Annotated in this window: 220 protein-coding genes, 8 tRNA genes and 2 pseudogenes (2 of these 230 running past the window's edge); 89 read left to right on the top strand and 141 right to left on the bottom strand. The window is 65.4% G+C overall.

What is annotated here, in order from left to right; genetic code table 11:
* From G3545_RS03330 to G3545_RS03295, 8 genes are all read left to right on the top strand, one after another.
* Nucleotides 1-1306: the 3' portion of an FAD-dependent oxidoreductase gene (locus G3545_RS03330; protein ID WP_170009823.1), read on the top strand. It extends 878 nt beyond the left edge of the window; 1306 of the gene's 2184 nt are visible here — the last part of the coding sequence; its start codon lies beyond the left edge, outside the window; its stop codon occupies nt 1304-1306.
* 53 nt (nt 1307-1359) lie between these two features.
* A complete protein-coding gene (locus G3545_RS03325; RefSeq protein WP_170009821.1) occupies nt 1360-2199 on the top strand; it encodes a hypothetical protein in 840 nt (279 codons plus the stop codon).
* 24 nt (nt 2200-2223) lie between these two features.
* Nucleotides 2224-2667: a hypothetical protein gene (locus G3545_RS03320; protein ID WP_170009819.1), complete on the top strand. Its 444-nt coding sequence runs from the start codon at nt 2224-2226 to the stop codon at nt 2665-2667.
* A 128-nt stretch (nt 2668-2795) separates the two neighbouring features.
* Nucleotides 2796-3230, top strand: a complete 435-nt coding sequence (locus G3545_RS03315; RefSeq protein WP_170009817.1) for a pyridoxamine 5'-phosphate oxidase family protein — start codon at nt 2796-2798, stop codon at nt 3228-3230.
* 81 nt (nt 3231-3311) lie between these two features.
* Nucleotides 3312-3959, top strand: coding sequence for a glutathione S-transferase family protein (locus G3545_RS03310; protein ID WP_170009815.1), 648 nt, complete (start codon nt 3312-3314; stop codon nt 3957-3959).
* Nucleotides 3960-4087: 128 nt separating this feature from the next.
* On the top strand, nt 4088-4378 hold the full coding sequence (locus G3545_RS03305; protein ID WP_170009813.1) for a hypothetical protein: 291 nt from the start codon (nt 4088-4090) through the stop codon (nt 4376-4378).
* A 90-nt stretch (nt 4379-4468) separates the two neighbouring features.
* Complete coding sequence (gene pncA, locus G3545_RS03300) at nt 4469-5122, top strand: bifunctional nicotinamidase/pyrazinamidase (protein ID WP_170017881.1); 654 nt, start codon at nt 4469-4471, stop codon at nt 5120-5122.
* Nucleotides 5119-5361: a BrnA antitoxin family protein gene (locus tag G3545_RS03295; RefSeq protein WP_170009811.1), complete on the top strand. Its 243-nt coding sequence runs from the start codon at nt 5119-5121 to the stop codon at nt 5359-5361. Before pncA ends, G3545_RS03295 begins: the two co-directional genes overlap by 4 nt.
* On the opposite strand, the gene G3545_RS03290 is transcribed toward G3545_RS03295, so the two are convergent.
* The 3 genes from G3545_RS03290 to G3545_RS03280 all read right to left on the bottom strand — a co-directional run bounded on the left by G3545_RS03290 (nt 5362) and on the right by G3545_RS03280 (nt 7997).
* A complete protein-coding gene (locus G3545_RS03290) occupies nt 5362-5586 on the bottom strand; it encodes a hypothetical protein (protein WP_170009809.1) in 225 nt (74 codons plus the stop codon).
* A 183-nt stretch (nt 5587-5769) separates the two neighbouring features.
* Nucleotides 5770-7167, bottom strand: a complete 1398-nt coding sequence (chrA, locus tag G3545_RS03285) for a chromate efflux transporter (RefSeq protein ID WP_170009807.1) — start codon at nt 7165-7167, stop codon at nt 5770-5772.
* Complete coding sequence (locus G3545_RS03280) at nt 7158-7997, bottom strand: sulfurtransferase/chromate resistance protein (RefSeq protein WP_170009805.1); 840 nt, start codon at nt 7995-7997, stop codon at nt 7158-7160. Before G3545_RS03280 ends, chrA begins: the two co-directional genes overlap by 10 nt.
* 191 nt (nt 7998-8188) lie before the next feature.
* Between G3545_RS03280 and G3545_RS03275 the strand changes: the two genes are divergently transcribed.
* Both G3545_RS03275 and ligD read left to right on the top strand, forming a co-directional pair.
* Nucleotides 8189-9061, top strand: coding sequence for a Ku protein (locus G3545_RS03275; protein WP_170009803.1), 873 nt, complete (start codon nt 8189-8191; stop codon nt 9059-9061).
* A gap of 3 nt (nt 9062-9064) precedes the next feature.
* Nucleotides 9065-11632 carry a DNA ligase D gene (gene ligD / locus G3545_RS03270; RefSeq protein WP_170009801.1) on the top strand — a complete coding sequence of 856 codons (2568 nt, stop codon included), beginning with the start codon at nt 9065-9067 and terminating at the stop codon, nt 11630-11632.
* Between the two features lie 7 nt (nt 11633-11639).
* On the opposite strand, the gene G3545_RS03265 is transcribed toward ligD, so the two are convergent.
* From G3545_RS03265 to G3545_RS03235, 8 genes are all read right to left on the bottom strand, one after another.
* Nucleotides 11640-12449, bottom strand: a complete 810-nt coding sequence (locus G3545_RS03265) for a Ku protein (protein WP_170009798.1) — start codon at nt 12447-12449, stop codon at nt 11640-11642.
* Between the two features lie 24 nt (nt 12450-12473).
* Nucleotides 12474-14111, bottom strand: coding sequence for a GMC family oxidoreductase N-terminal domain-containing protein (locus G3545_RS03260; protein WP_170009796.1), 1638 nt, complete (start codon nt 14109-14111; stop codon nt 12474-12476).
* A 4-nt stretch (nt 14112-14115) separates the two neighbouring features.
* Nucleotides 14116-14976, bottom strand: coding sequence for an ABC transporter permease (locus G3545_RS03255; protein ID WP_170009794.1), 861 nt, complete (start codon nt 14974-14976; stop codon nt 14116-14118).
* A gap of 3 nt (nt 14977-14979) precedes the next feature.
* Entirely contained in the window at nt 14980-15870 is an 891-nt protein-coding gene (locus tag G3545_RS03250; RefSeq protein ID WP_246702669.1) for an ABC transporter permease, read from the bottom strand.
* A complete protein-coding gene (locus G3545_RS03245) occupies nt 15867-16973 on the bottom strand; it encodes an ABC transporter ATP-binding protein (protein ID WP_170009791.1) in 1107 nt (368 codons plus the stop codon). The genes G3545_RS03250 and G3545_RS03245 overlap by 4 nt, the downstream gene beginning before the upstream one ends.
* A 125-nt stretch (nt 16974-17098) precedes the next feature.
* Nucleotides 17099-17497, bottom strand: a complete 399-nt coding sequence (locus tag G3545_RS29845; RefSeq protein ID WP_281411703.1) for an extracellular solute-binding protein — start codon at nt 17495-17497, stop codon at nt 17099-17101.
* Complete coding sequence (locus G3545_RS03240) at nt 17437-18165, bottom strand: extracellular solute-binding protein (protein WP_281411702.1); 729 nt, start codon at nt 18163-18165, stop codon at nt 17437-17439. The genes G3545_RS29845 and G3545_RS03240 overlap by 61 nt, the downstream gene beginning before the upstream one ends.
* Nucleotides 18166-18287: 122 nt before the next feature.
* Nucleotides 18288-19775, bottom strand: a complete 1488-nt coding sequence (locus G3545_RS03235; protein WP_170009789.1) for a PLP-dependent aminotransferase family protein — start codon at nt 19773-19775, stop codon at nt 18288-18290.
* Between the two features lie 126 nt (nt 19776-19901).
* Between G3545_RS03235 and G3545_RS03230 the strand changes: the two genes are divergently transcribed.
* Together G3545_RS03230 and G3545_RS03225 are read left to right on the top strand one after the other, a co-directional pair.
* Nucleotides 19902-21008, top strand: a complete 1107-nt coding sequence (locus G3545_RS03230; protein ID WP_170009787.1) for a mandelate racemase/muconate lactonizing enzyme family protein — start codon at nt 19902-19904, stop codon at nt 21006-21008.
* Nucleotides 21005-22498, top strand: coding sequence for an aldehyde dehydrogenase family protein (locus tag G3545_RS03225; protein WP_170009784.1), 1494 nt, complete (start codon nt 21005-21007; stop codon nt 22496-22498). Before G3545_RS03230 ends, G3545_RS03225 begins: the two co-directional genes overlap by 4 nt.
* A 21-nt stretch (nt 22499-22519) precedes the next feature.
* On the opposite strand, the gene G3545_RS03220 is transcribed toward G3545_RS03225, so the two are convergent.
* The 6 genes from G3545_RS03220 to G3545_RS03195 form a co-directional block, all read right to left on the bottom strand.
* On the bottom strand, nt 22520-23560 hold the full coding sequence (locus tag G3545_RS03220; RefSeq protein ID WP_170017879.1) for a response regulator: 1041 nt from the start codon (nt 23558-23560) through the stop codon (nt 22520-22522).
* Between the two features lie 5 nt (nt 23561-23565).
* Entirely contained in the window at nt 23566-23979 is a 414-nt protein-coding gene (locus G3545_RS03215; protein ID WP_170017878.1) for a response regulator, read from the bottom strand.
* 29 nt (nt 23980-24008) lie between these two features.
* The gene (locus G3545_RS03210; protein WP_170009782.1) at nt 24009-25505 is read right to left on the bottom strand and encodes a CHASE3 domain-containing protein; all 1497 of its coding nucleotides are present in this window, start codon (nt 25503-25505) and stop codon (nt 24009-24011) included.
* Nucleotides 25506-25598: 93 nt separating this feature from the next.
* Nucleotides 25599-25913 carry a hypothetical protein gene (locus G3545_RS03205; protein WP_170009780.1) on the bottom strand — a complete coding sequence of 105 codons (315 nt, stop codon included), beginning with the start codon at nt 25911-25913 and terminating at the stop codon, nt 25599-25601.
* Nucleotides 25914-25917: 4 nt separating this feature from the next.
* Nucleotides 25918-26829 (bottom strand): hypothetical protein, encoded by a 912-nt coding sequence (locus tag G3545_RS03200; protein ID WP_170009778.1) that lies wholly within the window; start codon nt 26827-26829, stop codon nt 25918-25920.
* A gap of 205 nt (nt 26830-27034) precedes the next feature.
* Nucleotides 27035-27307, bottom strand: a complete 273-nt coding sequence (locus G3545_RS03195) for a hypothetical protein (protein ID WP_170009776.1) — start codon at nt 27305-27307, stop codon at nt 27035-27037.
* 652 nt (nt 27308-27959) lie between these two features.
* On the opposite strand from G3545_RS03195, the gene G3545_RS03190 reads away from it, so the two are divergent.
* From G3545_RS03190 to rimO, 3 genes are all read left to right on the top strand, one after another.
* A complete protein-coding gene (locus tag G3545_RS03190) occupies nt 27960-28529 on the top strand; it encodes a hypothetical protein (RefSeq protein ID WP_170009774.1) in 570 nt (189 codons plus the stop codon).
* Nucleotides 28530-28815: 286 nt separating this feature from the next.
* Entirely contained in the window at nt 28816-29142 is a 327-nt protein-coding gene (locus G3545_RS03185) for an antibiotic biosynthesis monooxygenase (RefSeq protein ID WP_170009772.1), read from the top strand.
* A gap of 92 nt (nt 29143-29234) precedes the next feature.
* Nucleotides 29235-30593 carry a 30S ribosomal protein S12 methylthiotransferase RimO gene (gene rimO / locus G3545_RS03180; RefSeq protein WP_170009770.1) on the top strand — a complete coding sequence of 453 codons (1359 nt, stop codon included), beginning with the start codon at nt 29235-29237 and terminating at the stop codon, nt 30591-30593.
* 147 nt (nt 30594-30740) lie between these two features.
* Here rimO and G3545_RS03175 read toward each other — a convergent pair whose 3' ends face one another.
* From G3545_RS03175 to G3545_RS03130, 10 genes are all read right to left on the bottom strand, one after another.
* Complete coding sequence (locus tag G3545_RS03175) at nt 30741-31688, bottom strand: prolyl oligopeptidase family serine peptidase (RefSeq protein ID WP_170009768.1); 948 nt, start codon at nt 31686-31688, stop codon at nt 30741-30743.
* Between the two features lie 213 nt (nt 31689-31901).
* Nucleotides 31902-32672 (bottom strand): DUF4239 domain-containing protein, encoded by a 771-nt coding sequence (locus G3545_RS03170; RefSeq protein ID WP_170009766.1) that lies wholly within the window; start codon nt 32670-32672, stop codon nt 31902-31904.
* Between the two features lie 24 nt (nt 32673-32696).
* Complete coding sequence (locus G3545_RS03165) at nt 32697-33926, bottom strand: ArgE/DapE family deacylase (RefSeq protein ID WP_170009764.1); 1230 nt, start codon at nt 33924-33926, stop codon at nt 32697-32699.
* Nucleotides 33923-35206, bottom strand: a complete 1284-nt coding sequence (locus G3545_RS03160; RefSeq protein WP_170009762.1) for an allantoate amidohydrolase — start codon at nt 35204-35206, stop codon at nt 33923-33925. Before G3545_RS03160 ends, G3545_RS03165 begins: the two co-directional genes overlap by 4 nt.
* 131 nt (nt 35207-35337) lie before the next feature.
* Nucleotides 35338-36435 (bottom strand): BMP family ABC transporter substrate-binding protein, encoded by a 1098-nt coding sequence (locus G3545_RS03155; protein ID WP_170009760.1) that lies wholly within the window; start codon nt 36433-36435, stop codon nt 35338-35340.
* A gap of 23 nt (nt 36436-36458) precedes the next feature.
* Nucleotides 36459-37382 carry an ABC transporter permease gene (locus G3545_RS03150; RefSeq protein WP_170009758.1) on the bottom strand — a complete coding sequence of 308 codons (924 nt, stop codon included), beginning with the start codon at nt 37380-37382 and terminating at the stop codon, nt 36459-36461.
* Nucleotides 37375-38451, bottom strand: coding sequence for an ABC transporter permease (locus G3545_RS03145; RefSeq protein ID WP_170009756.1), 1077 nt, complete (start codon nt 38449-38451; stop codon nt 37375-37377). Before G3545_RS03145 ends, G3545_RS03150 begins: the two co-directional genes overlap by 8 nt.
* The gene (locus tag G3545_RS03140; RefSeq protein ID WP_170009754.1) at nt 38441-39991 is read right to left on the bottom strand and encodes an ABC transporter ATP-binding protein; all 1551 of its coding nucleotides are present in this window, start codon (nt 39989-39991) and stop codon (nt 38441-38443) included. Before G3545_RS03140 ends, G3545_RS03145 begins: the two co-directional genes overlap by 11 nt.
* A gap of 300 nt (nt 39992-40291) precedes the next feature.
* Nucleotides 40292-41269 carry a quinone oxidoreductase gene (locus tag G3545_RS03135; protein ID WP_170009752.1) on the bottom strand — a complete coding sequence of 326 codons (978 nt, stop codon included), beginning with the start codon at nt 41267-41269 and terminating at the stop codon, nt 40292-40294.
* Nucleotides 41270-41304: 35 nt separating this feature from the next.
* Entirely contained in the window at nt 41305-42030 is a 726-nt protein-coding gene (locus G3545_RS03130; RefSeq protein WP_246702668.1) for a CDP-alcohol phosphatidyltransferase family protein, read from the bottom strand.
* 188 nt (nt 42031-42218) lie between these two features.
* Here G3545_RS03130 and G3545_RS03125 point away from each other — a divergent pair, with 188 nt between their 5' ends.
* Complete coding sequence (locus G3545_RS03125) at nt 42219-43433, top strand: UbiH/UbiF family hydroxylase (protein WP_170009750.1); 1215 nt, start codon at nt 42219-42221, stop codon at nt 43431-43433.
* Between the two features lie 39 nt (nt 43434-43472).
* Here the strand turns inward: G3545_RS03125 and G3545_RS03120 are convergent, their stop codons facing one another.
* Nucleotides 43473-44435, bottom strand: coding sequence for an AEC family transporter (locus G3545_RS03120; RefSeq protein ID WP_170009748.1), 963 nt, complete (start codon nt 44433-44435; stop codon nt 43473-43475).
* Nucleotides 44436-44626: 191 nt separating this feature from the next.
* Here G3545_RS03120 and hspQ point away from each other — a divergent pair, with 191 nt between their 5' ends.
* The gene (gene hspQ / locus G3545_RS03115; RefSeq protein ID WP_170017876.1) at nt 44627-44956 is read left to right on the top strand and encodes a heat shock protein HspQ; all 330 of its coding nucleotides are present in this window, start codon (nt 44627-44629) and stop codon (nt 44954-44956) included.
* Between the two features lie 245 nt (nt 44957-45201).
* On the opposite strand, the gene G3545_RS03110 is transcribed toward hspQ, so the two are convergent.
* Nucleotides 45202-46044 carry an invasion associated locus B family protein gene (locus tag G3545_RS03110; protein WP_170009746.1) on the bottom strand — a complete coding sequence of 281 codons (843 nt, stop codon included), beginning with the start codon at nt 46042-46044 and terminating at the stop codon, nt 45202-45204.
* A gap of 189 nt (nt 46045-46233) precedes the next feature.
* On the opposite strand from G3545_RS03110, the gene G3545_RS03105 reads away from it, so the two are divergent.
* Both G3545_RS03105 and G3545_RS03100 read left to right on the top strand, forming a co-directional pair.
* The gene (locus G3545_RS03105; protein ID WP_348644623.1) at nt 46234-48042 is read left to right on the top strand and encodes an extracellular solute-binding protein; all 1809 of its coding nucleotides are present in this window, start codon (nt 46234-46236) and stop codon (nt 48040-48042) included.
* A 106-nt stretch (nt 48043-48148) separates the two neighbouring features.
* Nucleotides 48149-48454 (top strand): hypothetical protein, encoded by a 306-nt coding sequence (locus tag G3545_RS03100; RefSeq protein ID WP_170009744.1) that lies wholly within the window; start codon nt 48149-48151, stop codon nt 48452-48454.
* A 116-nt stretch (nt 48455-48570) separates the two neighbouring features.
* Here G3545_RS03100 and mfd read toward each other — a convergent pair whose 3' ends face one another.
* Together mfd and G3545_RS03090 are read right to left on the bottom strand one after the other, a co-directional pair.
* Nucleotides 48571-52092, bottom strand: a complete 3522-nt coding sequence (gene mfd / locus G3545_RS03095) for a transcription-repair coupling factor (protein WP_170009742.1) — start codon at nt 52090-52092, stop codon at nt 48571-48573.
* Entirely contained in the window at nt 52089-52385 is a 297-nt protein-coding gene (locus tag G3545_RS03090) for a succinate dehydrogenase assembly factor 2 (RefSeq protein ID WP_170009740.1), read from the bottom strand. Before G3545_RS03090 ends, mfd begins: the two co-directional genes overlap by 4 nt.
* 117 nt (nt 52386-52502) lie before the next feature.
* On the opposite strand from G3545_RS03090, the gene recG reads away from it, so the two are divergent.
* The 3 genes from recG to mobA all read left to right on the top strand — a co-directional run bounded on the left by recG (nt 52503) and on the right by mobA (nt 55809).
* Nucleotides 52503-54599, top strand: a complete 2097-nt coding sequence (recG, locus tag G3545_RS03085; RefSeq protein WP_170009738.1) for an ATP-dependent DNA helicase RecG — start codon at nt 52503-52505, stop codon at nt 54597-54599.
* A 204-nt stretch (nt 54600-54803) separates the two neighbouring features.
* Nucleotides 54804-55199: a YbaN family protein gene (locus G3545_RS03080; protein ID WP_170009736.1), complete on the top strand. Its 396-nt coding sequence runs from the start codon at nt 54804-54806 to the stop codon at nt 55197-55199.
* A gap of 1 nt (nt 55200) precedes the next feature.
* The gene (mobA, locus tag G3545_RS03075) at nt 55201-55809 is read left to right on the top strand and encodes a molybdenum cofactor guanylyltransferase MobA (protein WP_170009734.1); all 609 of its coding nucleotides are present in this window, start codon (nt 55201-55203) and stop codon (nt 55807-55809) included.
* Here mobA and mobB read toward each other — a convergent pair.
* Nucleotides 55794-56333, bottom strand: coding sequence for a molybdopterin-guanine dinucleotide biosynthesis protein B (mobB, locus tag G3545_RS03070; RefSeq protein ID WP_170009732.1), 540 nt, complete (start codon nt 56331-56333; stop codon nt 55794-55796). The genes mobA and mobB overlap by 16 nt on opposite strands.
* A gap of 115 nt (nt 56334-56448) precedes the next feature.
* Here mobB and G3545_RS03065 point away from each other — a divergent pair, with 115 nt between their 5' ends.
* Nucleotides 56449-56685, top strand: coding sequence for a sulfurtransferase TusA family protein (locus tag G3545_RS03065; RefSeq protein WP_170009730.1), 237 nt, complete (start codon nt 56449-56451; stop codon nt 56683-56685).
* Here G3545_RS03065 and G3545_RS03060 read toward each other — a convergent pair.
* Nucleotides 56672-56926 carry a hypothetical protein gene (locus G3545_RS03060; RefSeq protein WP_170009728.1) on the bottom strand — a complete coding sequence of 85 codons (255 nt, stop codon included), beginning with the start codon at nt 56924-56926 and terminating at the stop codon, nt 56672-56674. The two genes, G3545_RS03065 and G3545_RS03060, sit on opposite strands and share 14 nt — an antisense overlap.
* A 164-nt stretch (nt 56927-57090) precedes the next feature.
* Between G3545_RS03060 and G3545_RS03055 the strand changes: the two genes are divergently transcribed.
* On the top strand, nt 57091-57480 hold the full coding sequence (locus G3545_RS03055) for a DUF930 domain-containing protein (protein ID WP_246702667.1): 390 nt from the start codon (nt 57091-57093) through the stop codon (nt 57478-57480).
* Nucleotides 57481-57830: 350 nt separating this feature from the next.
* Nucleotides 57831-58643 carry a cyclase family protein gene (locus G3545_RS03050; protein WP_170009726.1) on the top strand — a complete coding sequence of 271 codons (813 nt, stop codon included), beginning with the start codon at nt 57831-57833 and terminating at the stop codon, nt 58641-58643.
* Between the two features lie 219 nt (nt 58644-58862).
* On the opposite strand, the gene G3545_RS03040 is transcribed toward G3545_RS03050, so the two are convergent.
* Nucleotides 58863-58938 (bottom strand) — tRNA-Lys (locus G3545_RS03040).
* Nucleotides 58939-59164: 226 nt separating this feature from the next.
* Between G3545_RS03040 and wrbA the strand changes: the two genes are divergently transcribed.
* The gene (wrbA, locus tag G3545_RS03035; protein WP_170009724.1) at nt 59165-59764 is read left to right on the top strand and encodes an NAD(P)H:quinone oxidoreductase; all 600 of its coding nucleotides are present in this window, start codon (nt 59165-59167) and stop codon (nt 59762-59764) included.
* A 75-nt stretch (nt 59765-59839) separates the two neighbouring features.
* Here wrbA and tgt read toward each other — a convergent pair whose 3' ends face one another.
* The 6 genes from tgt to G3545_RS03005 all read right to left on the bottom strand — a co-directional run bounded on the left by tgt (nt 59840) and on the right by G3545_RS03005 (nt 64455).
* Complete coding sequence (gene tgt, locus G3545_RS03030; protein WP_170009722.1) at nt 59840-60973, bottom strand: tRNA guanosine(34) transglycosylase Tgt; 1134 nt, start codon at nt 60971-60973, stop codon at nt 59840-59842.
* A 9-nt stretch (nt 60974-60982) separates the two neighbouring features.
* Nucleotides 60983-62059, bottom strand: a complete 1077-nt coding sequence (queA, locus tag G3545_RS03025; RefSeq protein ID WP_170009720.1) for a tRNA preQ1(34) S-adenosylmethionine ribosyltransferase-isomerase QueA — start codon at nt 62057-62059, stop codon at nt 60983-60985.
* A 206-nt stretch (nt 62060-62265) separates the two neighbouring features.
* On the bottom strand, nt 62266-62721 hold the full coding sequence (locus G3545_RS03020; RefSeq protein ID WP_170009718.1) for a peptidylprolyl isomerase: 456 nt from the start codon (nt 62719-62721) through the stop codon (nt 62266-62268).
* Nucleotides 62722-62757: 36 nt separating this feature from the next.
* A complete protein-coding gene (locus G3545_RS03015) occupies nt 62758-63300 on the bottom strand; it encodes a peptidylprolyl isomerase (RefSeq protein WP_170009716.1) in 543 nt (180 codons plus the stop codon).
* An 81-nt stretch (nt 63301-63381) separates the two neighbouring features.
* Nucleotides 63382-63888 carry a pantetheine-phosphate adenylyltransferase gene (gene coaD / locus G3545_RS03010; protein ID WP_170009714.1) on the bottom strand — a complete coding sequence of 169 codons (507 nt, stop codon included), beginning with the start codon at nt 63886-63888 and terminating at the stop codon, nt 63382-63384.
* A gap of 90 nt (nt 63889-63978) precedes the next feature.
* Nucleotides 63979-64455 carry a hypothetical protein gene (locus tag G3545_RS03005; RefSeq protein ID WP_170009712.1) on the bottom strand — a complete coding sequence of 159 codons (477 nt, stop codon included), beginning with the start codon at nt 64453-64455 and terminating at the stop codon, nt 63979-63981.
* 148 nt (nt 64456-64603) lie between these two features.
* Between G3545_RS03005 and G3545_RS03000 the strand changes: the two genes are divergently transcribed.
* Nucleotides 64604-65650 carry a GntG family PLP-dependent aldolase gene (locus G3545_RS03000; protein WP_170009710.1) on the top strand — a complete coding sequence of 349 codons (1047 nt, stop codon included), beginning with the start codon at nt 64604-64606 and terminating at the stop codon, nt 65648-65650.
* Nucleotides 65651-65770: 120 nt separating this feature from the next.
* Here G3545_RS03000 and pstB read toward each other — a convergent pair whose 3' ends face one another.
* Entirely contained in the window at nt 65771-66613 is an 843-nt protein-coding gene (pstB, locus tag G3545_RS02995; protein ID WP_170009708.1) for a phosphate ABC transporter ATP-binding protein PstB, read from the bottom strand.
* 95 nt (nt 66614-66708) lie between these two features.
* Complete coding sequence (gyrA, locus tag G3545_RS02990; RefSeq protein WP_170009706.1) at nt 66709-69480, bottom strand: DNA gyrase subunit A; 2772 nt, start codon at nt 69478-69480, stop codon at nt 66709-66711.
* Between the two features lie 355 nt (nt 69481-69835).
* Between gyrA and G3545_RS02985 the strand changes: the two genes are divergently transcribed.
* Nucleotides 69836-70465: a MarC family protein gene (locus G3545_RS02985; protein WP_170009704.1), complete on the top strand. Its 630-nt coding sequence runs from the start codon at nt 69836-69838 to the stop codon at nt 70463-70465.
* A gap of 128 nt (nt 70466-70593) precedes the next feature.
* On the opposite strand, the gene ssb is transcribed toward G3545_RS02985, so the two are convergent.
* The gene (ssb, locus tag G3545_RS02980; RefSeq protein WP_170009702.1) at nt 70594-71148 is read right to left on the bottom strand and encodes a single-stranded DNA-binding protein; all 555 of its coding nucleotides are present in this window, start codon (nt 71146-71148) and stop codon (nt 70594-70596) included.
* A gap of 445 nt (nt 71149-71593) precedes the next feature.
* Between ssb and uvrA the strand changes: the two genes are divergently transcribed.
* Entirely contained in the window at nt 71594-74500 is a 2907-nt protein-coding gene (gene uvrA, locus G3545_RS02975) for an excinuclease ABC subunit UvrA (protein ID WP_170009699.1), read from the top strand.
* 60 nt (nt 74501-74560) lie between these two features.
* Here the strand turns inward: uvrA and G3545_RS02970 are convergent, their stop codons facing one another.
* Complete coding sequence (locus G3545_RS02970; protein WP_170017873.1) at nt 74561-75646, bottom strand: COX15/CtaA family protein; 1086 nt, start codon at nt 75644-75646, stop codon at nt 74561-74563.
* Nucleotides 75647-75836: 190 nt separating this feature from the next.
* On the opposite strand from G3545_RS02970, the gene G3545_RS02965 reads away from it, so the two are divergent.
* Nucleotides 75837-76085, top strand: coding sequence for a DUF2842 domain-containing protein (locus G3545_RS02965; protein ID WP_170009697.1), 249 nt, complete (start codon nt 75837-75839; stop codon nt 76083-76085).
* On the opposite strand, the gene G3545_RS02960 is transcribed toward G3545_RS02965, so the two are convergent.
* Complete coding sequence (locus G3545_RS02960; protein ID WP_246702666.1) at nt 76039-77106, bottom strand: polysaccharide deacetylase family protein; 1068 nt, start codon at nt 77104-77106, stop codon at nt 76039-76041. The genes G3545_RS02965 and G3545_RS02960 overlap by 47 nt on opposite strands.
* Before the next feature lie 303 nt (nt 77107-77409).
* Here G3545_RS02960 and G3545_RS02955 point away from each other — a divergent pair, with 303 nt between their 5' ends.
* Entirely contained in the window at nt 77410-78579 is a 1170-nt protein-coding gene (locus G3545_RS02955; RefSeq protein ID WP_170009695.1) for a GNAT family N-acetyltransferase, read from the top strand.
* A gap of 6 nt (nt 78580-78585) precedes the next feature.
* Here the strand turns inward: G3545_RS02955 and G3545_RS02950 are convergent, their stop codons facing one another.
* Entirely contained in the window at nt 78586-80763 is a 2178-nt protein-coding gene (locus G3545_RS02950) for an exopolysaccharide transport family protein (RefSeq protein ID WP_170009693.1), read from the bottom strand.
* A 120-nt stretch (nt 80764-80883) separates the two neighbouring features.
* Here G3545_RS02950 and G3545_RS02945 point away from each other — a divergent pair, with 120 nt between their 5' ends.
* The 4 genes from G3545_RS02945 (at nt 80884) to G3545_RS02930 (ending at nt 84736) form a co-directional block, all read left to right on the top strand.
* Complete coding sequence (locus tag G3545_RS02945) at nt 80884-81438, top strand: polysaccharide biosynthesis/export family protein (protein ID WP_170009691.1); 555 nt, start codon at nt 80884-80886, stop codon at nt 81436-81438.
* The gene (locus G3545_RS02940; protein WP_170009689.1) at nt 81438-82565 is read left to right on the top strand and encodes a glycosyltransferase family 4 protein; all 1128 of its coding nucleotides are present in this window, start codon (nt 81438-81440) and stop codon (nt 82563-82565) included. The genes G3545_RS02945 and G3545_RS02940 overlap by 1 nt, the downstream gene beginning before the upstream one ends.
* 141 nt (nt 82566-82706) lie before the next feature.
* Complete coding sequence (locus G3545_RS02935) at nt 82707-84239, top strand: undecaprenyl-phosphate glucose phosphotransferase (protein WP_170009687.1); 1533 nt, start codon at nt 82707-82709, stop codon at nt 84237-84239.
* A 245-nt stretch (nt 84240-84484) separates the two neighbouring features.
* A complete protein-coding gene (locus tag G3545_RS02930) occupies nt 84485-84736 on the top strand; it encodes a hypothetical protein (protein ID WP_170009685.1) in 252 nt (83 codons plus the stop codon).
* A gap of 340 nt (nt 84737-85076) precedes the next feature.
* On the opposite strand, the gene G3545_RS02925 is transcribed toward G3545_RS02930, so the two are convergent.
* Nucleotides 85077-85964, bottom strand: coding sequence for a hypothetical protein (locus G3545_RS02925; protein ID WP_170009683.1), 888 nt, complete (start codon nt 85962-85964; stop codon nt 85077-85079).
* A 253-nt stretch (nt 85965-86217) separates the two neighbouring features.
* Nucleotides 86218-86295 (bottom strand) — tRNA-Pro (locus tag G3545_RS02920).
* 95 nt (nt 86296-86390) lie between these two features.
* Between G3545_RS02920 and G3545_RS02915 the strand changes: the two genes are divergently transcribed.
* Nucleotides 86391-87056, top strand: coding sequence for a nitroreductase (locus G3545_RS02915; RefSeq protein WP_170009681.1), 666 nt, complete (start codon nt 86391-86393; stop codon nt 87054-87056).
* On the opposite strand, the gene G3545_RS02910 is transcribed toward G3545_RS02915, so the two are convergent.
* A complete protein-coding gene (locus G3545_RS02910; protein ID WP_170009679.1) occupies nt 87029-88567 on the bottom strand; it encodes an aldehyde dehydrogenase family protein in 1539 nt (512 codons plus the stop codon). The two genes, G3545_RS02915 and G3545_RS02910, sit on opposite strands and share 28 nt — an antisense overlap.
* 445 nt (nt 88568-89012) lie before the next feature.
* Between G3545_RS02910 and G3545_RS02905 the strand changes: the two genes are divergently transcribed.
* A complete protein-coding gene (locus G3545_RS02905) occupies nt 89013-89360 on the top strand; it encodes a septal ring lytic transglycosylase RlpA family protein (RefSeq protein WP_206151437.1) in 348 nt (115 codons plus the stop codon).
* 777 nt (nt 89361-90137) lie between these two features.
* Here G3545_RS02905 and G3545_RS29560 read toward each other — a convergent pair.
* From G3545_RS29560 to G3545_RS02875, 6 genes and pseudogenes are all read right to left on the bottom strand, one after another.
* A pseudogene (locus G3545_RS29560) lies at nt 90138-90392 on the bottom strand (MerR family transcriptional regulator); the annotation flags it as partial.
* 20 nt (nt 90393-90412) lie between these two features.
* Complete coding sequence (locus tag G3545_RS02895; RefSeq protein WP_170009674.1) at nt 90413-90715, bottom strand: integration host factor subunit alpha; 303 nt, start codon at nt 90713-90715, stop codon at nt 90413-90415.
* Between the two features lie 103 nt (nt 90716-90818).
* On the bottom strand, nt 90819-91793 hold the full coding sequence (locus G3545_RS02890; RefSeq protein ID WP_170009672.1) for a beta-ketoacyl-ACP synthase III: 975 nt from the start codon (nt 91791-91793) through the stop codon (nt 90819-90821).
* Nucleotides 91790-92878 (bottom strand): phosphate acyltransferase PlsX, encoded by a 1089-nt coding sequence (gene plsX, locus G3545_RS02885; protein WP_170009670.1) that lies wholly within the window; start codon nt 92876-92878, stop codon nt 91790-91792. The genes G3545_RS02890 and plsX overlap by 4 nt, the downstream gene beginning before the upstream one ends.
* Before the next feature lie 159 nt (nt 92879-93037).
* Complete coding sequence (locus G3545_RS02880) at nt 93038-93592, bottom strand: DUF177 domain-containing protein (RefSeq protein WP_170009668.1); 555 nt, start codon at nt 93590-93592, stop codon at nt 93038-93040.
* Entirely contained in the window at nt 93592-94149 is a 558-nt protein-coding gene (locus G3545_RS02875; protein ID WP_170009666.1) for a ubiquinol-cytochrome C chaperone family protein, read from the bottom strand. The genes G3545_RS02880 and G3545_RS02875 overlap by 1 nt, the downstream gene beginning before the upstream one ends.
* 243 nt (nt 94150-94392) lie before the next feature.
* Between G3545_RS02875 and G3545_RS02870 the strand changes: the two genes are divergently transcribed.
* Nucleotides 94393-94920, top strand: coding sequence for an outer membrane protein assembly factor BamE (locus tag G3545_RS02870; RefSeq protein ID WP_170009664.1), 528 nt, complete (start codon nt 94393-94395; stop codon nt 94918-94920).
* A gap of 81 nt (nt 94921-95001) precedes the next feature.
* Here the strand turns inward: G3545_RS02870 and G3545_RS02865 are convergent, their stop codons facing one another.
* From G3545_RS02865 to G3545_RS02805, 13 genes are all read right to left on the bottom strand, one after another.
* Nucleotides 95002-97143, bottom strand: a complete 2142-nt coding sequence (locus tag G3545_RS02865) for a sodium-translocating pyrophosphatase (RefSeq protein ID WP_170009662.1) — start codon at nt 97141-97143, stop codon at nt 95002-95004.
* A gap of 230 nt (nt 97144-97373) precedes the next feature.
* Nucleotides 97374-98615, bottom strand: a complete 1242-nt coding sequence (locus tag G3545_RS02860) for an FAD-binding oxidoreductase (RefSeq protein WP_170009660.1) — start codon at nt 98613-98615, stop codon at nt 97374-97376.
* Nucleotides 98616-98692: 77 nt separating this feature from the next.
* Nucleotides 98693-99457: an ABC transporter substrate-binding protein gene (locus G3545_RS02855; protein ID WP_170009658.1), complete on the bottom strand. Its 765-nt coding sequence runs from the start codon at nt 99455-99457 to the stop codon at nt 98693-98695.
* Nucleotides 99458-99551: 94 nt separating this feature from the next.
* Nucleotides 99552-100559: a thiamine-phosphate kinase gene (thiL, locus tag G3545_RS02850; protein WP_170009656.1), complete on the bottom strand. Its 1008-nt coding sequence runs from the start codon at nt 100557-100559 to the stop codon at nt 99552-99554.
* 9 nt (nt 100560-100568) lie between these two features.
* Complete coding sequence (gene nusB / locus G3545_RS02845; RefSeq protein ID WP_170009654.1) at nt 100569-101054, bottom strand: transcription antitermination factor NusB; 486 nt, start codon at nt 101052-101054, stop codon at nt 100569-100571.
* 3 nt (nt 101055-101057) lie between these two features.
* Nucleotides 101058-101540 (bottom strand): 6,7-dimethyl-8-ribityllumazine synthase, encoded by a 483-nt coding sequence (gene ribH, locus G3545_RS02840; RefSeq protein ID WP_170009652.1) that lies wholly within the window; start codon nt 101538-101540, stop codon nt 101058-101060.
* 43 nt (nt 101541-101583) lie between these two features.
* The gene (locus tag G3545_RS02835; RefSeq protein WP_170009650.1) at nt 101584-102174 is read right to left on the bottom strand and encodes a riboflavin synthase; all 591 of its coding nucleotides are present in this window, start codon (nt 102172-102174) and stop codon (nt 101584-101586) included.
* Between the two features lie 5 nt (nt 102175-102179).
* Nucleotides 102180-103301, bottom strand: coding sequence for a bifunctional diaminohydroxyphosphoribosylaminopyrimidine deaminase/5-amino-6-(5-phosphoribosylamino)uracil reductase RibD (gene ribD / locus G3545_RS02830; protein WP_246702665.1), 1122 nt, complete (start codon nt 103299-103301; stop codon nt 102180-102182).
* Nucleotides 103298-103771, bottom strand: coding sequence for a transcriptional regulator NrdR (gene nrdR / locus G3545_RS02825; protein WP_170009648.1), 474 nt, complete (start codon nt 103769-103771; stop codon nt 103298-103300). The genes ribD and nrdR overlap by 4 nt, the downstream gene beginning before the upstream one ends.
* Before the next feature lie 47 nt (nt 103772-103818).
* Entirely contained in the window at nt 103819-105120 is a 1302-nt protein-coding gene (glyA, locus tag G3545_RS02820) for a serine hydroxymethyltransferase (protein WP_170009646.1), read from the bottom strand.
* 174 nt (nt 105121-105294) lie between these two features.
* The gene (locus G3545_RS02815) at nt 105295-105750 is read right to left on the bottom strand and encodes a winged helix DNA-binding protein (protein ID WP_246702848.1); all 456 of its coding nucleotides are present in this window, start codon (nt 105748-105750) and stop codon (nt 105295-105297) included.
* A 330-nt stretch (nt 105751-106080) separates the two neighbouring features.
* Complete coding sequence (locus G3545_RS02810) at nt 106081-106515, bottom strand: DUF6163 family protein (RefSeq protein ID WP_170009642.1); 435 nt, start codon at nt 106513-106515, stop codon at nt 106081-106083.
* Nucleotides 106516-106534: 19 nt separating this feature from the next.
* Nucleotides 106535-107599: an enoyl-CoA hydratase/isomerase family protein gene (locus tag G3545_RS02805; RefSeq protein ID WP_246702664.1), complete on the bottom strand. Its 1065-nt coding sequence runs from the start codon at nt 107597-107599 to the stop codon at nt 106535-106537.
* Nucleotides 107600-107841: 242 nt separating this feature from the next.
* Between G3545_RS02805 and hemB the strand changes: the two genes are divergently transcribed.
* The 5 genes from hemB (at nt 107842) to G3545_RS02780 (ending at nt 113034) form a co-directional block, all read left to right on the top strand.
* The gene (gene hemB / locus G3545_RS02800; protein ID WP_170009638.1) at nt 107842-108903 is read left to right on the top strand and encodes a porphobilinogen synthase; all 1062 of its coding nucleotides are present in this window, start codon (nt 107842-107844) and stop codon (nt 108901-108903) included.
* Nucleotides 108904-109047: 144 nt separating this feature from the next.
* The gene (locus G3545_RS02795; protein WP_170009637.1) at nt 109048-110361 is read left to right on the top strand and encodes a branched-chain amino acid ABC transporter permease; all 1314 of its coding nucleotides are present in this window, start codon (nt 109048-109050) and stop codon (nt 110359-110361) included.
* An 8-nt stretch (nt 110362-110369) separates the two neighbouring features.
* Nucleotides 110370-111599 (top strand): threonine ammonia-lyase, encoded by a 1230-nt coding sequence (locus G3545_RS02790; RefSeq protein ID WP_170009635.1) that lies wholly within the window; start codon nt 110370-110372, stop codon nt 111597-111599.
* A gap of 75 nt (nt 111600-111674) precedes the next feature.
* Nucleotides 111675-112199 (top strand): RDD family protein, encoded by a 525-nt coding sequence (locus tag G3545_RS02785; protein ID WP_170009633.1) that lies wholly within the window; start codon nt 111675-111677, stop codon nt 112197-112199.
* Between the two features lie 85 nt (nt 112200-112284).
* Nucleotides 112285-113034: an arginyltransferase gene (locus tag G3545_RS02780; RefSeq protein WP_170009631.1), complete on the top strand. Its 750-nt coding sequence runs from the start codon at nt 112285-112287 to the stop codon at nt 113032-113034.
* A 21-nt stretch (nt 113035-113055) separates the two neighbouring features.
* Here the strand turns inward: G3545_RS02780 and G3545_RS02775 are convergent, their stop codons facing one another.
* From G3545_RS02775 to G3545_RS02760, 4 genes are all read right to left on the bottom strand, one after another.
* On the bottom strand, nt 113056-113496 hold the full coding sequence (locus tag G3545_RS02775; protein WP_170009629.1) for a CBS domain-containing protein: 441 nt from the start codon (nt 113494-113496) through the stop codon (nt 113056-113058).
* A gap of 251 nt (nt 113497-113747) precedes the next feature.
* Nucleotides 113748-114572, bottom strand: coding sequence for a carbohydrate ABC transporter permease (locus tag G3545_RS02770; RefSeq protein ID WP_170009627.1), 825 nt, complete (start codon nt 114570-114572; stop codon nt 113748-113750).
* On the bottom strand, nt 114569-115447 hold the full coding sequence (locus G3545_RS02765; RefSeq protein ID WP_170009625.1) for a sugar ABC transporter permease: 879 nt from the start codon (nt 115445-115447) through the stop codon (nt 114569-114571). Before G3545_RS02765 ends, G3545_RS02770 begins: the two co-directional genes overlap by 4 nt.
* Before the next feature lie 62 nt (nt 115448-115509).
* Complete coding sequence (locus tag G3545_RS02760) at nt 115510-116793, bottom strand: ABC transporter substrate-binding protein (RefSeq protein WP_246702847.1); 1284 nt, start codon at nt 116791-116793, stop codon at nt 115510-115512.
* A gap of 256 nt (nt 116794-117049) precedes the next feature.
* Between G3545_RS02760 and G3545_RS02755 the strand changes: the two genes are divergently transcribed.
* Nucleotides 117050-119041, top strand: a complete 1992-nt coding sequence (locus G3545_RS02755) for a PhoX family phosphatase (protein WP_170009623.1) — start codon at nt 117050-117052, stop codon at nt 119039-119041.
* A gap of 112 nt (nt 119042-119153) precedes the next feature.
* On the opposite strand, the gene parC is transcribed toward G3545_RS02755, so the two are convergent.
* Nucleotides 119154-121388: a DNA topoisomerase IV subunit A gene (parC, locus tag G3545_RS02750; RefSeq protein ID WP_170009621.1), complete on the bottom strand. Its 2235-nt coding sequence runs from the start codon at nt 121386-121388 to the stop codon at nt 119154-119156.
* Between the two features lie 321 nt (nt 121389-121709).
* Here parC and G3545_RS02745 point away from each other — a divergent pair, with 321 nt between their 5' ends.
* Nucleotides 121710-122006, top strand: a complete 297-nt coding sequence (locus G3545_RS02745; RefSeq protein ID WP_170009619.1) for a hypothetical protein — start codon at nt 121710-121712, stop codon at nt 122004-122006.
* A gap of 8 nt (nt 122007-122014) precedes the next feature.
* On the opposite strand, the gene recO is transcribed toward G3545_RS02745, so the two are convergent.
* The 10 genes from recO to G3545_RS02695 all read right to left on the bottom strand — a co-directional run bounded on the left by recO (nt 122015) and on the right by G3545_RS02695 (nt 130683).
* Nucleotides 122015-122755 (bottom strand): DNA repair protein RecO, encoded by a 741-nt coding sequence (gene recO / locus G3545_RS02740; RefSeq protein WP_170009617.1) that lies wholly within the window; start codon nt 122753-122755, stop codon nt 122015-122017.
* 141 nt (nt 122756-122896) lie between these two features.
* Nucleotides 122897-123811, bottom strand: a complete 915-nt coding sequence (era, locus tag G3545_RS02735; RefSeq protein ID WP_170009615.1) for a GTPase Era — start codon at nt 123809-123811, stop codon at nt 122897-122899.
* Entirely contained in the window at nt 123808-124527 is a 720-nt protein-coding gene (rnc, locus tag G3545_RS02730) for a ribonuclease III (protein ID WP_170009613.1), read from the bottom strand. The genes era and rnc overlap by 4 nt, the downstream gene beginning before the upstream one ends.
* Nucleotides 124524-125276, bottom strand: coding sequence for a signal peptidase I (lepB, locus tag G3545_RS02725; RefSeq protein WP_170009611.1), 753 nt, complete (start codon nt 125274-125276; stop codon nt 124524-124526). The genes rnc and lepB overlap by 4 nt, the downstream gene beginning before the upstream one ends.
* Nucleotides 125277-125411: 135 nt before the next feature.
* Entirely contained in the window at nt 125412-125822 is a 411-nt protein-coding gene (acpS, locus tag G3545_RS02720; RefSeq protein ID WP_170009609.1) for a holo-ACP synthase, read from the bottom strand.
* Nucleotides 125823-125831: 9 nt separating this feature from the next.
* On the bottom strand, nt 125832-126614 hold the full coding sequence (locus tag G3545_RS02715) for a pyridoxine 5'-phosphate synthase (protein WP_170009607.1): 783 nt from the start codon (nt 126612-126614) through the stop codon (nt 125832-125834).
* Nucleotides 126611-127204 (bottom strand): orotate phosphoribosyltransferase, encoded by a 594-nt coding sequence (pyrE, locus tag G3545_RS02710; protein ID WP_170009605.1) that lies wholly within the window; start codon nt 127202-127204, stop codon nt 126611-126613. Before pyrE ends, G3545_RS02715 begins: the two co-directional genes overlap by 4 nt.
* An 89-nt stretch (nt 127205-127293) precedes the next feature.
* Complete coding sequence (locus tag G3545_RS02705) at nt 127294-128133, bottom strand: transglutaminase family protein (protein ID WP_170009603.1); 840 nt, start codon at nt 128131-128133, stop codon at nt 127294-127296.
* Between the two features lie 68 nt (nt 128134-128201).
* A complete protein-coding gene (locus G3545_RS02700) occupies nt 128202-128378 on the bottom strand; it encodes a CsbD family protein (RefSeq protein WP_170009601.1) in 177 nt (58 codons plus the stop codon).
* 94 nt (nt 128379-128472) lie between these two features.
* On the bottom strand, nt 128473-130683 hold the full coding sequence (locus G3545_RS02695; RefSeq protein ID WP_170009599.1) for a bifunctional (p)ppGpp synthetase/guanosine-3',5'-bis(diphosphate) 3'-pyrophosphohydrolase: 2211 nt from the start codon (nt 130681-130683) through the stop codon (nt 128473-128475).
* Nucleotides 130684-130877: 194 nt separating this feature from the next.
* Between G3545_RS02695 and G3545_RS02690 the strand changes: the two genes are divergently transcribed.
* Nucleotides 130878-131096 (top strand): hypothetical protein, encoded by a 219-nt coding sequence (locus G3545_RS02690; RefSeq protein ID WP_170009597.1) that lies wholly within the window; start codon nt 130878-130880, stop codon nt 131094-131096.
* 103 nt (nt 131097-131199) lie between these two features.
* Here the strand turns inward: G3545_RS02690 and rpoZ are convergent, their stop codons facing one another.
* Nucleotides 131200-131589: a DNA-directed RNA polymerase subunit omega gene (gene rpoZ, locus G3545_RS02685; RefSeq protein WP_170009595.1), complete on the bottom strand. Its 390-nt coding sequence runs from the start codon at nt 131587-131589 to the stop codon at nt 131200-131202.
* A gap of 262 nt (nt 131590-131851) precedes the next feature.
* Here rpoZ and G3545_RS02680 point away from each other — a divergent pair, with 262 nt between their 5' ends.
* Nucleotides 131852-132472 (top strand): NYN domain-containing protein, encoded by a 621-nt coding sequence (locus G3545_RS02680; protein WP_170009593.1) that lies wholly within the window; start codon nt 131852-131854, stop codon nt 132470-132472.
* 15 nt (nt 132473-132487) lie between these two features.
* Nucleotides 132488-133150: a uracil-DNA glycosylase gene (locus tag G3545_RS02675; RefSeq protein WP_170009591.1), complete on the top strand. Its 663-nt coding sequence runs from the start codon at nt 132488-132490 to the stop codon at nt 133148-133150.
* On the opposite strand, the gene epmA is transcribed toward G3545_RS02675, so the two are convergent.
* The gene (epmA, locus tag G3545_RS02670) at nt 133147-134193 is read right to left on the bottom strand and encodes an EF-P lysine aminoacylase EpmA (RefSeq protein ID WP_170009589.1); all 1047 of its coding nucleotides are present in this window, start codon (nt 134191-134193) and stop codon (nt 133147-133149) included. The genes G3545_RS02675 and epmA overlap by 4 nt on opposite strands.
* Nucleotides 134194-134311: 118 nt before the next feature.
* Here epmA and efp point away from each other — a divergent pair, with 118 nt between their 5' ends.
* Nucleotides 134312-134881 (top strand): elongation factor P, encoded by a 570-nt coding sequence (gene efp, locus G3545_RS02665; RefSeq protein WP_170009587.1) that lies wholly within the window; start codon nt 134312-134314, stop codon nt 134879-134881.
* 61 nt (nt 134882-134942) lie between these two features.
* Here the strand turns inward: efp and smpB are convergent, their stop codons facing one another.
* The 4 genes from smpB to dapA form a co-directional block, all read right to left on the bottom strand.
* Complete coding sequence (gene smpB, locus G3545_RS02660) at nt 134943-135416, bottom strand: SsrA-binding protein SmpB (RefSeq protein ID WP_170009585.1); 474 nt, start codon at nt 135414-135416, stop codon at nt 134943-134945.
* 9 nt (nt 135417-135425) lie between these two features.
* Nucleotides 135426-135638, bottom strand: a complete 213-nt coding sequence (locus G3545_RS02655) for a type II toxin-antitoxin system RelE/ParE family toxin (protein ID WP_281411701.1) — start codon at nt 135636-135638, stop codon at nt 135426-135428.
* Between the two features lie 76 nt (nt 135639-135714).
* The gene (locus G3545_RS02650) at nt 135715-135942 is read right to left on the bottom strand and encodes a hypothetical protein (RefSeq protein WP_246702663.1); all 228 of its coding nucleotides are present in this window, start codon (nt 135940-135942) and stop codon (nt 135715-135717) included.
* A gap of 24 nt (nt 135943-135966) precedes the next feature.
* A complete protein-coding gene (dapA, locus tag G3545_RS02645; RefSeq protein WP_170009580.1) occupies nt 135967-136857 on the bottom strand; it encodes a 4-hydroxy-tetrahydrodipicolinate synthase in 891 nt (296 codons plus the stop codon).
* Between the two features lie 337 nt (nt 136858-137194).
* Here dapA and G3545_RS02640 point away from each other — a divergent pair, with 337 nt between their 5' ends.
* Nucleotides 137195-139432: a lytic transglycosylase domain-containing protein gene (locus tag G3545_RS02640; RefSeq protein ID WP_170009578.1), complete on the top strand. Its 2238-nt coding sequence runs from the start codon at nt 137195-137197 to the stop codon at nt 139430-139432.
* A 264-nt stretch (nt 139433-139696) separates the two neighbouring features.
* On the opposite strand, the gene G3545_RS02635 is transcribed toward G3545_RS02640, so the two are convergent.
* The 10 genes from G3545_RS02635 to G3545_RS02590 form a co-directional block, all read right to left on the bottom strand.
* A complete protein-coding gene (locus G3545_RS02635; protein ID WP_170009576.1) occupies nt 139697-139846 on the bottom strand; it encodes a hypothetical protein in 150 nt (49 codons plus the stop codon).
* 4 nt (nt 139847-139850) lie between these two features.
* A complete protein-coding gene (locus G3545_RS02630; protein WP_246702662.1) occupies nt 139851-141980 on the bottom strand; it encodes an OmpA family protein in 2130 nt (709 codons plus the stop codon).
* A 118-nt stretch (nt 141981-142098) separates the two neighbouring features.
* A complete protein-coding gene (locus G3545_RS02625) occupies nt 142099-143358 on the bottom strand; it encodes an aminopeptidase (protein ID WP_170009573.1) in 1260 nt (419 codons plus the stop codon).
* Nucleotides 143359-143542: 184 nt separating this feature from the next.
* Nucleotides 143543-143866 (bottom strand): hypothetical protein, encoded by a 324-nt coding sequence (locus G3545_RS02620; protein ID WP_170009572.1) that lies wholly within the window; start codon nt 143864-143866, stop codon nt 143543-143545.
* 206 nt (nt 143867-144072) lie between these two features.
* A tRNA-Arg gene (locus tag G3545_RS02615) sits at nt 144073-144149 on the bottom strand.
* Between the two features lie 37 nt (nt 144150-144186).
* On the bottom strand, nt 144187-144492 hold the full coding sequence (locus G3545_RS02610; RefSeq protein ID WP_170009571.1) for an ETC complex I subunit: 306 nt from the start codon (nt 144490-144492) through the stop codon (nt 144187-144189).
* A gap of 83 nt (nt 144493-144575) precedes the next feature.
* Nucleotides 144576-144652, bottom strand: a tRNA-Pro gene (locus tag G3545_RS02605).
* A gap of 81 nt (nt 144653-144733) precedes the next feature.
* Nucleotides 144734-145168 carry a DUF192 domain-containing protein gene (locus G3545_RS02600; RefSeq protein ID WP_246702846.1) on the bottom strand — a complete coding sequence of 145 codons (435 nt, stop codon included), beginning with the start codon at nt 145166-145168 and terminating at the stop codon, nt 144734-144736.
* Nucleotides 145169-145364: 196 nt separating this feature from the next.
* Entirely contained in the window at nt 145365-145970 is a 606-nt protein-coding gene (locus G3545_RS02595) for a cold-shock protein (protein WP_170009569.1), read from the bottom strand.
* A gap of 141 nt (nt 145971-146111) precedes the next feature.
* Nucleotides 146112-146822, bottom strand: a complete 711-nt coding sequence (locus tag G3545_RS02590) for a Sir2 family NAD-dependent protein deacetylase (protein ID WP_246702845.1) — start codon at nt 146820-146822, stop codon at nt 146112-146114.
* Between the two features lie 137 nt (nt 146823-146959).
* Between G3545_RS02590 and G3545_RS02585 the strand changes: the two genes are divergently transcribed.
* Nucleotides 146960-147379: a VOC family protein gene (locus G3545_RS02585; protein WP_170009567.1), complete on the top strand. Its 420-nt coding sequence runs from the start codon at nt 146960-146962 to the stop codon at nt 147377-147379.
* A 166-nt stretch (nt 147380-147545) separates the two neighbouring features.
* Nucleotides 147546-147620: transfer RNA gene (locus G3545_RS02580), tRNA-Glu, on the top strand.
* A gap of 86 nt (nt 147621-147706) precedes the next feature.
* Here the strand turns inward: G3545_RS02580 and G3545_RS02575 are convergent.
* The 4 genes from G3545_RS02575 to G3545_RS02560 form a co-directional block, all read right to left on the bottom strand.
* Nucleotides 147707-147889 (bottom strand): hypothetical protein, encoded by a 183-nt coding sequence (locus G3545_RS02575; protein WP_170009565.1) that lies wholly within the window; start codon nt 147887-147889, stop codon nt 147707-147709.
* A gap of 103 nt (nt 147890-147992) precedes the next feature.
* Complete coding sequence (locus G3545_RS02570) at nt 147993-148340, bottom strand: DUF1622 domain-containing protein (protein WP_246702661.1); 348 nt, start codon at nt 148338-148340, stop codon at nt 147993-147995.
* Between the two features lie 135 nt (nt 148341-148475).
* Nucleotides 148476-149336: a Na+-dependent transporter gene (locus tag G3545_RS02565; RefSeq protein WP_170009563.1), complete on the bottom strand. Its 861-nt coding sequence runs from the start codon at nt 149334-149336 to the stop codon at nt 148476-148478.
* 49 nt (nt 149337-149385) lie between these two features.
* A complete protein-coding gene (locus G3545_RS02560; protein WP_170009561.1) occupies nt 149386-149829 on the bottom strand; it encodes a DUF202 domain-containing protein in 444 nt (147 codons plus the stop codon).
* 386 nt (nt 149830-150215) lie between these two features.
* On the opposite strand from G3545_RS02560, the gene G3545_RS02555 reads away from it, so the two are divergent.
* The 4 genes from G3545_RS02555 (at nt 150216) to G3545_RS02540 (ending at nt 155706) form a co-directional block, all read left to right on the top strand.
* On the top strand, nt 150216-151718 hold the full coding sequence (locus G3545_RS02555; RefSeq protein WP_170009559.1) for an arylsulfatase: 1503 nt from the start codon (nt 150216-150218) through the stop codon (nt 151716-151718).
* A 377-nt stretch (nt 151719-152095) separates the two neighbouring features.
* Entirely contained in the window at nt 152096-153082 is a 987-nt protein-coding gene (locus tag G3545_RS02550; RefSeq protein ID WP_170009557.1) for a nitronate monooxygenase, read from the top strand.
* Nucleotides 153083-153120: 38 nt separating this feature from the next.
* A complete protein-coding gene (locus G3545_RS02545) occupies nt 153121-153417 on the top strand; it encodes an antibiotic biosynthesis monooxygenase (protein ID WP_170009555.1) in 297 nt (98 codons plus the stop codon).
* Between the two features lie 456 nt (nt 153418-153873).
* On the top strand, nt 153874-155706 hold the full coding sequence (locus tag G3545_RS02540; RefSeq protein WP_170009553.1) for a DUF6600 domain-containing protein: 1833 nt from the start codon (nt 153874-153876) through the stop codon (nt 155704-155706).
* Nucleotides 155707-155733: 27 nt separating this feature from the next.
* Here the strand turns inward: G3545_RS02540 and G3545_RS02535 are convergent, their stop codons facing one another.
* From G3545_RS02535 to phnA, 6 genes are read right to left on the bottom strand one after another with little or no spacing between them, the layout of a single operon-like run.
* Nucleotides 155734-157323: an ABC transporter ATP-binding protein gene (locus G3545_RS02535; RefSeq protein ID WP_170009551.1), complete on the bottom strand. Its 1590-nt coding sequence runs from the start codon at nt 157321-157323 to the stop codon at nt 155734-155736.
* A complete protein-coding gene (locus G3545_RS02530) occupies nt 157320-158231 on the bottom strand; it encodes an ABC transporter permease (RefSeq protein ID WP_170009549.1) in 912 nt (303 codons plus the stop codon). Before G3545_RS02530 ends, G3545_RS02535 begins: the two co-directional genes overlap by 4 nt.
* Entirely contained in the window at nt 158228-159097 is an 870-nt protein-coding gene (locus tag G3545_RS02525; RefSeq protein WP_206151375.1) for an ABC transporter permease, read from the bottom strand. The genes G3545_RS02530 and G3545_RS02525 overlap by 4 nt, the downstream gene beginning before the upstream one ends.
* Nucleotides 159094-160650, bottom strand: coding sequence for an ABC transporter substrate-binding protein (locus G3545_RS02520; RefSeq protein WP_170009547.1), 1557 nt, complete (start codon nt 160648-160650; stop codon nt 159094-159096). The genes G3545_RS02525 and G3545_RS02520 overlap by 4 nt, the downstream gene beginning before the upstream one ends.
* Entirely contained in the window at nt 160647-161945 is a 1299-nt protein-coding gene (locus G3545_RS02515; RefSeq protein WP_170009545.1) for an alkaline phosphatase family protein, read from the bottom strand. The genes G3545_RS02520 and G3545_RS02515 overlap by 4 nt, the downstream gene beginning before the upstream one ends.
* A gap of 3 nt (nt 161946-161948) precedes the next feature.
* Entirely contained in the window at nt 161949-163223 is a 1275-nt protein-coding gene (gene phnA, locus G3545_RS02510; RefSeq protein WP_170017865.1) for a phosphonoacetate hydrolase, read from the bottom strand.
* A gap of 164 nt (nt 163224-163387) precedes the next feature.
* Here phnA and G3545_RS02505 point away from each other — a divergent pair, with 164 nt between their 5' ends.
* The 3 genes from G3545_RS02505 (at nt 163388) to G3545_RS02495 (ending at nt 165144) form a co-directional block, all read left to right on the top strand.
* Nucleotides 163388-164287, top strand: a complete 900-nt coding sequence (locus tag G3545_RS02505) for a LysR substrate-binding domain-containing protein (RefSeq protein ID WP_170009543.1) — start codon at nt 163388-163390, stop codon at nt 164285-164287.
* A 107-nt stretch (nt 164288-164394) separates the two neighbouring features.
* Complete coding sequence (locus tag G3545_RS02500) at nt 164395-164628, top strand: hypothetical protein (RefSeq protein ID WP_170009541.1); 234 nt, start codon at nt 164395-164397, stop codon at nt 164626-164628.
* A gap of 210 nt (nt 164629-164838) precedes the next feature.
* Nucleotides 164839-165144, top strand: a complete 306-nt coding sequence (locus G3545_RS02495; protein ID WP_170009539.1) for a hypothetical protein — start codon at nt 164839-164841, stop codon at nt 165142-165144.
* 79 nt (nt 165145-165223) lie between these two features.
* Here G3545_RS02495 and G3545_RS02490 read toward each other — a convergent pair whose 3' ends face one another.
* Together G3545_RS02490 and G3545_RS02485 are read right to left on the bottom strand one after the other, a co-directional pair.
* A complete protein-coding gene (locus G3545_RS02490; RefSeq protein WP_170009537.1) occupies nt 165224-165514 on the bottom strand; it encodes a hypothetical protein in 291 nt (96 codons plus the stop codon).
* A complete protein-coding gene (locus G3545_RS02485; protein ID WP_170009535.1) occupies nt 165515-166183 on the bottom strand; it encodes a Crp/Fnr family transcriptional regulator in 669 nt (222 codons plus the stop codon).
* A 331-nt stretch (nt 166184-166514) separates the two neighbouring features.
* On the opposite strand from G3545_RS02485, the gene G3545_RS02480 reads away from it, so the two are divergent.
* On the top strand, nt 166515-167546 hold the full coding sequence (locus G3545_RS02480; protein WP_170009533.1) for an NAD-dependent epimerase: 1032 nt from the start codon (nt 166515-166517) through the stop codon (nt 167544-167546).
* Between the two features lie 90 nt (nt 167547-167636).
* Here G3545_RS02480 and G3545_RS02475 read toward each other — a convergent pair whose 3' ends face one another.
* Nucleotides 167637-168269 (bottom strand): TetR/AcrR family transcriptional regulator, encoded by a 633-nt coding sequence (locus tag G3545_RS02475; protein WP_170009531.1) that lies wholly within the window; start codon nt 168267-168269, stop codon nt 167637-167639.
* Between the two features lie 107 nt (nt 168270-168376).
* Between G3545_RS02475 and G3545_RS02470 the strand changes: the two genes are divergently transcribed.
* The gene (locus G3545_RS02470) at nt 168377-168781 is read left to right on the top strand and encodes a VOC family protein (protein ID WP_170009529.1); all 405 of its coding nucleotides are present in this window, start codon (nt 168377-168379) and stop codon (nt 168779-168781) included.
* 239 nt (nt 168782-169020) lie between these two features.
* Here the strand turns inward: G3545_RS02470 and G3545_RS02465 are convergent, their stop codons facing one another.
* Complete coding sequence (locus G3545_RS02465) at nt 169021-169257, bottom strand: hypothetical protein (protein ID WP_170009527.1); 237 nt, start codon at nt 169255-169257, stop codon at nt 169021-169023.
* A 194-nt stretch (nt 169258-169451) separates the two neighbouring features.
* On the opposite strand from G3545_RS02465, the gene speB reads away from it, so the two are divergent.
* A complete protein-coding gene (speB, locus tag G3545_RS02460) occupies nt 169452-170510 on the top strand; it encodes an agmatinase (protein WP_170009525.1) in 1059 nt (352 codons plus the stop codon).
* Between the two features lie 4 nt (nt 170511-170514).
* Nucleotides 170515-171324 carry a carbon-nitrogen hydrolase family protein gene (locus G3545_RS02455; protein WP_170009523.1) on the top strand — a complete coding sequence of 270 codons (810 nt, stop codon included), beginning with the start codon at nt 170515-170517 and terminating at the stop codon, nt 171322-171324.
* Nucleotides 171325-171393: 69 nt separating this feature from the next.
* Here G3545_RS02455 and oxlT read toward each other — a convergent pair whose 3' ends face one another.
* From oxlT to G3545_RS02440, 3 genes are all read right to left on the bottom strand, one after another.
* Nucleotides 171394-172737 carry an oxalate/formate MFS antiporter gene (oxlT, locus tag G3545_RS02450; RefSeq protein WP_170009521.1) on the bottom strand — a complete coding sequence of 448 codons (1344 nt, stop codon included), beginning with the start codon at nt 172735-172737 and terminating at the stop codon, nt 171394-171396.
* Between the two features lie 624 nt (nt 172738-173361).
* Complete coding sequence (locus G3545_RS02445) at nt 173362-174834, bottom strand: NAD-dependent succinate-semialdehyde dehydrogenase (RefSeq protein ID WP_170009519.1); 1473 nt, start codon at nt 174832-174834, stop codon at nt 173362-173364.
* 163 nt (nt 174835-174997) lie between these two features.
* Entirely contained in the window at nt 174998-175492 is a 495-nt protein-coding gene (locus G3545_RS02440) for a GFA family protein (RefSeq protein WP_170009517.1), read from the bottom strand.
* A gap of 72 nt (nt 175493-175564) precedes the next feature.
* On the opposite strand from G3545_RS02440, the gene G3545_RS02435 reads away from it, so the two are divergent.
* The 6 genes from G3545_RS02435 to G3545_RS02410 all read left to right on the top strand — a co-directional run bounded on the left by G3545_RS02435 (nt 175565) and on the right by G3545_RS02410 (nt 177771).
* Entirely contained in the window at nt 175565-176137 is a 573-nt protein-coding gene (locus G3545_RS02435; RefSeq protein ID WP_348644620.1) for a class I SAM-dependent methyltransferase, read from the top strand.
* Between the two features lie 89 nt (nt 176138-176226).
* Nucleotides 176227-176514, top strand: coding sequence for a hypothetical protein (locus tag G3545_RS02430; RefSeq protein ID WP_170009513.1), 288 nt, complete (start codon nt 176227-176229; stop codon nt 176512-176514).
* A 47-nt stretch (nt 176515-176561) separates the two neighbouring features.
* Nucleotides 176562-176753 carry a hypothetical protein gene (locus tag G3545_RS02425; RefSeq protein WP_170009511.1) on the top strand — a complete coding sequence of 64 codons (192 nt, stop codon included), beginning with the start codon at nt 176562-176564 and terminating at the stop codon, nt 176751-176753.
* Nucleotides 176750-177001 carry a hypothetical protein gene (locus tag G3545_RS02420; protein ID WP_170009509.1) on the top strand — a complete coding sequence of 84 codons (252 nt, stop codon included), beginning with the start codon at nt 176750-176752 and terminating at the stop codon, nt 176999-177001. Before G3545_RS02425 ends, G3545_RS02420 begins: the two co-directional genes overlap by 4 nt.
* A gap of 79 nt (nt 177002-177080) precedes the next feature.
* A complete protein-coding gene (locus tag G3545_RS02415; RefSeq protein ID WP_170009507.1) occupies nt 177081-177299 on the top strand; it encodes a hypothetical protein in 219 nt (72 codons plus the stop codon).
* Nucleotides 177300-177480: 181 nt separating this feature from the next.
* Entirely contained in the window at nt 177481-177771 is a 291-nt protein-coding gene (locus G3545_RS02410) for a hypothetical protein (protein WP_170009505.1), read from the top strand.
* Between the two features lie 121 nt (nt 177772-177892).
* Here the strand turns inward: G3545_RS02410 and G3545_RS02405 are convergent, their stop codons facing one another.
* The 3 genes from G3545_RS02405 to G3545_RS02395 form a co-directional block, all read right to left on the bottom strand.
* A complete protein-coding gene (locus G3545_RS02405; RefSeq protein ID WP_170009503.1) occupies nt 177893-178867 on the bottom strand; it encodes a tripartite tricarboxylate transporter substrate binding protein in 975 nt (324 codons plus the stop codon).
* Nucleotides 178868-179029: 162 nt separating this feature from the next.
* Entirely contained in the window at nt 179030-179668 is a 639-nt protein-coding gene (locus G3545_RS02400; RefSeq protein ID WP_246702660.1) for a MarC family protein, read from the bottom strand.
* Nucleotides 179665-180462 carry a pyrroline-5-carboxylate reductase dimerization domain-containing protein gene (locus G3545_RS02395; RefSeq protein ID WP_170009501.1) on the bottom strand — a complete coding sequence of 266 codons (798 nt, stop codon included), beginning with the start codon at nt 180460-180462 and terminating at the stop codon, nt 179665-179667. Before G3545_RS02395 ends, G3545_RS02400 begins: the two co-directional genes overlap by 4 nt.
* A gap of 570 nt (nt 180463-181032) precedes the next feature.
* Here G3545_RS02395 and G3545_RS02390 point away from each other — a divergent pair.
* The 8 genes from G3545_RS02390 to G3545_RS02355 all read left to right on the top strand — a co-directional run bounded on the left by G3545_RS02390 (nt 181033) and on the right by G3545_RS02355 (nt 188245).
* A complete protein-coding gene (locus G3545_RS02390; RefSeq protein WP_170009499.1) occupies nt 181033-182013 on the top strand; it encodes a phospholipase D-like domain-containing protein in 981 nt (326 codons plus the stop codon).
* Nucleotides 182006-182569: a chromate transporter gene (locus tag G3545_RS02385; protein ID WP_206151374.1), complete on the top strand. Its 564-nt coding sequence runs from the start codon at nt 182006-182008 to the stop codon at nt 182567-182569. The genes G3545_RS02390 and G3545_RS02385 overlap by 8 nt, the downstream gene beginning before the upstream one ends.
* Complete coding sequence (locus G3545_RS02380) at nt 182566-183090, top strand: chromate transporter (protein WP_170009497.1); 525 nt, start codon at nt 182566-182568, stop codon at nt 183088-183090. The genes G3545_RS02385 and G3545_RS02380 overlap by 4 nt, the downstream gene beginning before the upstream one ends.
* Nucleotides 183091-183382: 292 nt before the next feature.
* The gene (locus G3545_RS29460; protein ID WP_206151373.1) at nt 183383-183664 is read left to right on the top strand and encodes a hypothetical protein; all 282 of its coding nucleotides are present in this window, start codon (nt 183383-183385) and stop codon (nt 183662-183664) included.
* 634 nt (nt 183665-184298) lie between these two features.
* On the top strand, nt 184299-184595 hold the full coding sequence (locus G3545_RS02370) for a hypothetical protein (protein WP_170009495.1): 297 nt from the start codon (nt 184299-184301) through the stop codon (nt 184593-184595).
* A gap of 183 nt (nt 184596-184778) precedes the next feature.
* Nucleotides 184779-185480: an SDR family NAD(P)-dependent oxidoreductase gene (locus tag G3545_RS02365; protein WP_170009493.1), complete on the top strand. Its 702-nt coding sequence runs from the start codon at nt 184779-184781 to the stop codon at nt 185478-185480.
* A gap of 174 nt (nt 185481-185654) precedes the next feature.
* Nucleotides 185655-187079: a pyridoxal-phosphate dependent enzyme gene (locus G3545_RS02360; protein ID WP_170009491.1), complete on the top strand. Its 1425-nt coding sequence runs from the start codon at nt 185655-185657 to the stop codon at nt 187077-187079.
* Complete coding sequence (locus G3545_RS02355; protein ID WP_170009489.1) at nt 187076-188245, top strand: cystathionine gamma-synthase; 1170 nt, start codon at nt 187076-187078, stop codon at nt 188243-188245. Before G3545_RS02360 ends, G3545_RS02355 begins: the two co-directional genes overlap by 4 nt.
* A gap of 65 nt (nt 188246-188310) precedes the next feature.
* On the opposite strand, the gene G3545_RS02350 is transcribed toward G3545_RS02355, so the two are convergent.
* From G3545_RS02350 to G3545_RS02335, 4 genes are all read right to left on the bottom strand, one after another.
* Nucleotides 188311-188871, bottom strand: coding sequence for a DNA-3-methyladenine glycosylase (locus G3545_RS02350; protein WP_170009487.1), 561 nt, complete (start codon nt 188869-188871; stop codon nt 188311-188313).
* Nucleotides 188868-189662: an exodeoxyribonuclease III gene (gene xth, locus G3545_RS02345; RefSeq protein ID WP_170009485.1), complete on the bottom strand. Its 795-nt coding sequence runs from the start codon at nt 189660-189662 to the stop codon at nt 188868-188870. Before xth ends, G3545_RS02350 begins: the two co-directional genes overlap by 4 nt.
* A 6-nt stretch (nt 189663-189668) precedes the next feature.
* Nucleotides 189669-189920 (bottom strand): GlsB/YeaQ/YmgE family stress response membrane protein, encoded by a 252-nt coding sequence (locus G3545_RS02340; RefSeq protein ID WP_170009483.1) that lies wholly within the window; start codon nt 189918-189920, stop codon nt 189669-189671.
* Nucleotides 189921-190073: 153 nt separating this feature from the next.
* Nucleotides 190074-192482: an AI-2E family transporter gene (locus G3545_RS02335; RefSeq protein WP_170009481.1), complete on the bottom strand. Its 2409-nt coding sequence runs from the start codon at nt 192480-192482 to the stop codon at nt 190074-190076.
* 734 nt (nt 192483-193216) lie between these two features.
* Between G3545_RS02335 and G3545_RS02330 the strand changes: the two genes are divergently transcribed.
* Nucleotides 193217-193678 carry a GFA family protein gene (locus G3545_RS02330; protein WP_170009479.1) on the top strand — a complete coding sequence of 154 codons (462 nt, stop codon included), beginning with the start codon at nt 193217-193219 and terminating at the stop codon, nt 193676-193678.
* Between the two features lie 97 nt (nt 193679-193775).
* Nucleotides 193776-194090, top strand: coding sequence for a hypothetical protein (locus tag G3545_RS02325; RefSeq protein WP_170009477.1), 315 nt, complete (start codon nt 193776-193778; stop codon nt 194088-194090).
* A gap of 119 nt (nt 194091-194209) precedes the next feature.
* On the opposite strand, the gene G3545_RS02320 is transcribed toward G3545_RS02325, so the two are convergent.
* Nucleotides 194210-194692 carry a GNAT family acetyltransferase gene (locus tag G3545_RS02320; RefSeq protein WP_170009475.1) on the bottom strand — a complete coding sequence of 161 codons (483 nt, stop codon included), beginning with the start codon at nt 194690-194692 and terminating at the stop codon, nt 194210-194212.
* 442 nt (nt 194693-195134) lie between these two features.
* Between G3545_RS02320 and G3545_RS02315 the strand changes: the two genes are divergently transcribed.
* Nucleotides 195135-195428 (top strand): DUF1236 domain-containing protein, encoded by a 294-nt coding sequence (locus G3545_RS02315; RefSeq protein ID WP_170009473.1) that lies wholly within the window; start codon nt 195135-195137, stop codon nt 195426-195428.
* Between the two features lie 496 nt (nt 195429-195924).
* Here the strand turns inward: G3545_RS02315 and G3545_RS02310 are convergent, their stop codons facing one another.
* A complete protein-coding gene (locus G3545_RS02310; protein ID WP_246702659.1) occupies nt 195925-196686 on the bottom strand; it encodes a DUF4394 domain-containing protein in 762 nt (253 codons plus the stop codon).
* A 183-nt stretch (nt 196687-196869) separates the two neighbouring features.
* Here G3545_RS02310 and G3545_RS02305 point away from each other — a divergent pair, with 183 nt between their 5' ends.
* Both G3545_RS02305 and G3545_RS02300 read left to right on the top strand, forming a co-directional pair.
* Complete coding sequence (locus tag G3545_RS02305; RefSeq protein WP_281411699.1) at nt 196870-197427, top strand: sigma-70 family RNA polymerase sigma factor; 558 nt, start codon at nt 196870-196872, stop codon at nt 197425-197427.
* The gene (locus tag G3545_RS02300; protein WP_170009469.1) at nt 197424-198146 is read left to right on the top strand and encodes an anti-sigma factor; all 723 of its coding nucleotides are present in this window, start codon (nt 197424-197426) and stop codon (nt 198144-198146) included. The genes G3545_RS02305 and G3545_RS02300 overlap by 4 nt, the downstream gene beginning before the upstream one ends.
* A 99-nt stretch (nt 198147-198245) precedes the next feature.
* Here the strand turns inward: G3545_RS02300 and G3545_RS02295 are convergent, their stop codons facing one another.
* Complete coding sequence (locus G3545_RS02295; protein WP_170009467.1) at nt 198246-198506, bottom strand: hypothetical protein; 261 nt, start codon at nt 198504-198506, stop codon at nt 198246-198248.
* 627 nt (nt 198507-199133) lie between these two features.
* On the opposite strand from G3545_RS02295, the gene G3545_RS02290 reads away from it, so the two are divergent.
* Entirely contained in the window at nt 199134-199355 is a 222-nt protein-coding gene (locus tag G3545_RS02290; protein ID WP_170009465.1) for a hypothetical protein, read from the top strand.
* Nucleotides 199356-200562: 1207 nt separating this feature from the next.
* Nucleotides 200563-201255, top strand: a complete 693-nt coding sequence (locus tag G3545_RS02285) for a Crp/Fnr family transcriptional regulator (protein ID WP_246702656.1) — start codon at nt 200563-200565, stop codon at nt 201253-201255.
* Between the two features lie 494 nt (nt 201256-201749).
* On the opposite strand, the gene G3545_RS02280 is transcribed toward G3545_RS02285, so the two are convergent.
* The gene (locus G3545_RS02280; RefSeq protein WP_170009461.1) at nt 201750-202991 is read right to left on the bottom strand and encodes an FAD-binding oxidoreductase; all 1242 of its coding nucleotides are present in this window, start codon (nt 202989-202991) and stop codon (nt 201750-201752) included.
* Nucleotides 202992-203250: 259 nt separating this feature from the next.
* Here G3545_RS02280 and G3545_RS02275 point away from each other — a divergent pair, with 259 nt between their 5' ends.
* Nucleotides 203251-205365: a catalase gene (locus G3545_RS02275; protein ID WP_170009459.1), complete on the top strand. Its 2115-nt coding sequence runs from the start codon at nt 203251-203253 to the stop codon at nt 205363-205365.
* Nucleotides 205366-205817: 452 nt separating this feature from the next.
* Here G3545_RS02275 and G3545_RS02265 read toward each other — a convergent pair whose 3' ends face one another.
* Together G3545_RS02265 and G3545_RS02260 are read right to left on the bottom strand one after the other, a co-directional pair.
* Nucleotides 205818-206792, bottom strand: a complete 975-nt coding sequence (locus tag G3545_RS02265) for a L,D-transpeptidase family protein (protein WP_348644616.1) — start codon at nt 206790-206792, stop codon at nt 205818-205820.
* Between the two features lie 174 nt (nt 206793-206966).
* Entirely contained in the window at nt 206967-208064 is a 1098-nt protein-coding gene (locus tag G3545_RS02260; RefSeq protein ID WP_170009453.1) for a YihY/virulence factor BrkB family protein, read from the bottom strand.
* 208 nt (nt 208065-208272) lie between these two features.
* Here G3545_RS02260 and G3545_RS02255 point away from each other — a divergent pair.
* A pseudogene (locus G3545_RS02255) lies at nt 208273-208659 on the top strand (hypothetical protein); the annotation flags it as partial.
* Nucleotides 208660-208831: 172 nt separating this feature from the next.
* Here the strand turns inward: G3545_RS02255 and G3545_RS02250 are convergent.
* From G3545_RS02250 to G3545_RS02205, 10 genes are all read right to left on the bottom strand, one after another.
* Nucleotides 208832-208923: transfer RNA gene (locus tag G3545_RS02250), tRNA-Ser, on the bottom strand.
* Nucleotides 208924-209030: 107 nt separating this feature from the next.
* Nucleotides 209031-209795, bottom strand: a complete 765-nt coding sequence (locus G3545_RS02245) for an ATP12 family protein (protein WP_170009449.1) — start codon at nt 209793-209795, stop codon at nt 209031-209033.
* Nucleotides 209795-210466 carry an HAD-IA family hydrolase gene (locus G3545_RS02240; RefSeq protein WP_170009447.1) on the bottom strand — a complete coding sequence of 224 codons (672 nt, stop codon included), beginning with the start codon at nt 210464-210466 and terminating at the stop codon, nt 209795-209797. The genes G3545_RS02245 and G3545_RS02240 overlap by 1 nt, the downstream gene beginning before the upstream one ends.
* 24 nt (nt 210467-210490) lie before the next feature.
* Nucleotides 210491-210566 (bottom strand) — tRNA-Val (locus G3545_RS02235).
* Nucleotides 210567-210806: 240 nt separating this feature from the next.
* Nucleotides 210807-211085, bottom strand: a complete 279-nt coding sequence (locus G3545_RS02230; RefSeq protein WP_170009445.1) for an HU family DNA-binding protein — start codon at nt 211083-211085, stop codon at nt 210807-210809.
* Nucleotides 211086-211504: 419 nt separating this feature from the next.
* Nucleotides 211505-213949 carry an endopeptidase La gene (gene lon, locus G3545_RS02225; protein WP_170009443.1) on the bottom strand — a complete coding sequence of 815 codons (2445 nt, stop codon included), beginning with the start codon at nt 213947-213949 and terminating at the stop codon, nt 211505-211507.
* Nucleotides 213950-214216: 267 nt separating this feature from the next.
* A complete protein-coding gene (gene clpX / locus G3545_RS02220; RefSeq protein ID WP_170009441.1) occupies nt 214217-215488 on the bottom strand; it encodes an ATP-dependent Clp protease ATP-binding subunit ClpX in 1272 nt (423 codons plus the stop codon).
* A gap of 376 nt (nt 215489-215864) precedes the next feature.
* A complete protein-coding gene (locus G3545_RS02215) occupies nt 215865-216500 on the bottom strand; it encodes an ATP-dependent Clp protease proteolytic subunit (protein WP_170009439.1) in 636 nt (211 codons plus the stop codon).
* A 281-nt stretch (nt 216501-216781) separates the two neighbouring features.
* Nucleotides 216782-218134, bottom strand: coding sequence for a trigger factor (gene tig / locus G3545_RS02210; RefSeq protein ID WP_170009437.1), 1353 nt, complete (start codon nt 218132-218134; stop codon nt 216782-216784).
* 121 nt (nt 218135-218255) lie between these two features.
* Nucleotides 218256-218340 (bottom strand) — tRNA-Leu (locus G3545_RS02205).
* 222 nt (nt 218341-218562) lie between these two features.
* Here G3545_RS02205 and G3545_RS02200 point away from each other — a divergent pair.
* A complete protein-coding gene (locus tag G3545_RS02200) occupies nt 218563-219948 on the top strand; it encodes a multicopper oxidase family protein (RefSeq protein ID WP_246702843.1) in 1386 nt (461 codons plus the stop codon).
* Here G3545_RS02200 and G3545_RS02195 read toward each other — a convergent pair.
* On the bottom strand, nt 219909-221396 hold the full coding sequence (locus tag G3545_RS02195; protein WP_170009432.1) for an NAD(P)H-hydrate dehydratase: 1488 nt from the start codon (nt 221394-221396) through the stop codon (nt 219909-219911). The two genes, G3545_RS02200 and G3545_RS02195, sit on opposite strands and share 40 nt — an antisense overlap.
* A 292-nt stretch (nt 221397-221688) precedes the next feature.
* On the opposite strand from G3545_RS02195, the gene G3545_RS02190 reads away from it, so the two are divergent.
* Both G3545_RS02190 and glnA read left to right on the top strand, forming a co-directional pair.
* Nucleotides 221689-222027 (top strand): P-II family nitrogen regulator, encoded by a 339-nt coding sequence (locus G3545_RS02190; protein WP_170009430.1) that lies wholly within the window; start codon nt 221689-221691, stop codon nt 222025-222027.
* Nucleotides 222028-222109: 82 nt separating this feature from the next.
* On the top strand, nt 222110-223519 hold the full coding sequence (glnA, locus tag G3545_RS02185; protein ID WP_170009428.1) for a type I glutamate--ammonia ligase: 1410 nt from the start codon (nt 222110-222112) through the stop codon (nt 223517-223519).
* Nucleotides 223520-223737: 218 nt separating this feature from the next.
* On the opposite strand, the gene G3545_RS02180 is transcribed toward glnA, so the two are convergent.
* Nucleotides 223738-224095 carry the 3' end of a GGDEF domain-containing protein gene (locus G3545_RS02180; protein WP_170009426.1) on the bottom strand. The gene runs 833 nt beyond the window's last position, so 358 of the gene's 1191 nt are visible here — the last part of the coding sequence; its start codon lies beyond the right edge, outside the window; it ends in the stop codon at nt 223738-223740.

The raw sequence follows: 224095 nt of genomic DNA, 5'->3' as shown, positions 1-224095 counted from the left end.
GCCGCACCTCCAGCAGGCCATGGCACGGCACATCAACTATTTCGACCGGCCGGGCCATTATCTGCGCGCAACATTGGTTTTTCAGCGTCCGTTCTGGCGCGAACTGCTGCCGGGCGCGTGGTGGATGCTCGACGCCTTCGACGGTTGCTGCGTCTATGACGAGGGCGCGCGCAACGCGATCGGCAGCTGGGGCGTACTCGGCTTCCTGATTGCCGGAAACGCCGCCTTGGGGCTCGCGAACCTCTCCGATAGCGAGATCGAGAAATTATGCCTCGATGCGCTTCCGCCGGAGCTCGCCATCGGCAAGCGGCTCATCGTCGACAGCCGCGTCCATCGCTGGATGGCATCGGTCAACGCCATTCCCGGCGGCTACCCGGTGCGGAGCCCCTACCAGAATCATCGGCCGACAGCCGAACAGCTTCCGGGCCTGATCACGGTCGGCGACTACCTGTTCGATGCGACGCTCAATGGCGTCCTCGATTCCGCCGATGCCGCGACTGATATCCTGGTGGCGGAGATCCTGGGCAAGCGCCAAGCCTACCGGAAGGAACGCATCGGCGGCACCACGATCAGCCATTGGTTCATCGGTGACGACGAGGAGCAAGGGGCGATCTTCAATGCCTCCTATCTCGCCGAACTGCTCGAACTGGTGTGGGGCGTGCGCCCCGGCGCCCGCATCCTCAATATCGGCTCCGGCCGCGGCCGGCTCGTTGCCGGTCTTCGCGCCCTCGGCTTCGACGCTATCGGTATCGAGCCGAGCCGCTCGGTCTGGGCAAAGACACCGCGTGAGCTGCGCGAGGTCAATCTGTGCTGCGCGCTGGCGGATATGAAGCTCGCCGCGGGCTATTTCGACGTGGTGCTCGACACCGGCCTCTGCCGCTTCGAGCGCGCACAGCTTTCCGATCTGCTGAAGGAGGTCCGCCGCGTCACCCGGTACGGCCTGGTCCTTGGCTCCGCTACCGTTGACCTGCCGATCGAGTTCGTGGAGCGCAAGGAGTTGCTGTCCGGCATCGGTACCTTCACCTCTCGCTGGGACTGGGCGGATCAGCTGATCGCCGTCGGCTTCGGATTTGCGCTGGCCGACCCGCGGCGATTGGACGTGGTCTGGAAGAAAACGGTCGCCGCCGGCCTCGCATCAGGCGTCTGGTACGAGGACCCCGAGAGCGTCCTCTATTGCTTCTACGGCACCGAAGCGAGTGCCGCGCAGGATCTCGACGCCATCGAGGCGGCCGAGCGGATCATTCGCGATCACCTCTATGAGGATGAGCGCATTCCGGCCGCGCTCATCACCGCACCGAATCCCTGACTAGCAGACCAACCAGAGTCACCTGATTTCGATGATCGACAGGGAGCAGTAACATGCTGAAAACCAATGTCGTGCATCTGCCCGATATCGAGGCAAAAGCCTGGCGCGTCCGTTTCCGGACCCGTCCGCTAGAGACCGAAGATCGCGTCGACACGATTACGGAGCCCCGCACCGTCTATGCGAGATGGATGGCAGAGGATCTCCGGATGCCACCGCCGACGATTCACGATGATGGCGGCAAGTCGCTGGCGGTGCTGTGGATGCCGCCCGGCGCGTCGACGGATATCGAAATTCCCTGGCTTGCCGGCGTTCCCATGGTGAGCACGGCAGCCGGCCGCGTCGTTCGGGCCGGTCTGCGCACCGCCCGCGTCGTTTGGACCGATACGCTTGCCATCGTCTACGCCGCGCCGGAACAGCTCGACGAGGCACTGGACGCGGTGACCCGCTTCACCATCGCCGAGCGCGACACCAGCGCGCTCGAAGCGAGGATGTCCGCCATCTGGCCGGCGATCCGGCGCGACACCCGCCTGACGCACACCGTCTATGCGCGGGACCAATGGTTCCGCAAGGCGAAGGTCAGTCGCGTCGCGGAAACGGTGACGGCAATGGCAAGTTCAGCGCTGCGGCTTGAGGCTACGCTCGAGCAGCTCGATCGCGCGCTTCAGGCCGGTTCAAAGCGTCTGTTCGGCGAGCTCGCCTTGCAGGCCGAGCTTTACGATCGCCTCGAAGTGCTGGGCGAACCGATCGATTTCGCGCTCGAACACTACGAACTCATCACTTCGCGACTGCTCGAGGCCCAACAGGCCAATGGAAACTTGAAGGTGGAGCTCGCGATCCTGTTCGTACTGCTCTGCGATCTCGGCTTTGTCGCCTATCCGTACCTTCTCGGCTGACAGCAAACTGCGGAGGACAAGATCATGCATGCCATCAAGTATCTGGGACCTATCCTCTTGATCCTGCTGCCGCTCCACACCGGCGCTCTCGCCGCGGAGGGCGAGCTCAGCGGCGCTGAAATCCGTGCCCGGGTCGTCGGAAATACCATCATCGGCATCGAGGACGGCAAGTATTACGAGGAGTTCTTGCAGCCGAACGGTGCGATCGTCGGCCGCAACAACAGGGAATCGTATCGGGGCTGGTGGCGCATAGACGGCAACAAGCTCTGCCTTGCCTATGATCCCGATGACGACCAGACCGAGATCGCCCCGCCAAAGACCTGGGATTGCAGCACGCTCGCTCTCTCCGGAGATCGCCTGACGTGGAAGGACGACGGCGTGGTCGCGTATGGCAGGCTGTTTCCCGGGCGTATCTTCGCGGGCATTCGTGCGCTCGTGAAGCCCGAGGTGCAGGCCGCCAGGCCATGACGATTGGTGAAGACCTGGCGGCCAGGCGGCGATAGTCCGCGTGGCCGCCAGCCGCGTCGTCGCATGACAGTCGGCGGGATCAAAATCCGGCGCCGAACGTTCCCACTCCACAAAGCTGGAGGACGAACGTGAGCACAATGACGCTTTCGGACATCTCGAAAGAGATGCGGGACATCGATTTCGCCATGCTGTCGACGCACACGCCCGGCGGCGGAATTGCGGCGCGGCCCATGAGCAACAATGGCGATGTCGAATATGATGGAGACTCCTTCTTCTTCGCGCTCGACCACACTCATGTCGTCTCCGAGATCGAACGCGATCCGCACGTCGGCCTCTCATTGCAGGGCAGGAAAGGCCTGTTCGGCACCCCGCCGATCTTCATCGCGGTCGAAGGCAACGCAACGCTGATCCGGGACAAGGCGGAATTCGAGACACATTGGACTTCGGATCTCACCAACTGGTTCGAGGAGGGCGTGGACACGGCCGGCCTCGTGCTGATCAAGGTCCACGCGTCGCGCATCCACTATTGGGACGGCACCGACGAAGGCGAGCTGACCATCTAGGCTCATTGCCGTCGCCGACCATGTCGGAAATCGGCGCCGTAATTCGTCCTTGAGGTGACCCCTCGCCATGGAGCCACCTCGATGCAGCTTTATGCCCACCCCTTCTCCTCCTACTGCCAGAAAGCCCTGATCGCGCTCTATGAGAACGACACGCCGTTCGAGTTCCGCATGCTCGACGACACGCCGACCATGGCCGAGTTCACCGCCCTATGGCCGATCAAGCGGTTCCCGATCCTGAAGGACGAAGGGGCGACGATCCTCGAATCCAGCATCATCATCGAGTACCTCGACCTGCATCATCCGGGTCCCGTGAGGTTCATCCCCGTCGATCGCGACGGGGCGCTCCGGGTCCGCTTGATGGATCGCTTCTTCGACAACTACATCTCGACGCCCCAGCAGAAGATCGTGTTCGACAGCATCCGGCCCGAGGCCGACCGCGATCCCTACGGCGCGAACGAAGCTCGCGCGATGCTCGACACCGCCTATGGCTGGCTCGACGGCGTGATGGCTGGACGGGAATGGGCGGCGGGTGGCGCTTTCAGCCTTGCGGATTGTGCGGCGGCGCCGGCGCTGTTCTACGCCGACTGGACGCACACGATCGGCGCAGCTTTCACGAACGTGCATGCCTATCGTCAACGCCTGCTGGCGCGACCCTCTTTCGCCCGCGCGGTTGACGAGGCGCGGCCGTACCGCCCCTTCTTCCCGCTCGGTGCGCCGGATCGCGATTGAGCCTTTCGCGAGAGAGGCCTGGCGGTAACCGCGTGCGGCGACAGCTTGGTCGAACGATGGATCGCCGCTTCGGGCGACACCGATATACGGTATCCTATGATGGATGCTGCCAGTGCGACGGTGACGACGTGCCCCCTGCCCCGATCGAGACCGTAAGCCTCGGCGCTTTCCTGGTCATGGTGCTGTTCGTCGCCATCGCCGCGCTGATCGTGGTGTCCTTCATCTGCAAGGTGCTGGTGGTGATCGGATGGGTGCCGCGCAAGCGCACCAGCCGGCTGCGTCGCAGCGTCATCTTCCTGGCCCGTGCGGCCGGCCAGACCCGCCTGCGCCCGGGCGACGACGATCGCGGCAGCCGCCCTTCTCCACGTGGCGGCGGTGGTTCCTCGGGCGGAGCGGGTGCATCGGGAGATTTCAGCTGATCGCGTGCCACGCTCCCCGATTTGCGCTATCGCAGCCATATCCGCGCTGAGGCACATGAGGTGTCCGTGATCCGCCCGACCCGTTCCGACATGATGATCGTCGTCGACGTTCAGAATGACTTCTGCCCCGGCGGCACGCTCGCCGTTGGCGACGGCCATCACATCGTGCCGCTGGTCAATCGCCTGATGGCGCACTTCGGCCGCGCCGTCGTCACGCAGGATTGGCACACGCCCGAACATGCCTCCTTCGCCGCGGCCCACCCCGGCCGGCACCCGTTCGAGACCATCGAGGTCGCCTACGGGCCGCAGACGCTGTGGCCGGTGCATTGCGTGCAGGGCACGCATGGCGCCGATTTCCATCCCGATCTCGATTTGACCAAGGCCGAATTGGTGCTGCGCAAGGGCTTTGATCCCGCGATCGATTCCTATTCGGCCTTTTTCGAGAATGACCGCACCACGCCGACCGGGCTTGACGGCTATTTGCGCGAGCGTGGCATAGGCAGGGTGTTCCTCGCCGGCCTCGCCACGGACTATTGCGTCGCCTATTCCGCCCTGGATGCGGCGCGGCTCGGCTTCGATGTCGCTGTTGTGCTCGACGCCTGCCGCGGTATTGATCTCGACGGTTCACTTGAAGCGGCCCTCGACGCCATGGCGGCAGCGGGCATCAGCTTCATATCCGTTGCCGACTTCGAATGGGCAGCGCCGCCCCTGGCGGACAATCAGGAACACAGGAGAATGAGATGACCACGACACGCCGGCCATTCGGCTCGGTCCGCGACAATGCGGAGGCCGCTTTCAAAGCTGCTACCACCAAGCCGGTCGAGATGCCGCCTGTGGCTCCCCGCAAGGCTCCGTCGCCGCCCGGCGTGAAGGAGCAGGTGTCGATCCGGCTCGACAAGGATGTGCTCGATCATTTCCAGGAAGCCGGACCGGGCTGGCAGGATCGCATCAACGCGGCACTGCGCAAGGCGGCTGGGCTTTAATCAGCCGAGGCGCTTTGCCAGCCGGTCCATTTCGACCGGATAGTGGGGCTCGGCGAGCAGCGTCTCGATTCCCGCGAGCGTGGCGAGCGCCGCCGCTCGCTCCACGCGACCGCCCCGCCCTTCCAGCAGGGAATCCCGAAGCAATGCGCACTCGCTGAGAAGCCGTTCGACTTCGTCGTCGAAGGCCCTGCCGGGATTGACCAGCGAACGCGCCGCGGCGAGCATATGTGCAACTTCCGAGCGAAGGCCGGGCGCTGAACCAGCCTTGACCGTCCGCAGACGATGCTCGATCAAGCCGATATAGCCTGGTCTCGTATGCGGCACGGACGCCTCCGGCTGGGGTGCGCGCCTTAACTAGTGTCGCGGCGCCCAGCTTCAACCAGCCGGTTTCAGCTTCGCACGGCGTTATCACGCAAACAAATACGTGAGCAGCACTCCAGCTGCGGCGGAGGCGCCAAGCGTCGGCATCATGCCGACCTTGAAGCGCAGCATCGCGATCATCGCGCAAGCGGCGAGCAGCGCCGCCCTCCAGTCGATCGAGGCCAGCACGGGCAGGTCCGGGCCGATGCCGAATATCTCGAAGGTCCGCACCTCGCGGAACACGACATGCAGCGCGAACCAGAGCGCAAGGTTCATCACCACGCCGACCACGGCGGCGGTGATGGCCGACAGCGCCGCCGAGATCGCCGGATTGCCGCGAAGCGCCTCGACATAGGGCGCACCGAGGAAGATCCACAGGAAGCACGGCGCAAACGTCACCCAGGTGGCGAGCAGCGCGCCGAGGCAGCCGGCAAGGAGCGGATCGAGCGTGCCGGGCGTCCGATAGGCGGCGAGGAAGCCGACGAACTGGAGCACCATGATCAGGGGTCCGGGCGTGGTCTCGGCGAGCCCCAGCCCATCGACCATCTCCCCCGGCGCGAGCCAGCCGAAGCTGCCCACCGCGGCCTGTGCGACATAGGCCAGCACCGCATAGGCGCCCCCGAAAGTGACGACTGCCATCGCGCTGAAAAAGCCGCCGATCTGGGTCCACACGCTGGCGGAGCCGGTGAACAGCCAGAGCAACAGCACTGGTCCGAGCCAGACCGGCAGCCAGATCGCCAGCACGCGGAAGGCTCGCCCCCGGGATGGGTCGGCATGGGCAAGCTCACCGCGCTCGAACATCAAATCGACGACGCCCTTGAAATCGGGCGTATCCCCCTTCGAGCCGTGCCCGCCGGCCGTGAAGAGTTGGGGTGCCTGCCGACTGCCGATCCAGCCGACCAAGCCCGCGATCAGGATGATGAGCGGGAACGGAACGTGGAAGACATAGATGCCGATAAAGGCCGCGACCGCGATGGCAACCATGGTGCGGTTCTTGAGGGCTCGCCTGCCGATCCGCAGCACTGCCTCGACCACCACCGCGAGCACCGCGGCCTTCACGCCGAAAAACACGGCGTCGACCAGCGGTATCTCGCGATAGACGGCATAGAGGATACTGAGGCCCAGCATCACGAGGGCGCCGGGCAGCACGAACAGCAGCCCGGCGATGAGCCCGCCGAGGGTGCGATGCATCAGCCAGCCAATATAGGTGGCAAGTTGCTGCGCCTCCGGGCCAGGCAACAGCATGCAGTAATTGAGGGCATGCAGGAAACGCTGCTCGCCCATCCAGCGGCGCTCCTCGACCAGTTCCTTGTGCATGAGGGCGATCTGGCCGGCCGGCCCACCGAAGCTCAGGAGGCCGATCCTGGCCCATACCCTGGTCGCCTCGGCAAAGGTCGGAGCGGTGGGCATGGCGACAGGCTCGTCCGTCGTGACGATTATCGACATCGCGGCCTCCCCCACGCCGGCTTCGCGCTGGAAGGCCAATTGTGCGTCTCCTCGGTGGCGTCCCGGCACCAGCGATAGAAGGCGTCATAGAGCAGCATACCGGCTTCGAGCTGGTCGAGGTCGTCGCGGAACATGCGGGAGAGGCCGAGCGATGCAGCGAGGAAGCCGGCCGCCTGCGGCACGAGGTCGAGGCGCGCGGTATCGGCTGCCCGCACGATGGTCGCCAGACGATCCAGCGGCGCGCAGGAGAGTCCGAACTCCTCGATCATGGTGTCGAAGGTGCAGCGTTCGCCGCGGTGGCTCCAGAACACATCGTCGATGTCGAACGCCGTTGCCTTGAAGCGCTCGGCCACCGCCGGCACTTCCGACGCCGTCACGAACAGGATGACGGCGTTCGGGTCGACGAAGCGGCGGAGCAGCCAGGGACAGGCGATGCGATCGACCTTGGGACGCGCCCGCGTGACCCAGACGGTACGCCCCAACTCGTCGCGCGGCGGCAGCTTGCCGGTCGCGACCAGCAGCCCACCCGCGGCGCGCCAGGCCTCGAAGCCGCCCTCGAGCGTCTCAGCCTTGATCCCATCGTGACGCAGCCAGGCCGCTGCGCCCTCGCTGAGCTTCGCGCCCTTCTGGCAGAGGATGACGACGTCCTGCCCGGTGAATTCCGCCGCCCATGCGGTGACCGCCAAAGCGTCACGAGGTAGAGAAGCGGGCACCAGGCGCGGATCGGCGGCGAAGTCCGCATCGGTGCGGACATCGACGATGGTCGGGCCGGTCGGCAGGCCGACAAGGCGCGCCAACTGCGATGCGGTGATTTCGGTGTTCGATGACATGAGCGTCCACCCCGTATCGGGAACATGGACGCGATCTTTGGGCTGGCGCCTCACGGGGTAATCGCGAGTAACCCCTTACATTGATCATACAGGGAGGGCAGGATCAGGGGCAAGGCTTGACGTCGCGCCAGGGTCTCGTCGGAACAGATTCCGTTCTCGTGACGTTGCCTTGCGCACCATAGGAGCGCGCCATGGCACCGCGGGCGAACTGGAAGGGCTATCTGAAGATCGCCGAGCTCACCTGCCCGGTGGCGCTCTTCACCGCCGCCTCGACCTCCGACCGCATCGCCTTCCACACCATCAACCGCGCGACCGGACACCGCGTCCATCGCCAGTTCGTCGATGTCGACACCGGAAAGCCGGTGGAGAAGGACGACCAGGTCAAGGGCTACGAGGTTGGCCGGGGCGATTATGTGATGCTGGAACCGGAGGAAGTCGCCTCCGTGGTGCCGGAAAGCGACAAGAAGCTGGATGTCTCCGCCTTCATTCCCTTCGCCGAGATCGACGACGTCTATTTCGACAAGCCCTATTATCTCGCGCCGTCCGACAAGACGGCGACCGAAGCCTTCATCCTCATCCGCGAAGGCATGCGCAAGAAGAAGGTGGCCGCGATCGCACAAGCCGTGCTGTTCCGGCGTGTGCGCACCTTGCTGATCCGCGCTGACGGCGACGGGCTGATCGCGAACACGCTCAATTTCGACTACGAGGTGCGGTCCGCGAAGGAAGCGTTCGACGGCGTGCCCGAGATGAAGACCAAGGACGAGATGCTCGACCTCGCCCGGCACATCATCGAGACCAAGAAAGGCTCGTTTGACCCATCTGCCTATGAGGATCGCTACGAGGCGGCCTTGGCCGAACTGGTCAAGGCCAAGCTCGAAGGCCGTAAGATCGAGGTCCGCAAGGCGCCGCGGCGCGAGAAGGTCGTGGACCTCATGGCGGCGCTGCGCGAAAGCGCCGGGCTTGGCGGCAAGAAGACAGCGACGAAGACCGCGGCGTCCAAATCGGCGAAGCCTGCGGTATCCAAGTCGGCGAAGCCCGCCGCGCCGCGCCGGAAGGCGAGTTGATCGATGGCGCTCGAAATCTATCGCAAGAAACGCGACTTCACCGCGACGCCGGAGCCCAAAGGCGGGCGGGGACGCAAATCCGGCAACAGCTTCGTCATCCAGAAGCATGACGCCACGCGGCTGCATTATGACTTCCGGTTGGAGATGGACGGCGTGCTGAAGAGCTGGGCCGTCACCCGCGGCCCCAGCCTTGTAGCCGGCGAGAAGCGCCTCGCCGTCCATGTCGAGGACCATCCGCTCGAATATGGCGGCTTCGAAGGCACCATTCCGAAAGGCGAATATGGTGGCGGCACCGTGATCGTGTGGGATCGCGGCACCTGGACCCCGATCGGCGACGCCCATAAGGGCTACGCCAAGGGCCATCTCGATTTCGAGCTCAATGGCGAGAAGCTCCACGGCCGCTGGCATCTCGTGCGCATGCACGGCAAGCCGCGGGAGAAGCGGGAGAACTGGCTGCTGATCAAGGGCGACGACGAATTCGCCCGGCCGGAGGAGGCGCCCGATATTCTCGAGGAACGCCCGGAATCAGTGAAGACCGGCCGCGAGATCGCTGATGTCGCTAGCGAGGAACCGGGCTGGTCCTCGAAAACCGGCGAGATCGCCAAGAAAGCTGCGTCCCGACGCAAGTCCAAAGCGGCCTCACCGTCCGATGACGCCGTATTGGAAGAGGAGAAGCACCCGCCCCTTCCCGACCCGTCGACCATCAAGGGAGCAAGCAAGGCCGCCCTGCCCGGTTTCATTGAGCCGACGCTGGCGAGCCTCATCGCGTCTCCGCCCCGCGGCGAGCGCTGGCTGCACGAGATCAAGTTCGACGGCTACCGGCTGCAGGCCCGCATCGAGGCCGGGCGCATCAAGCTGCTGACCCGCAGCGGCCTCGACTGGACGGCCAAGTTCGGTAAGCCTGTGGTACAGGCGCTGCAAGCCTTGCCGGTCGGCACCGCTTTGATCGACGGCGAGCTGGTGGTCGAGAAGGATACCGGCGCCTCGGACTTCTCGGCCCTGCAGGCCGATCTCAGCGAAGGCCGCAGCGACCGGTTCCTGTTCTACGCTTTCGACCTGCTTTACCTCGACGGCTATGACCTCACCGCCCTCCCATTGATCGAACGCAAGAGATTGCTCGAACAGCTTATCGGCAAGGATGCCGGCATCATCCGCTACAGCGACCATTTCGAGGAGGACGGCGACTTGGTGTTGAGCCACGCCTGCCGGCTGAGCCTCGAAGGCGTGGTCTCGAAGCTACGCGATGCGCCCTACCGCTCCGGACGCGGCAAGAGCTGGGTGAAGTCGAAATGCTCGGCGCGGCAGGAATTCGTCATCGCCGGCTATGTGCCCTCGACCACCTCGCGCCAGGCGATCGGCTCGCTGATCCTCGGCGTCTATGATGGCGATGACCTGGTCCATGTCGGCCGCGTCGGTACGGGTTTCACCGTGCCGGTCGCCGAGGAACTGTTCCGCCGGCTCAACCGCATGCGGATCCAGACCAGTCCCTTTGCAAAGCGCCTAACCGCGGATGAGGCCCGGCAGGCGCGCTATGTGCGACCGGAACTGGTGGCAGAGGTCGAGTTCCGCGCCTGGACCGCCGATGGTCATTTGCGCCATGCCTCGTTCAGAGGGCTGCGTGAGGACAAGGCCGCACGCGACGTGGTGAGAGAGATGCCGAAGATGGCGGCCTCCCCTGCCCCGGCGCGCCGCAACGTGAAGCTTACCCATCCCGACCGGCTTTATTGGCCCGATGACGGCGTGACCAAGGAAGGGCTCGCCGACTACTACACCGAAGTCTGGCCGCAGATCGCGCCTTTCATCGTCGGCCATCCACTGGCGCTGCTGCGCTGCCCGAGCGGCATCACGGGCGAGAAGTTCTTCCAGAAGCACGCCTGGAAGGGCATCAATCCAAAGGTCGCGCTGGTCCGTGATCCGAAGGAGACCGGCGAAGAGCCGCTGATCAGCATCAATGATCTCGACGGGCTGCTCGCCCTGGTGCAGGCGGCGACATTGGAGATCCATCCGTGGGGGTCGACGGTGGCCGATTGGGAGCGGCCGGACACCATCATCATGGACCTTGATCCCGGCGAACAGGTGCCGTGGGAGACGGTGATCGCCGCAGCCGGAGAAGTGCGCCAGCGCCTGGAAGATGCCGGCCTCGCCGCCTTCGTGAAGACCTCGGGCGGCAAGGGCCTGCACGTCGTCGCCCCGCTGAAGCCCAAGGCGGACTGGACCGCGGTGAAGGCCTTCACCAAGGGCATCGCCGACGCCATGGCCGCCGACACGCCGGACCGCTTCGTCTCGACCATCACCAAGTCGCAGCGCCGCGGCAAGATACTGGTCGATTATCTGCGCAACCAGCGCGGCGCCACGGCGGTAGCGGCCTATTCGACCCGCGCCCGGCCGGGCGCCGCGGTCTCGATGCCGCTGGCCTGGAATGAGCTCAACCCCGGTATCGGCCCGGCCTATTTCACGGTAGCCAATACTCCCGTCCGGCTCGCGGCCCTGAAGTCCGATCCGTGGGAGGGCTTCCGCGCCGCCGCGGTTCCGCTTGAGCAAAGGCAGGGCAAGCGCAGGAAAGCGGCATAGCAATGCTCTAGCGTCGCTTTGGCTTTGCTTCCGTCGAGAGGCTCTTGCGCAGCGCGTCCATGATGTTGATGACGTTGCCTGGTGGCGCTTCGATCTCCGGCTCGGCCTTCTTAGCGGGGCGTTTCCTGCCCTTTTTCTTCGAGGCGATGAGGTCGAGCAGGCGCGCCTGCACCGGATCGTCCACCATGTCCGGATCCCAGGCTCTGGTGCGCTCCTCGATCAGCGTCGACACCAGATCCATGAGATGGGGATCGCTCTTGCCCCTGCCGATCTCACCGAAATACTCGGCCGGGTCGCGCACCTCGTCGCCATAGCGCAGCGTCCACAAGATGATGCCCTTGTCGCGCGGCTCCAGCATCACCGCGCGTTCGCGCCGGTAGAGCACGAGCCGCGAGACGCCGACCGTCCCGGTCGCCTCCATGGCGTCGCGAATGACCGAGAACGCTTCTTCGCCGACCTCGTCGTCGGGTGTGAGATAATGCGGCCGGTCGTACCAGATCCAGCCGATGCTCTCGCGCGGCACGAACATCTCGATGTCGATGGTGCGGGTGCTCTCCAATGCCACCGCGTCGATCTCGTCGTCCTCCAGCACGAGGTAGTCGTCCTCGCCGCGCGGATAACCCTTGACCTCGTCCTCCTCATCAACGGGCTTGCCGCTCTCGGCATCGACATATTGGCTGACGACGCGGTGACCGGTCTTGCGGTTCAGCGTGTGGAACCGGACCTTGGCGTTTTCGGTCGTGGCCGGCGTCATGGCGACCGCGCAGGTCACCAGCGAGAGCTTCAGATAGCCCTTCCAGAACGAGCGGCTCGCCAAGGTGGCCTCCCGGAACACGACGCCCTATGCCGACAACCCGCCAATACCGGCGTTGTTCCTGCCCAGTACGAGATCGGCGCCCTTCTCGCCGACCATGATAGCCGGCGCGTTGGTGTTGCCGGAAGGGATGCTCGGAAAGATCGATGCATCGATCACGCGGAGCCCGTCGACGCCATGCACCTTCAATTCGGCGTCGACGACGGCGTCAGCCGGATCGGGACCCATCCGGCAGGTGCCGCAGGGGTGGAACACCGAATAGGCGCGCGCCCGGATGTCGGCGAGCATATCTGCGTCCGACACCGCGGCGGGTCCCGGCTTCAGTTCCTCGGCGATGATGGCGGCAAGCGCAGGTGTCTGCGCAAGGCGACGCAGGAAATGCGCGCCGGTGATGAGGTCGTCGATATCCTTCTGCGTCGCCAGATAGCTTGGCGCGATCGCCGGCACCTCGAACGGATCGGCGGAGCGGATCTCCACATGGCCGCGGCTGGTCGGCCGGCATGGCGAGACGCTGGTCGAGAAGCCGGAAAACGGATCGGGCTTCATCAGCGCCCGAACGCCGGGCGTGGCGCGCTCATAGGAGAGCGGCGAGAAATAGAGCTGCATGTCCGGCCGGTCGAGGCCGGGTCGGCTGCGCATGAAGCCGCCGCCCTGGTTGACGCTGAGCGACAGCGGCCCGCGCCGCGCCAGCACATAGGCCAGCCCCACCTTCAGCTTGCCGAGCAGCGGCAGCAGGTCGTCGTTCAGGCTCGGCCGGCTGGCGCGATAGACATGGTCGTAGCAGAGATGGTCTTGCAGGTTTCGGCCCACCGGAGAGTCGATGACCACGGGTACGCCGTGGCGGGACAGCAGCGCGCCGGGTCCGACGCCGGAGAGCTGGAGCAGTTGCGGCGTGTTGACGGCGCCGCCCGCGAGGATGACCTCGCCGCGCGCCCGCGCCTCGTGCTCCACCCCGTCGCGCCGATACGCGACACCGACCGCGCGGCGGCCCTCGAACCGCACCTTCGTCACCAGTGCATCAGTGACGAGATCGACACGCCCGGTCTTCAGCGCCGGCCAAAGATAGGCCCGCGCCGCCGACATGCGGAAGCCGCCGGCGGTGTTGATCTGGTAGTAGCCGACGCCTTCCGTGGTGGCGCCGTTGAGGTCCGGATTGAAGGCGAGGCCCGCCTGCCTGCCCGCCTCGACCAAGGCATGCGTCAGCGGGTGCACGTTGCCGGCGATGTCGCTGACATGGAGAGGCCCGCCGGCGCCATGCCAGGGGCTGGCGCCAAGTGCATGGTCTTCCATGCGCCTGTAATAAGACAGCACGTCAGGCCAGCCCCAACCGGGATTGCCTTGCGCCGCCCAGGCGTCGAAATCCTCGGCCTGGCCGCGTGAATAGACCATGGCGTTGATCGAGCTGGAGCCGCCGACCACCTTGCCGCGCGGCTGATAGATGGTGCGGCCGTCGAGCTGAGGCTCAGGCTCGGTGCGGTACATCCAGTTGACGCGCGGATTGTAGAACGACTTGCCATAGCCGATCGGCATATGGATCCAGACGCTGCGGTCGCGTGGCCCGGCCTCGATCACGAGGATGCGGAAACGCCCGGCCTCGGCGAGGCGGCCGGCCACGGCACAGCCGGCCGAGCCCGCGCCGACGATGATGTAGTCGTATTCGCTCATGGCCCTAGTTCGCCGCCTTGCCGCGCTGCACCAGCACGCTGACCAGGCCGAGCAGGCCGGAGCCGATCATCAGGAACAGCGACACCGCGTTCAGCACCGGCGTCGAGCCCTGTTTCATGCGGTCGAACATGGTGATGGTGAGCGGTGGATCGGAACCGACCAGCATCAGCGTGGTGTTGAAGTTCTCGAACGACATCAGGAATGCGATCAGCCCGGCGCCGATCAGCGCGGGCTTGAGATAGGGCAGCGTCACCGTGGCAAGCACCGCAGGCTGGCTGGCGCCGAGATTCAGTGCTGCCTCCTCCAGCGAACGGTCGAACTTGCGCAGGCGCGCCGCGATCACCAGCGTCGCGATGGTAGCGATGAAGGAGAACTGGCCGAGGACAACCAGGACCAGCCCCGGCCGCAGCGCCCCGACCTCGATGGCGAAGCGGTCGTCCACCGCATTGGCGACGCTGCTGGAGAAGGCAAGGATGGAGATGCCGAGTATGACGCCGGGGATCACCAGCGGCGCCAGCATGAGCATGTAGCACAGGCCCTTCAGGCGGAAATCGTAGCGCTCGAACAGGAAGGCCGTCGTCGTCCCGCACAGCAGCCCCAGCGCCGTGGTGGCGAACGCGACCATCAGCGAGTTGCCGATGCCGCGCATGATGTTGCGGTCGAAGAACAGGCCGAGCTTCGGCTCGGTGGAGCCGAAGAACCAGTCGAGCGTGAAGCCGCGCCAGGGCAGCGAAGGCGCCAGTGAATCGTTGAAGGCGAAGGTCGCGACCACGATCAGCGGCGCTGCGAGATAGAACAGGAACAGCGCGATGTAGCCGACATAGGCGGCGCGCAGCAGCGGGTTTTGCGGCAGCGAGTTCAGCATCGCCTATCCCCGCCCGATGGTGGTGGAGAGCGACTGGCCGGTGACCCGCAGCGCCAGCCAGACGATCAGGCTGGAGGCCGCCAGCAGCACGAAGCCGAAGGCGGAGCCGACCTCCCAGTTGAAGCGGGTGATGAACTGCGAATAGATCTGCGCGGTGAACCACTGGCTGTTCTTGCCGCCGAGCAAGGTCGGCGTCAGGTAGTTGCCGAGGCTCAGCATGAACACCACGATGCAGCCGGCGACGATGCCCGGCATGGCGTGCGGCACCACCACCTCGCGCAGCACCACGAAGCCGTTGCCGCCGAGGTCGTAACCTGCCTCGATCAAGGCGTCGTCGAGGCTGTCGAGGGTGGAGATCAGCGGCACCACCATGAACAGCATCGAGGTGTAGACGAGCCCGACCATCACCGCGACGTCGTTATAGAGCAGTTCGACCGGACCATCGACGAGGCCGAGATACTGCAGCAGGCCGGAGATGATCCCGGTCTCGCGCAGCAGGATCATCCAGCCGAAGACCCGCACCAGCTCGCTGACCCAGAACGGGATCAGGCAGATCATGAACAGCCCGGTGCGGGCTCGGCCCTTGGCGATCTTGGCGATGTAGTAGGCGACGGGAAAGCCGATCAGCAGGGTCAGCGCCGTGGCGATCAGCGACATCACCACGGTGCGCACCAGCGCCATCACATAGACGCGCTCGCCGAAGAACGCGTCGTAATTGCCGAGGCCGGTTTCGAAGACCCGCGGCGCGACTTTCTCACGCAGCGAGATCAGCAGCAGGTCGATATGCGGAATGACGACCAGCAGGAAGGTCCACAGCAGGAACGGTGCCAGCACCAGGATGAAGCCGAGCCTGCGTGCCGAGCCGCCCTCCCCACGCATGGTGCCGCCGGTCATCGGGCTGCGCCCGCTGCCGGGAAGGCGGTGGCCTGATCGGCGGCGAAGCGCAGCCGCACCGCGGCGCCTTCGGCGAGATCGCTGCGGCCGAGCGTCTGCGGCAGCGCGACGCCGACGAGGTCGCCTTCGGAAAGCCGCACCATGGCGCGGCTGGCGGCGCCGTTGAACAGCAGGCTTTCGAGGATGCCGTGCATCAGGTTCACCCCGCCGGATTCCGCGGCATCCGTTGCGGCGGGAACGATCTCCACCGCCTCCGGCCGCACGAAGATGTCGACCCGCGCGCCGGGCACGAGCGGATCGGTCGCCTGGGCCGCCAATGTCACGCCGGTGTCGCTGCGCACCGTCAGGCGCGCGCCATCCGCGCTCTCCACCCGTCCGGACCAGCGGTGGCTGTCGCCGACGAAGCCGGCGACGAAGGCGGTGGCGGGACGATAATAGAGCTCGCGCGGCGTGCCGACCTGCTCGAAGCGCCCACCATTCATCACCGCCACCTGGTCCGACATCACCAATGCCTCGGACTGGTCATGGGTGATGTAGACGAAGGTGGTGTTGAACTGGTGCTGGAGCTGCTTGAGCTCCAGCTTCATGTGCTCGCGCAGCTTGAGATCGAGCGCGCCCAGCGGCTCGTCGAGCAGCAGCACGGTCGGCTCCAGCACCATGCAGCGGGCGATCGCCACGCGCTGCTTCTGGCCGCCGGACAGTTGGTCGATCCGCTTCGGTCCGGCATCGGGCAGGTTGATGCGCGCCAGCACCGCCTGCACCTTCTGCGCGATCTCCGCGCGTCCGATGCCGCGGCGGCGCAGGCCATAGCCGATATTCTCGGCGACGCTCATCATCGGAAACAAGGCGAGATGTTGGAATACCATGTTGGCGGGCCGCTTGTTGGGCGGCACCTGCAGCATGGAACGGCCATTGATCAGGATGTCCCCCGAGGTCGGCGCGCCGAAGCCGGCGATCATCCGCAGCAGCGTGGTCTTGCCGCAGCCCGAGGGGCCGAGGATGGAAAAGAACGAGCCCTGCGGGACTTGCAGCGAGACGCCATCGACCGCGACGAACGCACCGAAGCTCTTCACCACATTGCGGCATTCGAGGTCGTAGGCCATCAGGTGGTCATATCCTGCGTGCGCATCCTTCGAGGCTCGCGATGCCTGCACCTCAGGATGACGTCATGATCGGCGCGGCACCGCCAGGGGAGGCCCGGCAGCGATGCCGCCGGGCCTTGTCGAGCTTACTGCGCCGCGATCTTGTCGAGGATCTTGCCTTCCATGTCTTCATAGCCGGGCGGAATGGCCGGGAACCACTTCACATTGGCGATCACCTGCGGCGGGAAGGCTTCCTGGAACGCCTTGCGCAGCTTTTCCGGGACCAGCGCATCGGAGCCCTTGGACGCCGAGAAGCTTCCCGAGGACTGCACGATGAGCGCGGCGATCTCGGGCTGCATGACGAAGTTGATCCACTTATAGGCGGCTTCGTCGTTCTTGCCCTTGGCCGGCAGCGCGAACGTATCGATCCACCCGAGCGCGCCGGTGGTCGGGGCGACGAAATTAATGTCCGGGTTTTCGCCGTTCAGCTTGAAGCCTGTCGAATCCCAAGCCTCGGAGGCATAGACCTCGCCGGAGCGCAGCATGTGAGCAGGTCGTCCGAACCGGACCAATAGGCCTTCACGTTCTTCTTGCAGGCAGCAAGGGCGGCACCGGCCTTCTCGATAATGGCCTGATACTTGGCCTTGTCGCCATAGGCGGCAAACGGATCGTCACCGAGCGCGAACGCCATGCCGAACAGCGCGGTGCGCTTCAGGCGCATCGAGACGTGGCCCTTGTACTGGTCCGAGCACAGGTCCGCGAAGGTCTTGAGGTTCGGCGCCTTGGCCTTGTTCACCACGAGGCCCGAAGTGCCCCAAAGATGCGAGACGCCATAGACCTTGCCGTCGATGGTGGTGTTCTTCTTCGAGGCGTCGAGCAGGTCGGGAATGAACTTGGAAGTGTCGATCTTGCTGACGTCGAGCGGCTTGTAGATGCCGAAATCGGTCTGCGGGCCGAGGATGCGGTCCTGGCTCGGCTGGGCGAGATCGAACCCCGCGCCGCCGGTGGCACGCAGCTTCGAGATCATGTCCTCATTATTCGAGAGCGTGACCTCGACATCGATGCCGGTGGCTTCCTTGAACTTCTTGATGACCGCTTCCGGCGCATAGTCGCCCCAGGTCAGCAGCCGCAGCGTATCGGCCTGCGACGGGACCGGAGCGGCGAGAGCCGCGATCCCCAGCGCACAGGCGAGCAGTCCCCTCAGACTGGTCATGTATCCATCCTCCTATCGAGGTTTGGAGCCAGCGCGCGCCGGCTCTGGATGGAACTCTAGGGCGGCATTGGTATGTCAGGCAGGTCCATTCTGGCAAAACGGGACAGACCATTTCGCCCCGTTCACGCAGCGGCGCGAAGCCCTTCGAACACCCCGCGCAACACCCTGACGCCCTGCTCGATCTGCGGCGCGCCGAAGCCGCTGAAGCCGAGCACCAGCCCCTGTCGTGGGAAAGGTTCGGTGCAGAAGCGGCTGATCGGAGCCACGGTGATGCCGCGCGCGGTGGCGGCGGCGCCGACGCGCTCGGCGTCGAGGCCATGCTTGAGATAGGCAACGGTATGCATGCCGGTGGTGGTCGGCATGATGTCGAGCCAGTCCCCAAGCTGGGCCTGCGCCGCGTCGTAGAGCGTCTGGTAGCGCTCGGCATAAAGCTTGCGCATGCGCCGGACATGGGTGGCGAAATGCCCCTCGGCGATGAAGTCGGCGACGATGGCCTGCGGCGCAGTCGGAACTCCGGGCGAGAAAGCCTCCAGGCTGGCGTGCAGGATCGGCGCGAGCGCCGGCGGCGCCAGCAGGAAGCCGAGCCGCAGCGCCGGAAACAGCGATTTGGAGAAGGTGCCGACATAGATCACCCGTCCGCCGGTATCGATGCCCTTCAGCGTCGGCAAAGGCTGGCCGGAAAAGCGGAATTCGCCGTCCCAATCATCCTCGATGATCCAGCCGCCGCAGCGCTCGGCAGCGTCGAGCAGGGCGAAGCGGCGCTCCAGGCTCATCTTGGTGCCCAGGGGCTGCTGGTGCGAGGGGGTGACGAAGGCGAGCGTGAAGTCCGGCGCCAGTTCCAGCCCGCGTTCCACGTTCAGGCCGGCATCGTCCACCGGCACCGGGACGAGGTCGGCGCCGGAGAGCAGCAGGCTGTTGCGCGCGCCGATGGCGCCGGGATTCTCGAACCATAGTTTGTCGCCGGGATCGAGCAGCGCGCCGCCGATCAGCTGGAACGCCTGTTGCGCGCCGGCGACGACGCAGATCTGGTCGCCGGTGCAGTCGATGCCGCGATTGGTGCGCAGATGCGAGGCGATGGCCTCGCGCAGCGGCCGGTAGCCGAGCGGATCGGGATAGCCCAGCACGTCGAAGCGCTGCTTGCGCCAGTGCTTGGCCGCGAGGCGCGACCATTGTGCCATCGGGAATTCGTCAAAGGCCGGCATCGCCGTGGTGAAGGCCCGCGGCTGGTGGGCGAGGCGCTCGGCGAAACGCCCGGAGGCGGCCGCCATCGACTGGGCAAGCCGCGCGCTGGTCGCCGGCTGTGTCGGCTTCTGCGGCTGTGCTGCCGGGCGCTCCGCGTTGATGGCCTGGCTGACATAGGTGCCGGCACCCACCCTGGTCTCCAGCAGCCCCTCTGCCACCAGCCGTTCGAAGGATTCGACGATCGTGGTGCGGGCCATGCCGAGCTGTGCCGCGAGGATGCGGGTTGCCGGCAGCCGGTCGCCGGCCTTCAGCATGCCGCCGAGGATCAGGTCGCGCAGGCCTGCGCACAGTTGCAGGCTCAAGGCCTGCGGCGCTTCGCGATCGATGACGATGGACTGGAGCAAGGCTCCCTTGGCCCATTTGACCATGACGGCACGACCTCCTCGCCGGCAATTGGCCTGTAGTTTTCTCCAGAATGGACCTTAGTTCCAGACCATTGGAGCGGGAATATCCAGCGAAACCGCGCAAGCGCAGTCCCGAACCATCGGCAATCCATGAAAATCCAGCGCCTGGAGACCTTCTCGAACCGCTATGTCGGCTTTGTCCGCGTCACCACCGACGAGGGCCGACAGGGTTGGGGACAGCTGTCGCCCTATAATGCGGACATCACCGCCCAGGTCTTTCATCGCCAGGTCGCGCCCTATGCCCTTGGCGCTGACGCTTCCGATATCGAGGCGCTGGTCACGCTGATCCCCGAGCGCGAGCACAAATTCCCCTGCTCCTATCTGTTCCGCGCCATCACCGGCCTCGACACCGCCTTGTGGGATCTGCGCGGCCAGATCGAGCAGAAGAGCGTCTGCGCGTTGCTGGGCGGCACCCCCCGCCCCTTCCCGGTCTATGCCTCCAGCATGAAGCGCGGCGAGATCACGCCGGAAGAGGAAGCCGACCGCCTGCCGCGCCTGCGCGACGCGCACGGCTTCAGCGCCTTCAAGTTCCGCGTCGGCAAGGAGTGCGGGCATGACGAGGACGAGTGGCCCGGCCGCACCGACGCCATCGTGCCGATGGTGCGCAAGGCGCTGGGCGACGAGGCGCGCCTCCTGGTCGATGGCAACAGCGCCTATTCGCCGAAGAAGGCGATCGAGGTCGGCCAGATGCTCCAGGACAATGGCATCATCCATTTTGAGGAGCCCTGCCCCTATTGGCAGCATCACTGGACGCGCGAAGTGCGCGACGCGCTCGACCTCGATGTCACCGGCGGCGAGCAGGACTGCGACCTCACCATCTGGCGCTACATGATCGAGAACCGCGTCGTCGACGTGGTGCAGCCGGACGTCTGCTATATCGGCGGCGTGGTGCGCATGCTGAAAGTAGCGGACATGGCGAAGGATGCCGGCATGCTGGTAACGCCGCATTCCGCCAACCAGTCCATGGTCACTGCGTTTACGCTGCACGTCATGGGCGCGCTGGAGAATGCCGGGCCCTATGTCGAATATTCCATCGAGGGCGAAGACTATTATCCGTGGGAGCGCGGCCTGCTGCGCAATCCGCTGGTCGTTCGCGACGGTGCGGTCCAGATCCCGGAAGGCCCCGGCTGGGGCATGGAGATCGAGCCCTCCTGGCTCGACAAGGCGGACTACAAGGTGAGCGAGGTCGCGCTATGAGCGCGGTGCGCGACAGCCTCGTCGAGGAGGCATTGGCGACGGGCACGCTGAAGGGGCTGCCCGACGGCCATTTCATCGACGGACGCTTCGTCGCGTCCGAAGCCGGTGGGCGGATGGAAAGTTTCGATCCGGGCCGCGGCGCCGCCTTTGCCGGCTTCGCCGCCGGCACGGCAGCCGATGTCGACGCCGCCGTCGCTGCCGCGCGCAGGGCGCTTGCCGGCGAATGGGGCCGGGCTACCCCTGCGGAGCGCGGGCGTGTGCTCAACCGTCTTGCCGCCCTGATCCGCGACAATGCCGACCGGCTTGCGGTGGTGGAGAGCCTCGATAGCGGCAAGCGGCTGGTCGAGGCAGAAGGCGACGTGCGCGGTGCCGCCCGCGCCTTCGAATATTACGCCGGCGCCGCCGACAAGCTGCATGGCGCCAGCATCCCGCTCGGGCCGGACTATGTCGGCTTCACCATCGAGGAGCCGATCGGCGTCGCCGCCCAGATCATCCCGTGGAACTATCCGCTCTCCACTGCGGCGCGCGGCATCGCCCCGGCGCTGGCCGCCGGCTGTGCCGTGGTGGCGAAGCCGGCCGAGCAGACCCCCTTCACCTGCCTGATGCTCGCCGAACTGGCGCACCGGGCCGGGCTTCCGGCGGGTGTGTTCAATGTCGTCACCGGTACCGGCCGGGAGGCCGGCGCGCCGTTGACCGATCACCCGAGCATCGACCACATCACCTTCACCGGCTCGGTCGACACCGGCATACGCGTGATGCAGACGGCGGCGAAGCACGTGACGCGCCTGGTGCTGGAACTCGGCGGCAAGTCGCCGCTCGCCGTCATGGCCGACGCCGACCCGGATGCCGCGCTGAACGGGGTGATGGAGGCGATCTTCGAGAATGCCGGGCAGATCTGCTCGGCCGGCTCGCGGCTCGTCATCGAGCGCAGCATCGCCGATGGCTTCATCGACCGTCTCGCCGGCCGGATGGAGGGCCTCAGCATCGGGCACGGACTGCGCAATCCCGCCATCGGGCCGGTGAATTCAGCGGCCCAGCTCGCGAAGATCGCCGGCCACGTCGAGCAGGCCAAGGCGGCCGGCAACATCATTCATGCCGGCGGCAACATCGCTCGCCCCTCGAACGCCGCCGATGGCTGGTTCTTCCAGCCGACTGTCGTCGCCGCGCGCGGCGTCAAGGATCCGATCGTGCAGGAGGAGATCTTCGGGCCGGTGCTGGCTGTGCAGGTGGTTGACGGACTTGACGAGGCGATCGCCGCAGCCAATTGCACCGACTATGCCCTGGTGGCCGGCATCTATACGCGCGACCTGTCCAAGGCCTACCGATACGCCCGCGCCGTCGATGCGGGACAGGTCTACATCAATGAGTATTTCGCAGGCGGCATCGAAGTGCCCTTCGGCGGCAACCGCAAGTCCGGCTTCGGGCGGGAGAAGGGCATGGAAGGCCTGCGCTCCTATTGCAAGCTGAAGAGCGTCGTCGCCCGGATCTGAAAGGCCGGATATCAGCTGGCGTCACACCGGAAAGTCGAGCCGGATGCGGGTGCCACGTTCCGGCGCGTCATAGCTCAACTCGGCCCCGAGGCTGCCAGCCATCGCCTTGACGACGCGGGTGCCGAGCCCGGTGCCGCGCGCCGTGCCGTCGCCGCGCCAGCCAATCCCGTCATCCTCGATGACGAGCTGCGCGGCATTGTCCCCATTGCGCCCGAAGCTCACCCGGATGTCGCCGCCGGCGGTGTCCGGATAGGCATATTTGAAGGCATTCGTCACCAGTTCGGTGACCACGACGCCGATCGACACCGCCTTGTCGGTCGGCACCGGCATGGTCTCGACCTCGGCGCTGACCGAGGAATGATGGCCGGCCTCACGCATCGAGACCGCGAGCTCGCCGATCAGCCCGGTGAGATACTCGTGGATCTCCACGCTGCGGACGTCGTCCGAGGTGTAGAGCCGCCGGTGCACGCCGGCGATCGCCATGATACGCGCCTGCGTCTCCGAGAGCGCGGCCTTGGCGCCCTTGTCGGCAATGGCATTGGCCTGCAGGCGCACCAACGCCGCCACCATGGAGAGACTGTTGGCGACACGGTGATTGACCTCGGAGAGCAGCGTCTCGGCGCGATCCTTGGCGACCCGCACCTGGCGCTCCGCCTCCTCCTTGGCGCGGATCAGCCGCGCCTTGTCGACGGCCTGGTCGATGGCGCTGCCGAGCAGTTCGAGGAATTCGTCATTCACCGTTTTCGGCACGTAGTCGAAGGCACCCGCTTTCAGCGCCTCGACCGCGACCGCCGTTTCCGCCGAGCCGGTGACATAGACCACCGGCGGCGATCCTTCGCGGAGGCCGAGCTCCGCCAACACGTCGAGGCCGGTTCCAGTCGGCAGATAATGATCGAGCGCCACCACATCGATGCCGCCTTCCGCGATCCGCGCGAGGCCGGAGGCGGCGTCCGCGGCGGTCGCGACGGTATAGCCGCGCCGGGCCAGCGCGCGTTGCACCAGCCTCGTCAGTGCCGGATCGTCATCGACATAGAGCACGCGCAGCGTGCCGGTGCCTGGCATGGCGTTCACGCGGTCTCCGGGACCTGCATCACCGCGAAGAACAGCCCGAGCTGGCGGATGGCATTGGCGAAGCCGTCATAATTCACCGGCTTGGTAATGTAGACATTGGCGCCCAGATCATAGCAGCGCTGGATTTCGCGCGCGTCGTCCGTGGTGGTGAGCACCACCACCGGCGAGCGGCGGGTGTGCGGATTCGCCTTCACCTTCTCCAGGATATCGACGCCGGTCATGTCCGGCAGATTGAGGTCGAGCAGCACCAGCAGATGGCGGCCGGCGCTGACCGCTCCGCTGCCGTCGGTGCCAAGCAGGAAGTTGAGCGCGTCCGTGCCATTGGTGAATGGCACGATGTCGTTCTGCACGCCGGCACGGCGGATATTGCGCTCGATGAGGCGCGCATGGCCTTCATCGTCTTCGATCATGACGATCGTCACCGGCTTGGCATCTTCGGTCACGCGGCTTTACTCCCGAGAAACACCCGCACGTCGCGCGGCAGCTCTATACTGAACGTCGTCCCCTGTCCAAACCGTGAACTGAGGGTGATGTCGCCACCGAGATTGCGCACCAGCGTGCGCACATGGGCGAGGCCGATGCCTTCCCCCGGTATGTCCTGAACGCCGGAGCGGCGGAACAGTTCGAACACCCGCTCATGATCCTGTTCGGCAATGCCGCGGCCATTGTCCTCGACGGTGATCGCGACGCGATTGCCCGGCGCCGGGCGCGCCGCGACCTTGATCTGCAAGGCGCGCTCGGGGGAGCGGTACTTCACTGCATTGTCGAGCAGATTGCCGATGACCTGTTCCAGCGACAGCCGGTCGGAGACGATCGGCGGCAATCCGACCGCGGCGCTGATGCTGCCGCCATTCTCATTGAGCTGGTGGGTGAGGCTTTCCTCGGCCGTCTTCAGCAGTGCCGCGAGGTCGACAGGCTCCGGCTTCAGCGCACGGCGCCCCTCGCGCGACAGCTTGAGGATGGCATTGATCAGGCCGTCCATCTTGCGGGTCGAGGAGCGGATGAAGCCAAGCGCTTCCGGCACATCCTCCTGCACCGCCACCCGTGCCTCGGCGAACGCCGGGTCGACCGCCTCGCCCGGCGCCGAGGCGATGAAGGTGCGGATCGAGTCGAGGCTGGTTTCCAATTCGCTGGTGAAGCCCATGATGTTCACCAGCGGCGCACGAAGATCATGGGTGACGATATAGGCGAAGCGCTGCACCTCGTCATTCGCCCGGGCAAGATCGGCGGTGCGCTCGCGCACCCGCTCCTCCAGGCCGACATTCAGTGCCTCGACCTCCTTCTGGGTGTCCGCAAGGTCCCGCGTGTAGCGCACGATGGTCCAGGCGCCCCCGAAAGTGACGGCCAGAATGACCAGCCCGCCGATGATGGCTGCCCACCACAGCGTGTCGGCACTGTCCCGCTGGGCGGTGATGCGGTCGGCAAGCCGGGCCTCGGCGGTCGTGAGCAGGCGCGAGAGGATGGCGCGCGCATCATCCATGAGCTGCTTGCCGCTGTCGGTGCGAACGATGGTGAGCGCCTCTTCGCCATGGCCCGCTCTGGCGAGATCGATGGTCTGCTGGAGCTCCGCCATCTTGTCGTTCAGGATCGGCGCCAGGCGATCGACTTCCGTCTGGTCGGGCGCATTGATCTTTGCCGCGGCCTCGAGGCGGGAAAGGCGCTGCGGAAACAAGCCCTTGGCACGATCATACGGCGCCAGATAGCTCTCCACGCCGGTAAGCAGATAGCCACGCTGGCCGGTCTCTGCGTTCTGCAGGGTGACGAAAAGGTCGATCGCGGCGCTGCGTAACTCGCGCGCCTGATTCAATTCCTCGACATAGGTCTGGGTGCGGTTCACCAGCCAGATCGTGGTGCCGACGATCGCGACCAGGGCGATGAGGCCCGCCAGCAGCATGAGCAGCGTTGCCTGGACGAACGACAGGCGCGATATCGGCATTGGGTCCTTTGGGGAGCGAGGCTTCGCTGTTTCATGCCACGGCACGTGCCGTGGCGAAAGCATTGATTGGCAAAGGTCTCTTGGCGCCGCTCGTCAGCGGAAGTGCGGCAACGGTCCTTCGACGCTGATCTCGATGCCCTCAAGCTTCGGCTTGAGGTGGCTGGCGGCGGCAGGCGTCATGGCCGGCTCCACCTGCTCGACGAAGTGCTTCAGCAGGTCACGCTGCGCGGCGATGCTCTTGGCCTCGATACGCACACGATAGTCGGCGGGATTGAGGCCGTTCGCCTCGAACCATTGAACGAGCTCGCTCGCCATTCTCTGCATTGTCGGCACCACGGTAAGCTCAGCAGGACTGAGCAGCAGATAGGTGGTGGCGCCGCCAAGTACCAGGGCATTGGCGCGGAACACCGGATCAGTCGTTGGATGAACGTTGCGCCGCGACCCGCGCGCCATTGCGCTGTGCGATAAGGCTTGCGGTGTACTGCAGCACCATGCGCTGGATCGCCGGATTGCTGGCCAGCATGGCGTGACTGACCAGATAGGCGCCGTGGTCCCAGGCGGAGATGTTCTGCGCGCCGACGACCTGGGGAAAGCCGGGGCTGAAGATGTTCGTGCAGCGTGGCACCGCGCATGGCGACGGCAAGGGAGCGGCGTCGATGGTGATGACATCGGGCGCCGGATAGCCGGCCTGCACGATCTGGCGCGCCAGCCTCAGTGCCGACTGGCCACCCATCGAATGGCCGATGATGATGGCCGGTACCTGCCCCTGCACATTGCGCATGAAATGATTGTCGACGATGGTGCGGTAGCCCTGCTGCTGCAGCGGTCGCGCCAGCGCCGAGACGCCGACATAGTCCTGCTGGACATAAATGCCGAGCCCGTCCAGCAGGATGGCAAGCGGTGGCTCTACCGGAGCCGCTGGGACCGGCTGGGGCGGGTCCTTGTCCTCGACGGGAGCGGCGGCCACCGTGCGTGCGCGGCGCGGCGTGGTCGGTGCGGCCGTCCGCGCGGATTGCGTCGTCGATTGCGACGCGCCTGGCCGGGCCGCCTGGCGCGATGCGGGCGGCTGGACGGGAGGAGCCTGCACGGCAGGTGCGCGGACGACGGGCGTGCGCGCGGGCGACGGGGCCGCGGGCGGCGCCGCCACGCTGCCGGGAATCGTCGGCTGCAACGGGACGACGCTTTGCGGCAGCGTCACGCGCGGCGCGGCGACTTGCGACCAGTCAAAGTTTCCCCAGGGCGTGGGCTGCGGCGCAGGGCTCTGGGCGCTCGAGGGCGCACCGGTTCCGATGAGCGCCGCAAGTGCAAGAATGACGCGCTTCACATTATCCCCGTCGTCGAAGCCCCGCGGCAGACATAACCGATCCTGCGTCCGACTGCTAACGTCCTGTCATTGTAACGTTGCGAGGCTGCCATGCGTCGGCAACGGGATGCCGGCGGCGCGATACCGGCGCGAAGTCGCAAAACGGCAACGCCGCCCTTCCCTTCCGGGAGGACGGCGCGTTCCGTTCTTCAGCAATATCAGGTGTTCAGGCCGCCCGCGCGATTTGGGCATCGAGCCCGCACGCTGTCGACCAGGTGCGGAACGCGGTCCAGGCTTTCGCCTGCTGTTCGGGCTCGCGGGCAGCTTCGAGTTGCACGAGCAGCATCTCGGCATAATTGCCGAGCCGGTCATGGCGCAGCGAACGAATCAGGTCGATGGCGCAATTCAGCGACCGGACTTCGATGTCCTCACTCCCGACACGAATCTGCACGGGCTGCGGACGGAAATCTGTGTGGCGGCTGATGTCGATGCTTTTCATTGGCGTTGAACCTCTCCCTGTCGGGTGCGACCCGTTCGTTTTTTCCCGTGGCGACGCGCAGGGGCCGGAGCCGCGCGATCGGGCAGCACTTGTTGATGGCAGTCATTGTGCCAGCGGATGATGACAGAAAGTCCGCCGCGCGCCTTCCTCTTTCGCCACACCGCAGCGGCCAGCGGCTACCTGGGTTAAACACCTTCTCGTGAGGCGAATTCATGATGCAATTTTTTCGGCCGCTGTGACAATTTCGTCAGCCGGAGGCGATGCAAATCAAAAATACCGTGGGTCATACATTACATTCTGCATACCAGTGTTGAGATTTCCCGGCGGCGTTTCCGTTAGCATGGCAGAACACCGCAACCACAGCGGGCGTTTGCGGAAGTCGAATTGAACGGCGGGTTGGCCGAATGCGTGAATATATCGCAGATGCGATACCCCACAGGCCGAGTGCGGCATCGACGATCAATGTTGATTTCATCATATATTATGAAAAACTTGACAACGACTACAGATGTTCGCAGGTGCAATATGTTTAAGAGCCGGCATTCCGCAAGGCAATGAAGATGAATGCGGTCGAAGCTCTTGATTTATAGTTCGGGTCTTGTGCTAGGCTCACCTTCAGGCGGCGATTGAACGACCGTCCGGAGGAAACGAAATGAGCATTTGCACCAAGATCGCCGCCCTTGCGGTGGCTGCCTTCGCCGTGGGCGCGGTCCCGGCGCTGGCGCAGGACGAGATGGCCCATGTGAAGCCGGCAACCGAATATGTGAAGAAGCACGTCGAGTCCTGGCTCAGCGACCCGGTCGTCATCAAAGCGGTGGAGGCGTCCAACAAGGCGCATGCCAAGCTGATGCAGACCGAGATCGACCAGCTCGACAAGGATTGGGTGGCGAAGAAGCCGGAACTGCTCGACAGCACCATGAAGAACCCGCTCGCCGCCTTCCTCACCAAGAAGAAGGAAGCGTCCGGCGGCGTCATCACCGAAGCCTTCGTCATGGACGATCGCGGCCTCAATGTCGGCCAGACCGACGGCACCTCGGACTTCTGGCAGGCCGACGAGGCCAAGTGGCAGAAATCCTATGGCGCCGGCCCTGGTTCGATCTTCGTCGACAAGGCCGAGGATGACGGTGGCAAGAAGATCTCGCAGGTCAGCGTCACCATCTCCGACAAGGGCAAGGCGATCGGCGCCATCACCCTCGGCATCGATGTCGGCAAGCTGAAGTGAGATCGGTCTCCTCTGAATGAACCACGTCATCCCTAGCGGTTGGCCAATGGCCAACCGCGGGGTGCTCGGGCGCAGCCAGAGCCTCGAAGGATGTTGAAGCAGAGGGCGGTCATCGGGGATGGGCATCCTTCGAGGCTCGCTGAGCTCGCGGCTCAGGATGACGTCGCACTGGATGTGCAATTGAGACGAGGGCGGCGTGAGCCGCCCTCTTCGTCTGACGAAAGGTCGCCTTGCCCTCGCCGCCCGGCTCGGCGAGACTCGGCCCCGACACGCAAGGGAGACGCCGATGTTCCTCGCCATGAACCGCTTCAAGGTCGTCCGCGGCTCCGAGGAGGAGTTCGAACGCGTCTGGCGCGAGCGCGACAGCTATCTGGCGCAGGTGCCGGGCTTCAAGGCATTCAGCCTGCTCCGCGGCCCCGCAAAGGACGACCACACGCTCTACGCCTCGCACAGCATCTGGAACTCACGCGCCGACTTCGAAGCCTGGACCCGCTCGGAAGCCTTCCGCGCCGCCCACCGCTCCGCCGGCGGCAACAAGCCGCTCTATCTCGGCCATCCCGAACTCGAACTGTTCGACGCTGTGATCGAGCAGGCGACCGACCGAGCGGCCTGACGCTCACGGCATCGTAGGGCGGCCGGGAGTTGACGCGCGGGGCGCTGTGCCGTAACGGCTCGCGATCCTGAAATTCCGAGCCCCGATCCATCATGGCCGACGCCGCGTCGCTGGACGCCCCTATTGCCGCGCCCGGTGCGGCGCCGCGCATCTCCTTCGTTTCGCTCGGCTGCCCCAAGGCGCTGGTCGACAGCGAGCGCATCGTCACGCGACTGCGCGCCGAGGGCTATGAGCTCTCGCGGCAGCACGAGGGCGCCGACCTCGTCATCGTCAATACCTGCGGCTTCCTGGACAGCGCCAAGGCGGAAAGCCTCGCCGCCATCGGCGACGCACTCAAGGAGAACGGCAAGGTCATCGTCACCGGCTGCATGGGCGCCGAACCGGAGCAGATCCGCGACGTGCACCCCAGCGTGCTCGCCATCACCGGCCCCCAGCAATATGAAAGCGTGCTGGACGCGGTGCACATCGCGGTGCCGCCGCAGCACGACCCGTTCCTCGATCTGGTGCCGCCGCAGGGCGTGAAGCTCACGCCCCGCCACTACGCTTATCTAAAGATTTCAGAAGGTTGCAACAATCGGTGCACCTTCTGCATCATCCCCAAGCTGCGCGGCGACCTGGTCAGCCGGCCGGCCGGCGACGTACTGCGCGAGGCCGAGAAGCTGGTCGCCGCCGGGGTGAAGGAACTCCTCGTCATCTCGCAGGACACCTCGGCCTATGGCGTCGATCTGAAATATGCCGAGAGCAAGTGGAGGGATCGTGAGGTCCGCGCCCGCTTCCTCGATCTGGCCCGCGAGCTCGGCACGCTCGGCGCGTGGGTGCGCATGCACTATGTCTACCCCTACCCGCATGTCGACGAAGTGATCGGGCTGATGGCGGACGGGGTGATCCTTCCCTATCTGGACATCCCGTTCCAGCACTCCTCCCCCACCGTGCTAAAGCGCATGAAGCGCCCGGCGGCGCAGGAGAAGACGCTGGCGCGCATCAAGGCATGGCGCGAGGCCTGCCCGGACCTGACGCTGCGCTCAACCTTCATCGTCGGCTTCCCCGGCGAGACCGAGGCCGAGTTCCAGGAACTTATCGACTTCCTCGACGAGGCCGAGCTCGATCGCGTCGGCTGCTTCAAATATGAGCCGGTCCGCGGCGCACCCGCCAATGACCTCGGCGATGCGGTGCCGGACGAGGTGAAGCAGGAGCGCTGGGATCGCTTCATGGCGACGCAGCAGCGCGTCAGCGCCCGCCGCCTCAAGCGCAAGGTCGGCACCCGCCAGCAGGTCATCATCGACAGCGTCGGCCCGACGGTGGCCATCGGCCGCTCGAAGGCTGACGCCCCGGAGATCGACGGCGTGGTGCATGTCGCCGCGCGCCGTCCGCTCCGCGTCGGCGAGATCGCCACCGTAAAGATCGAGCGCGCCGACGCCTATGACCTGCACGGCACCGCCGTCGGGTTCTGATCAGCGCTCGCGGTAAACAAGCAACGTCATCCTGAGGTGCTCGGGCAAAGCCCGAGCCTCGAAGGATATTCGTGGCAGATGATCGTTGTCCTGTTTCAGCATCCCTCGAGGCTCGCTCAAGCTCGCACCTCAGGATGACGTGGTGATCTACCCTTTCAGATACTCGTCGAAAAACGCGATCGAATCCCCCACCGCCTCGGTCTGCACCGGGTCGGGTTCATAGACGCCAGCCGCGTTGCGCTTCACATAGACGAAGCCGTGCACGTCATGGTCGTAGGACTTCCAGCGCGCGTCCTTCCCCGCCTCGGCGAGCAGGTCGTAGCTGACGCGGAAAATGCCCTGCAATTCGTCGCTGTCGCGGCCCTGCACCAGGATCGGCGTCGCGATCGGTGCAACGCGGGCCTGCGCCACATCCTCGGTGATCCGCGCCCGCACCTTGGCCGGATCGCGCATCAGCATCTTCTCGACATTGAGCAGGCCGGTGCGTGGGTCGATATGCGCCGTGGTATCCGGCCGCAGCCGGACGAATTCGTGCGAGGCGGGCTCGCTGGCGATCATCGCCCGGATGCCGCGGTATTCTGAGGCGATCTTCAGCGCCATCTCGCCGCCATGGCTCATGCCCATGTAGCCGATGCGCTCCGGATCGATGAAGGGCAGCGTCTTGGCGTATTCGGCGATGGAGATGAGATCCTCATATTCCAGCGGCCCGCGGTTCAGCAGCTGCCGCCCTTGCCTTATGTCCTCGACCAGTGGCCCCACCCGGTCATAGGCGTAGTCCACCTCGGCACGATAGCGCGTCCAGGCAACCGCATAGCCGGCATCGAGGAACCGCTCCTGCGTCCAGCTCTGGTTATGGGTGAAATCGCGGATCATTCGCATGCCGCCGCCGCCATTGCCGGAAGCAAACAGCACCAACGGGAACGGCCCCTGCCCGGCTGGCACGCGCAGTCCGATGGGCGCATAGAGGCCGTCGCGCATTTCGACATAGATGAGATGGACCGGCCGGTCGGAGCCGGCGACTGGCTCGGTGACCGCGACATGCTCCGGATCCGAACGGAATGCGGCGGCAGACGCCGCGATGGTGGCATCGTTCATTGGCGTGCGCTTCCTCTGCGTGGCATCGGCGCCCGTCTTGCGCGGGCGGCACACGCATTATGCAATCGTTTGCAGTTTGGTGACAAGCCTGCTCGACGTCATCCCGAGGCGAGAGCGCAGCGAGCCTCGAAGGATGCTGAAGCAGATGGCGGTCTTCGGGGACGAGCATCCTTCGAGGCCGCTTCGCGGCACCTCAGGATGACGTGGTTCAACTCAGCTTCCGTTCGGCACCAGCAGGATGTAGTGGAGATCCTCCGGCGAGATGACGGTTGCGTCTGCGGCCGGCCACGCCAACTCGGCCATGTAGACCAGCGTCACCACGAAGGCGGCGGTGAACAGGCCGAGCACCACGGTCAGCGCCACGCGGCGGCCGACATGCACCGAGGCAAGGACAAGCTGTGTCAGCACGCCGAGCATGATGAGCATGTTCCAGCGGTGCGGCGCCATGTCGAAATTCATGATGCCGTAGCGCTCGCTGCGCAGCCGCCGCAATTGCTGATGCTGGGTCAGCAGGCTGGTGCGCGCCGCATTGTCGGTGTTGATCGTCTTCAGCGACGACAAGAGCCGGTCGAGGCCGGCATCGGCCAATGGGCTCAGATGGACCCAGCTGCGCCTCCACTCCTGGTTGGCGAGCAGGCGCGCATAGCCATAGGTCGCATCGCGCGCATCATCGCACGGCGCCCCGCACACCGCGGCGATGTCGAGCGCGGCGCGCAGGCTCCGCGCTTCCTCCTGGACGATCTCGCCGACCCGCGTCTCCCGGTGCCAGATGTCGCCCATCATCAGCGATGCAAACAGCGCGAACAGCAGGGTGACGGCACCGAGATAAGGCGGGGCGATCTCCTGCGGCTTCACCCACCGCACCACCGGCGCCGAGAGGGCAAGGACATAGACCGCAAGACCAGTGATGATCGGGATGGCGCCGACCACCAGCAGGATCACCCACACCGGCTGCGGCACCAGCCATTGCCAGAACGCCGTCATGGCTTGGTCTCCTGGCGTCCGCGATCACCGTGCCTTGAGCAGGTCCCGCAGCGCTCGTTCGACGATGATGGTCGCGGCCTTGAGATCATCGAGGCGCACATGCTCATCGGCGGCGTGGGCGTTGGCCTCGAGAATGGTACGAGGGCCGGCGCCATAGAGCACCGTCGGAATGCCCTGCGCCGTGTAATGACGGGCATCGGTATAGAGCGGTACCGCGGTCGCCGGCGGCGTCACGCCGAGCACCTCGGTGGCGTGCTTCTGGATCGCCTCGACCAGGCGTTCGGTGCCCGGCAGCGTGCGCAGCGGCTCGGCGAGGATGATGCGCCGGCACTCGACCTCGATACCGGGGCGATCCGCCACCGCCCGTTCGATCAGCGTGGTGAGCGCCGCCTCGACGGCAAGGCCGTCCTCTTCCGGCGTCAGCCGGCGGTCGACGCGCATGACGATGCGGTCCGGCACCACATTCGTGTTGATGCCGCCGGAGATCAGGCCGACGGTGATCTTGGGGGAGCCGATGCCCGGCGTCGCGCTGGTGATGCCATAGAGCCGCGCGCGTTCCGCGTAGATGGCAGTGAGGATCCTGGTCGCCGCCTCCAGCGCGTCGGCGCCGGTCTCCGGCAGCGCGGCATGGGCCTGCTTGCCGCGCACCACGATTTCGAGATGCAGCGCGCCATTATGGGCAATGACCACCGAATAGGAGAAGCCGGCGGAGAGCGCATAGTCCGGCTTGGTCAGCTCGTGCTCCAGCAGCCATTTCGGCCCGAGAAAGCCGCCCGCCTCCTCGTCATAGGTGAAATGCAGCTCGACCCTGCCGTCGAGCCCTTCCGGCTGCTCCTTGAGCGCGAGCAGCGCGAAGGTGTAGGTGGCGAAGTCCGACTTCGACACCGCCGCGCCGCGGCCATAGATGGCCCCACCCTTTTCCTCGGCGCCATAGGGATTGAAGGTCCAGCCCTCGCCCGGCGGCACCACGTCGCCATGGGCGTTCAGCGCGATCACCGGTCCCTTGCCACTGCCGAACGTGGTGCGCACCACCAGGTTCACCACCGAGCGCATGCCATAGGTCTTCACGAACGGCTCCGCGACGACATGGCGCTCGACGGTGAAGCCCAGTTCTTCCAGCAGCTTCGCGGCGACCTCGGCATGCGGCGCGCAGTCGCCCGGCGGGTTGTCGCTCGGCACCCGCACCAGCGCTTTCAGGAACTCCGTCTCCAGGGCAAAACGCTGGGCGTCGAAATCGGCACTGGCGCTGGTCACGTCGATACTCCGGTGGCACTGCCTGTCTTCGGCAGTTCGAAGCGTTCGATGAAGCGTACCAGCGCGGCGGCTGCAAGTCCCATATCGGCAGGGCTGGCATATTCCGCGGGATTATGGCTGACGCCGCCCTTGCAACGCACGAATAGCATGCCGACCGGACAGAGCTTCGACACTGCCTGCCCGTCATGGCCGGCGCCGGAGGGCATCACCGGCGCACGATGCCCAAGCTCGGCTACAGCATTGCTCAAGCGTACCTCGAGGTCGCGGTAGCAAGGCACGGTCGCCACCTCATGGAAGGCCGAGATGACGACGCCGAGGCCGCGATGATCGGCGATTTTGTGAGCCTCGCGCTCGAACCGGGTCAGCGCGTCGCGCCGCGAAGAATCCGAACCGGAGCGCAGATCGATGGTGAAGACCACGCGCGCCGGGATGACATTCACCGCGCCCGGATCGACATGCACGCGCCCGACGGTCGCCACCATGCCGTGACGGTCCGCCTTGGCGATCTTCTCCACCGCCAATGCCATCTCGGCGGCGCCGAGCAGCGCATCATGGCGCAGCCGCATCGGCACGGTGCCGGCATGGCCCGCCTCACCGGTGACGGTGACGGAGAGGCGCGAAGCGCCGGCAATGGCGGAGACGATGCCGAGCGGCTGATCCTCGACCTCCAGTACCGGCCCCTGCTCGATGTGCGCCTCGACATAGGCAATGACCCGGTTCGGATCATAGGCCGCTGAGGGAATATCGGCCGGGTCCTTGCCATAGGCGCGCACGGCGTCCTCAAAGCTGACGCCATCGGCGTCCTTCGCGACCAGCATGGAGGGCTGGAAAACCCCGGCGATCGCGGAGGAAGCGGAGAGCGTGGTCGGGAAGCGCGAGCCTTCCTCGTCGCCGAACGCCAGCACATCAATGCCATAGGCGGGCTTCAGCCCCGCTTTGGCAATGGTCTCGACCGCGAGCAGCGCCAGCACAACGCCCATGCAGCCATCATATTTGCCGGCGTCTTCAACCGTGTCGATGTGCGAGCCGAGCAGCAGGCGCGGCGCTTCTTCGCCCGCCGGCCACCAATGGCCGCGCACCGTGCCGAGCGCGTCTTCTGACACACCCAGGCCCGCGTCGCGCATCCAGGAGGCGACGAGATCGGCGGCGCGGCGGTGCTCGGGGGTGAGGAACAGGCGAGTGAGATGGTCGGGCGAGGAGGAGATCGCGCCCAGCGCCTCGATCATCGACGCGGCGCGGCGGCCCAGCGCCTCGATGTCCAGCGGAATGCTTTGACCCATGATTTAACCAACTCAACCCGACGTCATGGCCAGGCTTGTCCCGGCCATCTCGGCTGCTGATGCACTGTCCGGAATCGAGATCCCCGGCACAAGGCCGGGGATGACAACGTACTTATAGTGCCCTCAACGAATTACTGCCCCGGCACCTTGTCGTCGATGCCCTTGACGTACCAGTTCATCGACAGGATGTCCTTGTCGGCCAGGTTCTCGCCGGGCTTCACCGCGAGCGTGCCGTCCTGCTTGTAGACCGGGCCCTGGAAGGGATGCAGCGTGCCGACCTTGATCTTGGCCTCGGTATCCTCGGCCAGCTTCTTCACGTCGTCCGGCATGTTGGTGAAGGGCGCCAGATGCACCATGTCGGTATTGAGCCCGCCCCAGGTGTCGATCGAGGTCCACTTGCCGTCGAGCGCCAGCTTCACCCGGTCGATGTAATAGTCCGACCAGTTGTTCACGATGGCGGTCAGCTGGGCGTTCTTGCCGAACTGGATCATGTCGGAATCCTGGCCGAACGCCTTCACGCCGCGGGACTCCGCCGCCTGCATGGCGGCTGGGCTGTCGGTATGTTGGGTGATCACGTCGGCGCCCTGGTCGATCAGCGCCTTGGCGGCGTCGGCCTCCTTGGCCGGGTCGAACCAGGCATTGACCCAGATGATCTTGACCTTCATGTCGGGCCGCACCGACTGCGCGCCGAGCATGAAGGAGTTGATGCCGGAAATGACCTCCGGGATCGGGAAGGCGCCGATATAGCCGACCACGCCGCTCTTCGAGGTCTTGGCCGCGATCTGGCCGAGGACGTAGCGCCCCTCATAGAAGCGGGCGGCATAGGTGGCGAGGTTCTTGTCGCGCTTGAAGCCGGTGGCGTGCTCGAACATCACCTTCGGATAGCGCTTCGCCACCTTCACCGTCGGCTCCATGAAGCCGAAGGAGGTGGTGAAGATCAGCTTGTTGCCGGCACGGGCCAACTGCTCGATCACGCGCTCGGCATCCGGACCTTCCGGTACGTTCTCGACGAAGCTGGTCTCGACCTTGTCGCCGAGGGCCTTCTCCACCGCCTTGCGGGCGACATCGTGCTGGTAGCTCCAGCCGAAATCGCCGACCGGCCCGACATAGACGAAGCCCACCTTGAGCTTCTCGGCGGCGTTTGCGGCGGTGTGTGCACCGGCGAGGCCAAGGCCGACGAGCCCAGCCCCCGCGGCAAGCGCGACCGCCAGTGAGAAAATCTTGCGCATGACGTCTCCTCGTTGAACGATATTCAGCGGTCCGGCACGAACGGCACGCCCAGCGAGCCCGGTGCCCCCTGCCCCTTCTTCAACGCCGATATGATGACCAGCGCCGCAATGGTGGCAAGATAGGGCAACGAGGAGAGCAGCTGCGAGGGTATGCCGAGGCCGAAGCCCTGAACGTGCAGTTGCAAGATCGAGACCGCGCCGAACAGGTAGGCGCCGGCCAATAGCCAGAGCGGCTTCCAGGCCGAGAACACCACCAGCGCCAGCGCGATCCAGCCGCGTCCCGCGGTCATGTCGCTGGCCCAGAACGGCGTATAGGCCAGCGACAGGTGCGCCCCGGCGAGACCGGCGCAGGCGCCGCCGAACATCACGGCAAGCGTCCGTATCTTGCGCACGGGATGGCCGAGTGCGTGCGCGGCGGCGTGGTTCTCGCCCACCGCGCGAAGGATGAGCCCAAGCCGCGTGCGCGCAAAGCCATAGGTGACGGCGGCGAGCAGGAGCAGCGAGGCATAGACGAAGGCGTCCTGGCCGAACACCACCGGCCCGATCACCGGGATATGGCTCAGGCCCGGTATGTTTAGCTCCGGCGCGCCGTCGAGCCGAGTGCCGACATAGGGCGCGCCGATCAGCCCGGCGAGGCCGAGGCCAAGGATGGTGGTGGCGAGGCCCGAGGCCACCTGGTTGGTGGCGAGCCAGATGGCGAGGCCGGCAAACACCAGCGACAGCAGCACACCTGCAAGGATGCCGGCCAGCGTCCCGAGCAACAGGCTCCCGGTGCCATAGGCGGTGGCATAGCCGACCGCGGCGCCGATGATCATCATGCCCTCGACACCGAGATTGAGCGTGCCGGCGCGCTCCGCAACCAGTTCGCCGAGCGCGGCGAGCAACAACGGTGTCGCTGCCGCGACCACGCTGGCCAGCACCGCGCCGAGCACCACGGTGTCAAGCATGGGCATGCCCCTCGACCCGGCGCACGCGGTAGCGCACCAGCACATCCGAAGCGAGGATGGCGATCAGCAGCGTGCCCTGGAACACCCGGGTGACGTCGAACGGCATGCGCATCGACACCTGCGCCGCCTCGCCGCCAATATAGGTGAGCGCCAGCACCAGGCTTGCGATCAGCACGCCGACCGGATGCAGCCGGCCGAGCATGGCGGCGATGATGGCGGTGAAGCCGTAGCCCGGCGAGATCGACGGCTGCAATTGCCCGATCGGGCCGGCCACCTCGATGATGCCGGCAAGGCCGGCGAGCGCGCCGGACACCGCGAACACGCCATAGGTAACGTTGCGCTCGTCGAAGCCGGCAAAGGCCGCGGCACGTGGCGCGGAACCGCCGAGTGCGATGGAGAAGCCAACCAAAGTGCGTCCCAGCACGAAGGTCGCCACCGCCACCACCACGAGGGCGATGATGATGCCGCCGTGCAGGCGTCCTTCTTCCATCAAGAGCGGCATCAGCGCGTTGTCGTCGAAGGTCACGCTCTGCGGGAAGTTGAAGCCCGCCGGATCGCGCCAGGGACCGCGCACCAGATAGTCGAGCCCGAGCTGGGCGACATAGACCAGCATCAGGCTGGTGAGGATTTCGCTGGCACCGAAGCGCACGCGCAGGAAAGCCGGGATCAGCCCCCACAGCGCCCCGCCGATCGACCCTAGCAGCAACATGGCCGGGAGCACCCATGGCCCGGCGTCCATGCCGTGGGTCATCAAGGCGAGCCATGAGCCAACCACCGCGCCGGCGACATACTGGCCTTCGGCGCCGATGTTCCAGCGATTGGCGCGGTAGCAGAAGGACAGGCCGATGCCGATCAAGAGCAGCGGACAGGCTTTGACGATCAGTTCCTGGATGGTCCACAGATCGGTCAGCGGCTCGACGAAATAGATGCCGAACGCGCGGACCGGATCCTGGCCGATCAGCACGAACATGATGGCGCCGACGATCAGCGTGAACACCAGCGCCATGAGCGGCGCCAGTACCAGCCCATAGGCCGGCACATTCTCCTGCCGCTCCAACCTAAGCGGCATGGGCGCCCTCCTCGTGCATGCCACCCATGGCGAGACCGATCGCCTCGCGCGAGGTCTCGGCGACCGGCACCGGCCGGGTGAGCCGGCCTTCCGACATCACCGCGATGCGGTCGGTGAATTCCAGCAATTCATCGAGGTCCTGGCTCACCACCAGCACGGCGCAGCCCTCCGCCGCCTTGGTGCGCAGCGTGGTGCGGATGAAGGCGGCGGCGGCGGCATCGACGCCCCAGGTCGGCTGGTCGACGATCAGCAGCTTGGGGCCGCGCAGCACTTCGCGGCCGATGACGAACTTCTGCAGGTTGCCGCCGGACAGCCGCCGCGCCTTCGGGTCCCTGCCGCCAAAGCGCACGTCGAAGCCCCTGACGATGCCGCCGAACAGCGTGTTCAGCACCGAATGGCGGATGACGCCGGCGGTGACGACGGTGCCGTCGCCATGGGTGGTGAGCAGCACATTGTCGGAGAGCGGCATGTCGGGCGCCGCGGCATGACCGAGGCGCTCCTCCGGCACGAAGCCGGCCTTGAGCGCCCGCCGTTGCGTCGGCGACAGCCAGCCGGCGGCGGTGCCGTTCATCACGATGCTTTCCGCCTCGACCGCACGCCGCTCACCAGACAGCGCGTTGAACAGCGCGGTCTGGCCGTTTCCCGCCACGCCGGCAATGCCTACGATCTCGCCGGCCCGGACTTCGAGATTGATGTCGTGCAGCGCCGAGCCGCGGCTGCCGTCGCCGGCAATGCTGAGATGGTGCAGCAGAAGACGCGGCTCGCCCATCTCGTGGGTGAGCTCGCGCGGGGTGCGCGGCACCTCGGCGCCGACCATCAGCCGGGCGAGGCTCGCCGAGCTCTCGACCCGCGGATCGACCTCGGCGATGAATCGGCCGCCGCGCAGCACGGTGGCGCGCTGGCACAGGCGCCGCACCTCGTCGAGCTTGTGCGAGATGAACAGCACCGCGCGGCCCTCGGAGGTCAGCAGGTCGACAGTGCGGAACAGTCCCTCGGCCTCGTCCGGCGTCAACACCGAGGTCGGCTCGTCGAGGATCAGCACACGCGGATCGCCGAGCAGGCAGCGCACGATCTCGACCCGCTGGCGCTCGCCGACCGAGAGCTCACCGACCCGGCGCCAGGGCTCGACCGCGAGGCCATAACGGCCAACGCAATCCTCGATGCGCTTCGCCAATGCCGGAAGCGGCTCGTGGCCGGGAAGCCCGAGCGCGACGTTCTCCACCACGGTCAGCGCATCGAACAGCGCGAAATGCTGGAACACCACGCCGATGCCGCGTGCCCGCGACGTCGCTGGGTCGGGAAAATAGACCGGCTCGCCCTCGAAAAGGAGTTCGCCGGCATCGGGCTGCAGCAGCCCGCACATCATCTTGACGAGGGTCGACTTGCCGGCGCCGTTCTCGCCGAGCAGCGCGTGGGTCTCGCCGGCGCGGATGGCGAGGCTGACATGGTCATTGGCGACCAGCGCGCCGAAGTGCTTGGTCAGGTGGATCGCTTCGAGCAGCGCGGCGGGCGGACTAGCGGACGGCGCTTCCTCAGTCATGAGCGCGCCCGGCGGGACGCAGACGCGAATCGGTTTGGCGCTCGGAAGGTGTTGATCTCATGCGCTCTTTGCCGACGCGGGAGGTTCGTGCGGCAGCATCGCATGCCCAATTTTTGGGGCAAGCCTAAAGTCTGGCCTGGGCCTGCCGCGAAATGGGGCGGCCACTTAATGAGCGACCTCATCCTGAGGTGCCCGGCGCGAGCCGGGCCTCGAAGGATGCCCGCCTAGGACGACGGCCCTCTGCTTCAGCATCCTTCGAGGCTCGCTGCGCTCGCACCTCAGGATGAGGCGCCGAAGGGATTACGGAATCAGGACCGTCGAGCCCGTCGTCCGCCGGCCTTCGAGGTCGCGGTGCGCCTGGGCGGCTTCGCTCAGCGGATAGGTCTGGTTGACGGGGATCTTCACCATGCCGGACAGCACCGCATCAAACAGCGGACCGGCGGTGGCAGCGAGCTTTCCGGGGGTCGATACGTGCGTCGCCAGTGTCGGCCGCGTGGCGTAGAGCGAGCCCTTCTGCGACAGTGCCAGCAGGTTGAAATTGGTGATCGGCCCCGACGCATTGCCGAAGCTGACGAACATGCCGCGCGGTTTCAGGCAGTCGAGCGAGCCCGGATAGGTCGCCTGGCCGATACCGTCATAGACCACCTCGCACAATTCGCCCTTGGTGATCTCCCGCACCTTCGCGACGAAGTCCTCGTCATTATAGAGGATGGTGTGGTGCGCGCCGTTGGCGCGGGCGAGCTCGGCCTTTTCGGGTGAGCCAGCAGTGCCGATGACGGTGGCGCCGATATGCGCTGCCCATTGCGTGAGGATCAGGCCCACCCCGCCGGCGGCGGCATGCACCAGGACGGTCTGGCCCGAGCGTACCGGGAAGGTCTGCCGCAGCAGATAGCTCGCCGTCAGGCCCTTGAGCATCATCGCCGCGGCGGTCTCGTCGGAGATCGACTCCGGCAGCTTCACCAGCGAAGCGGTCGCCATCACCCGCTCGGTGGCGTAGGCGCCGGTCGAGAAGCCATAGGCGACGCGATCGCCCGACTTGAAATCGCTGACGCCTTCGCCGACCTCATCGATCACGCCGGCCGCCTCATTGCCGAGGATCATCGGCAATCCCTCGGCTGCGGGATAAAGGCCCGAGCGGAAATAGGTGTCGACGAAGTTCAGCCCGATCGCGGTCTGGCGGAGCTTCACCTGGCCGGGCCCGGGCGCGCCAACGGGCACCTCCTCGTAGCTCAGCACTTCGGGACCGCCAGTGCGGTGGATACGGATCGCGTGCGCCATTGAACTCCCCTTCCCTGCTTCGGGATACCGGGCGTTTAGATAGTCGTCTTGCGCGGCCGTATAAGTCCGAACAGCAGGAAATAGAGCGCGATCGCGCACAGGCCGCCAATCACCCAAGTGCCGGGCTCAAGGTCTTCCAGCACCGCCAGCAGCGCAAGCAGGCCCCAGGCGGCGAGCAGGCCGAGGGTGAGCGCCCGCAGTCGCACAACGCGGAACGGATGCACGAACTTGATCGGCAGGAAGGTCGCGACCGACAGCGCCGCGATGATGCCGAGGATCGCCCACGGATTGAGCGGCACCAGGAAGAAGTAGAACACCACGAGGTTCCACACCGCCGGGAAGCCCTGGAAATACTTGTCCTCAGTCTTCATGTCGACGTCGGCGAAATACAGCGCGCTGGTGAGCAGGATCGCCGCGCTCGCCGGCATCGCCATCCAGTATGGCATCAGCCCGCCGGTGGCGACGGCGAAGGCCGGGACCAGCACATAAGTGAGATAGTCCACCACAAGGTCCAGCGTCTCGCCGGACCAGCGCGGCAGCACCTCGACCACGCGCACGCGCCGGGCGATGGTGCCGTCGATGCCGTCGATGAACAGCGCCGCGCCGAGCCAGGCGAACATGCGCGACCAATTGCCCTCGACCGCGGCGATCAGTGCCAGCAGACCGCACACCGCACCGGACGCGGTGAAGAGATGGACGGCAAAGGCCAGCGTCTGCCGTCCCGGCCGAACCATTTCGGTCAGCTTCGTCGATGCCGGCACCGCTTCCTCCCGCGACCGAGGCTTATCTCGCCAATACCTGGTCAAATCCGTTCAAGTCCAACTCGCACACCGCAACAGCGTTGCGCCCGTCCGTGCGGAATGCCACATCGGACCAAGCTTGCTTATCCCACACTCGCGAGCCGGCTTAAATCCCCGCAAGCCGAGTTGCATGACAAAGAGATGAAAGCGTGACGAATCCTGACTTAAGGGCAGCTCAAGGCACGGCCATCGTGGTCGGTGGCGGCGCGGCGGGATTGACGGCTGCGCTGGCGCTGGCTGCGGCTGGAGCTTCGGTCACGCTGGTGGCGCCCGAACGCCGTCCCGACCCGCGCACCACGGCGCTGATGGACGGCTCGGTGAACGTGCTCAAGATGCTCGGTGTCTGGCCGCGCCTCGCCGAAAATGCGGCCCCGCTCAAGGTGATGCGGCTGATCGACGGCACAAGGCGGCTGCTGCGCGCGCCGGAGGTCGCCTTCTCGGCGCGGGAGATGGAGCTCGACGCCTTCGCCTGGAATGTCGAGAACCTCCACCTGAATGCTGCGCTGGATACGGCGGTGAGCGACGCCGGTATCACCCGCATCGCAGCCCAGTTGGTCGACGTCGCCAATGGCTCCGATCATGTTGATGTGACGCTGGATAGCGGCCGCACATTGCATGCCGGTCTGCTCGTCGCCGCGGACGGGCGCGATTCGGCGGTGCGGCGCGCGCTCGACATCGCGACGCACCCGCGCTCCTACCCGCAGGTCGCCGTCACCGCGACGCTGGCGCACACTCGGCCCCATGGCGACATTTCGACCGAGTTCCACACCGAGACCGGCCCGTTCACGCTGGTGCCGCTGCCGGGGAACCGCTCCAGCATCGTCTGCGTGGTCGGCGCAGCGGAGGCGGAGCGCCTGATCGGGCTCGATCCGGATGCCTTCGCCCGCGCCATGGAACTGCGCGCGAACTCCATCCTCGGCGCCATGCGGCTGGAATCCCCGCGCGGCAGCTTCCCGCTGAGCGCCGGCACTGCGGAGCGCCTCAACTCCGGTCGGGCGGTGCTGATGGGCGAGGCCGCCCATGTCATCCCGCCGATCGGCGCGCAGGGCCTCAATCTCGGCATTCGCGACGCTGCCACCTTGGCCGAGCTCGTCGCCGATGCGCTGCGCGCCGGCGGCGATATCGGCGGGTCGACGATCGGCGAGACCTATGAGCGGCGGCGCCGTGCCGATATCGGCGCGCGCACCTTTGCGGTCGATCTGTTCAACCGCTCGCTGCTCACCAGCCTGGTGCCGGTTCACGGCCTGCGCGGCCTTGCCTTGTGGCTGATGCAGAGCGCACCACCGCTGCGCCGCGCGGTGATGCGCGAGGGCGTCGGCCCGACCCGGGACGTGCCGCGCCTCGTCGCCGGTCGCCCGCTTTGAAACGACGACCTTCCCCCTCTCCCCGTCGGGGAGAGTAAATTAAGGAAATAGCGTGCGCGGCAGCATGTCGTGCTGCACGGCATAGAGCAGCGCGGTCACGGTCAGCACCGAGACCATGGTGCCCACCAGCACGCCGCCGGACGCCGCCTCGACATAGGTGTCGTATTGCTTGGCCATGATGAAGGCGTTGAGCGCCGGCGGCAGGCCGGCCATCAGCACCGCCGTCGCCACCCACACCGGCTCGAAACTGCCGACCAGCGACAGCACCACGAACACCAGCAACGGGTGCAGCAGCAGCTTGATGGCGATCAGCGGCGGCACTTCCCACTGAAAGCGCTCCATCGGCCGCAGCGCCACCGAGACGCCGAGCGTGAACAGCGCGCACGGTGCCGCGGCGTTCTTCAGGAACTCCAGCGTGCGCTCGATGGCGGCCGGCGGGTGGAACTCGACATAGGCGGCGACGACGCCCAGGAAGGTCGCGATGTTGAAAGGATGCGTCACTACCCGCTTGATGACGAGCAACACGGTGCCGGCGAGCGAACGCTTGTAGCGGGTCGAGGTCGCCATCAGCAGCGGCACGATGGTGAAGAAGAACAGGCTGTCGAACACGAAGATCAGCGCGGTCGGCACCGACGCGCTGGCGCCCAGCGCGCCGAGCGTCAGGCCCGGGCCCATATAGCCGACATTGGCATAGGAACCGACGATGGCGGCGATGCTCGCCTCCGGCACGCTGCCGCGCCGCAGCCACAGCCCGATGCCGAAGGACAGCGCGAAGCAGGTCGCGGTGGAGGCCGTGGTGGCGAGGATGAAGCTGCCATTGGTCAGCTCGGCGAATGGCGTGCGCGCCACCAGCGAGAAGAACAGCGCCGGCAGCGCGACATAGATGATGAAGAAGCTGAGCCAGGCCAGCCCGCTCTCCGGGATGCGGGCAATGCGACCGCAACCGAAGCCGAGGAAGATCACACCGAAAAAGGGAAGCGCCAGGGCGAGGACTTCAGCCATGGACGCGAGCTATCGGGGGATTCGATACGGGTCAATCCGTCACTTCGTGGGGTGTCTTTCGACTTTGCGTGCGAATGGATATGTTGCGGCTGAATGACGGGTTCGCGGTTAAGCCGCCGGGCCGAACAGGACCGCTCCCGAGGCCTTCCTCGCGCCGCGGCGGTCCTTCGTGACGATGGAACGGACGGATGATGAAGGAACGAAACGCCAAATATCGTATCGGACAGGTGGTGCGACACCGGCACTATCCGTTCCGCGGCGTGGTCTTCGACGTCGATCCGGAATTCGCCAACACCGATGAATGGTGGGAGTCGATCCCCGAGGACATCCGCCCGACCAAAGACCAGCCCTTCTACCATCTGCTCGCCGAGAATGCGGAGACGGAATACGTCGCCTATGTCTCCGAACAGAACCTCGAACCGGACACCTCCGGCGAGCCGGTGCGCCACCCGCAGGTCGAAGAGATGCTCGTCGCCGACGGCGATGGCGGCTGGCGGGTGCGGACCGACCGGCTGCAGTAGGCGCTCTGTCCCTACCACATCGTCATCCCGGCCGGAGCCCGCAGGACGTAGAGCCGGGATCGCGTGAAGTCCCGCACAACACCTTGCCTGTGCGATCCCGGCTCGGCCTCCGGCCGTCCGGGATGACATCTGTTTGTGAGGTGACGCCCGTTTGTGGGGTGACGCCTGCCGTTGGCGCCGGCAAAAAGCAAAACGCCCGGCACGAGGCCGGGCGTTCGTAACCTGTATCGTGACCGACTAGTCGATCACTGTTGCGGGGCAGCCTGCTGGCGCTGGGCGCCGAGCTTCTCCAGGCCTTCGGTCATCTGCTGGGTCTGCTGCTGCACGGCCTGCTGGCGCTGGGCAACGTTCTGCTTGATCGTCGCTTCGATCTTCGAGAATTCGTCGGTGAATGCCTTCTGGTCGGTCGGCGGGCCGTCATAGGCCTTGGTGAAGCCGCCGAGGCCGACCGGGATCGAGACGATGCGGCCGGTGCTGTTGGCGTATTGCAGGGTCACGCCCGGCGCCTTCTTCATCTTGTCGAGGAAGGCAGTGTCGATCACCACATCGCCGCGACAGGTCTTGTCGTCGCACACCACGTAGCTGCCAGCCTTGGGCTCATCACCGGCGAGCACGACGCGGAAGCCCTGGCGCAGCAGCACGCCGTTCGGCAGGCCGATGGTGAAGGCCATCTTGTTATCGTCCTTCACCTCGAGGATGCCGAAGCGGGCGATGAACTGCCCGACATCACTGAGGATGGTCTGCTCCATGCTGCAGATCTGCTTCTTGATCTGCGGATCGTCGGCGCAGCGCTTCAACCAAGGGAGCGCCAGCGCCGTCGGGGCCGCCTGCCCATCGGGAGCGGCAGCAGCCGCACCGGCAGCGCCAGCTGCTGCACCACCGGCCGCGGCCGCCCCGGGCTTGGCCGGCGTCGCGGGCTTGGCCGTCGCTGCAGGCTTGGGAGCAGCGGGCTTGGCCGGTGCCGCCGGCTTGGCGGGTGCGGGGGTCGGCGCCGTCTGGGCCTGCGCCATGGTCGCCGCGCCAGTGATGGCGAGCGCCAGAACGGCACATTGCGCAAGGCGCGGCGCAAGAGATGAGCGTCTGGTCATATCGAGTTCCTGTCGTGCAAGCCAATCGCCACGCGACGGCGGCGGACGCCTGGGCGCCTTCTCCGGGTGGTGGCTGTCTCGGTGCCAATTAAGGCAGGACCGTGACGTTTCGGCAGTTACGCCCGCCGCGGCGTGCTACTTCTATCTGATAAATTCCTGACTCGCCACGTGGACGAGGAGCCTTCGCCCTTGGCCGGTATTACCCGACGCCGTTTCATCCGCAATAGCCTCGCCGGGGCCACCTTCGCGCTGGGACCACGTGTCGCGTGGAGCGCGAGCGGTCCGGCCCACGGTATCGCGATGCATGGTGCGCCGCTCTACCCGGCCGGCTTTTCCAACTACGCCAGCGTCAATCCGGAGGCGCCGCAGGGCGGACGAATCGTGCAGGCGGCGGTCGGCACCTTCGACAGCCTCAACCCGTTCATCGTGCGCGGCACGCCGCCGCCCTTCATCCGCTGGAACATCGTCGAGAGCCTGATGGCGCGCAGTCCCGACGAGCCCTTCACGCTCTATGGGCTGATCGCGCGCAGCGTCGAGACCGACGATGCCCGCTCCTATGTCGCCTTCGAGCTCGACCCCGCCGCGCGCTTTTCCGACGGGCGCCCGGTGCGTCCCGAGGACGTGCTGTTCTCCTTCGAGCTCTTGAAGACCAAAGGCCGGCCGAACCTGCGCACCTATTACGGCAAGGTGGCGAAGGCCGCGCTCCATGGGGAACGCGGCGTACGCTTCGATTTCGCCGTGGAGGACCGCGAGCTGCCGCTGATCCTGGCGCTGATGCCGATACTGGCTGAGCACGCCACCAATGCGGCGAGCTTCGAGGAGACCAGCTTCACCGCGCCGCTCGGCAGCGGGCCCTATGTCGTCGCGCAGGTGAAGCCGGGCGAGACCGTCATCCTCTCCCGCGCGCCGGACTATTGGGGGCGGAGCCTCGCGCCGAACCGCGGCAACTATAATTTCGACAGCCTGCGCTACGACTTCTATCGCGACGTCAACAGCCAGTTCGAGGCCTTCAAGCGCGGGCTTGCCGACATACGCTTCGAGACCGATCCCGGTCGCTGGAAGACCGGCTACGACATTCCCGCGGTGCGCGACGGCCGCATCGTGCTGGAGGAGGTCGCGACCGGGCAGCCCAAGCCCTATTCGGCGCTGATCTTCAATATGCGGCGCGACATATTCAAGGATGTGCGGGTGCGGGCGGCGTTCGTCGAGCTGTTCGATTTCGAATGGTCCAACCACAATCTCTATTTCGGCGTCTACAAGCGCAACGGCAGCTTCTATGACGATTCCGAGCTATCCGCTCGCGGCCGGCCGGCTGATGAGCGCGAACGCGAACTGCTCGCCCGCTTCCCCGATGCGGTGCTGCCGGCGGTGATGGATGGCCGCTGGCAACCGCCGGTCTCCGACGGTTCGGGACGCGACCGCGAGAGCCTCAAGCGCGCGCTCGATCTGTTCGATGCCGCTGGTTGGCAGGTCGAGAAAGGCGCCCTCACCTCCCGCGCCACCGGCAAGCCGTTCGTGGCGGAACTCCTGGTCGGAACCAAGGACCAGGAACGCCTGGCGCTCGCCTATCAGCGCATGCTGAAGCGCGCCGGTATCACCCTCGACATCCGCCCGGTCGATGCTGTGCAGTTCGAGAACCGCAAGCAGACCTATGATTATGACATGGTGCCCTATATCTGGGACCAGTCGCTCTCGCCCGGCAATGAGCAGTCCTTCTATTTCGGCTCGGCGGCTGCCGACACGCCGGGCACGCGCAATTTCATGGGGCTGAAGAGCCCGGCGGCGGACGCCATGATCGAGGCGCTGCTGCAAGCGCGGGGGCGGCCGGATTTCGTCTCGGCGGTGCGCGCGCTCGACCGCGTGCTGATCTCGGCGCAGTTCTCGGTGCCGCTGTTCTACACGCCCGGCCAGTGGGTGGCGCGCTGGCGCAAGGTGGCGCGCCCGGCCAAGGTGTCGCTGTCGGGAACGCTGGCGGAGAGCTGGTGGCAGGTCAGCTGAGGTGACGCTGCGTCCGCAGCCATTCCTGCTCTTTGGCTCTGGACAGGCGCTACGGAAACGGCTCCTTAGGGCAGCGAGGGCGCCGTGCCCACTCGGAGTTCGACCCATGCGCTACGCCGCAATCGCCTTTGCTGCCCTTCTCGGCCTCGCGGCCAGTCCTGCGTTCGCACAGCAGGCGGAGGAGCACATTACCATCCGCCCCGGCGGCAGCAGCGATGTCGAGATCACCTTCCCGACCCACAATGATCCCAATTATCTCGATCCCGGCCCGCTCGAGGACAATCCCGGCTCCGACAAGAGCGAGGATTACCAGGACCAGGCCGGCGGCAACGACCCGATCGATTCCGGTGCGGGCTCCGACGTCGATTCCGATCTCATGCCGGACAATGACGGGGCGTACGACGAGCAGTGATCCGCTTCTCCACCATCGTCATCCCGGCCGAAGCGCATAGCGCGTAGAGCCGGGATCGCTCGCCAGTTCCGCGGACGATCCCGGCTCGCGCCTGCGGCGCGTCCGGGATGACGTGACTAAGCCGCCTTGGCCGTCTGCTCCGCGATCTTCGCCAAATCCTTCAGGATCGCACCGGTGCCCTTCAACCGCGCCGTGGCGTCGGGCCAGTCTTCCGAGAACACGATCCTCAGGTCCGGTCGCACCTTGGCGATGACGTGCGGCTTGCCGAGATAGGCGACGAGGCCGCCCGGGTTCGGGAACTTCGCGTCGCGGAAGGTGATCACCGCCCCGCGCGGGCCGGCATCGACCTTCTCGACATTGGCGCGCCGGCACATCGCCTTGATGGCGACGAGCTTCAGCAACTGGTCGACCTCGACCGGCGCTTCGCCGAAGCGATCCACCAGTTCGGCACCGATGGCCTCGATCTCGCCGTCGGTCTCGATGTCGGCGAGCCGGCGATAGAGGCCGAGCCGCACGTGCAGGTCGGCGACATAATCCTCCGGGATGAGCACCGGCGTACCGATGGAGATGTTCGGCGACCATTTGTCGGCGACCGGCGCAGTGATGCCGGCCTTGAGGTTGGCAATCGCCTCCTCCAGCATCTCCTGGTAAAGTTCGTAGCCGACTTCCTTGATGTGGCCAGACTGTTCGTCGCCGAGCAGGTTGCCGGCGCCGCGAATATCGAGATCATGGCTGGCGAGCTGGAAGCCGGCGCCTAGCGTATCCAGCGACTGCAACACTTTGAGCCGGCGCTCCGCCTGTGCGGTGATCGCCTTTTCAGCCGGCAAAGTAAATATCGCATAGGCGCGGGTCTTGGACCGACCCACCCGGCCGCGCAGCTGGTAGAGCTGGGCGAGGCCGAACATGTCGGCGCGGTGGATCACCAGCGTGTTGGCAGTCGGGATATCGAGCCCGCTCTCGACGATGGTGGTGGAGAGCAGCACGTCGAACTGCCCGTCATAGAAGGCGGACATGATCTCTTCGAGCTGGCTCGCCGCCATCTGGCCGTGGGCCACCGCGACCTTCACTTCGGGCACGTTCCGGTCGAGGAACTCCTTCACCTCGCCGAGATCCTCGATACGCGGGCAGACATAGAAGCTCTGGCCGCCGCGATAGCGCTCGCGCAGCAGGGCTTCGCGCACGATCAGCGGATCGAACGGCGTGACGAAGGTGCGCACCGCGAGACGGTCGACCGGCGGCGAGGCGATGATGGAGAGCTCGCGCACTCCGGTCATGGCGAGCTGGAGCGTGCGCGGGATCGGCGTCGCGGTGAGCGTGAGCACATGCACCTCGGCGCGCAGCTGCTTCAGCTTCTCCTTGTGGCCGACGCCGAAATGCTGCTCCTCGTCGACGATGACGAGGCCGAGATCCTTGAACGAGATCGCCTTGCCGAGCAGCGCATGGGTGCCGACGACGATATCGACGGTGCCGTCGGCGAGGCCCTTGCGGGTCTCCGACATTTCCTTCGAGGTGACGAGGCGCGAGGCCTGCCGGACCACGATGGGCAACCCCTTGAAGCGCTCGGAGAAGGTCTTGAAGTGCTGGCGCGCCAGCAGCGTGGTCGGCACCACCACGGCGACCTGCTTGCCGTTCAGTGCCACCGCGAAGGCGGCACGCAGCGCCACCTCCGTCTTGCCGAAGCCGACATCGCCGCAGATCAGCCGATCCATCGGGTGGCCGGAGCCGAGATCGTCGAACACCGAGTCGATGGCAGCGTCCTGGTCCTCGGTCTCCTCATAGGGGAAGCGGGCGCGGAACTCGTCATAGAGCCCTGCCGCCGGCACCAGCCGCGGCGCCTCCTTGAGCTGACGCTCGGCCGCGACCTTGATGAGCTCGGCCGCCATTTCGCGGATGCGGCTGCGCATCTTGGCCTTGCGTGCCTGCCACCCACCACCGCCGAGCCGGTCGAGCTGCGCCTCGGTATCCTCCGAGCCATAGCGCGACAGCAGCTCGAGATTCTCCACCGGCAGGAACAGCTTCGAGCTCTCCGCATAGTGGATTTCGAGGCAGTCGTGCGGTGCGCCCATCGCCTCGATAGTCTTGAGGCCGACGAAGCGCCCGATGCCGTGGTCGACATGGACGACGAGATCGCCGGCGGTGAGCGAGGTCAGCTCGGCGATGATGTCCTGCGGTCGGCGCGCCTTGCGCTTCGGCCGCACCAGGCGGTCGCCGAGAATGTCCTGCTCGCCGATGACGACAAGCCCATCGGTCTCGAAGCCACTCTCGATGCCGAGCACGGCGAGGCCGATGGCGCCCTTCGGCAGCGTCTCGGCGGCATCGCGCGAGCCGACCCGCTCGGTGCCCTTCAGCCCGTGATCGGCGAGTACGGTGGCGAGGCGATCGCGCGAGCCGTCCGACCACGCGGCAAGCACAGTGCGCTTCTTGCCCGCCAGCTCGCGCAGATAGGTCGCGGCCGCCTCGAACAGATTGATCTCGGGATCGGCCCGTTCCGTTGCGAAGGAGCGAGCCGGGCGGCCGTCGAGATCGATCACATCCCTGGATTCCGGCAGCGCGAACGGGCTGAGCCGCACCAGCGCGCGGCCCTTGTGTGCCGCCTCCCACTCCGCGGAAGTGAGATAGAGCGCGTCGGGCTTCAACGCCTTGTAGGGCGCGCCGCTCCCCTGCCCCGGATGCTCCAGCGCCTCGCGCCGCGCCTCATAATAATCGGCGATCTGGGTCAGCCGTTCGCCGGCGGCTTCTTCGGCCTGCGCCTCGATCAGCACCGGCGTGCCCTCAAGATAGTCGAACAGCGTGTCGAGCTTCTCGTGGAACAGCGGCAGCCAATGTTCCATGCCGGGGAAGCGCCGGCCCTCGCTTACCGCCTCATAGAGCGGGTCGCCCTTGGTGGAGGCTCCGAAGCTGGCGACATAGCCCATGCGGAAGCGGCGCATGGTCTCGGTGGTGAGCTGGAGCTCGCTCATCGGCACGAGGTCGAGCGCGCGCATCTGCGTGGTGGTGCGCTGCGTTTCCGGATCGAAGGCGCGCAGCGAATCCAGCGTATCGCCGAAGAAATCCAGCCGCACCGGCGCCGGCAGGCCCGGCGGGAACAGGTCGACAATGCCGCCGCGCACCGCATATTCGCCGGTGTCGCGCACCGTCGGCGTGCGCAGGAAGCCGTTCACCTCGGCCCAGCCGACCACCTCGTCGAGCGAGAGCGCATTGCCCTGCGCCGCCGAGAAGGATTGCGTCGCGACCAGCGCACGCGCCGGCACCCGCTGTAGCGCGGCGTTCACCGTCGTGAGCACGATGGTACCGGCCTCGCGCCCCTTCACCCGGGCGAGCCGAGCGAGCGTCGTCATGCGCCGCGCGACGATCGCGCCGGCCGGCGAGGCGCGGTCATAAGGCAGGCAGTCCCAGGCGGGGAGCGGCAGCACCTCGATGCCCGGCGCGAAGAACGCCAGCGCGCGCTCCAGCTCGGCCATGCGCTCGGCGTCGCGGCAAATGACCGTGAGCGTCGGCCAGGCGGCATCCGGCCTCGCCGCAAGCGCGCGCGCAAGGTCCGCCGCTGCCAGGCCGTGCATGCCGGACGGGACGTTCGCAAGGGTGACAGTGCCACCGGGCACCAGCCGGGCGGCGAGATTGGTCGTCGTGGTCTTCATATTTCGGGAACGCCTTCGCCCGACAAATGGAATGTCCTGAACCGCTTGAACACCGGCGTGTCATGCTCCGGCGGCGGCGTGACACCGCCGATCCAGGCGAACAGCTCCGGGTCCTCCACCTCGATCAGCCGCTCGAAGTCCGCGACATCGTGTTCCGACAACTGGTCGATCAGCGCGTCGGCGAAGCGGCCCATCAACAGGTCCATCTCGCGCGTGCCGCGATGCCAGGAACGGTAGAGGATGCGCCGCCGCCGCGGGTCGAGATCGGCGCTGGAGCGGGTGGTGCCGGTCATATGGGCCTCGAAGCTCGCAGATGCGAGAGGGCGCAGTGTTTAGCGCGGCGAATGGCCGGTGGGCAATCGCGACGCCACATTGCACTCCGCGCGCGGCTCGTCCACCCTCGCGCGACGATGCGGCCGGACGTCCTCAACCCCTATTTTGCCTCGCTCACCGAGCTTTCCGGCATCGGGCCGAAGCTGGCGAAGCCATTTGCCCGGCTGCTCGGCCGGCCGGAAGGTGCGCGGGTGGTCGACCTGCTGATGCACCTGCCCTCCTCCGCCATCGACCGCCGCGCCCGCCCGACCATCGCAGAGGCGGCACCTGATACCGTGGTGACGCTGGAGGTGCGGGTCGAGCAGCACCGCCCACCGCCGCGCGGCAGCCGTGCGCCTTATCGGGTGGTGGTGGGCGATGATACCGGCGACGTCACGCTGGTCTTCTTCAATGCCGATCGCGGCCGCATGGAACGCCTGCTCCCCATCGGCGAGACGCGCTGGATTTCCGGCTCGATCGCGCTCTATGACGGCATGCGGCAGATGGTGCATCCCGACCGCGTGGTGGATGAGGCCGGCCTTGCCCGCCTGCCGCCGGTGGAGCCGCTCTATCCGTTGGTCGAAGGGCTCGGCCACGGCCATGTGCGCCGCGCCGTCGACGCCGCGCTGCGTCTGGTGCGCGACCTGCCGGAATGGCAGGGCCATGACACGCTGCAAGCCGAAGCCTGGCCCGGCTTCCTCGCAGCACTGGAGGCCATACATCACCCCGCCGACCCCACCGAGGCCGGGCCTTCGGGCCTCGCCTGGCGGCGGCTGGCTTATGATGAACTGCTGGCCGGCCAGCTTGCGCTCTGCCTGGTGCGCGCCCGCACCGTGCGCGATGCCGGCCGGCCGAGTCTAGGCACCAGCGAGATTGCCGGCCGCATCGAACGGGCGCTGCCCTTCAGCCTCACCGGCTCGCAGCGCGAGGCCTTGAAGGCGATCCGCACCGACATGGGCTCGGGCGACCGCATGCTGCGACTGCTGCAGGGCGACGTCGGCTCCGGCAAGACGGTGGTGGCACTGCTCGCTGCCGCTACCGCGGTGGAGGCCGGCCGGCAGGCTGCCCTGATGGCGCCGACCGAGATTCTCGCCCGGCAGCACATGAAGACCGTCGCCCCGCTTGCCGAGGCAGCGGGCTTGCGCGTCGGCCTGCTCACCGGGCGGGAAAAGGGCAAATCCCGCGACCAGCTCCTTGCTGCGCTTGCCGCCGGCGAGATCGATCTGCTGATCGGCACCCATGCACTGTTCCAGGAGAGCGTCGCCTTCCGCGATCTCACGCTCGCCATCGTCGATGAACAGCACCGCTTCGGCGTGCACCAGCGCCTCGCGCTCGCCGCCAAGGGCGAGGCGGTCGACGTGCTGGTGATGACGGCGACGCCGATCCCGCGCACCCTGGTGCTCACCTATTTCGGCGACATGGATGTGAGCGAACTGCGCGAGAAGCCGGCGGGCCGCCAACCGATCGACACCCGCACCGTCTCCTCGGAACGCCTGCACGAGGTGGTGGAGCGGCTCGGCCATGCGCTGGCCGAGGGGCGCCGGGTCTACTGGATCTGCCCGCTGGTGGACGAATCCGAGACCTCGGACCTCGCCGCTGCCGAGGCGCGGTTCGCCGACCTCACGGCGCATTTCGGCGCGCGCGTCGGGTTGGTCCATGGCCGCATGAAGGGCGCCGAGAAGGACGCCGCCATGGCCGCCTTCGCCGCCGGTGAAACCCAGTTGCTGGTCGCTACCACCGTGGTCGAGGTCGGCATGGATGTGCCGGAGGCCAGCATCATCGTCATCGAGCATGCCGAGCGTTTTGGTCTGGCCCAGCTCCACCAGCTCCGCGGCCGGGTCGGGCGCGGCGACATCGCCTCGACCTGCCTCCTGGTCTTTCGCCCGCCGCTCGGCGAGGTTGCCGGCCAGCGGTTGCGGGCACTGCGCGAGAGCGAGGATGGCTTCTTCCTCGCCGAGCAGGATTTGAAGCTGCGCGGCGAAGGCGACGTGCTCGGCACCAGGCAGAGCGGCTTTCCCGGCTTCAAGCTGGCGCAGCTGGAGGTACATGGCGGCCTGCTGGAGAAGGCGAGGAAGGACGCGCTCGCGATCGTCGCCGACGATCCCGACCTGAGCGGCCCGCGCGGCCCCGCACTGCGGCTGCTGCTGCACCTGTTCGAGCGGGATATTGCGGTGAGATTGCTTGGAGCGGGGTGAGCGCGGTCCTGCTTCAGCATCCTTCGAGGCCCGGCTTTGCCGGGCACCTCCAGGATGACGTGGTTGTTTAAAGACGACGTCATTCTGAGGTGCGAGCGTGGCGAGCCTCGAAGGATGCTCAAGCAAAGCTACAGCTTAGCTACGCTCCAAACTCAGCCCCAAACTCTCGTCATCCCGCCACGTAAGGCGTATATCCCGGACGACATGACCGATACTCGCGACAAACCCCTGTCCGCCATCGCACCGGGCCGCTGGCTGCTGTTTGCGCTCGGCTGGGTGTGCGTGGGGCTTGGCATCATCGGCATCTTCACCCCGATGATGCCCGGAACGGTGTTCCTCATCATCGCCGCCTGGCTGTTCTCGCGCTCCTCGCCGCGCTTCGAGGCCTGGCTGCTCGGCCATCCCCAACTCGGGCCGGCAGTGGTGGCGTGGCGGGCGAATGGCGCCATTCCGCGCTCGGCGCAATATTTCTCCGCCGGCAGCATGGTGTTCAGCTTCAGCATACTGGTGCTGATGGGGCTCTCGCTGCCGCTCCTGGTGGTGACCGGCGTGTTCTTCGTCGCCGTCGCCGCCTTCATCCTCACGCGGCCGACGGGGTGACATGGCAGGCATTGTCGGATTGATCCTCGCCGGCGGGCTGTCGCGACGCATGGGCGGCGGCGACAAGGCGCTGGCCGCTCTCGCTGGCCGCACCATTCTGCAACGGGTGACTGACCGGCTGGCGCCGCAAGTGGAAACCCTGCTGCTCAACGCCAATGGCGATGCCGCGCGCTTCGGCAGCACGCTCACCGTGGTGCCGGACGCGATGCCGGACAATCCCGGCCCACTCGCCGGCCTGCTCGCTGGTCTCGACCATGCCGCCGCGCATCGGCCGGGCGCCGAGTGGGTACTCGCCGCGCCGGGCGATTGCCCGTTCCTGCCGCCGGACCTTGCACCGCGCCTACTGGCCGGGCGCGGTCCCGCCCCGGCCGCCATTGCGGCGTCCGGCGAACGCAGCCATCCGGTGGTCGGGCTATGGCGGGTGTCGTCGCGCGGCCCGCTGCGGCATTTGCTGGAAAGCGGCGAACGCCGCGCCGGGCGCTTCGCCGATCTGATCGGGGCGGTCGGCGTGGAATGGCCGACGGAGCCCTATGACCCGTTCTTCAACGTCAACACGCCCGCGGACCTCACCGAGGCCGAGCGCACCCTCGCCCACTACCCGAACGCCTGATCCGCCTCGGTGAGCCAATCGACGTCGCCGGCCGGCGCGGCGTGGATCATCACGAAATCCGCCAGTGCCTCGGCATCATTGAGGTCGATCACCGGCAGCGGCGCATCTGCGATCGCGGCGTCGGATGCGATGCCCACGATGAAGGGATCGTCCGGGTGGAGGAACGGCTTGCCGACCTCGGCGCGCCAGATCTCGATCTTGGGATGCCGGTTGCGCTTGAAGCCCTCCACCAGCACGAGATCGACCGGAGCGAGGTGGGCCAGCAGTTCCGGCAGGTCGGCTTCGGGAGCGCCGCGCAATTCATGGATCAGCGCCCAGCGGTTCATCGAGGAGACCAGCACCTCGGTCGCGCCGGCCATGCGGTGGCGGTGCGAATCCTTGCCCGGCTTGTCGACGTCGAATTCGTGATGCGCGTGCTTGATGGTGGATACCCGAACACCGCGCCGTACCAAAGCGGGAATCAAATCATCGAGCAGGGTGGTCTTCCCCGCCCCGCTCCAGCCCGCGAAACCGATGATGCGCATGACGAGCCTGCGACGGTTGAATGACGATCCGTCCGGACATCTCCCGCAGCGGTAGCGCCTGTCAAGCTTGCGCCCGTTCTCCGGGGCGTCTAAGCGCTCGCTCCGGAGATCGCATATGTCCGAGCGAAACGTGCGCCTCGACCTCCGAGGCCTCAAATGCCCGCTGCCCGCCTTGCACACCAGGCGGGCGCTGGAGCGCGCGAGCGCGGGAACGCTGATCGAAGTGGAATGCACCGACCCGATGTCGGTGATCGACATTCCTGCCCTCGTGCTTCAGAGCGGACACATACTCGAAGCCGAGACGAAGTCCGCCTCGGCTTTCACCTTCCGGATCCGGGCTAGCGGACGATGATGAAGCGCATCAGCGCGCCATAACCTCCCTCGCCCTCGCCGACCGGCGTCTCGTCCCGGGCCTCGTCCGCGGCCGCCTCGACCAGATCGCGGGCAGAGACCTCGAAGCCGCGCGCGGCAAGGAAGTTCACCGCGTCTTCCGGCGAGGCGAACCCCGGCACCGCCTCCGTCAGCACGTGGCTGAGCCCGGTATTGCCGCTGGCGTCAGCCTTCAGGCGTTCCATCGCGTGGCTGCGATTCATCGCAAGGCTCCCTGCACTCACTCACCTTTGGTCAGGGATAACGGCCCAGCCGACGGCGCGTTCCGCTCGCGGATTTATTACCAAAGTCGTACGCGCGGCGTTTGCCCTCGCCGCCGCATTGATGGAAACAGAACGCCGTCTGTCACGGACTCGCGAGAATCGCCTTGAAACCGCACCTCCTCGCCCTAGCGCTCCTGGTCGTCGCCGCTTGCCCCGCAGAAGCTCGCAAGCCGGATGATGCGCAGATGCTCTCGCTCGACCCGACCTTCCGCGTCGAGCAACGCTGCAATGCCCGCGGCATGGGTGTCGTCGGGCGCGAGCACAAGCCACTGCACCCCGACGAACTCGTGGCCTACGCGTACCACGACACCGCTGTCAAAGGCGCCGTGGTCAAGGCACCGGGCGCCGCGATCCGCAGCGGCGACACCTGGTATCACCTGTCCTATGTCTGCGAGACCAGCGACGACGGGCTCGAGATCAAGTCGTTCCAGTACGCGCTCGGCGAGCCCATTCCGAAGACCGAATGGGGCCAGCATTATCTGGTGTCGCCTTAGGCTGGTAGGAGACTGTCTGATCTGCGGTCAGCATCTGCGGCGGTAATTTCTACGGCCAGCCCCGCAATTGCCGTGCTACCTTCCGGTTGAAGACTTTCGTGCTGCATTGCAGATCGGGGAGTCGTATGGCCGGACATCCAACAAACGATCATGCGGCACCCGGGCTCTCCCGCCGGGACCTGCTGCACCGCGCGGCGGCTCTTGCAACCGCTGCAAGCGCCGGCTCAGTCGCCCCGGCGGCTGGCGCTGCGGGCCCTGCGCCTCCGATAGTCACTGACGCGGACCTCGAACGGGCGCTCCCGGCACTGTCCAATTGGGGGCGATGGGGTCCGGACGACCAACTGGGTACATTGAACCTCATCACCGCCGAACGGCGGCTTGCCGCGGCAGCGCTGATCCGCGCCGGACGCGTGGTCCCGCTCGGCCGGGAAATCGCTCCGACCACCCCCGAATTGCGGAACTTCTCCTACAAGATGATCCGCTATGAGGATCCGCTTCCCGAAGAGGCCGGCTGCTACGACATCGTAGCCATGACGTGCCATGGGTTCGCCGTCACCCATGTGGACGCTCTGTGCCACATCTTCACGCCTGAAGGCCGGCGCGGCATGTACAACGGCTATCCGATCGACAACGTCACGCCGGACGGAACACGGAAGCTCGGCATAGAACATGTCGGCGCCAACGGCATCGTCGGCCGGGGAGTCCTGCTTGACGTCGCAGAAGTGCGCGGCGGCCCACTGCCGCCCGGATCGACCATCATGCCCGCGGATCTCGACGCCGCCGAAAAGCTGCATGACGTTCGCGTCCAGGAAGGCGACATCCTGTTTGTGCGCAACGGCGCAGGAGCGCGCAACACTTACAGGCTCGGTACCGGGCTTCACGCTGCCTGCCTGCCGTGGCTACGCGAGCGCGGCGTGGCGGTGCTCAGCAGCGATTCCGACAGCGACGTTCACCCGCCGCGTCCGGACTTCCCCCGCTGGACCGAACCTATGCACATGGTCGCGATACCGTTCATGGGCATGACGCTGCTTGATCATACCGAGCTTGACGGGCTTGCAGCCGCTTGCGCGCAGGAGAAGCGCTGGAGCTTCTTCCTGAGCGCCGCTCCCTGGCGGTTCAAGGGTGCCACGGGCGGTGAGGTGAATCCGCTGGCGATATTCTGAGGCGACAAGCGATCCGCCCTCACCGCTTGGCGCCTACAGGTACGCCATATAGGAATTCACCCAGACCAGGATCGACATCAGCAGTCCGACGACCCCGGCCGTCTCGTTGAACGCGGTCGCCGTGCCGGACATGCCAAATGACCCCTGCGTGACCCCAGAGACGCGAAGACGCGCTCCAAAAAAGAGCCACGTCTAAGGCGTTGATTTAGTGGGGTAAAGTGGTGAGCCCGTCGGGATTCGAACCCGAGACCCCATGATTAAAAGTCACGTGCTCTACCGGCTGAGCTACGGGCTCTCACGCGGTGGGGATTAAGCGGTTCACCGGCGGATGGCAAGCGCCCGAACCCATCCTCTGGCCGTCCATCCGAACCGCTCTACACTCCAAGCCATTCTGCGTTGCATTCATGCAAGATCGGTCTGCCGACCTTGCGCCTTTCGTTGCGCCGGCCGCCCGACTACCTTCTCGCTCGAAACCGGCGGACGGCAGCAGCCGACGCCAAGCGCTTCGAGGAGTTGGCAAAATGGCGAAGGTTCTCGTTCTCTATTATTCGGCCTATGGGCATATCGAGGCGATGGCGAACGCGGTCGCTGAAGGCGCGCGCGAGGCCGGTGCGCAAGTCGATGTGAAGCGTGTGCCGGAGATCGTGTCGCGCGAGGTCGCCGAGAAATCCGGCTTCAAGCTCGACCAGGCGGCTCCGGTCGCCACTGTCGATGACCTCAAGGACTATGACGCCATCATTTTCGGCTCTGGCACCCGCTTCGGCAATGTGACCTCGCAGCTGCGCAGCTTCATGGACCAGACCGGCGGCCTGTGGATGAGCGGCGCGCTGGTCGGCAAGGTCGGCTCGGTGTTCACCTCGTCCGCCACCCAGCATGGCGGCCAGGAATCGACCATCCTGACATTCATCCCGACCCTGCTGCACCAGGGCATGATCGTTGTCGGCCTGCCCTACGCTTTCCAGGGGCAGATGGGCCTCGACGAGATCAAGGGCGGCTCGCCCTATGGCGCCTCCACCATCACCGGCGGCGACGGCGCCCGCTTCCCCTCGGCCGTGGAGCTTGAAGGCGCCCGCTACCAGGGCCGCCACGTCGCGACCATCGCGACGAAGCTGAAGGGTTGAGGCAGTTTGGAGCGAGCATCCTTCGAGGCTCGCTTCGCTCGCAGCTCAGGATGACGTGGTCCTGATGGAACTAGACTACCGCGCGGGGATGTCCCCGCGCGCCCAGCCTTCCTGCACCTCTGCCTTGAAGCTCTCGAACCGGCCTTCGTCGATCGCGGCGCGGATGCCGGCCATCAGGCTCTGGTAATAGGCAAGGTTCACCCAGGTCAGCAGCATAGAGCCCAGCATCTCGTCGCAGCGGACAAGATGGTGCAGATAGGCGCGGCTATAGTCGCGCGCCGCCGGGCAATCGCTGGCCTCATCCAGCGGGCGCGGATCGTCGGCGTGGCGCGCATTCTTCAGGTTGATGCGGCCGAAGCGGGTGAAGGCGAGCGCATGCCGCCCGGCGCGGGTCGGCATCACGCAATCGAACATGTCGACGCCGCGCGCCACCGATTCAACGATGTCGTCCGGCGTGCCCACACCCATCAGATAGCGCGGGCGCTCGGTGGGCAGGATCGGCGCTACCGTCTCGATCATGCGCAGCATCACCTCCTGCGGCTCGCCGACGGCGAGGCCGCCGATCGAGTAGCCCTGGAAGCCGATGTCGACGAGGCCACGCGCCGACTCCACGCGCAGTTCGGGATCATCGCCGCCCTGCACGATGCCGAACAGCGCCCTTCCCGCCGGCTGCGCCTCGAAGGCTCGCCTGGAGCGCTCCGCCCAGCGCAATGAGAGCCTGAGCGCGCGGGCAATCTCCTCCGGCGTCGCCGGCAGCCGCACGCATTCGTCGAGCTGCATCTGGATGTCCGCGCCCAGCAGGCCCTGGATCTCGACCGAGCGCTCCGGCGTCAGCTCGTAATAGGCACCGTCAATGTGCGAGCGGAAGGTCACGCCCTGCTCAGTAAGCTTGCGCAGCGCCGCCAGCGACATCACCTGGAAGCCGCCGGAATCGGTGAGGATCGGGTGCGGCCAGCGCGCGAATTCATGGAGCCCGCCGAGCGCCACCACCCGCTCGGCGCCCGGACGCAGCATCAGGTGATAGGTGTTGCCGAGGATGATGTCGGCGCCAAGCGCACGCACCTGCTCGGGATACATGCCCTTCACCGTGCCGGCGGTGCCGACCGGCATGAAGGCGGGGGTGCGGATGGTGCCGCGCGGCGTCGAGATCTCGCCGAGGCGAGCAGCGCCGTCGGTTGCCTTCAGGCTGAAATGGAAGATGTCGCTCATGGCCGGGGCTTATGGCAGCAGAAGGCAGGCATCGCCATAGGAATAGAAGCGGTAATCGCTCGCGATGGCATGGGCATAGGCGAGCTTCTGCACATCATGGCCGATGAAGGCGGCGACCAGCATCACCAGGGTCGAGCGCGGCAGATGGAAGTTGGTCAGCATGCCGCCAATGAAGCGGAAGCGGTAGCCGGGCGTGATGAAGATGTCGGTCTCGCCGCGCCACGCCGTGAGCTGCCCATCATCGGATGCCGCGCTCTCCAGCAGCCGCGTCGCCGTGGTACCGACGGTGACGATGCGCCCGCCGGCCGCCTTCACCGTGTTCAGCGCGGTGGCGGCCTCGGCGGAGACCTCGCCCCATTCGGCGTGCATGCGGTGGCCAGAGGTGTCGTCGGACTTCACCGGCAGGAAAGTGCCGGCACCGACGTGCAGCGTCACACGGTGGGTGGCGATGCCGCGCGCCTCCAGCCGCGTCACCAGCTCGGGCGTGAAATGCAGGCCGGCGGTCGGCGCCGCGACCGAGCCTTCCTCATGGGCGAACATGGTCTGGTAATCGGCGCGATCCTGCGCATCGTCCGGTCGCCTGGCCGCGATATAAGGCGGCAGCGGGATGTGCCCGACCGTGGCGACCGCCTCATCGAGCGCGGCGCCGGTAAAATCGAAACGCAGGCGAATCTCGCCGCCTTCGCCCTTTTCGTCCACGGTGGCGTCGAGGGTGCCGAGCAGGCAGGCGTCCCCTTCCCCGCCGAAGCGGATGCGGTCGCCGATTGCCAGTCGCTTGGCCGGCCGGGCCAATGCCAGCCAGGTATCGGCGGAGATGCGCTTGTGCAGCATCGCCTCGACCCTCACCCCCTCGCCGATCTCGCGGCGGCGCACGCCGTTCAGCCGCGCCGGCACTACGCGGGTGTCGTTGACGACGAGAGCGTCGCCGGGGTTCAGGAGGTCGGGAAGGTCGTGGACCTGGGCGTCGGTGAGTTCCGGCTGGGCACCGGGCCGCACCACCAGCAGGCGCGCGGCATCGCGCGGCGAGACCGGCCTGAGCGCGATCCGCTCCGGCGGCAGCTCGAAATCAAACAGGTCGACGCGCATCTAGATTTCCAGTAAGCCCTCATCCCCAGGCTTGACCCGGGGATCCAGAACCGCCGGCGCGGCGCCTGGCCTCCTGGATGGCCGGGTCGAGCCCGGCCATGAGGGAATTTGGGAAGGATGGACTTCCCCTCCCCACCAATTTCGTTCGCGATCCCGGATACGGCCTGGCGGCCGTTCCGGGATGACGACTTAAATTATGATTCCGATCACGCCGCCATCTTGGCGGAGACGATCTTGTCGGGGTTCTGCACCGGCTCGCCGCGCTTGATCTTGTCGACATTCTCCATGCCTTCGATCACCTCGCCCCAAACGGTGTACTGGCCGTCGAGGAAGGAGGCGTCGCCGAAGCAGATGAAGAACTGGCTGTCGCCGGAGTTCGGATCCTGCGCACGGGCCATGGAGACGGTGCCGCGCTGGTGGCGGCCCTTGTTGAACTCGGCCTTGAGCTTCACGCCCGAGCCGCCGCGGCCGGTGCCGGTGGGATCGCCGGTCTGTGCCATGAAGCCCTCGATCACGCGATGGAACACCACCCCGTCATAGAAGCCGTCATTGACCAGCGTGGTGATACGGGCGACGTGGCCGGGAGCGAGGTCCGGGCGCATCTTGATCTTCACCGGGCCCTGCGTGGTCTCCAGCACCAGCGTGTTCTCTGCATCGCTCATCTTGTTCTCCTTTGATTTAGGTCGGTCGCCGCGGCGTTACTTCACGTCCGCCTGGACCTTCATCGACACGATCTTGTCGGGGTTAACCACCGGCTCGCCACGCTTGATCTTGTCGACATTCTCCATGCCCGAGATCACCTCGCCGATGACGGTGTACTGGCCGTTCAGGAACGAGGCGTCGCCGAAGCAGATGAAGAACTGCGAATTGGCGCTGTCCGGGGAGGACGCGCGCGCCATGCCCAGAGTGCCGCGCTTGAACGGCACCTTGGAGAATTCGGCCGGCAGGTCCGGATGCTTGGAGCCGCCGGTGCCGTTGCCGAATTCGCCGTCACCGGTCTGGGCCATGAAGCCCTCGATCACGCGGTGGAACGGCACATTGTCATAGAAGCCCTCGCGGGTGAGCTGCTTGATGCGCTCGGCATGCTTCGGCGCGATGTCCGGGCGCAGCGCGATGACGACCGGGCCCTTGGTCGTCTGCATAATGATGGTGTTCTGCGGATCCGGCTTCTTGGTCTGTGCGGCCGCCGGCAGAGCGAGGGCGAGCAGCAGGGTCGCGGCGGTCATCAGGCGTCGGAACATGGAAAACTCCGTTGAGCGGATCGCGGGCGCCTCGCCCGCAGCGGATCAGATAGTGCGCGGCGATCAGGCATCACCCGGCAATCAAGTTCCGCGGCCGAAACGTTCGCGCAGCCGCACGAGAACCGCGGGCGGCACGAATGCGGAAACGTCTCCTCCCATCGCCGCGATCTGCCGCACAAGGGTTGCAGTGATGGGACGGGCAATGGGGGAAGCCGGCAGGAACACGGTCTGCACGTCCGGAGCCAGCACGGCATTCATGCCGGCCATCTGCATCTCGTAGTCAAGGTCGGTGCCGTCGCGCAGCCCGCGGATCAGCAGCCTGGCGCCTTCGCGCCGGGCGGCGTCGACCACCAGATCGTCGAAGGTCACGCAGTCGAGCGCGGCGCCGGCCTCGGCGGCGACGGGGGTGAACACCTCGCGCAGCATGTCGAGCCGCTCGGGCGCGTTGAAGATCGGCGCCTTGCCGGGATGCACCCCGACCCCGACCACCAGCCGGTCGGCGAGGCGCGCGGCCGCGCGCGCGACCTCCACATGGCCGTTGGTGGGTGGATCGAACGAGCCGGGATAGAAGGCGATGCGTGCGCTCATGCCTGCGGGCGTGCCTCGGGCTGCTGCTTTGTGTGCGCGCAAGGGTTAGCTGCGGAATGGCTTGTGCGCAAGCTTGCCCGCTTCTGCGCTCTAATTCGGCGGCGCCGCGAGGAAGCGGATCACCTCCGCAATGGTCTCCTGGTGCACGCCAGCGCGGCGCCCCTCTTCGCCGTCACGGCAGACCATGCCGTCGCCGGGCTTGTCGGTCTCCAGCAGCGCGACAGCGCCCGGCTTGCAGAGCGGCAGGAAGCTGAAATGCGCGGCGCGGGAAGCGGTGACGAAGCGCGTCGTCGATTTCGGCAAATGCGCGGCGAGGTAGCCGGATTCCATTGCTGCCGGGATATTCTCGCCCGAATTGCCGGCGGCGATCACCAGCACCGGAACGGTGAAATGGGCAAGGCTGTCGGGATCGAAGCCGCGGGCCAAGCCGAGATCGAGCGCGATCACGGCACCGAGCGGCCGGACCGGATCATTTATGCGCAGGCGGCGGAAGCCGACGGCGTCGGTCGCGCCTGCCGATGTCGCGAACATGCCGGCCAGCAGCACCAGACAGAGGAGTAACCGCATTTCGCCGCTCCATGGACATGCCCATGCGTTAGCCACGACCGCGATTCCTCGCAATATCGCTGCTCGCCATGACAATCGGCGGACGGCGATTGGCGCGCCGGCTCCGTACCGCTAGAACGGCGCCGTCCCACAAGCCGAGGAAGCGCCCGTGGCCGACCGTCTGATCGATCTGCGTTCCGACACCCTCACCCGCCCGACCGACGCCATGCGCCAGGCCATGGCCAACGCTCCGGTCGGCGACGACCAATATGGCGAGGACGTCTCGGTCAATGCGCTGGAGGCCCGCATCGCCGAGTTGCTCGGCAAAGAGGCCGCGGTGTTCGTGCCGAGCGGCACCATGGCCAACCAGATCGCCGTGAAGGTGCTGACCCGGCCGGGCGAGGAGGTCATCACCGGTGGTGAGGCCCACCTGCTCTGGCACGAGGCGGGCGGCGCCTCGGCCAATGCCGGCGTGCAGATCATCGCGCTCGGCACCAGTGGCATCTTTACCGCGGACGAACTGCGCGGCGCCTTCAAGCCGCGCGGCCACATGGTGTTTCCGGCGACCACGCTGGTGGTGATCGAGAACACTCATAATCGCGGCGGCGGCGTGGTGTTCCCACAAACACTGGTCGAAGACGTGTGCGTCACGGCCGGCGAGCTCGGCATGACCACCTATCTCGACGGCGCCCGGCTGTTCAATGCGGCGGTAGCGACCGGCAAGACCCCGCGCGAGCTGGCGGCGCCGTTTCGCATGGCCAGCATCGCGCTTTCCAAGGGGCTGGGTTGTCCGGTCGGCAGTGTCATCGCCGGCAACAGCGAGGACATGGTGGCTGCGCGCCGGCAGCGGCGGCTGTTCGGCGGCGCCATGCGCCAGGCCGGCATCCTGGCCGGCGCCGGACTCTATGCACTCGACCACCACATGGAGCGCCTGGCCGAGGACCACGCCAATGCGCGGCTGATCGGCGAGCACATTAGCGGCGCCCGCAACGCCGATTTCGACCTCGCGACCGTCCAGAGCAACATCGTGGTGTTCCGTACCCGCCCAGAGGCGCCGCCCGATGCCGAGGTGATCGCCCGCGCCAGGCAGCAGGGCGTGCTGCTGCTCGCCTTCGGCCCGCGCATGCTGCGCATGGTGACGCATCTCGACGTCAGCCGCGCCGATTGCGAAAAGGCCGGCGCCGTGGTGGCCGGTATTCTTGACGGGCGCGCCTGACCGCCTCTAGAGCCCTTTCCATTCGGTTGGAAACATCCGAACGACAGATGAGTGCTCTAGATTCAATACGCTGGAGCAACTCCTCTTCGATCGGATGATTCCATCTGATGGGGAGATGCTCTACCCCATCCGGCCGGTGACGTAGCGATCGGTACGGGCGTCGCGCGGATTGGCGAAGATCCGCCCGGTGGGGCCGAACTCCACCAGTTCGCCCAGATACAGGAAGGCGGTGTAGTCGGAAATCCGCGCCGCCTGCTGCATGTTGTGGGTGACGATCACCACCGTGCTGTCGCTCTTCAGCTCCTCGACGGTCTCCTCCACCCGCGCCGTGGAGATCGGATCGAGCGCCGAACACGGTTCGTCGAGCAGGATCACCTCCGGCCTGACCGCTATGGTCCGGGCGATGCACAGGCGCTGCTGCTGGCCGCCGGAGAGGCTGAGCGCGCTCCGGCGCAGAATGTTGCGCACCTCATCCCAGAGCACGGCACGGCGCAGCGCCATCTCGACGCGTTCATCCAGCTCCGAGTGGTCGAGTTCCTCATTCAGGCGCATGCCGAACGCCACATTGTCGTAGATCGACATCGGGAACGGGGTGGGCCGCTGCATCACCATGCCGATGCGCCGGCGTAGCGTGAGCACGTCGACCGACGGATCGAGAATGTTCTCGCCGCCCATCCAGACCTCGCCCTCGACCTGCTGGTCCGGATAGAGGTCGTGCATGCGGTTGAGCGCGCGCAAAAGCGTGGATTTCCCGCAGCCGGACGGGCCGATGAAGGCGGTGACCTTGTTGGCGGCGATGGGTACGCTGACGCCCTTCAGCGCCGTGAATTGCCCATAGCGAAAGGTGAGGTGCGACACGGCCAGCTTGATCGCGGCCGCCTCGTCGTCCAGCAAAGGCAGGCGCGCGCCGGCGTGACCCCACAAAGGCACCTTTGGCACGGTGGTATTGAGCACGGTCGGCATCGGACAACGTCCCCGTTACGGACGGCCAAACCGATTGGCCGCCTCCGGGTTCCGTCGCGCTACAAATTAAAGTTGCAGCATGTGGGCCGCGCCGCTTACTCCGGCGCGGCCTCGTCCGCCGCTTCGCCAGCCTCGGAGTCTTCTTCCTCGGTAACGCGTTCGACCGAGACCACCTTCTCGTCGTCGGCGGTATCGAAGACGATGACACCCTGGCTGCCGCGCCCGACAATGCGGATGCCGTTCACCGGGCAGCGTATGAGCTGGCCGCCGTCGGTCACCAGCATGATCTGGTCGCTCTCCTCCACCGGGAAGGACGCCACCAGCGGCCCGTTGCGGTCATTCACCGCCATGGCGACGATGCCTTTGCCGCCACGACGGGTGATGCGGTACTCGAAGGACGAAGACCGCTTGCCGTAGCCATTCTCCGAGAGGGTGAGGATGAACTGCTCGGCCGCGCCCATCTCGACATAGCGCGCCTGGTCGATCGACGCCGACAAGCCGCCGCCCTCGGCCCCGCCCTCTTCTTCCGTATCCGTCTCGATGACCTCTTCGACACCGTTCTCCGCGCCGCTCTGGCTGCGGCGCACGGCATTGGCCATCTTGATGTAGCCGGCGCGCTCCTCGGAGTTGGCCTCGACATGGCGGATGATCGACATCGCGATCACCCGGTCGTCGCCTTCCAGCGCGATGCCGCGCACGCCCATGGAATCGCGTCCCTTGAACACGCGCACTTCGGTGGTCGGGAAGCGGATGCACTGGCCATGGGCCGTGGTCAGCAAGACATCGTCGGCGGTGCTGCAGAGCTGGACGTCGGCGATTGCCTCGCCCTCCTCCAGCTTCATCGCGATCTTGCCGTTGCGGTTCACATTGGTGAAGTCGGACAGCTCGTTGCGCCGCACCGTGCCGCCGGTGGTGGCGAACATGATCTGCAGCCCGCTCCACACCTCCTCGTCCGGCAGCGCCATGATCGAGGTGATGCGCTCGTCTGCATCGAGCGGCAGGATGTTGACCAGCGCCTTGCCGCGCGCCTGCGGCGCGGCGATGGGCAGGCGCCACACCTTCAGCTTGTAGACCTGCCCCTTGGACGAGAAGAACAGCACCGGGGCGTGCGTCGAGGCGACGAACAGCCGGGTAACGAAATCCTCGTCGCGGGTCTGCATCGCCGCACGGCCCTTGCCGCCGCGGCGCTGCGCCCGATAGGTCGAGAGCGGCACGCGCTTCACATAGCCGGCGTGCGAGACGGTGACGACCATATCCTCGCGAGCGATGAGGTCTTCGTCCTCGAAATCGCCTTCGGCCTCGACGATCTCGGTACGGCGCGGGGTATTGAAATCGGTCTTCACCGCAAGCAGTTCGTCCTTGACGATGCTGCGGATGCGCGCCCGGCTGGCCAGGATCTCCAGATATTCGCGGATCTCCACCGCGATCTTGTCGAGTTCGTCGGCGATCTCGTCGCGCCCGAGCGCGGTGAGGCGCTGCAGGCGCAGATCGAGGATCGCCCGCGCCTGTTCCGCGGAAAGCCGATAGGTGCCGTCCTCGGCGATGCGGTGGCGCGGATCGTCGATCAGCACGATCAGCGGCGCGACGTCATGGGCCGGCCAATGCCGCGCCATCAGCAAATCGCGCGCGGTCGCCGGGTCCGGCGAGGTGCGGATGGTGCGGATCACCTCATCGATGTTCGCCACTGCGATGGCGAGGCCGACCAGCACGTGGGCCCGGTCGCGCGCCTTGCGCAGCAGGAATTTCGTCCGCCGGCTAATCACCTCCTCGCGGAAGGCGACGAAGGCGGTCAGCAGGTCGTGCAGCGTCATCAGCGCCGGCTTGCCGCCGTTCAGCGCCACCATATTGGCGCCGAACGAGGTCTGCAGCGCCGTCATGCGGTAGAGATTGTTCAGCACGACGTCAGCCTGCGCGTCGCGCTTGATCTCGATGACGACGCGCATCCCCTCGCGCGAGCTCTCGTCGCGAATCTCGGCGATGCCTTCGAGGCGCTTTTCGCGCACCAGCTCGGCCATGCGCTCGATCATCGTCGCCTTGTTCACCTGATAGGGAATCTCGGTGATGATGATGGCTTCGCGCTCGCGCCGCGTCGTCTCGATGGTAGCGCGCGCGCGCATGACGACCGAGCCGCGGCCGGTGAGGTATGCTTGGCGGATGCCGCTGCGGCCGAGGATCAGGGCGCCGGTCGGGAAATCCGGGCCGGGGATGAGGTCGAGCAGCCGCTCGATCTCCATGTCCGGCTCGTCGATCAGGGCAATGCAGGCATCGACCACCTCGCCGAGATTGTGCGGCGGGATATTGGTGGCCATGCCCACCGCGATGCCGCCGGCGCCATTGACCAGCAGGTTCGGGAAGCGGGCGGGGAGCACGGTCGGCTCCTGCTCGCGCCCGTCATAATTGTCCTGGAAGTCGACCGTGTCCTTGTCGAGGTCGTCGAGCAGCGCCATGGCCGGACGCGCCAGCCGCACCTCGGTGTAGCGTTCGGCCGCCGGCGGATCGCCATCCACCGAGCCGAAATTGCCCTGGCCGTCGATCAGCGGCAGGCGCATGGAGAATTCCTGCGCGAGACGCACCAGCGCGTCATAGATCGCCTGGTTGCCGTGCGGATGGTACTTACCCATCGTGTCGCCGGTGACGCGGGCGGATTTGTTGTAGGCGCGGTCAGGCGTGTAGTTGTTCTCGCGCATCGAGAACAGGATGCGCCGGTGCACCGGCTTGAGACCGTCGCGCACGTCGGGCAGCGCGCGCGAGACGATCACGCTCATGGCGTAATCGAGATAGCTGCGCGACAGCTCGTCGGTGATCGAGACAGGCCGGATGTCCGAGGGACCACCTTCCCCTGGATTGCTGGCGTCGGATTCGGACACGGAGGGTACTTTCCAAAGCTACGAAACGTCGGCTCTCTCTAGCCGATTCCGCCACGGCACGCCAGCGCAGGGGTCGTTTCGAGGGTTCAAGAAGTCCTGTTAAATCAATATGTTATGAGAATGTTTTGACGGCTTCGTCGGAACGTGGCGGAAGCGTGGCGAAACGGCCTTATATTACCATCCAAAAAGCGTGTTCCCGCGACGTGGCCGACCCGGTGGTTGCAGACATCGCACCGATGCTTTCCGCCCGATCCGCAATTGATATCAGCGGTATATTTCTCCCGCGCATAACGCTTACCATCAGGTGCTCGATCCAGGACCGTTGGGAAGCGGCGGACCATCCGAAGGCGCGACCATGCTCGACTATTTCGTCTCGGCGGCGGTGACCATGCTGGTCGTGCTCGACCCGCCCGGCCTCGCGCCGATCTTCCTGGCCGTTACGAGCGGCCTGTCCACGGAAGAGCGCCGCCGCGTCGCGTGGCGTTCCTCGATCATCGCACTCGGCATATTGGCGATGTTCGGCGCCATCGGCGCGCCGCTCCTGGCGGCGCTCGGCATCACCCTCCCCGCCTTCCGCATCGCCGGTGGCCTGCTGCTGTTCGCCATCTCCTTCGAGATGGTGTTTGGCCGGCGCACCGAGCGCAAGAGCGAGAACGCCGAGGCGATGATGCGCGAGCACCATCTCCACCACCTCTCGGTGTTCCCGCTCGCCATTCCGCTGATGGCGGGGCCTGGCGCCATCACCGCGATGATGCTGCTGGCCGGCGAGGCCAAGGGCGATCCGACGCGGCTCGCCGGGCTGTTCGTCATCACCGCCTTGGTGGTGGCCGCGTGCCTTGCCGTCTATCTCGCTGCCGAGCGCATGAACCGCCTGCTCGGCGTTACCGGCAACGCCATCCTCACTCGCCTGCTCGGCGTGGTGCTGACCGCGCTGGCGGTGCAGTTCGTCATGGACGGGATACGCGCGGCGTTTCTGACCGGATAACGACGCACCCGATGACCGTCTTCTGCTTCAACATCCTTCGAGGCTCGGGCTGCGCCCGAGCACCTCAGGATGACGTGGCTTGTCCTGAGGCCGGCCTCGGGAGGGCGTCGCCCTTTGGAACAAACCGCTCAGAACGGGATCTCGTCATCCAGGTCGCCGCCGCTGCTTCCACCGCCGAAGCGTGAGCCGCCACCACCGCTGACGGCCGCCGCGGGCTTGCGTTCGCCGCCGGAGGAGCGCCCTCCCCCTGAGGAGCCGCCGCCGAAGCCGCTGCCCGACGAGCCGAAATCGCCGCCGCTGGAATAGTCGTCACCGGACTCCGAACTGCCGCCCTTGCTGTCGAGGATGGTCAGTTCGCCGCGGAACTGGCGCAGCACGACTTCGGTGAAATAGCGCTCGCCGCCGGACTGGTCGGTCGCCTTGCGGGTCTCAAGCTGGCCCTCGATATAGACCTTGGTGCCCTTGCGCAGATACTGCTCGGCGATGCGCAGCAGGTTCTCGTTGAAGATCACCACGCTGTGCCATTCGGTGCGCTCGCGCCGCTCGCCCGACGCCTTGTCCTTCCAGGTCTCGGACGTGGCGATGCGCAGATTGCACACCCGCCCACCATTCTGGAAGGTCCGCACTTCCGGATCGCGGCCGAGATTACCGACCAGTATCACCTTGTTGACGCTGCCCGCCATCTCGTCCTCCAAACCGTCGGCGCCATGCGCCACAAGAGCCGCCATCCTAGACGACCACGACCGGCGCGAGACCCGCCGCAGCGTCCTTTTCCACACCCAACTTCGCCGGCCGCACCACGGGCAACGAGAGCCCGCGCGCGCGACGGAAAACGGCGATCAAGATCGTTCTTGTTCTGTTCCTAGCATCGTGCTTAATGGGGCGCAAGCCGGTCTTCCGGCGTCCGGGATGAGATTCGCCGGCCGGGCGGTGATGACGCGGCGCAGCAGGATGACTATCTTGTGGGCTCGACGGCGATGAGCGAGTTCGACGGAACGTGAAGCGGGCGGCGCAGCTTCCGCTACGACGTCTCGAAGTTCATTGCCATGCCCTGAACGGGTCCGGCCCATCTGTCGAGCCGGAATGAAGAATCTGCCGAGCCGAACGAAGAGCCCAGGAAAGACCGGAATGAAGGATCGCGTGGACACTCCCCGCCGCGATGCCCGCGTGATCTCGATCCGCGGCGCGCGCGAGCACAATCTCAAGAATGTCGACCTCGAAATCCCCCGCGACAGCCTTGTCGTCTTCACCGGCCTCTCCGGCTCCGGCAAGTCGTCGCTTGCCTTCGACACCATCTATGCCGAAGGCCAGCGCCGCTATGTGGAAAGCCTCTCGGCTTATGCCCGCCAGTTCCTGGAGATGATGCAGAAGCCGGACGTCGACCAGATCGACGGCCTCTCGCCGGCCATCTCCATCGAGCAGAAGACCACCTCGAAGAATCCGCGCTCTACGGTCGGCACCGTCACCGAGATCTATGACTATATGCGCCTGCTCTGGGCGCGGGTCGGCGTGCCCTATTCGCCGGCCACGGGCCTGCCGATCGAGAGCCAGACGGTCAGCCAGATGGTCGACCGCGTGCTGGCGCTGCCGGAGAAGACCCGGCTGTTCCTGCTGGCGCCGGTGGTGCGCGGGCGCAAGGGCGAATACCGCAAGGAACTCGCCGAGTTCCAGAAGAAGGGCTTCCAGCGCGTCAAGATCGACGGCACCTTCCACGAGATCGCCGACGCCCCGGCGCTCGACAAGAAGCTGAAGCACGACATCGACGTGGTGGTGGACCGCCTCGTGGTGCGCGCCGACATTGCCGGTCGCCTCGCGGATTCGCTGGAGACGGCGCTCGGCCTCGCCGACGGTATCGCTGTGATGGAGTATGCCGACGAAACCGAGGCGGACGGCTCGCCCAGGCGCATATTGTTCTCGGAGAAGTTCGCCTGCCCGGTCTCCGGCTTCACCATTTCAGAGATCGAGCCGCGGCTGTTCTCGTTCAACAATCCGTTCGGCGCCTGCCCGGTGTGCGACGGCCTCGGCCATGAAAGCAAGATCGATCCCGAACTGGTGGTGCCGGACAAGTCGCGCACCTTGAAGCAGGGCGCGCTGGCGCCCTGGGCCAAGTCGACCTCGCCCTATTACGGCCAGACGCTCGACGCGCTCTCCCGCCATTACGGCTTCAAGCTGACCACAGCGTGGAACGAACTGCCGGAGAAGGCGCGCAACGTCATTCTCTACGGCTCGGGCTCGGACGCGGTGCGCTTCGTCTATGATGACGGGATGCGCGCCTACGAGACCTCGAAGACCTTCGAGGGCATCATCACCAATCTCGAGCGGCGCTGGCGCGAGACCGAGAGCGACTGGGCGCGCGAGGAAATCGGCAAGTATTTCTCCGCGGTGCCCTGCGCCGCCTGCCATGGCTACCGGCTGAAACCCGAGGCGCTGGCCGTGAAGATCGCCGGCAGCCATATCGGTGAAGCCGCGCGGCTCTCTGTGCGCGGGGCGCTCGAGTGGTTCGGCGCGCTGCCCGGCCAGCTCACCGACAAGCAGAACGAGATCGCGGTGCGCATCCTGAAGGAGATACGCGAGCGCCTCGCCTTCCTGCTCGATGTCGGGCTGGATTACCTCACCCTCGCCCGCGGCTCCGGCACGCTGTCCGGCGGCGAGAGCCAGCGCATCCGTCTCGCCAGCCAGATCGGCTCCGGCCTGACGGGCGTGCTCTATGTGCTGGACGAGCCCTCGATCGGCCTGCACCAGCGCGACAATGAGCGCCTGCTCGGCACGCTCCGGCGGCTGCGCGACCTCGGCAACACCGTGATCGTGGTCGAGCATGATGAGGACGCCGTGCTCGCTGCCGACTATGTGGTCGATGTCGGCCCCGGCGCCGGCGTGCATGGCGGCCAGATCGTGGCGCAGGGCACGCCGGCGGACATCCTGGCCCATCCGGACTCGCTCACCGGCAAATACCTCACCGGAGAGATGAGCGTGCCGGTGCCGAAGCGGCGCAAGCCGAACACCAAGCGCATGCTCAAGGTGATCGGCGCGCGCGGCAACAATCTGAAGGACGTCAGCGCCGAGATACCGCTCGGCCTGTTCACTGCGGTCACCGGTGTCTCCGGCGGCGGCAAGTCGACCCTGCTGGTCGACACGCTCTACAAGGCGGTGGCCCGCCGGCTGAACGGTGCCTCCGATCCGCCCGCGCCACATGATCGCATCGAGGGGCTGGAGCATCTCGACAAGGTGATCGATATCGACCAGTCGCCGATCGGGCGCACCCCGCGGTCGAACCCGGCGACCTATACCGGCGCCTTCACTCCGATCCGCGAATGGTTCTCCGGGCTGCCGGAGGCCAAGGCGCGCGGTTACGGCCCGGGGCGTTTCTCCTTCAATGTGAAGGGCGGACGCTGCGAGGCCTGCCAGGGCGACGGCGTCATCAAGATCGAGATGCACTTCCTGCCCGACGTCTACGTCACATGCGATGTCTGCAAGGGCAAGCGCTACAATCGCGAGACGCTGGAGGTCACCTTCAAGAACAAGTCGATCGCCGACGTGCTCGACATGACGGTCGACGAGGGCGCCGAGTTCTTCAAGGCGGTGCCGGCGGTGCGCGAGAAGCTGGAGACGCTGTCACGCGTCGGCCTCGGCTATATCCATGTCGGCCAGCAGGCCAATACGCTGTCCGGCGGCGAGGCGCAGCGGGTGAAGCTGTCGAAGGAGCTGTCGCGCCGCGCCACCGGGCGCACGCTCTATATCCTCGACGAGCCGACCACTGGCCTGCATTTCCACGACGTCGCCAAGCTCATGGAGGTGCTCCACGAACTGGTGGAGCAGGGCAATACGGTGGTGGTGATCGAGCACAATCTCGAAGTCATCAAGACCGCGGACTGGGTGATCGATCTCGGCCCCGAAGGCGGCGATGGCGGCGGCGAGATTGTCGCGGCCGGCCCGCCGGAGGCGATCGCCAAGGAGAAGCGCAGCCACACCGGCCGCTTCCTCGCCGGGGTGCTGGCCCGCCGGCCGATGAAGCGCCGCTCCGAAGCGGCGGAGTAGCCGGCAGCGCGAATGTCGCGCTGTTTGAACATCCTTCGAGGCCCGGCGTTGCCGGGCACCTCAGGATGAGGTTGATCTTGAAAGAGCTACCTCATCCTGAGGTGCTCGCGCAGCGAGCCTCGAAGGATGCTCAAGCAGAGCCCCTCTTCGAGCCAGCCGCGCCGCGTGGATGGTCGCGGCGATCAGCACGATGGTCGCGCCGAACTGGTGCGTCAGTGCGATGTCGATCGGCACCTGGTGGATCAGCGTCATGATGCCGAGGAAGGCCTGCGCCGTGACAAGGCCGAACAGCAGCAGCGCCCGCCGCTCCGCCGGCCCGCCGAAGCGCCGTGCATCCAGCCAGTGCAGCAGCGTGAGCCCCCACAGCGCATAGGCGACCATGCGGTGGTCGAACTGCACGGTCATCGCATTCTCGAAGAAATTCCGCCACGCCGGCTGCTGCACCAGCAACTGCTCCAGCGGCGGGATGAAGTGCCCGTCCATCAGCGGCCAGGTGGTGAAGGTGAGGCCGGCATCGAGGCCGGCCACTAGCCCGCCCAGGAAGATCTGCACCAGCACCAGCACCGGCAGCGCGATGCCAAGACCGCGCACCCGCCCGCACTCGGGCTCGGACCCGGCACGCGGGCGCAATCCATCGGCAACGATGAGCGTGGCGACAAGAATGGTGCACGCCAGCGTCAGGTGGATGGCGAGGCGGTACTGGCTGACATCGACGCGGGTGGCGAGGCCTGAGGAGACCATCCACCAGCCGACCGCGCCCTGCAGTCCGCCGAGCACGAACAGGCCGGCGAGCCGCCAGCCGAGCGCGCGGCCGATCAGGCCGCGCCACGCGAAGAACAGGAACGGCAGTAGGAACACGAAGCCGATCAGGCGACCGAGCAACCGATGTGCCCATTCCCACCAGAAGATGGTGCGGAATTCGCTGAGACTCATGCCCTTGTTTAGGATCTGATATTGCGGGATCTGCTGGTACTTCTGGAATTCGGCCTGCCAGGCGGCATCCGACAGCGGCGGCAGCATGCCGGTCACCGGCTTCCATTCGGTGATGGAGAGACCGGATTCGGTCAGGCGCGTCGCGCCGCCGACCACCACCATCAGCACGATGAGCGCAGCAATCGCATAGAGCCAGAGCCGCACCGGGCGCATCCGGTCTGTCGTCGCCAAATCCTGTCCTGCCAATTCCCGCGCTCCTCGCCGCCGCCCCCGCTTCAGCATCACGCCTGCCTGATCGAGCTTCCGCCCAGGCGGCGCGAGCGATATAGAGCCCCATTGTTGCGCGCAACGGGACCAAATGTCCTGTGCGTCGCTGCAGGATCAACTTCATGGGAGCAAGCTGATGGCAGGGACCGCGAGCCAAAGTGCGCTGCCGCCTCGCTTGCGCAAGCTCATCGGCACGGTGCTGATGATCATTCTGGTGCTGGTCTGGGCGCTCGGCGCCATGGCACTGGCGCAGGGTCGCGTCACCGAATTGCCCGGTTATCTGCAGTTCGTGGCCTATGTCGTGCTGGGTCTCGGCTGGGTGGTGCCGGCCGGGCTGCTCATACGCTGGATGCTGAAGGGCGACGTGCGTCCCGAAACGCTGTGAGCGCTCGGAACGGCAAGCCGGACAGCAGCGCCTCGACATAACGCGGCTTCTGGTAGAGCCCATTGAGCGAGATGCGTGGCAGGTAAAGTGGATCGGCATCCGGCCCGAGGACGCCCGGCCGGGTCGTCACCGCGGTCTCGAAGCCGATCTTGCGGGCCATGGCGAACTCGCGCTCCCCCGCTGAGGTAGGATCGCCGATCGGATAGGCGAAGCTCGTCGGCATGCGCCCGAGCTTCTCGCCGATGATCTCCCGGCTGCGGCGCATCTCCGTCTCGGCCTCGGCTTCCGGCAGCTTGGCGAGGCGCGGATGGCTCACCGTATGGGCGCCGATGGTCACCAGCGGATCGGCGGCCAGCCGCTTCAATTCGTCCCAGCCCATGCAGAGCTCGCGGGCGAAGCTGCGCATGTCGACGCCGTAGCGCACCGCGAGATCGCGCACGCTGGCGAGCAATTGCACCTCGTCAAGCGCCCGCAGCCGCCAATAGAGCGCCTGATGGCAGCGCACCTTCGCCGCATCGCTCCGGCAATCATAGAGCTCGACCCCTTGGCCGAGATCGAACGAGATCTGATCCGACGAGGCGATCGCCCGCTCGAGGGCGAGCCACCACATCTCCCCGGTGTGGTCGGCGAAGCGTGTGGCGACGAACAGCGTCCACGGCACTTTGTGCCGGGTGAGGATGGACTCCGCATAGGCGACATTGTCGCGATAGCCGTCATCAAAGGTCAGGCACACGAAGCGCCGCTCCGAACGGCCGGCCAGCAGCCGCGCGCGGGCCTCGGCGAGGCTGACGAACTCGATGCCGCGCTGGGCGAGCCTGCCGAGCAAGGCGTCGAGGAAGTCCGGGGTGATCTCCAGGATGCGGTTGGGCTGAAAGGCGCCGCTGCGCGCCGGGCGCACATGGTGCAAGGTGAGGATCGCGCCGAGCCCGCCGGTGTGGGGGGCGGCGAGCCGCGCCGCACCGGAAAGCGAAAGCCCTTCCAGCGCGAGGCGATACAACAAATAGCGCGCCTGGCCTTTCAAGCCGCTTACTCCTGCGACCCATCCGTGGGGACAACGGACTGTCGCCGATTTCGTGCCATGCCAAGTCTTCACAAATCGCTAGCGGGGACCCGCTGGCGGCAGCAGCGGTCATTGCACGTTCCAGTAGACTGCCCGTTAACCGCGTGCACCAACTCGATTTGCAATTTAGTGGCAAATTAGCGGCATTTATGGACTAGTATCCGTACTGAGAATGGACCGTACGCGTCGACGGGCCGACGCTTGCCGCGTGGGTCTCCTCGCGATCGACCCGCCTTCCATTGTGCAACGGAGCATGCGGCCCACATGTCCTTGACCGCCGACGCCCTGGACATGCTGAGCGAGGCGCAGTCTGGCGCCGCCATTACCCGCGTCGCCGTGCACGACGGTTTCGACGCGGCAGGCGAGGCGTGGCGCCACCTCGAGCATACCGGCCTGCTCACGCCCTATCAGCACCGCTCATTTGTCGAGACATGGTGGCGCGAGATCGGGTGTCAGCAAGGCATTGATCCGCTCATCGCCGTCGGCCATGGTCCCCAGGACGAGCCAGCCTTTCTCTGGCCGCTCGGCTGGCGCCGGCGCGGTGCCCTCGCCATTGCCGAGCCACTCGGCGGCAAGCACGCCAATTTCCATTTCGGCCCGTGGTCCGATGCCGCGCTCGGTGCCGGCCGACCGGCTCTCGAAGCGGCACTCGTCAAGCTGCATCGCGCCGCGCCGCAGATCGACGTGTTGACGCTGTCGAACCAGGCGGTGGAATGGCGCGGCCGGCGCAACCCGTTCGCGCTGCTCGCCGGCGCCCTGCCCTCGCCGTCCGATGCCTATCGCGTCCGGCTCGATGCCGATCCCGAGGCCTATCTGCGCCGCGTGCTGAGCCACGATGCGCGCAAGCAGGTACGGGCCAAGACCCGCAAGTTCGAATCGATGCCCGGCTTCCGTGTCACACGCGCCGAAGGGTATGCCGAGACCACCATGCTGCTCGACGCCTTCCTCAGCCAGAAGGCGGCGCAGTTCGCGCAGATGGGCGTGCCCGACCCGTTCGCGGCCCCGGGCACCCGCGCTTTCCTCGACACGCTGACCGACACGTCGCTCGACCTCTACGGGCTTCATGTCGACGGCGCGCCGATCGCCGTGTTCGGCGGCATCGGCGACGGGCGCCGCTTCTCCGGCATGTTCATGTCCTACAGCGCCTGCTGCCATGCCCGACTGACGCCGGGCTATGTGCTCACCGCCCATGTCGTCGCCGACCTGTGCCGCCGCGGTTATGAGAGCTTCGACCTCGGTGTCGGCGAGGCCCGCTACAAGACGCATTTCTGCAACGAGACGGAAAGCCTGGTCGATGTGGTGATCCCGCTCAGCATTACCGGGCGGCTCTATGCCATCGCCGACCGCGAGGCCCGCCGCGCCAAGCGCGCCGTCAAGCGCTCGCCGCTGCTCTGGAACGCGCTCGCGAAGATCCGCCGGCTGCGCGCGATCTGACGCCGATCACGCCGCCGCTTCCTCGACCGCGGGCTCCGCCGTCGCCTCGTCGCGGGCGAAGGTGACCATGGCGATCTCGCCGAAGCCGCGCGCCGCCAGCGTATCGAACGCCTCCACCGCATCGGTCGCCGAGCCGTCGGGGCGCGTCACCAGAATCAGCGTCGGCTTCAGCGCCGCGATCTTGCCGGCTCCGACCGCCATGCCGAGCGGCGGCGCGGCGACCACCACATGATCATAGGTCTGCGCCAGGGCGCTGAGGATCAGGATCAGCCGATCGGCGGCGACCAGCCCGTCGGCGTCGCGCGAGCCGCGCCCCGGCGGGATCAGATGGCTGCGCGAAGCGTTGTCGCGATGGATCGTCTCGGAGAAGCTCGCCACCGCGAACAACAGATCGGTGAGGCCGGGCGCGCGTTCGTCGAGGCCGAGCGCATTGAGCGCTTCGGACGAGACGTCGAGGCAGACCAGCACGACGCGGCGCTCCGGAGCGGCGAGCGAGCGGGCGAGCGCCAAGGCGCAGCGCGCGACGCCCTCGTCCGGTTCCGGGCCGGTGACGATGACCAGCCGCGCACCCTCGCCGCGCAGTTCGACGAGCCGCGACAGGTCGGCCAGCCTGGTCTCCGCCATCGCCTCGGCGCGGGCAGCCCCCGCCTCCGGCACGTCGGAACCCGGCGAGCCGATCCACGGCAGATGATGCGGGCCGTCGCCTTGCACCGGTCCCGGCACCGGTGAGGGCGCGTCCGGTTCATCATCCTCGCTCGGCGCCGCCGCCATGAGCACGCCGATCGCCGAGAGCGCGGCGGCGAGCAGCATCATCGCCAGCGCCGCCATCAATATGATCGGCAGCTTCTTCGGATAGGTCGGCTCGATCGCCGCGCTGGCCATCGAGATGATGCGCGCATCCGGCTGCACCGAGGCCGGATCGCTGCGCGAGGCGGCGTCGCGGTAGCGGCCGAGGAAGCTCTCCAGCAGGTCGCGCTGCGCCCTCGCCTCGCGCTCCAGCGCGCGCAGCTCGACGTCCTGCCCGCCGGCGGTGGCTGCCTGCTGCTTGATCTGGTCGAGCTGGTTCGACACCGCATCCACCCGCGCCCCCGCGAGCTTGGCGCTGTCTTCGAAGCTGCGCACCATGGTCATCGCCTCGGCACGGATCTGGCCGTCGAGATCGGCGATCTGGGCGCGCAACTCCTTGATGCGGGGATGGCGCGCCAGCAGCGTCGCCGATTGCTCGGCGAGCGCGGCGCGCAGCATGATGCGGCGCTCGACCAGAGCGCGGATCAGGTCGGAATTCAGTACCTCGGAGACCTCGATGGCGCCGCCATTGCGCAGTTGCGCGCGGATCGCCGCCGCCTTGCTCTCGGCTTCCGCCTTCTGCGCCTGCGCCGAAGTGAGCTGCGTGCTGAGCTCGCCAAGCTGCTGCGCGGTCAGCGTGGTGCCATTGGCGCCGACATAGAGATTGGCCTTGGAGCGGAAAGCCTCGACCTTGGCCTCGGCGTCCCCCACCTTGGTGCGCAGCGCCTCGATCTCGGTAGCCAGCCACTGCGTGCTCTGGCGCGTCGCATTGGCGCGCGAGACCTGCTGGAGCTTGAGATAATCCTCGGCGAAGGCATTGGCGATGCGGGCGGAAAGCTCCGGATCGGGCGAGGAATAGTCGATGGCGATGACGCGCGAGCGCTCGAAATTATAGACGTTGAGATTCTTCGCCAGCACCGCGAGCGCGGCGTCCTCACGCGTCGTCTGCGAGGCCTCGCGACGGATCCCGGCCATGCCGAGCAGCCGCGACAGGAAGCCCGGCTGCGGCGCGAATTCCGGCCGTTCGTCGAGCTTCAGGTCGCGCACCACCTGGCGGGCGAGATCGCGCGAGAGGATGACCTGCACCTGGCTCTGCACCGCTTCGGGCTCGACCACCGAGCGCTCGTCGCCGGCGCCCTGCTCGCTCTGCGGGCGATTGAAGACGGTCTGCCCGCTTTCGATCAGCAGCCGCGCCTCGGAAGAATAATAGGGCGTGACCATATTCACCGCGACCGCAGCGATTACCGCCGCCAGCACGGTCGGGATCAGGATCCGCCAGCGTCGCGCCCATAGATGCCGGCCGAGCGCGCCGACATCGATCGCACGCTCGCGCTCGCTCATCGGCGGGCTCGCCTCGGAACTGGTATCTGCAGGAATCGGCTGATCATCGCGCACCATGGCTCAATCTATGAAGCGCTATGGTTTCCATGTTGTTAAGGATGGCGCGCAGAATGGTTACCATTCATTAACCATGCGGACGCACTACTCGGGCAAGCTCTCGCGAAGCAGGGATTCCCGATGTTCAGTCGTTGCGCCGTCGTGGTGCTCGGCCTCCTTCTGGCGGCATGCGCGACGCGCGGCCCCGCCGTGGTCGCCGTCAGCCCCGCCTTCGAGGCGCCCTATACGCTCGATGCCGGCGATCGGCTTCGTGTCGTGGTGTTCGGCCAGCCCGGCCTGACCAACTCCTATTCGGTCGATGCCTCGGGCAAGATCGCCATGCCGCTGATCGGCCTCGTCGACGCGCGCGGCAGCACCGTGGCGGAACTGCAGAAGGACATCCAGGCCAGATTGCGCCAAGGATACATGCGCGAGCCCAATGTCGCGGTCGAGGTCGAGACCTACCGGCCCTTCTTCATCCTCGGCGAGGTGGTGCAGTCCGGGCAGTACCCTTACGTCGCCAATCTTACTGTGGAGACGGCGGTCGCGATTGCTGGCGGATTCTCGCCGCGCGCAGTAAAGACATCCGCCACCATATCGCGCAACATAGAGGGGCAAGTGGTTACCGCCACCGTACCCTCGACCTATCCCGTCCGCCCGGGCGACACCATCAACATACAGGAACGCTGGTTCTGATGAGCGCGGACCCCGACCGCCCACTGCGCATCCTTCACGTGTTGCGCGCGCCGGTGGGCGGCCTGTTCCGTCACGTCATGGACCTGGCCTCCGCCCAGGCGGCGCGTGGCCACAAGGTGGGATTGCTTGCCGATTCCATCACCGGCGGCGGGCGCGCCGACGAGGCGCTGGCACGCATCGCGCCCGAGCTCGCGCTCGGCATCGACCGCATCCCCATGGACCGCCTGCCGAGCCGGCGCGATCTGCGCGGCATCTCGCTGGCGGCGCGGCGGGCGAAGATGGTGCGCGCCGACATCGTGCACGGCCACGGCGCCAAAGGCGGGCTGTTCGCCCGGCTCGGCGGCGGCAAGGCGCTGAAAGCCTATACACCACACGGCGGCAGCCTGAACTATTCGAAGTGGACGCCGGGCGGCTTCCTCTATCTCGGCTGCGAGTCGCTGCTGCGCTTCCGCACCGATGTCTCGCTGTTCGAGAGCGAGTACGCCTCCAGCGTCTACCAGACCAAGGTCGGCAAGCCGCGTGGCATTGCCCGGGTGGTGCATAACGGCATATCGGCGGGCGAGTTCGAACCCGCGCTGCCGGTTCCGGAAGCCAGCAACCTGGTCTTTGTCGGCGAACTGGCGCGGCGCAAGGGCGTCGACATCCTGCTCCAGGCGCTCGCCGAGCTGAACCGCCAGGGCCGCACCGTAACGCTTACCGCGGTCGGCTCCGGCCCGGAGGAAGACGAGTTGCGGGCACTGGCGAACGAGCTCGGGCTTGCCAACCAGGTCCGTTTCCTGCCGCCGATGAATGCGCGCCAGGCTTTCTCGCTCGGCCGCGTGCTGGTGGTGCCCTCCCGCGCCGAGTCCCTGCCCTACATCGTGCTCGAAGGCGTTGCCGCCAGCATGCCGATCATCGCCTGCAATGTCGGCGGCATACCGGAGATCTTCGGCGCATATGCCGATGCGCTGGTGCCGGCGGGCGATCCGGACGCTCTCGCCGGCGCCATCGGCACCGATCTCGGCACGCTGACCGCACGCACGCTGCGCGTCCGCGCCCGGGTCCGCAGTTCCTTCAGCACCGAAGCCATGTGCGACGGCATCATGAGCGCCTATCGCGAAGGCCTTGCGGCACGCAGATCCCGTTAGGGTCCGGTTACCGTCAAACCTCACGCTTCGGATTAAGGCTTCCGTGACCCGGTTGCGCTAGGATGCGTTCAAATAATGAGCGCGCGGCAGCTCTCGCATGCCGATGCGGCAGAAGACGCATCCCGACGGGAGCTGGCCGGAATGATGGAATATTCCCCGCGCGACGCGCTGCGCGCCGCAGGGCCGGCGGGCGCTGTGCGCGCCGGCAGCGCCGCGCGCGAGCTTGGCGACCTCGCACGCGAGATCGCCGCGCGTCCGGTGGTGCCGGCCCTCTCCCGCGTAGTGCTGGCCGGGGCGATGCGCCTCGTCGACTTCCTGCTCCTCGTCCTCGTCGGCATAGCGTTGCACATCGCCTATGTGATGCCGACCTATGGCCTCGACCCGGCCTATCCGGTCGCCATCCTCGCGCTGTCGCTGCTGGCGGTGCTGCTGTTCCACATCGCCGGCGCCTATGAGGTCGGCTCGCTGCGCTTCATCGCCCCGCAGCTCGGGCGCATCACCATCGCCTGGCTCGTCGCCTTCGCATTTGGGCTCGCGGTGGTGTTCTTCGCCAAGCTGGAAGGCACCTATTCCCGCGTCTGGCTCATCGCCTGGTTCGTTGGCGGCCTGCTTGCCATCCTCGCGGCGCGGCTGGTGCTGGCGCGGCTGATCGCGCGCTGGATCGCGGAAGGCCGCCTCACCCGGCGCACCGTCATCGTCGGCGGCGGCACCAGCGCGGAGGAATTGATCGAGGCCCTGCAGCGCGACCGCCACGGCGATGTCGAGGTGATCGGCCTGTTCGACGACCGCAATGACGAACGCTCGCCCAATCTGGTGGCGGGTATCCCCAAGCTCGGCACGGTGGACGATCTCGTCGAGTTCGCTCGCCGCACCCGCATCGATCTGCTCATCGTCTCGCTGCCGGTGACGGCGGAAGAGCGCGTGCTGCACATGGTCGGCAAGCTCTGGGTGCTGCCGGTCGATGTGCGGCTCTCCGCCCACACCAGCCGGCTGCGGCTGCGCCCGCGCTCCTACTCCTATGTCGGCACGGTGCCGGTGCTCGACATCTATGACAAGCCGATCGCCGATTGGGACGTGGTGCAGAAATGGCTGTTCGACCGCATCGTCGGCGGGCTGCTGCTGGTGCTGCTCTCCCCCGTGATGCTGGCGGTGGCGATCGCGGTGAAGCTCGGCAGCGCCGGGCCGGTGTTTTTCCGCCAGCGCCGCTACGGCTTCAACAACGAGCTGATCGAGGTGTTCAAGTTCCGCTCCATGTATGTCGAGCAGAGCGACGTCACCGCCTCGAAGCTCGTCACCAAGGGCGATCCGCGCGTCACCCGCGTCGGCCGCTTCATCCGCAAGACCAGCCTCGACGAGCTGCCCCAGCTCATCAATGTCGCGGTGTTCGGCAATCTCTCCCTCGTCGGCCCGCGCCCGCACGCTTTGCACGCCAAGGCCGAGAACCGGCTCTATGACGAGGTGGTGGACGGCTATTTCGCCCGCCATCGGGTGAAGCCCGGCATCACCGGCTGGGCGCAGATCAATGGCTGGCGCGGCGAGACCGACACCAGCGAAAAGATCCAGCGCCGCGTCGAGTATGACCTGTTCTACATCGAGAACTGGTCGGTGATGTTCGACATGCTGATCCTCGCCCGCACCCCGTTCGCGCTGCTGAAGAGCGAGAACGCGTACTGAGCGCGCCGGCTGCGGAATCGTCTACACAAATGAACTGAGGCGTTGACGTCACACCTGCCCGAAATCAGCCTCGCAAGGGTTCGGAAACCATGGTCGAGGAACTTCTCCCCTTGGTGAATTTGTCAAGGAATTGTAAATAAATACGTCGACGCGTTTGGGGGGCCTGGCGTCGACCCGCGGCGGCCGGCTTATTGCCAGATCGGCCGCCGCATCCGCGTCGGGCCTTCGGCACAGGCGTGCTGCTCATGCTGTACATCGTACCGCAACAACCCGGAACCGGCGCACAGATGCTGCGCCGCCTTGCCCGTCTGGAAGAGCAGATTATCAACGTCGACGCCCACATAACGCGTCAGTTGCTCATCGTGGCGCAACTGGAGCGCGCCGGCTTCCCCGCCCGCAGCGCCCGCGGCATCCTCGCCGGCTTCGACACGATCCGCGAAGAAAGCATCGCCGAGCGCGACCGCATCCGCGCGCTGCTGGATCAGGTCACGGGGTAGGGTTCTCTCGTCATCTCCGAGACCAACCTCGCCATATGCAATAGTCGCGTCGATGATTTGCACCGCGCGAGCTTGGTGCGTGGAAAACTGGCTGACCTCGACAAGCTGGATGCGGACGATGAGCGGGTCGCTTTTAGTTTAGCACAAGGTCGAGCAAATATCGGCGACCCTGAAGGAGCACGGCGAGGACATCGCAGAGTTCCAGACCTTCCGCAGGCATATCGGCGCCGTAGTCGCGGTCGCCCGCATCGCCGTGTCGATCGTCGTCGCTGGCGGCGGCTGGCTGCTCACCCAGCTCTGGGATCAGCTGGCAGCATGGGGCGGCGGATTGTGGAGTCACTCAATCGGATTTAGGGGGTGCGTTTGCCGAAATAAAGGGGCCATTCACCTCTGCGACTCCGGGCAATGAGCCCAATAATTCACGTATTATATGTGGGTCAAAAGATTGAGTTCTAGAAAAACTTACTCTCAGCTTTCCTGACGACCCGTTTACGGCAGTTGGCCTCGCGCCTCCACTTCTCAACGCGTCCATAATTTGCTTGTCATCTGGATCTTCTCCGGGAATCGGGACGATTTCAATAAAAGCCGTACTAGGCAAGTCTTTAAGCAGATCGTACCAATTCTTGCGCGGCATATGACTTAGCGCCTCGGAGCCGTTCTCGACGCGAGATACTCTCGCCGAAAGGGCCTCAATATCTCGCATGATCGTTTGCATCTCTGGCGTGGCGTGCTCAGCCAACTCGACGCGACCGCGCGTTCTCGTTACCGGGTTCTCCACTATATAATCCGGCGCAAGCGCTACGTTGATTTGATTTTTTAGCAACAGCTTCGCAGCCTCGATATCACGGGGACGAGAAATTGAGAATTTTATTGACCTGTACAGCAATACGTCGAACGGTATTCTTTCGCTCTCCAGCTGCAAATGAATTATTGGCTTCTGAGCGAGATGTCTTATCCCTATCTCATAAAACACATTTGGATTGAGAAATGAAAGATCCGCTATGACCAAATCTACATTCAGCAATCTGTCGATGATTTGAGAATCTATAAGGCCAGGAGTATTAATATCATCGGACCGTTCGACGTTGATGTCGCCGATATCATTCAGAACAGGCCGGATAATCATTTCGGCCACCCATTCCGCGTGAACGCGCTCGCGGCTGTCTGGCTCCCCAATCGGGCTCACGATAAAGCAACTCTTCGGCACAGCTTCCCCCTCTAGTTGCATTCATACTCACCCATCGGCTAGGCGCCTTCAATCTCAATCAGAGCACTCCCATGGCCCCTGCCCGGTTTCGCCGCGGCGGATGGCGCGCGCTTGCCGCCGCGCTGCTCGACGCCAAAGAATGGCATCGAAACGCACATGCCCCAATATTTTGGAGCTGCCGTTTCGGTGATCTGACGTTTTTTCGTTCCATTTTGGCGATCGGCGGGGCGTTCCGATCGGTGCCGATTTCCGCTGCAATATCAGAGCGGGTAAATGGTCGGAGTGGCGGGATTTGAACCCACGACCCCTAGTCCCCCAGACTAGTGCGCTAACCAGGCTGCGCTACACTCCGACGACCGGCGTCGACGTTATAGTGACAACACCCCCACCGCGCAACCGGCCGGAAAGGCGTACAAACACTGAAATGCGCGCCGCGGAGACCAATTGATGAACCACCATTCGCATCCTCAGCCCGAGCCGCTCGATTCGTCCGCGGGTCCGCTGATGATCCCGCCGGCCGAGGCGACGCTCGCCTTGCTGGAGGCGCGCCGCTCGGTGCCGCTGCGCACGCTCGCCGGCCCGGGCCCGACGCCGGACGAACTCGACCGGCTGATGCGCCTGGCCGCCCGCACGCCGGACCACGGCCGGCTCATACCCTGGCGCTTCATCCTGATCGAGGGTGAGGCGCGAGCTGAGCTCGGCGACCGGCTCGATGCGCTCTATGCAAGGCAGAACCCGGAGATGGCGGCGGGCAAGGGCGACATGTGGCGGCTCTATCTGGAGCGCGCGCCGCTTACCGTGGTGGTGGTCAGCCGGCCCGATCCGGCCTCCAAGGTGCCTGAGTGGAACCAGATGCTCTCCGCCGGCGCCGCCGGCATGGCGCTGACCGTTGCAGCCAGTGCCATGGGCTTCGCCACGCAATGGCTGCTGAAATGGCCGGGCCGCGATCCGCAGGCCGCCGCGCTGGTGGGCGTGCGCGCCGGCGAGAAGGTCGCCGGCTTCATCCATATCGGCCGGCCGCGCATGATCGCGCCGGACCGCCCTCGCCCGGCGCTGACCGATGTGGTGACCCGCTGGAGCGGGGATCAGTCGATGTCGAACGAAACGCCCTGAGCCAGCGGCAAGGCGCGCGAGTAGTTGATGGTGTTGGTGGCGCGCCGCATATAGGCCTTCCAGGCGTCGGAGCCGGACTCGCGCCCGCCGCCGGTCTCCTTCTCGCCGCCGAACGCGCCGCCGATCTCGGCCCCGGACGGGCCGATATTCACATTGGCGATGCCGCAATCCGAGCCCTCGGCGGACAGGAAGGCTTCCGCTTCGCGCAGGTCATTGGTGAAGATCGAGGATGACAGGCCCTGCGGCACGTCATTGTGCAGCTTGATCGATTCCTGCAGGCCGCCGCTGCGCAGCACATAGAGGATCGGCGCGAAGGTCTCCTGCCGCACGACGTCGGTCTGCTCGTCGATCTCGACCAGGGCCGGGGCGACATAATAGGCATCCGGCCAGCGCTCGGCATGCACCCGCTCGCCGCCATGCACCTTGGCGCCGGCCGCCCGCGCCGTATCGAGCGCGCGCTGCATGCCGGCATAGGCGGCCTCGTCGATCAGCGGGCCGATCAGCGTGCCGGCGACGCGCGGATCGCCGATCGATACCGAGCCGTAGGCCTTGGCGAGGCGCGGCACCAGATCGTCATAGACGCTCTCATGCACGATCAGCCGGCGCAGCGTGGTGCAGCGCTGGCCCGCCGTGCCCATGGCGGCGAAGGCGATGCCGCGCAAGGCAAGGCCAAGATCCGCCGATGGGCAGACGATGGCGGCATTGTTGCCGCCGAGCTCAAGGATGGAGCGGCCGAAGCGCTTGGCCACCCGCTCGCCGACGATGCGGCCCATGCGGGTCGAGCCGGTCGCCGACAGCACCGGCACGCGCGCGTCGTCCACCAGGGCGGCGCCGACATCGCCGGCGCCGATCAGCACCTGCGACAGCCCGGCCGGCGCATCGCCGAACCTGGCGGCGGCCTTCTCGAACAGCGCCTGCACGGCGAGCGCGGTCAGCGGTGTCTTCTCCGACGGCTTCCAGATCACACTGTTCCCGCAGACCAGCGCCAGCGCGGCGTTCCACGACCAGACCGCCACGGGGAAATTGAAGGCGGTGACGATGCCGACCGGCCCGATCGGGTGCCAGCTCTCCATCATGCGATGGCCCGGACGCTCCGAGGCGATGGTGAGGCCATAGAGCTGGCGCGAGAGACCGACCGCGAAATCGCAAATGTCGATCATCTCCTGCACTTCGCCGAGCCCTTCGGACGTCACCTTGCCGGCTTCCAGCGTCACCAGCCGGCCGAGCTCGGCCTTGTGGGCGCGCAATTCCTCGCCGATCAGGCGGACCAGTTCGCCGCGCCGCGGCGCCGGCACGGTGCGCCAGATGTGGAAGGCCTCGACCGAGCGGGTGACGGTGTCCGCGACCTCGGCCGGGCTGGCCTCGATGACGTGGGCGACGATCTCGCCGGTGATCGGAGAACGGGCCTGGCGGTTGCCGTTCTTCCAGAGGCTCGACGGCACGTCCAGGGCCAAGAGGAGGCCGGCAACGTCCTTGGCTGCGGGTTCGCCGGTGGTGACGCGTATGGTCATGGATCGCCTCCTATGCGTTCATCCCTGTCCATATCACCAGCGCGAGCCGGCGTGTAACCCCACCTTCGTGAGGTCAGGTCGGCGCCGGAACCTAACCCAGCGTCATGAGTTATTCGGAGTGGCGCAATGGCACTTCTCCGGCTCCCGCAGGCTATTTCCGGATGCTGAGATAGTGTTGCCGAAATGCCGCTAGACGAGCGGTTTCTATACTGGAAATGCAGCCGAAACTCTTCTCGCGATTGGCTCGGGCCGATGGCGAGACTACGGGAGTCTGGCTATGAAAATGGCTCTGGCATACGGAATATTCTACGGCGGAGTCAGCGAGCGGCTTACCATCGCCACAATTTCTTGTTCATCGACCGTTCATGGTTTCAACGGGAGAAGGACAGAAGCATTGAAGGCTTGGAAAAACGGACGCATCGCCGCTGCGGTTTTTACCGCCAGCATGATCTTCGCCGCCGCCGACAGCTCGGCATTCGCTGGCAGCGCCAAGCTTGGCGCCAGCAGCGGCATGGCTTCCTACTACGGATATGGCGGGCGCACCGCCAACGGCGAGCGTCACAGTGGCGCCGCGATGACCGCCGCGCACCGCACCCTTCCCTTCGGCACCAAGGTCCGCGTCACCAACACCTCGAACGGGCGTTCGGTCATCGTGCGGGTCAATGATCGCGGCCCCTTCGTGCGTGGCCGGGTGATCGACGTCTCGACTGCCGCCGCGGACGTGCTGGGCTTCCGCTCGCGCGGCGTCGCCAAGGTCGATCTCGCCGTGGTCAGCCAGAGCGCGGCCAATTAAGGCCTTTCAGCGCTCGTCCTCGAACGCCGCATCGAGCATCCGACGGCACTCCTGCAACTCATAGAGCGTTGCCTGGAGGCGCCGTATGTCGTCACGCGTGAGGTTCACGCGCGACGGCTCGGTGGCAGCCGTACGCCCGCGCGGCTCGGAAGCGCGGCTCTCGGCGTGGCGGGTTTCAGTCGGACGCGGCTCTGGGCGCGGCTCCGGCTGCCGTGCCGGCGTATAGGCGCGGGTCTCGCTCGGCGGCGTCCAGTCGGACGGCGGGCCGTAAGGCTGCGCGCGCAGTGGCATGAAGGACGGGTCCGCCCCGCGCGGGCGAACCGGCTCGCGATTTGGCTCGCGGCTGGGCTCGAAGCGCGCCGGCGCCGGTCGGAACGGGAAAGCCGGCATCGCGTCCACTGGGCCGTCCTCCTCGAACGGGCGATGCGCCTCACTCTCGCGAGCAGCTGGCGCCGCGTTGCGCGGATGCGCCGGCTCCGGTTGCCGTACCGGCGGCATGTCGACGATTTCCGGCAGTTCCTCGCGCGCGATCCGCGCGGAAGGCTCGTTGCGCTCGCCCTCGCGACCACGGCGCGTGGGCAGCAGGTTCAGAATGCCGCCCAGCGCCCCGCCACGCGGCTCGTCGTCGAGCGGCGCGCGCGCAGCACGGCGTTCGCCCGCATCCGCTGCCATGCCGGGGTGACCGGCATCGATGCCGAGATCCTCGAGATCCCGGCCGATGTCTTCGCCCATATCGGCGTCGGCGAGCCCGACATCGTCGGCCTCCAGCCACACCATCTGCACGAAGCGCGGCCCCTGCTCCTTCAGGATGCGCTGCACCCCGCGAATGGTGTAGCCCTCGCTGTAGAGCAGATGCCTTATGCCGCGCAGCAGCTCGATGTCGTCAGGGCGATAATAGCGCCGCCCGCCGCCGCGCTTGAGCGGGCGGATCTGCGGAAAGCGCGTCTCCCAGAAGCGCAGCACATGCTGCGGCAAATCGAGGTCGTCCGCGACCTCACTGATCGTGCGGAAGGCGTCGGGGCCTTTCTCCACGGCCAGCACCTCCTACCGGATCACTTCGCCGGTTCGGCGTTGATCTGCTGCTTGAGGATGTTGGATGGCTTGAACACCATCACGCGGCGCGGCGAGATCGGAACCTCCTCGCCGGTCTTCGGATTGCGGCCGACGCGCTCACCCTTCTGGCGCACCACGAAGGAGCCGAAGGAAGACAGCTTCACCGTCTCGCCCTTCGCCACGCAATCGGCGATCTCCGACAGCACCGTCTCGACCAGAGCAGCGGATTCCGTGCGGGAAAGGCCGACGCGCTGATACACGGCCTCGCAAAGATCCGCGCGCGTGATTGTCCGACCGGACATTATTCTCTCCACCCAATACGCAATCGCACCGTCCCGACTCCAGCCTAGGCGTCGATGGCGTTCACGGTCAACGGCAACGGTCTGCGCAGGCACACAAATTCGCTTACCAGCGCAGCAGCGCCGAGCCCCAGGTGAAGCCGCCGCCCATCGCTTCCAGCAGCACGACGTCGCCCCGCTTGATGCGCCCGTCGGCATGAGCCACGGCGAGCGCGAGCGGAATTGACGCAGCGGACGTGTTGCCGTGGCGATCAACCGTCATCACCACCTTGCCCGGCGCGATGCCGAGCTTGGTGGCACTCGCGTCAATGATGCGCCGATTCGCCTGATGTGGCACGAACCAGTCGAGCGATTGCGCATCGACCCCTGTGGCGGCGAAGGCATCCTCGATCACGTCGGTGATCATGCCGACCGCATGGCGGAACACTTCGCGGCCCTCCATGCGCAGATAGCCGACGCTGCGGGTGGAGGAGACGCCGCCATCGACATAAAGCTTGTTCTTGTGCCGGCCGTCCGAGCGCAGATGCGTCGTCAGTATCCCGGCGCCGTTCGCCTCGTCAGCCGCCACTCGCTCCAGCACCACCGCCCCTGCCCCGTCGCCGAACAGCACGCAGGTGGTGCGGTCGGTCCAGTCGAGGATGCGCGAGAAGGTCTCGGCGCCGATCACCAGCGCGCGGCGGAAATTGCCGGCCTTCAGGAAATTATCGGCGGTCGCCATGGCGAAGACGAAGCCCGAGCACACCGCCTGCAGGTCGAACGCCGCGCCATGGGTGATGCCGAGCCCGGCCTGCACCGCCACCGCGGTCGCCGGGAAGGTGTTGTCCGGCGTCGAGGTGGCGAGCACGATGAGGTCGATGTCGCCCGGCTCCAGCCCGGCGTCCTTGAGTGCCGCACGGGCGGCGTGGAGCGCGAGGTCGGAGGTCACCTCGCCATCGGCGGCGATGCGCCGCTCCTTGATGCCGGTGCGCTGGACGATCCATTCGTCGGAGGTGTCCACCATCAGCGCGAGGTCGGCATTGGTGAGGATGCGTTCGGGCAGGTAGGAGCCCACGCCGCGCACGACGGATCGGAATTGCGTCACGATTGAACCTGTAGAGCGTCCGTGGGGAGAGCGGCCGCGGGCGGAACGGTGGGAGTGCCGGCCACGCTGGGACGGCTGTCGAGGTTTTTCTCGATGCGCGAGAGCAACTCGTAGCGCACCATGTCGTAGCCGATATCGACGGCGGAGGCGAAGCCCTCGGCGTCGGTGCCGCCATGGCTCTTGATGACGACGCCGTTGAGGCCGAGAAACACGCCGCCATTGGATTTGCGCGGATCGAGCTTCTCGCGCAGCGCGCGGAAGGCGCTGCGCGCCAGCACATAGCCGATCTTGGAGAGGAAGCTGCGATTGATGGCGTTGCGCAGATATTCGGCGAACTGCTTGGCGGTGCCTTCCGCCGTCTTCAGCGCGATATTGCCGGCAAAGCCCTCGGTGACCACGACATCGACCACGCCGCGGCCGATATCGTCGCCCTCGACGAAGCCATGGTAGTTGAGGCCGGGATGGTTGGCCTCGCGCAGCGCCGCGCCGGCTTCCTTGACCTCCTCGACGCCCTTGATCTCCTCGACGCCGACATTGAGCAGGCCGACGCTCGGCCGGTCGATGTCGAAAACGATGCGGGCCATGGCGGCGCCCATCACGGCCATGTCGACGAGGTGCTGGGCGGTGGCGCCGATCGAGGCGCCGACATCGAGCACCACGCTCTCGCCGCGCATGGTCGGCCAGAGGCAGGCGATCGCCGGGCGGCCGATGCCGGCCATGGTCTTGAGATTGACCTTGGCCATCGCCATCAGCGCGCCGGTATTGCCGGCGGAAACCGCGCAGTCGGCGTGGTGGGTGTGCACCGCGTCGATGGCCTTCCACATCGAGGAGACACGGCGGCCGCGGCGCAGTGCCTGGCTCGGCTTGTCGTCCATCTGCACCACGACGTCGGTGTGGAACACCTCGCTGGCGGCGGCGAGCTTCGGGCGCGAAGCCAGCAGCGGCTCGATGCGCGCCTTGTCGCCGAACAGCAGGTAGCGGATGTCGGGATGGCGCGTCAGCGCGATCTCGGCGCCGGGAATGACCACCTCGGGACCATGATCCCCGCCCATGACGTCGAGCGCGATGCGGACGAGCGATGACATAAGGTGGTTCGAATTCCTGGTCGGTCCAAACGGATCGGACAAAAATGGGATCGGCACGATGACGTTCAGCGCGCGGACGTTCAGCGCGCGGCGCTCACGGATGCCTCAAGCGCGGGGCCGTGACAATAGCCTGTCGTGCCGGCGCGGCAATTGTGCCGCTCATTCCTCGCCCTTCGGCTCGTCGCGCCGCAGCCGCGCCAGCGCGCTGAAGGGCGATTCCTCCTCGGCCCCGGGCAATGGCGGCACCTCGAACACCGCGCCGGGCTTGCGCGGATAGGGATCGATGCCGAGCGCCAGGAATTCGCTGACCACGGCGCCGATATCGACCGCGCCATTGACCAGCGGATCAGGCAGTTCATCTGCCCCAACCTCGATCTCGGCGCCGGGCCGCATCTCGGGAAGCCGGTCCTCGGGCACGAAATGCATCTCGATCTCTTCGGAGACCGGCGCATCGAACGGCTCCAGGGTCGCCACGCAGGTCTGGCGAACGGTGCCCTCGACATGGCCGCCGACCCGCACGCCGCCGCGCCCGTCCGGGGTGAGCGTGACAGTGGCCTTGAGCGCGGGAATGGCGACGATGCTGAATTCCTTCGCCAGCGCCGCGCGGGTCGCCTCGTCCGGCGTGACGCGGAAAGTCTGGCCGTCTTCCGGCAGGTGCGCCACCACCACGGACTGGCTGAGGGCAGGCTTAGCGGATCTGGGCGTATCGTTCATCACGTGGTCTCGGCAATGGGCGCCGGCGCAGCGGCAGGAAACACTATCTCGCCGGCGGCGAGGCTCTCGAAGGACTGTCCGGCCAGCGCAGCGGCCAGGCCGCGCACATAGGCGGCGAGCCGTTCCGCCTCGCCCGCCCGCGCGGCGTCGGAAGCATAGACGTTACGCAGCAGCGCGTCCTGGAGCGCGGCATTGTCGCCCGCGGCCAGCGCGGCGTCATAGACCCCGGCGCGGCCATAGAAGGCTTCGGCCACGCGCTTCATCTTCTTCGGCACGGTGAGATCGCCGACGCCCATCTCGCGCAGGTTCGAATCCATGTCGCGGCAGAATTCGTCGAACACGCGCTGGCCGAGCGCGCGACGCTCCTCCGGCTCGTCCTTCAGGCGATGGAACAGCGCAAAAGCATGCAGAAGGATCATCTCGAAGCGCCCGGCAATGGTGTCCGGCACCGCGAAATCCGTATAGAACGCCGGATTGCGGGACTGCGCCACGATCGCGCCATAGAGGCGCTCGATGGTCGCGCGTCCGTCGTCGCGGCGGAAGAAGCGCAGAATCATGTCCGTCTGCCGTCCGATGCTTGCCGGCCCGCCTGGCCCTCCAGGATACGAACGGGCGGGTTAGCGCGGCCGGCCGAGGGTGGCAAGGAGAATGCGGTCGATATCGGCCCCACAAAGCCCCGCGAATGCGGCGTCGCTTTGACACGGCACGGTATCGACGGACGGGGCCTTGCCGGGGATGCCTCTGGATGGCTGCCGCGCTTCAGGATAAAGGGGAACGGTCGGGTAATGGAGTGCTTGCCTATGATCTCTGAGCGGACGACGCTCACCGCCCGCCGGCGCGGCCTCGCCCTCGCCGCTTGCTTTGCGGTCGCGCTCGGCGCGTCTGCCTGCTCCAGTGGCACGGTGATCCCGACGGCGACTCTTGGCCTGCCGCGCACGCCCACCGGTTTCGTCACCGAACGCCAGCGCGGCTATGTCGCCACCGACGGTTCGCTTGAGCAGGTGCCGGTCGGCTCCAGCCAGGAGCAGGTGCTGCTGGTGCTCGGCACGCCCTCGACCGTCGCCACCGTGGATGGCGAGGTGTTCTATTACATCTCGCAGAAGACCAAGAAGGTGATGTTCCTGAAGCCGGAAGTGGTCGACCAGCGTGTCATGGCGGTCTATTTCGACAAGAAGGACAAGCGCGTCACGCGCATCGCCGACTACGGGCTGAAGGACGGCAAGGTGTTCGACTTCGCCTCGCGCACCACGCCGACCAGCGGCCAGGAACTCTCCTTCCTCGGCCAGCTCTTCACCGCCAGCACGCTGAATCCCGGCCTCGGCATGTAACTCCGGAACATTTTCCGGCCGCCAATAGGAAGCCCCGCGCCGACGAGCGACGCGGGGCTTTTTCGTGTCGGGACGCTCGCGTCAGTGCGCGAGCATGGCCAGCAGCAGCAGCGCGACGATATTGGTGATCTTGATCATCGGGTTCACCGCCGGGCCGGCGGTGTCCTTGTAGGGATCACCGACGGTATCGCCGGTCACCGAAGCCTTGTGGGCCTCGGAACCCTTGAAGTGGCGCACCCCGTCCTTGTCGACGAAGCCATCCTCGAACGACTTCTTCGCATTGTCCCAGGCGCCGCCTCCCGAGGTCATCGAGATGGCGACGAACAGGCCGGTGACGATCACGCCGAGCAGCATGGCGCCGAGCGCGGAGAACGCCGCCGACTTGCCGGCGACCCCACCGCCCGCCACCAGATAGATGACGAAGTAGCACACCACCGGCGAGAGCACCGGCAGCAGCGAGGGCACGATCATCTCCTTGATCGCCGCCTTGGTGAGCAGGTCGACCGCGCGGGAATAGTCCGGCTTCTCGGTGCCCTGCATGATGCCGGGCTTCTCGCGGAACTGCCGGCGCACCTCCTCGACGATGGCGCCGGCTGCACGCCCCACTGCCGTCATTCCCATGGCGGCGAACAGGAACGGCAGCAGGCCGCCGAACAGCAGGCCGACGACGACGTAGGGGTTCTCCAGCGAGAAGTTCGGCGTCACGCCTTCGAAATAGCTGCCCGGCGTCGCCTGCGCGGTGAAGTATTTCAGGTCCTGATTATAGGCCGCGAACAGCACCAGCGCTCCGAGCCCGGCAGAGGCGATGGCATAGCCCTTGGTGATCGCCTTGGTGGTGTTGCCGACCGCGTCGAGCGCGTCGGTGGACTGGCGCACTTCCTTGGGCAGGCCCGCCATTTCGGCAATGCCGCCGGCATTGTCGGTGACCGGGCCGAAGGCGTCGAGCGCCACCACCATGCCGGCGAGCGCCAGCATCGTGGTCGCGGCGATGGCGATGCCGAACAGGCCGGCGAGGCCGTAGGCGAACAGGATGCCGGCGATGATCACCAAGGTCGGCAGCGCGGTCGATTCGAGCGACACGGCGAGGCCCTGGATGATGTTGGTGCCGTGCCCGGTGACCGAGGCCTGGGCGATCGACACCACCGGGCGGAAGCCGGTGCCGGTATAGTATTCGGTGATCCAGACGATCAGCCCGGTCACCGCCAGCCCGACCAGCCCGCACAGGAACAGCGAGAGGCCGGTGAAGTCGGTGCCGGCGATCGGCCCGAAGCCGATGACCAGCCAGGTCACGATGGCGACCGCGACCACCGAGAGGCCGGCGGTGGCGATGAAGCCGCGATAGAGCGCGCCCATGATCGAGCGGCTCGCCGGCAGCTTGACGAAGAAGGTGCCGGCGATCGAGGTGATGATGCACACCGCGCCAATGGCGAGCGGATAGATGAGCATCGAGCCGAGCAGCGCCGCATTGGTGCCGAAGAAGATGATGGCGAGCACCATGGTGGCGACCAGCGTCACCGCATAGGTCTCGAACAGGTCAGCCGCCATGCCGGCGCAGTCGCCGACATTGTCGCCGACATTGTCGGCGATGGTGGCGGGATTGCGCGGATCATCCTCGGGGATGCCGGCCTCCACCTTGCCGACGAGGTCACCGCCGACATCGGCGCCCTTGGTGAAGATGCCGCCGCCGAGGCGGGCGAAGATCGAGATCAGCGAGGCGCCGAAGCCGAGTGCCACCAGCGAGTCGACCACCGTGCGGGCGCCCGGAGCGAAGCCCAGCCCACGGGTAAGCACGCCGTAATAGATCGTGACACCCATCAGCGCGAGGCCGGCCACCAGCAGGCCGGTGATCGCGCCCGCCTTGAAGGCGAGGTCGAGGCCCCCCTCCAGCGACTGCGTCGCCGCCTGCGCGGTGCGGACATTGGCGCGCACCGAGACATTCATGCCGATGAAGCCGGCAATGCCGGAGAGCACCGCGCCGATCAGGAAGCCGATGGCGACCAGCCAGCCGAGCATGAAACCGACGATGAGGAAGATGACCACGCCGACGACGGCGATGGTCGTGTACTGCCGCGCAAGATAGGCCTGCGCGCCTTCGCGGATCGCGCCCGCGATCTCCTGCATGCGCATGGTGCCGGGGTCAGACGACATGACCTCCCGGAATGCCCAGACGCCATAGGCGATCGACAGCAAGCCGCAGAGCACGATCAGAAATAGAGAAAGCATGAGTTCAATCCCACCTAGGCTGTTTCCGAAGCGGCGGGATCGTTGTTGTCGGTTGGCCGCACTTTGCCGGCCTCGGTGCCCTAGTCCGCCGCCCCTGGGCCCGAATTGCGGCGAGCGTGCCAAAAAGTCGCGCCACCCGCAACGAAACCTTGGGCGCAAACCGCATAATCCGCTGACATTACAGCGCTTGCGGCATGCTGACGCGGCATGGCAGCCAAAATGACGGCGTTTCAGCGCAAGCGCGCGGCCGAGAACGGCGCCGGATCGGTGAACGGCGTCGCCCCGCTCATCATTTCGGCGATGAGGCGTCCGGTCGCCGGGCCGAGCGTGAAGCCCAGATGCTGGTGGCCGATGGCGAGCCACAGGCCGGGGCGCCCCGGCGCCGGGCCGATGACCGGCAGCATGTCGGGAAAGGCCGGACGGCACCCCATCCAGGGTTCCGCCTCGAGGCGCGGCCCGAGCGGAAACAGTTCGCGCGCCAGCGGCTCGGTCCAGTCAAGCTGCACCGGGGTCTTGTGCGCGTCGCGACGGGCGAACTCGACGCCGGTGGTCAGGCGAATGCCCTGCTCCATCGGGGTGATGACATAGCCACCCTCCTCGTCGAGTACCGGCCGCGACAGGCCGGCGCCGCCGGCGGGGGCATAGTGCATGTGATAGCCGCGCTTCACCGCGAATGGCAGACGCAGGCCGAGCGAGCGCAGCACGTCCGGTGCCCACGGCCCGAGCGCGACCACGGCATTGGCGCCGTCGACGCCGCCATCCTCGGTCACCGCCCGCCAGCCGCCGGGAATCGGCGCCAGCGCCCGCGCATCGGCCTGGACGATGGTGCCGCCAAGCTTGCGGAAATAGTCGGCATAGGCCTTGGTCACCCCGCCCGGACTTGAGACCGACTGCGGGTCGGACCAGAGCACGGCGCCGTGGAAGATCGGCCTGAGATTCGGCTCCAGAGTCAGCGCCTCGTCGACCGTGATCTCGCGCGGCGTCAGCCCATAATTGCGCGCCAGCGGGAACTCGGAACGCTCACGGGCAAGCCCCGCCTCACTGCGATAGACCTTCAGCCAGCCGCCCTCGCGGAAATAATGCAGGGCGCCGGCCGGCCCGGCGAGCCGCTCGTGCTCGGACAGGCTGAACGCCAGCAACTTCTCGATGGTGCGGGCATAGGACAGGACGCCCTCGGACGAGGAGGCGCGCCAGTAAGCGTACAGCCAGCGCGCGAGGCCAGGCAGCGCGCTCCAATGGTAGTTCGCCGCCGGATTGCGTTTCAGCACGACGTCGATGATCGCCTTGAGCTCGTGCGGAAATGCCACCGGATAGATGGAGGCGCGCTCGACGAGGCCGGCATTGCCGTAGGAGGTCTCCTCGCCCGGGCCGCGGCGGTCGATCAGCGTCACCTTGGCACCGGAGAGCGCAAGGTTGACCGCCACCGAGGTGCCGACAATGCCGGCGCCCAGGACGATGGTATCGGACTTCATGGGTTCACCGAGATCGGACGCGAGAGAAAAGACAAAGCGGACCCGGCGGGCGCCGGGTCCGCGGTCAACAATGCCGATCAATAGATATTGAAGGGGAAATACTTCTCGTTGATCTTCTTGTAGGTGCCGTCGGCGACGATCTCCTTGATCGCCTTGTTCAGCGCCTCGCGCAGTTCATTGTCTTCCTTGCGCACGGCGATGCCGGTGCCCTCGGGGTTCACGTCCTTGATGTCGGCGCCGATGAACTTGCAGCATTTGCCGGCGTCGGTCTTCTCCAGCCACTCGTAGAGCACGAACTTATCGGCCAGGATGGTGTCGAGCCGGCCATTGGCGAGATCGGCGTTGGCCTCGTCCTGCGTCGGATAGAGCTTGATGTCGCTGTCCTTGTACTTCTCCTCCAGATACACCGACGCGGTGGTCGAGGACTGCGTGCCGATGGTCTTGCCCTTCAGTCCGGCCGGCGAGAGGTCGGTGAGCTTGGTGTCCTTCGGCGCGATGAAATTGCCCGGCGTCGAATAATACGGGACGGTGAAGGCGACCTTCTGCTTGCGCTCCTCGGTGATCGACATCGAGGCGACGATGGCGTCGAACTTCTTGGCCAGCAGCGCCGGAATGATGCCGTCCCAGTCCTGGGCGACGAAGGTGCACTCGACCTTCATCTTGGCGCAGAGCGCCTTGGCGATGTCGATGTCGAACCCGACCAGTTCGCCGGAGGTGCTCACCGAATTGAAGGGCGGATAGGCGCCCTCGGTGCCGATGCGCACCTTCTTCATCTCCGCATGCGCCGCGCTGGCGCCGAGCGCGAGAATCGCAGCGGCCGCTATGATCCTTAACGTCTTCATTCTTTGGGTTCCCGATCTGTCCGCCCCTTCTCCGCGAAGCTAGGGCCGGAATACAACCGTGGCAATCCGTAGAATGTCAGCCTTTGGTACAGGCTCAGAAATGACTGAAGCTCTGATGCTCAAGCACCATTGGCGCGCCATCCGCCGCTTCGACCGCCAGCCCCTCGCCGGCGAGCGTCCGGCCGAGCACAGTCACGCCGACGCCCGCTGCAGTGGCGACCGCGCCGAAGGCGTCGAGCCGTTCCTCAGGCATCACCGCGAGAATCTCGTAATCATCGCCACCGGTAAGCGCGGTCTCGAACAGCGTCGGCTCCGCCGCGATCGCGGCACGGGCGGCGGCGGAGAGCGGCACCCGCGCCGCCTCGATCCGGCCGGCGATGCGCGAGGCCGCGAGCAGCTTGGCGAGGTCGCCGATGAGCCCGTCCGAGACATCCATCGCCGCGCTGGCATGCTCGCGCAGCGCCGTGCTCAGCACCAGGCGGGGGCGCGGATGCAGATAGCGATCCTTCAGGAAGGCAACATGCGCGGGGCTGAGCCCGGCAAAGCCGGCACGCTTGGGATCGAGCCGCAAAGCGAGACCGAGCGCCGCGTCGCCAATGGTGCCGGTGACGACGATGGCCTGTTTTGCCCCGGCATGGAGCCGCGTCACCATCCGCCCCGCCGGCACCGTGCCGAGTGCGGTGATGGAGACGGTGAAGGGGCCGGGCGTGCGTACCGTGTCGCCGCCGAGCAGCGGCGCGCCATAAGCGGTGCAGTCCTCGCCGAGACCGCGTGCGAACGCGGCCAGCGCCGCCTCGCCCATATCCGGTGGCACTGCGAAGGCCAGCAGCACGCCGAGCGGATCGGCGCCCTTGGCGGCGAGGTCGGAAAGGTTCACCCGCAGCGCCTTGCGGGCGATCGAGGCCGGCGGGTCCTCGGGGAAGAAATGCACGCCGGCGACCAGTGCGTCCTTGGTCAGCACCAGGTCGTGGCCCGGCGGCGGCGCGATCACCGCCGCATCGTCCAATAGCCCGAGCGCGCCGGGGTGCCGCGCCAATGGCGCGAACAGCCGGGCGATCAGCCTGTCCTCGGCGGAGCCGCCCTCGCCCGAACCCGAGCTCATCTCTCGCCCCTAGCTGGTGAATTCGTCGGCGCGCTTCTCCCGCGCGAGCCCGTCGAGCACGGCGTTCACCATGCCGGTCTCCTCGCGGTCGAGGAAGGCGGCGGCGACATTGACATATTCCGCCACCACGACGCGCGCCGGCACATCCATGCGGCTGGCGAGTTCATAGGCACCGGCGCGCAGCACGGCGCGCAACACCGCCTCGATACGCTTCAGCGGCCAGCCATTCACCAGAGCGGCGTCGAGCACCGGATCGATCGTGCGCTGCTCGCGCAGCACGCCGCCGACAATATCGCGGAACAGCGTGAGATCCGCCGGGGCGATCTCGTCGCCTTCGATCTCGCGGCCGATCCAGTGGCTTTCGAACTGGGCGAGGATCTCCGGCAACGGGGTCGCCGCGACATCCATCTGGTAGAGCGCCTGCACCGCATTGAGCCGCGCCGCGCTCTTGCGGATCGGCTTGTGGTTGACGGGCTTGGTCGGCGTCGTGGACATGCCTCACCCGACCTTGCGTTTGAGACGCAGCAGCGACAGCGCCGCCTTGGCGGCACCGCCGCCCTTGTCGCCATCGGCCACACGGGCACGCACCCATGCCTGCTCGTCGGTCTCGACGGTGAGGATACCATTGCCGAGCGGCATCTTGCGGGCGACCGCGAGGTCCATCAGCGCACGGGCGGATTCCCCGGCGACGATCTCGAAATGATAGGTCTCGCCGCGGATCACGCAACCGAGCGTCACTACCGCATCATAGGGATGGCCGGCATGGGCCGCGGCATCGAGCGCGATGGCGGCCGCGGGCGGCACTTCCAGCGTGCCGGGCACGGTAACGACGTCATAGCTCGCCCCCGCATGCGTCAGCGCGGCGGTGGCGCCGGCCAGCAGTTCGTCGGCGATATCGTCATAGAAGCGGGCCTCGACGATGAGCACGCGCCCGTGGACCGGGGCGTCATCGGAGGCACGCGGCGGGCGCGGGCTCGCCATGGAGCAACCTCATGCAGATGGACGGGTCGAGGACGTACAGGGCTCAGCGGAACTCCGCAAGCCGCGCAGCGTAGCGGGCCATCATGTCGATTTCGATATTGACAACGTTCCCAGCTCGCACCTCGCCCCACGCGGTGTGCGAAAGCGTGTGCGGGATCAGCAAACAGGAGAAGCGCGCGCCTTCGACCTCGTTCACGGTGAGCGAGGTGCCGTCGAGCGCAACCGAGCCCTTCGGCGCAATGAAGCGGGCGAGTGCCTCGGGCGCCTCGAACCAGAAGCGCGTGGTCTCGCCGAGATCCTCGCGGGAAATCACCTTGGCGACGCCGTCGGCGTGGCCCTGGACGATATGGCCGCCGAGCTCGTCGCCGATCTTCAGCGCGCGTTCCAGATTGATGCGGGTGCCCGGCCCCCACCCGCTGACCGTGGTGATGGCCAGCGTCTCCGGCGCCGCCTCGACGTCGAACGTACCCTCATCGGTGCCGACCACCGTCAGGCAGACGCCCGAACAGGCGATGGAGGCGCCGAGGTCGATACTGGACGTGTCGTAGCGGGTCAGGATGGTCAGGCGGCGGACGTCGTTGCGCGGCTCGATCCGCGCCACCTCGCCCACATCGGTGATGATGCCGGTGAACATGATCTCTAGGCTCGCCTCAATACGCGCAGGCGATCGGGCCCGTGCATCGCGGTTTCGGTCTCGCTCAGATAAGCGTCGAGGGCGGAGAGCGGCAAGCCGTGCAAGGCATCGATTGCGTCGGTGCCGAGCGTTGCCGGCGCGGTGAAGATATCCGCCTCGTCGACCAGCCCATCCTGCACAAAGGCTGCCGCGACCCGCGGCCCCGCCTCCACCATCAGCCGGGTGATGCCGCGCATGGCGAGCAGATGCAGGGCCTCGTGGAGGTCGAGCCCGCCATTTGGGCGGCGGCGCACCCGCATCACCTCGACGCCTATCTCGGTGAGCGTGGTCTCGCGGTCGGCCGGGGCGTCCTCGGCGGCGATCAGCCAGAGCGGGGCAATCTCGTGGGTGGCGACCAAAGCTGAGGCAAGCGGCAGCCGCAGCGTGCTGTCGAGCACCACCCGCACCGGCGAACGGTCGAGCATGCCGGGCAGCCGGCAGGTGAGCTGCGGATCGTCGGACAGCACGGTGCCGATGCCGGTGAGCACGGCATCGTGGGTGGCGCGCATCAGATGCACCTGGCGCCGCGCGGCCTCGCCGGTGATCGCGACCGGGCGCCGGCCGGCGAGCCCGGCCTTGCCGTCGGCCGAGACGGCGAGTTTCAGCATGAGGTGCGGGCGCCCGAGCGTGACACGGCGAATATGGCCGGCATGGGCGAGGCGCGCCTCCTCGGTGCCGATGCCGGTAGTCACCTCGATGCCCTGCGAGCGCAGGAAGGCAAAGCCACGCCCGGCAACGCGGATGTCCGGATCCTCGATAGCCGCCACCACGCGCGAAATGCCGGCCGCCTGGATGGCATCGACGCAGGGCGGCGTGCGACCATGATGCGAGCAGGGCTCCAGCGTGACGTAGAGCGTGGCGCCGCGCGCGGCCTCCCCGGCGTCGGCGAGCGCCTGCGGCTCGGCATGAGGGCGCCCGCCCTTCGCGGTGCCGGCATGGGCGAGGATCAAAGGCCCCTGCCCGCTCTCGCGCACCACCAGCGCACCGACCGCGGGGTTGGGCCAGGTCATGCCGAGATTGCGGCGGCCGGCGGCCAGCGCGGCCTGCATCAGCCAGTCATCGACCCCCGCGCCCGGCGGCGCGCTCATTCGTCGAGCCGTCCGTCTTCCCGGGAGTCGAGCTCGCCGAGCACCGCCTCGAAGTCCTTTGCCTCGCGGAAATTGCGGTAGACGCTGGCGAAGCGGACATAGGCGACGTCGTCGAGCTGCTTCAGGCTCTCCATTACCAGTTCGCCGATGGTCTCCGAGCCGATCTCGCTCTCGCCCATGCTCTCCAGCCGCCGGACCAGGCCGGAAACCAGCCGCTCCACCCGCTCGGCATCGACCGGGCGCTTCCTCAGCGCCACTTCGATCGAGCGGGCAAGCTTGTCGCGGTCGAACGGCACGCGGCGACCGGAACGCTTCACCACGGTGAGTTCGCGCAGCTGAACGCGTTCGAAGGTAGTAAAGCGGCCGCCGCAATCCGGACAGATGCGGCGGCGCCGGATCGCAGCGCTGTCCTCGGTCGGACGGGAGTCCTTCACCTGGGTGTCCAGACTCCCGCAATAGGGACAGCGCATCGAAGTTCCTCGGCTAGCGAATCGCTACTATATATAGCGGCTTCGCTTCAATTATAGATGGGGAACCGCGCCAATAGTCCCGCCACCTTTTCGCGAACCGCGGCCTCAACCAGGCTGTCCTCGTCGGTGCCCTTCTGCGAGAGCACGTCGAGCACCTCGGCAATCATGTCGCCGACCTGCTGGAACTCGGCAACGCCGAAGCCGCGCGTGGTCCCGGCCGGGGTGCCGAGGCGCACGCCGGAGGTGACCATCGGCTTTTCCGGGTCGAACGGGATGCCGTTCTTGTTGCAGGTGATGTGGGCACGGCCGAGCGCGGCCTCCGACACCTTGCCGGTGAGCTTCTTCGGGCGGAGATCGACCAGCATCAGATGCGTATCGGTGCCGCCGGAGACGATGGAAAAGCCATGGCCCTTGAGATTTTCCGCAAGCGCCTTGGCATTTTCCACGACGTTCTTCGCGTAAAGCTTGAACTCGGGACGCAGCGCCTCGCCGAACGCCACCGCCTTGGCGGCGATGACATGCATCAGCGGGCCGCCCTGGGTGCCCGGGAAGATGGCAGAGTTGACCTTCTTCGCCAGGTCCTCGTCATTGGTGAGGATCATGCCACCGCGCGGGCCGCGCAGCGTCTTGTGGGTGGTCGTGGTGGTGACATGGGCGTGCGGCACCGGGTTCGGATGCACGCCGCCTGCGACCAGACCAGCGAAATGCGCCATGTCGACCATGAGATAGGCGCCGACCGAGTCGGCGATGGCGCGCATCTTCACGAAGTCGATATGGCGCGGATAGGCCGAGCCGCCGGCGATGATGACCTTCGGCTTGTGCTCGTCGGCGAGCTTGGCCACTTCCTCATAATCGATGCGCTGGTCGTCCTGGCGCACATTATAGGGCACCGGCTTGAACCACTTGCCGGAGAGGCTCACCGGCGCGCCATGGGTCAGGTGCCCGCCGGCGGCGAGGTTGAGGCCGAGGAAGGTATCGCCGGGCTGCATCAGCGCGAAGAACACCGCAGTGTTGGCCTGCGCGCCCGAATGCGGCTGCACATTGGCAAAGCCGGCGCCGAACAGCTTCTTGGCGCGCTCGATGGCGAGCGTCTCGGCGACGTCGACATACTGGCAACCGCCATAATAGCGGCGGCCCGGATAGCCTTCGGCATATTTATTGGTGAGCACGGAGCCCTGCGCTTCGAGCACGGCCCGAGAGACGATGTTCTCGGAGGCGATCAGCTCGATCTCGTCGCGCTGGCGACCGAGCTCGGCGCGAATCGCGCCGGCGAGCTCCGGATCGGTCTCGTCGAGCGGCGCGGAGAAGAACGTCGCGGTATCCGCGACCGTATTGGCAAGCGAGGACATAGGCCGGGCTCCATGGCTCGGGCGGCGGGAACGACGAACGACGGCCGTACCCGACCGGAAACATCGCCCGGTCGCTTAGCACAGCGTCTTCCGCCTTTCAAAGCACGCCCGACGCAGAGCCGCCTTGCACGCAGGCGACGCCCGCGCCGGCTCCTCGCGCCCCCGCCCCTGCGTTCAGAGCCGGTAGAGGATCTGATCGGTCCAGAAGCGCTCCAGCCGGACCAGGGCCTTGTTGATGACCTGGAAGTCCTGGGCGCCGATGCCGCCGATCTGCTCGATCGTGGCGATGTGCTTCTGGTAAAGCTTCTCCACGATGTCGCGCACCTCCTCACCCTTGTCAGTGAGCTTGATGCGCACCGAGCGGCGGTCGATGCGCGAGCGCTGATGGTGCAGGTAGCCCATCTCGACCAGCTTCTTCAGGTTGTAGGAGACGTTGGAGCCGAGATAGTAGCCCCGGGTGCGCAATTCACCGGCGGTGAGTTCGGCATCGCCAATGTTGAACAGCAGCAGCGCCTGCACACTGTTCACGTCCGAACGGCCGCGCCGGTCGAACTCATCCTTTATAACGTCCAAGAGCCGGCGATGGAGACGCTCGACGAGCGTGAGCGCCTCCATGTAAAGCGGCCGGATTTCTTCGCGACGTTCATCGGTTTTGGCAGTTTCCACCGCCTGTGCTGTGCTCTTCATGTCTGACGCCTCAAATTTTATTTTCATTTGAGGGATTAGTTCCCTCTGATGCGTCTGGTTTTACGTGAAGGCTTATAAAAAGCGCTTAAACGGCACGATGAATCTTTAGTGACCTCACGTCCTTTACGTGCGGTGAATCCGATCGTCTAAACTCAAGGGCTTCAAGGGTTTGCACGCGGCCACGCCGGGAGCCGCAAGGCTGCCCGTTTACATCGGCCTAACCATTTCATCTGACTTCGGAATTCGCCGCGGGACGAAATTCGGCGCGAAAGATCAGTCTTCGGTCTCGCGCGTCGCCTTGTAGGTCAGGAAGGCATAGAAGCCGACCAGCAGCGCCTCGACCGCGGCAACGAATACCAGGCTGCCGACGCCTTCCGGCGCCGAGGCGTTGATCATGATCTGCACCAGCGTGGTCACCAGCCACAGCACCACGCCCCAGGCCGCGCCTAGCCACAGGCCCACCGCCGCCACCGGATTCATGATGCCGGCCCAGATCACCGCAGACTGCGCCGCGAGCGAGAGCCCCTCGAAGCGGCTGACATCGCCATCCCAGATGCCGCAGATCAGCGTCCAGCTATAGACCGTCTTGAGCAGCAGGAAGGCCGCCAGCCCGCGCAGATACTGCAGCACCCGGCGCTGCCACGGGCCGAGCCGGTGCGAGGCCGGGCCCAGCGCGCCGTCGAGCGGATCGTAAGGCGTCATCGACATGAGGCAGCGCCGGCCAGGGTCATTCGGGGAGCACCAGTTCGTCGGGGAGCGGTGTGTCGAACAGCGCGGCGATCGCGGCGGGATCGATATCCTCGAGCCGCGACGGCTGCCACTTCGGCGCCTGGTCCTTGTGGATCAATACAGCACGCACGCCCTCGAAGAAATCATGCCCGTCGAGCAGGCGCGTCACCACGCGGAATTCCAGCTTGAGGCAGCCGGCGAGATCATGCGAAAGGCCACGGCGCATCTGCTCGAAAGCGATGAACACGCTGGTCGGCGAGGCGCGGCGGATGGTCGAGAGCTGGAGCCGGGCGAATTCCGCCTCGACGCCCTCGCCTTTTTCGGCATGCTCCAGCGCCGCCACCACCGCCGGTACGGTGCCTCCGGCGAAGACGCGGTCGATCATGGGATAGAGGCTTGCCAGCGCCGGGGGCGGCGGCACCACGGCAAAGCGGTCGAGCAGCGCGTCCATCTCGTCGCCGGCGGCAAGCGCCTCGAGCAGGTCGGGCCAGCGCTCGGTCGGGATGTGATGGGTATAAAGGCCGAGCGCCACCGCGTCCGGCATGCCGATGCGGGCTCCGGTCATGGCGAGGAAGGTGCCGGCCCAGCCCGGAAGGCGCGGCAGCACATAGGTGCCGCCGACATCCGGGAACAGGCCGATCGCGACTTCCGGCATGGCAAAGCCAAGCTTGTCGCCGGCCACGCGGTAGCTGCCGTGGCCGGAGACGCCGAAGCCGCCGCCGAAGCACAACCCGTCGACCAGCGAGACGTAGGGCTTGGGGTAGCGCGAGATCAAATGGTTCAGCGCATATTCGTCGCGCCAGAACGCCCTCGCCTGCTCCTTGCGGCCGGTGCTGCCGAGTTCGGCCATGTGGCGCACGTCGCCACCGACGCAGAAGGCGCGCTCATGGGCCGAACGCAGCACCACATGCTGGACGGCGTGGTCAGCGATCCAGGCGTCGAGTTGCGCCCGCATGGCGAGCACCATGTGATGGGTAATGGCGTTCAGCGCCTTCGGGCGATCGAGCGTGATGATGCCGGCGGCGCCACGCACCTCGAAGCCAATGCCGATATTGCCGGTCACGAATCCCCCGGATGCAGCCGCCCGCGATGGCAATAGCCCCTGCGGCGGCTTTTTGTAAGCCATGCTTGTCGGATGCCTGAGGTGGGCTTGAGCAAAGCTGAAGCCAAGCTTGCCTTGTCATCCCCGCGTCACCATGCCCTGCGGCGCGCTGTCGTCTGCATGGCCGCCTTGATCCGGCGCATATCGCGCTCCGTCCATTATGACGTTATAAGCATTCGAAACTGCACGAGATGAGCGTTCCCATGGCGATTCCCTTTGCCCGCCCGCGCCCGGTGGTACCCGAGCCTGCCGGCCGGTCCGATGTGGCGACCCGGCTCGACCTCGCCCACCGTCCGCGCCGCAACCGCAAGGCGGATTGGGCCCGGCAGCTGGTGCGCGAGCACACGCTCACCGTCTCCGACCTGATCTGGCCGATCTTCGTGATGGACGGCAGCGAGGCCCGCGCGCCTATCACCTCGATGCCCGGCGTCGATCGGCTCACCGTCGACGAGGCGGTGCGCGAGGCCGAGCGGGCGGCAAAGCTGGGCATCCCGGCGATCGCGCTGTTCCCCTATACCGATCCGGGGCTGCGTACCGCCGATGGGCGGGAGGCGCTGAACAGCGACAATCTCACCTGCCGCACGCTGCGCGCCATCAAGGCCGCGGTGCCGGAGATCGGCCTCATCACCGATGTCGCGCTGGATCCCTATACCAGCCACGGCCATGACGGACTGCTCGCGAACGATGGCCGCGTGCTGAACGACGAGACCGTCGCCGTGCTGATCGAGCAGGCGCTGGTGCAGGCGGAGGCCGGTTCCGACGTCATCGCGCCGTCCGACATGATGGATGGCCGGGTCGGCGCCATCCGCCGCGCGCTCGACGAAGCCGGGCACCTCGACGCCCAGATCCTCGCCTATAGCGCCAAATATGCCTCCGCCTTCTACGGCCCGTTCCGCGATGCGGTCGGCTCGACCGGCTGCCTCAAGGGCGACAAGCGCACCTACCAGATGGACAGCGCCAACGGCATGGAAGCGCTGCGCGAAGCCGCCCTCGACATCGAGGAGGGCGCCGACATGCTGATGGTGAAGCCCGGCCTACCCTATCTCGACATCGTCTACCGCCTGAAGGAGACGTTCGGCCTGCCGACCTTCGCCTATCAGGTCTCCGGCGAGTACGCGATGATCGAGGCGGCGGCACGCAATGGTTGGCTCGACGGTGAGAAGGCGATGCTGGAAAGCCTGATCGCCTTCAAGCGTGCCGGCGCCGACGGCGTGCTCACATATTTCGCACCCCGGGTCGCCGAATTGCTCGCACGGCAGGGCTGAACGTCCGCTGCCGGGATGCCGAGCATGTTCCGCAAAAGTTGGCAGACTTTTGCGATGAGGACATGCTCCAGCTCATTGAATCGAGGGCACTATCTTTTCACCCGGGTGATTCCATCCGGGCGGATAGGGCTCTAGGTTCCCGGCATGCGCCTCCTCGCTGCCCTCGCCTTCCTTTTGCTGCTGGCCGGCTGCAGCTCGGTGCTCGATGCCGACCAGGCGCGCATCTGCCGCGCCATTGCGCCGGCGCTGTACGACGAGGACGCGACCATCCGCGAAACCTCCCTCGCCCCGCTGCCCGAGGACGCCGATACGCTGCGGCTAGGCTACACGGTGCGTGAGGACGATGTCACCCGCCCGCATTGGCTGACCTGCAGCTTCGCCGGCCGTTCCGGCGTGGATCGCTTCGATCTCGTCGCCGTCGACACCGATGCCGGCCCCCTGAGCGATATCAAGCTTTTCTTCCTGAAACGCTGGTGGCTCGCCGACGCCACCCCGTTCATCGAACGCGCGCCGGCCTTCGCGCTCTCGATGCGAGCGGCCTATTGGCTGCAGCAGGCGCTGAACGGACTGACGCTCGCCGGCATATATGGCCTGATCGCCACCAGTTTCGCCCTGGTCTACGGGCTGATCGGGCGTATCAACCTCGCCTTCGGTGAGATCGCGGTGACCGGCGGCGTCAATATGCTGGTCGCCTCAGGCGTGGTGATGAGCTTCGGGCGCCTCACCGGCCCGGGCCTCGCGGCCGCGCTTCTCGCCGGCGTCGCCGCCGCCGCACTGCTGAGCTGGGTCGTCGGCCGCGTCGTCGTGCTGCCGCTTACCCGACGCTCGCGCTCGCCGCAGCCGGTGCTGATCGGCACCATCGCGCTCGCCATCGTGCTGACCGAGCTGCTGCGCATCACCTATGGCATGCGCGAGAACTGGCTGCCGCCGCTGCTCAATATCCCCGTGCCGCTCGCCGGCGGCGAAGGCTTCATCGCCACCGTCACCCCGGCGCAATTGCTGGCGGCCGGGCTCGGCATGACCGGGGCTTCCATCCTGCTCGGCCTGCTTGCCTTCACCAGCTATGGCCGTTCCTGGCGGGCCTATGCCGACGACCCGCTGATGGCGTGCCTGCTCGGCGTGAACGCCCCGCGCCTGCTGGCCTCGACCTTCGTGCTCTCGGGCGCCGCGGCGGGGCTTGCCGGCACCGTGGCGGTGGTCGCCTACGGCACCATCGAGCCGGGCGCCGGCATCTCGATCGGGCTGAAGGCGCTGATTTCGGCGGTGATCGGCGGAATCGGGTCGATCCCGGGAGCGTTTATTGGTGCCATTGTGGTCGCCGGCGTCGAAACGCTCTGGTCCTCGGCCATCAATATCGTGTATCGCGACGTGGCGATCTACTCGCTTCTCGTTGCCTTTCTCGTGCTGCGGCCGGGTGGGTTGCTCAACCGGGCGGCCCCGACGCCGCGGGAATTCTGAGCTTCTCCATGACCTTGCCCGTCTCGCCTGCCGACGTCGCCGCCGCCCGCCTGCTGCTTACCGGCGCCATTCTGCGTACCCCGACACTGCCGGCGCCGCGCCTCTCCGCGATTACCGGCGCGCATGTGTTCGTGAAGTACGAGAACCTCCAGGTGACCGCGAGCTTCAAGGAGCGCGGCGCGCTGGTGAAGCTCGCCAGCCTCTCGGCGGAAGAACGTGCACGCGGCGTCGTCGCCATGTCGGCCGGCAATCACGCGCAAGCGGTCGCCTATCATGCGCGCCGCCTCGGCATCAAAGCCACCATCGTGATGCCGAAGCACACGCCGATCGTGAAGGTCGCCGCCACCGAGGCGCACGGCGCCCGCGTGGTGCTGCACGGCGAATCCGTCGCCGATGCCCACGAGGAGGCCGACCGCATCGCCAGGCAAGAGCGGCTGGTCTGGGTGCACCCTTACGACGACGCCCACGTCATTGCCGGCCAGGGGTCCATCGCTGCCGAGATGCTGGAGGATGCCCCCGATCTCGACGCCATGCTGGTGCCGATCGGCGGCGGCGGGCTGATCTCCGGCATGGCGATCGCGGCCAAGCATCTGCGTCCGGACATCGAGGTCGTCGGTGTCGAGACCACGCTCTATCCCGCCATGTGGAACGCGCTGCACCAGCAGAACCTGCCCTGCGAGGGCCCGACGCTGGCCGAGGGCATCGCGGTAAAGCATGTCGGCGCGCTGACCCGCGAGATCGTCTCGGCGCTGGTCTCCGACGTCGTGCTGGTGGACGAGCCGACCTTCGAGCGCGCGGTGAACCTGTTCCTCACCCAGCAGAAGACGCTGGCCGAAGGCGCCGGCGCCGCCGGCCTCGCCGCGCTGCTGGCCGATCCGGAGCGTTATCGCGGCCGCAATGTCGGCCTCGTCGTCTCCGGCGGCAATATCGACCCGCGCATCGTCGCCTCGATCATGCTGCGCGAACTGGAGCGCGAGGAGCGCATCGTTTCCTTCCGCTTCTCCATGCTCGACCGGCCGGGCGAGCTCGGCATCATCTCCACTCTGCTGGGCCGGCTTGGCGCCAATATCCTCGAAGTCGAGCACAAGCGGCATTTCCTCGACGTGCACGCCAAGGGCGCGCGGCTGGACGTCACCGTGGAGACGCGGGACCGTGCGCATGCTGAGGAAGTGCACCGCGCCCTCGTCGAGGATGGCATGGACGTGGTGCGCATCGACTGGCACTCGGCGGGCAACTGAACGGGGCACACCGCGCCCCTTGCCCCAAGGGAGCCGCTCCACCATTTTTCGTGCAGAGCAGAAGGAGGCTCGCGCATGTCCGATATTCCCAAGCTCGGCACTTCGGGCGAGCCCAAGCCCTATGCCCATGACCCGGTCACCCAGCCCGAATATTTCGAGGGCGTGCTGTCGCGGCGCTTCATCGCCTTCCTGATCGACGCCATCATCATCTTCGGACCGCTGGTGCTCGCCTCGATCTTCATCTTCGTGTTCGGCATCGTGACCTTCGGCCTCGGCTGGTTCCTGTTCAGCCTGCTCAGCCCGGCCTTCATCATCTGGGCGCTGGCCTATACCGGGCTGACGCTGGGCGGACCGCGCTCGGCGACCGTCGGCATGCGCGCCGTCGATATCGAGATGCGCCTGTGGTACGGCGCGCCGATGTACTCGCTGCTCGCGGTGATGAGCATCGTGCTGTTCTGGGTATCGTTCAGCGTGCTGACGCCGTTCGTGGTGTTAATCGGCCTGTTCAACGGCCGCCGCCGCCTGCTGCACGACTTTGTGCTCGGCACCGTGGTGACCAACACCGAGTCCCGCGCCACCAGCCTCCGGCGGTATCGCTGATCAAAAATTTCGTCACCTCCGCTTTCGGCTTTGACGCGCTCGCCTTCCCGCGCGATCCTCAGCACGGGAATCCTTTGACACCGCCGTGACCGAGCACCCGCGCGACACACCGCAATTCTACCTGACGGCTCCCTCGCCGTGCCCCTACTTGCCGGGGCGCGAAGAACGCAAGGTGTTCACCCATCTGGTCGGCGAGCGCGCGCCGCAACTCAACGACGTGCTGACCCATGGCGGCTTCCGCCGCAGCCAGTCGATTGCCTATCGGCCGGCGTGCGAGCATTGCCGCGCCTGTGTCTCGGTGCGCATCGTCGCAGCCGACTTCAAGGACACCCGCAGCTTCCGCCGCCTGCGCCAGGCCAACCAGGACCTGATCGGCGACATGCGCGCCGCGGTGCCGACCGCCGAGCAGTATTCGCTGTTCCGCGCCTATCTCGACAGCCGCCACAGCGATGGCGGCATGGCCGACATGACGGTGCTCGACTACGCCATGATGGTCGAGGACAGCCATGTGCGCACCCGCGTCGTGGAATACCGCCGGCGCGGCCCGGACACCGCGATCCATGGCCGCGGCCAGGGCCCGCTCTATGCAGTGGCGCTGACCGACGTGCTCGCCGACGGCCTGTCCATGGTCTATTCCTTCTACGAGCCCGACGAGCCACAGCGCTCGCTCGGCACCTACATGATCCTCGATCATGTGGCGAAGGCCCGCGCCATGGGCTTGCCTTATGTCTATCTCGGCTATTGGGTCGATGGCTCGCCGAAGATGGACTACAAGCGCCGCTTCCTGCCCCAGGAACGCCTCGCCCCGCAAGGCTGGGAACGGGTGGAAGACTAGAAGCTGGCGCGGGGCGCTCGCTCAGGCGGCGCTCTGGCAATGCGCGCCGCCGTGCCGCGAAATGCCCTTCAGCGCCTCGCCGGCCGCATCGTCGCCACCGCTGCTCACGGCAATGTCGCCAAGCGAGAGAATGCCGACCAGACGCTTTTCGCGATCGACCACGGGCAGCCGCCGGACCTGGATGTCGCCCATATTGCGGGTGACATCACCGACGTCCTGATCGTCGAAGCAGTATTTGACGTCGGCGGTCATCACGTCGCGTACCCTGGCGTCCGGACCCTTGCCGGCCGCGATCCCGCGGATCGCGATGTCGCGATCGGTGATCATGCCGACGAGACGGTCATGGTCGGCGACCGGCAGCACGCCGGCATCGAGGCTCGCCATCATCAGGGCGGCTTGCTGGATCGTCTGGTCGGGATTGGTGATGCGCACGTCGCGCGTCATGGCTTCGCCCACTCTCATTTCGACCTCCCATTTCCGCAGCTTCTGGACTGTCCTAGAGCCCTACCCGCCCGGAACCATCCGGCGATAAGATAGTGCTCTAGATTCAATACCCTGGAGCATGTTCTTATCGCAAAAGTCTCCCAACTTTTGCGGAGCATGCTCTAGCGGAACGGATGAGGTCGCGATGAGTTCCGCTCCGAGCGCCGATGTTTTGCCGGCCGCGACGGCTACCGCTCAATAGAGCGGATCGCTGTGCCGTGGTGATACCCTCACCCCTTGATCGCGCCAGCAGTGAGCCCAGCGACGATGCGGTGCTGGAAGGCGAGCACCAGAGCGATGATCGGCAGTGTCACGACGACCGAGGCGGCCATGATCATCCCCCATGGCAACTCGAAGGCGCTCGATCCCGTCATCAGGGCGATCGCCACCGGCACTGTGCGCTGGGCGTCGGTGAGCGTGAATGTCAGGGCGAACAGGAACTCGTTCCAGGCCACCATGAAGGCGAGCAGGCCGGTCGAGACCGTCGCCGGCCCCATCATCGGCAGGAAGATCCGCCACAATATGGTGAGTGTGCCGGCGCCATCGACCATGGCCGCCTCCTCGATCTCCTTCGGCAGGTCGCGCATGAATGCCGTCAGCATCCAGACGGTGAACGGCAGCGTCAGCAACAGGTCGGCGAGGATGAGACCCGGCAGGCGATTATAGAGCCCGAGCGCGCGGATCAGCTCGAACAGGCCGGAAAGCACGGCAACCTGCGGAAACATCGACGCCGCAAGGATCGCCGCAAGCAGCGCGCTCCGCCCGCGGAAGGCAATGCGACCGAAGGCGAAGGCCGCCATCGTGCCGAGCGCGAGGGAGAGGGCAACCACGGCTGCGGCAACGATGACCGAGTTCAGTATGTTGCGGCCGAAGGGCTGCTGCGTGAAGACCGCGGCATAGTTCGACAGCGTGGGGCGCGAGGGCCAATAGGCGACGGTGAATAGCTCGGAGCCGGCACGCAGCGAGGTGACGACGGCATAGAGGAAAGGCAGCAGCGAGAAGGCCGCGATAGCGGCGACCAGCAGCCAGAAGCCGATGCGTTTCGCCAGCCTCATCGCGTCTCCTCCGCGGCGGTGCGCACCCGGTTCGCCGTCAGGCAGGCGACCGTCACCAGGGCGATCGCGAGAAAGACCAGCGTCGCCGCCGCCGAGCCGAGGCCGACCTCCTGGAAATCGACGAGTTGCTGCCGCGCATAGCTCGATATCGTCATGGTGTCGGAGCCGCCGGCGGTCAGCACATAGATCAGGTCGAACATGCGCAGCGCGTCGAGGCTGCGGAAGGCGACGGCGACGAGCAGCGCCGGCCGGATCAGCGGAAGTGTCACTCGCATGAACAGCTCGAGCGGACGCACGCCGTCGAGGCGCGCCGCTTCATAAATGTCGCTCGGCAGCATCTCGAGCGCGGCGAGAATCAGCAGCGCCATGAAGGGCGTCGTTTTCCACACATCGACGATGATGACGGCCCAGAGCGCGGTGCCGGCGTCCGCTGTCCAGGCGACCGGCTCCGCGATCACGCCGAGCCTCATCAGCAGATCGTTCACGATGCCGAACTGGTCGTTGAGCATCCAGCCCCACATGCGCGCCGAGACCACGGTCGGGATCGCCCAGGGGATGAGCACGATGGCACGCAGCATTCCGCGCCCCGGGAAACGGACGGCGAGCACCAGCGCAAAGACGAGGCCGAGCAATGTCTCCAACGAGACCGATATCAGGGCGAACCACAGCGTGTTCCACAATGCGCCCCACCAGACCGGATCTGCGAGCACCCCGTCCCAATCGCCCTCGAAGCGGCCGAGATAATTGGCGAAGCCGACAAAGGCGTAGTGGGAGAAATCGCTCAGTTCGGCATCGGTGAAACTGAACCAGATGGTCCGTGCGAGCGGCCATCCGGCAATGGCGGCGAGCACGATGAGAGCCGGGGCGACCAGCATCCATGCCGCCCGCGCCCGCGATCGGGCGAGCCCACCGCTGCGGGCGGACGTCGCCCCGCCGCTCACCGCCCCCAACCCCGACGCGCCTCTTCGCGACGCAGTGCCTGGGCGAGCCGCTCCAGCGCCGGCGCCGAGTCGAGGGTGCCGGAGAGTACCTGGTGAACGGCGTCGAAGAAGCGCGCCGAAACCTTGTTGTAGCTGGCCTTGGCCACGGCCGAGGGGCGGGCAACCGCCTGTTCGAAGATGGGCCGCAACTGCGCGATGAACGGAGCATCCCGCCGGATATCGGCATCATCGAACAGCGCGGGGATGGTGGGGTTCAACGAGCCGGCGAGCGCGCGGCGCTTCTGTTCCTCGCGTCCCGTCAGATGCATGACGAGGTCGATGGCGAGTTCCCGGTTCGCCGAATAGGCCGAGACCGCCAGCAACTGACCGCCGAGCACGGCGTGCGGCGTGTCCTGCGGCCCTCCGGCCGGAAGCGGCGCAAAGCCGATCCGGTCCTTCACGGTGCTGTCCGCACTCTGGCCCAGCGCCCAGACATAGGGCCAGTTGCGCATGAACAGCGCGTGGCCGGACTGGAACACGCCGCGCGCCTCTTCCTCGGTATAGTTCAGCACGCCGCGCGGACTGACGGTGCCGACAAAGCCGGCCGCGGTGATGAGCGCGTCTTCGGCCGCGGGATTGTCGATGGTGACCTTGCCGGCGTCGTCGATGATGGTGCCCCCTCCGCTGGAGGCGATCCATTCCAGGGCGTTGACGGTCAGTCCCTCATACGCCCTGCCCTGCCAGACATAGCCCCAGAAGCCGGGATCGCCGGCCGCCCGCTGGCGCGCCTGCACCAGCTTTGCGGTCTCGGCGAGCTCGCTGAGGCTCCTCGGCACCGGTCGCCCCGCCGCCTCCAGCAGATCCTTGCGATAATAAAGCAGGCCGACATCGGCGAACCAGGGCATGGCGACCAGGCGCCGGTCGACCGTCGCGCTCTTGATCATGGCCGGGAGATGGTCCGCGGCGTGCGGTCCGGCCGCCTCGGTGAGGTCGACAAGATCGCGCGCCAATATGCCGGGCCAGACGACGTCGATCTGGAACACGTCGATGTCGGGAGCGCGGGCGGCGAGCAGCTGCTGGTAGAGCGCGAGGCGCTCGGTGGCCGAGTTCGGGGCCGAGACGATATGCACCGTATTGCCGGTGCGCTTCGCCCATTCGTCGATGCCCTGCAGGCAGAGCTCGCGCTCCTTGCCTAGTGCGCTGCAGGCGATGGCGAGGTCCGCAGCGCGGGCGGCGCCGTTCAAGCTGATGCCGGTACTGACGGCGACGATGATGAGAAATGCCCCGGTAACACCTCTCACCCTCAAGACCAGCTCTCCTTCCGGCCCGCTTTTTCGCCGCGGGCGACGACGTCCGGCGCGCGCGTCCGAGGGCGCGAGGCCGAATTGCCGCGCGGGGATCGATCATCGGGACATAGGGCCCCGGTGATCGGCTTCAACGCCGGCATCATGCGATGGGAGATATTACCTAGGGGAAGATTGTCATGCTTCTGTCGCTACCCCAACGTCAGGTTAGAACCTGTCCAATCAGTGTAGCTAATCGCGGGAGCAACCAACCATGAGTGATCGTCCGTCGAGCGAAGCCGTGTTCCGCACCAGCCTTCTCGAAGAAGCTGACGGCGAAGGCAGCAATCCGACCGCGAACCCGACGATGGGTGAGATCATTTCCACCCGCTTCTCACGGCGCGGCTTCCTGAAGGGCTCGCTCGCCGTGTCCGCCATTGCCTCCACCGTCGGCCCGGTGGCGCTTCTGAGCGCTGAAAAAGCCAGGGCGGCCAACGGCTCGGCCTTCTCCTTCACCGAGGTCGAGGCCGGCGTCGATCCGCATCACCATGTCGCCGAGGGCTATGACGCCGACGTTCTGCTGCGCTGGGGCGATCCGCTGTTCCCGGATTCGCCCGCCTTCGACCCGACCAAACAGAGCGCCGAGGCGCAGCGCCGCCAGTTCGGCTACAACAACGACTATGTCGGCTTCATCCCGCTCGACGGCTCGGCCGAGCACGGGCTGCTGGTGGTCAACCACGAATACACCAACGAACATCTGATGTTCCCCGGCATCGTCAGCGTTGCCGAGGGCAAGCTCAAGATGGCGCCCGCCGACAGCAAGCGCGTCGATATCGAGATGGCCGCGCATGGCGGCACCATCGTCGAGATCCGCAAGGTGGGCGGCAAATGGCAGGTGGTGAAGGACGGCAAGCTGAACCGTCGCATCACCTCCACCACCGACATGGTGCTGACCGGCCCGGTCGCCGGCCATGAGCGCGTCAAGACCAGCGCCGATCCCACCGGCAGCAAGGTGATCGGCACCCTCAATAATTGCGCCGGCGGCGTGACGCCGTGGGGCACCTACATCATGGCCGAGGAGAATTTCCACGGCTATTTCTCCGGCAAGCTGCCGGAAGGCCACAAGGAAGCCGCCAATTACAAGCGCTACGGCGTGCCGGAAGGCGCCTATGAATGGGCGCGCTTTTATGACCGCTTCGACCTCGCCAAGGAGCCGAACGAGCCGAACCGCTTCGGCTGGATCGTCGAGGTCGATGTGCGCGACCCGAACTCGGTGCCGAAGAAGCGCACCGCGCTCGGCCGCACCAAGCATGAGGGCGCGGAATCGATCGTCGCCAAGGATGGCCGCGTCGTCTTCTATCTCGGCGATGATGAGCGCTTCGACTATGTCTACAAGTTCGTCACGGCGGGCAAATTCAACGCCGCCGACCGCGCCGCCAATATGGACCTGCTCGACCAAGGCACGCTCTATGTCGCGAAGTTCGCCGCGGACGGCACCTTCGCCTGGCTGCCGCTGATCCATGGCGAGGGCCCGCTGACCGCGGCGAACGGCTTCAACAGCCAGGCCGACGTGCTGATCGAGACCCGCCGTGCCGGCGACCTAATCGGCGCCACCAAGATGGACCGCCCCGAGGACATCCAGCCGAACGGTGTCAACGGCAAGGTCTATGTGATGCTGACCAACAATTCGCGTCGCAAGGCCGACCAGACCGACGCAGCCAACCCGCGCGCCGCCAACGCGTTCGGCCACATCATCGAGATCGCCGAAGCCGACGGCGATTTCGCTGCGACCACCGGCAAGTGGGAAGTGCTGCTGAAGTGCGGCGATCCCTCCGTCGCCGCGGTCGGCGCCTCCTTCTCGACCGAGACCACCAAGAATGGCTGGTTCGGCATGCCGGACAATTGCGCCGTCGACGCCGCCGGCCGGCTCTGGGTCGCCACCGACGGCAATAATCCGAAGGACACCGGCCGCACCGACGGCCTCTGGGCGGTCGACGTGGACGGCGAGGCCCGCGCCACCTCGAAGCTGTTCTTCCGCGTGCCGGTCGGCGCCGAACTGTGCGGCCCGCTGTTCACGCCGGACGACAAAAGCGCCTTCGTTGCGGTCCAGCATCCGGGCGACGGCGGCACCGACTGGGCGCCGTTCGGCCGGCCGTCCTACTACGAGGACCTGTCGACCCGCTGGCCGGACTTCAAGAACGACATGCCGGTGCGCCCGGCCGTCGTCGTCATCACCAAGAAGGACGGCGGCAAGATCGGGGTTTGAGGCCCCGCGTCTGCCTCGAACCGTCATGGCCGGGCTTGTCCCGGCCATCCACGGTTGTTCATGCAGCAAGGTCGTGGATGCCCGGGACAAGCCCGGGCATGACCGACTGTCTTCACCCGAACCGATTGTTCCGCGGGAAGCCCTTCGGCGGCAGCCGGCCGGCTCCGGCACGCTCGCCGCGCCATTCGGTAAGGTCGTTCACCGTCCAGGTGCGAGCGGAGGTGTCGGTCCAGGTCAGCCCGTCGGCAAGCGAGAACACCTTCACGTCGGCCAGCCCGCCATCCTTGTAGCGCTGCAGCCTGACGCCGCGGCCGCGGGTCATTTCCGGGATCTGGGTGAGCGGGAACAGCAGCAGCTTGCGGTTATCGCCGATCACCGCGACGGTGTCGCCCATCGCCGGCACCACGGCGCAGGCTTCCTGCGCGTCGACGCCGAGCACCTGCTTGCCCTTGCGGGTATTGGCGATGCAATCATCCTCGGCGACCACGAAGCCACGGCCTTCCTTCGCCGCCACCAGCAGCTTGCGGCCGCCCTGATAGACGAACACCGTAATCAGCTCGGCTTCCTGCTCGAGGTCGATAGAGAGTCGCAACGGCTCGCCATGGCCGCGCCCGCCCGGCAGTTTGGAAGCGTCGAGCGTGTAGAAGCGGCCGTTGGTGGCGAACACCAGAAGCTTCGACGTGGTCTCGGCGAAGAAGGACAGCTTGAGCGCGTCGTCGCCCTTGAAGGCGAGCGTCGACTGATCGGCGACATGGCCCTTGAGCGCGCGGATCCAGCCCTTCTCCGACACTACGACGGTGATCGGCTCACGCTCTATCATCGCTTCGCTCACCGCGTCGGCGTCGTGCGCGGCGGCCTCGCCGAAGCCGGTGCGGCGACGGCCCAGGTCAGTGTCGGGAGCGAAGCGTTTGCGGGTTTCGCCGAGCTCCCAGGCGATGGTCTTCCACTGCCTCGCCTCGGAGCCGAGCAGCTTCTCGATGCCGTCCTTCTCCTTGGAGAGCGCGTCATGCTCCTTGCGGATCTCGAACTCCTCGAGCTTGCGCAAGCTGCGCAGCCGCATATTGAGGATGGCCTCGGCCTGCACATCGGTCAGTTCGAAGCGCGCCATCAGCGCCGGCTTCGGCTCGTCCTCCTCGCGGATGATGCGGATCACCTCGTCGAGATTGAGATAGGCGATCAGATAGCCGCCCAGCACTTCGAGCCGGTGCTCGATCTCGCTCAGGCGATGGCGCGAGCGGCGCAGCAGCACATCGCGGCGATGGTCGAGCCATTCCAGCAGGGCTTCGCCGAGGCTCACCACCTTCGGCACCAGCCCGCCGACCAGCACGTTCATGTTGAGCGGGAAGCGGATCTCAAGCTCGGAAAGCCGGAACAGGCTCTCCATCATCAGCTCGGCATCGACATTGCGCGCCCGCGGCTCCAGCACGAGGCGCACATCCTCGGCGGATTCGTCCCGAACATCGGCCAGCAGCGCCAGCTTCTTCTCGTTCAGCAGTTCGGCGATCTTCTCGACCAGGCGCGACTTCGGCACGCCATAGGGGATTTCGGTGACGACGACGACATAAGTGCCGCGGCCGGTCTCCTCCTTGTGCCAGCGCGCCCGCAGCCGAAAGCCGCCGCGCCCGGTCGCATAGGCGTCGGCGATCTGGTTCGGGCCGTCGATGATGACGCCGCCGGTCGGGAAATCCGGCCCCTTCACGAAGCGCATCAGATCGTCGGTGGTAGCCGAGCGATTATCGATGAGATGCAGGCAGGCATCGATCAGCTCGGCCGCATTGTGCGGCGGGATCGAGGTCGCCATGCCCACCGCGATGCCGGTCGAGCCGTTCGCCAGCAGGTTCGGGAAGGCGGCGGGAAGGACGACCGGCTCCTCGCTCTGGCCGTCATAATTAGGACGGAAGGCGACCGCGTCCTCGTCGATGCCGTCGAGCATCAGGCGCGCGACTTCGGTCATGCGCGCTTCGGTGTAGCGGTGCGCTGCGGCGTTGTCGCCGTCGATATTGCCGAAATTGCCCTGCCCGTCGACCAGCGGATAACGCTGCGAGAAATCCTGCGCGAGGCGCACCAGCGCGTCATAGATCGCCTGGTCGCCGTGCGGATGGAAGGTACCCATCACGTCGCCGACGATCTTCGCCGATTTCTTGAACGCCGTGCCGGGATCGAGCCGCAGCAGCCGCATGCCATAGAGGATGCGCCGGTGCACCGGTTTCAGCCCGTCGCGGGCGTCCGGCAGCGCGCGGTGCATGATGGTGGAGAGCGCATAGGCGAGGTAGCGCTCCTCGAGCGCCGCCTTCAGGCCAACCGGCTCGATCGAGCCGCCATCCGGCGGAATCGGTCTCTCACCCATGATTCTTGTCCATGGTTTTCATGGTTTCTTGGCTACATCGAGAGCGTGACGTGAACAAGTAGCGAACGTCCGTGGTGAGCGTGAATTCTGGCGTCTCGGACGCGGATTAAATCTCTGTAATATTTCGCGCGCGCAAGCTGCGAATCAGCAAATCCGGAGTGCGAAGTTACCACCCTAACGTGTTACTTCGCCGGCATGTCAGTTTGTCTGAATAAGCATTCACGCTTATGGCTGAATTTCGCAACTTCATTCACGTTCGGAACCGAATCCGTCGGTAAAAGTTCTCCCGGTCGGCGACTCAACGCCCCCATGGAGGCTTTCATGCGTAATTTTGTGCTTGCCGCTTTCGGTTCTGCTGCGCTCGGCCTGTTTGCTGCCGGTTCGGCATCTGCCACCCCGCTCGCCGCACCGGGACTGGCCCGTGAAACCGCCGCCCCGCTCGTGCAGGACGTAGCGTGGCGTACCGTCTGCAGGAACCGCACGGTGTGGCGCACCAACCAGTGGGGCAAGCGCACCCGCGTTACCGTCCGCGATTGCGATCGCGTCTGGGCCGGCCCGCGCTACTACCACAATGGCCGCTATTACGGCGACCGTGGCTTCACCGTCCGCATCAACTGACCTCTCGATCATGAGCGTGCGCTGGTGCGTTCGCGTGCCAGCGCAGCCAGGAACGCCGCGCGGGTCTCCGGCATGGAGAGCCCGCGCGGCTCGAAGGCCCGCCGCGCCAGGAAGAAGCCGGTCAGCGCAAAGGCCGCGTCGATCTCCTTGGCACCGGGCAGCTCGGCCACCTCCCCCACCAGGAAATACGGCAGGTCGAGCAATTGGCCGCGCCACGGCTCACCGGCGGAGGCGCTGACCGCCCGGCCCGATTTCGGCGATACATAGAGCAGGTCATTGCGCCCGCCGGTCGCCGCGCATCGGTCGAGCTCCAGCCCGAAGCCGAGTTCCGACAGCATCACCAGCTCGAAGCGCGCCACCATCATGCCGGCGAGCGAGGCCGCGTCGAGCTGCTCCACCATCTCGTCGAACAGCCCGTAGAGTTCCGGATGCGGATCGCGCTCCGGCAGCAGTCGTACCAGCGCCGCCATATGGCCGAGCGCGAAGGCAGCGTGGGCATGGTCCATCAGCCGGTCGGCGCGAGCGCGCGTCACCTCGATGGCATAGCTGCCGAGATGTTCGTCGAGCCGCGCCCGCCACGTCGCCCGCACCGCATTGCCGGGCTGCAGCGACGGCGCGTGACGGCGCGAGGCGCCGCCGCGCACCAGGCCGAGATGCCGGCCATGGGCAGCCGTCAGCAATTCGACGATGGCGTTGCCTTCGCCATGGCGCCGCACGCCGAGAATGACGCCGTCGTCGGTCCACTCCATGTGCAGACCTTGTTGCGGGAGCGCGCTCTAGCGCATTTTCCGCAAAAGTTGAATGACCTTAGCGATTAGAAAAAGCTCCAGGCTATTGAATCCAGAGCACTTTCTTGTCGTTCGGATGATTCCATCCGAACGGAAAGGGCTCTAATCCGCGCCGGGAAAATCGAGCCCCATTTCGCGATAGCGCTCGGGATCGTCCGCCCAATTCTCGCGCACCTTCACGAACAGGAACAGGTGCACCTTGGCCTCAACGATGTCGACGAGTTCCTTGCGCGAGGCAGTCGAGATCGCCTTGATGGTCTCGCCGCCCTTGCCGAGCACGATCTTTCGCTGGCTTTCGCGCTCCACGAAGATGGTCTGCTCGATGCGCACCGAGCCGTCCTTCAACTCCTTCCACGAATCGGTCTCGACCGTGGAACGATAGGGCAGCTCCTCGTGCAGCCGGTGGAACAGTTTCTCGCGAGTGATCTCAGCAGCGAGCATGCGCATCGGTGCATCGGAGATCTGGTCTTCCGGATAGAGCCACGGCCCGGGCGGCACGGTCTCGGCCAGCCAGGCGCGCAGTTCGGCAAGGCCGTCGCCTTCGAGCGCGGAGACCATGAACAGCCGGTCAACGCTGATCTTGGCAGCCACGTCCGCGGCCAAGCCGAGTAGGCTGTCGCGCTTCACCAGGTCGATCTTGTTCAGGAGCACCGCGCGCGGCCGTCGCACCTCGGCGAGGCCGCGCACGATCGCCTCGACCTCCTCCGTGATGCCGGCCCGCGCATCGATCAGCAGCACCACGGCATCGGCATCCCCGGCCCCGCCCCAGGCCGAGCGCACCATCGCCTTCTCCAGCCGCCGCTTCGGCGCGAAGATGCCGGGGGTGTCGACCAGTACGATCTGGCTCACGCCCTCGATGGCGATGCCGCGCACCAGCGAGCGCGTCGTCTGCACCTTGTGCGAGACGATCGAGACCTTGGTGCCGACCAGCGCATTTGTAAGCGTCGACTTGCCCGCATTCGGCGCTCCGATCAGCGCGACGAATCCGCAGCGTGTCTCCGACGTGTCGTCGTTCATGCCTTGACCTGTTCGAGGAAGACGCCCGCCGCCGCCTTTTGCGCGCCCTGCTTCGAGCTGCCGACGCCTTCGACCCGATCATAGCCGGGAATCTCGACGGCGACGCGGAATTCGGGATTGTGGTCCGGCCCCTGCCGTTCCACCACATGATAGACCGGCGGCGGCAAGCCGCGAGCCTGCGCCCATTCCTGCAAGGCGGTCTTGGCGTCGCGGACCAGCCCCTTGAGAGCGGCGAAGCGCGGGCGCCAGAAGCGTTCCACCATCTCCGCCGCCGCGGGATATCCGGCGTCGAGATACACCGCCGCCAGCACCGCCTCGGCGATATCGGCCAGGATGGTCGGCCGCTGATGGCCGCCGGAGCGTGCCTCGCCGGCGCCGAGCCGGATGAAGGGTCCGAGCCCCATCGCCAGCCCGACCTCGGCGCACGCCTCCTCGCAGACCAGCTCGGCGAGCCGGCGTGACAGGTCGCCCTCGTCGGCCTGCGGAAAGGCCCGATAGAGCATGTCGGAAACCACCATGCCGAGCACATGGTCGCCGAGGAACTCCAGCCGCTGGTAGCTTTTCAACCGCGCCGCCGGCCCGGTGAGCGCGGTGATGGCGCTGATATGGGTCAGAGCGAGCGCAAGATGGCCGCGATCGGCAAAGACATGCCCGAGTTGTTCCTCGAGCTCGGAATAGTCGCCGTCGCCGGCCGCCCGCTTGCTGCCTTTGCTCATCGCACCAAAGAGAACAGTCGATCCCAGCGCACCGTCCAGGGCCACTTCCAGAACTGCCAGGCCGCCTCGCCTTCCTTCACCGAGAAGAACAGCACCTGTGCCCGGCCGATCAGGTTCTCATAGGGCACATAGCCAACCTGGCTCAGGACGCGGCTGTCGGTGGAATTGTCGCGATTGTCGCCCATCATGAAATAATGGCCGGGCGGCACGTTGTAGACCGGCGTGTTGTCGTAGAAGCCGTTATCCACAAGGTCGAGCGTGTGGTAGCTCACGCCGTTCGGCAGCGTCTCGGTCCACACCTTGACGGTTTGCGACTGCCCGCCGCCCTCGTCATCGACCCAGGTGCCGGCCGGCTCGCGCTTCACCGCCTGGCCATTGATGTGCAGCACGCCGCCAATCATCTGGATCTGGTCGCCCGGCAGGCCGATTACGCGCTTGATGTAATCCGTGGTTTCGTCGCGCGGCAGCTTGAACACCACCACGTCGCCACGCTCCGGCGTCGAGCCGAAGATGCGGCCGCTGAACAGCGGCGGCGAGAAGGGCAGCGAGAACCGGCTATAGCCATAGCTGAATTTCGAGACGAACAGATAGTCGCCGACCAGCAGCGTCTCCTTCATCGAGCCCGACGGTATATTGAAGGGCTGGAACAGGAAGGTGCGGATGACGATGGCAATGAGGAAGGCGTGGATGATGACGCGGACGGTTTCGCCGACGCCGCCTTCCTTCTTCGGTTCGGTGGTCGAGGTCATGGAGTGTTCCGATGGGACGCCGCGCACGGCCGGACGGCCTCCGAAGCAGGGCCGGAGGGCTCTATAGCGGCTCGGCACGCCTGCGGCAACGCGTCGGGTTGCGTTGAATTCACGATCACCGGAGCTATCCTTGCGTCATTCCGCATTGGTTTTCGGCACCGCGCTGATGATGACGAAGGCCTGCGCCAGCGGGCCGTCATCGGTAATGGTGAGATCGATCCGGGCCTCATAGCCGGGTGGCGTCATCGCGGCGAGCCGTTCGCCCGCCCCGCCGGTGAGCTGCATGGTCGGCCGCCCGGACGGCAGATTGACCACGCCCATGTCGCGCCAGAACACCCCCTGCGCCAACCCGGTGCCGAGCGCCTTGGCGCAGGCCTCCTTGGCGGCGAAGCGCTTGGCATAGCTCTCCGCGCGGCGGGCGCGACGGTCGGACTTGGCGCGCTCGGTCGGCGTGAACACCCGATCGAGGAAGCGCTCGCCATGGCGCTCCAGCGCCTGTGCGATGCGGCGGGCGTCCGTGATGTCCGAGCCGATGCCGAGGATCATGCTGTCGCCTTATACCACCGCGCCGGTGCGCAAAGCCGCACGGCCCCGCGCCATCGCCTCGCGCATGCGGCGGATCGAGGTCTCCAGCCCCTCGAAGATCGCCTCGCCAATGAGGAAGTGGCCGATATTGAGCTCGCGTACCTCGCCGAAGGCGGAAATAGTCTCGGCGCTGGCAAAGTCGAGCCCATGCCCCGCATGGACCTCCAGCCCGAGCGAGGCTGCCTGGGTCGCCGCGGCGCGCAGCCGGCCAAGCTCGGCATCGGCCTCCACGCGGTGACCGGCCGCCAGCGCCTCGCACCAGGTGCCGGTGTGCAGTTCGACCACCGCGGCGCCAATGCCCGCGGATGCGGCGATCTGCCGGGGATCGGGGGCGACGAACAGCGAGACGCGGATGCCCGTCCTGCCCAGCGCCCCGACCTTGTGCGCGAGCGCCGCACCACCGGCAATGACGTCGAGCCCGCCTTCCGTGGTGCGCTCCTCGCGCCGCTCCGGCACCAGGCAGCAGGCGTGCGGCGCGATGTCGAGGGCGATGGCGACCATCTCCTCGGTTGCCGCCGTCTCGAAATTCAGCGGCACCGACAATTCTGCCTTGAGGCGGCGCATGTCGTCGTCGCGAATATGGCGGCGATCCTCGCGCAGATGCGCCGTGATGCCGTCCGCACCGGCGGAGACCGCCAGCAGCGCCGCCCGAACCGGATCGGGGAGCGCGCCGCCGCGGGCATTGCGCACCGTCGCAACGTGATCGACATTCACGCCGAGCCGGATCGGCAGCACCGCGGCAACTGCGTTCACGCCTTCACCCCCTGAATGCCACGGCTGCCTGGCTTCACCGCCGGCAGCGCGGCGAGTTCGGGCGGCAGAGCATCGGCGGGATAGGTCGGGATGTCGAGCGTCGCCAACGCCACCAGCGGCACGCCGAGATCGGCCTTGCCATTGGAACGGTCGATCAGGCAGGCGGCGCCGACCACATGGCCGGGATACTCGGCGATGGCCGCAAGACACTCGCGCGAGGACAGGCCAGTGGTGATGATGTCTTCCACCATCAGCACCCGCGCGCCCTCGGGAATGACGAAGCCGCGTCGCAGCGCGAACTTGCCGTCCTCGCGCTCGACGAACACCGCCTTCGCGCCGAGCTGGCGGGCAGTCTCGTAGCCCGGCACGATGCCGCCGACCGCGGGCGAGACCACATAGTCGATGGTGCCGAACGTGGCCCGCGCCTTCTCGGCGAGTGCGCGGCACAGCCGCTCGGTGCGCACCGGATCCATGAAGACGAACATCTTCTGGAGGAAAATCGGGCTGCGCAGCCCCGAGGTCAGAATGAAATGGCCTTCGAGCAGCGCGCCGGCGGCGCGGAATTCGCCCAGAACTTCGTCGTGCGTCATGTCAGCGACCCGTTGCGGAAATCGGACGAGGTGATAGCCGATCCCGCGGGCGCCGTCACGAAGCTGTCGCAGCTTGAAACCGCCTCACCCTATTCGGCGGCGACGGCGGCGCCCGATGCCTCGGCGGTGACCTCGTCGGTCCACACCTCGAATCCGGCGAGCACGTGCTGGCCGAAGGTGTGGACGATGGCGACGTCGGTGGCGTCGCGCCCGCGCGCCATCACGACGCGGCCGATGCGCGGCTTGTTATGGCGCGCATCGAAGCTGTACCAGCGCCCGCCGAGATAGACCTCGAACCAGGCCGAGAAATCCATCGGCGCCGGATCGCGCGGCACGCCGATATCGCCGAGATAGCCGGTGCAATAGCGCGCCGGGATGTTCATCGCCCGGCAGAAGGCGATGGAGAGATGGGCGAAGTCGCGGCACACGCCGTGCCGCTCCTGATAGGCCCGGGCTGCCGAACGTGTGGCGTCGGCGAGCTGATAGTCGAAGCTGATGTGGTCGTGGACGAAATCGACGATCGCCTGCACCCGCGACCAGCCCTCCGGCACATGGCCGAACAAGCGCCACGCCTCCGCGCTCAGCACGTCGGTCTCGCAATAGCGGCTACCCAGCAGGTAGGGCATCGCCTCGACCGGCAGCTTGTCGACCGGCGTCTGCTCCGCGGCGAAATTGACGGTGTCGGGTGCACCGCTGTCGTCGATCAGCCCGTCGCGCTCGATGGTGATGCGCCCGGCGGGCAGCATGGCGCGACGAATAATATTGCCGAACGCGTCGGTCATGGCGACGACGGGAACGTTCGGGCGCAGCACGAGCGGCGACTGGGCAATGACGTCGCGCGCCCGGTCGGGGTGGACGTCGAGTGCAAAGGTGGCGGGGGTCGGCACCGCGCAATCAAGCGCGATGCGAAAGCCGAAGCGGATTCGCATCGGATCGTCCTCATGATCTGACGGGGGCTCCGCCTATGGCGGCGGATGGGCCAACGCGGGACGACCCGTTATGCGACGCCCTTCACGCCCGAGCGGACGCGGACACAGGCGAGCGCGGCGCGGCCAGACAATTGCTGGACCTTGCCGTGCGCCTCGAGAGAGCCGTCATGCACCAGGCGACCGAGGAATTCCCTGGCCTTGCCGGCAGCGATCTTGAGCACGCCGCGAAGCTGTTCCGTCTGCATGGCCGCTTCTCCCCTGTTGTGTGACAGGACAAACGCGGAACCTCGAAGCCGGTTCCTTTGCGTACGACGGAAATCCCGGCTTGGGGAATATGTTCTAGCCGTTCACCCGCTCGACGCTGGAGACCACCGGCCGCGAGCGCAGATCGGCGATGATGCCGTTGAGGTGGCGCAGGTCGTAGACCTCGACATCGATGACGATGCGGGTGAAGTCGGCCGAGCGTGACGACATGCGGACATTGTCGATATTGCCGTCGCGCTCGCCGATCACCTGGGCGATCTGGGCGAGCGAGCCCGGCTCATTGGTGGCCACCACCACGATCTGCACCGGGAAGCGGTGCGGGTCGTCCTCGTCAATATCCCAGCGCACATCGAGCCAGCGCTCCGGCTCTTCCTCGAAATCCTGCAGCGCCGGCGACTGGATCGGATAGATGGTGATGCCTTCGCCGGGCGATAGGATGCCGACGATACGGTCGCCCGGCACGGCACCGCCATTCGGCGCGAAGCGCACCGGCAATTCGCTGTTGATGCCGCGGATCGGGATCGCGGTCCTGGGGTCCGGATCGGCCTCGATGCCGGGGATCTTGAACTTGAGGCTCTGGCCGCCCTTCAGCTCGAACCAGCCTTCGCCCTTGGGGGTCCCTGCCCGCTCCTCCGGCGCGCGCGGACCGGTCCATTCCGGGTGCATCGCCTTCACCACGTCGTCGGCGCGCATCTCGCCGCGGCCAACCGCGGCATAGACGTCGTCGAGCGAGGCGCGGGCCAGCCGCCCCAGCGCCCCGGACAGCTTCTCCTCGGAGAAGCCCTTACCGGCACGGGCGAAGGCGCGCTCGACGATCTTGCGGCCAAGGCCGGCATATTGCGCACGCACCGCCGCACGGGTGGCGCGGCGTATCGCGGCGCGCGCCTTGCCGGTGACAACGATGGATTCCCACGCGGCGGGCGGCGACTGGGTCTTGGAGGTGATGACCTCAACCTCGTCGCCATTGTGCAGTTCGGAGACCAGCGGCGAGACCTTGCCGTTGATCTTGGCACCGACCGCCATATTGCCGACGTCGGTGTGCACCGCATAGGCGAAATCGATCGGCGTCGCCCGGCGCGGCAGGGTGATGAGCCGCCCCTTGGGGGTAAAGCAGAACACCTGGTCGTGGAAAAGTTCGAGCTTGGTGTGCTCCAGGAACTCCTCGGGACTGGAGCCTTCCGCCAGCAATTCGATGGTGCGGCGGAGCCAGCCATAGGCGCTGGAATCCCGTGTCAGCAGGTCCTCGCCTGCCCCGCCATCCTTGTACAACGCATGCGCGGCGATGCCGTACTCGGCGATCTCGTGCATCTTGCGGGTACGGATCTGCAGTTCGACGCGCTGCCGGCCGGGGCCGACCACGGTGGTATGGATCGAGCGGTAGTCGTTCTGCTTCGGCGTCGAGACGTAGTCCTTGAAGCGGCCCGGCACGAGCGGCCACTTGGTGTGGACCACGCCGAGCGCGGCGTAGCACTCCTCCACGCTCTCGACGAACACCCGGAAGCCGTAAATGTCGGAGAGCTGCTCGAACGCGACCGACTTGCGCTCCATCTTGCGCCAGATCGAATAGGGGCGCTTTTCGCGGCCCTTCACCTTGGCGGCGATGCCCTTGTTGGTGAAGGCGTCGGAGAGTTCGCGCTCGATGGCCACGACCAGCTCGCCATTCTTCTCCTTCAGCGCCTGGAGGCGCGAGCGGATCGATTCATAGGCCTCCGGCGAGAGCTGGCGGAACGACAGGTCCTCCAGTTCCTCGCGCATGTCGTGCATGCCCATGCGCCCGGCGAGCGGGGCATAGATGTCCAGCGTCTCCTCGGCGACGCGGTTGCGCTTCTCCTGCGGCACCCATTTGAGCGTGCGCATGTTGTGCAGCCGGTCGGCGAGCTTGACCAGCAGCACGCGCACGTCATCGGCGATGGCGAGCAACAGCTTGCGCAGGTTCTCCGCCTGCTTGGCCTGCTTGGAGACCAGGTCAAGTTTCTTGATCTTGGTGAGACCCTCGACCAGCGCGCCGATCTGCGGGCCGAACAGCCGGTCGATCTCGTCGCGAGTCGCCCCGGTGTCCTCGATGGTGTCGTGCAGCAAAGCCGCGACGATGGTGGCGTCATCGAGCTTCAGGTCGGTGAGAATCGCCGCCACTTCAAGCGGGTGCGAGAAGTACGGATCACCGGAGGCGCGCGTCTGCGTGCCGTGCGCACGCATGGCATAGACATAGGCGCGATCGAGGAGCGCCTCGTCGGTGTGGGGATTGTACCGGCGCACGCGCTCGACGAGCTCGTACTGCCGCATCATGACAGCTTAACCCGTGAGAGGACCGGTAGTTTCGACGACCGGGAATCTAGATATCGCCATCACTCGGAGGCGATGCAAGCACGGAAAACGGCAGGCCGGAGAAATTGGACAACGACAGGTAGAAATCAGCTTATAAGCGTGCTATCAATTTCGAAATAAATTAATAACAAAGACGCTCACTGAGGAGGCTTGGGATGGACGACATCCTGCCATGGATCGGCTATCTGGCAGCTTATGTCCTGGGTGGTCTCGCCGGGTTTTTCGGAGCCGCCATGTTCTGCGGCTCGGCCCAATCCGCGCTCCGCGCCGAGAACGAGGAACTGCGCGAAAAGCTGAAGACGCTCGAAGACGAGCGCCTGCCCGAAGCTCAGCAAGCCGGACATTATGGCTGCTCGGAAGGACTCGCGGCCTGAGCCGAGCCTACTTTTCCCCGTCTGCCGCCCAAATGAAAACGCGACCGGCGCTTGCTGGCGACCGGTCGCGGCATCTGTCGTAACGGGCTCGATCCCGAAAGAATCAACCCTCGTCGTCGTCGCTCGGCTCGGGCGGCACCAAGCCCTGAAGGCCGGCGAGCAGCTCTTCCTCGGTCATGCGGTCGAGCATGACGTCCGAATCGTCCGTGCTGCCTTCCACGCTGGAAGCGATCATCGGCACGGTTTCGGGCTCGGGCTCGTCGACCTCGGTGAACTTCTGGAGCGAATGGATGAGGTCTTCCTTGAGGTCTTCCGGCGAGATGGTCTCGTCGGCGATCTCGCGGAGCGCGACAACCGGATTCTTGTCGTTATCGCGGTCGACGGTGATCGGCGCGCCGGACGAGATCATGCGGGCGCGATGCCCGGCAAGAAGAACGAGCTCGAAGCGGTTGTCGACCTTGTCGATGCAGTCCTCGACGGTGACACGGGCCATGCCTCGGCACTCCTGTCGGTGATTTCGGGAAGCTGCTGGCTTTATCCGAACGCAGCGAGAAGAGCAAGCGCCGTGCGTCACCGGGCTGTCGTATGCCCGTCATGCACAGGTGCGGCGCCGGCTCAGGAACATGCCATGTTCCGGCTCAGCATCCGCCTTGCACCCGCCACAAAGTCGCGGTGTCTAAAGCTCTTGAACTACAGCTTGGGCGAACCCAGCTGATACGTCGCTTTTCGACGGACTTCACAAGGTATTGCGTCAAATGGCTACGAACATGGAAAAGATCGCACTATTTATCGACGGCGCTAATCTTTATTCCGCCACCAAATCGCTCGGCTTCGACATTGATTATAAGCGGCTCCTGAAAGAATTCCAGGGGCGTGGTTATGTTCTCCGGGCCTTCTATTATACGACTCTGATCGAGGATACCGAGTATTCGTCGATCCGGCCGCTGCTCGACTGGCTCGACTACAACGGATACTCGGTCGTCACCAAACCGGCGCGGGAATTCACCGATAGCCAGGGACGCCGCCGGGTGCGCGGCAATATGGACATCGAGCTGGCGGTGAACGCCATGGAGCTCGCCGGCCATGTCGATCACATCGTGATTTTCTCCGGCGACGGCGATTTCCGCTCGCTGGTCGAGGCGATCCAGCGCAAGGGCGTGCGGGTCAGCGTGGTCTCCACCGTCCACACCCAGCCGCCGATGATCTCGGACGACCTGCGCCGGCAGGCGGACGCCTTCATCGATCTCGTTGAATTGCAGGCCAAGATCGGCCGCGACCCCGGCGAGCGCTCGAACCGCATGCAGGAGACGCCGCGCTTCCTGGAACGCCGGGGCCCTGCCCCGTCGGGCACCGCCGACGAATTCTCCGAAACCTGATCGCGGGCGGTCCTCATGTTCGCTGCCGACGCTGGTCCCGTTGCGGGCGCCGGCACCGAGCCGACGCGCGACTGCCCGCGCTGCCCGCGGCTCGTGGCCTTCCGCGAGCAATGGCGTGCCGTCGAGCATGACTGGCACAATGCGCCGGTGCCGTCCTTCGGTAACGCGGATGCGCGCCTGCTGATCGTCGGCCTCGCGCCCGGCTTGCGCGGCGCCAACCGCACCGGCCGGCCGTTCACCGGTGACTATGCCGGCGACCTGCTCTATTCGACGCTGATCCAATACGGCTTTGCCGATGGCCACTTCGAAGCGCGGGCGGACGATAGTCTGCGCCTCATCGGCACCCGCATCACCAATGCAGTGCGTTGCGTGCCGCCGGAGAACAAGCCGACCACCGACGAGATGAAGACCTGCCGGCCGTTCCTACACGCCACCATAGCCGGCATGCTACAGCTGCAAGCGATAGTTGCACTTGGAAAGATTGCGCACGATCAGGTGCTGGCGGCACATGGCGAGAGGCTGTCGCGGTTCAAGTTTGCACACGGCGCGGCGCACGAGATCGGCGGGCTCCGGCTTTTCGACAGCTACCATTGCTCCCGCTACAACACGAACACCGGCGTGCTGACGCCGGCGATGTTCCACACGGTGTTTGCCGCGGTGAAGGCGCATCTCGCTTAAGGCGCCACCGGCGCCCAAAGCACCTGCTCGATCCGGCTTGCACCGGTCGCCAGCATGACGAGGCGGTCGAGCCCGAGCGCGATGCCGGAAGCCTCCGGCATCGATTCCAGCGCGGTGAGGAACTCCTCGTCGATCGGGTAGCGCTCGCCATAAATGCGCTGCTTCTCGCCCATCCAGGCGAGGAAACGGCGGCGCTGCTCGGCGGCGTCGGTCAGTTCGCCGAACGCGTTCGCCAACTCGACACCGCAGACATAGAGCTCGAAACGCTCGGCAAAGCGCGGATCGCCGGGCTTCGGCCGCGCCAGCGCGGCCTCCGAGATCGGGTATTCGGTGAGGATCGTCGCCCGGCCGATGCCGAGGAACGGCTCGATCTTCTCCACCATCACCCGGGTGAAAACGTCGGCCCAGACGTCGTCCGGCGCCACCCGGATGCCCGCAGCGCTTGCGGCACGCCACAGCACGTCGCGATCGGTCCGGCCATCCGGGCCTAGGCTCGCCGCAAGATCGATGCTGGCATAACGTTCGAAAGCCTGCGTGACCGTCAGCCGCTCCGGCTCCGCGAACGGATCAGCAGCCAGATCGCGAAACCGGAACATGCGAGTTCCCACCGCTTCGGCAGCGGCGCGCAGCAAGGCGGAGCAGTCCGCCATCAGCGCGTCATAGGTCTCGCTCGCCCGATACCATTCCAGCATGGTGAATTCGGGATGGTGCAATCCGGTCCGCTCGCCATTGCGGAACACGCGGGCGAGCACGAACAGCCGCTCCTCCCCCGCCGCCAGCAGTTTCTTGGCGGTGAATTCCGGCGAGGTGTGAAGATAGCGCGGCTGCGCCGTGCCATCGGGCGCGATCAGCGAGGTCGCGAAGGCATGCAGATGCGTCTCGTTGCCGGGCGAGACCTGGAGAATGGGCGTCTCCGCCTCGACAAACCCCTGTCCCGTGAAGAAATCCCGCACCGCCGCAGTGATGCGCCCCCGTGCCAGCAGGAAGGGCCGGCGGTCGGCATATTGACCGGGATCCCACCAGGGCGAGGCTGGAACGTTCATTCTGCTTCACTCGCAACATCGAGGCGGGGTTGGCGGCAGGCGGGCGCGCTTGTATAGGAGGCGCCCAACGGAATCCCGGTGCAGCGGCCCCGCCGCACCCAACAGCCAGAGGACCGTAATGGTCAAGGTCATCGCCAGCACGCTGCGCAAGGGCAACGTGGTCGACATCGACGGCAAGCTCTATGTCGTTCTTACCGCCGACAACATCCACCCCGGCAAGGGCACGCCGGTCACGCAGCTCGACATGCGCCGCATCTCCGATGGCGTGAAGATCTCCGAGCGCTACCGCACCACCGAGCAGGTGGAGCGCGCCCATGTCGAAGACCGCCCGCACACCTTCCTGTATTCGGACGGCGAGGGCTATCATTTCATGAACCCGGAGAATTACGACCAGGTCGCGGTGCAGAAGGATGTCATCGGCGATCAGGCCGCCTATCTCCAGGAGGGCATGCAGGTCATGCTATCCATGCATGAGGGCAACGCCATCGCCATCGATCTGCCGCAGCGCGTGGTGCTGGAAGTGACCGACACCGAGCCGGTGACCAAGGGCCAGACCGCCTCGTCCTCCTACAAGCCCGCCATCCTCTCGAACGGCGTACGCTCCGCGGTGCCGCCGCATGTCGGCATCGGCACCCGCATCGTCGTCATGACGTCGGACGGTTCCTATGTGGAGCGCGCGAAGGACTGACGCCAAGCCATTGGCGTCATGAGAAAAAGGCGCCGTTACCGGCGCCTTTTTTGTTGGCCGGTCAGCCGCGGTCGCGCATCAGCCGCTGCTTGTCGCGTGCCCAGTCCTTGGCCTTCAGCGCCTCTCGCTTGTCATGCGCCTTGCGGCCACGCGCGATGGCAAGCTCGACCTTGGCTCGGCCCTGCTCGTTGAAATAGATGCGCAGCGGCACCACGGTCATGCCCTCGCGCTCCACCGCCTGCCACAGCTTGGCAATCTCGCGCCGGTGCAGCAGCAGCTTGCGCGGCCGGCGAGGCTCGTGATTGAAGCGGTTGGCCTGGAGATATTCCGGGATGAACGAGTTGTAGAGGATCGCTTCGCCGGACTTGGCCGTGGCGTAGCTTTCGGCAATGGTCGCCTTGCCGCCGCGCAGGCTCTTCACCTCGGTGCCGGACAGCGCAATGCCGGCCTCGAAGACCTCGCCGATCTCATAGTCGAACCGCGCCCGCCGATTATCGGCGACGACCTTGCGGGGGAGGACTTTCTTCTCGGTCATCGGCACGTCTCACTTCATTGCATCGTCGCGGTTTTGGGCCGTGTGAAATACGCCAAGGATCGCGATCTCGTCACGTTCATTGTCGATGGAATAGATAATGACGTAAGGCAGGCCCGCCACCCGCCACCTGCGATTGCCTGGATGGACGGCTGGCCGTCCCGCCTGGGGAGCTGAGGCGATATTGGCGAGCGACCGCATGATCGCTCCCGATACGGTTTTCAAGCCGCGTGGTGAGCGCGCTCGCAGAAGGCTTCGATACTGGCCAGCTGACTGCGCGCCTTGAGAGTGAAACGAACCCTCAAAGGTCGAACCGGAGCCAGATCTCTGCCATTTCCTCGTCGCTAGCAAACTCGCCGCGGGCGGCCTGTTCCATCGCGATCTCCACCTCCCGAATCTGCTCGGGAGTGAGTTCGTGATCAGCGCCATCCGCAACGGCAAGCTCCAGCAACAGGTCGGCGATCCGATCCTGTTCCTGGTCCGGCAATGCCTTCAGCTTCGCGATGGCCTCGTCCAGCAGCTTGGTCATGCCGACGAGCCTACCACGGCAGCCTCAGTTCAGCAGCCCGGCATGGACCATGGCGGCGCGCACCGTCTGCTTGGTCTTCTCGCTCACCGGCACCATCGGCAGGCGCGCTTCGTCGACCAGCTTGCCGAGCAGCGAGAGCGCATATTTGGTCGGCGACGGGTTGGTCTCGACGAACAGCGCCTGGTGCAGCGGGAACAGCCGGTCCTGGTAGCTCAGCGCGGTGTGGTAGTCGCCGGACAGGCAGGCGTTCTGGAATTCCGAGCACAGCTTCGGCGCCACGTTGGAGGCGACCGAGATGCAGCCGTCGCCGCCATGCGCCATGAAGGCGAGCGCGGTGGCATCCTCGCCGGAGAGCTGGTTGAAGCCCGGCCCCATCGCGGCGCGCTGCTGGCTGACACGCACCAGATTGGCGGTGGCGTCCTTCACCCCGGCGATGTTCTTCAGTTCGAACAGCCGCGCCATGGTCTCCACCGACATGTCGACGACCGAGCGGCCGGGAATGTTGTAGATGATGATCGGAATACCGATGCCGTCGTTGATCGCCTTGTAGTGCTGGTACAGGCCTTCCTGGCCCGGCTTGTTGTAATAGGGCGTCACCACCAGTACCGCATTCGCTCCCGCCTTCTCTGCATGCTGCGCGAGGCCGATCGCTTCCGCCGTGCTGTTGGAGCCGGCGCCGGCGATCACCGGTACGCGGCCGCCGGCCTGCTCGACGCACCACTCCACCACCTTGTGGTGCTCGTCGTGGGACAGCGTCGGGCTCTCGCCAGTGGTGCCGACCGGAACCAGGCCGTGTATGCCCTCTTCGATCTGCCAGTCGACCAGCCCGCGAAAGGCTTTCTCGTCGAGCGCGCCATCACGGAACGGCGTGACGAGAGCCGTAAATGAGCCACGGAATGGCGGCTGGTGGGGCATGGCGCGCTCCTGGGGAATCTCTGCGACGGCTTCGCCCGCGAATGATGTTCCAGGCGAAGGGGCAATCAGATATCGCGTCACGCGCCCGCGGGGAAGCGCCTTATTGGCACGTCAACCCTGATGGTGCTCCGTTCCTGCCTCGCACGTCATACGGGAGGCTGCCCCGGTTTCGCCCTCTTGCGGAGGCAGAAACACGCCTGCCGCGCGAATTATGATTGCGCGGACTGGGGTTGTGGTTAGCGTTTCGTCAATAAGATCGCGGGACAACTAGCCGTGCCGGCTTGCGAGCGCGGCGGTCAGAAGAAGTCTCGCGTCAGTGTCGGGAGAGCGTGAACCCATGCGCCATATAAGCGCGCGCCGTCTTGGCGTTCTGATGCCGTTTGCGGCCGTCCTGATGCTTGTGGCGGCCGGCTTCACCGCGCCTGCGAGCGCAGAGGCCAAGAAGCCACCCGCAAAGACCACGGCGGCCAAGCCCACCGACAAGAAGAGCGCGTCCAAGAAGGACGGCGGCAAGAAGGAAGCGTCGAAAAAGGACGCCAAAAAAGACGCCGCCAAGAAAGACGTGGCGAAAAAGGATTCGGCGAAGAAGGACGACGCCAAGCCTGCTGATTCGCAGTCCACCGGCTCAGTCAAGCCGGCGCCGCTTCCGGGCGCGCTCGGCTCGCTGCAGAGCGCCATGGATCTCGCCGAGAAGGGCCAGTCCGCCGCGGCGCTTGCCGCCGCCGACCAGCTCAGCGATCCCGGCGCCCGCGCTCTGGTGCGCTGGCTGACCATCCGTGCCGCGGCCCGCGATCTCGGCTTCGACCGGGCGGTCGCAATCATTCAGCAGCACCCGACGCTGCCGACTCCTACCGTGCTGCGCCGACGGCTCGAATATCTGCTGTTCGCCGAGAACCGCGATCCCGGCACGGTACGCGCCTTCTTCGCCGAGCAACGGCCGATCTCCGGCGAGGGCAAGCTCGCGCTTGCCCGTGCCCTGTTCGCCGCCGGCGACCGCACCGGCGGCACCGCGTGGCTGCGCGACGCCTGGCGCGAAGATCCGCTGATGGAAGATACCGAATCCACCGTCATGGTGGAGTTCGGCGGCCTGCTCACCCGCGCCGATCATAAATACCGCGCCGACAAGCTGCTCTACGCCGAGGACGCGACCCGCGGCCTGCGTGCGGCGCAGCGTGCCGGTGACGATGTCGTCGCCCTCGCCCGCGCCCGCATCGCGCTGTTCGCCAAGAATGGTGATCCGACCAAGCTGCTTGCCGCCGTGCCGCTCGGGCTGCGCAACGACCCGGCCTATCTCTACACCCAGGCCAAGATTGCACGCCGCGCCGGAGACGACGCGACCGCAGCCCGCATCCTGTCGAGCGCTCCAAAGGAGGCCGCCGCCATCGTCGACCCGGATGAATGGTGGGTCGAGCGCCGGCTGGTCGCCCGCGAACTGCTCGATCTCGGCGACGCCAAGACCGCCTACAAGATCGCGCGCGACGCCGCCCCGCCGGAAGACGATAACAAGCGCTCCGAGCAGCAATTCACCGCCGGCTGGATCGCCCTGCGCTTCCTCGGCGATGCCCGCACCGCCCAGCAGCATTTCGCCAAGATCGCCGAGGGCCAGTCGCATCCCGCGACCATCGCCCGCGGCTTCTATTGGCAGGGCCGTGCTGCCGAGGCGCTCGGTAATAATGCCGGCGCCCGCAGCCAGTACCAGGTCGCGGCCAATTACCCGACCGCCTATTACGGCCTGATCGCCCGCGCCCGGCTCGGCCTGACGGCGATGAGCGTGCGCGAGGCACCGGCACCGAGCGCGGCCCAGCGCACAGCCTTCTCGCGTGACGAAGGCGTGCAGATCTTCAAGCTGCTGCTCCAGCTCGGCGAGCGCGACCTCGCCATGGCCCTGGCCTCCGACCTGTCCGAGCGCCTGCCGGACGCCGCTTCGCTCGGCCTGCTCGCCGACATCGCCGAGGGTCAGCGCAATGCGCGGGCCATGGTGGTGATCGGCAAGAATGCGCTCAACCGCGGCATTCCGCTGGAAGCCGACGCCTATCCGACCATCGGCATTCCGAGCTACCGCCCGATCGGACCGGATGTCGACCGCGCCGTGGTCTACGCCATTGCCCGGCAGGAGAGCATGTTCAACGCCGCCGTGGTCTCGCGCGCCGGCGCCACCGGATTGATGCAGGTGATGCCGGCCACCGGGCGCACCATCGCCAAGCGCGAAGGCGTCCCCTTCGACGTCAAGAGCCTGCACAACAACCCGACGGTGAATGTGCAGTTCGGTGCGGCGGAGCTGCGCAGCCTGCTCGACAATTACGACAACAGCTATGTGCTGACCTTCGCCGCCTATAATGGCGGGCGCGGCAGCGTGGCCAAATGGGTTGCCGCCTATGGCGATCCACGCGATCCCGCCATCGACCCGATCGATTGGGTGGAGCGCATCCCCTTCTCCGAGACCCGCAATTATGTGCAGCGGGTGATGGAGAATGCGCAGGTCTACAAGACCCGCTTCGGCGGCCGCGGCACGCTGCAGATCGAAGCCGACCTGCGTGGCTCCCGCCCGAAGACCGAAGCCGTGGGCGGGCTTTAAGCCTGCGGTCTAACGGGACCAGACCGATGCATCCAAAATGACCGTCATCCCCGGCCTTGTGCCGGGGATCTCGATTCCGGACAGCGCATCGGGAATCGAGATGGCCGGCACAAGGCCGGCCATGACGGTGGGAACGACCGGCCCTTGGGACCGATCGTCGACTCTTGGGTCAGCCCCTTAGACTACGCCGCAGCCAGCAGCCGCCGCCGCAACCTGCAACGAAGGCCACGAGCAGCAGCGCCCCAACCTGCGCGGCGAAAGCCATCATGGTGTCCCCTCCGCCGGCTCGGCAGCGGGCGCGACGGTGTCGATTGCCACGCGGCGCGGCGCGCAGCCGCTGAGCCAGCCGGTGGCGAGGCCGATCGCCAGCGCGACGAGCAAATAGGGCCAGAGCTCCAGCGCCAGGAACAACATTGCCTTACCTCACTATGAATTCGATGCGCCGGCCGTCCGGCAGGCCGGTGGTGTTCGCAGCCGGCAGGCCGTCGCTCTCGCCATAGCCGATCGCGACCAGCCGGCCGGCGGAGATTCCGGCCTGGGCGAAATAATCGGCGACCGATTGCGCGCGTTGCGCCGCGAGGTCGTGATTGTCGGCGCCGTCGCCCTGCGCACCGCTATGGCCGGCGATCTCGATGGTCGCTTCCGGGCAACCCGAGGCGACGGCCGCGAGATGGTCGAGCAGGCCGCGGCTGGTCGGATCGAGCGCCGCGCTGCCCTTCTGGAAGCTGACGGAGCCGCGGCTCAGCAGATCGGTCAGCGCCTTCTGGCAACTGACCTTGTCCATCGGCGGCGGCGGCGGGGCGATCTCCAGCGTCACCTCGGCGGAAAAACCCGCCGGCAGGTCCGCGGCCAGCGCGGCACGGATCGCATCCACCGCTGCCGGATAGAGCGCGGTGCCGGAGAAGCGCAGCTTCTGGTCGTCGAGCCGGGCTTCGCCACCCTCCAGCCGCGCCAGTTCGCGCAAAGCGACCGCCGCGGCGCGGGCGAAGCCGTCCGGCGCGCCGAGCGCCACCGCCGAGACATCGTTCACCGCCGCGCCGAGCAATTGCACCCGCGCAAGCGCCAGCAGCGCGTCATGATCCTGACGCACCGGATAGAAGCCGGAGACCGTGAGCCCCTGCCCGTCCTTGCGCAGCCCGAACACGTAGGGCTTCACCACGGGCGGGCGCACATCGGATTTCTCCAGCGCGAAGCCACCGGGCAGCGGCGCGGCCAGTGCCGTACTCACCGCACCATAGGCGGCGGAATCCTGCGCCTCGCCGATGATAGAAAGCTTGGCGCCGATGCCGCGTATCTCGCCGATGCGCAACTTGGCCAGCTGATTCACCCCGAACACCGTCGCTGCCACCCAGGTCTCGGCGGACGGCCCGCCCGAGGCGATGCGCATCTCGTCGCTCACCGGCACACCGGGGAAAGCGGCGCGCACCGCGTCGCCGACCAGGCGCTTGGCATCCTCGGAGGGCGCATAGCCGACCACGCGCAGGCCATTGGCGCCGCGCAGCACGCCCCAGGTGAAGGGCGCGACCGTCGGCGGCTCGACGGCAAAACGCGTGACCGTATAGCCTTCGGGCACGGCACGGCGAGCCGCCGCGAGGGCGTCGTAGGCGGCAAAATCCGGCGCCCGGCCCTCAAGGGCGATGGTGGTATCGGAAAGCGTCACCTTGCCGCCCGGCAGCCGGCCAAGTTGCTGGAGCGCGAACGCGGCCGCCCGCAGCCAGCCATCGGTCGGCGGCGCGCCATCGGCGAGGCGAAGCTGGTCCGAGATCGCCGCACCCGGCACCGCGCCGCGCACCGCGTCGAGCAGCGAGCGCCGGGCATCGCCGAGCGGGATGTAGCCGGAGAGCTGGACGCCGTCTTCCTCACGCTGTGCCGACCACAGGAAGGGCGAAACCGCCGGCGGCAGCACGGCGAAGCGCGCCAGCTTGAAATCCGACGGCAGCTCGGTGCGCACGGTCACTTCCAGCGCATCATAGGTGGCGAAGTCCGGCGCCCGGCCCTCGATGGAAAACGCATCGTCGGAGATGGTGACGCGCCCTGACGGCATCTTGGCCAATTGAGCGATGCCGAAGGCGACGACGCCGGCGAAATCGCCGGCCGGCACGCCGCGCGCCCGCACCAGTCCTTCCGCGCCGCTCACCGTCACGCCCGGCAGCATGGTGCGCGCCGCCTCCACGATACGCACCCGTGCATAGCGCGAGGGCACATAGCCCTCGAGCCGCAGGTTCGAGCCATCGCGAATGGCGGACAGCGTGAAGGGCCGGCGCTCCGGCAGCAGCGTGGTGCGGTCCTCAACCGTGCGCACGCCGGACATGCGGGCGAGTTCGGCGCGCACCTTCAGTCGCGCATCCTCGGAGAGCGCCTCGCCCTGCAGCAGCGCGTCGCGCCCGTCAAAGCTGGCTCGCGCCCAGGATTCGCCGATCTCGTTCATGAGGTTTTCGGCACGCTCGGAGAGATCGCTCTCCACCGGTGCGCGTGAGAAGAACACGGCCGCGGCGATAAGGAGGGCAAGAGGCGGCAGCCCCTTCCACCATGCGCGCCAGCGACACATGCGCTCCGTCTCCCCTGAGATCTTCCCCGTGCGCCTCCCCAGGCGCGGCGGGAGTTCACCATAGTTCGCGCGCATCAGGAAGCGAACTTGTCCGCGGCGAACCCGCTCACCCGGCGCGTCAAGCCCACTCGCCCTTGCGCATCACCGGCTCGGCCTCGCCGCTGAAGCTAATGCCGTCTACATCGATCTCGCCGGAACCGATCATCCAGTCGATATGGATCAGGCTGGAATTGGCGCCCTTCTCGGCGAGTTGCTCGGGCGTCAATGAAGCGCCGTCGATGAAGCACTTGCTGTAGGACTGGCCGAGCGCGATGTGGCTCGCGGCATTCTCGTCATAAAGCGTGTTGAAGAACAGCAGCCCGCTCTTCGAAATCGGCGAGGAATGCGGCACCAGCGCCACCTCGCCGAGACGGCGCGACCCCTCGTCGGTCTCCAGCACCTTCTCCAGCACGTCCTGCCCGGTACGGGCGCGGGCCTCGACGATGCGCCCGCCCTCGAACTTCACCGCGATGTCCTGGATCAGCGTGCCCTGGTAGGAGAGCGGCTTGGTGCTGGCGACATGACCGTCCACCCGCAGCTTGTGCGGCGTGGTGAACACTTCCTCGGTGGGGATATTGGCGTTGCAGACCACGCCGTTCTTGGCGGTGGAAGCGCCGCCCGCCCATTCATGGTCATCGGCGAGGCCGACGGTGAGGTCGGTACCCGGCCCGCGGAAGCGCAGGGACGCATAGCGCCGCGCGTTGAGCTGCGTGGTGCGGGCGTTGAGCTCGGCATTGTGCGCGCGCCATGCCGCCACCGGATCCGGCGTGTCGATCCGTGAGGCAGAGAAGATGGCGTGCCAGAGCTTGGCGACCGCGATGTCCTCGGGATCATCCGGGAACATCGCCTTGGCCCATGCCGGCGAGGCGAAGGAGACGATGGTCCAGTTGATGTCGAACCCGGCGATCAGCGACAGCGCCGGCATGTAGGCCTTCGAGCGCGCCCGATTGGCCCGCGAGACCTTACCCGTATCCTCATTGGCGAGCAGCGAGGGATTCTCGCCGGAAATAGCAAGCCGCGCCGCGCCGGAGCGAAACGCTGCCGCCATGCCGTCATAGAGCCAGGCGCTGGCGGCATCGAAGCTCGCGTCCGGCGCGTAATGAAAGCGCGCCAGCGTCGCCTCTTCATCGCTGAACAGCGTGGTGACGAGCGAAGCGCCGGCCTTGTAGGCATGCTCGGTGATCCGCCGCACCAGCGGCAGCGCATCGATCGACGCGGTCATCACCAGTTCCTGGCCGGGCTTCAGGCCAAGGCCGACATGCACCGCGACTTCGCCGAGCCGGTCGAGCCGCTCCTCATGCGAAAGGGTGTCGACAAGCGCGCCGGCATGTTTGGTCATGGAACTCTCCGATCCCGGGCAAGGTGCCCTTCTTGTCCCACAAGGGAACAAGAGACTGGGGCAGGATCAAGAGTGCCGCCGCAGAAAAGCCGGCAAAGGCCGTCGCGATTGCGCCGGACACGAAAAAGGCGACCCATTTCTGGGTCGCCCTTCTACGTGACAGGTGCGATCGTCCGGAGCGCAGTTATTTAGCGCGCTCGTTTGCGCGTTCCTGATTGATGATGTTCTGGTCGCCCGGCTGCTTCCAGATCAGAAGGTCACGAGCGGTCTTCTGACTGGGCACAGTCGCCTCGTGATCATAGATCGGGCCCGGGCCCGGCTCGACATACACATTGCGGCCTTCATAAACAGGGCCCGCGTAGCCCGGCTCGACAACCGTCACGCCCGGCTGGGCATAGACCTCGCCACGGGCATACGGATCGACCTGATAGTATTGGGCGTTCGCATTGATGATGCCACCGATCGACAGAATTCCCAGAGTAGCGGCAGCAAGAACGATCTTGCGCATGGTTATTCTCCATCCTCTTTGGAAGTCTCGGAACGATGCGCACAGCGTGCGCTGCATTCGGACAGACAACTTCCGATGTGGGGGATGGTTCCGTGTGCAGAACGGCACAATGGATCAGCCTACCGCGGCAACGGCCCTGATGCACCCGACAGCCGGCGCCAGGACCAAACGGGACAGCAATCCCGACGTTCGCAGCGGAAGAAGGCTGGCGACCCCGGCTGGGCTCGAACCAGCGACCTGCCGCTTAGAAGGCGGCTGCTCTATCCAGCTGAGCTACGGGGCCGATGCAGCGGCTGTTATAGACGAAAATGCCGCGGGGCTCAGTGCGTCCACTGGCCGATGCGGCGGAAGCTGAAATTGTCGGAATAGGCGATCTTGCGCCGGATCGGCTCTTTCGGCTCCTGCACCTGAAAGGCGATGCCGCGGCGCTCGGCATAGGCGATGGCTTCTTCCTTGGTGTCGAACGTCAGCCGGAGCTGGCTCTTCATGTCGCCTGAAGAGGTATAGCCCATCAGCGGCTCGACCTGGCGAGGCTGCTCGGGCTCATAGTCCAGCACCCAGAGTTCGGTCTTGGCGTTGCCGGACTGCATCGCATTCCGGGCCGGCTTGTAGATGCGTGCAACCATCTGCCCCTCGCTCCCACTCATTCCCAGGCACTCATGCCCGGGTCCGCCGCCTGCCGCAGCGTTCCCGACGCGACGCGGCCGGCTGGTCGGGGCAGCAGGATTCGAACCTGCGACCTGAAGTACCCAAAACTTCCGCGCTACCGGGCTGCGCTATGCCCCGCACCGGCCACATCACGTCCACGTCGGATGACATGGCGGACGCCGAGCGTCAAGCGGCGCGATGCCGACCTGGCCGACCGCCCTAATCGTTCGGGAACAGATGATGGCGCACCCGGTCACCCACGGCGATGCCGCGCGCCTTGGCGGTACCGGCCGGCAGTTCCAGCACCGCCCGCACCGGGCCGCCGGAGGAGATGGTCTCGGTGGAAAGCGGCGTGGTGTTCGCCGCGATGCTGGCGATGCGCCCGTCCGAGCGGATGAACACCATATCGAGCGGCAGGTAAGTGTTCTTCATCCACATATAAACCTGCTGGTCAGTGCGGAAATCGAACAGCATGCCGGCGTCGGGGGCGAGTTCGGTGCGGTACATCAGCCCCTTGGCGCGCTCGTCCGAGGTGAGCGCCATCTCCACCTTGAAGGCCACCGGCCCCGATTTGGTATCTATGCTGAGCGGCTCGACCGTCGCCGCGTGGGCAGACGGCACACACGCGGCAGCGGCAAAAGCGAGCGCCGCCATGACGAGGCCGGCGGCGAGCAAGGAGCGCCTGCTGGCAGGAGCAAGTCCGGAAATCGCAAATCGCGCAAGGACAGATCGCATGGGTGCAAATCGCATGGAATGAGGAGCGGCTGGCGCTCCCCTCGGTGGCGGGACAGCGATCAATGCACTCGCAATGCCGTCGCAATCAAGGCGGCGCCGCTTCAAGCTAAAGCGATCAATGCGATGACGGCGTCGACGCCCCGTCGGGGCGCACCTCGGCGGCCATCAGGCCCTTCGGCCCCGGCCCGAAGCGCACCAGCACCACTTGGCCGGGCCGCAATTCGGTAAGGCCATGGCGGCGCAGCGTCTCCATGTGCACGAAGATGTCCGGCGTGCCCTCCCCGCGCGAAAGGAAGCCGAAGCCGCGCAGCCGGTTGAACCATTTGACGAAGGCGCGCTCGAAACCGCCGGTCGGCTGCACCGAGACGTGGGTGCGCGCCTGTGGCAGCTGTGAATGGTGCACCGCGGTGCTCTCGTCCATCGAGATCACCCGCAGCGCCTGGAAGCCACGGTCGCGCGCCACCGCCTCGCAGACGACGCGGGCACCTTCCTGTGCCGTCTGGTAGCCGCCGCGGCGCAGGCAGGTAACATGCAACAGCACGTCCGCACCGCCACGATCCGGCACGATAAAGCCGTAACCCTTTGAAACGTCGAACCATTTTATGGTGCCGGCGATCTGTACCAGGCCCGGCACCGTATCCGGGTTCAAATCGTCCGCGTGTTCGTCGAACGAACCGCGATCATTCAGACCATATCTGGGTCCCGATGCATCGGACACCATGCAGCCCTACGCCCCCGCCACGCAAAACCCTTGACGCCTTAAGCGAGTACCTAGTCGATTCCCCGCTATTGCCCAGCATAACACTGCATTGCGCCACGAAAACACCCAAATTGATTCGCGTAACGTTCGTGCACCGCTTCGTTAATGCGCTGTGGATATCCCTTCGAGTACGTCGCCGATGTCGGCGTGGATGACGAGGTCGGCGAAATCGTCGAGTTCCGTCGCCTCGCGGTTGATTATGACGAGTTCTGCACCCGCCCGCTTCGCCTCGATCGGAAAACCGGCAGCAGGATAGACCACCAGAGAAGAACCGATGGCGAGGAAAACGTCGCAGGCGAGGCTCAGCTTGCGCGCCCGCGCCATTTCGTCCACCGGCATGGCCTGGCCGAAGGAGATGGTCGCGGTCTTGATCGGCCCGTCGCAATCCGGACAGTCCGGCGCCGCGCCGCCCGCGGCGTCGAAACGGGTGCGCACCCAAGGCAGCTCATAGCGCGTGCCACAATCGAGGCAGGTCGCGTAGGTGCTGTTGCCGTGCAATTCTACCAGCTTGCTGTCCGGCACGCCGGACGCCTGGTGCAGCCCGTCAATGTTCTGGGTGACGACGCCGAGCAGCCGGCCATCCGCCACCATGTCGGCGAGCGCCTTGTGTCCCCTGCCCGGCTGCGCGCCGCCGAATGCCTGCTCCATGGCGAAGCGCCGCCGCCACGCCTCGTTGCGCGCCGTCCGGCTGGCGACGAACTCGTCGAAATCGATCGGCCGGTTCCTGGTCCACAGCCCGCCGGGCGAGCGGAAATCCGGTATGCCGCACTCGGTCGAGATGCCGGCGCCGGTGAAGGCGAGCCCGGCCCGCATGCCCGCGACCACGCGCCTAAGTTCCGTGCGCGCGGCCTTGATGTCGCCGTCCACCACCATATGTTGCTGCCGCCTATGCGCCGCTCAGGCACGGCCACCGACCATTATGCGGGGTGCCGGCCATTACGGGGATTGCCATGAAGTATTTGCACACGATGGTGCGTGTCACCGATATCGACGCCTCGCTCGACTTCTATGTCAACAAGCTCGGCCTCCAGGAGACCCGCCGCCGCGAGTCGCCGCAGGGCCGCTACACGCTGATCTTCGTTTCCGCTCCCGGCCAGGAAGGCGCCGAGATCGAGCTGACCTATAATTGGGATCCCGAGGAATATGGTGAAGGCCGCAATTTCGGCCACCTCGCCTTCGAGGTCGATGACATCTATGCGACCTGCGAGAAGCTGCAAAAGGCCGGAGTGACCATCAACCGCCCGCCGCGCGATGGCTACATGGCGTTCGTGCGCTCGCCGGACAATGTCTCGATCGAGTTGCTGCAGAAAGGCGGCAAGCGCGAGCCGCAGGAGCCGTGGCTCTCCATGCCCAACACCGGTAAGTGGTGAAGCCGGGATAACAGGACGGCTGTGGCGACCTTTTAGCGTCAACGTCGCGGCCATCTGACGAGACGCGTTGAAGAAACCTCAATGAGGGGATTCATCGCGCTGTGGATGACGGGGTGCGAGACGTCTTGTGCACCCCGTTCCTTGCCCCTATAAGGCACCCGCCTGCGCGCCCTTCGTCTATCGGTTAGGACGCCACCCTTTCACGGTGGAGAGAGGGGTTCGACTCCCCTAGGGCGCGCCAGCTGCCAAGCCTTTGTGCTGGCCTGAAGTTTCCGTAAATCAACGCCTTTGGCTGCCGCCCTCATACAATCGGGTGATACAAGTCGGCTAACCGCCGGGATCGCGCTTTCCGACATTGAGGCGGAGTTCTTGCGCGAGCTTCTGGCCGCCGACGAGGCGCCGCGCAAGGACGGCGACGGCCACCGCCAGTTCCAAACCTCCAAAGAGCGGGCGAAGTAGCCCGACCTTGTGCACATCGACTTCAACCGCCGAGGCATGGAAGACGATCACCACATCCCCCACGGGGAACTGCTTGAGTAGGACCAGCCCGTCTACCGCGCGGCGCTCTCTAAGCGAGAGCCCTCGTGAAGCTCCCACGGTGGACCTAGAGGATTCATTCGGGCTCTTCCGTCTTCATCTCCCGTTGATCGCGTTCAAGGAAGAAATTAAGGAACGTGCGGATGACAGCAATAGCGCCGAGCTGGCCGACCTCGTTCCAGCTTGGAGCCGATGAAGTAGCTATGATATCAGCGCCTAGCTGGAACGTTAATCCAGCAATGAGCCAGCGCGAATAGCGAAGCCACACCACACGGGAACCCGGGATATCCTCGCAGCGCGCAAACATGAAACGCAGACCACTGACAAAGGCCTGTAGCGTTCCGCCTGCGATAAACAGAAGAGCCATCAGCTCGATCGTGGGGACCACGATTTCGGTCAGGGCGAGGAGCCATTCACGCACCACGGCCGCCTCCACGCTTCTTGCAATAGCTCGCCCGGCGCATCGACGCCGTTGACCGCTGTGGCAGCAATCCGGGGACGCCGCGCCGCCGCCGCCAGTTATGGCGCAGCATCTGCATTCCTCCCGTCTCCGCCGCCGTTATCCGAGGGTGCTCCGAGCAGTCTTTCGCCGCCAGCGAACGTACGGAATGGATACCAAAGTCCCGACGACGAGATGATAGAGCACGACCGCGAGCGCGGCTTTCTCGTCAGGAAAATTCAGACTAATGATCGCGATGGCAACGCCCGGATGCCGAGTTCCCGTGGCCAATGCCAAGGCCGTGCGATCCCCCGCAACTGGCCCACCAAGACTGTGGCCGACCAGCAGGCCAATCAACGTGAAGGCAATCAGCACAAGCGCGACGCCGTTTCCGACTAATCCCCACACCACGGGCCACGTTGTGAAGAGAACGGGCAGACAGGCGAGCACCAACAACACCATTGCGACCAAGGCGGTCGGACGCTTCACGCGGGCCGCAAGCTCCGGCAGGAAGCGCTTGACCGCAATACCCGTCACTAGCGGCGCGAGGACCGTTATCAAAACGATGAACGCAATCCTTGTCGGAGGCGCCCCGAGATGGAGACCGAAAAGCAGTCCGACAAGGCTCACCCCAAGTGGGGCCAGCAACACCGAGAACAGTGAGGCGGCGACCAGCAGACCGATCGCGTAACGCTCCGAACCGCCCGCCTTTCGCTGCTTGCCGGGCAGTATCGGTGGCACAGGAGAAATTGCGAGCGCCACGAGCGCGATTTCAACCGGGCGGGCCATGTCGACCAGAAGCGCAATCGCTGCGGCGATGATCACCATAACCACGTTCATAGACGCAATCGACCGGAACAGCAGCAAAGGTCGGTGAAACAGATAGAGTGCGTCCTTGCGTTCCGCGTCGAGCCCTAGCGCAAGCACGAGCAGAAAGATGCTGATGCTGATGATGAGCGGGATAAGTTGTGCTGCCGTCATGGCTTCCGGCTCGTCTCGTTTGTGGCGAAGCAGGCGTCGATAACACTCGTCAGAGCGACCGCGTCACCACCGCAAAAAATGCGAAGACGCCTATGAGGATCAGCGTAATCGAGACGGCATAAAGCGGCGTGTGTATGGGTCCATCTTCTACGCCAACAAGCGGAGTGAAGTTGCCTCCGTTCAGGTACCTGGAAACTCTGTGATACTGCCAAACAGAGACGACAAGTGCGAGGATACCGGCCGCGATCATGGCCAGGCCGAGATAACGCGGCGCCTGTGGGTCGGAGGCATCCGCAACGCCGGGCATGTTGCCGAAGCGCTCGAAGAACTGGACGATGGTGAAGCCAAACGCGATGAGCGACACCGACGTCCGAACCCAAGACATCAAGGTCCGCTCAAGGCTGAGGCGCGTGCGAAGCCACGCAAAATGACTGTCCGATGTCGGCTTGACCGTGAAGCGGCTCGCATCGTGGTCTACCGGTTCTGCCGCCATGACAACCCGCCGCAACCTTCAAGCATTTGCTGCCAGAAGGTATTGACGGTCTGACTCAAAAGCAAATCTCTTTGGCGAAGATTCGCGCTCGCGAATAGTGCGCCTTTCATAGTAATTTCCATCCGCATCCGGCTTGGCATTCACTGTCATATAATGCGGTATAAATAATTCTACAATGTTGGTTTACAAATGATGTTGGCGATAGTTCGTCGACTTTCTACCACCTGCTTTGCTGAAAGCTTCTGACATAAGAGTGGTAAATTCGAGGGCAACATTTCCTTGCATCGACCTTAGTTCAGGCATTCTACTTGGGGCACCCGGCGGTCCGCCGGTCGAGATAGCCAATGACGCATTAGCTCAGCAGAAAGCAGAGCAGGAGGAAGCAAATGGCTACGAGAAAACCCAACGTTCTAGTGATGTGGGGAGACGACATCGGTCAGTCGAATCTCAGCTGCTATTCACGAGGACTCATGGGCTACACGACGCCCAATATCGACCGCCTCGCCAGCGAAGGCATGCTGTTCACGGACTCTTATGCAGAGCAGAGCTGCACCGCCGGACGCGCCTCATTCATCACGGGCCAGTGCGGACTGCGTACCGGTCTCACCAAGGTTGGTCTTCCCGGTGCAGACTTGGGCTTAAAGGCTGAAGACATCACCATTGCCGAGGCTCTGAAGCCACTCGGTTACCGCACTGGCCAGTTTGGAAAGAACCACCTCGGCGACCGCGACGAGCATCTGCCGACCATGCACGGCTTCGACGAATTCTTCGGCAACCTCTATCACCTGAACGCCGAGGAAGAGCCCGAAGAGGTTGACTATCCGAATGCCAAAGACTTTCCCGAATTTAAGAAAAAGTATGGCCCGCGGGGCGTCCTGCACTGCTGGGCGGACGGCAAGGGCGGCCAGAAGATTGAGAACACTGGCCCGTTGACCAAGAAACGCATGGAAACGTGCGACGACGAGTTCCTTGCGGCGGCTAAAAAGTTCATCCAGGCCGCCCACGACGCCGGGGAGCCGTTCTTCGTCTGGTTCAACACCTCGCATATGCACGCCTGGACGCATGTGAAGCCCGAGAGCCGTGGTCAATCCGGCCGCTGGCAGTCCGAATACCACGACGTGATGATTGACCACGACAAGTGCATCGGTGAGATGCTGGACTTCCTGGACAAGCTTGGCATCGCGGACAATACGTTTGTGCAATACAGCACCGACAACGGCCCGCACATGAACACATGGCCGGACGCAGGCACGACGCCATTCCGAAACGAAAAAAACTCCAGCTGGGAAGGCGCGTATCGCGTGCCCCTATTGTTGCGCTTTCCTGGACAGATCAAAGCGGGCTCAATCTCGAATGAGATCATCAGCCACCAGGATTGGTTTCCAACCATCCTCGCGGTGGCTGGCGAACCAGACATCTCCGGCAAACTGAAGAAAGGCCACAAGATCGGCAAGAGAACCTATAAGGTTCATCTTGATGGATTCAACCTGCTTCCGTATCTGACTGGAAAGGAACCCAAAAGCCCGCGCAAGGGGTTCATCTACTTCACCGATGAAGGAGATGTTGCGGCTCTGCGCTACGACAATTGGAAGATAATGTTTATGGAGCAGCGAGTTGCGGGGACGCTCAAGATTTGGCAGGACCCCTTCGTAACGCTGAGAGCGCCCTATATCTTCAATCTGCGGATGGACCCGTATGAGCGGGCTCAGATCACCTCAAATACCTTTTACGACTGGATGTTCCGGCACATTTATATGCTCGTGCCCGCGCAGGCTATAGTCGCCGAGTTCTTGGAAACCTTCAAAGAGTTTCCGCCGCGGCAGAAAGCGGCGAGCTTCAGTCTCGACCACGTCGTCGCCAAGCTGACAGAGGCTTCGACTGGAGCGTAACTAACGCCTCCAGAGTTCGAAAACATCACATAAGCGGGGCGGATCCGTCGAGAGGTCCGCCCTGTCATTGTCAAGATCCCATCTGGAACGTGATTGGGATTAGAGCACGATAACCTCCCAACTCTGTTGTGGCGTTGCCAACCGTGCAGGCAAGCCATACAATTTTCAGCCAATTCAGACAACGCACGGCGACTTAATGCGGTGATTTTGCTGATGCTTCGAGACTGACGCTTAGCCTCCCTAGGACGCGTCACTCCGCTACCGACGATTTCGAGCGACCTAATCTTGCTGCGGCACGCATCGGATTGTTTTGCTCCCCGGTGTGTAGGTAGGGCTTATCCTGCTATGGTGTCTCGGTGATCCAATGGGCCCTGCCCATGCCCCTGAGCACACGACTTACCGAGCGTTTTTCCATCCGGCATCCCATCGTACTTGCCCCGATGGGGGTGATGGCCGGCGGGAGGCTTGCGGCAGCGGTGTCCAATGCCGGCGGACTCGGTCTGATCGGCGGCGGCTATGGCGACGAAGCCTGGCTGGACAAGGAGTTTGCTGCCGCGGGCAAAGCGCGTGTCGGATGCGGCTTCATCACGTGGTCGCTGGCAACCCGGCCACATCTGCTCGATCTCGTGCTGGCGCGGCGACCCGTGGCGCTCATGTTTTCATTTGGCTCGCCCGCGCCCTTTGCGGCGCGCTCCCAAGCAGCGGGAGTGCCGGTCCTCTGCCAGGTCCAGTCGATGACGCATGCACGTCGGGCGCTCGAAGCGGGCGCGGACGTCATCGTCGCGCAGGGCAATGAAGCCGGCGGCCACAGCGGTTCCCGCTCGACCTTCACGCTCGTTTCCGAAATAGCCGATCTTCTCGCGAAACAGGCACCGGAGACGGTTCTGGTCGCCGCGGGCGGTGTCGGCGACGGCCGCTCGCTCGCCGCGGCGCTGATGCTCGGCGCCGACGGCGTGCTGATCGGCACACGGTTCCTGGCAACTTTGGAATCTGCCGCGCCGCAGGGATTCCGTGAGGCGATTGTCGCCGCCGACGGCGATCAGACGATCAAGACCAAGACCGTGGACATTGCCCGCAACTATCATTGGCCGACAACCGAGTTCGTCACGCGCGTATTGAACAATCGATTTGTCGCGGCCTGGCACGGCCGCGAAGATCAACTGGCGCAGGAGCCGACGCTGTCAGTCCAGAGCAGGCTTTATTGGGATGCTTTCCACGCCGGCGACGCCGAGAACACCGGGGTCCTAATGGGAGAAGCAGCCGGCTTGATCCACAGCGTGGAGTCGGCCGCACGCGTGATCAATGACATTGTCGGACAAGCCGAGCGTCTGCTCGCGGACGGCCCGCGATGGATCGCCGATTGAAGCCATCGCTACCATCATACTTGCCATGAGGAGGGATCATGACTGCGTTCAACGTCGTGCGTTTCAAGGTCAAGCCTGGCATGGACGAGGCTTTTCTCGACGCCCATAGAAACATCGCCGGAAGTTGGCCCGGGATGCGGCACGCCAACATCATAAAGACTGGCGAGGGACGCTACTGCATCATCGCGGAATGGGAGAGCACGGAGGCGCTGGCCGCCGGACGCCCGGCGATGATCGCCACGCTCGACAGCTTCCGCCAGACACTTGAGGATCTGGGTGGCGGGCTCGGCGTAACGGACCCGGTCGCGGGACCGGTTGTCCTCTCGATGAAATAGCGGGCCGTGGGCTGGAGGCGACGCCGCGCGAGCCTGTAAGAAGCCCGCGGCCTGCGTCTCCGTGCCAAGCGTAAAGGAACGACGCAGCGTTCGCCAACTCAGGCAAACATATGACGGCGTCATTCGCTCCAGTTTCGCAATCTGCACGAGCAACGCGATAGCATACCTGAACACCGATCTATTCATTGACATGTTTGCGCCACAATAATTTGGAGCGCTATTACCCTCGCAATTATGCTGATTGCTTCGCAACCAAAAGGCGGCAATCGCGTTAATCCGTGCCTTCTCGTATGCGTAGGGAACTTGTCTATGATGAATTCTGGAAGCCGATGGCTCGTTGCTGGCCTGGCGGCAAGCTTCCTTGCCAGCTCGCTCGTGCCGCCTGCCAATGCGGAGACCTCTGCGATACGCCTGGCACAGGCTGGTCCCCAAGGCGGACCGCGAGCGGGCGCCCCGATGGACATCAACGTCTTCTATGACCAGCTCGCCGATCACGGCACATGGGTCGAGCACCCGGACTATCGGTACGTGTTCGTGCCCTCCGATGTCGGCCCCGGCTGGCGGCCCTATCAGGAGGGACGCTGGGTCTGGACCGACGCCTATGGCTGGTACTGGGATTCCGACGAGCCGTTCGGCTGGGCAACCTATCATTACGGCCGCTGGAGCTACGATCCGGCCTATGGCTGGTTCTGGGTTCCGGGCGACACCTGGGCGCCGGCCTGGGTGACGTGGCGGCGGGGCGGCGGCCGCACCGGTTGGGCGCCCATCGCACCCGATCGCGACGGCTTCGCCACCGGCCGGGCGAGCCACTATGACGCTCCCGTTGCGGAAAGCTGGGTCTTCATCGACGACCAGTACATGGGCGAGCGGGACATCGGCATCCATGCCGCGCCGATTCCCCAGATCAGCGTCTATCTGCGCGCCGCGCCGCAGGAATACGACCCGATCTGGGAGAATGGCTACTACGTCAATCGCGGCATCGAACGCGGCGCCTATGACCGGGTGGCCCGCACCCGAATCGTCAGCCGCGAGATCGTGGACGTGGATCGGAGCGACGACCTCTTCTATGACGACGCCGGCGGGCGCATCGGCGTCTTCGCGCCGCGCATCGCGTTCGGCGACCGCTTCGGGCCGCCCCGACGCGTGGTGCGCACCATCGAGCCAGACCGCCGCGTCGTCGTACGCCAATATGTGCGCGACGATACGCCCGGGCTGTTCGCACCGTCCGTCGCCCTTCTCAGCGCTCTCGATGACAATCGCCGGCGCGAACTGCGTGAACGCCGCCAATCCGACCGCGACCGCTATCAGCGCGACGTGCAGGAACTGGAGCGCGATCGCGCCGACCGCATTCGGGAGCTTCGCCAGCAAGCGGATGCGCGTGGCGATGCGCTGGAGCGCGAGCGTCGCGAGGCGATTGAGCAGCGACAGCAGCGCCTCGATCGTTTCAATCAGGAGCGTCGTGAACGGGCGCGCCAGGTGCAGGCACCGGCCGGCGCCCCGCGAAGCGATCAGCCGTCCGGCCAGCCGGGAATCGGCGCGCCGAACCGGCAGAATCAGCCCAACGGGCAGCAAGGCCAGCCGCAGGGGACCCAGCAGCAACCCGATCGTCGCCGCCCGGATGCGCAGCAGCGCCTCGATCAGCAGCGGCCGGACGCAGGGCCTCAAGGCCAGCAGCCCGATCAGCGCCGCCCGCAGCCGCAAGATGCGCAGCCTCAGGGAAACCAACAGCAGCAGCAGCAGGATCGCCGCCGTCCGGATGCGCAGCAGCCGCGCCCCGATCAGCAGCGGCCGGAGGCAGGGCCGAAAGGCCAGCAGCCCGATCAGCGCCGTCAGCCGCAACCGGATGCGCAGCCTCAGGAAACCCAGCAGCAACCGGATCGCCGCCGCCCGGATGCGCAGCAGCGCCCCGACCAGCAGCGGCCGGAGGCAGGGCCGAAAGGCCAGCAGCCCGATCAGCGCCGTCAGCCGCAGCCGGATGCGCAGCAGCCGCCGAGCCAGAAGCAGGATCGCCGCCAGCCGCAGACGGACCAGCGCCCCGATCAACAGCAGCGTCCCGACACCGCGCCGCGAAACCAGCAGCCCGAACAGCGCCGCCAGCCGCAACCGGATGCGCAGCAGCCGCGCGGCCAGCAGCAGCCACGCCAGCAGATGCAGCAGCGTGAAGATCAGGGGCAGCGGCCGCAGCAGGAAAAGCCGCGGCCCGAACAGGCTCCGGGGCAGCAGGGCGGGTCGAAGGGCTCTACCGACGCCCAGCCGGATCCGCGCCGCCAGCCGGTACCGCCGCAATAGCGGCGCGCCGAGCCAGTGTCGCGACGCCTACGCCGCGAGCGGTTTCAGCCGGGCGGAAAGCAGATGGCGCGTGTAGGCGTCGCGTGCCGGGGTCGCCGTCAGGTCATGGGCCGGGCAACTGTCGACGACGCGGCCCTTGTTCATGATGAGCACGTCGTCGGCGATCCAGCGCACCACCTCGATGTCGTGCCCGATGAACGCCATGGCGAAGCCGCGCTCGGCCTGGAGCCGTCGCAGAAGCTGCAGGATCTGCACCTGCACGGTCATGTCGAGCGCCGAGACCACCTCGTCGCAGATCAGCACATCCGGCTCGCAGATCAGTGCCCGCGCGATGCAGACGCGCTGGCGCTGGCCGCCGGAGAGCTGGTGCGGGAACCGCGTGCCATGCTCGGCCTCGAGGCCGACCTCCTGCAGCGCCGCTGCGATCCGTCCGGCATGCTCGCGCGCCGGAATCCCGGCGAGGTCGAGCGGCTCGGCCAGCGCGCGGGCGATAGCGAGCCGCGGATTGAGCGCGCCATAGGGGTTCTGGAAAACCACCTGGCAGCGCCGGCGTAGCGCGCGGGGCACGGTTCGGCTCGACGGTGTCAACTCATGGCCGAGCAGCCGGATGCTTCCTTGCGCGAGCGGCCTCAGTCCGGCCACCGCCATCGCCAGCGTGCTCTTGCCCGACCCGGATTCGCCGATGATGCCGAGCGTGCGGCCGGGCAGCAGGCGGAACGAGGCGCCCTCCACCGCCCGGAACGGGCGAGCAAACAGGCCGCGGCCGGCATAGTCGACAGCCATCGCCTCCGCCTCGACCAACGGCGCCCGCGCGTCGAGGCGAGCATCCGACATTGCCGCCAGCAGGGTGCGGCGCGCAGCGACCAGGCGTGCCGTATAGGAATGCCTTGGCGCTTCGAGGATGTTGGCCGCGGGGCCGGTCTCGACGATCTGGCCGCGCTGCATCACCGCAAGATCGTGCGCCAGCGCGCCGGCCACCGCGAGATCGTGGGTGATGATGAGCATGGCGAGCTGGCGCCGGCGCTGCACCGCCGCGAGCAGCGCCACGATCTCCGCCTGGACGCTGGCATCGAGGGCGCTGGTCGGCTCGTCGGCGATCAGCAGGTCGGGTTCGCCGGCGAGCGCCATCGCCAGCATCACCCGCTGCTGCTGGCCGCCTGAGAGTTCGTGCGGGTAGCGGCGGGCGAGCGCGGCAGGATCGGGAAGGTCGACTTCGCGGAGCAGTTCCTCGATGCGATGGCCGCGGACCGGCCGCGCCTGCCCAAGTTTCGCCAGCACCTCGTCGAGCTGCGCGCCGACCCGCATGAACGGGTTGAGGCAGGCCATCGGATCCTGGAACACCATGGCCACCTTGCGGCCGCGCAGCGCCCGCATGGCCCGTTCATCGCGCCGCGGTAGTACAACGCCGTCGATCTCGATGGCGGAGGCCGGATCGACCGTCAACCCTGCAGGCAGCAGATCGAGGATGGCCAGCGCGGTCAGCGATTTGCCGGAGCCGGACTCGCCGATGACGCCGAGCGTGCGGCCGCGCACCAGCGTCAGTGACACGCCGTCCACCAGCCGGCGTGCCCCCTTGGCGATGACGAGATTACGAAGAGCAAGAACCGGCGCACTCATCGGGATAGCCTCGGATCGGCCAGGCGGTGGAGCAGATCGGTGAGCCCGTTGATGAGGACCAGGGCCACCGCCGTGACCAGTATGGAAGCCTGGATCACCGGATAGTCGCGCCCGTGAATGGCATTGAGCATCAGGCTGCCAATGCCGGGCAGGCCGAACAGCACTTCCATGGTGAGGGTTCCGGCAACAAGGCTCGCCAGCACCAGGCTCGACAAAGCTAGCGCCACCGGCACCGCAGTCGGCATCAGATGGCGGAGGGTGATGCGCCAGGGCGAGAGCCCCTTGGCGCGCGCGGTGCGCACATGCGCGGAGGTCGCCGCCTCGCGAAGTTCCTCGTAGAGCGGCTTCACGATCTGCCCGGCACCGTCGATGCCGATGATGCACACCGGCAGCAGCATGCCTCCCAGCACCGGCAGCCAGTGCAGCCACACCGAGAAGATGAGGATGCCGACCACGCCGATGCAGAAAGTGGGCAGCGCGATGGACCAGATGTTGGTGATATCGACCAGCGCCCGCAGAATCGGGCTGCCCGTCATAACCGCGCCGACAGCGATGCCGATGGCGAGCGCGAGCGCCAGTGCGAAGCTCAGGCTGGCAAAGACCAGCGTGCCCGGCAGCGCGGTCGCCAGCATGTCCGACACCGGCCGGCTGAAGCGCAGCGACTCGCCGAAATCGCCGTGCAGCGCGCGCAAGGTCCATTCGCCGAACTGGGTCAGCACCGGCTGGTCGAGCCCGAGCTCATGGCGCATCGCCTGCTGCTGGCTGGCCGTCAGATCGCCCTGGATCGCCTTGAAGTCGACGGCGTCGCCGGGGATGACACGGGCCAGCAGGAACACGATCACCATGATGCCCACCGCCTGCGCAACCATGCGGACGAGGGCGAGACTGGCGGCGGCGAGGCTTTTCATACCGACCTCGTCGCGTCAGCTTCGCGCAGCGGATCGAGCCTCACGCGCACCGCATCGCCGACGAAGGACAGCGAGAGCGTCAGCAGGATGATGGCCAGCACCGGCGCCAGTATGGTGTGCGGCGCCACCTCGATATAGCGGCTGGCCTCCGCCCCCATGCGGCCCCAGGTCGGGGCGTCGGGCGAGGAGCCGAGGCCGAGGAAGCTGAGCACGGATTCAGTGACGATGCAGCGCGGCATCAGGATCGCCGCCTGCGTCACCAGCCCGCCTACAAGGTTCGGCGCGAAATGCAGGCGCAGCACGTGCAGCGGGCCGCCGCCGAACAGCCGCGCCGCCGTCACATAATCCTTCGCCGCCTCGCGCCGGTAGATGGCGCGCGCCACATAGGCGAAGAACGGCGCGAAGGAGATGCCGAGCGCGATCGCCACCGGCCCTGCCCCCTCGCCGAGCGCGACGATGAGCAGCAGCGCCAGCAGCACGTCCGGCATGGCGCGGATGAGATCGATGGCGCTGTAGAGGATGGTTTCAGCGATGCGGCCGAGCGAGAGCGCAACGAGGCCGAAACCGGCGCCGAGCACGAATGCCGCCGCGGCGCCGCCAAGGCCGACCAGCAGCGTGGTGCGCGCGCCCATGACGAGGCGCGAGAACACGTCGCGTCCAATATGGTCGGTGCCCAGCCAGTGCTCGGGACCTGGCCACTGGTTCAGCGACAGCAGGTCCTGGTCGAGCGGGTCATACGGCGCGATCAGCGGGGCGGCGATGGCCACCGCCACGATGATAGCGAGGATGATCACCGACAGGCTGGCGCGCACCGGAAATCCGGTACGCGCCCTGCCCTCCGCGGCCATGGCGAGCGCCAAGGTCATGACCGGCCCGCGAGCCAGGTCTGCGCGACGCCGCCGCTCACCCAGTTCGGCGACCAGGTGAAGCCCGGCTCATAGCCGTTCACGTCAGTGCGCATGGCGATCTGGTCGGCTGCGAGGCCGAGCACAACGACATAATAATTGTCCATCACCCGCTTCCAGGCGGCGAGATAGAGCTTCTTGCGGGCGTCGATGGCGGGCTCTGCCACGGCGGCCTTCACCAGTTTGTCGAACTCGGGATCCTGTACGCCGCCCCACAGCACCGGGTTCGGGCCGTCGCTCATCATGCGCACGTAGCGCAGGAAGATGTCGGCGCGCGGACCGGAGTCCATGCAGTTCATGTCCCAGTCGTACTGGCCGAGGCGCTTCTGCGCGCCGAGATCGTCGAGCGCGACATGGTTCACCTTGAAGCCGAGCTTGCGCACCATTTGCACCACGACCTGCGGATAATTCTCCTGCCAGGACACGAACTCGATGGTCTCCTTGACCGGATCGACGCCGGCTTCCTTGAGCAGCGCATGCGCCTTGTCGAGGTTCGGCTTGGCGTGGAGATCGGCCTTGAAGGTAGCCTCGTCGAAATAGAGATTGCCCGGCCCGACCATCTGGTTGCTGACGACACCGGTGCCGGAGGAGGCGAAGTTCATGAAGGCGGCCTTGTCGACGGCATAGGCCAGTGCCTGGCGCACCCGCACATCGTCGAACGGCTTGCGCGGCTTGCGGTTGTTGAAGGCGACGAAGTACCAACCGGCATCCTTGAGCGGGCGGACCTTGATGTTGGTGTCGCTAGCCAGTTGCTTGGCGATGTCGGTGGAGACGCTGGCGATGTGCAACTCCCCGGCGCGCAGCGCCAGCGAGCGGTCGACATCGTCGCGCAGGTCCGCCTCGATGGCGGAGAGATAGGGCATCCCCTTGCGCCAATAGGCGGTGTGGGCCGGCGCGGTGAGCTTCACTTTGGGCTGCCACTCGCCGAAGCGGAACGGCCCGGTGCCGATCGGGGTCTTGATGGTCTCCGCCCAGCCGTCGGACTTCGGTGACAGGATCCACAGTTCCGACATCAGATTGGCAAGCGGCGCATAGGGCTCGCGCATGGCGAGGACAACGGTGCGCGTGTCCGGCGCGGTCACGGTGTCGACCAGCTTCATCGCCGAGGCGAGCCAGCCGCCAGTGACCTTGGTCTTCACGCGCTCGACATTGGCGACCACGTCGGCGGCGGTCAGGACGTCGCCATTGTGGAAGACGACACCCTCGCGCAAGCGGAACATATAGGTCTTGCCGTCCGGCGAGATATCGAAGGATTCCGCCAGGAAGGGCTCGACCGAGCCGTCACCGGCGATCGAGGTCAGCGCCTCGGCATAGATCTGTTGGACGGCGATGCTCCCGGTGTGGCGATGCGGATCAGCGGTGTCGAGGCCGAGCGTCGCATATTTCAGCACACCGCCATGGCTCGGCGAGCCAGTGGCGGCCTGGGCGAAAGCGAAGTCCGGCAGCAGGCCTGAAAAGCCGGCTGCGGCGGTGCTGGCCAGGAAGGCGCGGCGATTGAGGTTAGCGATCGTCATGAACGATCCTCCGGGACAGGAGAGCGGGACGGTTGCGGGAAAGCTTGCAGCGGCGTGCCGTCCATGCCCTCGGCCGGCAGGCCGAGGTGGGAAAGCACGGTCGGGGCGATATCGACGACGGCCGCAGGCGCGCTGCGCGAGGCGCCGGCCGTGAAGCCGGGACCGTCAATGACGAGGACCGGTGACTGCTCATAGGCATTGAGCCCGCCATGCTGGCCGAAGCCGAGCCGGTCGACCTTGCCGCCCTGCGGCTTCACCGCGAGGCAGGAGCCGGGCACGCCGAATTCGTTGGGGGCGTCGTCGCCCTTCAGGGAGATGGCGAAGGCGAGGCCGTGGTGCGACGCCTGGCCGACCGTTCCCAGGTCCTCAGGACAGATCACGACACCGGCCCAAGGGCGCGAATGGAGGAAATCGTCGAGCGCGTCGAGCCGGGCCGCATGGTCGGGATGAACATAGACCAGCGCCGAGGTGCCGTTGGCGGCAATCACCACGTCCTCGGACCGCATCGAAGCTTTCAGGCCTGCGGTGACCAGTTCGTCCTCGATGTCGACGATGCCGGTCACCGTCTCGTGGCCGTGGTCGGAGCCGGCAATGAGCAGCACCTCGTCGCCGCCCTCGCGCAGGCGTTCTACCGCCGCGATGATTATGCCGAGATTGCGGTCGGCCTCGCGCAGCACGGCGAGATTTTCCGGCGAGCCGAGCGGCCGCTCGTGCTGGATATGGTCCGGCTCACCGAACCAGATCACCGCGAGAGCAGGAGCCGCCTCGCCAAGCGCCTCGGTGATGAAGCGCTCCGTCATGGCGCGGTCGCCGGCGACGTCCAGCGCGATGTCGAGCTGGCGGGCCAGCGGCGTGCGCCCCGGACCATAGGAGCCGGCGCGGTGATGGACCTGCCCGTGGCCGTCGGGATCGTGCGCATAGGCAGCGCCGGGCGAGACATTGTTGAAGATGATCGCGCCGCCATGGTTGGCCACGCGCTCGGCCATGGTCGGCATGGCGAGCGATCGCCCCGTCACCTGGCGCTTCCATTGCAGAAAGTCGGGCAGGCCGGCATCGTGACGGACCAGGCGCCCCTCCTCCATCAGCACCATGGTGTTGCCCTGGAGCTCATGGCGAGCCGGATAGCAGCCGGTCGCCAGTGTCGAGGACACCACACGGGTGGCAGACGGGAAGGCCGAGCGATAGGCGGAGAAGCGCTCGGCGCGCTCAGCGAGCGCGGCGAGATGGGGTGTCCGCCGTTCATCGACGAAATCGCGGCGAAGCCCATCGAGCATGACGATGACGGCGCGGCGCATCCCCTACCCCACCCGGTTCAAGGCAAAGTCGAAAATGTCGAAGTTGCGCAGCGCTTCCGGCACCGGCTCGGTGCCGCGCAGCGGGTGCGAGAGGATGAAAGGCACGCTCTGCTCGGAAAGACTGCCGTGCGAGCGCAGCCGCTCGCCTGCGAGCTGGCTGAGGTCGTGGTCGACGGCACGGGCGCCGAGCGCGACGCCGGCCGCGCCGACGGCGACGATGTCGGCCTCGCGATCCCCAGGCATTTCGAAGCGGGCGGCCGCCTCATCACCGGGCAAGGCCAGCGCCACACCCGGTTTTGCCCGAATCCGTTCGAGCACCGTGGCGGGGTCAATGCCGTCCCTGAGAATGTGGATGCGGACGAAGCCGCCGAGCGCGCCATGATGGCGCACGAAAGGATCGGTGATCGGGCAGATGACGCGGGTAGCGCCCTCCCCGAATTCCGCATCCAGCACGTCGCCGAGATAGACCACGCTGGGTGCTCCGTCCGGCCCGGCCATGTCGGTCATGCCGTGATCGGCGGTGACTCCGACGATGGCGCCGAGTTCGATCAGCCGGCCGAGCCGCTGGTCGACGGCAGCCATGAAGGCCAGCGCTTCCTCGGTCTCGGGCGCGTGCTTGTGCTGCACATAGTCGGACAGCGAGAGATAGAGCACGTCGGCGCGCCCGGCCTCGATGAGCCGGATGCCGGCATCGAGCACGAAGAGCGACAGCTCTGCCGAATACTGAGCCGGCTTCGGAACGCCGACGAAGGCCGCCGCATTGGCGATGCCGTGCTCTTCCTCCGTGGAGGCGTCGGCATACTCCGCCGAGAAGGCGATGGCGCCGAGACCGGGCGTGAGCGTAAGCCCATGGGCGAGCGCCTTGCGCAGCTTGTCCTTCGCGGTCACCACGGCGACCCGGCTGCCGGCGCTGGCAAGGCCGGCGAGGATGGTCGGTGCCCGCATCAGCGCCGCGTCCAGCATCATCACGGTCTCGCCGGTCTCGCGGTCGAGATAGAAATTGCCGGCGACGCCATGGACCGTCGGCGGCGCGCCGCAGACGATGGAGACATTGTTGGGATTGGTGAAGGTCGGCATCGCCGCCAGCGCCAGCGCTTCGAACCCGTCGCCCCGCATCTGCGTCAGGGTCGGGATGACGCCTGCCGCCTGCGCCGCCTCGATATAGGCCGGGTCACATCCGTCGAAGCAGATGACCACCACCGGCTGCACCGGCTTGCGATAGCGCCGCGCATTCACGACAACGTATTCGCGAGACGCATCGGCGTCCTGCCTTGACATATCCATCAACACCAATCCGTAATAAAACTGTCGCACTCAACGCATAAGCTTGTGCGTTTTTCAGTTGTCTTTAGCCGTTGTTATGTATGATCTATTATTGAGTGGTGAGGCTTGGAGTAAAGCGATATTAGTTCCGTCATCGTGTGAGATTTCGGAACAGATGAATGCGGCGCAATCTTCCGCCCCTCAAGGCAATGGTGGCGTTCGAAGCAGTGGCCCGCATCGGCAGCGTGACCGGCGCGGCGGACGAGCTCGGGGTGACGCACAGCGCGGTGAGCAAGCAGCTCTCGGTGCTCGAAGCCTGGCTCGGCGTGCCGCTGTTCGCGAGCAATCGGCGGCAAATGCTGCCGACGGCAGCCGCTGCCCAACTCGCGACAGCGACCGGCGCGGCGTTCGACCTGATGGCCTCGGCTATCGAGACGATGGCGCCACAGGCTGCGCCGGAAGTGCTGCGGGTCATCGCGCCGGCGACCTTCGCGATGCGCTGGCTCATCCCTCGCCTGCCGATGTTCCAGGCCCAGATCGGTGACGTCGACGTGCTGGTGCGGCCGACGCACACCACCGAGAATTGGGCCGACATCCCCTTCGACGTGGTCATCCGCCGCGGCGATGCGCTGCCTTCCGATCTGCGCGTGGTGTCGCTGTTCCGCGAGGAGATCACACTGGTGGCGAGAGCCGACATCGTTGGCGACGTCCTCGGCGACCACGCCAGGGAGGGCCCCTCGCGCCTGACTGGGAGCCAGTTGCTCGAAGCCGTGACCCGCCCGGGAGAACTCTCAAGGTGGCTCATTGCAGCCGGGCTACCGCCCGACCAGGCCGGCCGGGCGACGCGATTCGGCCATTTCTACATCGCGCTGGAGGCGGCGCTCGCCGGCCAGGGACTATTGGCCGCGCCGATCGAAGTGGTCGCCGACCTGCTGGCGCGCGGCGAATTGGTCGAACCGTTTCCCGATCTGCGCATCGCCGGCCCCGACTATCGGCTCGGTTATGATTCCGGCGGCCCCCATGCCTTGCTGGCTGCCGCGTTCGCGGACTGGCTCTCGAACGAAGCGCTCATGAGATGACGCCATGCGGTCGTGTGCGGCGCCTCGCCGCCGCGCCGAGCCGCCACCGGCGGGAACGTCGTGTCCCTCTACATGGTTAGGCTTCCACCATCATAGAGGAAGCCGCCATGACAAGCCCCACCAGTCCGCCCAAGACCCCCGAGCCGAACCGGCCGGACATCCCGCCGCCGGCGGAGAACCCCGACCGCACGCCCTCGCCCATCGAGGACCCGGCAACTCCACCCGGCCAGTCGCCGGATATCGTCCCCGGCATCGACCAGCCCGAAGACCAGCCTGGCGAAACGCCTGTGGAACTCCCGCCGGATGGCGGTTCACCGGAGCCGACACGGTCGAATATCTGATCGCGGCCGGTCGAACCGCGCTGAAATCATCGGCAAGATCGGTGCGTGGGTGTAATGATTCTAAGATCGCAGCCCGCGGCGCGTGGAGCCGCTGGCCGAAAGCGTGATCGGCCTTGGCTGCGACAAGCCGGAGTGGGCGGAACCAACCGCCCCTTTGCCGTGGTGGCTGGCCGGCGAATGGTCGCCGGCGGGTGCGCAGAAGGAGGGAACATGAACACCGCCAATCTTCAGCTCGAGGGCCTGCTGCTCGCCCTCTCCGCGCTGTGCATGACGATGAAACAGAAGGGCCTCCTCAGCGACGCCGAGATCCACGATGCCTTGCGCGCTGCGGAGACCGCGGCGAAGGCGCGCGGTGACACCTCGGACCTGCGCACCGCCAATATCGACGCCATCCATTTTCCCATCCGCTTCCTGAAGCGGGCGCTGGAATCCGGGCCGGACGGGCTCGACTTCTGCGGGATCGCCTCGCGGGTGGGGTCAACGAAGCAGAACGCCCGCGCGCCTGCGGGCGAGTGAACTCGGCTTGGCGCGGCGCCACTGACGAGGGCCGCATGCCGCTATCAGGGGCGCGGGAAAGCACCCGCGCCTTCGGCTCTTAGTCCGTGGACTTGTCGCTATGGGCGAGCCGCAGGCTATTGACGATGTTGCTGATCAGGCCACCCGCCTTGGCGGCGACCATGGCGTCTTCGCTCTCTTCGCCCATGCGCCGCTTGGTCTCGACGACATTCTCGAACGCGTCCACCACCTTGTCGCTGGTCAGGACGCCGCTCTCGACCAGTGCGAGCGCCAGGCTTTCCACCAGCATCAGCGCGGCCTGGGCCGTGGCGTGGGTGGTCAGTTGCTCCGGCACGCGCCGGCTCTGATAGATATTCTGCTGGTCTGCCACCTAGCTACCCTCGGCTTCCTCACGCGATTTTCCGAACTGCGCGCTGCGCCGCTCGAAGCTGTCCAGCAGCGGATAAGCGAGCCGCCGCAGCGCCTTCTCGTTCTGGATGGTAACCGTGCGGCCACGCAGCGTGGCGACTCCTAGTTCGCGCAGATTACGCAGCACGCGGTTCACATGGACGGTCGACAGGCCGACATGGTCGGCGATCTGTTCCTGGGTCATCGGCACCTCGAAGCTCAATGTTCCCTCGGGCAGGGTCTTGGAGAGGACGAGCCGCGCCCGGAAATCGAGGAACAACACAGACAGCCGCTCCTCGGCGCTGCCGCGGCCGAGGCCCACCACCCAATTGTGCAGGCGGCGCTCCTCCTCGACGATCTGCCAGGTGCAGCGAAGCGAGATGTCGGCATCCTGGTCATAGGCTTCCTTCAGCCGGCGATAGTCGATCTGCTCCACGACTGCGTCGGAGAGCACGTGGACCGCATCCGGATGATGCGTCACGAACATGCTCTTCACCGCGAAGAGATCGCCCGGCAGGAAGATCAGGATGAACTGCGCGCGACCGTCTTCGAGGGTGCGAACCCGCGCCACCCAGCCCTTGCGCAGTCGATAGACATAGTCATGGGGGCTGTCGGTCTCGATGAGTGTGCTTCCGGCAGAAACGGTGCGCACGTTCGCGCTCATCAGACGCCGCAACTTCTCATCGCCCGCGGTGAGATTATGAGTGAGATGGGGGCGATGAAGGGCAAAACCGGCTGAGTCTGTCATGTCCATTCAAGGTCTGTTGAAAGGATGAAAATAAAACCTTTCGACATCCATTTAGTTCCAAAATCATGACCCAGCCAGTGAAGCCGATCGTCGTCGGAAAGACTATTGGCTGCTGTGAAAGCCTTGGAAGGCGCTGGATTCGTCTCTTACCCAGCGACCATCTGCATCTGGCGAACAGTCCCACTTCGGCGTAAAGCTGTTTGGAGCTCTGTCACAATCGATTTGAGGATTCCCGATGCCCCTCCCCGCCCCCATTCTCGTCACCGGCGCAGCGGGCTTCATCGGCTTTCACATTGCCCGCCGCTTGCTGGAGCAAGGCGTTCCCGTCGTCGGCGTCGACAGCATCAACGACTATTACGACCCGACCCTAAAGGAAGCGCGCCTCGCCGAATTGGCCAGGCTTCCCGGCTTCGACTTCCGCCGCCTCGACCTCGCTCACAGCGAGGAGACCGCGAGCCTGTTCGCCACGCTCAAGCCGCGCCGCGTCGTGCACATGGCGGCGCAGGCCGGCGTGCGCTATTCGCTCACCAACCCGCATGCCTATGCGGAATCCAATCTGGTGGGATTCCTCAATATATTGGAAGGCTGCCGGCACAATGGCACCGAGCATCTGCTCTATGCCTCGTCGAGCTCGGTCTATGGTGCCAACACCGCCCTGCCCTTCTCGGTCCATCACAATGTGGACCATCCGGTCAGCCTCTACGCCGCGACCAAGAAGGCCAACGAATTGATGGCTCACACCTACAGCCATCTCTACCGGCTGCCGACCACGGGACTGCGCTTCTTCACCGTCTACGGCCCGTGGGGCCGCCCCGACATGGCGATGTTCATCTTCACCGATGCGCTGATGAAGGGCCGGCCGATCGAGGTGTTCAACAACGGCCAGATGCGCCGCGACTTCACCTATATCGACGACATCGTCGAGGCAGTCGTGCGGCTGATCGACCAGCCGGCGGCGCCAAACCCGTCATGGGACGGCGCCCATCCCGATCCCGGCACCTCGCTGGCGCCCTACCGCATCTACAATATCGGCAATAGCGAGCCGGTCGAGCTGATGCGGCTCATCGAAGTGCTGGAACACGCCACCAACCACAAGGCCGAACTCGTCTTCAAGCCGATGCAGCCCGGCGACGTCCGCGCCACCTTCGCCGACGTCAAGGACCTCGCCGAAGCCGTCGACTTCGCGCCGCGCACCTCCATCGAGGAGGGTGCAACGCGCTTCGTCGACTGGTACCGAAGCTATTACGGGGTTCCCACTGACCGCTGAACGTGCAACCGGGTCGTGTGGAAACTGTTCCGGCGGCTGAGCCAGCGCGATGTGTTCGAGACCCCCAAACGTCGGGAGAGAGGAACGCGACTATTTCGACTGCATCCCATAAGCGACAAGAAACGCCTCAACCGAGGCATCCGCGTGCCGTTCAAGTTCCGCCTTCGAGCGCGGGTTGCTTCCAGTGAACATGGCTTCATTCATCGGGATCCAAAGAAGCATTCCGAAAAAATGACTGGCTGCCAAATGGGGGTCACTGGTTCGCAGGAGGCCTCGACTCGTGAGCTTTTGAAAGCAGGACGCCATTGAGGCAAGCATGCGCTCGAAGCCTTTTTCGTACCAACTGCGGCCAAGCTGCGGCATTCGATCCGCATTGGCGATAATCAAGCGCCGCAGCTTCAATAACTCTTCATCCATGAGCATCGTTATCAAACGCCGGGCGAGCTGCTGCAGACCACCCTTCATAAATTTCGCCTCGGAAAGCAGTGTTGTCACGGACGCGATAACATCGTTGGCTTGGGTAGCGGTTGATTGAACGACTTCGCCGAAGAGCGTCTCCTTATCCGTGAAATGTTTGTAGATGGTCTGCTTGGAGACGCCCGCCTTGGTGGCGATTTCCTCCATGCTGGTTCCATCATAACCCTTGCTGACGAACGCCGCCGTGGCCGCCTGGATGATTTCACGATCCTTGCGGGCTGATCTGGTCTCACCATCGATTTTCATGTCGCCCCCTTTGGCTCAGTACTAGACGGTTCCGTTCCTCCATGATAGCTACGAAGTACGGTACTGGACCGACTAGTACCCGCCAACGAAGGCAAGGTTTTAGACCGATGACCAGGATGATCTTCGTGAATCTGCCGGTGCGCGATCTGCAGGCAGCGACCAAGTTTTATCTCGCGATCGGGGGCACGCTGAACCCGCATTTCTCGAACGACCAAGCCAGCTCGATCATGTTTTCCGACTCGATTGGGGTCATGTTGCTGACGCACGAGCATTATGGCCAGTTCACGACGCGGCAGATCGGCGAGCCCAGGCGTGACAGCCAGATGTTGATCGCGCTCACCGCCGACAGCAAAGACGAGGTCAATGCCAAAATCGAGAAGGGCGTGGCGGCAGGCGGCCGAGCTGATCCCAATCCAGCGCAGGATCTCGGTTTCATGTTCAACCGCCACATCGAAGACCCCGACGGTAACGTCTGGGAGTTCCTGTGGATGAACCCCTCCGCTATGCAATAGCTCGTCGGGATCGAAGCATTTAATGCCGGAATGACGATAGAGGAGTGTTTGGCGCGCGCCAGTGGTCGCCAGGGCGGAGCACGGCCCCGAGCATCCGTTCAACTTCACCATCAACTATTTTCGACAGACACCAGGCCGTGTGGACAACATCCGTCCACACGGCCTGGAACAGGTCCCACCGTATTGAATCTGGAGCACTTTCCTGGCGTTCGAATGATTCCATCCGAACGGAAAGGGCTCTAGCGGACCACCTTGTTCCAGGCGCTGGTCAGGGGATGGAAGATCGGCTTGAAGGGGCCGGTGTGGCGGGTCTGCCGGACTTGCTGCTTGCGTACCTTCTCATGCCGGTAGGCATCCTTGCGGTACTCGCTGTCGCCCCATTTGGGCTTCTGCTCATAGGCAACGGCCGGGGCGGCCAGCAGCGATGCGCCGATGGCACCGGCAAAGACGGCGCGGATAATCGAACGGCTGTTCATTATCGGTCTCCCGAAGTTTCGACTGCCGGGCAAACGCCCGAGCGCATGATTCGGTTCATGCCGCTGCGTGAGGAATCTTGCCGCCCAAGATTTAGCCATGCGTCGATTGTTAGCCGAAAATACCCGGCGCGCCGGCTCCCGGAAGCCGCATCCTGCCGCTAGTCTTGGTGCAGGAACCAGGTTCAGGATGCGTCATGACCGACAAGACCAAGCTCGACCATCTGCGCGCGCGCTATGCGGACATTCCCGGCGGGGTGATCTACGACCCGACCTTCAAGCGGGTCGCCGACCTCCAGTTCAAGGATGGCGATCGCCGCGTCTGGCCGTTCGCCAATGCCGCGACCTTCCTTGACGCCCCCTATCGTCCGGATGCCTGGGACCTGGCGGATTTCGGCGGGCTCGACATCGCGCTGATCGGCGTGCCGATGGACCTCGGCGTGACCAACCGCGCCGGTGCCCGGCTTGGGCCGCGCGCGGTACGCGCCATCGAGCGCATCGGCCCCTATGAGCACGTGCTCGGCATGGTGCCGATGGCCGAAGTGAAGGCCGCGGATATCGGCGACGTGCCGTTCCGCTCGCGCTTCTCGCTGGAGAGCTGCCATGAGGATTTAGAGGCCGCCTACAAGAAGCTCGTCGCCGCCGGCGTGGTGCCGATCTCGATTGGCGGCGACCACTCCATCACCTCATCGATCCTGAAGGCGGTCGGCGAGAAGCGGCCGGTCGGCATGCTGCACATCGACGCCCATTGCGACACCAGCGGCGTCTATGAGGGCTCGAAATTCCACCATGGCGGCCCGTTCCGCAAAGCCGTGCTCGACGGCGTGCTCGATCCGGAGCGGGTCATCCAGATCGGCATTCGCGGCGGCGCCGAGTTCCTGTGGGAATTCTCCTACGAGAGCGGCATGACCGTGATCCATGCCGAGGAGGTCACCGGGCTCGGCGTACCGGCCATCATCGAGAAGGCCAAGGCGGTGCTGGGCGACGGTCCGGTCTATGTGTCGTTCGACGTCGACAGCCTCGACCCCGCCTTCGCGCCGGGCACCGGCACGCCGGAGATCGGCGGGCTGACCACGCGCGAGGTGCTGGAGATCTTCCGCGGCATGAACGGCGCCATCGATGTGATCGGCGGCGACGTCGTCGAGGTGGCCCCGCAATATGATGGCACCTCGAACACCGCGCACGCCGCAGCGCAGATGCTGTTCGAGATCTTCTGCCTGTCGGTCACCTCGCTGAAGACGCGGCGGGGAGGCTGAGCGGATGCGCATCGCCCTGCTCCAGACCGCCGGCGACCCGGCGAACGAGCCGGCCGCCAATCTCGACCGGCTCGCGGAGGCGGCGAAGCGGGCTAAGGCGGGCGGCGCCGATTTGCTGGTGGCGCCGGAAATGTTCCTCACCGGCTACGCCATCGGCCGTGAGTCGGCGGAGCAAAAGGCGGAGCCGGCGGACGGCGTCTCCGCCCGCCGCGCCGCCGAGATCGCGCAGGCCAATGGCATCGCCCTCGCCTATGGCTATCCCGAGCGCGGCGAAGACGGCAGCGTCTACAATGCGGCGATCCTGATCGATGCCGGCGGCCGGCGCCTGCTCGATTACCGCAAGGCGCATCTGTTCGCCGCACTCGACCGCTCGATGTTTGCCGCCGGCACCGGCAGCTATGAGACCGCGCGTCTCGGCCCGTTCACCGTCGGCCTGCTGATCTGCTACGACGTCGAATTCCCCGAGGCGGTGCGCGCGCTCGCGCTGGCTGGCGCCGATCTCATCCTGGTCCCCACCGCCAACATGCAGCCCTATCAGCCGGTCTCGCACCTGCTGGTGCCGGCGCGGGCCTATGAGAACGGCATCTATGTCGCGTATGCGAACCGCTGCGGGCGCGAGGCCGAGCTCGACTATTACGGCCTGAGCAGTGTCGCGGGTCCCGCCGGCGGCAATCTAGTCATGGCGGGGGACGGTGAGGAACTGATCTTCGCCGACATCGAGATTGGTGAGGTCGGCGTCGCCCGCACCGTCAATACCCACCTCAAGGACCGCCGGCCGGAGGCCTATCGCGCCCTCGCACAAGTGCCGGGATAAGCAGTGCCGGAATAAGCAAAGCCCGGCCCCGGACGATCCGGGGCCGGGCAAAGCTTTCTCCGAGAGATGTCAGCCCATCGCCTTGCCGGACTGAACCGGCATGCCGACCGGGACCGAAGCCGCTTCCGGCTGGGCGCTGCGCGCGATGAAACGGTTGCGCACCGGCTTCAGCACGAACAGCGCAAGCAGGGCCGCGACCGCATTCAGGCCCACCGCGATTGCGAACACCGAATACCAGCCATAGGCCGCGGCGACGACACTGGCGAGCGGCACCAGCAGCGCCGCGGTGCCCTTGGCGGTGTAGAGCATGCCGGCATTGGTGGCAGCGAACTTCGAACCGAAGGTGTCGCCGCTGGTCGCCGGGAACAGCGAGTAGATCTCGCCGAACACCCCGAAGAACACTGCGGTCGCCAGCACGAACACCAGCGGGTTGTTGCCGTGATAGACCATCACGAGCAACGCGCAGGCAGCCGTGCCGAAGGCGATGAACATGGTGTTCTCGCGGCCGATCCGATCGGAGACGTAGCCGAACAGCGGGCGGCCGAAGCCGTCGAAGATGCGGTCGAGCGAGATGGCCAGCGTCAGCGCCGCGGCCGTCAGGCCGAACAAATTGACCGGAATATCCGCGACGCCGAGATCCTTGGCGATCGGGCCAATCTGCGCCGCCGCCATCAGGCCGCCGGAAGCGACCATGACGAACATCAGGTACAGCAGCCAGAACACCGGCTTGGAGAGCGTCTGCGCAGGGCGGTAGTCGGTCTTGCTCTGCGGCAGGCTGCTCAGCTTCTTCGGCGCCGCGATCTTGTACTTCGGCGGATAGAGGAACTGGGCGAGGACGAAGACGACGAGGCCCTGGCCGATGCCGAACCACAGGAAGGCCGCCTCATAACCTTGGGCAGCGATCATGTTGGCGATCGGCACCACGGTGAGCGCGGCGCCCGCGCCGAAGCCGGCCGCGGTGGCACCCGCAGCGAGGCCGCGGCGATAGGGGAACCATTTCAGCGCATTACCGACGCAGGTGCCGTAGACCGAGCCGGCGCCGATGCCGCCGAACACCGCGCCCGCATAGAGCATGGGCAGCGAGGTGGCGTAGGAATTGGTGATCCAGGCCAGCGCGATCATCACGCCGCCGAACATGATCACGAGACGCGGGCCGTAACGATCGACGAACCAGGCTTCGACCGGGACCAGCCAGGTCTCGGTGAGCACGAAGATGGTGAAGGCGGTCTGGATCGCCGCGCGGCCCCAATGGTGGGCTGCATCGATCGGGTCGACGAACAGGGTCCAGCCATATTGGAGATTGGCGATCATCGCCATGCAGAGCACGCCGCAGGCGAGCTGGACCCACGGCTCCCACGCCCGGACGGTGGTCTGGGCAGAGCCTTCAGGAAGGGACGTATCAGGAGTGGCCATTGTTTTCCTCGACCTGTTCTGCTGCATCCCGCGGCTCTTGATGGCCCTTCGGACATTTAGGCGCGAACGCGCCGCACGACATAAAAATGCGCCATGCAACCGGGCTGGCCGGGATCTCGGTCTGGGGAGACTAGATCGACGAAGCATTCCCCTAGGTGAATACTAACCTTCGGTAATGTTCGCCCGCCGAATTGCCGTGGCATATTTCATGTCGTCGACATGTAGCACGTTTTGTCGCAGCTTCAACAGCGTAGAAAGAACTAGTTGCTTACATACGGAGGAGTTGTACTGACCATACGTAAGTATTATTACTTAACGGAAGGGTTCGTGCGCTCAGTACAGCGGATAATCGGACGCAGCGTCAGATCTCCGGGCGGCCACTATAACGGACCGGATTCCGCAAGGTCGTAAAAAGAAGAGCCGGCTCGCGACGCCGCCGAAGCGGCCGTCACGAGCCGGCTGAAACTGCAGTTTTCGATGGCAGGCGAGCAACGGTCGTGTGGAGACGTCTGGCGGCTCACCGCTTGCTCGCCTTCATGGCCGGGCTTGTCCCGGCCATCCATGGTTGCACCTTCGTCAAGGACGTGGATCCCCGGGACAAGCCCGGGGATGACGAATGAACGCTCAGAGCCCGGCGACCAGCATGTATTTCTTCTCGACGAACTCGTCGATGCCGTGGTGCGAGCCCTCGCGGCCGAAGCCGCTTTCCTTCATGCCGCCGAACGGCGCCAGCTCGGTCGAGATCAGCCCGGAATTGATGCCGACAATGCCGTATTCCAGCGCCTCGCCGACGCGGAACACCCGGCCGACATCGCGCGCATAGAAATAGGCGGCAAGGCCGAACTCGGTGTCGTTGGCGGCCGCGATCACCTCGTCCTCGGTCTCGAAGCGGAACACCGGGGCCACCGGGCCGAAGGTCTCCTCACGCGCCACCGCCATGTCGCTGGTCACGCCCGCCACCACGGTCGGCTCGAAATAGGTGCCGCCCAGCGTATGGCGGTGCCCACCCGAGACGATGCGGGCGCCCTTGGCCGTGGCGTCGGCAAGATGCGCCTCGACCTTCTCGATCGCCGCCGGATTGATCAGCGGGCCCTGCGTCACCCCCTCCTCCACGCCATTGCCGACCTTCAGCCTGGCGACCGCGGCGGTGAGCTTCTCGATGAAGGCGTCATAGATGCCGGCCTGCGCATAGATGCGATTCGCGCACACGCAGGTCTGTCCCATATTGCGGAACTTGGAGAGCATGGCGCCCTCGACCGCCGCGTCGAGATCGGCATCGTCGAACACGATGAAGGGCGCGTTGCCGCCGAGTTCCAGCGCCACCTTCTTCACCGTGGAAGCAGCCTGCTTCATCAGGATTTTGCCGACCTCGGTGGAGCCGGTGAAGGTGACGATGCGCACCGCCGGATGGCTGGTGAACACGCCGCCAATGGCGCGGGCATTGCCGGTGAGGACACTGAACACGCCGGCCGGGATACCGGCACGCTCCGCCAGCGCGACGAGCGCCAGCGCGGTCAGCGGGGTCTCGCCGGCCGGCTTCACCACCGCGGTGCAGCCGGAAGCCAGCGCCGGCGCCACCTTGCGGGTGATCATCGCCGCCGGGAAGTTCCACGGCGTGATGGCGGCGACGACGCCGGTCGCCTGGCGCAGCACCAGGATGCGCGCGTCCGCCCGGTGGCTCGGCAGCGTCTCGCCGGCGATACGCTTGGCTTCCTCGGCGTAGAATTCGACAAAGGCGGCGGCGTAGTCGATCTCGCCCTTGGCCTCGGCGAGCGGCTTGCCCTGCTCGGAGGTGAGGATCAGCGCCAGGTCGTCCCTGTTGGCGATGATGAGATCGAACCAGCGGCGCAGCAGCACCGAGCGCTCCTTTGCCGTCTTCGCCGCCCAGGGCTTGAAGGCACGGGCCGCGGCTTCCACCGCCTGCGTCGCCTCATCCGCACCAAAGTCCGGCACCCGGCCGACCAGGCCGCCGGTGGCGGGGTTGGTGATGTCGATGCCGGGCGAGCCTACCCATTCGCCGTCGATGTAGCACTGGCGGCGCAGCAGTCCGGAATCATTCAGCGGCAGGGCGGTGATGGCGCGGTCGATGGTGTTCATGGCGTTATCCTCTTGCCGGCGGCCTCCGGCATGGCGGGGCAGCAACGTTCACAGGGACATGTATGTCCACCATCCGCGCAGCCAAGACAAATGCGCAGATGCGGTGACGGCGATGCCGAGACGGCATGCCGGAGCACCGCAGCGCCGCGCGCGGCCCCTCCCGTCAATCGATCCACAGGCCGCGCGAGCGATGCCATTCCTCGATCGATTCGACCGGGTACTCCTCGAACGTCTGATCGTCCGGCCCGACGTCCGGCTCGACCCAGCTCGCCTTGAACCGCAGCATCAGATGCGTCTTCTCCGGTGGCACCGGCAGGTCGCTGTCGATCACCGACGCGAACGGATGCACCAGGTCGGGCCAGGTCGGATCGAACATCCACAGCGCGGATCCGCAGGAGCGGCAGAAATGGCGCTGCCCCGAAGAGGTGCTGCAGCGGCCTTGATGATCCTCGATCTCGGCGCGGTAGATACCGAGGGCATCCCTGCCCTCAACATCGAGCGTATCGGCGACGCCCATGATGTTGATGGCGAAGCCGCCGCCTCCGGCGGTCTTGCGGCAGATCGAGCAATAGCAGAGCTGGTAGGGCTGCGGCGTGTGGCTCTCGACCGTGAACGTCACGGCGCCACATCGGCAGCTGCCATTGAGCATCAGTCCCATAGACGGGCTCCCTGGTTGCAGGTCCTGGATACTGTTATCGAGTGAGCGTCCTCGCCTTCAATAGTCCCGGCGATGGCCGGGGCGACGACGCCGATCCATACTGATGGTCCCTCTCCTCCATTCCCTCTTGGTTTGCGCATCATGGCCCCTCGCTCCCGTCTCGAGAGAACATTGTTCCGTCTGCAGGCGCAGCACGCCTGCCTCGCCTGGGCTTTCGAGGCCATCCGGGACCGGCCGGGTCTCGTCGCCGAGCTCGGCCTCGGCCATGGCAGGACCTACGACCATCTGCGCAACCTGCTGCCGGACCGCGAGATCTACGTGTTCGACCGGGCGAACGAGGCCTATCCCGACTGCCAGCCGCCGGAACCTTACCTGGTCATCGGCGATGTGAAGGACACCGTTCCCGCCATGTACGACCGGCTTGGCGGCAAGGTGGTCCTGGCCAACACCGACCTCGGCACGTTCGACGCCTCGCTCAATCCGGTGATCGCCGCGATGGTGTCCGAGGTGGTGCCGCCGCTGATGGCGCCGGGCGGCATCATCATGTCTGACCTTCCGCTCGACCTGCCGGACTATGAGCGCATCGCACTGCCGCCAGGAGCGCCCGCCGACGCCTACCGCCTGTACCGCAAGCCGGCCTTGTGACTTATCGAAACTTTATGATGCCGGCAGGAATGCCGTATCGAACCAATATCCCGTTCAGGCCTACAGCGTCCCACCGGAAATTTCCGTCGGTGTCGACGATGCTGTCCATGACTTCTGCGCTTGATCGGACCTCCCGCGAGACGATCATGAGATTCGGGAAGAAACTCGCCGTCGCGGCCCTCCTCGCTATCTTCAGCAAGACCGGCCATCTCATCGCCATGGCTGCCTGGCTCTCGCTCTTTGGCGTCATTATCGCCGCAACGGCGCTGATCTTCCGGCAAAAATTCAGCCCGTCCAGCTTCAACTTCTGCGATGAGGCGATCTGGCTGATGGCCGCCTCGCATGGGCTGCGACTGGTCCATCTGTCGATGACGTGACAGCCCGCGACGCAATATTCCCGACCTCAAGATCTAAGGACTCAATGATGAAACCCGAGCATGGCCCGCGCCGGGCGATTATCCGCGAATGGATGTCGCTTCCCCGTGACAAGCGGAAGAACCAGGAGCAGGCTGCCACCTTCGCGGCTCAGGCCGTCGAAAGGCACCAGTTTCGCTCGCGCGGCGACCGCCATCGGCAAGTGCTGATCTGGTTGCTGCCGCGGATCGGCAGAGCATGACGCATAGCTGGCGGTCGATCACCCATCTTCAGCTGAAGCTCGATGATGAAGGCATCAGTGAGGAATTCTGGCTGAAGAATGGGGATCAGCAGGCGATCGGCTTCTATTGCGACCTTGGCCTGCCATCCGCCGATGGCGACGATGACCTCCCGCCGACGGCGGGATGGTACGACACGAACGGCCAGCCATTGGGCTTCACGCCGGCGCAGTATCGTCCGCTCGACCACCGAGCGGACGAGGAAGGATGAGTTTGTCCGTTCGGGGCGGCAATCGCGCATCTCCACATCCAATGATGGAGTCGAGGTGCGGCAAAGGTGCTAGCCTGCTATGATGGACGAGAACCTGAAGGCCCGGGCGCGCGCGCTCTGCGCCGCCGATATCGCCGCCGTGAATCCGAAGCTGCGGGATCACGAAGCCGCGGTCGACCGCTATTGGCCGGTCGTCGCTGCGGAAATTACCGGCAATCTCAGCCTGCCCGACGCGATCATCGTGCCCGCAAATTTCCGGGAACTGCAGGAAGAATACCGGCGCCTGCGCACTCGCTGAGTGCGGTGCAAAATATCTGTTTCCCTTAGCGGAACTTAAACCGGCAGCCGGACTTTTTCGCACAAGGGGCCGGGCGCCTCGTTCATCACAGTAAAGGAAGCCGCTTCAGGCGACCTGATTTCCCCTGCCCCGAGCGGACGGCGGCAGGAGGCTCCAGACAGTTTGTAGCGGCGCTTGCCCTATGCAGCACATTGCCACGCTCATCGGAGCAGGATGGCTCCGCACTCGCTCCTCCGGCTCCTCTACCGCGCGTTACGAGCTCAATGTCTGGCGCCGCAACAGCGGCCCGCAATCCGGCCAGTTGGTCGCCCTGGGCAAGCTCGCGGCCGAACTCTCGATCATGATCGAAGCGCGCATTGCTGGTCGAGCGGTGCTGGTGCTGTCGACCGGCGACCCCGTCGCAGTCGAGCTTGATAATATCGTGGCGGACGAAGCGAATTTTGCCGTGGTCGGCAGCGTGCCGGGCTTTTGAGGCACGCATCGGTTCGTGGACGGTGATGAACTCCGGCCAGTCCCGCCGCCGGGGCGAATGCCGACCTGCCAGATTTATTGGGCGCCGGAGCGGCGGACCGCTCCGGCTGCACCCTGAGAGCTCAGTCGAGTTGCGCGCCGGACGCCTTCACGATGGGCGCCCATTTGGCGAGTTCCGCCTTGACGTGGGTAGCCAGTTCCTCCGGGGTGGATCCAACCACGATGGCGCTGGATTCCGCGAGCCGCGCTTGCACCTGCGGATCGCCAAGCGCCTTGTTCGCCACCGCATTCAGCCGGGCGACGACTTCGGGAGGCGTGCCCGCAGGCGCAAACAGGGCATTCCAGGTGTATGTCTCGTACCCAGGAAGTACTTCGGCGATGGCGGGTACATCCGGCAGCGACGGTACCCGCTTGGCTGTGGTGACGCCAAGCGCACGCAGCTTGCCTTGCTTGATGTGGCCCGCGGACGACGGCAGATTGTCGAACATGATCGGCACCTGGTTCGACAGCACATCGATCAGGGCCGGCCCCGCGCCCTGATAAGGAATGTGCTGCATGTCGGTGCCGGCCATGCTGTTGAACAGCGCTCCCGACAGATGCAGCGGCGTTCCGTTGCCCGAGGATGCGAAGCTGTATTTGTCCGGATTGGCCTTCACCAGATCGATGAGCTCCTTCACCGTTTTCGCAGGGAAGGCGGGGTTCACCACCAGCACGTTCGGGACGATGACGAGGAGTGAAACCGGCGCGAAGCTCGTGACCGGATCATAGGGCATCTTCTTGTACAGCGCGGGGTTCAGCGCGTGGGTTGCGACCGTCCCCATCAGGATCGTGTAGCCGTCAGGCGATGCTTTAGCGACCGCAGCGGCGCCTGTGTTGCCGCCCGCGCCCGGCCGATTCTCGACCACCACCGTCTGCCCGAGATCAGCCGACATATGCTGGGCCACAAGGCGGCCCACCAGGTCGGTCGAGCCGCCGGCAGCGAACGGAATCACCAGGGTGATAGGCCGGGTTGGAAATGTATCGGCGGCCCCTGAAGCGGGCGCGGCGAAACCTAGAATGGCAATTGCCAGCGCGCCGAAAAGCTTTCTGCGAACCATCGTGAAGCGACCTCCCTAAGGGGTGAGTAACGGCACCTTCCCGCGGGTGCCTTTGCGTCATCCTCAGCGAGATGGGCCGACGGCTCAATGGCTAAAGCGGCGCGTTAGGCCAAAGTGCTAGACCAAGCTGTCGTTTTCCTCGATCGTGGGCCCCGGCCGCAACTACCGCAGCCAGCCGGGAAACATCGCGCCGAGGGCGCCGCCGATCATTTCCATGGCGATGGCCGCGAGAATAATACCCATCAAACGCTTGGAGATGGAAAGCGCCGTCGGTGAAAGCCGCGAGCCAAGCCATGGCGCCAGAGCCATCGAGCCGGCGAAGAAGATCAGATATCCGACAAGGCCGACGTAAAACGCGGTGACTTCGCTCGGTGCATGCGCTGCCTGAGCATAGACGATGATCGTCGCCATGGTGCCCGGTCCGAGCGCAATGGGCAGTCCAAGTGGATAGACGCCGGCATTGGCCGTCGATTTGAACTGCTTCTTCTCCTCGTCCGATCCCTGATGCGAGGGATGATCGTCGCCGCTCAGCATGGAAAGGGCGATCATCAGCACGATCAGCCCGCCAGCCAGGCGGAAATGGTCGACATCGATGCCGAAAAGCTCCAGCAGGGCATGTCCAGAGAGAGCGCATACCAGCGCGCCGATGGTTACCGTGGCGATCATGGCGATCAGCGTGCTGCGACGTGCCTCTGCGGTGGCATCTGCCGTCAGCGCCAGGAAGATCGGGACGATGCTGAGCGGTCCCATAATGGCGAATAAAGCTGCAAAGAGCTTCGCCGTGAGCGTGAAGTCGATCATCCCGCCTCCGGTTTGCCGATGGTTAGCGCCCTCAGCCTGGCGGCTTCGAGTCCATTGGCGATGGCGCGAGCTACGCCGGATGACGTCATGTCGTTGAGGCCGGCGGCGGTGGTTCCGGCATAGTCGATCATCGCCTGCACATGGTCGGCAGGCGTAGCAGAAGAGTCTACAAGCAGGCGCCCGCCGGCCAGGAAGAGCTGACGCACGGCGCGATCGGCGATGACCGGATCGACTCCGTTTTCGACAGCATATGCGGACATCGCCTCTGCAAAGAAAGCGACGAAGCCGGGCACCGGGCCGGTGACAGCCGTGAAGACGTCGATCTGGTCTTCGCTCGGCACCTCATCGGTGGCACCGCAAGCCAGAAAGATGCTGCGAACGGTTGACTTGTCTTCGGCGCAAACCGTGGGCGCCGCAAAGAACGGTGAATAGGCCAAGCCGATTTCGGCGGCAGGGTTCGACATCGCGCGAACCACGCGCGAACTGCCGGATACGGCCGAGAGTTGAGCTATGCCGATCCCTGCCATCACCGACACGATGAGCTTGCCTGCGGCGTCGAAGCGAAGGCCACGCGCCGCTGCAGGCGGCACAGCCAGCAGGATGATGTCGCTTGCATCCGCCAGGGCCTGGAGTTCAGTAGTCCACCCGATACCCGCGAAATCCTCGAAGCCCGCCCGGGCGCCCGAGCGGTTCGCGATCAGGAGTTCCCCAGGCGCCACGAAAGCCGCGCGGAGCAGCGCACGGCCAATGGCGCCGCCCAGTTGTCCGCAACCCACCAGTCCCAGGCGTGCCATCACGATCTCCTAGTAGGCGATCCATCCGCCGTCGACCACCAACAGATGCCCGACGATGCGGTTACACGACCAATCCCGAGCCGCGACGGTGACCATAGCCACCCTGCCCTCGAATTCTCTCGCCGACATTGAACGCGCTCGCCCCCACGATGCCCGCCCGAGCCGACAGTTACCTTAAGTCCGGCACTCGCGCTGGCAAGCTGCTCCGGCCCCGCGCCGCAGCGAAAACTTCGCACGGCCGCGAGTAGAATTTGAATAGAAGTGTATTTGACTTGGACTCACGGGATGCTGCTTTACCAGTCCCGACGCATGTTCGCGGAGCGAGACGACCACGAGTTCAAGGGGCAGGAGCCAACCTATACGCTTCCGCGAATTAACTATACGTGGGCGCCGTTAGCGGAATTCGGGATATCGAGTAGCGGAATTCGGGATATCGAGCCAAAGCCATTCAGGCACCCCATCCGCCAATGTCGGCCCACAAATCAATCAGATGACATTCCCATTGCCGGATAACGATTCTATGGTCCAGTTCAGTTGAGCCCCCGCATCAAGCTGATTTGCGAAAGCGTCATGAGATTACCAATCGTCCAGCCCGACCATGGCGTAGCTCCGGTCATCGATTTTCTCCGTAGCGCCAAGTCGGAGATCCTGATCAAGCAATTCACCTTCGACCACCCGCTATTACTGGATGAGTTGCTCAACCTGCACAAACGCGGCGTGCATGTCCGGGTGATGCTCAATGGTGCGAAGGCGACAGGCGAACGAATTAACGATGCAACGTTCGCTGCTCTGGAAAATGCCGGAATCGCGGTCGGGTGGAGCTGCCCGAATTTCCTGGTTACACACGAAAAATCGATCGTCGTCGATCGAGAAGTTGCGCTTCTGGCGACATTCAATTTCATGGAGAAATACTTCTCCGACACTCGGGACTACGGAATTATCACGACCGATCCGACTTCCGTTGAACAGCTGATCGCCTGCTTCGAACACGACTGGCAACGAACCGAGTTCAAGCCCCAGCACAGCCATCAACTGGCATGGAGCCCCGGGAATGCCCGGAGCCTGGTGTGCGATTTGCTCGATGGTGCAGAGAAGTCCATCGACATACAGCACCCCAAGTTTGCCGAGCCCGTGATATTCGAAAGGGTTCATGCAGCGCTTAAACGTGGGGTAGAGGTACGTGTGCTTTGCGGCGGCAGGCACGGCATTCATCAGCCGGACCTTATGCATTCCTTTGCGCTCTGGCGGGTGTTGAGGGAGCTTGGCGGGCGCGTGCACAAGCAGCGAAACCTGCGCTCGCATGGCAAGCTTATCATCGCTGACAATATCAAGGCATTGGTCAGCTCTCAGAACATAGATCAGCCCGCGTTCGATGTGCGCCGGGAAGTCGGGATCATTGTGGAGAGCGGGCCGGCCGTGAAAATACTCTCGGCGATATTCGAGCGCGATTGGGAGGCATCACGAAGATACGAGCCGCCTTATCCGACGGAGCAACTCGACGAATCCGAAGAGGCTGAGCTTTTCCATGCGAATGAGATTCAGCATGGGTAGCGGTGACCTCCCAAGCATCGCGGCGCTTTTCCTCACCTTCAACCGGATAACGTTGGTCAGTTTTGGGGGCGGCCTTACCGCGTGGGCACAACGAATTATTGTCGAGGAGAAGGCCTGGCTGAGCGACGAGGAGTTCCTCAGTGCCTATGCCCTCGCCAGGGCGCTTCCCGGCGCCAACCAGGCCAACTTTGCGATCTATGTGGGTTACCGATTCCGCGGCCTCGCGGGCGCAGGCGCCGCAGTGCTCGGGCTCACATTGGTGCCCTTCTGCATCGTGCTCGCCCTGGGGGCGTTCTATTTCGGGAATCATTCAATTCCCGCCGTTCAGGATGTCCTCAGAGGGGTGACGGCCGCGGCGATCGGATTGGCGCTGTCCATGGGCTTCAAGACGGGAGAAAAGTTCAAGGCTGATTTCATCGCTTTGGGCTTCATTATCGTCGCGTTCGGCGCATCTATTCTCCTGAAGCTTCCTTTGCTCGTTGTCGTCGCCGTGCTCGCACCAATCGCTTTCTTCATGGAGCTGCGCCGGTCCAGAAGGCTGGTCGCTCCTAAATGAACCCGGGCATAATCTCGCTCATCTCCTTCTTCGGCATGCTTTCCATTCTATCGATCGGGGGCAGCAACAGCGTCGTGCCGGAAATGCACCGGCACGTCGTCGAGCAATATGGCTGGCTTACCAGCGCTCAGTTCGCCGACGTTTTTGCGATAACGCAGGCGACGCCAGGGCCCAGCAATCTGATTGTGGCTCTCATTGGCTACAAGGTCGCGGGCGTGCTGGGAGCCATTAGTGCCCAGATTGCGATGATGCTGCCTGCCGGGCTGCTTATGCTAGCAGTGTCCAAGGCATGGCTTTCTTCCTCGCACGCTCCCTGGCACACGGCGCTGGAGCGAGCATTGGGCCCGATTGCCGTAGGCCTTATCCTCGCGAGCGGATGGACGATAGCGGGTGCGTCCGGGCTTTCCATGACCGGCTATGTCGTTGCGGCCTGCTGCACGATCCTGTTCTGGAAGACCGCCCTCAATCCGCTCGCCATCATGGCCCTGTGCGGTCTGGCCGGGTGGCTGCGTGTGATTTAGCCGGCGTCTCATCGCCTGCCCCGATGCGGCCCTCGTCGAGCGAGCCGCGCTCGGGACGTGAGCGAAGAACCGCCAATCCGTGATGACGGTCACAGCTTCCGCGCCGCAAATGCGGAACTCTGTATCGGCCGAGATGCGCGGGGGCGGACGCTCGGCAGGCGGTGCTCTCCGGTTTGCCGACCCCCGGAGGGCCCGCCTTCTCTCCCGCTCGACGATTTGGCTGCTTTAGCGCGACGCGCTCGATTTGAGGATGACGATGACACCGGAACAGTTCAGGGAGTGGCGCACATGCATGGGCTACACGCTGCTCGAAGCAGCCGAGGTGCTCGATCTTTCTGCCGGCGCCGTGCAGAGCTACGAGGCGGGCGCGCGACCCGAAGGCCGACGCGTGGTTATCCCAAGGACGGTTGAGCTGGCCTGCGCCGCTCTCGCACTCGGTATCCGGAAATATTGGGGGCCCCCGACAAGCAAACCCAACGGTCTACCTCATGGAGACATCGGTGGGCCCGAGGCGATTCGAACTGCCGCCCATCAGATTCGTAGCGTGACGAAGAGTGAGAACGTTGGCGCGTGACCCTGCTCGCGTCCATTGTTGGCCTGCCTCACGATCATCACGAGGCAGGCCTTGAAGCGATCCCGGGAGCAGTGAGAGCTAGCATTTACAGGCCAGATCCGCTTCATCGTCCCGTCCCGGCGGGATTTTACTCGTGCGATCAGGTGAGATACCCGGCAATGCACCTGGTCACAAAAAATGTGGAGCGCATCAAGTTCAAATGGGGCTGACGCTATCGGCCTGTGATCACCGCCCGGATTGACAAAGTGGAACCGGAACCCGATCCGAGCGTTGTGTAACCGAACGCACGAGATCCACAGTAGTCAGGGCGGCAATCCACCCCGAACCCCGCAGCCCCGCCGCCCGAACCAAGGCGCCGCTCTTTCCCCGAGAGCGGCGCCATTTTTTTTGGCCAGCGCGACACAATCGGATATTTCAGCGGCCGCAAATTGCACAGATTCTTCAAACAATTGCACAGTGGCCGAATATGCCTGGCCGCCGGAACCTTGCGGAAAGCCGCAGGTTAGTCAGGCATGGGGCCGCGACAGCCCCGTTCCACTACCAGGCGCGCTCTCCCCCCGTAAGGGTCGTTTCCCCGACACCGCAAACCGTGCGGGATGGACGGGTGCGCCTGGGCTTTTGAGAAGATAACTGCATGCAACATCTCGCCACCCTTACGGGCACTGGATCGCTTAGCACGCGGGAAGCTGGCTCCTCGGTTGCCACCTATCGCATTGCCATATACCGCCACACGTCCGGCCCGGAGCAGGGCCAGACCGTCACGCAGGGCGTTCTCGCGGCTGAAGGCTGGGCGCTGGTCGTGGCCCGGATCGAAGGCAGCGCGGTTCTGGTTCTCGACACGGGGGAGATAGTGGATATTCGCCTGACCGACATGGGCGCGAGCGACACGACTGCCATTTTCATTCTCATTGGGAAGCTGCCCGCCTTCTAGCTCTTCAAGGGCTTACCAGGCATATCCCCTGCGCCGCGCTGCGCCGCGCCGCGCCGCGCCGACGCCGGTCCTGATGCCACATCGGCCGGTCTGAAGACGTCCACCGGAGGTTTGATGTAATACTCCACTCACACCCAAAGCCGACGATACCGCCGGTCGGCACCATACTGCGGAGCCTCAGCAATGAGTCGTTTTCCTTACGCCACCGCACTCATTGTCGGCGCCGGCCCCGGCATCAGCGCCGCTGTCGCGCGAGCGCTCACGGACGCGGGGGTCAGGGTCGCCTTGGCCGCGCGCAACGTCGCCAAGCTGGACGCGCTCGCCACCGAAATCGGCGCGAGGGTCTTCACGGTCGACGCTGCAGCCCCCGACAGCGTCGCGCAGTTGTTCGCCGATATCGACGCCAGGCTCGGCCCGCCCGACCTCGTCCTCTACAATGCGAGCGCCCGCGTGCGCGGTGCCATCGTCGATCTCGATCCGCAGGAGGTTCGAAAAGCTATCGACGTCTCCGCCTTTGGTGGCTTCCTGGTGGTGCAGCAGGCGGCGAGGCGCATGCTGCCGAACAGGCACGGCGCCATTCTGCTGACCGGCGCCACTGCCAGCGTGAAAGGGTTTGCGCTCTCTTCCAGTTTCGCCATAGGCAAGTTTGGCCTGCGCGGCCTGGCCCAAAGCGCGGCGCGCGAATTGTCTCCCCAAGGCATTCATGTTGCGCATTTCGTCATCGACGGCGCAGTGCGCAGCCCTGACCGCCCCGATCCGGACGCACACCCGGACAGCACTCTCGATCCCGACGCGATCGCGCAAACCTATCTCAGCGTGCTGCGCCAGCCCCGCAGTGCCTGGGCGTCGGAAATCGAACTTCGGCCGTGGGTAGAGAAATTCTGAACCTGCGCACGGGCGCGCTGCGAGGGAACGTCCACGTCGCTCGATGTGACATGGGGATTTTCAGAAGAACGCGATCGCTTCGGCTTGATCCTGTCCACTTGACCTGCCGCCTGAATTCGCCATTTCAACGATTGGATGCCCAGCTGGTACCGTCGGCTCATACGAGGTCGTTTGATGAGTGCGCGTATCGATCCAAAAGCCGAACGCGTGTTCGATCGTTTGCGGCCACCCTATGCATCCGTGCTCGACCTGATCGGTGAAACGCCGGTGATCGAGTTGACCAGGTTCGATACTGGCCCTTGCAGGCTGTTCAGCAAGCTGGAAAGCCAGAACCCTGGAGGCTCGATCAAGGACCGCATCGCGGTGTCGATGATCACCGCGGCCGAGAGCAATGGACAGCTTGCGCCGGGGGGCACCATCGTCGAGGCGACCGCGGGCAATACCGGGCTTGGGTTGGCGCAGGTCGGCATTCCCAAGGGCTATCGCATCATCCTCGTCGTCCCCGACAAGATGTCCCGGGAAAAGATCCAGCATCTGCGGGCGCTCGGCGCGGAGGTGCGGCTGACCCGCTCCGACGTCGGCAAAGGCGATCCGGAATATTATCAGGACATGGCCGAGAAAATCGCCGCGGAAACTCCCGGCGCCTTCTATGTCAATCAGTTCGCCAATCCAGCCAATCCGCAGGCGCACGAAACCACCACCGGCCCCGAAATCTGGCGGCAGTTGGAGGGCGACGTCGACGCGGTGGTGGTCGGCGTCGGCTCGGGAGGCACGCTGACCGGGCTCGGCCGATACCTCGCGCGCGTGTCCCCGAAAACGGAGATGGTGCTCGCCGACCCGGTCGGCTCGGTGCTCGCTCCGCTGATCAGGACCGGCAAGATGCCGGAGGCTGGAAGCTGGACGGTCGAAGGCATCGGCGAGGATTTCGTGCCGCCCAATTGCGATTTGTCACTGGTGAAGCACGCCTACTCGATTTCCGACAAGGCAAGCATGCGGGCGGTTCGCGACCTTCTGTCGAAGGAAGGAATTCTCGCCGGCTCCTCGTCCGGCACGCTGCTGTCCGCCGCCCTCGCCTACTGCCGCGAGCAGACGCTGCTAAAGCGCGTGCTGACCTTCGTCTGCGACAGCGGCAACAAATATCTGTCGAAGGTGTTCGACGATTTCTGGCTCGCCGAACAGGGGCTGTCCGAGCGCGAGCAACATGGAAACCTCAGCGACCTCGTCGCCCGTTCGCACCGGGAAGGTGGGACCGTGGTCGTCGGTCCCGACGACAGCCTGCTGAACGCTTATGGGCGCATGCGGCGCGCCGACATCTCGCAATTGCCGGTGCTCGAACAGGGCCGGCTGGTCGGCATCATCGACGAAAGCGACATCCTCGCGACGGTCGAGGAAACCGAGGGGGACCGCTGGAATCGGTTCAACGCGCCGGTACGTGTGGCCATGACATCCGACCTCCACACGCTGCAGGCCAGCCAGACGCTGGATGCACTGTTGCCCGTCTTCGAACGCAACGAGGTTGCCATCATCTTTGATGGCGACGAATTTGTCGGCCTCGTCACCCGCATCGATCTCATCAACCATCTGAGGCGCGCCAAATGACGGCTTCCGGAAAGAACCGCCTCGCCTTCGCGACGCGCACCATTCATGGCGGCCAAAGCCAAGACCCGACGACGGGCGCGGTGATGGTGCCGATCTACGCGACATCGACCTACGGCCAGCAAAGTCCCGGCGTGCACAAGGGCTTTGAATATGCCCGCAGCCAGAACCCGACCCGCTTCGCCTTCGAGCGCGCGATGACCGATCTGGAAAGCGGGACGGCCGGCTTCGCCTTCGCGTCGGGGCTTGCCGCGATCGCAACGGTGTTCGAACTGCTGGATGCCGGCGCGCACATCATCGCTACCGACGACATTTATGGCGGCACCTTCAGGATGCTGGAGCGAGTGCGCAAGCGCTCCGCCAATCTGCGGGTCAGCTTCGCCGACTTCACCAACCTCGCTGCGGTTGAGGCGGTGATCCGGCCCGATACCAATATGCTCTGGATCGAGACCCCGACCAACCCGTTGCTGAAGGTGGTCGATCTCGCGGCCATCGCCGCGCTCGGCAAGGAACGGGGCCTGACCACGGTGGTCGACAACACGTTCTGCAGCCCCTATCTGCAGCGGCCGCTCGAACTCGGCATCGACATCGTCGTCCATTCGACGACTAAATATCTCAACGGCCACTCCGATATGGTCGGCGGCTGTGCCATCGTCGGCGATAATGCGGATCTCGCCGCCCGGCTGAAATTCCTGCAGAACGCGGTCGGGGCCATCTCCGGACCGTTCGACAGCTTCCTGGCACTGCGCGGCCTCAAGACGCTAGCGCTACGAATGGAGCGGCATTCGTCGAATGGCCAGAAGATCGCGGAATGGCTGGAACGCCGTCCTGACGTGCGCCGCGTCATTTATCCCGGTCTTGCCAGCCATCCACAACACGACATTGCAAAGCGCCAGATGCATGCCTTCGGCGGCATGGTCACAGCGGAACTTGACCGCGACCTTGCCGGTACCAAGCGTTTCCTCGAACACACCCGGCTCTTCACGCTGGCCGAGAGCCTTGGCGGGGTCGAAAGCCTCATCGAGCACCCCGCGCTGATGACCCATGGCAGCATTCCGGCCGAGCAGCGCGCAGCTATCGGCATCTCCGACTCACTGGTGCGCTTGTCCGTCGGAATCGAAGACGCCGAGGACCTGATCGCAGATCTGGAACAGGCATTGGCGACCTGAGGGGTTTGTCGACGACAGGATCGAGCGATTGCAGAGCGCGTCGGCGGTTCGGCAAGAGGTTAGGATCACACCGGGCCGACCGAGGCCGGTCGCTTGCTGAAGGGCTTGCTCAGGTAAGGGGAGCCTGCCAAGCCGAACCTCCACGGTTCAGTCACAGCCTTGGTGAGGCCGATGCGCGGCCCGCTGATGATGTCCGGCTCATCGAGCCTATCCACAAACTCGAACGGCGGCTTGTCGAGCGGAAGACCATCGTGGGAGGCGTTGATGCCCAGCGCCTGCGTGAGGCGACCAGGCCCGCTGCACAGGCCGGTCATGACTCCCCGCCGAGCGATCATCTGGTCGATGCCGAATTCCGGCGCCAGAGCACGCACCAGCACCCCGCCGTGCTGTTCCGCGACGACATTGAAGCACCAGTGCAGGCCATGGGACCGGTAGACGTACGCATGGCCAAGGGGCCCGAACAGGGCCGTGTTGGTCTTGGTGAGGCCGCGGAAGCTGTGCGAGGCCGGATCATCCGGACGATAGGCCTCCGTCTCCACGATGGTCCCGCCGACGCCGTCGACCAGGAGCTTCGTCCCGATCAGGCGAGGTGCCAGCTCCAGGGCATTGGCAGCGAAGATGCTCATTTGCGGCGTGCTCGTGAGGTCTTCGACAGCCTCACCCAGACCGGTGCATGGTCGCTCGCCTTCTCATAGCCCCGGACCTCACGGTCGACCTCCGCCGCGGCGAGACGTGGCGCGAGTTCCGAGCTCAGCAGGATGTGGTCGATGCGCAGCCCGGCATCCCTGCCCCATGCATTCCGGAAGTAATCCCAGAATGTGTAGATGCGCTCATCCGGATGCATGGTCCGCAAGGCGTCGGTCCAGCCCTGGGCGAGCAAGCCACGGTAGGCAGCGCGGACCTCCGGTCGGAACAGCGCGTCGTCGATCCAGCGCTCCGGCTTGTAGACGTCAAGCTCGGTCGGCATGACGTTGAAGTCGCCGGCAAGCACAAACGGCACGTCGAGTGCGAGCATCTTGGCCGCATATTTCGTCAGGCGCTCGAACCAGCGCAGCTTGTAGTCGAACTTCGGACCTGGCGCGGGATTGCCGTTTGGCAGATAGAGGCAGCCGATCAGGATGCCGTCGATTGCCGCCTCGATATAGCGACTTTGGAGATCGTCACGATCGCCGGGAAGGCCGCGCCGGGTTTCGATCGGATCGGCGCCGCGCGCCAGGATGGCGACCCCATTCCAGCTCTTCTGGCCGTGCCAGATAGCGCCATAGCCGGCCTCCCGGATGGCGCCGATCGGAAACTTCTCGTCAGGCGACTTCAGCTCCTGCAAGCAGGCAACATCCGGCGCAGCTTCTGCGAGCCATCGCAGCAGCACCGGAAGCCGCCCATTGACGCCGTTGACGTTGAAGGTCGCTATCTTCACGGCCCGTCAGCTTCGAACCGCACGGGCGCCCCAAATCAGGATGCAGGCACCGATGATGCCGGCCACCAGATAACCGATCCAGCCGCCGAAGCCGACACCCATGAAGCTGAAGATAAAGCTTGCGATGGCAGCGCCGATGATGCCGAGCACGATGTTCATGAAGATGCCGGTGTCGCTCTTCATGAGCCCGGAAGCGATCCAACCGGCGAGGCCACCAATGATGATGGCGGCGATCCAACCAATCTGCGCGTCTTGCATGGTGTCCCCCTACTGCATGCCTATGTAACTCGCTGTCCGGTTCGCAGTTCCGTGGCGGACGGCGCCAACTTGACCATTTGCAATGCCGTTTGGCCCACGCGTTTCTCAAACGCGATCGGCAACATTGAGGTCGCTCGAAGTGGGCAGGACGATCTATCGCTCCGGCACCTTCTGTCCGACGGTGGCGGACGAAAGAGCCAACGCTGGATTCTCCGGCGGCTGCGTCGCCACATCCGTGTCCGTTATGGTCGACACCACGTCCGCCGCCATGGTTTCAAGCAGCCTGACCTCGTTCTCCGCCAAAGTCCGTGGCTCGGAATCGAGAATGCAGAGCGCTCCAAATACCAGGCCGTCGGCCGTGCGCAACGCCGCTCCCGCGTAGAACCGCACGTCCCACCGCTTGATCGTTTCATTGTCAGCGAACCGCGGGTCGCGCTCCATGTCGGCCACTACAAGAGTTTGGTCGCTTGCCACAACATAGTTGCAGATCGCATCGTCACGCGTCATGGGCAGCAGGGCGCCAGTATCGTCAGTGATCGCGTTTGGCAGCTTACCACTTTGCCCAACGAAGTATTCGTGATCTTGATGTATGGTCGATATGACCGCGACTTCGGTATTGAAAACGTCCGCTGCTCGCTTGGCGAGTGCGTCCAGTGCTTCCCGTTTATGGCCTTCCAGAACGCCGGTGGCGTTCAAAGCGTCCACCCGCTTTGCGTCATTGTCCGGAGCCGCAGCTTTTTGTGATGCGCTTGCCTCCCCCGGATTGACGATGCGATGAATGCGCCGAACCGCCTCTTCTATTGAGGTCACGACTGCATCGGCCCGAAGCGTTTCAAGTGCCTCAGTGGCCAATATCTCCGGCGATGCGTTCCAGAGCGCCAGGACAATACGCAGCTTCGGCCATCGCCGCCGCAGACGCTGGCACACATGACGCGCAGCTATGCCCGGGCGGGGAGTAAAGTAGCTGAGGCAAACGATGTTCGCGCCCTGCAAGTCCAGCTTGGCCAGGTAGTCGGCCGTGAGGGTCGCTGCCGGCAAGGATGTTGCGGCGATCCCCTCAACGGCTAGTGCATGGGCCAGCATTTCGCCGCCCATTGTATCGATCTCCCATTTTCCGCCCAGACACAGAACCACTGGCGTCGCATCCAGGTTCAATCCAGGAGGATATTGATCCCTGAGATCGTCCAGCAATGTGTCCATACCGCTTGCCAGGCGTAGGCGGTGCTCTGCGCTTGCATTGCGGAAATGCTCCTCGCTCGCCAACCGAAGCACCTCAATGCCGACACTGTCATAAAACGAGACAAGTGACGTTTTTTCGATTTCGGTATTCGCAACGTCGATCGCTTCGTCCGCATCGTTTGCGATGAGTCGCTGATAAACGCGCGTTGGCACATCAAGCGCAGGCGCCGAACCAAGAAGCGTCTCGAGGAATTGGAGCTGCGGCAGGTTTCGGCCAAGCACCAATAAGCACACCGTCAGCGGGGTCGACAGGATCAAGCCGACCGGCCCCCACAGTGCCGTCCACAATATCGCAGAGACGATCAGCGAGAGCGCCGACAATCCGGTGCTCGAGCCATAGAGAAGCGGCTCAACGACATTGTTGATGAGCGCCTCGAGAACAATGATGAGTGCGAGCGTCCAAAGCAGCATGCTCCAGCCGCTGTCCACCGCAAATGCAAGCGCGAGCGGAAAAATCGAGGCGATCAGCGGACCCACATACGGGATAAAGCGCATGACTGCGCCGACCGCTCCCCATAACAGCGCCCCCGGCACGCCGATGATCCACAAGCCCAGGGCCATTGGAACGCCGTAGCTGAAGTTTACGAGCAACTGCATCAGCAGATATCGGCTGATACGCGCGCCCGCCTCCTGCATCGCGTCAGTCGACCGATGAAAGTTGCCGCCGAGCAGGCGCAGGAAGCGGTCGCGAATACTTCGACGGTCCAGTAGCGCGAGGAACACCAGGAAGAAGACGATGCCGGCGGTTGCCAGCGGCTCGGCGGATCGCGTAAGCCAGCTAAGTATCTGCTCGAAGGGTGTCTGCTGCGTAGGTATGATTTCGACACGCTGTGGCGCGGGGCCATCCGCGGGGCTGGTGTCCTTCGAATCGACCTCCTTCAAGACGCGCTCGGCGGTTTTGAACGCGCCGTCGAAAATTCCTGGCGTTTTCAGGCTCTCGCGCAGATCCGCCAGCTTTGTCAGCATGGTCGACTGATAGTTCGGCAGATCAACCGCGAGCGATCGGACCTGCGCCCCCAGAACGACTGCCATTCCGGCGAGAGCGCATACCAGGGTCACCATGACGACGCTCGTCGAAACGACCCTCGGCAGGCCCAGGCGACCGAGCCAGGTGACAGGAGGGTTGAGCGCGAAAGTAATGAGAAATGCGATGGCGAGCGGCAGGAGAACGTCGCGCCCGTAGTAGAGCACACCCAGAATGATGGCGGCCGTCACGAGCGCAGCGGCGACCTCTACGATGCTCAACTCCTGCATCGAGGTCGTGTCGCCGCTGAGGGGGCGTGTGGATGGCCGTTTCGGGTCAGGCGACAAAATGTTTGACATTGGCGTCACCGGAACCCCGGAGGGGCGTCGCAAGTTCCCGAGCCAGACCAAATGTATAGAGCTTTGCCTCAAGCCGGCACAGAAACTAGTCGAGCTGCCTTTCGAACCGGCCGGACGTCTTCAGATACTCGTCGATAAAGGCGGTCCCCGTCCTGATATCCCCAGGGAGCTTGCTGTCCAGTGCCACGGCCATGCTCGTCAGCGCCTACTGCAAAAGCTCCTCTGGCCAAGCGTCGGGCATGGTCTCGTTCAGGTAAGCCACGGCATCGGCTAAGGTGGTCAATCAGACCTTGGGAGCGCGGCCGCGTGCGGGCACGATGATGGTCTTGCCAGTCGCGACGGTGGGTACGGCACTGGTCAGCAGCCCGACTGCATGCGATGCCAGACCTTGGCTCCAGGCATCGGAGGGTCGGTCCGAGTGGTCGACTGTTGTTGCTGCTGAGCCTGTGCCTGCACGACAGGGGCAGGCGAACTAGGCGGATCAGCATTGGGCGCGTTGATGTTGGTACTTTCGATCATCGAAAAATCCAGTCGATCCAGGAGAGTTGAGCGAGCAACCTCTCACCGGCGGCAATGTTCCTGTTTCCAACGAATGTTTTACTAGTAGCGAGACGCAGCAGCCTGCGCCTCACCGGCAATCGTGTAGGCCTCGGTTTGATTGCCAGTCGTTCGGACGCGGGCGTGAACCTCCTCCGGCCAGGGTTGTTACCCTCTGGAATTGTGGAGGGACGCACATGGACAGTGACAAGATTGACGCGATCCATCGTGGCGGCTGTGTCTGCGGCGCTATCATACTACGCACCACCGGCCAGCCACTGAGGGTTGGTCTCTGCCATTGCCTCGATTGCCGGAAGGCGCACGCTGCGGCGTTCGCGGCCTTCGTTGTGTTCCCGCCCGAAAGCGTTTCGATCACGGACGCAGACGGCTCCGAACTCACTGCGGGTACACTGGGCGTGTACGACAATGGCAGGGGTTACAGGCGGCACTTCTGCCGGTCCTGCGGCTCTCGCATCTATGGCACGGACGATGTTTCGGCCGCGCTCGAACTTCACCTCGGTCTGTTCGACGAGACCAATCTCTGGGCGCCGACATATGAGATCTGGATAAAGCGCCGCGAGGGTTGGCTCAAGGAACTGGATAGCATCGCGAACAGGTACGAGGAGGATGCAGCGCGCGAAGGGCTCTCAATCGGCTAGATATTGCCGCCTGTGCGAGACCACGCTTCTGGAACTATGGCCCTTTCCATCGCTTGTCTCCCCGCCGAACGTATCGGTCGGCACCAAGGAGGATGCTATGAGTGATATCGGGAACAATGGCCCCCGCTCGGCCAACGGCCTTTTCGGGCAGGCCGCGAACTCGCTGGGCAAGGCGTCGGAGACGCTACAGGGCAAGGCGTCGGACAGTGTGGAGGCGTTAAGAGCCAAGGCATCAGAAGGCGTCGACGCTGTAAAGGCGACCGTCGACGATGTGTCGGAACGTACGGGCCAAGCCTATACGCGTGGCAATGTCGCGGTCACACGCACTGTAGACCCGATCCCGTCTTTGTTCCTGGTCGGTGCAATCGGCTTCCTCGCAGGCTATGTGTGCAGCGAGCTGCGTCGGCACTGAGAGGTCAGCCGAAACGCCTGATTCTCAGGCTCACTGAGGTCGGCAGACGGGACCACCCGATGCCGACTTCATCCGTGCAAGACACTGTACGCCACGCATATCCATCCTGGTCGGCAGGCTTAGGTCTCGTTAAGTTCCGCCGCGCGATCCTTCGCGCCGACCTCGCGTTCCACGGTAGCGCTCAAGCGCTGGAAGATGCCAAGCGAGATCATTGTCGCACAGGCCACGCCGACCAGAAGAGCCGGATATATCAGTTGGCCGACGTCATCGCGGACCAGCTTGAAGATCAGCACCAGCGCTTCCAGAAAAACCGCGACGATGATGGTGGAGACGAATTTGGTCAGGCCACGCCGCGCATCGGCAGGTGTGCGTTTCTCCCTCTCCGCCGGCACTTCCTCCTCGAAGAAATATTTGGCGACGTCGAACAGTGCAATAGCCACGATAAGGTAACCGACGGTGTCCAGGAGGATATCATCTACGGATCGCCCACCGCCGAAGCCGTCGCGTATAGCGCCATAAAAAGCGTAAAGCATCAGCCCCGCGGCGATCACCATCAGAGCGAAAGCACCGACCGCGAACACAATTCGTATGAAACTCTTCATGCTCCGGCCCTGCCGATTGTGGCGTTGGGAGTAGCATACCAGAGTTAAGCCAGAGGCAGTCTCGACCAAGTATCATCCCTCCCCTCTCTCTTCGAAGCGCATGTGCGCTTCGACGACCGCGCTCACCACGGCAGTCAATCGAGCGGTTCTGCAGCGTCTGCAGTCTTTGGCGGCGAATCCTGCTTCGCGCCGCGCACGCAACGACCTTCAGCAGGCGATCTGGCAGCGGCCGCTGAAGCGCCGCACGCATCAAGGCGTCGCGCCCTTCCCCTGATGAAACAATGGGACGGCTCATTCGTTGCCATAAACCGAACCCAAACTTGGCTCGGGCGGTGTGTCGAACGTGTGCCCAGTTCATGCGCACTTAGTAAATAATTAGAAAAAGTGGAACGTTATTTGTCAATAACAATTGTCAATCAGATGTCTACTCATGGAGATTCTAATGTACAAACTTCTGTATGCTGCCCTTGTGGCTGGCGTTGTTACCGCTCCGTCTTCGGCTTTTTCACAGGCCGCCATTGTAACGACACCGTCTGAAGTAGGGTCAGGTGAAGTGCAACCATCGGCGACGATAGAACGTGAAGTCCTCGCTGGCCCCGGCGTCCCAGATGCTGCCGAGCTGCATACTCTCCCAACCCAGTCCGACGCCTACACCTACACGGTGGTAAATAACCGCCGAGTGGTCATCGAAACCAAGACCGGTAAAGTCGTCTCGGTGATGAAGGCGACCGACTGACGACATGCGCAAGATCCGGTCGCAGTCCATCAGCCTGCTGCATCGGGCAGCCTCTTGAGGGACGCTGGCGAATGCCTCTAATGCCGAAGCTTCCGATCATGGGTCCAGGCGCGAACTCGATCTTCGCGGCGAGATGCGGCTTGCAAAATCAGTGTGCCCGCACCGGTTTCATGTCTGTCGTGGGCAATTCAAGGCGAGACGGCGCGTTGGGTCCATCGGACGCCCATTGGACGCCGAGCGCGTCAAGGCGCTTGTCTCGGACGTGGCCGAGACAAGCCTTTTCATCAGCCGGTCCGGTAAATCGGCTTTGCCCCTTTCCGGAGAAGTTCGCGCCAGTAGTTTCAGCGGAAAGGGTTCCCGTTTCACGGTGACGGTGAGCAACCCTGGCCGACTAGGTTGCCCGGCCATCTTGCTAGATTGCCTCGGATTCTTCGCAGCAATCGGCGGCGCTCTCTCTCAGGCTGATGACTTTCGGGCTATCGAACACCCAGCAATCTCACATGACAGGTACAGACGCGATGTCGCGTACGCGGCCGGATATGCCCCCGACTTTGCCGACGGGAGTGGCTTTGCCGGTGGCGAGATCGACCTTGTGGAGCGTGTCGCCGGCCATCAACCAGCCTTCGCTCGCACCCGCATCAACGGCGACGATGTCGAAGGCATAGGCATCGGCCTTAACGCCGAACTTTCCGACCGCGCTGAGCACGCCGTCATTCGGCGGCGCCTGCTTGATGAGGGCACCGATCGTGGCGTCGACATCGTAGAGCGCCGTCTCCTTGGCACCCTTGACCGAGTTGGTATAGGCACCAGCGACGATGTTCGGCGCTTCGCCCTTGTGCATGTCGGTCTCGGCAAACTTCAGCGCGCCGTCCTTGGTCACCTTGCCGTCATCAACATTGGCGCGAAGGTTGGTGCCGTCGCTGCCAATGACCCGAAGGCGATCGGCGACAGGATTGAAATCGACGGTAGCCGCAACGCCCGCCGGAAGCATGGCGTCGAGCTTCGACTTCTTCGTCGCCTTGGCATTCGTGGCGTCGATGGTCACGACCGTGCCGTCGTCCGTCAGGCCGTAGAGCAGGCCATCCATCGGGCGGACATCGATACCGATCAGCGTGCCCTCCACGCCGGACACCTTCATCGGCTTGCCGGCCTTGAGCGTCTTGGCGTCGACGACCACGACCATGTTGTCGTCGAGCAGGGCAATCACGGATTGCGCCTGTGCGGCGGATGATGCGGTGAGCATGCCGGCGAACGCCAAGGCCGCTATCGAGCTTCTCATCTGCGAACTCCTTTTGAGACCGAGTTTATCGGTCGGACGGAGCGGATACCCGCCAGAAGATCCCGTGGATGCAGCCCGCGAGAATTTTTTCGTTGGCGCATCCGCTACGGAAGCTCGCGTGTAGTCTGGAGCAGATACTCGAAACGTGGCCCGATAGATCCTGTGCTCCAGTCACCCGTCGATCAGCGAAACGAACTGCGCCGCGCCCTGGAAGGCTGCGCACACGGGGACCGGGCGTCCTTGCACCTGATATATGAGCAGCTTGCCCCGCGCATGGTCGGCGTTGCCATGCGACTGCTCAGACGCAAGGAACTTGCGGAGGAGGTCGTCCACGACACCTTCGTCCGGATCTGGGAGAAGGCGCCGACGTTCGATCCGGCCCGGGGTGAACCCACGGCATGGATTTTTGCAATCCTCCGGAATCGCGCGCTTAACGTACTGAGGGGAGAAGGGCGTACCGACCTGGTCGAAGACTTCGAGCCCATGGCACTCGCGAGCGACGCCCCCAATGCGGAGGCGATAGTTGCGGCCCTCTCCGAGGCTGGGGCACTGCGACGCTGCCTGGATCGCCTGGACCCGCTTCGTCGCCAGGCCGTCGTTCTGGTCTATGCGCGAGGACTTAGCCACGGCGAAATCGCGGGTCGCATGGGTGTCCCGCTTGGAACGGCAAAATCCTGGATACGACGGAGCCTGCTCGCGCTCCGGGAGTGCATGGCATGAACGAAGTGGAAAAGGAGGCGCTGGCCGCAGAATACGCGCTCGGACTTACAGACCTCGCCGAGACGGAACGCTGTGATGCGATGGCCCATGCGGACAGAGACTTTGCCTCGCGCGTGGCCGGATGGCGTGCACGGTTTGCCGAACTGGACCTGACTGCCGAGGTGCAGGCGCCAAGCTCGGGACTATGGAGGCGCATCGAAGCCTCGACACGGAATACGCGACAAATGGCTACGCCAGATGCGCGCGTATCGGCGACGAACAGCAGTTGGTCGCGAGTTTGGCAAAGCCTGCCGGTCTGGCGGACCGCGGCCTTCGGCGCAGCCGCGGCCGCTACCGTGATTGCCACCATCGGTATCGGCCTCATGCGAGACATAGCGCGCACCCCGGTCATGGTGGCAGTCCTCCTCTCTGACCAGCGGACGCCGGCGGCCGTCGTCAACGCTTTTTCGGATGGCCGCACCGAGCTGGTGCCCCTCGAATCTCTGGCAGCACCGGAAGGCAAGTCGCTCCAGGTCTGGACCCTCTGGGATAGAGCGCGCGGCCCCGTATCAGTTGGCCTTCTTGAAGCGATGCGGAGTCTGGAACTGAATGTCGGGGGGCTGCCGGCAACATCTCAGGACCAACTATTCGAGGTCACGCTGGAACCCGCAGGCGGGTCGCCGACCGGGCGCCCTACCGGCCCGATACTGATGAAGGGCAATGCATCCCGCGCTCTCTAGGTTTGGCGGCCCCCAGTGCTCCAGCGCGAGACCGTCACGCATAGGCAAGCAACCTTGCCTCCTTTGCCGCAAGCATAAAGGCACCGCGAAATTGTAGGCCTATCGCCGCCTGCGCCGACCACCGAGACGCGAATGGTTCGCTCGAACGATGACGCGATAGTCATCAATCATTTTGTCAATGGACCCGCCCGCCAGGAACGCCGGGCCGAGCCGCATTGCCGCCTCCGCCTTTTCCGACCACATTTTTTGCGCTTCCGCGGTGCCAGCTGCGCCGCCTTGCGCCAGTTTGATCATCCGGAGCGCGATTACATTTTGGCTTTCAAACGCCAGCATAGAAATCTTGAAGAGCGTTTTGAACATCGGGTGCTTCCCACTCCAGCCACGGCCAACTCAACGCCCATGCGGCGGATGGGTTCAACGCTCTAAGGAGGTGCGGGCCCGCTCTCTGCCACGGCAAGCCACTCGGCCTGTTCGTTTGGGCTCATCGTGAAGCTGCGCCAAAAGCCGGTTGTATTGCGCGATCCGGCATCGTGTCCGGCGTAGGGACACAGGATGGGCTCATCGAAGGGCGGTTCGATTGCGGACGTAGTATCGGCCTCGAAGCGCAGCGGCTTACCGCAAACCACGCAGACCAGGACTTCCAATCGAAACCCTCCGCGCGAGGAACAAGGTTGCCACAATGCTCCTTTCTCCGCGCAGTAATACGTCATTTGACGGTGTACGGGCTCACGATGGCGCTAATGATAACGGATGTGACAGCACCAACGCGGAGCAGCACCCATGGTGAGTCCCTTCAAGGAGCCGCGCCGGGCAAATCCCAATCCAATCGCTCGCACAACACTCGCAGAGGCGACCGACACTGTGAAGGCCGAGGAGCGAGCGCGTCTCGATGAACACGCCGCCCGCACCGCCCTGCTACGTGCGGCCCGGCTCGCGAAGGTGAGCGACGAGATTCGATAGCGGTTCCCGCCGCAGTTCGGAGGGACTATGCCCCACTACACGTTCACCATCTCCGGGGAACTGCACGGCCACAACGTAGTGCTGAAAGACGACGACGCGGCTTGGTCCGAACTCGTGACCTGGACGGGTGAGGTACTGCGGGACGAAAGCGGAAAGTTGCCGCCGAACTCGTCCGTGGTCATCGAGGTGGAGGATGATAAGGGCGCTCGCATAGCAAGCGTGGAGGTCCGGACGACAAGGCTACGCTAAGAGCATTTCTATTGCAGTTGAGGAAATTGGATTGCACGCTGGCGGGCATGGGTTCCAGGATGGGAAATGAACGAATGCCACGAACCATAAAGCTGACGGCGTGCCTGCTCTTCGGACTGACGCTCGCTGCCGGTCCCGCGGTCGCCATTCCACCGCTCCATCCGCCGGCCCTGCCTACAATTACTTCAAAGGTGGATTGGCCTTGTGGCCCAGGCTATCATCTCGGCCGTGGCGGCCAGCGGTGTTGGCCAAACGGCTGGGCACCTGCCGAGGAAATTCCTCCAGGCTATGTACCCGGCCCGCGAGTATCTCCGATGCCGCCGGTTCTTGAATGTCCTCCCGGCTATCACCTCGGCCGCGGCCTGAAGCAATGTTGGCCCAACTAATCTGCCGCGCTCCAGGAAAGAAAGGGTCCGCTCACGCAAGCGGAGCGGCCCAAGTCTAGGGAGGAAACGCCCAAGGAGAGCAGCGGGCGCGATGCCAATCGCGCCCCGCATCGCAGCGGTATCGCATGGACCGATGATCGTTCGGTGCACGAACTTTCCTCGGGTATCATGGGGATATTTCTAATTTCTGAGCAATTGCATATCGACGCAGGCGCGCATCGCGATAAGCTGGCTGGCCATGGCAACCCCTCCAGACCACGCAACGCAAAAGAAACTGGCCGCCCTTCGCGACCGTCTGCTTCAGGCTCAGCGCGAACTCATCGTGTCCGCGGCTGATGTTGGCATAATCCCTTCCGACAATGTACTCCGCAAGATTGCTGATCTTGAGGTTACGATAGGCGCTGTTGAAACGTCGCTCTATGCGAAATAGCTGGCCCAGCCAGCTTGATCGACGCACTATCAAAGGCCGACAAGACGTCAGAGCAGCGTCGGCTGTACCGCGATGGGTTCGACCGTCGGCGGTGGATCCCTCTTGGCGCCGCGGCGACCACCATAAGCATTTGATTGGTGGGTGGACCGGACGGCACGCAACAGCGGCGAGCACCCGCTCCAGCAGCCGGAGACGTCGCGAGCCTCAGACCGACACGATCGAGCGCCGCCGCATCATTTGATAGGCGCCATCGACGCCCCAGCTTGTATCACCGCCTATGCAAACCATGCCATGACCGCTCGCGGCGAGCGCGATAAGCTGCGCGGCGGGCATCTGCACCGGAGGAACTCTTTTTATGTCGGCTGCCGGGTTGGGTACCCTCGTTCGGAGAATGGTCAGCACCAACGACCTCGAAGACGGGGAGAAAGCTGCGCTTGGGAAGCTACCATTCACCCTTGCGAGTCTTGCGCCGCAACAAGACGTCGTGAGGGAGGGAGATCGCCCGACCCGCTCATGTTTGCTGCTAGAAGGATATTTGTTCACCTCAAAGCATATTGCCGAGGATCGCAGGCAAATAACCTCGATTTATGTCGCCGGCGACATCCCCGACCTGCAAAGTGTCCACTTGGAAATAATGGACATGACGCTCACTTCATTCACTCACTGCAAGGTCGCGTATATACAACATTCGGCCATCAAAACATTGTGCCTGGAGAATCCTCGTCTAGCGCTCGCATTCTGGCGGTCGACATTGATCGATGCTGCCATGTACAGGGAATGGATTGCTAACGTCGGTCAAAGATCTGCCTTGAGCCGAACAGCGCATCTGATGTGCGAGCTACTGACCCGCCTCAAGGCGGTCGGCCTTTCGGATGGCACGAGTTGTGACCTGCCCACCACCCAAACTGAACTTGCCGATGCCTTGGGTCTATCCGCTGTCCACATGAGCCGCGTACTGAGAGATATGCGCGCCGATGGCCTGATACAGTTGCGCGGTAGACGCCTGACGGCCCTCAAACCCGCCGCGCTGGCTGAGGTCGGAGACTTTGATCCAACCTATCTGCATCTCAGAGAAAAACTCTGATTGCCATGTCATTTCGATCAAGGAACGACGGCCTGTGAAAGGAGTTTCTCAATCAGGCAGCGGAGCGCTCGAATGCCGCGTTACTGGTTCCAGCTGAAAGGCGAGAGAGGGGGGCGAGAGAGGGGGGCGACGACGTCGACCTGCCAAACGACGACGTTGCTTATACCCCGCTCCTGCTCTGACGCCGAGACGTTCTTCAGGACGTTGAACGCGAATTGCCTCCATGAGACGGCAGCCTTGCCGCCGCCTCGCACCTGAAGGTTCAGGACATTATATCGTCTCGCTGCCGGCCGCCGACCGAGCGCAAGAAGGGTATTCCGCATTCTGATCTCCTGGACCCGCACGCTGCGGGCGTTGCAAATGACAACGACATCGCCGGTCGGCCGTCCCAAGTGGGAGAGTAAAATTGCCGTGTCACTGCAATTAGTTAGATAAGATATCAGCGTACTTCGGGAAGAGCAGAACTGACCGCGGCAGGCATCGCCGGCGCGTGCTTACGCCACTGGCGGGGGACGATCGATAGCGAAGTCGTCGTACCAAGGCTCGTGACGGCCGGCGAGCATCTCTCCGATGATCCGTGAAGCGAGATAGCTGAATGTGATGCCATTGCCCCCATAGCCATAGGCGGCAAACAGATTGGGCTGGTCGGGCACCTCGCCAATTAGCGGCAACCCATCGTCAGTTTGTCCAAAGGCGCCAGACCAGATGAATGCCGCGTCAGCGGCGGCGGCAGGGCGCAGCAGCTTGAGTTTGCGAAGCAGCGCGTCGCGCTTTGCCGGCATCAGGACGTCGCGTTCGTCAGGATCAACAATGTCGTCCTCGTCCTCACCGCCAATGATGATGCGGTTATCTGCCGTCGTACGCGCATACAAATAATCCTCCGATGCTTCCCAAATCAAAGCTCCGTCGCGCCAAAGCGCATCGGGCCGCGTCTGCGGCGGGGTGGCAATCGCCCAGCTCGACGCTGTCTTGTGAAGGTCGGTCTTCATGAACTCCGGCATGACGTAACCGGTGGCAAGCACGACATGCTTCGCCTGAACTTCCAGGCCATTGTCCATCCGCACCAATACGCCGTGTCCGAAACTGGCGTAGCTGGCTGCTTCGGCGTCATACAAAACGGCCCCCTGGGCGAGTGCCGAATTGATCAGCGCATGCGCCAGCAGAAGCGGGTCGGCGTCCGCCGAGCCAGGGGAAACAATTGCCGCCTCGCGATCAAAGCCGAACTCGCGCTTCAGCGTCAGGTAGTCGAGGTACACTCCCGGCAGCCCTGCTCGTTCGCGCAGCACGTGCTCGGCGTGGAGTTCAGCTGCCCCGGTGTCCCCGCCCGTCAGGTACAGCGAACGGCGTTGCCGAAAGCCGCTCGGCTGCAGCTCCTCTGCGAGCGTTTTCAGGCCGGACACTGCCTGAAGGCTGCGCCGGTAGATATTCGCCGCCCGCTCAAAGCCATAATACCCCGTGAGTTCGCTGAGCGGGCAGTCGATTTCCCATTGCAGCATGGCGGTGCTCGCGGCGGTGCTGCCGAAGCCGGCCCGCTCCCGGTCGATCAGGATCACCTCTCGACCGAGCCTCGAAAGATGCTCAGCCATGAGCGCGCCGGTAATTCCCGCGCCGACCACGAGCACATCGCACGCCAGACTATGCTCGAGCTCACGGCGTACCGGTCTCTTGAAACCGCTCAGCCAGGGCGGACAGCCGCCGCGCAGGTCGCTTTGGACGGTGGTGTCAGGGTGAAACATGTTCGCTCGGCGGTCGAATGCGGAAAAGATGACAGCGCGTCGGGCGTCGGCAACGCGGCGCCGACATCGGGCTCCATCTGCAGAAGAGCGAGGCCCTAACGGAAACCAGCGACGTATGTTCCGTCGCCGCAGCGAGCGGCCACCGCGAACCTCGCCGCCGCGGCCGCAATCATCGCGGGAACATCGGCCGCCGGCAGCACTTAGGTCAGGACTCAAACGACGCAAGCCGCCGCGCTCGCAGCTTCCCGAGGGACCGACCATGGCCGATCGCAAGACATCCCCGACCACCAAGAAATCCGCCACCAAGAAGGGCGCCTCGATTATCGGGACTGGAGGCGAAGTGCACCAAGCCTCATCGACTGCTGAGGAGCGACTGACGACCAATCACGGCGTCCCGGTGAGCGACAATCAGAACTCGCTCAGGGGCGGACGGCGCGGCCCGACGCTTCTCGAGGATTTCGTCCTGCGGGAAAAAATCCAGCACTTCGATCATGAGCGTATCCCGGAGAGGATCGTCCACGCGCGCGGCTCCGGCGCCCATGGTTATTTCGAGCTCACGGATTCGCTCGCCAAATTCAGTCGCGCTCGGATCCTCACCGAGGTCGGCGCCAGGACAGAAGTGTTCGTGCGCTTCTCGACCGTTGCCGGTGGTGCAGGCTCGGTTGATACGCCGCGCGATGTTCGTGGCTTCGCGGTGAAATTCTACAGCAAGGAGGGTAATTGGGATCTGGTCGGAAACAATATCCCGGTTTTCTTCATTCAGGACGCGATCAAATTCCCGGACCTCATCCATTCGGTGAAGATGGAGGCTGACCGCGGGTATCCGCAGGCGGCGAGCGCACATGACACATTCTGGGACTTTGTCGGGCTAATGCCGGAGTCGACCCACATGATTATGTGGGTCATGTCGGACCGGGCGATACCGCGCTCGCTGCGGATGATCGAAGGTTTTGGCGTCAATACCTTCCGGCTGTTGAACGACAAGGGCGAGGCGACCTTCGTAAAATTCCACTGGCGCCCCAAGCTCGGCACGCAATCGACCTGCTGGGACGAGGCGGTGAAGATTGCCGGCGCCGATCCGGACTACCACCGCCGCGATCTATACGACGCCATCGCTGCCGGAAACTTTCCGGAGTGGGAGTTTGGCGTGCAGCTTCTCAGCCAGAAGCAAGCCGACGCCCTTCCCTTCGATATCCTCGACGCCACCAAGGTGATCCCGGAGGAACTGGTGCCGATCCGGGTGATCGGCCGCATGGTGCTGGATCGCAACCCGGACAATTTTTTCGCCGAGACCGAGCAGGTGGCGTTCCTGCCCACGAACATCCCGCCGGGTATCGACGTTTCCGAAGATCCGCTGCTGCAGGGGCGGCTATTCTCCTATCAGGACACCCAGCTGTCGCGCCTCGGCACCGTGAACTTCCACCAGATTCCGGTCAATCGCGCGAAGGGGTGCCCCTTCCAGAACTTCCAGCGCGACGGCCACATGCAGACTGAGGCCTTCTCCGGCAGGGCGAATTACGAGCCGAACAGCCTGGCGGACACCGGAGAAGCCGGCGGCCCACGCGAAGATCCCAAAGGTGGCTTCCGCAGCTTCGCCGTCCCCCTCGGCGACACCAAGGTACGGCTGCGGTCGGAGACGTTTGCCGACCATTACAGCCACGCGCGGCTGTTTTATCGGTCGCAGACCGAAATCGAACAGGCACACCTTGCGAGCGCGATCGTCTTCGAGCTGTCCAAGGTAGCACTCGACCACATCCGCGCCCGCGTACTGGCGAACCTCCGCAATGTCGACGAGACACTTGCGAGCCGTGTCGCCGCGGGACTGAGTGTCGAGCTGCCGTCAGCCTCTTCACCCGCGGCCGAACCGCGGGACATGGACGCTTCGCCGGCCCTGCGCATCGTGGGCAAATACCCCGACACCCTGGCGGGGCGGGCCGTTGGAATCCTCGTCACTGATGGTGCCGACGGCGCTGTAGTCGCGAAAACCGTGTCTTCCGTCGAGGCGGCTGGTGCGACAGCGAAGCTCATCGCTCCCAAGGTCGGCGGCGTCACTCTCAAGAATGGTAAGTTGTTGAAAGCTGACATGCAGCTCGCCGGCGCGCCATCCGTGCTGTTCGACGCCGTAGCGCTGATCGTGTCGAAAGACGGCTGCGAACAGCTTCTCAAGGAGGCTGCCGCCGTGGATTTCTGCCGCGATGCCTTTGGTCACCTCAAGGCGATGGGACATACGCCGGAGGGCCAGCCACTGCTGGATAAGGCCGGTGTCGTACCGGATGCCGGGGTGGCTGATATCAGCAAAGGCCATGACGCCTTCCTGAAGGCGGCGAGCACGCGGCAATGGGCGCGAGAGCCCACTATCAGGAACCTCGCATGATTTGTCGCCAGTGAACGATCGCGATTTATTGCTGTGGGACCGGCGCCGGAACTAACATTTTCCGGGCCGGTCAGAAGCGCGAGTGATCGGCTCGCCCTTTAGTTCGTACCCGAAGCAACCTTTGCTCGCGCGGCGGTGACCGGGTCCCCAAGTGAAGGTTGTTCGGTCGTAGGTGAAGTTTCGGTGCCGACCACTTCGCTGGAATCTCCAGTAGAGCGCAGGTCGTCATTAGGGGACTCATCTTGAATGGAATGGCGGGCCATGTGCCAGTGTCGTTCGGCTTGACCGTGAGGTTGCCCCTCATCGAGCCAAATGTGGAATGCTTTTAAGCGAACCCTATCTTCCCAATTGCCCATCTCGGCGATCCTCCGCAGTGTGACGGATCTCAACTCACTCGGGCGGGGGACGTTCCGCTCGAAGGGGCTGCTGCGCCGCCGCGGCGCTTTGCTAAGCTAATCCACGAAGCGCACTGCTAGCCCCGGCTTGACCATCCCGGCCAATTCCTGCGCGTCCCAGTTCGTCAAGCGGACACAGCCGTGAGATGTTGTCTTGCTCACTTGAGAGGGCTCGGGCGTTCCATGAATGCCGAAGGTTGGTTTAGACAGCGCGATCCAGACCGTGCCTACTGGATTGTTCGGTCCTGGCGGCAACGTCAGCTTCCTCTTGTTGCTACCTTGCTGGAAGTTCTTCTCGGGATCGTAGTGGTAGGTCGGATTGCGTACGATGCGTTCAATCCGATATTCGCCTTCGGGCGAAGGCGTATCGCCGCTGCCAATCGTGGCGGGATAGCTTGCGAGAATCGCGTCACCCGGGCCAAAGACGACAAGCATCCCTGTCTTCTTCACTGCTTCAATCCGCTCGACGGGTGCCTCAAACGGTTGTCGATTGACTGAGACGACGCTGATCCGTTCTCCGGCCGTTCGGAAATCCGCGTGGGGGTTAAGTGCCCTCAGCAGCGCCTCGCTCATATGAAAGCGCTCAGCGAACATCTCGGGCGCGCCGGTATAGGAGAGCCGCTTCAACGCGGCCTGTTTGGCATAATCGCGGGGGATTCTGCGGACGAAGCGGGACGAGACGTCTCTCTCCGAAAGGATGTACTCCGTCGTAATGTTGCTGGCCGTGTCCGCGCCTAGCGCGCGCCAGGTGCGCTCGTCCACCTTTTCGCCTTCGCCGAGGTTTTCCTGGCGGCGGAATTGAGCGATGGCTTTGCGATAATTCTCCCCATCGACGCCATCGATTTCCCCTGGCGAAATACTGCGGCGGCTCAACAGAACTTGCGCCTTTACGACGGCAGGATCTGGCTGGCTGGTGGGCCTGCGCTCAGTGACGGAAGCCTGGTTCACCTCGTCGGCTGTGAGTGCGTGAACGGGTCCGCTGCACAGTGCGAAGAGACACGCGATCAACGGGACGGTAGGGGTGGTTTGCATCGAGCTTCAACGCCGTTCGGAAGATGAATTCGCCAAACCAAGGGCGTGGCCACTAGTGAATGCCGCGACGAGCGATTTGGTTCGTCGACCTCGGCCACCAATTCAGCCTCACGTTGGTCGGCGGCGACGAACAGTGGCAATGGCTCACCGCGAGCTCAGCAACTAGGTGACGACCTACTGTCCGAGCGTGTCGGCCATCGTGGCACCGCGCAGTCCCATCGGAAGGTCCGGCCCCGTGGTCGTATCGATTGCGGTCTGGTGCTCCATCTCGGCGTTGAGTTCGGCGCCAAATAGGACAGCGCAGGATGAGAGCCAGATCCACATCATCAGGGCAATCGCTGCGCCGAGAGAGCCATAGGTCGCGTTGTAGTCGGCGAAGTTCGAGAGGTACGCCGAAAGGCCGACCGACACCATGATCCAGAGTACGGAAGCAACCGCACTGCCCCAGGTCACCCATCGCCACTTCGCATTCTCCCGGCTTGGGCCGAAGCGATACAGGACGGACAGTCCGATCATGAGTACAGCCGCCATCACGACCCAGCGCAGCGCACGAACCAGCACTATCATCGTGTCCGAGAGCTTGAGCGTGGCAATGGCGGCCGGCGCGACCGTCACCGTGAACATGGCAAGCATCACCACGGTCAATGCCGCCAGCGTCAGCGCGAGGGACAGTGCGTTGAGCATCACGAAGCCGCGCTTTTCGGTTTCCTCGTAGGCGACGTTCAGCCCGTCGATCAGAGCTTTCATGCCGGCGTTCGCGCCCCACAACGCGATGCCGAGGCCGATCAACAGCTTGACGGTCAGGGCTTCGCTGCCTTGCGTGACAATGCGGGAGATCTGGTCCTCGACGATCTGGAACGCGCCGGCCGGCAGCATGAAGGAAAGCGCGAACAGATGATCGCGCACCGTCGCGGGATCTGTGAACAGGCCATAAAGCGAGACAATGGCGGTGACTGCCGGAAACAGCGCGAGCAGGCCGAAGAACGTTATGCCGGCGGCGACGGTGGGCAGGCGATCCTCGATCGATTCGCTATAGGTGCGCCGCAAGATGTCACTCCAACCTCCTGCCCCGATGGCTGCCGGTGTGGTGGCCAAGCGCCCACGATCGACCTCAAGCGACGTCCCGCCGGAGCCCCCGCGACCAACGCGCAACGGACTTTGCGCGTCGGTCGTCTCAGACCGGGACATGCGCAGGACGATCGCGATCCACGCCGCTGTGCCGGCAAGCATAAGCCGCCCCAGATCCAGCCGGTACGGACGTCGGAAGGCCATCTGACGCGCTCCTGAACGAACACCTCACATGAAGGAGAAAGAGGACACAGGAGTTCCCTCCCCGGCCCACCTGCGAAGCAATTCTCCCGGAACGCATCGCTCATCGGGTGGTTAGCCCGCGAATTCCCTGCGAATGAGGTGCGGATGGGCGACAGATTGGTCCGTGAGCCTGGTGCTCTTCGTGGGTGCGATTGTCTTGGCACGGTGGGTCCACGCACTCGCCTTTCGCATCGTCACCCGGATCGTCGGCGGCATGGACCTGTTCTGGCGCTCGCTGGTCTCACGGACAGAAGGTCCCACCCGGCTCGCGTTGATGGTTCTGGCGCTCGGCGCCGCCGCGAATGTGGTGACCATCATCGTGACTCTCGCGATTTCCGCCGCGCTGATGTCGTTCGAGGGTGTGCGCCAGTATGGCGTGAGCCTCCTTGCCTCGGCCGGCGCCGCTGTCGTTGTCGTCGGCCTGGCGTTGCAGCCGGTCCTGAAAAACCTGTTCGCCGGCATCCAGCTTGCCGTCACGCAGCCCATCCGCATGACGACATATGTCGAGGAAATTACCTCGACATATGTCGTCATGCGCTTGTGGGAAATTCGCCGTACCAGAATGCGTGACGCCCAAGGGCGAAGAGCGTCGTCAGGCACCGACAAGCGCGCTCCGATTTGATTCTGCGCACCATTCCCCAGCCATGATCGCGCATTCTCCCGTACTTTCTCCCGGAAGAGTGTGCAAGCGGCGATCTAAACTATTGATTTCATTGACAAAAAAAGAATGGCGGAGACGGAGGGATTCGAACCCTCGAGACCCTTTTGGGGGTCTGCTCATTTAGCAAACGAGTGCCTTCAGCCTCTCGGCCACGTCTCCAGCCGCGCCAAGCACGGCGGCGACCTGTCTAGGTTTCAAGCCCGGCGCGGTCAAGGCTCTATTACGTTCCAACGACGGACTTCCCCCGTTGACGGACGTGCTCCCGTTCAGGCGAGATGCCGCAACAGCGCCGCTGCCGCCACGAACTCGCGGCGGCGCGCCTCGCGGCGGGCGCTCGCCTCGGCGTCCGCGCCCCACAGCTCGATCTGGTGGTCCTCATCGACATGGGCGGCGGTCCAGGCCGCCTCCTCGTCGAGCGCACCCTGCCAGACGGCAATGGCGAGCAGAGCCGAGCCCGCCAGCGCCGTCATCGAAGCGAGCGCGGCCAGCCGTAGCGGATCCTCCGGCAACGCCGCCCGCACCGCCGCTACGGAGTTCTGCGGCTGCTCGACGAATCGTATGCCCTCGCTCAGCATGAAGCGCGCGCCGTGGCGCTCGCGCATGAAGTCCAGCACCGGGTCCCAATGCGCCGCCTGCCGGGCGATGAGGCTCGCGGGCCCGTCGGCGCGATAGAACAGCAGGTCGGAGCCGGCATATTTGACGATCTCGTCGGCAGTTTCGCCGGTTCGCGCCGCCACCCCGTCGAGCGCGGAGTTGACGAGGCGGGTGAGCGGCATGCTCATCGGCTCGATGAATTCGCCCTGGCTCGCCCATTCTGCCGCCAGCGCCTCGGCCAGCTTGGCGCTCGGCACCGCCAGCACGGCGCGTGAGGGCGTGCGTACAGGCCGGCCGTCCAGCAGGACGCCGTGGCCGCCCTCGACCGGCCCAGCTGCGGCCTGCTTGTAGAAGCGCTTTGCTCGCGGCGGCTGGCCGGCGCCACGCGCGGCGCGGATCGGATCCGCCGTATCGTCGCGCGTCTCGTCCCCGGCCATCAGGCGAACTCCATCCACAATTCGTCCAGCACTACGGGCAGCGACGACGCGTGATCGACTAGGCGCTCGGCGCCGGACTGCACCAGCACGTCGCGGGCATGATAGCCCCAGGTGACGCCTACCGCCCTCACGCCGGCAGCACGGGCCATCGTCATGTCGAAGCTGGTGTCGCCGATCAGTATGGTGTCCAGCGGCGCTGCGCCGGTCTCCGCCATGGCCCGCAGCACCATTTCCGGATGTGGCTTGGATGGAGCGTCATCGGCGGTCTGCACGGTGACGAAGTGCGAGGCCAGGCCGTGATGCTCCAGCACCGCTCGCGCGCCGCGCTGCGACTTGCCGGTGGCCATGCCGATCAGCGCGTCCTCGCGCCGCGCCAGCATCTGGATCACCTCGGCAATGCCGGGATAGAGCGGCTCGCGGAAGCCGGGCTCGGTGCGCAGCGTGCGGAAGGCGCCGCGATAAAGCTCGGCCAGCTCCTCGGCGGGAAACGCCGGGTCCTCGCCGCCGATGCGGCGCATCGCCTCGGTGAGGGAAAGGCCGACAATGCCGAGCACGGTCTCGCGCGGCGGCACGGCAAGGCCGGCGCCTGCAAAGGCGCGCGCCATCGCTTCAAGGATGACGTGCTGGCTGTCGACGAGCGTGCCGTCGCAATCGAACAGGACGAGCTTCACCGTCGCATCACTCACGCAAAGAATTGGTGGGCGGTGACGGGCTCGAACCGCCGACCCTCTCGGTGTAAACGAGATGCTCTACCAACTGAGCTAACCGCCCGCGCCGGGCTCGCCTCGGTGGATCGCCGCGGACATGCCGCGACGCCGACCGGCCAAACCTGACCGGAACGCTTTAACCCTTTGCGGGGAAGCGGAGCAAGATCAAAGGCGACACTCGCCACGGACCTTGGCGGATGGGCGGGTGGAATTCCACCCTGCCCGGCCTCGGCCGCCGCAGACGCCCCGCCCGATCCGCGAATTGCGGGGGCGAGAGCGCGCGGCCGACCGGAGGCGGCAGAAATCAGCCGTTGACGATGTCCTTCAGACCCTTGCCGGGCGTGAACTTCGGCGCCTTGGAGGCTTCGATCTTCACCGGCTTGCCGGTGCGCGGATTGCGGCCCTCGCGCGCAGCGCGCTTCACGACCGAAAAGCTGCCGAAGCCGATGAGCTTCACCTCGTCGCCCGCCTTCAGCGAAGCGGCAATGGCGTCGAAGGTCGCGTCCACGGCAGCCGCAGCCGCCGCCTTCGTCAGCTTGGCCTGCTCAGCCACCGCGGCGACGAGTTCGTTCTTCGTGGTCATCTGACCGTCCTTCCCTTAACATTGCACAAGAATCGTCGGCTGGGTGCACCGACGACGGGCGGGAAGCTTCCCCCAAATTGCGGCGATTGCAAGCGTGAGCGGCCGAAAACCCGCACAAATACACGATTTCCGGCGGTATTGCGGTATTATAATACCAAGAATATGACGTTTGATGACCGCCTGGAAATTGGGCGGCAGCAACGGTGCGGCACCGGACGTTCCCCACCGGAAACAAAAATGCCCGGGCAAGGCCCGGGCATTTGCTGAAGACGGTCCGAAACGAGGCGCCTCAAGGCGCCCCAGAGCATGATGCCGAGAAGTGCGAAGCGGCTTTCGGACGACATCATGCTCCAGTTTTAGACTCGATCACACTTCATGCATTTGGATCGAGTTGATCCAAATGCATCGTGATCGAGGTCTCAGTGAGCGGCGATACCGGTCGGCTCGTCGAGGCCGATCACCGGCTCGACGTCCGGAGTCGCGACCCGCTTCTCGTCCTTCTCTTCCCACACGATGGGGTCGGGCTGGCGTATCAAAGCGTGACGCAGCACCTCGTCCATGCGCGAGACCGGCACGATCTCGAGGCCGTTCTTCACATTCTCCGGAATCTCCGCGAGGTCCTTCGCGTTCTCTTCCGGGATCAGCACCTTCTTCACGCCGGCGCGCAGCGCCGCCAGCAGCTTCTCCTTGAGGCCGCCGATCGGCAGCACCCGGCCGCGCAGCGTGATCTCGCCGGTCATGGCGATGTCGCGGCGGATCGGGATGCCGGTCAGCACCGAGGTCAGCACGGTCGCCATGGCGACGCCGGCGGACGGGCCGTCCTTCGGGGTGGCGCCTTCGGGCACGTGGACATGGATGTCGCGGCGCTCGAACAGCGGCGGCTCGATGCCGAAATCAATAGCGCGGGAGCGGACATAGGAGGCCGCCGCCGAGATCGATTCCTTCATCACGTCGCGCAGATTGCCGGTGACCGTCATCCTGCCCTTGCCGGGCATCATGACGCCTTCGATGGTCAGCAATTCGCCGCCCACCTCGGTCCAGGCAAGGCCGGTGACGACACCGACCTGATCCTCGCGCTCGACCTCGCCATACCGGAACTTCGGCACGCCGAGATACTCTTCCAGGGTCTTGCCGGTGACCTTCACCGTCTTCTTCTTGGAGAGCATCAGCTCCTTCACCGCCTTGCGGGCGAGGTTGGAGATTTCGCGCTCCAGGTTGCGCACGCCCGCCTCGCGGGTGTAGCGGCGGACCAGGGTCAGCAGCGCCTCGGCATCGATCGACCATTCCTTGACATCGAGGCCGTGCTTGGCCAGCGCGGCCGGGATCAGGTGCTTGCGCGCGATCTCGACCTTCTCGTCCTCGGTGTAGCCGGCGATACGGATCACCTCCATGCGGTCCAGCAGGGCCGGCGGGATGTTCAGCGTATTCGCCGTGGTCACGAACATCACGTTCGACAGGTCGTAATCGACCTCGAGGTAATGGTCGTTGAAGGTCGAGTTCTGCTCGGGATCAAGCACCTCGAGCAGGGCCGAGGACGGGTCGCCGCGGAAATCCGCGCCCATCTTGTCGATCTCGTCGAGCAGGAAGAGCGGGTTGGCCTTCTTCGCCTTGCGCATCGACTGGATGACCTTGCCGGGCATCGAGCCGATATAGGTGCGCCGGTGACCGCGGATCTCGGCCTCGTCACGCACGCCGCCGAGCGAGACGCGCACGAATTCGCGCCCCGTCGCCTTGGCGATGGACTTGCCCAGCGAGGTCTTGCCGACGCCGGGCGGCCCGACGAGGCATAGGATCGGGCCGGTCAGCTTGTTCTGGCGGCTCTGCACCGCGAGATACTCGACGATGCGCTCCTTGACCTTGTCGAGGCCATAGTGCTCGGCATCGAGAATGGCCTGCGCGAACGGCAGGTCCTTCTTGATCTTGCTCTTGTTGCCCCATGGGATCGACAGCAGCCAGTCGAGATAGTTGCGCACCACCGTCGCCTCGGCCGACATCGGAGACATCTGCCGCAGCTTCTTCAGCTCGTGGTTTGCCTTCTCGCGCGCTTCCTTGGTGAGCTTGGTGGTCTTGATGCGCTCTTCCAGCTCGGCAAGCTCGTCACGGCCTTCCTCGCCGTCGCCGAGCTCCTTCTGGATCGCCTTCATCTGCTCGTTCAGGTAGTACTCGCGCTGCGTCTTCTCCATCTGCCGCTTGACGCGGGTGCGGATGCGCTTCTCGACCTGGAGCACCGAGATCTCGCTCTCCATCAGCGCCAGCACCTTTTCGAGGCGCGTCGTGACCTTGAGGATCTCCAGCACCGCCTGCTTCTCGGGGATCTTCACCGCGAGATGCGAGGCCACGGTATCGGCCAGCTTCGAGTGGTCCTCGATCTGGGTGACGACGCCGACGACCTCGGGCGAAACCTTCTTGTTGAGCTTCACATAGCTCTCGAACTCGGTGACGACCGAGCGGGCGAGGGCTTCGGCCTCGACCTTGGCGCCACCGTCTTCCTCCAGCGCCACCGCCTCGGCCTCATAGAGGTCGGAGCGGTCGGTATATTTGGTGACGCGGGCGCGCGAAATGCCCTCGACCAGCACCTTCACGGTGCCGTCCGGCAGCTTCAGCAGTTGGAGCACGGAAGCGAGCGTGCCGATCTTGAAGATGGAATCGGTCGCCGGATCGTCGTCGGACGCGTTCTCCTGGGTCGCCAGCAGGATGAAGGTATCGTTGCGCATCACCTCTTCGAGGGCGCGGATAGACTTCTCGCGGCCGACGAACAGCGGCACGATCATGTGAGGAAAGACGACGATGTCCCGCAAGGGCAGCACCGGGAAGGTCTGCGGGACGCCGGGCTGGAGCGCGGTGCGAGGCTTCGGGCTCGTCATGGCTCAATCCTTTCTGTTGGCGGCTCGTTCGTCCCCGCGCGAAGCGCGCGAAGGAACGAACCGTGCCGCAAGGCGGCCGGGACGCGAACGGATATCGTTGTGCGGGAGCGGAGCGGACCGCGCAGGGCGCGTCGATCCGGGGCACGTCGATCCGGTCGGGGACCGGGTTTGTTGTAGCTCAGATGGCGAGCCGCTACGACACCGTCAAGATGCCCGGCCACCGTCGCGGCCGGGCAAAATTGCCCGGCCAAGGGTGCTGGTGCGCCCTCAGGCACTCGCGCCCGCATCGCCAGCCGCAGCACGGTCCGCATAGATGTAAAGCGGGCGTGCGTTCTGCTCGACGACCTCCTTGGAGATGACCACCTCCTCGACCCCTTCCAGGCCGGGCAGATCGAACATCGTATCGAGAAGTATGCCCTCCATGATCGAGCGCAGGCCGCGCGCGCCGGTTTTGCGCTCGATGGCCTTGCGGGCGATGGCGCCCAGCGCTTCCTCGTGGATGGTGAGGTCCACATTCTCCATCTCGAACAGCCGCTGGTACTGTTTCACCAACGCGTTCTTGGGCTCGGAGAGAATCTTCTTCAGCGCCGCCTCGTCGAGATCCTCGAGCGTGGCGATGACCGGGAGACGACCGATGAATTCCGGGATCAGCCCGTACTTCAAGAGGTCCTCCGGCTCCACCTCGCGGAACACCTCGCCCGGACGGCGGTCTTCGGGGGCATGCACGACCGCGCCGAAGCCGATCGAGGTTCCCTTGCCGCGCGAGGAGATGATCTTGTCGAGGCCGGCGAAGGCGCCGCCGCAGATGAACAGGATGTTCGTGGTATCCACCTGCAGGAACTCCTGCTGGGGATGCTTGCGCCCACCCTGCGGCGGCACGGAAGCGACCGTGCCTTCCATGATCTTCAGGAGCGCCTGCTGCACCCCCTCGCCCGACACGTCGCGGGTGATGGAGGGGTTGTCGGACTTGCGACTGATCTTGTCGATCTCGTCGATATAGACGATGCCGCGCTGCGCCCGCTCGACATTGTAATCGGCCGACTGCAGCAGCTTCAGGATGATGTTCTCAACGTCCTCGCCGACATAGCCGGCCTCGGTGAGCGTCGTCGCGTCCGCCATGGTGAAGGGCACGTCGAGGATGCGGGCGAGCGTCTGCGCGAGCAGCGTCTTGCCCGAACCCGTCGGCCCGATCAGCAGGATATTGGACTTGGCGAGCTCAACGTCGCTGTGCTTCGTCGCGTGGTTCAACCGCTTGTAGTGGTTGTGCACCGCGACCGAGAGCACGCGCTTGGCATGGAACTGGCCGATCACGTAATCGTCCAGGACCTTGCAGATTTCCTTGGGCGTGGGGATGCCGTCCCGCGACTTCACCAGCGAGGACTTGTTCTCCTCGCGGATGATGTCCATGCACAGCTCGACGCATTCATCGCAGATGAAAACCGTAGGCCCCGCAATAAGCTTGCGGACCTCGTGCTGGCTTTTGCCGCAGAACGAGCAGTAAAGGGTGTTCTTGCTGTCGCCGCCGCCAACCTTGCTCATGCGTCTCTCCGTCTGCTCGACGGGTCGGGGCATCCGCCCGAACCGCCTCAGTTCCGAGGCCGCCGCGGGCCTCCTGACTGGGAGAGCGCGACGGACCGTCTGGGCCGTCAGGTGGAGCGACCTGGGGTCGAACCGTGCCAGCCTAGCCAAGCATGCTAGGAACGGCTCGATCAAGAAGGCATTAACGCCATCCCGTGCTTTTCACGAGGTCGCGTCACACCCTGTCAACACCCTGTCACACCTCCTGCCGAAGATTCACTCCTGAAGCCATGCAAGCGCGATACCGCACCGCACGCAAGTGCGCGCGACGAACCGCCGCCGCTTCACCATTCATATAGGGAGTGAGCGTGGCTTCGAAAACACGCCCACAATAGCGTCACGCCTTGCTCGCCGGCTCGTCCGACGGCCGCTTGTCAATGACGTTGTCGATCAATCCGAAGGACTTGGCTGCATCCGACGTCATGAAATTGTCGCGCTCCAGCGCGTCTTCCACGGCGTTGAGGGTCTGCCCTGTGTGCTTCACATAGATTTCATTGAGGCGCTTCTTCAGGCTCTCGACTTCCTTGGCGTGGATCAGGATGTCCGTCACCTGGCCCTGATAGCCGCCGGAAGGCTGATGCACCATGATTCGCGCGTTCGGCAGCGCGAAGCGCATGCCGGCCTCGCCGGCCGTGAGCAGCAGCGAGCCCATGGAAGCGGCCTGCCCGATGCACAGCGTCGAGACCGCCGGCTTGATGAACTGCATGGTGTCGTAGATCGCGAGCCCCGACGTCACCACCCCGCCCGGCGAGTTGATGTACATCGAGATCTCCTTCTTCGGGTTCTCCGCCTCGAGGAACAGCAGCTGCGCGACCATAAGGGTCGACATGTTGTCCTCGACCGGCCCGGTCAGGAAGATGATGCGCTCTTTCAACAGGCGCGAGTAGATGTCGTAGGAGCGCTCGCCCCGGTTGGTCTGTTCGACCACCATGGGGACGAGATAGTTCATGTAGGTGTCGATAGGGTCACGCATCTTCCGATCCTCAGCGGGCCGGGAAACCCCGGTTTCCGCGAATCCAATCCCGCCCCAACATAAGGGGAAAGTGCGCTCCCGCTAGGGTGGGGACCGAAAATCCCGTCCCACCCTGCCCTGCCTCAACCCTTCCGCACGCCGTCATCACGGCCGAAGCGAAGTGGAGAGCCGGGACCGCCCTCCGGTTAAACACAATCCCGGAGCAGCCTCGCGGCCGTCCGGGATGACACATTGGTCGCTGAGGGCCAAACCCTCGATATGGGTCGCGCCCTCGAGACGGCTCACGCCGCCTTGACGTCCTCGTCCTCGGCATAGAGCTCTTCGCGGGTCACCGGCTTCTCGGTGACCTTGGCAAGCTCCAGCAGGAAGTCGACCACCTTCTCCTCGAACAGCGGCGCGCGCAGCGTAGCAAGCGCCTGCGGGTTCTGGCGGTAATATTCCCACACCTGCTGTTCCTGGCCGGGGAACCGACGGGCGCGCTCGACGACGGCGCGCGTCACTTCGTCATCGCTGACCTGGATGCTGTTCTTGTCGCCGATCTCCGCGAGCACCAGGCCGAGGCGCACGCGGCGCTCGGCGATCTTGCGGTAGTCGTCGCGGGCGGCGGCTTCGGTGGTGCCTTCGTCCTCGAAGGTCTTCTTCTGGCCGTCCATCTCGGCGGTGACCGAATTCCAGATGCCGTCGAACTCCTGCTGGGCGAGGGTCGGCGGCACCTCGAACTGGTGCAGGCCGTCGAGCGCGTCGAGCAGGCGGCGCTTCACCTTGTTGCGGCTCTGCGTGTTGTGCTCCTGGGCGATGCGGCTCTTCACCTGCTCCTTGAGCTTCTCAAGGCTCTCCATGCCCAGGGTCTTGGCGAACTCGTCATCGACGGTCAGGGCGCCGGGCGCCTCGACCGACTTCGCGGTGACCTCGAAGGAGGCATTCTTGCCGGCGAGGTTGGCGGCCGCATAATTCACCGGGAAGGTGACATTGACGGTCTTGGTTTCGCCTTCGGCGACGCCGACCAGCTGGTCCTCGAAGCCGGGGATGAAGCTGTTGGAGCCGAGCACCACCTGGATGTCCTCGGCGCTGCCGCCTTCGAAGGGCTCGCCTTCCAGCGTGCCGACGAAGGAGACGGTGACGCGGTCGCCGGTCTCGGCGGCGCCGGTCTTCGCCGAATAGGGCCGGTTGGCGTCGGCGATCCGGGAGACCGCCTCGTCGACCTCGGCGTCGGTCACCGCGAGCACCGGCTTCTCGAGAGCGATCGACTTGAAGTCGCCGAGCGTGATCGCCGGCAGCACTTCGATATTGATGGTGTAGGAGAGGTCGGCCTTGCCGTCGATGACGTCCTTGACCGCATTCTCGTCCTGCGGCAGCTCGACCTTGGGCTGCATGGCGAGCTTGAAGCCGCGCTCCTCGACGATCTGGCCATTGGCCTCGTTGACCGCCTGGTCGATCACCTCGGCGAGCACCGACTTGCCATAGAGCCGCTTCAGGTGCGCCACCGGCACCTTGCCGGGCCGGAAGCCGTTGATGCGCACGCGGTCCTTCATCTCGGCCAGCCGGGCGTTGGCCTTGGCGTCGAGTTCGGCGGCGGGAAGCACCACGCGGAATTCGCGCTTCAGCCCATCGGCGGAGAGTTCGGTGACCTGCATCGGTATCGGCCTTCGTCTTGTCGCCGTGCGGCGGCTTTATTGTCGGTCGGGAATCGGCGGCTTACACCTGATTCCCGGGGATTGCGTCGTTCAAGCGGGAGGCAACCGTGCGCTGGAGTTCTGGTGCGGGCGGAGGGGCTCGAACCCCCACGACTTTCGTCACGGGAACCTAAATCCCGCGCGTCTACCAGTTCCGCCACGCCCGCGAACGCACCTTTTTGCCGAGGAAACTCCTCGAACCATAGGCGCGCGCACTCATTCCGGGTGCCGCCAGCCGGGTGCGGGCTTATAGCACGGCCTTGCCGCAGCGCCAGTGGAAAGTGAGCCGTCGCCCGAGGGGTTGGGGAGAACCGCTTGCCTCCGCTAACCACACCGCAAGCCCCGCCTTGCGCCCGCCATTCTCGCGCCGGAAAATCCCTGCCGTGACAATGCGTATGGACGATTTCCACCACACCACCCGCCGCAGCCTGATCATGGCCGCCGGCCGCAGCCTCGGTGCGTCGCTCATCATCGGTGCGCTGCCGAAGCCACCTGCCCTCGCGCAGGACGCGTCGGCGGCTCTCGCCGCCCAGCTCGGCGAGGCCCATCTGCTCGGCCCCGCCGCGCCGGCAACGCCGCTTTTTACGTATGGCGGCTCCCTCCCCGGCCCGACCTTGCGGCAGAAGCTCGGCGACGATTTCGGCTTCCAGTTCCAGAACCGGCTCAGCGAGCCGACCGCCTTGAGCTTCGGCGGCTATCCGGTGCCGGCCAACATGCTCGGCGTGCCTGGGCTTTCCGGTCAAGCGGTGGCGCCGGGCGCCAATACCGATATCCGCTTCCCGCTGACCGAGGCCGGCACCTATCTCTATGCGCCGTTCGATGCCGGCCAGGCTGCGCGCGGGCTCGCCGGCGCGCTGGTGGTGGAAGACGCTACGCCGCCGGAGGCCGATCGCGATCTCGTCCTGGTGATCCAGGATTGGCGGCTCGCTCCGGACCAGCGCATCCATCTCACCGTCAATGGCTCGCCCGCCGCGAAGCTGGCCGCCCGCGCCGGCGAGCGGGTACGCCTGCGCATCGTCAATGCTACGCGCGGGCTGTTCCTGCCGTTGAAGCTCGATGACCATCCGTGCTGGATCATCTCCATAGACGGCCGCCCGGCCGAGCCCTTCCCGCCCTCGGAAGGCCGGCTGCTGATGGCTCCCGGCAGCCGCGTCGACGTGCTGGTCGACCTGGTGAAGCCGCCCGGCGCACAGCTCGCACTGGCGCTGGAAATGGCGGATGGCGAGGTGCCGCTGGCCGCCCTCGCCTACAGCGCTGAAGCCGCCTTGCGCACCACGCCGCTACCCGCGCCGCAGGCGCTGCCGATGGCGAACGCCGCGGCGCAGCCGAAGCTCGCCGGCGCGACCCGCCTGACCCTCGAATTCGGCGACGAGCCGGCACCGAATTTCCTGCCCGAGGCCCTGGCCAGCGTGGCAGCAGGCCGCACCTTGGTGGCGACCGTCACCAACCGCTCGGCCAGCACCGCTTCGGTGCACCTTTACGGCCATGCCGCCCGGCTGCTCGACACACTGGACGATGGCTGGAAGCCCTGGTGGCACGACACGGTCGGCGTCGCCTCCGGCAAGACCATCCGCCTCGCCTTCATTGCCCGCGCGCCCGGACGCTGGCCGCTGGTCGCCCGCCGCGGCGGCGACGGGGTTCCGCTGGCGCTCGGCTGGTTCGAGACCACGGGCCAGGCGACGCCGGGCCAAGCCATATCGGGCCAGTCGACGCCCGCGGATGCGGCGCCGGCGGATCAGCCGGCAATCCCCATGCCGCCAAAGAAGCCGCGATAGACCGGCCGCAAGGCCGCGATCAGATCGTCCGCCACCAGGCCGGGGCCGGCTTCGCGCGCCGCCTCGCCATGCAGCCACACCGCCGCGCACGCCGCCTCGAAGGCCGGCATGCCCTGCCCGAGCAGCCCGCCGCATATGCCGGAGAGCACGTCGCCGGCTCCGGCGGTGGCAAGCCAGGGCGGCGCGTTTGAAGAGATCGCAGCACGCCCGTCCGGCGCCGCAATCACCGTATCCGGCCCCTTCAGCACAATCACCGCGCCGAGCAGTGCCGCAGCCGCGCGGGCGCGCTCCATCTTGGAGGAGTTCTCCATGATGTCCTTGTGGCCGGAGAACAGCCGCGCGAACTCGCCCTCATGCGGCGTCGCGATCGCCGCCGGCGAGCCGGCAAGCCGCGCGGCCAGCGCTTCCGGCTCGCCGGCGAAGGAGGACAGCGCATCGGCATCGACCACCAGCCGGCGGCCCGCGGCCACGGCCAGCTTGTCGCGCGTTGCCGGCCCGAGCCCGGCCCCCGGCCCGATGATGATGGTGGAGAGTCGCTTGTCGGCGAGCAGATCCGCCAGCGCCGCCGCATCGTCCACCGGCCGCACCATCACTGCCGAGAGATTCGCCGCGTGGATGGCGAGCGCATTCGCCGGGCAGGCAACGGTGACCAGCCCTGCCCCGGCGCGCAGCGCGCTCGCCGCCGCCAGCCGGCTGGCCCCGGTGGCGTAAGCCGGCCCGCTCACCGTCACCACATGGCCGCGGTCATATTTATGCCCGTCGATGCGCGGGATCGGAAAATGCGCCTGCCACAGCGCCGGCACGTTGGAGAAGGCGCGCGGCGCGATCTCGCCGAGCACGCCATCGGCGATGCCGATATCGGCAAGCCGCACCTTGCCGCAGTGGACCCGCCCCGGCAGCAGCAGATGGCCGGGCTTCAGGCGGAAGAAGCTGACGGTCTCGTCCGCGCGCACCGCGGCGCCGCGCACCACACCACTCGCCCCGTCTATACCGGACGGCAGGTCGACCGCGATGACCGGCCTGCCCGCCTCATTGATCGCCTCCACCGCGCTGCGCGCCGCGCCGTCGAGATCGCGGGCGAGGCCGGCGCCGAACAGCGCGTCGATGACGAGGTCGCAGGCCGCGAGATCGAGCGCCTCCACCGGGAGCGCGTCGCCGCGCCACAGCCCGGCCATGGCCGCCGCGTCACCGTGCAGGGCATCGCGCGGACCGAGCAGGCCGAGGGCTACCTTGTAGCCGCGCTGCGCCAGCACCCGCGCCGCGACGAAGCCGTCGCCGCCATTATTGCCGGGCCCGCACAGGATCGCGATGCGGGTGCCGAGCGGGCGCCGTGCCGCGGCGTCCGCCACCGCGATGCCGGCGCGCTCCATCAGCGTGGTGCCCGGCGTCCCGGCCGCGATGGTCAGGGCGTCGGCCCGGCTCATTTCCTGCGGCGTCAGCAGTTCCAAGGCGCTCTCCAAAGTCTCATTTCCGGCCGACATGGCCGCGTCGCGTGCGTCTGCCTATTTTCCACGCGCTCATTGCCAATGCCGGGCGATATCGATTGCCTACTTATTAAACAATCCGCCTATTTTATTGGCATTCAAGGTTTAAGGTCGTTAGCCGGCACCTGTCTGATGCGATAAGCGGTTTGATTCCACGTCGTTTTTCGTTGCGGACTGGCTTGGCATGGGTTCTGCTTCAACGCGGCCCGGTTCGACCGGGCGTGGCGGAACGTCGAGTCGAGGGAGATGTGAGGAAATGAAGAAGATCGAGGCCATCATCAAACCCTTCAAGCTCGACGAGGTGAAGGAGGCACTGCAGGAGGTCGGACTGCAGGGTATCACTGTCACCGAAGCCAAGGGTTTCGGGCGCCAGAAGGGACATACCGAACTGTACCGCGGCGCGGAATACGTCGTGGATTTCCTGCCTAAGGTGAAGATCGAGGTCGTGGTCGGCGACGATACCGTCGAGACCGCCGTCGACGCCATCCGGCGCGCCGCCCAGACCGGGCGCATCGGCGACGGCAAGATCTTCATTTCGAACATCGAGGAAGCAATCCGCATTCGCACCGGGGAATCCGGGCTGGACGCCATCTGAGTGTAGCGGTCGGGGCCTTCCAACGGACCCCGGCCGGGATTATACGCTCAGCCACTGCGGTCATAAGAAAGGTACGATACCTATGACGACGGCCAAGGACGTAATGAAGCTGATCAAGGATCAGGACGTCAAATACGTCGACCTGCGCTTCACCGACCCCCGCGGCAAGTGGCAACACGTCACCTTCGACATCACGATGGTCGATGACGACTTCTTCGCCGAAGGCCAGGCCTTCGACGGCTCGTCGATCGCGGGCTGGAAGGCGATCAACGAGTCCGACATGCACCTGCAGCCGGACCTGGAGTCGGCGTGCATCGACCCGTTCTTCTCCGAGACCACGCTCTCGGTCGTCTGCGACATTCTCGAGCCCACCACCGGTGAGCCCTATAATCGCGACCCGCGCGGCATCGCCAAGAAGGCGATGGCCTATCTGCAGTCCACCGGCATCGGCGACACCGTCTATTTCGGCCCGGAAGCCGAGTTCTTCATCTTCGACGACGTCCGCTTCAAGGTCGACCCGTACAATACCGGCTTCAAGCTCGACTCCATCGAGCTGCCGAGCAATTTCGACACCGAGTATGAAGGCGGCAATCTCGGCCACCGCGTGAAGACCAAGGGCGGCTACTTCCCGGTCCCGCCGGTCGACAGCGCGCAGGACATGCGCGGCGAGATGCTCGCTTCCATGGCCAAGATGGGCGCCAGGGTCGAGAAGCACCACCATGAGGTGGCGTCCGCCCAGCACGAGCTCGGCCTGAAGTTCGGCCCGCTCGTCACCATGGCCGACCACCTGCAGATCTATAAGTACTGCATCCATCAGGTGGCCAACATCTATGGCAAGTCGGCGACCTTCATGCCGAAGCCGGTCTATGGCGACAACGGCTCGGGCATGCATGTGCACCAGTCGATCTGGAAGGGCGGCAAGCCGCTGTTTGCCGGCAACAAGTACGCCGACCTCAGCCAGGAATGCCTGTGGTACATTGGCGGCATCATCAAGCATGCCAAGTCGCTGAACGCCTTCACCAACCCGCTGACCAACTCCTACAAGCGTCTGGTCCCGGGCTATGAGGCGCCGGTGCTGCTCGCCTATTCGGCGCGCAACCGCTCGGCCTCGTGCCGCATCCCTTACACCACCTCGCCGAAGGCCAAGCGCGTCGAGGTCCGCTTTCCCGATCCGGGCGCGAACCCCTATCTCGCTTTCTCGGCGCTGTTCATGGCCGGCATTGACGGCATCCTGAACAAGATCGATCCGGGTCCGGCCATGGACAAGGATCTCTACGATCTGCCGCCGAAGGAGCTGAAGAAGATCCCGACGGTGTGCGGCTCGCTGCGCGAGGCGCTGTCCTCGCTCGACAAGGACCGCGAGTTCCTGAAGAAGGGCGGCGTGTTCGACGACGACTTCATCAACTCCTACATCGAGTTGAAGATGACCGAGGTGGCGCGCTTCGAGATGACGCCGCACCCGGTCGAGTTCGAGATGTACTACTCGGTCTGATCGCTGCGGCGCTCTGAACCGATCATCTTCAAGAGGCGCCTCCGGGCGCCTCTTTTGTTTTGTCGGCTATATTCCGAACTCCCCTCGTCCAGAAACCCCAGCCGCCCTCATCTCCGGCTTGACCCGGGGATCCAGCCTCGCTGCATGCGCCCGGTCAAAGTCTGGGTCCCCTGGTCAAGCCCGGGGATGAGGGGCCGATTGGGATTTATCCGCCAGTCTCAAACCACCGCGCGCAACACCGGCTGCGGTTCGGCCCGCGCGGTCTCGACGCGGTCGCGGCCCTGCGCCTTGGCGCGATAGAGCGCGGCGTCGGCCCGCGCCAGCATCGGGCTGATGCTCTCCAGCGCGGCATTGGCCGGCGCCAGCCCGACGGCGACGCCGATGCTCACCGTCCCGGCGACGCCGGCGAGATTGAGCGCAGCAGCCTCGGCGCGGAAGGCCGCGCGAATGCGCTCCGCGGCCTGGCAGGCAATGTCGAGCGGCGCACCCGGCATCAGCACGCCGAACTCCTCCCCGCCCATGCGCGCGACGATGTCGGTCGCGCGCACCTGGGCACGCAGTACCCGCGCGAACATG

Origin of the sequence: Starkeya sp. ORNL1, from assembly GCF_012971745.1 — a bacterium.
Lineage (GTDB): Bacteria > Pseudomonadota > Alphaproteobacteria > Rhizobiales > Xanthobacteraceae > Ancylobacter.
Note: the sequence above shows the minus strand (reverse complement) of the source record. Positions and strands in the feature narration are given on the sequence as shown.

Excerpts from the sequence above, each read along its gene's own strand:
- G3545_RS02390 (WP_170009499.1), top strand. The coding sequence starts at position 181,033 with ATGAGATTACCAATCGTCCAGCCCGACCATGGCGTAGCTCCGGTCATC.
- G3545_RS02600 (WP_246702846.1), bottom strand. The coding sequence starts at position 145,168 with ATGGCGGCGCTCGCTTTTGCCGCTGCCGCGTGTGTGCCGTCTGCCCAC.
- G3545_RS03080 (WP_170009736.1), top strand. The coding sequence starts at position 54,804 with ATGACCGATACTCGCGACAAACCCCTGTCCGCCATCGCACCGGGCCGC.
- G3545_RS03145 (WP_170009756.1), bottom strand. The coding sequence starts at position 38,451 with ATGCCGCTTAGGTTGGAGCGGCAGGAGAATGTGCCGGCCTATGGGCTG.
- G3545_RS02340 (WP_170009483.1), bottom strand. The coding sequence starts at position 189,920 with ATGCAAGACGCGCAGATTGGTTGGATCGCCGCCATCATCATTGGTGGC.
- rpoZ (WP_170009595.1), bottom strand. The coding sequence starts at position 131,589 with ATGGCCCGTGTCACCGTCGAGGACTGCATCGACAAGGTCGACAACCGC.
- G3545_RS02415 (WP_170009507.1), top strand. The coding sequence starts at position 177,081 with ATGATGGACGAGAACCTGAAGGCCCGGGCGCGCGCGCTCTGCGCCGCC.
- phnA (WP_170017865.1), bottom strand. The coding sequence starts at position 163,223 with ATGTCAAGGCAGGACGCCGATGCGTCTCGCGAATACGTTGTCGTGAAT.
- efp (WP_170009587.1), top strand. The coding sequence starts at position 134,312 with ATGGTCAAGGTCATCGCCAGCACGCTGCGCAAGGGCAACGTGGTCGAC.
- G3545_RS02965 (WP_170009697.1), top strand. The coding sequence starts at position 75,837 with ATGGCAGGGACCGCGAGCCAAAGTGCGCTGCCGCCTCGCTTGCGCAAG.
- G3545_RS02330 (WP_170009479.1), top strand. The coding sequence starts at position 193,217 with ATGGACAGTGACAAGATTGACGCGATCCATCGTGGCGGCTGTGTCTGC.
- G3545_RS02380 (WP_170009497.1), top strand. The coding sequence starts at position 182,566 with ATGAACCCGGGCATAATCTCGCTCATCTCCTTCTTCGGCATGCTTTCC.
- clpX (WP_170009441.1), bottom strand. The coding sequence starts at position 215,488 with ATGAGCAAGGTTGGCGGCGGCGACAGCAAGAACACCCTTTACTGCTCG.
- rnc (WP_170009613.1), bottom strand. The coding sequence starts at position 124,527 with ATGAGCAAAGGCAGCAAGCGGGCGGCCGGCGACGGCGACTATTCCGAG.
- G3545_RS02515 (WP_170009545.1), bottom strand. The coding sequence starts at position 161,945 with ATGCGCCGCGCCGTCATCGTCATGCTCGATGGGCTTCGCCGCGATTTC.
- G3545_RS02455 (WP_170009523.1), top strand. The coding sequence starts at position 170,515 with ATGCGCATCGCCCTGCTCCAGACCGCCGGCGACCCGGCGAACGAGCCG.
- G3545_RS02895 (WP_170009674.1), bottom strand. The coding sequence starts at position 90,715 with ATGTCCGGTCGGACAATCACGCGCGCGGATCTTTGCGAGGCCGTGTAT.
- G3545_RS02545 (WP_170009555.1), top strand. The coding sequence starts at position 153,121 with ATGACTGCGTTCAACGTCGTGCGTTTCAAGGTCAAGCCTGGCATGGAC.
- G3545_RS02535 (WP_170009551.1), bottom strand. The coding sequence starts at position 157,323 with ATGAGTGCGCCGGTTCTTGCTCTTCGTAATCTCGTCATCGCCAAGGGG.
- G3545_RS03210 (WP_170009782.1), bottom strand. The coding sequence starts at position 25,505 with ATGCCGATATCGCGCCTGTCGTTCGTCCAGGCAACGCTGCTCATGCTG.
- glyA (WP_170009646.1), bottom strand. The coding sequence starts at position 105,120 with ATGTCCTCGCTTGCCAATACGGTCGCGGATACCGCGACGTTCTTCTCC.
- G3545_RS02610 (WP_170009571.1), bottom strand. The coding sequence starts at position 144,492 with ATGGTTGCACGCATCTACAAGCCGGCCCGGAATGCGATGCAGTCCGGC.
- ssb (WP_170009702.1), bottom strand. The coding sequence starts at position 71,148 with ATGGCGGGCAGCGTCAACAAGGTGATACTGGTCGGTAATCTCGGCCGC.
- G3545_RS02680 (WP_170009593.1), top strand. The coding sequence starts at position 131,852 with ATGGCTACGAACATGGAAAAGATCGCACTATTTATCGACGGCGCTAAT.
- G3545_RS03065 (WP_170009730.1), top strand. The coding sequence starts at position 56,449 with ATGTCCGAGCGAAACGTGCGCCTCGACCTCCGAGGCCTCAAATGCCCG.
- mfd (WP_170009742.1), bottom strand. The coding sequence starts at position 52,092 with ATGAAGACCACGACGACCAATCTCGCCGCCCGGCTGGTGCCCGGTGGC.
- G3545_RS02935 (WP_170009687.1), top strand. The coding sequence starts at position 82,707 with ATGATGGAATATTCCCCGCGCGACGCGCTGCGCGCCGCAGGGCCGGCG.
- lon (WP_170009443.1), bottom strand. The coding sequence starts at position 213,949 with ATGACGAGCCCGAAGCCTCGCACCGCGCTCCAGCCCGGCGTCCCGCAG.
- G3545_RS03015 (WP_170009716.1), bottom strand. The coding sequence starts at position 63,300 with ATGTTCCGACGCCTGATGACCGCCGCGACCCTGCTGCTCGCCCTCGCT.
- G3545_RS03310 (WP_170009815.1), top strand. The coding sequence starts at position 3,312 with ATGCAGCTTTATGCCCACCCCTTCTCCTCCTACTGCCAGAAAGCCCTG.
- G3545_RS03100 (WP_170009744.1), top strand. The coding sequence starts at position 48,149 with ATGCGCTACGCCGCAATCGCCTTTGCTGCCCTTCTCGGCCTCGCGGCC.
- G3545_RS02795 (WP_170009637.1), top strand. The coding sequence starts at position 109,048 with ATGCGCCTCCTCGCTGCCCTCGCCTTCCTTTTGCTGCTGGCCGGCTGC.
- G3545_RS03250 (WP_246702669.1), bottom strand. The coding sequence starts at position 15,870 with ATGACCGGCGGCACCATGCGTGGGGAGGGCGGCTCGGCACGCAGGCTC.
- nrdR (WP_170009648.1), bottom strand. The coding sequence starts at position 103,771 with ATGCGCTGTCCCTATTGCGGGAGTCTGGACACCCAGGTGAAGGACTCC.
- G3545_RS02905 (WP_206151437.1), top strand. The coding sequence starts at position 89,013 with ATGATCTTCGCCGCCGCCGACAGCTCGGCATTCGCTGGCAGCGCCAAG.
- G3545_RS02930 (WP_170009685.1), top strand. The coding sequence starts at position 84,485 with ATGCTGTACATCGTACCGCAACAACCCGGAACCGGCGCACAGATGCTG.
- G3545_RS03175 (WP_170009768.1), bottom strand. The coding sequence starts at position 31,688 with ATGAACGATGCCACCATCGCGGCGTCTGCCGCCGCATTCCGTTCGGAT.
- G3545_RS02970 (WP_170017873.1), bottom strand. The coding sequence starts at position 75,646 with ATGCGCCCGGTGCGGCTCTGGCTCTATGCGATTGCTGCGCTCATCGTG.
- G3545_RS03135 (WP_170009752.1), bottom strand. The coding sequence starts at position 41,269 with ATGGCGCACGCGATCCGTATCCACCGCACTGGCGGTCCCGAAGTGCTG.
- G3545_RS02435 (WP_348644620.1), top strand. The coding sequence starts at position 175,565 with ATGGCCGGGGCGACGACGCCGATCCATACTGATGGTCCCTCTCCTCCA.
- G3545_RS02870 (WP_170009664.1), top strand. The coding sequence starts at position 94,393 with ATGATCTCTGAGCGGACGACGCTCACCGCCCGCCGGCGCGGCCTCGCC.
- G3545_RS02355 (WP_170009489.1), top strand. The coding sequence starts at position 187,076 with ATGACGGCTTCCGGAAAGAACCGCCTCGCCTTCGCGACGCGCACCATT.
- G3545_RS03060 (WP_170009728.1), bottom strand. The coding sequence starts at position 56,926 with ATGAATCGCAGCCACGCGATGGAACGCCTGAAGGCTGACGCCAGCGGC.
- G3545_RS03235 (WP_170009789.1), bottom strand. The coding sequence starts at position 19,775 with ATGGTCAAATGGGCCAAGGGAGCCTTGCTCCAGTCCATCGTCATCGAT.
- G3545_RS02470 (WP_170009529.1), top strand. The coding sequence starts at position 168,377 with ATGACCAGGATGATCTTCGTGAATCTGCCGGTGCGCGATCTGCAGGCA.
- G3545_RS02765 (WP_170009625.1), bottom strand. The coding sequence starts at position 115,447 with ATGCTGGTCGCCCCGGCTCTCATCGTGCTCGCCGCCATTGCCGGATGG.
- G3545_RS02500 (WP_170009541.1), top strand. The coding sequence starts at position 164,395 with ATGACAAGCCCCACCAGTCCGCCCAAGACCCCCGAGCCGAACCGGCCG.
- G3545_RS03190 (WP_170009774.1), top strand. The coding sequence starts at position 27,960 with ATGAGCATTTGCACCAAGATCGCCGCCCTTGCGGTGGCTGCCTTCGCC.
- thiL (WP_170009656.1), bottom strand. The coding sequence starts at position 100,559 with ATGAGCTCGGGTTCGGGCGAGGGCGGCTCCGCCGAGGACAGGCTGATC.
- oxlT (WP_170009521.1), bottom strand. The coding sequence starts at position 172,737 with ATGGCCACTCCTGATACGTCCCTTCCTGAAGGCTCTGCCCAGACCACC.
- G3545_RS02880 (WP_170009668.1), bottom strand. The coding sequence starts at position 93,592 with ATGAACGATACGCCCAGATCCGCTAAGCCTGCCCTCAGCCAGTCCGTG.
- G3545_RS02705 (WP_170009603.1), bottom strand. The coding sequence starts at position 128,133 with ATGCGAATCCGCTTCGGCTTTCGCATCGCGCTTGATTGCGCGGTGCCG.
- nusB (WP_170009654.1), bottom strand. The coding sequence starts at position 101,054 with ATGTCCACGACGCCGACCAAGCCCGTCAACCACAAGCCGATCCGCAAG.
- G3545_RS03245 (WP_170009791.1), bottom strand. The coding sequence starts at position 16,973 with ATGGCCTACGACCTCGAATGCCGCAATGTGGTGAAGAGCTTCGGTGCG.
- G3545_RS03320 (WP_170009819.1), top strand. The coding sequence starts at position 2,224 with ATGCATGCCATCAAGTATCTGGGACCTATCCTCTTGATCCTGCTGCCG.
- G3545_RS02410 (WP_170009505.1), top strand. The coding sequence starts at position 177,481 with ATGCAGCACATTGCCACGCTCATCGGAGCAGGATGGCTCCGCACTCGC.
- G3545_RS03255 (WP_170009794.1), bottom strand. The coding sequence starts at position 14,976 with ATGCTGAACTCGCTGCCGCAAAACCCGCTGCTGCGCGCCGCCTATGTC.
- G3545_RS02785 (WP_170009633.1), top strand. The coding sequence starts at position 111,675 with ATGTCCGATATTCCCAAGCTCGGCACTTCGGGCGAGCCCAAGCCCTAT.
- G3545_RS02275 (WP_170009459.1), top strand. The coding sequence starts at position 203,251 with ATGGCCGATCGCAAGACATCCCCGACCACCAAGAAATCCGCCACCAAG.
- G3545_RS02505 (WP_170009543.1), top strand. The coding sequence starts at position 163,388 with ATGCGGCGCAATCTTCCGCCCCTCAAGGCAATGGTGGCGTTCGAAGCA.
- G3545_RS03230 (WP_170009787.1), top strand. The coding sequence starts at position 19,902 with ATGAAAATCCAGCGCCTGGAGACCTTCTCGAACCGCTATGTCGGCTTT.
- G3545_RS02745 (WP_170009619.1), top strand. The coding sequence starts at position 121,710 with ATGCGTAATTTTGTGCTTGCCGCTTTCGGTTCTGCTGCGCTCGGCCTG.
- G3545_RS02285 (WP_246702656.1), top strand. The coding sequence starts at position 200,563 with ATGGTCAGCACCAACGACCTCGAAGACGGGGAGAAAGCTGCGCTTGGG.
- pncA (WP_170017881.1), top strand. The coding sequence starts at position 4,469 with ATGATGATCGTCGTCGACGTTCAGAATGACTTCTGCCCCGGCGGCACG.
- G3545_RS02265 (WP_348644616.1), bottom strand. The coding sequence starts at position 206,792 with ATGCAAACCACCCCTACCGTCCCGTTGATCGCGTGTCTCTTCGCACTG.
- G3545_RS02495 (WP_170009539.1), top strand. The coding sequence starts at position 164,839 with ATGAACACCGCCAATCTTCAGCTCGAGGGCCTGCTGCTCGCCCTCTCC.
- chrA (WP_170009807.1), bottom strand. The coding sequence starts at position 7,167 with ATGTCGATAATCGTCACGACGGACGAGCCTGTCGCCATGCCCACCGCT.
- G3545_RS02315 (WP_170009473.1), top strand. The coding sequence starts at position 195,135 with ATGTACAAACTTCTGTATGCTGCCCTTGTGGCTGGCGTTGTTACCGCT.
- rimO (WP_170009770.1), top strand. The coding sequence starts at position 29,235 with ATGGCCGACGCCGCGTCGCTGGACGCCCCTATTGCCGCGCCCGGTGCG.
- dapA (WP_170009580.1), bottom strand. The coding sequence starts at position 136,857 with ATGCCCCACCAGCCGCCATTCCGTGGCTCATTTACGGCTCTCGTCACG.
- G3545_RS02190 (WP_170009430.1), top strand. The coding sequence starts at position 221,689 with ATGAAGAAGATCGAGGCCATCATCAAACCCTTCAAGCTCGACGAGGTG.
- ligD (WP_170009801.1), top strand. The coding sequence starts at position 9,065 with ATGGCGCTCGAAATCTATCGCAAGAAACGCGACTTCACCGCGACGCCG.
- G3545_RS02790 (WP_170009635.1), top strand. The coding sequence starts at position 110,370 with ATGACCTTGCCCGTCTCGCCTGCCGACGTCGCCGCCGCCCGCCTGCTG.
- G3545_RS02350 (WP_170009487.1), bottom strand. The coding sequence starts at position 188,871 with ATGAGCATCTTCGCTGCCAATGCCCTGGAGCTGGCACCTCGCCTGATC.
- G3545_RS03290 (WP_170009809.1), bottom strand. The coding sequence starts at position 5,586 with ATGCTCGCCGCGGCGCGTTCGCTGGTCAATCCCGGCAGGGCCTTCGAC.
- G3545_RS02915 (WP_170009681.1), top strand. The coding sequence starts at position 86,391 with ATGAACCACCATTCGCATCCTCAGCCCGAGCCGCTCGATTCGTCCGCG.
- G3545_RS03295 (WP_170009811.1), top strand. The coding sequence starts at position 5,119 with ATGACCACGACACGCCGGCCATTCGGCTCGGTCCGCGACAATGCGGAG.
- tig (WP_170009437.1), bottom strand. The coding sequence starts at position 218,134 with ATGCAGGTCACCGAACTCTCCGCCGATGGGCTGAAGCGCGAATTCCGC.
- G3545_RS02245 (WP_170009449.1), bottom strand. The coding sequence starts at position 209,795 with ATGGCCGGGGACGAGACGCGCGACGATACGGCGGATCCGATCCGCGCC.
- hspQ (WP_170017876.1), top strand. The coding sequence starts at position 44,627 with ATGAAGGAACGAAACGCCAAATATCGTATCGGACAGGTGGTGCGACAC.
- G3545_RS02200 (WP_246702843.1), top strand. The coding sequence starts at position 218,563 with ATGCGTATGGACGATTTCCACCACACCACCCGCCGCAGCCTGATCATG.
- G3545_RS02770 (WP_170009627.1), bottom strand. The coding sequence starts at position 114,572 with ATGAGGCTGGCGAAACGCATCGGCTTCTGGCTGCTGGTCGCCGCTATC.
- G3545_RS02230 (WP_170009445.1), bottom strand. The coding sequence starts at position 211,085 with ATGACCACGAAGAACGAACTCGTCGCCGCGGTGGCTGAGCAGGCCAAG.
- G3545_RS02475 (WP_170009531.1), bottom strand. The coding sequence starts at position 168,269 with ATGAAAATCGATGGTGAGACCAGATCAGCCCGCAAGGATCGTGAAATC.
- G3545_RS03260 (WP_170009796.1), bottom strand. The coding sequence starts at position 14,111 with ATGAGCGAATACGACTACATCATCGTCGGCGCGGGCTCGGCCGGCTGT.
- G3545_RS02675 (WP_170009591.1), top strand. The coding sequence starts at position 132,488 with ATGTTCGCTGCCGACGCTGGTCCCGTTGCGGGCGCCGGCACCGAGCCG.
- G3545_RS03225 (WP_170009784.1), top strand. The coding sequence starts at position 21,005 with ATGAGCGCGGTGCGCGACAGCCTCGTCGAGGAGGCATTGGCGACGGGC.
- G3545_RS02480 (WP_170009533.1), top strand. The coding sequence starts at position 166,515 with ATGCCCCTCCCCGCCCCCATTCTCGTCACCGGCGCAGCGGGCTTCATC.
- G3545_RS02370 (WP_170009495.1), top strand. The coding sequence starts at position 184,299 with ATGCAACATCTCGCCACCCTTACGGGCACTGGATCGCTTAGCACGCGG.
- G3545_RS02695 (WP_170009599.1), bottom strand. The coding sequence starts at position 130,683 with ATGATGCGGCAGTACGAGCTCGTCGAGCGCGTGCGCCGGTACAATCCC.
- G3545_RS02560 (WP_170009561.1), bottom strand. The coding sequence starts at position 149,829 with ATGGCGGCAGAACCGGTAGACCACGATGCGAGCCGCTTCACGGTCAAG.
- G3545_RS03170 (WP_170009766.1), bottom strand. The coding sequence starts at position 32,672 with ATGACGGCGTTCTGGCAATGGCTGGTGCCGCAGCCGGTGTGGGTGATC.
- ribH (WP_170009652.1), bottom strand. The coding sequence starts at position 101,540 with ATGGCGAGCCCGCGCCCGCCGCGTGCCTCCGATGACGCCCCGGTCCAC.
- wrbA (WP_170009724.1), top strand. The coding sequence starts at position 59,165 with ATGGCGAAGGTTCTCGTTCTCTATTATTCGGCCTATGGGCATATCGAG.
- G3545_RS02440 (WP_170009517.1), bottom strand. The coding sequence starts at position 175,492 with ATGGGACTGATGCTCAATGGCAGCTGCCGATGTGGCGCCGTGACGTTC.
- G3545_RS02540 (WP_170009553.1), top strand. The coding sequence starts at position 153,874 with ATGGACATCAACGTCTTCTATGACCAGCTCGCCGATCACGGCACATGG.
- tgt (WP_170009722.1), bottom strand. The coding sequence starts at position 60,973 with ATGAGCGACATCTTCCATTTCAGCCTGAAGGCAACCGACGGCGCTGCT.
- G3545_RS02555 (WP_170009559.1), top strand. The coding sequence starts at position 150,216 with ATGGCTACGAGAAAACCCAACGTTCTAGTGATGTGGGGAGACGACATC.
- mobB (WP_170009732.1), bottom strand. The coding sequence starts at position 56,333 with ATGCGCATCATCGGTTTCGCGGGCTGGAGCGGGGCGGGGAAGACCACC.
- G3545_RS02835 (WP_170009650.1), bottom strand. The coding sequence starts at position 102,174 with ATGTTCACCGGCATCATCACCGATGTGGGCGAGGTGGCGCGGATCGAG.
- G3545_RS02400 (WP_246702660.1), bottom strand. The coding sequence starts at position 179,668 with ATGATCGACTTCACGCTCACGGCGAAGCTCTTTGCAGCTTTATTCGCC.
- G3545_RS02360 (WP_170009491.1), top strand. The coding sequence starts at position 185,655 with ATGAGTGCGCGTATCGATCCAAAAGCCGAACGCGTGTTCGATCGTTTG.
- G3545_RS02985 (WP_170009704.1), top strand. The coding sequence starts at position 69,836 with ATGCTCGACTATTTCGTCTCGGCGGCGGTGACCATGCTGGTCGTGCTC.
- G3545_RS02425 (WP_170009511.1), top strand. The coding sequence starts at position 176,562 with ATGAAACCCGAGCATGGCCCGCGCCGGGCGATTATCCGCGAATGGATG.
- G3545_RS02950 (WP_170009693.1), bottom strand. The coding sequence starts at position 80,763 with ATGGTGCGCGATGATCAGCCGATTCCTGCAGATACCAGTTCCGAGGCG.
- G3545_RS03020 (WP_170009718.1), bottom strand. The coding sequence starts at position 62,721 with ATGAGCGATGCAGAGAACACGCTGGTGCTGGAGACCACGCAGGGCCCG.
- G3545_RS02465 (WP_170009527.1), bottom strand. The coding sequence starts at position 169,257 with ATGAACAGCCGTTCGATTATCCGCGCCGTCTTTGCCGGTGCCATCGGC.
- G3545_RS02690 (WP_170009597.1), top strand. The coding sequence starts at position 130,878 with ATGGACGACATCCTGCCATGGATCGGCTATCTGGCAGCTTATGTCCTG.
- G3545_RS02215 (WP_170009439.1), bottom strand. The coding sequence starts at position 216,500 with ATGCGTGACCCTATCGACACCTACATGAACTATCTCGTCCCCATGGTG.
- G3545_RS02405 (WP_170009503.1), bottom strand. The coding sequence starts at position 178,867 with ATGGTTCGCAGAAAGCTTTTCGGCGCGCTGGCAATTGCCATTCTAGGT.
- G3545_RS02335 (WP_170009481.1), bottom strand. The coding sequence starts at position 192,482 with ATGTCAAACATTTTGTCGCCTGACCCGAAACGGCCATCCACACGCCCC.
- recO (WP_170009617.1), bottom strand. The coding sequence starts at position 122,755 with ATGGAGTGGACCGACGACGGCGTCATTCTCGGCGTGCGGCGCCATGGC.
- G3545_RS02295 (WP_170009467.1), bottom strand. The coding sequence starts at position 198,506 with ATGTTCAAAACGCTCTTCAAGATTTCTATGCTGGCGTTTGAAAGCCAA.
- uvrA (WP_170009699.1), top strand. The coding sequence starts at position 71,594 with ATGAAGGATCGCGTGGACACTCCCCGCCGCGATGCCCGCGTGATCTCG.
- G3545_RS03215 (WP_170017878.1), bottom strand. The coding sequence starts at position 23,979 with ATGATCGAAGACGATGAAGGCCATGCGCGCCTCATCGAGCGCAATATC.
- G3545_RS02365 (WP_170009493.1), top strand. The coding sequence starts at position 184,779 with ATGAGTCGTTTTCCTTACGCCACCGCACTCATTGTCGGCGCCGGCCCC.
- G3545_RS03220 (WP_170017879.1), bottom strand. The coding sequence starts at position 23,560 with ATGCCAGGCACCGGCACGCTGCGCGTGCTCTATGTCGATGACGATCCG.
- G3545_RS02445 (WP_170009519.1), bottom strand. The coding sequence starts at position 174,834 with ATGAACACCATCGACCGCGCCATCACCGCCCTGCCGCTGAATGATTCC.
- plsX (WP_170009670.1), bottom strand. The coding sequence starts at position 92,878 with ATGTCATCGCTCGTCCGCATCGCGCTCGACGTCATGGGCGGGGATCAT.
- G3545_RS02755 (WP_170009623.1), top strand. The coding sequence starts at position 117,050 with ATGAGTGATCGTCCGTCGAGCGAAGCCGTGTTCCGCACCAGCCTTCTC.
- G3545_RS02520 (WP_170009547.1), bottom strand. The coding sequence starts at position 160,650 with ATGACGATCGCTAACCTCAATCGCCGCGCCTTCCTGGCCAGCACCGCC.
- G3545_RS02320 (WP_170009475.1), bottom strand. The coding sequence starts at position 194,692 with ATGAAGAGTTTCATACGAATTGTGTTCGCGGTCGGTGCTTTCGCTCTG.
- G3545_RS03325 (WP_170009821.1), top strand. The coding sequence starts at position 1,360 with ATGCTGAAAACCAATGTCGTGCATCTGCCCGATATCGAGGCAAAAGCC.
- G3545_RS02565 (WP_170009563.1), bottom strand. The coding sequence starts at position 149,336 with ATGACGGCAGCACAACTTATCCCGCTCATCATCAGCATCAGCATCTTT.
- G3545_RS02290 (WP_170009465.1), top strand. The coding sequence starts at position 199,134 with ATGCCCCACTACACGTTCACCATCTCCGGGGAACTGCACGGCCACAAC.
- G3545_RS29845 (WP_281411703.1), bottom strand. The coding sequence starts at position 17,497 with ATGCTGCGCTCCGGCGAGGTCTATGCCTCCGAGGCTTGGGATTCGACA.
- G3545_RS02525 (WP_206151375.1), bottom strand. The coding sequence starts at position 159,097 with ATGACCTTGGCGCTCGCCATGGCCGCGGAGGGCAGGGCGCGTACCGGA.
- G3545_RS02810 (WP_170009642.1), bottom strand. The coding sequence starts at position 106,515 with ATGTCGATGACGCCTTACGATCCGCTCGACGGCGCGCTGGGCCCGGCC.
- G3545_RS02955 (WP_170009695.1), top strand. The coding sequence starts at position 77,410 with ATGTCCTTGACCGCCGACGCCCTGGACATGCTGAGCGAGGCGCAGTCT.
- G3545_RS02635 (WP_170009576.1), bottom strand. The coding sequence starts at position 139,846 with ATGTTGTTCCTGGCGCTGGAGCTCTGGCCCTATTTGCTCGTCGCGCTG.
- queA (WP_170009720.1), bottom strand. The coding sequence starts at position 62,059 with ATGCGCGTCGACCTGTTTGATTTCGAGCTGCCGCCGGAGCGGATCGCG.
- G3545_RS02630 (WP_246702662.1), bottom strand. The coding sequence starts at position 141,980 with ATGTGTCGCTGGCGCGCATGGTGGAAGGGGCTGCCGCCTCTTGCCCTC.
- G3545_RS03185 (WP_170009772.1), top strand. The coding sequence starts at position 28,816 with ATGTTCCTCGCCATGAACCGCTTCAAGGTCGTCCGCGGCTCCGAGGAG.
- G3545_RS02260 (WP_170009453.1), bottom strand. The coding sequence starts at position 208,064 with ATGGCCTTCCGACGTCCGTACCGGCTGGATCTGGGGCGGCTTATGCTT.
- G3545_RS02775 (WP_170009629.1), bottom strand. The coding sequence starts at position 113,496 with ATGAGAGTGGGCGAAGCCATGACGCGCGACGTGCGCATCACCAATCCC.
- G3545_RS02300 (WP_170009469.1), top strand. The coding sequence starts at position 197,424 with ATGAACGAAGTGGAAAAGGAGGCGCTGGCCGCAGAATACGCGCTCGGA.
- coaD (WP_170009714.1), bottom strand. The coding sequence starts at position 63,888 with ATGAGCGCACGCATCGCCTTCTATCCCGGCTCGTTCGATCCACCCACC.
- G3545_RS02650 (WP_246702663.1), bottom strand. The coding sequence starts at position 135,942 with ATGACCAAGCTGCTGGACGAGGCCATCGCGAAGCTGAAGGCATTGCCG.
- G3545_RS03155 (WP_170009760.1), bottom strand. The coding sequence starts at position 36,435 with ATGCGCAAGATTTTCTCACTGGCGGTCGCGCTTGCCGCGGGGGCTGGG.
- G3545_RS02325 (WP_170009477.1), top strand. The coding sequence starts at position 193,776 with ATGAGTGATATCGGGAACAATGGCCCCCGCTCGGCCAACGGCCTTTTC.
- speB (WP_170009525.1), top strand. The coding sequence starts at position 169,452 with ATGACCGACAAGACCAAGCTCGACCATCTGCGCGCGCGCTATGCGGAC.
- G3545_RS02530 (WP_170009549.1), bottom strand. The coding sequence starts at position 158,231 with ATGAAAAGCCTCGCCGCCGCCAGTCTCGCCCTCGTCCGCATGGTTGCG.
- G3545_RS03240 (WP_281411702.1), bottom strand. The coding sequence starts at position 18,165 with ATGACCAGTCTGAGGGGACTGCTCGCCTGTGCGCTGGGGATCGCGGCT.
- era (WP_170009615.1), bottom strand. The coding sequence starts at position 123,811 with ATGAACGACGACACGTCGGAGACACGCTGCGGATTCGTCGCGCTGATC.
- G3545_RS02595 (WP_170009569.1), bottom strand. The coding sequence starts at position 145,970 with ATGGTGTCCGATGCATCGGGACCCAGATATGGTCTGAATGATCGCGGT.
- G3545_RS02395 (WP_170009501.1), bottom strand. The coding sequence starts at position 180,462 with ATGGCACGCCTGGGACTGGTGGGTTGCGGACAACTGGGCGGCGCCATT.
- acpS (WP_170009609.1), bottom strand. The coding sequence starts at position 125,822 with ATGATCCTCGGCATCGGCTCGGACATCACGGACGCCCGCCGCATCGCA.
- G3545_RS03195 (WP_170009776.1), bottom strand. The coding sequence starts at position 27,307 with ATGAAAAGCATCGACATCAGCCGCCACACAGATTTCCGTCCGCAGCCC.
- G3545_RS02280 (WP_170009461.1), bottom strand. The coding sequence starts at position 202,991 with ATGTTTCACCCTGACACCACCGTCCAAAGCGACCTGCGCGGCGGCTGT.
- G3545_RS02855 (WP_170009658.1), bottom strand. The coding sequence starts at position 99,457 with ATGAAGACGTTAAGGATCATAGCGGCCGCTGCGATTCTCGCGCTCGGC.
- G3545_RS03150 (WP_170009758.1), bottom strand. The coding sequence starts at position 37,382 with ATGCTTGACACCGTGGTGCTCGGCGCGGTGCTGGCCAGCGTGGTCGCG.
- G3545_RS02910 (WP_170009679.1), bottom strand. The coding sequence starts at position 88,567 with ATGACCATACGCGTCACCACCGGCGAACCCGCAGCCAAGGACGTTGCC.
- G3545_RS29460 (WP_206151373.1), top strand. The coding sequence starts at position 183,383 with ATGGGCTACACGCTGCTCGAAGCAGCCGAGGTGCTCGATCTTTCTGCC.
- G3545_RS02925 (WP_170009683.1), bottom strand. The coding sequence starts at position 85,964 with ATGCAACTAGAGGGGGAAGCTGTGCCGAAGAGTTGCTTTATCGTGAGC.
- mobA (WP_170009734.1), top strand. The coding sequence starts at position 55,201 with ATGGCAGGCATTGTCGGATTGATCCTCGCCGGCGGGCTGTCGCGACGC.
- G3545_RS03275 (WP_170009803.1), top strand. The coding sequence starts at position 8,189 with ATGGCACCGCGGGCGAACTGGAAGGGCTATCTGAAGATCGCCGAGCTC.
- G3545_RS02625 (WP_170009573.1), bottom strand. The coding sequence starts at position 143,358 with ATGACCAAACATGCCGGCGCGCTTGTCGACACCCTTTCGCATGAGGAG.
- parC (WP_170009621.1), bottom strand. The coding sequence starts at position 121,388 with ATGGGTGAGAGACCGATTCCGCCGGATGGCGGCTCGATCGAGCCGGTT.
- lepB (WP_170009611.1), bottom strand. The coding sequence starts at position 125,276 with ATGACCTCGACCACCGAACCGAAGAAGGAAGGCGGCGTCGGCGAAACC.
- G3545_RS03005 (WP_170009712.1), bottom strand. The coding sequence starts at position 64,455 with ATGCGGTTACTCCTCTGTCTGGTGCTGCTGGCCGGCATGTTCGCGACA.
- G3545_RS02620 (WP_170009572.1), bottom strand. The coding sequence starts at position 143,866 with ATGCGCAAGATCGTTCTTGCTGCCGCTACTCTGGGAATTCTGTCGATC.
- pstB (WP_170009708.1), bottom strand. The coding sequence starts at position 66,613 with ATGCCGACCGTGCTCAATACCACCGTGCCAAAGGTGCCTTTGTGGGGT.
- hemB (WP_170009638.1), top strand. The coding sequence starts at position 107,842 with ATGGCGATTCCCTTTGCCCGCCCGCGCCCGGTGGTACCCGAGCCTGCC.
- G3545_RS02550 (WP_170009557.1), top strand. The coding sequence starts at position 152,096 with ATGCCCCTGAGCACACGACTTACCGAGCGTTTTTCCATCCGGCATCCC.
- G3545_RS02875 (WP_170009666.1), bottom strand. The coding sequence starts at position 94,149 with ATGATTCTGCGCTTCTTCCGCCGCGACGACGGACGCGCGACCATCGAG.
- G3545_RS02945 (WP_170009691.1), top strand. The coding sequence starts at position 80,884 with ATGTTCAGTCGTTGCGCCGTCGTGGTGCTCGGCCTCCTTCTGGCGGCA.
- G3545_RS03090 (WP_170009740.1), bottom strand. The coding sequence starts at position 52,385 with ATGACCGGCACCACCCGCTCCAGCGCCGATCTCGACCCGCGGCGGCGG.
- pyrE (WP_170009605.1), bottom strand. The coding sequence starts at position 127,204 with ATGACGCACGACGAAGTTCTGGGCGAATTCCGCGCCGCCGGCGCGCTG.
- G3545_RS02940 (WP_170009689.1), top strand. The coding sequence starts at position 81,438 with ATGAGCGCGGACCCCGACCGCCCACTGCGCATCCTTCACGTGTTGCGC.
- G3545_RS03280 (WP_170009805.1), bottom strand. The coding sequence starts at position 7,997 with ATGTCATCGAACACCGAAATCACCGCATCGCAGTTGGCGCGCCTTGTC.
- G3545_RS02865 (WP_170009662.1), bottom strand. The coding sequence starts at position 97,143 with ATGCTTTCTCTATTTCTGATCGTGCTCTGCGGCTTGCTGTCGATCGCC.
- G3545_RS02385 (WP_206151374.1), top strand. The coding sequence starts at position 182,006 with ATGGGTAGCGGTGACCTCCCAAGCATCGCGGCGCTTTTCCTCACCTTC.
- G3545_RS03160 (WP_170009762.1), bottom strand. The coding sequence starts at position 35,206 with ATGGGTCAAAGCATTCCGCTGGACATCGAGGCGCTGGGCCGCCGCGCC.
- G3545_RS02590 (WP_246702845.1), bottom strand. The coding sequence starts at position 146,822 with ATGCGGGCCGGGCTCGCCTTCACCGGCGCCGGCATCTCGACCGAGTGC.
- glnA (WP_170009428.1), top strand. The coding sequence starts at position 222,110 with ATGACGACGGCCAAGGACGTAATGAAGCTGATCAAGGATCAGGACGTC.
- G3545_RS02640 (WP_170009578.1), top strand. The coding sequence starts at position 137,195 with ATGCGCCATATAAGCGCGCGCCGTCTTGGCGTTCTGATGCCGTTTGCG.
- G3545_RS02700 (WP_170009601.1), bottom strand. The coding sequence starts at position 128,378 with ATGCAGACGGAACAGCTTCGCGGCGTGCTCAAGATCGCTGCCGGCAAG.
- recG (WP_170009738.1), top strand. The coding sequence starts at position 52,503 with ATGCGGCCGGACGTCCTCAACCCCTATTTTGCCTCGCTCACCGAGCTT.
- G3545_RS02860 (WP_170009660.1), bottom strand. The coding sequence starts at position 98,615 with ATGAAGTCCGATACCATCGTCCTGGGCGCCGGCATTGTCGGCACCTCG.
- epmA (WP_170009589.1), bottom strand. The coding sequence starts at position 134,193 with ATGAACGTTCCAGCCTCGCCCTGGTGGGATCCCGGTCAATATGCCGAC.
- G3545_RS03140 (WP_170009754.1), bottom strand. The coding sequence starts at position 39,991 with ATGACTGAGGAAGCGCCGTCCGCTAGTCCGCCCGCCGCGCTGCTCGAA.
- smpB (WP_170009585.1), bottom strand. The coding sequence starts at position 135,416 with ATGACCGAGAAGAAAGTCCTCCCCCGCAAGGTCGTCGCCGATAATCGG.
- G3545_RS02420 (WP_170009509.1), top strand. The coding sequence starts at position 176,750 with ATGACGCATAGCTGGCGGTCGATCACCCATCTTCAGCTGAAGCTCGAT.
- G3545_RS03110 (WP_170009746.1), bottom strand. The coding sequence starts at position 46,044 with ATGACCAGACGCTCATCTCTTGCGCCGCGCCTTGCGCAATGTGCCGTT.
- G3545_RS02585 (WP_170009567.1), top strand. The coding sequence starts at position 146,960 with ATGAAGTATTTGCACACGATGGTGCGTGTCACCGATATCGACGCCTCG.
- G3545_RS03120 (WP_170009748.1), bottom strand. The coding sequence starts at position 44,435 with ATGGCTGAAGTCCTCGCCCTGGCGCTTCCCTTTTTCGGTGTGATCTTC.
- ribD (WP_246702665.1), bottom strand. The coding sequence starts at position 103,301 with ATGAGCGCGCCGCCGGGCGCGGGGGTCGATGACTGGCTGATGCAGGCC.